Origin of the sequence: Hydrogenovibrio sp., from assembly GCF_965140365.1 — a bacterium.
GTDB lineage: Bacteria > Pseudomonadota > Gammaproteobacteria > Thiomicrospirales > Thiomicrospiraceae > Hydrogenovibrio.
In genome coordinates this window covers 1,953,213-2,183,898 of sequence record NZ_OZ223196.1, presented here as the reverse complement: position 1 = coordinate 2,183,898, position 230,686 = coordinate 1,953,213, and the positions used below count along the sequence as shown (strand labels likewise).

The following is a 230,686-nucleotide window of genomic DNA, read 5'->3' as shown; positions in this document are numbered from 1 at the left end:
AGGTTATGCCGGATGGACGCAAATAGAAGAGTACGATGAAGAGGTTGAGGTTCTTCAGAATTGGCGTAAAAAACGTTTTGCAGAGCAGGAAGAGCAATTGGCTGCGCTGCCAGTCAGTGAAATTCTGAAAAACGAAGAGTTGAAAACTTATGCCGTCAAAACCTCTAAGGTTCTGTTCGGTGATTACTGTGCCGCTTGTCACGGTGCGGGTGGTCAAGGTAACCCGGATTTCCCTGTGCTGGCCGATGATGATTGGCTATGGGGTGGTAAACCGGCCCAAATCGAAGCGTCCATTACCAATGGCCGTATCGGTAATATGCCGGCTAAAGGAATGATGGGGAACCTGACGGATAAGGAAATCGATCAGGTGGCCGACTATGTCATTGCCTTAAGCGAAGGCAAAGGGAATGAGCCAGCCTATGCGGCCGGTAAAGCGGTTTATGCCAAAGGTATGTGTTTGGCCTGTCACGGTCCGGCCGGTAAGCCTCTGGCACCAACGGGTGCGACAAACTTCACTGATGGTGTATGGCGTTTCGGTGGCGATAAAGCTGACGTTGTCAGAACCATTACATACGGTGTGAACGTTAAGAAAAACGGTGAGCCGATTAAAGGCACGCGTTTGGCCGTTATGCCAGCGTTTAAAAATCGTTTGCCTGACCCAGAAGTTAATATTAAACGTTTAACTGTCTATGTCTATTCACTGGGCGGTGGTCAATAATTGATCGTCCCTTTTTATTCATTGAATGAATTGATTCTGTATCAATTAAGGAGCAGAAAATGAATGAGTTAAATAATGACTGGGTTTTGTGGGGCTCCATTGCAGCGGTGGTTTTAACTGTTGTTGCCTTGGTTGGTTTCGCTTGGAAAGCCACACGTGGTATTGAAGGTCTGGAGAAAGATGAAGAGGATTCCTAAAGAATTCGTTCACTTTACACTGGACACCTAATGAGAAAAGGCCTAATTTTATATTAGGCCTTTTTCATTTATGCGGTTGTATAAAAAAGATTACTCATTTGCAGGGTGGTTTTTTTATACAATCGTCGCGTTAAATTCAGAAGGAATTGATTATGTCCGAAGAACGCAAAGTCTCTTACGATAGCAACAACCAAGCTAAATCACTGTTGGATGATATGGATACATCCAATAAAAATCTCCAGAACATCGGTGTTGAATTGCTCACCGTTCACACAGAAGGAACGGTGCACGCCAAGCGAATGCCTGGTAAGTTTCGTACGATCAAATGGCTCGTAGCGGCGATGTGGATGTCGTTCTTTATCGGGCCTTACCTGCAATGGGACGGCCGCCAAGCCATTCTTTTTAATCTGGCCGATCGTCAATTCCACTTCTTTGGTATCACCGTACTGCCTCAGGATATCTGGGTGCTGGCGATGATTTTGCTGTTTTTTGCGCTATTGCTGGCCGCAACAACCGCAGTGGCAGGGCGTTTATGGTGTGGTTACGCCTGTTTTCATACAGTATGGACGGATATTTTTACTTGGGTAGAAGAGAAGTTCGAAGGCTTGCCTAACAAGCGCATGAAGCTGGATCAAGAGCCGGTTAGTTTTTCAAAATTAAGAAAAAAAGTGCCTAAATGGATTATTTGGGCCTTTATCGGGTTTATGACGGGCTTCAGTTTTGTGGCGTATTTTGACCCGGCACTGAATTTATGGGCGCGCCTGTTCACGCTTGAATGGACAGGCACCGAAGCCACTATTATCTTGGCATTGGGCGCGGCAACGGTGTTTTTCGCAGGCTTTCTGAGAGAGCAGGTTTGTATTGGTTTTTGCCCTTACGCTCGTATCCAAGGTGCGATGATTGATACCGAAACCGTGGTGCCTACGTATGACGTGGATCGCGGCGAACCACGCGGGCGCATGAAACGCGCCAAGCCGGGCGAAGAACAGCCAGACCTGGGGGATTGTATTGATTGCAACCTGTGTGTGGCCGTTTGTCCAACTGGCGTCGATATTCGTAAGGGCCAACAGTTTGGTTGCATTACTTGTGGGCTGTGTATCGATGCTTGTGACTCTGTAATGGAAAAAATTAAAAAGCCGAAGGGGTTGATTCGCTATGCTTCCCTAGCCGAGTTTGCTGGTAAGCCCTTTGTGCCGCTATATAAGCGTCCGCGCGTGATTGTTTACTCCAGCATTATGGTCTTTGCGGCGGCGGCGATGATTTGGGGCTTAGCAACGATGTCACCGCTGGATGTAAAAGTCTTGCATGAAAGAGCGCCGCTGTTTGTCCAAATGAGTGACCGCTCCATTCAGAACAAGTATTACGTTAAAGTGGTGAATAAAGGCAATGCCCGCCTGGATGCCAGTATTGATGTGACGGGGCCGGAAAGTTTGTTCTATATTGGTCCAAAGAGCATTCAGGTGGAACCTGGGAATGTCGGCACGGCAACGCTATTGGTCCGGGTGCCGAAAAAGGATTTGAAGGAAGCGAATACGCCAATTGAAATTCATGTGGCGGATCAGAACAATCCAGACATTAAAGCCATCTACGACAGTATGTTTATTGGACCGAAAATCCGTTAAGGATGTCTTCATAAACACGCATACTGCGTTGAGTGAAATTTAGGTATAATGAAGGCCCTTGTTTTAAGGGCCTTTTTTTATGGAGGGAAAAAGCCTTGACGGATGCCAAAGACAACAAAGATGTTAAAAAAGATACTCGGGACTGGAGTGTCGCCTGGAAAAATCCATTCGTAATCGGTTGGTTTGCGATTTTGATAATTGTGCTGTCCGTGAATTTCTTTATGGTCAGTATGGCGATTGTCACGGCTCCCGGTTTAACGGTGCCCGATTTTTACGAGAAAGGTAAAAACATGGCACAAATCATTGCCCGCCGCAAGCACATGGAAGAGCTTGGCTGGCAATTTGATATTGATTTACCGATCCTGAAAGAAGGGAAAGATCAAGAAGTGACGGTGACGGTGCTGGATAAAGATAATAATGCATTTGATGTGGACACAGCGGTGCTTTATTACTATCGCCCATCCAATAAAAAATACGATGGTGAATTGGCATTGCAGTCATCCGGTCAAACGGGTGAGTATAAAGGTGTGATTAACCTGCCTTTAAAAGGTAAATACGACTTGGTGATGGAGATTACCAAAGGGAACGAAGTCTTTAATCTTGGCCGTTCCATTATGGTTCAGGACGCGCCCTAAAGAGGTATTTTCATGTCACAAGTGTGCTATCACTGCGGTCAAGGGATTGAACGGGGTGCCTTAGTGCTCAAGCCCATTAAAGGGGTTGAGCGCGAATTTTGTTGCCATGGCTGTGCCGGCGTCTGTGATGCCATTTATGAAGCCGGCTTGGATAGTTTCTATCGACGTACCCCGGAAGGGGAGTTACTCTCGCCACCCCCACCTCCGAATAAAGACGCTGAATTTTTCGATTACGACGAAGTTCAGTCTCAATTTGTTTCCGATCTGACACAACAGCGTGAAATCACTCTGATTTCTGAAGCGATTCATTGTGCGGCTTGTATTTGGCTGATTGAACATACCTTAGCGAAGCTTGACGGCGTACAGATGGCGAAGGTGAATTTCACCAATAAGCAGATTAAACTGCGTTGGGACAACGATGTTATTAAGTTGTCCGAAATCATTCAGGAATTAAATCGCGTCGGTTACGATGCATCGCCTTACGATGCTTCCAACAGTGAAGAAGCTTTCCGAAAAGCCAATCGGGATTTGCTTTATCGTCTCGGTTTTGCCGGTTTTGCGATGATGAATGTGATGTGGTTCTCGGTCGCCTTGTACGCCGGGGCGGACCAGGATTCCGAGTTTCGTCATTATTTCCACTGGGTTGAGTTTGTCATTGCCACGATCACCCTGGCTTATTCCGGTAAACCTTTTTTATCTGGGGCCTGGACGTCCTTAAAGTCACGAAGTGTGGGAATGGATGTCTCGATCTCGTTGGGCATTCTAACGACCTATCTGTATTCGTTCTGGGTCACCATCGACCCACAGCACTCCGGAAATGTGTACTACGACACCATGATTGATTTCATGTTCTTATTGTTGATTGGGCGTTACTTGGAAGCGATATCCAAAAATAAAGCCATTGATTCCACACGGCGCCTGATGGATTTGCAACCCAAAGTGGCGCGTATGAAAACCGACTCGGGTGTGGATGTCGTACCGGTTCGAAAACTGAAGGCCGGGGATGTGGTCTTGGTGAGGCCCGGTGATCAAGTTCCAGTTGACGGCACGGTGGTGGAAGGTGTCGGTCACATTAATGAATCGATGTTGAGTGGTGAGTCTCGAGAAGTTTTGAAACAAGAGGGCGCATCGGTCTCGGCCGGCACTTTAAATCTGGACGGTGCCTTGTCGATTCGGGTGGAGTCGATTCTGCAAAATACCATGTTGGGTAAAATCGTGCATATGGTCGAAGATGCACAAGGTTCGAAAGCGCCCATTCAATGTACGGCCGAACGGATTATGCCGTGGTTTGTATCCGTAGTCATTGCGTTGGCGACGCTGAGTTTTGTGTATTGGATTGTGAATGCCGACTTTGAAACGGCGATGATCGCGGCCACTTCCGTATTAATCATTACCTGTCCATGCGCCTTTGGCTTGGCGACGCCGATGGCCACAGCCGTCGCTTCCGGGGTGTCTGCGCAAAACGGGATTCTTATTAAGAATGGCGCGGTCTTGGAAATATTGAACGATATCCAACATTTCGTTTTCGATAAAACCGGCACTTTGACTAAAGGTCAGATGCGTTTAGTGGATTCGACGTTACAAGCGTCTGTGGACGGTGAAAGTCTTTGGCGCGATGTGGTGCGCATCGAGTTCCATTCGGAACACTCTCTTGGACGGGCCATCGTTGAAACGCTACAGGAGTCGCATCCGGAATTTAAGAATATGGATATGACCGTCGACTTTTTCCAAGCGCATCCGGGGAAAGGGGTGGAATCATCGGTTCAAGGACGTCATTATCTCATTGGGACGGGGCCTTGGTTGGAAGCGATGGGGGCCCGTTTGCCGGAAAATTTAATGGCTTTGGAAGCGCAAAGAGCGCAGCAGGGGCAGACCAGCGTATGGGTGGCGCAGAACGGTCAAGTTGTGGCAATTTTGTTCCTGGATGACGAACTGAGAGACGATGCCATTGAGATGATTGCTCGCTTGAAAGCACGTGGTAAGCGCGTGACCTTGTTGAGCGGGGACCGACAAGCCGTGGCGGAAACGGTGGCGGAAAAACTGGGCGGCATGGCTGTGCAGGCCGAGGTTTTGCCGGAGCAAAAGCATGAAATGATTCGAGCCTATCAACAAGAGGGTGAGTTGGTGGCGATGGTAGGTGACGGCATTAATGACGCACCGGCGATGGCGCGAGCCAATGTCAGTATCGCCTTGGGCTCTGGAACCGATGTGTCGATGGATTGCGCGGATATTGTATTGTTGAATAATGAATTGCTTTCGGTGGATACAGCGGTGGATTTATCGCAACGTACCTTGAAAACCATTAAGCAAAATATCGCCAGTTCGATTCTCTATAATGTGACGTTGGTGCCGCTGGCGATGGCGGCGTTGTTAACGCCATTGATCGCCGCGATTACCATGCCGTTGAGCAGCTTGGTTGTGATTGGTAATGCGGCACGTATTCGCAGTTTTTACAGCCGGAAAGCCATCGCTAGGCGCAAGCGGCTAACCGCGACCGGAAAAGTGTGAGAGGAAAGGTAAAATGGACGTTGTATTTGGCTTAATTCCAATGATGTTGTTGTTCGGCTTTCTGGTCGTGGTGGTGTTTATCTGGATGGCAAAATCGGGGCAGTTTGATGATTTGGATGGCGCGGCCAACAGTATCTTTATGGATGACGAATTCGATGAAGAGTTGAAAAAAAAGGAAGCCGACGACGAATCTGAGCCTGTTGAGGGCCGGCAAGAATCCGCCTCAGGTGGTGGAGAGGTGTCATCGCCGTCTGAAATCAAGCCGTCTAGACATGATGCCATGACAGAGGCTGCAATCTCCGACAATCCCACAAATACACCAAAATGACCAGGCCTGGTCATTTTGGCGCTATTCAAAAAATTCTATTCAATGCGAACTGACGCCTAAAGGTCAATGCCGTGCTGACTGAAAATCTGGTCGATGGCTGAGGATGATCTTCCGGCATGGAAGAGATAGCTTCGGAAGTTGTCCAGTGCTTCATCAGCGGTTTGCACACTATCATAAAAATTATCGCCCGGCTTGAGCATGATATAGCTTTGGGTGTTCGGATCATGGGCCAGCTTAATGTCCGAACCGTATTCCTGCTGAAGTTGCTTAGTGGTTTGTATTAAACTGGCAAATTCTTCCGATTTCTCAGCGAGTTGCTGTTCAATACTGCGCCCCGACACGAAAAGCGAATTCCAACTCATGGATTGCGGGGCTTCCCATCGATCGGCTTTGGTAATTGGGGTCGCGTCCAGTTCCTGCAGACCTGTCTTACTGATTTTATCCGGATTGTTGGCTAACCAGTCATTGAAATCGCGAGTGCTGAGTTGTGATGAATGGTTCGAAAAGCGACCAGGCAGGCTCATATCGTAATCGTGGCCGGAAACGGCGATTTTCAAGCCGCCGATATTCCGATACTGAATGGTTTGGTCGGCCGTTTCAGCAGGCAGAATTTGCCGGTTTGCCGGATGGCTTTCCGAAGCTGCTGCCAATTTTTGCCCCATCGCGGAAAGCGTTACCGTATCTTGTTTTGGCGCAGAGGCCGTTATGGGCGCGGCGGAGTGTGAGTTTCTTTGCGCGGACGGGTGTTGTTGCGGCAGCAACAAAGCATAATCGGTATTTGTAATCGATGTCATAACATTCTCCAGAGAACAGTCTCCCGCCTCCTGACAAGCATGTTTTATGCCGAGCATTCAGAAAAGGGGATAGGGCAGTGTGTGCTGCTGGAGTGAAAATTGAGCGGTTTGCATGAGGCATAAAAAAGGCCGTTTCAAACGGCCTTTTTATTAGAGTGGTTGGTTTGGCCGAATTTACACGTCCAAGTAATCCAGAATGCCTTCGGCCGCTTTTCGGCCTTCGGCAATGGCATGCACCACCAGACTGGAGCCGCGAACCATATCCCCACCGGCAAACACTTTTTCGTTTGACGTTTGGAAAGGGTACTCGGCTTCTTCTTGAGCTGAAACGGTTTGCCAATCCGTTAGTCCGATGTTGTGGTCTTTGAACCATTCCGGCGGGTTGGGTTGGAAGCCAAAGGCGACAATGACCGCATCACAGTCGATAACGTATTCGGAACCTTCCACCATCTCGGCACGGCGACGACCGTTTTCATCCGGTTCTCCCATGCGGGTTTCGATCACTTTCAGTCCTGAAACGTTGCCGTTGTCGGCGATGACTTCGACCGGTGCCAGGTTGAACTTGAACTGAACGCCTTCTTCTTTCGCGTTTTTCACTTCGGCACGGGAGCCAGGCATATTGGCTTCGTCGCGACGATAGACACAGAAGACTTCGTCCGCGCCTTGACGAATTGAGGTGCGGGTACAGTCCATGGTTGTATCGCCACCACCGAGTACGACAACGCGCTTGCCTTGCATGGAGACAAATGGCTCCGGTGACTGCTTCAGCCCCAGCTCGTGTTTGACGTTGCCGATCAGGAAGTCCAGTGCTTTATAAACCTGTGGCAGGTCTTCACCCGGGAAGCGCCCGGCCATTGGTTTGTAAGTTCCCATGCCTAGGAAAACCGCATCGTAGTCGTTCAGAAGCTGCTCAAAGGCGATGTCTTTTCCAATCTCGGTATTACAATGGAACTCTGCCCCCATACCTTCCAAGATCTTGCGACGTTTGAGAACAATGTCTTTATCGAGTTTGAATTGAGGAATACCGAAGGTCAATAAACCACCGATTTCTTGTTCTTTTTCGAACACCACAGGCTTGACGCCGTTACGAATTAAAATGTCGGCACACCCTAGGCCTGCTGGACCGGAGCCCACAATGGCAACCTTTTTATCCGTCATGGTGATGTTATCCAGGCTGGGTGTCCAACCCATGCTGGTGGCCGTGTCGGTAATGTATTTTTCCACCGCGCCAATGGTGACGGCACCGAAGTTGGTGTCTTCCAAAGTACAGGCTTCTTCACACAAACGGTCTTGCGGACAGATACGACCGCACATCTCCGGTAAGGAGTTGGTTTGGTGTGATAATTCAGCCGCTTCGATGATATTGCCTTCTGAAACCAGCTTTAACCAGTTTGGAATGTAGTTATGCACAGGGCAGGCCCATTCGCAATAAGGGTTACCACAATGCAAACAGCGGTCGGCTTGAGCTTGGGCGTGGGCCGGTGTGAACTCCGTATAGATTTCCTCGAAGTTTTGTTTACGCTCCATCGCCTCTTTTTTGGACGGAAGCTGTCGATCAAGTTCTAAAAATTGTCTTACATTTCCCATGATTCGCTCCCTTACTCTCCATCACCACAGTTAGCAAATAGATCCAATAGTTTGTCGACACCAATGGCTCTGGATTTTACTAGCCAGAAGTTATGCAGATAGCGACTGAAGTCGTTCAATACTTCACGGCCAAAGTCGCTGCCAGTTTTTTTGACGTATTCCGTTAAGAGATCGCGCAAGTAAATACGGTAAGCTTCGGTCGACTCTGTATCGATACGAATCGCTTCAACCATCTCAGTGTTTAAGCGGTCCGGTAACGTTCGATCCAAGTCGAGGATGAACGCCATGCCTCCCGACATGCCTGCACCGAAGTTCACCCCGACAGAGCCAAGGCTGACCACGGTCCCGCCGGTCATGTATTCGCAGCCGTGGTCTCCCAAGCCTTCTACAACGGCGACGGCACCGGAGTTACGGACAGCGAAACGTTCGCCGCCGGTTCCGTTTGCCAACAGTTTCCCGCCGGTGGCGCCGTATAGACAAGTATTGCCGACAATCGGCGTTGTATGAGGGTCGAATGCGCGTTTTTCCGATGGACGAATGACGATTTCCCCACCGGCCATGCCTTTACCGACATAATCGTTGGCATCGCCTTCCAAATGCAGATTTAGACCATCCACATTGAATACCCCGAAAGACTGTCCGGCAATGCCGGACAGTTTCAAGGTGATCGGCTGAGCTTTCATGCCGTGGTTGCCGTAGCGTTGAGCAATTTCACCTGAAACGCGTGCACCGATGGAACGGGCCGTGTTCACCAATTGGAAAGAGAACTCGCCGCCGGATTTGTTTTCAATCGCCGGTAACACTTCTTTGACGATTTCTTCAGCAATATGCCCATCGTCCCAAGGGTTGTTACGGTCGACTTGAACGGTCTGTGGCTTGCTCGCGTCGACACCGCCGTCGGAAATGATCGCGCTTAAATCAATGTTGCGCTGCTTATCAGTCAGCGGCTGCTCGATTTTTTTCAACAAATCGACACGTCCCACGAGATCTTCCAAGCGGGCCACGCCCAGTTTGGCGAGCCATTCACGTGTTTCTTCAGCGACAAAGCGGAAATAATTGACGACCATCTCCGGCAAACCGATGAAGTGTTCTTTACGTAAACGCTCGTCCTGAGTTGCAACGCCTACCGCACAGGTATTTAAGTGACAGATGCGCAGGTATTTACACCCGAGTGCAATCATCGGTGCCGTACCGAAGCCAAAGGATTCGGCTCCTAGAATAGCGGCTTTGACAACGTCGAGACCGGTTTTCAAACCGCCGTCGGCTTGCAAAATGACTTGGCCACGCAAATCGTTGGCTCTCAGCACCTGGTGCGCTTCGACCAAGCCCATTTCAAATGGGTTACCGGCATATTTCACCGAGGTAATCGGGCTGGCCCCGGTTCCTCCATCGTAGCCGGAAATGGTAATCAGGTCGGCATAAGCTTTTGCGACACCGGCCGCGATGGTGCCGACACCCGGTTCTGCAACCAGTTTGACCGATACCAGTGCGTTTGGATTAACTTGCTTCAAGTCGAAAATCAACTGCGCCAAGTCTTCAATCGAGTAGATGTCGTGATGTGGCGGTGGCGAAATCAAGGTGACGCCTTCCACGGAATGACGTAGCCGCGCGATGGTAGCATCGACTTTATGTCCCGGTAATTGTCCACCTTCACCTGGTTTCGCGCCTTGTGCGACCTTGATTTGCAGAACTTCGGCATTACGCAGGTAATGCGCGGTAACACCAAAGCGCCCGGAGGCAATCTGCTTGATTTTGGACATCTTTTCAGTGCCGTAACGTGATGGATCTTCTGCGCCTTCGCCCGAGTTAGAGCGTGCGCCGATGCGGTTCATGGCAATGGCCAAGGCTTCGTGAGCCTCCGGCGATAGGGCGCCTAGAGAAATCCCGGCCGAGTCGAAACGTTTGAAGATGGATTCGATCGGTTCCACTTCGTTGATGTCGATGGATGGCAGATTGTCTTTAAAAGTGATCAGGTCGCGGACAGTCATGGCCGGGCGCTCGTTCACCAATTTTGCAAATTTATCGTAAGCCACCTGGTCGCCTTTTTGCACGGCATCACGCAAATAGTTGACCACATCCGGGTTGTAGGCGTGGTATTCGCCGCCGTGTACGTACTTCAACAAGCCGCCCGGCTGCAAAAATTTACGAGGGTTGAAGGCGTTTTTCGCCGTTTTAATCAGGTCGGTTTCCAGGTTGTCGAAACGGGTCCCTTCAATACGGGTTGGTGTGCCTTTGAAGCACAAATCGACGATTTCCTTGCTTAAACCAACGGCTTCAAACAATTGGGAGCCACGGTAGGAGGTGATGGTGGAAATCCCCATTTTCGACAGAATTTTGTACAGACCTTTGTTCAAGCCTTTACGGTAGTTTTTGATGTAGGCATCGATGCCGACTTTTTCATCCAGTTCTTTACTGCGGATCATGTCTTGAATGGTTTCATAAGCCAAGTAAGGATAGACGGCGGTGGCACCATAGCCGAACAAGACCGCAAAGTGATGCGGGTCGCGAGCGGCACCGGTTTCAACGATGATATTGGCTTCAGGACGCAATCCTTCAGCGATTAAACGGTGGTGGACGGCACCGGTCGCCATGGCCGATGGAATGGTGATCAATCCTTTTTCGATGTTCAGGTCGCTTAGGATCAATAAAGAAATCCCGTTTTTAACGGCTGCAACCGTTTCGTCGCACATATCAATAATGGCTTGCTTGAGCGCTTTTTCTTCCGGGTTGTAATGGAGTGAAATACGCTGGTTTTGATAGTTTTCATCGACCAGTCCGGTGAGTTGTCTCATCATGGACGGCGACAGAATCGGAGATTGTGATTCCAAGCGACGCGCATGCGCTTCGCCTTCGTCGAACATGTTCAACTCGCGACCGAAACAGGTGTTCAATGACATAACGATGTTTTCACGCAAAGGGTCAATCGGCGGATTGGTGACCTGCGCGAACATTTGACGGAAGTAGTCGAACACGGAACGTTCTTTACGTGAGAAAACCGGTAATGGCGCATCATCCCCCATGGAACCAGTGGCTTCTTGGCTGGATTCGGCCAAGACACGAATGACCTGATCGCGTTCTTCAAACGACACTTGGTAGTATTTTTGGTAAACGTCAGCCGTGTCGTTATCCCAGTCAGAGATGTGGGCTTCGGCGTCCAAGCGTTCTTCCAAACGCATGTAGCCTTTATCCATCCATTCGCGATAGGGTTTGGCATTTTTCAAGCCGTTGTCGATGTCTTCCGGTTTCAGAAGGCGACCGGCTTCCATGTCCACGGCAATCACTTGGCCTGGCTTCAGGCGGCCTTTTTCAACCACATCTTCGGCTGGGTAGTTGTATACCCCGATTTCCGATGCAAAGGTGATGTGACGATCCTTGGTGACGACATAACGTGTCGGGCGCAGGCCGTTACGGTCGACACCACAAATAGCGTATTTACCGGTGTTGATAACCATGCCGGCCGGCCCGTCCCACGGTTCCATGTGCATGGAATTGTATTCTAGGAAGGCTTTCAGGTCCGGGTCCATGTGTGGCATGTTCTGCCAAGCCGGCGGAATCAACAAACGCAGGGCTTGGAAAACCGGCATGTCGCCCATCATCAGGACTTCCAGCATGTTATCCAATGAGTTGGAGTCGGAACCTTCTTGTGCAACCAGCGGCTTCAAGCTGGCCAGATCCGGAATCAACGGCGTTTCAAATTTACTTTGGCGTGCCAGTGCCCAGTTACGATTCCCTTTAATAGTGTTCAATTCACCATTGTGGGCCAGGAAGCGGAAAGGTTGCGCCAAACGCCATTGCGGCAAGGTGTTGGTTGAGAAGCGTTGGTGGTAAGAAATCAATGAAGATTCAAAACGGTCTTGTTTTAAATCCAGATAAAATTCCGGCAGTTCTCTCGGCATCACCAGGCCTTTGTACGAAACTAACTGGCTGTGTAAGGAAGCGATGTAGAAAGTCGGGTCATTTGGTTCGATGACCATTTCGGTTTTACGGCGGGCAACGAACAGTAAGCGGTTAAAATCGGCATCGCTCATGTCGGTCGGCGCGTTGATGAAGATTTGTTCGATTAACGGCTCCATACCCGTGGCCTGTTCACCCAAAACATGTGAGGCGACCGGCACTTTACGCCAGCCGCAAACTTCCAAGCCTTTATTGGTCAACAGCTCTTCCAGCGTCTTTTTCGCCAAGGCGGCTTTGTCGGCTTCTTGGTTTAAGAAGATCATCCCGCAGGCGTAGTTATCAGACAGGGTCATACCCAATGATTTGGCTTCTTCGCGCAAGAAGGAATCGGGCTTTTTAATCAATAGACCACAGCCGTCTCCCGTACAGCAGTCCGCCGCGACGCCACCACGGTGTGTCATATTGGCTAAGGACTCGATGGCTGTTTGAAGCGCCCAGTGGCTGGGCTTGTCGTCCATTTGGGCGATCATGCCAAACCCGCAGTTCTCTCTTTCAAATTCGGGTGAATAGAGTCCTTGTAAGCTGTTGAGTGAATTCATAATTCAGTTTTCCTGTCTGTAAACATTTATAACGTCTTGTTATAAAAGCACTTTTTGGGGGTACTTTTGGGTGTCTGAGTGCGAAAAATTTAAAATGGTGCGAAATTATACTTTTTTAGCGGCTTGAACGCAATGTTTCGGGCTCGCTTTCCTGGCGGAAGTGTTAGTGACCGATAAACGGGTAAGACGGGCAGGTTGAAGGGTTTTGTGATGATTGAAAACGACCAGGCCTGGTCGTTTTCATGGTTTTATTACCCTTTGTCGATTAAAGAGGAACCTGTCATCTCTTCGGGTTTTGCCACGCCCATCATGTCCAGCAAGGTTGGCATGACGTCGCATAAGGCTCCGCCGGTTTTCAGTGGGTAGTCTCTGTCTCCGACATAGACTAACGGAACCGGGAACGTTGTATGCGATGTGACCGGCTTGCCGGTTTCTTCGTTGAATAACATTTCCATATTACCATGGTCGGCGGTGACAATGGCTTCACCACCGGCGGCTTTGAGGGTGGCGAGGATTTCTCCAAGAGCTTCGTCGACGGCTTCTGCCGCTTTGATGCAGGCGTCGAAGTTACCAGTATGCCCGACCATGTCTGGATTCGCAATGTTACAGATAAAGGTATCGTACTTCCCGCTATTGATGGCTTCGATGAGTTTGGCTTTGACTTCCGGTAAGCTCATTTCCGGTTGCAAGTCGTAGGTCGCGACTTTTGGCGAGTTGACGAGGATTCGGTCTTCACCATCGTTGGGCTCTTCCACGCCACCGTTGAAGAAGAAAGTGACGTGAGCGTATTTTTCGGTTTCGGCAATGCGCAGTTGCTTTAAGCCTTGCTTGGCAACGTATTCACCGAAAGTGTTGCGTAGCTTGGTTGGGCGATAGGCAATTAAGGCGCCGAATTTTTCGAAATTCTTTTTGTATTCCGTTAAGGTGACGAAAGCCGATAGAACCGGGGTGTTGCAGCGATGGAAATCTTCGAAGTCGTCGAAGATGAACGCTTTGGTCAGCTGACGCGCACGGTCGGAGCGGAAATTCATGAAAATGATTGAGTCGCCGTCTTTAACGCGAACACGTTTACCGTCTTCTTTGCGTGGAATGGCGGTTGCCTTAATGAATTCGTCAGTTTCGCCGCGTTCATACGCCATTTCGACGGCTTCTTTGGCGGTTTTGGCTTCGTTCTCGCTGATGCCGCAGGCCACAACGTCGTAAGTTTGTTTGACGCGGTCCCAGCGATTGTCGCGGTCCAGTGCGAAATAACGCCCGGTCACGGAGGCGATTTGTCCTCCGCCCAATTCCTGCATGAAGTCTTCCAGTTCTTCAATATATTGGATGGCGCTCTTCGGAGCGGTGTCGCGGCCGTCGGTGAAAACGTGTACATAAATGTCCGCGCCACGTTCGTGCGCCATTTTGATGCTGGCTTTGATGTGGTTGATGTGCGAGTGGACGCCGCCGTCGGACAGTAAGCCCAAAATGTGTACTTTGCGGTTACGGTCAATGGCGGAATCAATGGCCTTTAAAAGAGCGTTGTTCTGGAAGAAGCGACCATCGTCGATGTCTTTTTGGATGCGTGTCAGCTCTTGATACACGACACGACCGGCGCCTAAGTTCATGTGGCCGACTTCCGAGTTCCCCATTTGGCCTTCCGGTAGCCCGACGGCCAGGCCGGAGGTGTTGATTAAGGTGTTGTGGTATTGCTTTAATAAGTTGTCCCAGTTTGGGGTGTGTGCTTGTGCAATGGCATTGTGCTGTGTTGCTTCACGATGACCCCAGCCATCCAAGATGATCAATCCCGTTGGTCGGTGTTTAATTTGCACTTTGTCTGTCATGTTTTTTCCTTTTGATAAGCGTTTCTGCTGCCAGGGTGGGTTGGCGGCAAAACCAAATAAAATTTGAAAATGTCATTTATTGTAACCAGTTTCACTGTTAAAATCATTAGCTTTGAATTTTGGCTGATGTTATTTAAGGGAATATGAATGTTTATTGAATTTGTGCAAGAGCAAATTTTTCTGTTCATCGCATTGGGCGTGATTGTCGCCATGTTGTTCTACAGTTATTTTGGTGACAAAGTGTCCGGTTATCAATCTGTCAATGCCGATCAAGCGGTTCGGTTGTATAATTCCGGCGCTTGGGTTTTGGATGTCCGTAGCGACGCCGAATTTAAAACTGGCTACATTGGAGAGGCGGAAAATATTCCTTCGACGGAAGTGGCGAAAAGAATGGATGCGGTTTTGTCGCATAAAGATGAGCCGGTGTTGGTGTATTGCCAGTCCGGGATGCGTTCGGCTTCCGTCGCCAAACAGTTGGTGAAACAAGGTTTTAAAGAGGTGAATAACTTGAGCGGTGGGATTCTGTCCTGGAAGAATGCCGGGTTGCCTGTGAATAAGCCGGTTTCTAAAAAAAAACTAAAAAGAGAAAAAAAGTGAGTTCGAAAATGCCGGAAGTAGTCGTTTACGCAACCCAGACCTGCCCTTTTTGTACGATGGCCAGAAACCTTCTGGAAGGTAAAGGGGTGGAGTATCAATTGATCGATGTCGGTAACGACCGTGCCATGTGGGCCGAGTTACAGGCTAAGAGCGGGCGCAATACGGTGCCTCAGGTGTTTGTTGGCGAACATCACGTCGGTGGTTTCGACGATTTGTCGGCGGCAGACCGTTCCGGAGAGCTGGATACGCTTTTAGCCGGATAAAAATAAGCATTCAAATTTAACGTTGTTAAGGAAAAAACATGGCAGAAGAACAGGAAAAACAGTTTTCCATCCAAAAAATTTACACACGCAATATTTCATTTGAGTCTCCGAATGCACCGGAAATTTTTACCCAAGAGTTCCAGCCGCAATTGGATGTGGATATGAATGTTGAAACCTCGGCGCTGGAAGAGGGTATCTATCATGCTGTGGTGCGAGTCACGGCCACGACTAAAGTGGATGATAAAACCGCTTTTTTGTGTGAAGTTGAACAGGCGGGGATTTTTGGTATTTCAGGGTTCGACGATAACGAATTGAGCTACTTGCTGGGGACGCAATGCCCGAATACGCTCTTTCCGTATGCGCGTGAAGCGATTTCCGAAATGGTCACTCGTGGCGGTTTCCCGCAATTGTTGTTGGAACCGGTGAATTTTGATGCCATGTACGCCAGCCACTTGCAGCAGCAAGAGACGCAGCAATAATATTTGCCACCAAGGTTTGACGGTCGTATGACATCAAGTGTCTCTCAGCAGCGCATTGCCGTACTCGGGGCGGGGGCCTGGGGGACGGCTTTAGCCATTCATTTAGCTAAGAACGGCCATGCTGTGCAGCTTTGGGAACACGATCCGAAGCGGGCTGGGTGGCTGCAAAAACACCGCGAAAATGAGCGTTACTTAAAGGGCGTTGCCTTTCCGAAAAGCCTAACGGTTACCAGTGATTTGGCTGACGCTGTGGCGGTGGCTGACGCGCTGCTGCTGGTGGTGCCGAGTCATGTGTTTCGTGAGGTGTTGCATCACGTCGCCGAGGTGCGTGATTTAAATCGCGCGTCGGCACACTTTGCTTGGGCCACCAAAGGATTTGAACCGGGCAGTAGTTTGATGCTGCATCAAATTATTGAACAAGAGTTGCATAATCGTTTTCCTGTGGCGGTGCTGTCCGGCCCAACCTTCGCAGATGAAGTGGCTCGCGGTTTGCCGACGGCGATGGTCAGTGCGTCTTCTGACTCCGAAGAAGCCCAGTTTTGGGCGGATGCCTTCCATTGTGATACGTTCCGTATGTATACTCAATCTGACATTGTTGGAGTGGAAGTGGGTGGTGCCTATAAAAACATTATGGCGATTGCGACGGGCTTGTCCGACGGGTTGCATTTGGGGGCAAATGCCCGTGCGGCGCTGATTGGACGCGGTATGAAAGAAATGATGCGTTTCGGCGCGGCGCTGGGCGCGGAGCCGGAAACCTTAATGGGCTTGTCAGGCCTGGGCGATTTGGTGTTGACCTGTACGGATAATCTGTCGCGAAACCGGCGTTTCGGTTTGCGTATGGCGCAGTCGGGATTGACCTCGGACGAAGTGATTGATGAAATCGGTCAGGTCGTGGAAGGCGTTAAAGCGGCCAAAGCCGTGAAGCGCATTGCGGAACAACATGATTTGGATTTGCCGATTATGGAGCAGGTCTATCGTATTATTTCCGGTGAAAAAACCGCGCAAGAAGCGGTAACGGCGTTGATGCACCGAGATGGCCGTTCGGAAACCGAACGTTTTTAAATCGCATCATCGTATGGGGTTCGCATGAAAACCACCAGGCCTGGTGGTTTTTTCGGTTCAGTGGGGCGGTAAGTTCATGTCGAAGCTGAGCTGTCGCCAGGCTTCATACGCCATCACGGAAACCGCATTGGCCAGGTTTAAGCTGCGACCGCCCGGTATCATCGGGATCGTCAGGCGTTGCTCCGGGGGCAGACTTGCTAAAACGTCAGCGGGTAAGCCGCGGCTTTCGGGACCAAATAAAAAGGCATCACCGTTTTCAAAACTTGGTTCGGTATAATAACGGTCGGTTTTAGTGGTCAGTGCGAAGACGCGGTTGGGTTGCAGGTCTTTTAAGCAGGCTTCCAGTGAGGCGTGCTCATGAAGGTTGGCGAGTTCGGCGTAATCCAAGCCGGCTCGGCGGACTTTCTTTTCGCTGAGGTCGAACGCATAAGGTTGAATTAAATGCAGGTGCGCACCCATGTTGGCGCTGAGCCGGATCAGAGCGCCTGTGTTTTGTGGAATTTCCGGTTCATATAAAATAATGTGAATCATAATTATTAATGTAATGGTGAAGAGCTTGGTTGATTTGTCGGTTGATTTAAAAGGTATTCGTTTTGCCAATCCGGTCGCGATGGCTTCCGGTAATGCCGGTTACGGTTTCGAGTACCAGGCGGTGTCCGGTTTTTCCAATCGGGATGTCGGCGCCGTCTTTTTAAAGGGCACCACCCTGGAGCCGAAGCTCGGCAACAAGCCGGAGCGCGTGATGGAATCGCCTTGCGGGTTGTTGAATTCCATCGGTTTGCAAAACCCGGGGGCGCACGCCGTGATTGCAGATTATCTACCAAAGCTCGACTTAAGCCAAACACAATTTATCATTAATGTTTCCGGTTCGTCGGTAGAAGAGTATGCGGAAGTGGTGCGTTTGTTCGACCAAACCGACTTACCGGCGATTGAGGTGAATATTTCCTGTCCGAATGTCAAAAAAGGTGGTGCCGCTTTTGGTAATGATCCGGATATGGCGGCGCGGGTGGTCGAGGCCTGTCGAGCCAGCACGTCCAAACCGTTGATTGTGAAGTTGTCGCCGAATCAAACCGATATTGCCGAAGGGGCGCGTCGTGTTATTGATGCCGGTGCGGATATCCTGTCGGCCATTAATACCCTGATGGGGATGCAAATCGACATTGATTCCGCCAAGCCGACACTGGGCAATAATCAAGGCGGGCTTTCTGGTCCGGCGATTAAGCCGATTGCCTTGTTGAAAGTGCACCAGGTATATCAGGTGGCCAAACAATATGATGTGCCAATTATCGGTCTGGGAGGGATTGCCTCGGCGGAAGATGCCATTGAATTCATTCTGGCCGGAGCCTCAATGGTGGCGATTGGAACCGCCATCGCCAAAGACCCCTTGTTGGTCAAGAAGGTGGCCAAAGGCGTGGAGCGATATATGAAGCGTCACGGCTATCGCTCGGTCAACGAGATGACTGGCCGCTTGACGCTGAATACCGATACGGTCTTGTGCGGTTGATGGGCCGCCGGAGATAAAAAGAATAAATCTATAAAAAATAGGTCAATACCGAATATAAACACATTGAATAGAAAGAATGAAATGAAAACAGTAGAAGAGCAATTAGCGATTATTAAACGCGGCGCGGAAGAAATTCTGGTCGAGAAAGAATTGGTGGAAAAACTGGAATCGGGTAAGCCGCTTAAAGTCAAAGCCGGCTTTGACCCGACAGCGCCTGATTTGCACCTGGGGCATACGGTATTAATTAACAAGCTGAAACAATTTCAGGATTTAGGGCATGAAATTTTATTTCTGATCGGTGACTTTACCGCCATGATCGGTGACCCGACCGGCAAAAGTGCGACGCGCCCACCTCTGTCGGAAGACGATGTGTTACGTAATGCCGAAACCTATAAAGAGCAAGTTTTTAAAATTTTGGACCCGGCCAAAACCAAAGTCGTATTCAATTCCGAATGGATGTCGAAGTTGACGGCGGCGGACATGATTAAGTTAGCGGGGACCACGACGGTCGCGCGTATGTTGGAGCGCAATGATTTTGGTGATCGTTATGAATCCAATACGCCAATTGCGATTCACGAATTTTTGTATCCGCTGGTTCAGGGGTATGACTCCGTGGCGATGGAAGCCGATATCGAGTTGGGTGGGACCGATCAGAAGTTCAACTTGTTGATGGGACGGACTCTGCAGCAGCATTACGGTAAAAGTGCACAGTGCACTTTGACGATGCCGATTTTGGAAGGGCTGGATGGTGTGCAGAAAATGTCCAAGTCCCTGGGGAACTATATCGGTATCAAAGATGCTCCGAATGATATGTTCGGCAAAGTGATGTCGATTTCCGATGACTTGATGTGGCGCTACTATGAGTTATTGTCATTCGAAACGTTGGAAACCATTGCCGGTTATCAACAAGCCGTGAAAGACGGTGAGAACCCGCGTAATATTAAAATCAAACTGGCGCTGGAGCTGATTGAGCGTTTTCACGATAAAGACAGTGCCGAAGCAGCCTTGAAAGACTTTGAAACCCGGTTCTCCAAAAACGCCATTCCCGACGATATGCCGGAATTTACCTTTAATGAGGTCATGCCTCTGGCAAATGTGTTGAAAGAAGCCGGTTTGGTAGCTTCAACCTCCGACGGGCATCGTATGGTCAAACAAGGCGCGGTGAAGCTGAATGGCGAAAAAGTGTCCGATAGCCGGGCACCGGTTGAAAATTGTGAAGCGCAGGTTTACCAAGTGGGTAAACGTAAATTTGCTCGAATCACCGTTCAAGCCTAAGTCAAAACGGCCATAGAGAAAAACCGCCAGGCCTGGCGGTTTTTTGTTTTTAAGTGTCGAATCGGCCAAAAAGATTGATATTAAAAGAGAAATGGATGTTAACCCTGAAACGCGGTGAAATTTTTTTCAAAAAAGATGCAAAAAGCTATTGCAAAAAATTGGAGAGGCTATAGAATACGCATCTCTTTCACGGAGACGCCAAAAACGACAACGGAAACGAAGTTGATAAAGGCCGAAGCGGGAAAGAAAAAAAGCGTAAAAAAAGCTTGACGGAAACAAAATCAAGCGCCTATAATACGCGGCTTACCGAGACAGGGTGCAGCGCACTGAGTTAAGGAAAAGCAAGACCAAGAGTTCTTTAAAAATCAGGTAATTCAGAGATAATTTATGTGGAAGTTACTTAGGTAAGTAGCTGTCCAAAAATAAATATCTCGACAACTATGTATATGGTTAATCACATTTATGTGAAACATGTACCTGTTAATTTCGAGTGTTTAATACGTGCAGACAAGCACACAAAAAAATCGAGTAAAAAGATTAAACTGAAGAGTTTGATCCTGGCTCAGAATGAACGCTGGCGGCAGGCCTAACACATGCAAGTCGAACGGAAACGATGAAGAGCTTGCTCTTCAGGCGTCGAGTGGCGGACGGGTGAGTAACGCGTGGGAATCTACCCTTTAGTTGGGGACAACATATGGAAACGTATGCTAATACCGAATATGCTCTACGGAGTAAAGGTGGCCTCTACTTGTAAGCTATCGCTAAAGGATGAGCCCGCGTTAGATTAGCTAGTTGGTGGGGTAAAGGCCTACCAAGGCAACGATCTATAGCTGGTTTGAGAGGATGATCAGCCACACTGGGACTGAGACACGGCCCAGACTCCTACGGGAGGCAGCAGTGGGGAATATTGCACAATGAGGGAAACCTTGATGCAGCCATGCCGCGTGTGTGAAGAAGGCCCGAGGGTTGTAAAGCACTTTCAATTGTGAGGAAAGGTTAGTTGCTAATAACAGCTAACTGTGACGTTAACTTTAGAAGAAGCACCGGCTAACTCTGTGCCAGCAGCCGCGGTAATACAGAGGGTGCAAGCGTTATTCGGAATTACTGGGCGTAAAGCGCGCGTAGGCGGACTGTTAAGTCGGTTGTGAAAGCCCTGGGCTCAACCTAGGAATTGCATCCGATACTGGCAATCTAGAGTTTAGGAGAGGGAAGTGGAATTCCTGGTGTAGCAGTGAAATGCGTAGATATCAGGAGGAACATCAGTGGCGAAGGCGACTTCCTGGCCTAAAACTGACGCTGAGGTGCGAAAGCTTGGGTAGCGAACGGGATTAGATACCCCGGTAGTCCAAGCCGTAAACGATGTCAACTAGCTGTTGGCCTTATTAAAAAGGTTAGTAGCGTAGCTAACGCACTAAGTTGACCGCCTGGGGAGTACGGTCGCAAGATTAAAACTCAAAGGAATTGACGGGGGCCCGCACAAGCGGTGGAGCATGTGGTTTAATTCGATGCAACGCGAAGAACCTTACCATCCCTTGACATCCTGCGAACTTTCTAGAGATAGATTGGTGCCTTCGGGAACGCAGTGACAGGTGCTGCATGGCTGTCGTCAGCTCGTGTCGTGAGATGTTGGGTTAAGTCCCGCAACGAGCGCAACCCTTATCTTTAGTTGCTACCATTTAGTTGAGAACTCTAAAGAGACTGCCGGTGATAAACCGGAGGAAGGCGGGGACGACGTCAAGTCATCATGGCCCTTATGGGATGGGCTACACACGTGCTACAATGGAGGGTACAAAGAGCAGCCAACTGGCGACAGTGCGCGAATCTCATAAAACCCTTCGTAGTCCGGATCGGAGTCTGCAACTCGACTCCGTGAAGTCGGAATCGCTAGTAATCGTGAATCAGAATGTCACGGTGAATACGTTCCCGGGCCTTGTACACACCGCCCGTCACACCATGGGAGTGGGTTGCAAAAGAAGTGGGTAGTCTAACCTTCGGGAGGGCGCTCACCACTTTGTGATTCATGACTGGGGTGAAGTCGTAACAAGGTAGCCCTAGCGGAAGCTGGGGCTGGATCACCTCCTTTAAGACAAAGACGGCCACGAGCCTAAGCTAGCTTTCACATAAATTGTCTCTGAATTACTGAGAAAAACGAGAACGACCTGGGTCTGTAGCTCAGTTGGTTAGAGCGCACCCCTGATAAGGGTGAGGTCGGTGGTTCAAATCCACCCAGACCCACCAATTTTGTCCTACTCTGCGTTAAATGTTTACTCGCTTATTGTTAATAAGCTTCGCAAATATTTGCCTTGATTAGAACAAAATTAAAAACTTATTAGGGAAGGCAATCCTAATTAACACAAGCTTAGAGCAAGAGATTTTAGGCTTAGACGAGGCACTTGAGCAAAGAGCGCCGGGAGCTTACAGTAGTAAGTGACCAAGCGATGCGCGAAAGTAACGAAGTATAAGGCAAAATATCGACGCTATAAGGGGCTATAGCTCAGCTGGGAGAGCGCCTGCCTTGCACGCAGGAGGTCTGCGGTTCGATCCCGCATAGCTCCACCACTACACCTGTGAATAGGTTTTGCTTTAAAAGACAAAGCAGAGGTTATTCACAGTCGTATTGGTGACAATAGACTGAAAAGCAAACGCCGAAAGGCCAAGCGAAAAAGATCTTTAACAATTAGGAAAAATCTCTAAGTAATTGTTGAGTGTTATTTTTAAATAACGCCCGACAAGTAGTTAGAACATACAGAATACCGACATATTCTGTATGATTGACATTCAAACCACTCCAACGGTTTGAATGCCAAGGTAACAATGTATCTTAAAGAGTTCAAACACACGCAAGTGTGATGATACAAACTCAAGCGAGAACATGTCAGCGTAAAACTTTTAGTCATGGCAACGAAATAGGCTTTGATTGAGACATGGTTTTTTATGAATTTAAAAAACGATGAATCAACACAAAAGGTCAAGGTTATTTTTGAGTTGTATAGTTAAGTGACTAAGCGTACACGGTGGATGCCTAGGCGGTAGAAGGCGACGAAGGACGTAGTAACTTGCGATAAGCCTCGGGGAGCTAGTAAACAAGCTTTGATCCGAGGATTTCCGAATGGGAAAACCCATCCTTTATGGATATCCCCTTGTGGGAGGCTAACCCGGAGAACTGAAACATCTAAGTACCCGGAGGAAAAGAAATCAATCGAGATTCCCCAAGTAGCGGCGAGCGAACGGGGACCAGCCCTAAAGCATTTATTAAGATAGCAGAACACTCTGGAAAGTGTGACGATACAAGGTGATAGTCCTGTATGCGAAATCTTATTAAGTGTTATTCGAGTAGGACGGAACACGTGAAATTCTGTCTGAACATGGGGGGACCACCCTCCAAGGCTAAATACTCTCTACCGACCGATAGTGAACCAGTACCGTGAGGGAAAGGCGAAAAGAACCCCTGAAGGGGAGTGAAATAGAACCTGAAACCGTGTACGTACAAGCAGTAGGAGCCCTTCGGGGTGACTGCGTACCTTTTGTATAATGGGTCAGCGACTTACGTTATGTTGCAAGGTTAACTGAATAAGGGAGCCGTAGGGAAACCGAGTCTTAAATGGGCGATTAGTAGCATGGCGTAGACCCGAAACCGGGCGATCTATCCATGGCCAGGTTGAAGGTGCCGTAACAGGTACTGGAGGACCGAACCCACGTATGTTGAAAAATGCGGGGATGAGCTGTGGATCGGAGTGAAAGGCTAATCAAGCCCGGAGATAGCTGGTTCTCCTCGAAATCTATTTAGGTAGAGCCTCATGTCTCACTGCTGGGGGTAGAGCACTGTTATGGTCTAGCGGGCCGTCAAGGCTTAGCAGCCCATTGCAAACTCCGAATACCAGCAAGTGCAATCATGGGAGACAGACTGCGGGTGCTAACGTCCGTAGTCAAGAGGGAAACAACCCAGACCACCAGCTAAGGTCCCTAAACACTACTCAGTGGGAAAGGATGTGGGAAGGCTCAGACAGTCAGGAGGTTGGCTTAGAAGCAGCCATCCTTTAAAGAAAGCGTAATAGCTCACTGATCGAGTCGGCCTGCGCCGAAGATTTAACGGGGCTAAGTAGTGTACCGAAGCTGTGGATGCCGTAAGGCATGGTAGAGGAGCGTCGTGTAAGCCTGCGAAGGGGTATTGTAAAGTATCCTGGAGGTATCACGAGTGCGAATGCTGACATGAGTAGCGATAAAGGGAGTGAAAAGCTCCCTCGCCGAAAGACCAAGGTTTCCTACGCAACGTTAATCGACGTAGGGTTAGTCGACCCCTAAGACGAGGCCGAGAGGCGTAGTCGATGGGAAGCAGGTTAATATTCCTGCACTTTTTATGACTGCGATGGAGGGACGGAGAAGGCTAGGCCAGCTTACTGATGGTTGTAAGTTTAAGGTAGTAGGCAGAGATCTTAGGTAAATCCGGGATCTTAATGCTGAGAACTGATGACGAGTCCTCTTTTGGACGAAGTGGTTAATGCCATGCTTCCAAGAAAAGCTTCTAAGCTTCAGGTCATAAAGAATCGTACCCCAAACCAACACAGGTGGTCAGGATGAGAATTCCAAGGCGCTTGAGAGAACTCGGGTGAAGGAACTAGGCAAAATGACACCGTAACTTCGGGAGAAGGTGTGCCCCTGATGGTGAAGCATTTACTGCGTAAGCTATTGGGGGTTGCAGAGACCAGGTGGCTGCAACTGTTTACTAAAAACATAGCACTGTGCAAAATCGAAAGATGACGTATACGGTGTGACGCCTGCCCGGTGCCGGAAGGTTAATTGATGGGGTTAGCTTAGGCGAAGCTCTTGATCGAAGCCCCGGTAAACGGCGGCCGTAACTATAACGGTCCTAAGGTAGCGAAATTCCTTGTCGGGTAAGTTCCGACCTGCACGAATGGCGTAATGATGGCCACACTGTCTCCACCCGAGACTCAGCGAAATTGAACTCGCAGTTAAGATGCTGCGTACCCGCGGCTAGACGGAAAGACCCCGTGAACCTTTACTACAGCTTTGCACTGGACTTTGATACTATCTGTGTAGGATAGGTGGGAGGCTTTGAAGCAGTGACGCCAGTCATTGTGGAGCCATCCTTGAAATACCACCCTGATATTATTGAGGTTCTAACCTAGGGCAGTGAATCCTGCTCAGGGACAGTGTATGGTGGGTAGTTTGACTGGGGCGGTCTCCTCCTAAAGTGTAACGGAGGAGCGCGAAGTTACCCTCAGCACGGTCGGACATCGTGCAATGAGCGCAAGAGTAAAAGGGTGATTGACTGCGAGACAGACACGTCGAGCAGGTGCGAAAGCAGGTTCTAGTGATCCGGTGGTTCTGTGTGGAAGGGCCATCGCTCAACGGATAAAAGGTACTCCGGGGATAACAGGCTGATACCGCCCAAGAGTTCATATCGACGGCGGTGTTTGGCACCTCGATGTCGGCTCATCACATCCTGGGGCTGAAGTCGGTCCCAAGGGTATGGCTGTTCGCCATTTAAAGTGGTACGCGAGCTGGGTTTAGAACGTCGTGAGACAGTTCGGTCCCTATCTGCCGTGGGCGTTGGAGAATTGAGAGGGGCTGCTCCTAGTACGAGAGGACCGGAGTGGACGAACCTCTGGTGTTCCGGTTGTCACGCCAGTGGCATTGCCGGGTAGCTATGTTCGGAAAGGATAACCGCTGAAAGCATCTAAGTGGGAAACCTGCCTCGAGATAAGTTCTCCCTAGACTTTAAGTCTTCTGAAGGGCCGTTAAAGACTATGACGTTGATAGGCTGGGTGTGGAAGTTCAGTAATGGATGAAGCTAACCAGTACTAATTACCCGTGAGGCTTAACTATACAACTCAAAAGTAACTTTGAAGTCATGACTGAAAGTGACGCAAAGGCATGTTTGAGCTTGAGTAGATAAAGAACGCTTTAAGAACATTGTGACGGCGCTTACTAAAGTGCTAAGCAACTAAACAACTGCAAGCTTAAGAGATTTTTCCGAATTCAGTGAGTTGTCTGTTCAACAGACAACTGACATAACCCAATTGCTTGGGGACCATAGCGAGATGGAACCACCTGATCCCTTTCCGAACTCAGAAGTGAAACGTCTTAGCGCCGATGGTAGTGTGGGAGGTCCCATGTGAGAGTAGGTCATCCCCAAGCTTATATTCCTGAAAACCCATCTTTATGATGGGTTTTTTTTTGCCTGGAATTTGTTTGTAAAATGACGTTGTAGGTATTAAAGAGGTGAGTATGCCGTTTACGTCCGAATTGTATAAAATAATTGAACTTCCCGAAGTGGATTCGACTAATCGGTATCTAAAGACCGAGTTGTCTGATGGAAATCTAGATGGAGCGGTATTTTGCTGGGCACACCGACAAACAGCCGGTTACGGTCAAAGAGGTCGTGTCTGGGCACAGTCACCCAATTCGTTAACCTTTTCGATAGGCATCCCCTTTGAAGGCCAAATTATCGAAATGCCATTTATTTCGGCGCAAATCGCACTGTTGTTGCGTCAATCCATTGCAGAGGCTTCTAAGGACACTAAATTAACGGTGAAATGGCCAAATGATGTCTTCTTGTCAGGCAAAAAAGTTGCCGGGTGTTTGATTGAATTGCTTGGCTCTACTCCTTCTCGAAATAGTGGTTATTTGATTGTTGGCGTTGGTGTGAATTGCTCTCCGGTTTCGAGTGAATCTTTTGATGCTGATTATGTCAGTGGTCTGGATATTGAAAACTTTTTTAAAACTTTTTCAACGGCGTTGTATGAGTTACTGATGGGAGACGATTGTCCGGTTTTCAAGCTGGCAGAATGGCAAAATCATGATTTTTTTATGCCCGGCCAGGAAGTGATTGTGTATCATAACGAATCTTCTGAAAAAGGCCGCTATGTAGGCCTTGACGAAATGGCTCGCGCCAAAGTCGATATCAAAGGTCGAATGATGCACTATCAATCCGGTACTGTCTCTATTCGACCGTTATGAGTGAGAGAAAGAATGTTGATTTTTTTTGAACTGGGAAATACACGGCTGAAAGCAGCCACCCTGAAACAGGGCCGCTATGATTACCTTGGAACGGTCACGCATGCCGAGATGACTTCGGACGGCTTGTTAGAGGATCTGGGCTTACAAGGAATGGCCGTAGACGCTGTGTATGTATGTTCTGTCGTTGATTCCGAGTTCAATGCCAAGTTCAACGAGTGGATACAGCAAGCCTTTAAGCTTTATCCAACGTACCTTTCCACTCAGCCGAGTTGTTGCGGTATTCAGTGTGGTTACGATGCCTTCGAAACCTTTGGCGTGGATCGCTGGATGGCGATTATTGGTGCTTGTTCCGGACAGAATAAGCCAACGTTTATCGTCGATACTGGAACGGCGATTACGGTAGATGTGGTGATTGAAAAAGAGCATATTGGCGGTTTTATTGTGCCAGGCCTGGCGGTTATGAAGCAAGGTTTGCTTGACCAAACAGCTTTGAAACCGGAATCAATTAAGTTGAAAGATGAGGCGTTTACGGCAGGGTTGTTAGCGACGAATACCGCTGAAGCCGTGGCTGGTGGAACGCTTTATATGGTGGCCGCTTACCTGAATGCGCTTCTGACGGATTTGGAAAAGGAAACCGGTAGGCGGTTTGATTGCCTTGGGACGGGTGGCGATTTTCCTGTGATTGAGCCCCTGTTGGATAAGTCGTTTGATTATGTCGAAGATCTGACATTACAAGGCATGGTTGAGGTCATCGAAAGTTTATAAAAAACAGTTGACATAAATTGGTAAGAATTTATAATACGCCGCATTCAGCCGACATAGCACAATTGGTAGTGCAACTGATTTGTAATCAGTAGGTTGGGGGTTCAAGTCCCTCTGTCGGCACCATCTTCCAAGCCCGCATTCCAAAAGGGAATCGCGGGCTTTTTTGTATGTGGGAATTGCGTTGTAATGGAATTCTCACTGCTGTTATAATAGCTTTTATAACTTGTCAATTTGGAAAATACATGGAAAAGCAGTCTAGCTATAATAAAGAAGAAATTTTATCTTGCGGGCGTGGCGAATTATTCGGCCCAGGCAATGCCCAACTTCCATTACCACCGATGTTAATGTTTGATCGTATCAGTCATATTTCCGAAGAAGGTGGTGCGTTTGGAAAAGGGGAAATTCGAGCTGAGCTAGATGTAATGGAAGACCTATGGTTTTTTGAATGCCATTTTAATAACGATCCTGTCATGCCGGGGTGTCTAGGGCTGGATGCGATGTGGCAGCTAATCGGCTTTTACCTGGGGTGGACCGGTGGTCCTGGGCGCGGCCGAGCACTGGGTGCGGGGGAAGTTAAATTCTATGGACAAGTGTTGCCGAAAGCCAAGAAAGTTGAATATGTAATTGATATCAAGCGTGTTATCAAGCGTAAGCTGTATATGGGGATTGCCAATGCGCACCTTTATGTTGATGGCCGTGAAATTTACTCAGCGGAAGACTTGAAAGTCGGATTGTTTACAAATACGGATAGTTTTTAACATGAAAAGAGTTGTTATTACCGGTATCGGGATTGTTTCCAGTTTGGGAAATAATAAAGATGAAGTCACGGACTCTTTGAAAAACGGGCGTTCCGGAATTGTGTTCGCGCCGGAATACGAAGAGAACGGTATGCGTTCGCAGGTTCATGGTGCGGTTAAAGACCTGGACTTCAAAGAGCACATCGAACGTAAACAATTACGTTTCATGGGCGATGCGGCGGCTTATTCCTACATTGCAATGAAGCAAGCGGTGGAAGATTCCGGGTTAACCGAAGAACAGGTATCGAACCCTAGAACCGGCCTAGTGGCCGGCTCCGGCGGCGGGTCTAATTCAAATGCAACGGAAGCCGTTAGCATTGCCAAAGAGCGCGGTGTTAAGCGTATTGGGCCTTACATGGTCACGCGTACTATGGGTAGCACAGTTTCCGCTTGCTTGGCCACACCGTTCAAAATTCAAGGGATTAATTATTCCATCAGTTCGGCCTGTTCCACTTCAGCGCATTGTATTGGTACCGCCGTAGAACAAATTCAGCTTGGAAAACAGGATGTCGTGTTTGCTGGTGGCGGTGAAGAACTGCACTGGACCATGTCGGTTTTATTCGACGCCATGGGTGCGCTGTCGACTAAGTATAACGACACACCTGAAAAAGCTTCCCGTGCTTATGATGCCGACCGTGATGGATTCGTAATCGCCGGTGGTGGCGGAATGGTCGTGGTGGAAGAATTAGAGCATGCTTTGGCGCGTGGTGCCAAAATTTATGCGGAAATCACCGGTTACGGCGCTAACTCTGACGGGTACGACATGGTCGCGCCATCAGGTGAAGGCGCGGTACGCTGTATGGAATTGGCATTGTCAACGGTGAAAGGCGATGTGGATTATATTAACCCACATGGTACTTCTACTCCTGTTGGTGATACCAAAGAAGCGGCAGCGATTCGTGACGTATTTGGTGCCAAAGTGCCGAAAATCAGTTCAACCAAATCATTGTCCGGCCATTCTTTAGGGGCGGCGGGTGTACACGAATTCATTTACAGCCTAATGATGTTGGAAAACGATTTCATTGCACCATCGGTTAACATTGAAACCATGGATCCGGAATGTGAAGGCATGCCTATCGTAACCAAGCTTGAAGAAAACGCGGGACTGTTCCGTATGATGAGTAACAGCTTCGGTTTCGGTGGCACCAATGCTTCTTTGGTGTTTGAGAAATACCAAGGTTGATTGAAAGATCGCGTTCAAATCATAAAAAAGCCGCTTTTCAGCGGCTTTTTTGTTTCTATAAGCGTGTGCGCGTTAGCAATAAGGCCAAGGTGCGTTGCACTGGCCTTTGCTTTTGGCTTGTTGCGTGCGGTTTCGAATCACCGGTTTAGGCTTCTTGGGCTCCGGTGCGGTGACGGCGAGCTTATCGCAGACTTGTAATTGTTTTTTGTACAGCATGGAACGCTTGGTAACTTTATAGGCGACTTTCTTCAGCCAGGTTTTGTTCTGATAGGTTTTTCGGGAATAGCCGCCTTGTCCTTCATGGTAGGCCAGATAGAGGTTGTAGGGGTCATGTCGCGAAATGCCGTTGCGTTTGTATGACTGGTAGTTGTACCAGCCGATAAAGTCGAGCGAATCTTCAATGTCGGTACGACGTGCCGACCAATTGCCCGTGGCTTTTTGATAATCGTACCAGGCCGGGTCTTGTGCCTGACAGTAGCCGTAAGCGGATGAGCTTCTCGGCAGTGGAATCAGCCCCAGAGCGTACTCACGAGGTGGTTGCGCATTATGCGTAAAGCGAGATTCCTGGTGGACGAAAGCCATTAAAATGTATTCGGGTGTTCCCCATTTTTTAGCGGCGTCGTGAGCCGCTTCTTCCCAGTCGGAGTCGTGATCGTAAATAGAGCAGATGTTGTTGTGGGTTTCCTTTGGCGGGTTGCTGGAGCAGCCCACCAGAGAGGCGAGTACAAAGAAGATAAAGAGGGGCTTGGTCTGACGAATCATGTGCTTACTTACTCTTGCATTATTTTATGTAGTTAAACGAATATCGATAAATCACGTGGCCTTGGTCGTCCAGTACTTCGATATGCCATTGTCCTGGCCAGGCACTGCTTAGTCGCTTGCTGGACCAGGTCCTAAAGCGCGGACTGGTGATTTTTAATGGCACTGTGGCTAAAATCCGATCCTGATAAATCCATCGATGGTATATCGTTTTGCCGGCCGCGTCATCAATTCGGGTAAAGAAAAATACTTTCCGTACATATTTGGGAACCAACTCTTTCAGCGGGTTTTCTGGTGTCAGGTTCAAGACGTTTTCAGCCAAAACCGCTTGTTCGACTTGAATGTCACTGGTCTGTACAGGTGCCAGGGTCACGTGTTTTTCTGATTGATTATAAAGGACTTCTTGGCGGGTTTGGGCTAAATCTTGGCGAGCTTGTGGTGATAAAAGCGATAAACCATCTGTTGTGGATGGCGTTTCGACTGATGGGCTTTCGGGGGCTTTGGGTGGTGAAGAAGGCGACTCTTTTACGTTGGAAGCCGTTTGCTTGTCGCCATCGATAAGGCTTAAGTCCGGCGAGACGCGAGGGGGTTCTTGAGGTTGAGGGCTCGCCGGTATTTCAGAGGGTTTTTTTAGATTATCACCAGGCCTGGCGATTTTGGGGATAGACGCTGGTGCGTCGATTCTCGCTTGTTGCTCGTCCTTTTTTTCATTGATTTGAGTCACCATTAACGACGCTGTGCCGATGCCGGCCAGTAGCATCATCATGAACCAGGCAAAGCGGCTACGCCATGGTGTCCTGGCGTCATCCTGCTCGCCGTTGGCCAGCTCTTCCTGCAGCTGGTTCCACCCCATTTGAAAATATTCTCTCAGGGCCGGGTCTCGGCGAATGCGGCTGGGCATGTGTGACATGGGTTTGCCATCCATCGCCATGCGATAACCTTTTTTAAAGGCATAGTGATAATGAGCGTTTTCCGTATCCGGCAGATTCATCAATCTCAGCCATCGGTTTGGTCGAAGAGGGCCTGGGCAAACTCATTGGCCTGGAAAGGGCGCAAGTCGTCAATCGCTTCGCCGACGCCGATAAAGCGCACCGGTAGGCCAAGTTGCTCGGCCAGTGCAAAGACGATGCCGCCTTTGGCCGTGCCGTCAAGCTTGGTAAGCGTTAAGCCGGTTAAATCAACCGCTTCATGGAACTGTTGTGCCTGGCTTAGGGCATTTTGCCCGGTTCCGGCATCCAGCACCAGCATGACTTCATGTGGAGCATTTGGATTGACCTTTTGAATCACGCGTTTGACCTTTTTCAACTCTTCCATCAGGTTGGACTGTGTATGCAAGCGCCCAGCCGTATCGGCAATCAGTACATCCACCTTCTTCGCTGTTGCGGATTGGATGGCATCGAAAATAACGGCAGCGGAATCCGCCCCGGTTTTTTGGGCAATGACGGGTACCTGATTACGTTCACCCCAGGTTTCCAGTTGTTCCACCGCCGCGGCTCGGAAAGTGTCCCCGGCGGCCAGCATGACGGACTTGCCTTCATTTTGAAATTTTTTCGCTAATTTCCCTATGGTGGTGGTTTTGCCGACGCCATTGACGCCGACCATTAAAATGACAAAAGGTCCCTCGTTGAGGGTGATGTCCAGTGGCTGCTCAACCGGTGTTAATAGGCTTTCCAATTGGGTTTTTAACGCTTCAATTAATGCTTCGGGTTCTTTAAGCTCCTTCCGAGATACTTGATCGGTCAGGTTTTGGATGATTTTATCGGTGGCTTCCACGCCGACATCGGCGGTGAGTAAAATCATTTCCAGCTCATCCAATAGCTCCGCATCGATTTCTTTGCGGCCTATGACCAATGAGGTTAAGCTGTCGGTGAAATTACGGCGCGTTTTGGTCAGGCTGTTTTTCAGCCGCGTGAATAGCCCCGGCTTATCGACCGATTCGGTTGGTTCCGGGGTGGTTTCCGTCGGCGCGGTCGCTAGGGGCTCAGAAGGTGCTTCAGAGTCGTTTTCCGGGGTTTCTGGAAGGTCTTGTGTGGAGTCGTTTGGTTGTGTTTCGTCGGATGACGCTTTGTCTTTACGTTTTAAAAAACTGAACATGTCGCTTCCTGTTTTAAAGCTTCGTCAATACTTGCGGCCATTAATTACGTTATTATAAATGAAATTCGTTTGATTTTAGGAGATTCCCCCATGGTGCGAATTGGGTTATTCGGTCTGGTGATGGCGCTGGCATGGCCGGCTCACGCCAGTATATCGAAATTCAAACTCGACAACGGTATGCAGATACTGGTCAAAGAAGATCACCGGGCGCCGGTGGTTGTGCAACAGGTTTGGTATCGGGTCGGTTCCAACTATGAATACGGTGGCATTACTGGCATTTCCCATATGCTGGAACACATGATGTTCAAAGGCACCAAATCTTTGCAACCGGGCGAGTTCTCAAAAACCGTGTCAAGGTTGGGGGGGCAGGACAATGCTTTTACGTCCAGTGATTACACGGCTTACTATCAGGTGGTCGGTACTCAAAATCTGGAAAAAGTCATGGAGCTGGAGTCCGATCGCATGCGTAATCTCGTTATCAAAGACGAAGAGTTTCAAAAAGAGCGGGACGTCGTAACGGAGGAACGTCGCTGGCGTGTTGAGGACCGTCCGGGCTCCAAACTGTATGAACTCTTTAAGGCCTCGGCCTATGTCAACAGCCCACAACATCATCCGGTTATCGGCTGGATGTCGGATATTCGGGCTTATACGGTGAACGATTTACGGAATTGGTATCGTCAATGGTATGCCCCGAATAACGCCACTTTAGTCGTGGTGGGGGATGTCGACCCGCAACAGGTTTATCAATGGGCGAAGCAATATTATGGCGTCCACAAGCCGGAAACCATTACGCCGCCGAAGCCGCGTGTGGAAATCGAACAGGAAGGTGAACGCCGTATTAAAATGAAAGGTGCCACCAAATCACCGAGTTTGGTGATGGGGTTTCATGCCCCATCGCTGGTGACGGCCAAAGACAGTCAAGAAGTGTATGCGCTTTCGGTGTTGAGCAGTGTATTGGATGGCGGGGACAGCGCTCGTTTGCCGCGTAATCTGGTGCGCGGCTCGAAAGTCGCGGTGTCCGCCGGGGCCAGTTATGATGAAACCAGCCGTTTGGAAAGCCTGTTTACGTTGAATATCTCGCCCTCCGAAGGGAAATCTCTGAAAGAGGCCGAAGCGGCGCTTTGGGAGCAGATTGAACAGTTGCAGCAACAGCCGATTTCTGAGCAAGAACTGAAACGGGTGTTGGCGCAAAGCGAAGCGCAATATGTGTTTCATCAAGACTCCATTCAATCTCAAGCGATGATTTTGGGCTCGTTGGTGAGCATTGGGCTGCCGACCGAAACCTACGACAACTGGGTCGAAAATTTGCGTCAGGTGACGCCGGAAGCGGTACAAGCCGTGGCCAAAAAATATCTGACACGCGATAAAGTGACGGTAGCGAGTTTGTTACCGAATGGCGAAGGTGCGAAATCACCCGCCGTACCGGTTATGGAAGGAGGGGTTCGATAGTGGCGAAAATAAAACAACTGACGGTTTGGGCCTTTACGTTTGCCTGTTTGCTGAGTACCCAGGCCTGGGCAAAAGTCGATATTCAAACCTGGCAGACCGCCAAAGGCACGAAAGTGATGTATGTGCACGCGCCGCAACTACCGATGGTCGATGTGGAGCTTTTATTCGATGCCGGTTCGGCGCGGGACGGTGAAAAATGGGGGGTAGCATCCTTTACGGCTAATTTACTGGGCACGGCCACGCCGAAACATGATGAAAACCAGATTTCCGAAGCCTTCAATGACTTGGGAGTACAAATTGGTTCCAATGCCGGGCGCGATTCGGCCAGTATTCATATGCGCAGTCTGACCCGGGACGAAGTGTTGACGCCAGCCATGGCGCTCTTTGCTGAAATTTCAAGTCAACCGGTTTTTCGAAACAAAATTATGGCGCGGGAAAAAGCGCGTTTGATGACGGGGCTGAAGCAAAAAACCGTTAAACCGCAAGCCATGCTTTCCGATGAACTTTGGTCGAAACTGTATGGCGACCACCCTTATGCACACCCGGTTCCGGGGACTTTGAAAACCGTTCAAACCTTGACGGTGGACGATGTGAAGGCCTTTTATAAACGTTATTATGTGGCCGCGAATGCACAGGTGACGATCGTTGGCGCGGTAGACCGTAAGAAAGCCGAACAGATGGCGGAAGCACTCACGCGCGCACTGCCAACCGGTGAAAAAGCATCGGCTCTGCCGCAACCTAAGCCATTGAAAAAAGCACAAGCCAAAATCATCCGGTTTGGGTCAACCCAAACTTACTACACGCTGGCGCAGTTGGGGGTAAAACGAGGTGATCCGGATTATTATGCCTTATTCCTCGGCAACCACCTGTTAGGCGGGAATGGGTTCGGTTCTTTGTTGATGGAAGAAGTACGCGAAAAACGCGGACTGGTTTACGGCGTATCAAGTGGTTTCTATCCCATGAAAGTGCCGGGGCCATTCCAGATTAGTTTGTCCACAAAAAACGCTTCTGCCAAAGAAGCGGATGAGGTGGTTAAGCAAACTCTGGCGCAGTTTATGAAGGATTTCCCGGATGAAAAGCTTGAAGCCATTAAGAGTAATCTGATTGGTGGCTTCCCGCTTCGGATTGACAGCAATTCAAAAATTGCCGGATACATTTCGATGATCGGCTTTTACGACATGCCGCTGGATTACCTGGAGCGATTCCCGAAAAAAATGGCCGAGTTATCTAAGGAAGACGTCCTAAAAGCTTGGCGAAAACACATTCACCCGGACAAAATGTTGACCCTCATGGTTGGGGAGCCGGACGTGAAGCCGGTGACGAAATGATACGCTTATAAAGTTTCCGTTGTTTAAACCGCCAGGCCTGGCGGTTTTTTTTATTCCAAAACTGTGTCAATCCGGCTTGAAGGCTATAATGGGAGCTTTACACAAGAGGGTTACACGGATAAAAATGGCTAAAACCGCCTGATGGCCGTTGTAAAATTAGCCGATAGTTCACTATTCGCTGCGTTTTACGCCTAACTCAGTCAATTTTTCGCTCTTTTTTCTGTCGCGCCCTACTCATGCAAGGCGCTCATAATGTTAAGTCTCTGACATATGAGGGTGGCGCATGAATGAAAACGTTTGGAAACCGAAAATGAAGTTTTTACACGGTATCACTTGGCTACTGCTGTTTCAGCTGGCCGGTGAGGTGTTGGCCATTTTATTTAATTGGCCGGTGCCCGGTCCGGTGATCGGGATGATGTTGTTGTTTGTTGCACTGCTATGGCGAGGGCAAAGCTCCGACGCCTTGGATGAAGTCTCCGACGGGTTGTTGAGCCATTTGTCGTTGCTGTTTGTACCGGCCGGCGTTGGAATCATGGTGTATTTTCACCGCATCGCCAGTGAGTGGCTGCCCATTGGGTTGACGCTGTTGTTCAGCACGGTGATTACGATGGTGACAACCGCCTGGGTGATGCAGTGGATGCAGCGTCGATGGACGAATAAAGGAGGCGCAGATGGCAGAAAATGATTTGACCTACCTTTGGGTGTATCTGTCGGCCTCTCCGTTAACCGGCCTTACAATGACGCTGGTCGCGTACAGCTTGGCTTTGATGTTGTACCAACGCATGAACCGAAATGTACTGTTGCACCCGGTTATTACCGCCATCGCATTGTTGATTGCGTTTTTAACCCTGTCTGATATGGATTACCAAGCCTATTTCGAAGGCGGGCAGTTTATACACTTCCTCTTGGGGCCGGCTACGGTCGCATTGGCGGTTCCGCTTTATAAACAGTTTCCCAAGCTTAAAAAACTCTGGTTGCCAGTGTCGTTTGGCTTGTTGGCCGGTGTGTTAATGGGGGCGTTCAGTTCCATTGCGATCGCACATGTTTCCGGAGCAAGCTTGGAAACCCTGTTGTCGTTGGCACCGAAGTCGGTCACGGTACCGATTGCGATGGGGATTTCCGAAAAAATCGGCGGCCTACCCTCTTTAACGGCGGTGCTGGTGGTGGTCACCGGTATTTTGGGTGCGGTGATCGGGGTCAAAGTTTTTCAATGGTTGGGCATTCATGACGACAGCATCAAGGGGGTGGCGATGGGTGTGACGGCACATGGTATCGGTACCGCGCGTAGCTTTCAGATCAGTTCAGAAATGGGTGCTTTTTCCGGCTTGGCCATGGCGCTTTCGGCGGTGCTGACGGCGATTATCCTACCGACACTGGTGCCTTTACTTCACTGGACGGGGGTGTTTTGACATCGTTTTTCATTCCAAAACACCGATTACCGAGTTGGCTCAAATAATCGGGTTATGGCTGGCTTTTCTGGTGTGTTAAGCCGGTTCGGGGTATCATACGGAGTTATTAGATAATAAAAAAATGGATATTCCCCGTGGTAGAAATGACAAGTCGTAAAGGTGTCCGACAGTCGCTTGGACCAGTGAGCCTTGTGGCTCAAACGATGTGGCTTCTTGTCATCTCATTGATGTTCGTTTCATCGACGGCTTTTGCAGAAAATGAAGGGGCGAAAGCGGCGAAACTTGAAAAAGTGGTCGTCAAACTCAAATGGCGGCACCAATTTCAGTTTGCCGGTTATTACGCCGCACAAAAACAAGGTTACTACCGTGACGAAGGGTTGAGCGTTGAGTTACAACCTCGTGACCCGTTGGAAAATAACATTGAGCAGGTGCTGAACGGCAAAGGGCAATACGGTGTTTCCGACAGTATTCTGTTGTTGTATCAAGCCCGTCAAAAACCTATTGTTATCGTCGCGCCGATTTTTCAGCATTCCCCGCAAGTTTTGTTTACGCTTAAATCGTCCGGGTTGGATAGCCCATATAAACTGAAAGACAAAATCGTGGCTTTTTACAAAAAAGACACCGATGGTTTGCCAATTTTGGCCATGTTGGAAGAGCTCGGTGTCCAACCGGTGATGGATCGAGCGATTCTCGATAAGTCACCGGCTATGCTGGTACGAAAAGAAGTGGATGCTTATTCCGGTTACTTGGCGAATGAAGCTTATTTTTTCAAGAAAAACAACGTTCCCTATAATGTCATCAACCCGATGAACTTTGGTATTGACCTGTATGGCGATATGCTCTTCACCACTCAGAAAGAAGTACAAAACCATCCTGGCCGTGTGGCCAAAATGCGACGTGCCACGATTAAAGGCTGGCGTTATGCGATGGCGCATAAGGAGGAAATGGCACGCTATATACAGAAACAGTACGGAGTGAAGAAATCTTTCCAGCACTTGATGTTTGAGGCGAATGTCATCCAGGAAATGATGGATTTGAACAATGTGCCGATTGGTACCTTGAATAAGGGACGATTGCGTTTTATCGCCGATTTGTTTCGAAAGCAAGGGCTGTTGAAGGGGCATGTCGATTTGCAGAAGGGCATTTATCATCCTGAAGCTCAAGCGTTGCAGCTGACGCAACGGGAAAAAGATTGGATCAAGCAGCATCCTGTCATTCGCTTGGGGATTGACCGTTCTTACGGCCCGATTGAGTTTGTGAACGAACAAGGGGTGTATGCCGGTATTACCCCAGAATTTTTAGCGTTTGTTTCTCAGCGCACCGGTCTGGAATTCAAGCCATCTTTACATTTAAGTTGGCCGGAAACGATTGCAGCGTTTAAAGCGCATAAATTGGATGTGTTGCCAGCGGTGATTGAAACCGAAGACCGTAAAACGTACATGGACTTCACTCAAGCGTACCTGAAATTTCCGATGGTGGTGGCGACACGGGATGGAGTGCCTTACATTGCCAATTTCAAGCAACTTCAAGGTAAAAAAATTGCCGTGGTCAAAAACTATGCGGCCCATGAAACCGTGCACAGTGTTTTTCCAGAGATGACGTTAAAGTTGGTTAACAACGCCAAGCAAGGGCTGGAGGCCGTGGCCAATGGAGAGGCTTTTGGCTATGTGGATAATGTGGCGGTCATTGGTTATCACATCAAAAAATACGGTTTGACCAATTTGCAGATTTCCGGTGAAATGCCGTTCCACGCCAATATCGCGATGGGCGTTCGTCAGGACTGGCCAGAGTTGTTAAGCATTTTCCATAAGGTCTTACAGCAAATACCAAAGCAACGTTACCTTGAAATGACCAATAGCTGGTTACAAGTGAACTATAAAAAAGAGTATAGCTGGTCGCAGTTAATACTGATTTTAACGCCGGTTTTGCTGTTGTTGGCCGTGTTTATCTTTTTTAATCGAAAGTTGCGCCTGACCCAGGAAAAGCTTCGCGCTTCCAATGAAAAACTGTCGGTTTTGTCGGTGACGGATCATTTAACCGGTATTTATAACCGTCAATATCTGGACCAGGTTCTGGATGCCGAAGTGGAACGTGTTGAGCGTTATCACTCGAAACTGAGCCTAGTGATGATGGACCTGGATGATTTCAAGCGGGTCAATGATACGTTTGGTCATTTAGTGGGCGATGAAGTGCTGATTAAAAGTGTGGAAACCATTCATCATCTGGTACGAAAAACCGATACATTCGGGCGCTGGGGCGGCGAAGAATTCATTTTAATTTGTCCGGAAACGGATTTGCATCAAGCTTCGCAACTGGCTGAAAAAGTGCGTGCCGCCATTGAAGCCACTGAATTTTCTCATGACATCCATTTGACCTTCAGCCTCGGCGTGGCGCAATATCAAGTCGGGGAGTCGGTCAATGAATGCATTGACCGGGCGGACCGTAATCTTTACCACGCCAAGCGCAATGGCAAAAATCAAGTCTCGGCATCGGACACCTGATTCGATTTGAATTAGGTTTTCTTTTCCACCGTCGCGCTTAATTTTTGATACACCCCGAGTCCGACAATCAACACCACCGCTGCAATAATGAGGCTTGTCGGATACACCAGTAGCGTGATGTCTTGAATGCCGGCTTTGAAAATGAACACCAAGCCTTCGATGCCCACGGCAATGGACAGAATGACAATCACTTTTGTGATGGTTTGACGCGCTTCCACCGGCGAACGCAATTCTTTATTACGGAAGACTTCTTCCTCAATCATGTATTTGGCGACGTCGATAATCGCGACTGAAATCACCGTGGCGCCGACCGCCTGTAACATCATCGACACAAATTCACCGTCCAGCAGGTTGTCGTTGCCCAGCTCGGACAACACTTCGTAAACCGACCATCCGATGGTGGTAAATGCCATGCCAAACAACACTAATGCCGCAGCGGAATAGCTGACAATAATGACCCCTTCAAAAAACTTTCTCCTTGGCCGCGTTTGATCATCCTTAACTTGAATATTGAGTCAGAAATAGCCTAGAACTCGTTTGAACGATCAGTTTTTGGGACGTGAAAAGATGTGCGTGGAACCGTCGCAAACCGTTTCAGGCTTTTACGCGCATGGGCGTGGTTCAGTGCGTGTGACAAGGTTTGTGTAATGTGACGAATTTTTCTAGTTGTCATTGTCGCCTCCTTTGCGTGGTGGCTTGGATAAAAGATTCTACGCCTTGTAGAGAGGGTTAAGATTATTTTTATTTTGAATCAACACCTTAACGTTTGCCATCAGGTTATGTCAAATCGCATGTCTGAGTTGGAAACGGTCGGTTTTGATGACAGCCTTAGCAGACTTCGCTATCATGCACGTTTTGAAACCTGAACCATGAAAGCGTCAATGAGCGTATGAAAAAACGAATACATAAACGTGCCCGTCATGCAGGGCCGCCTACTCAAAAGCCACCCGCTCAACCGGGTGTTGTCCGTATTATTGGTGGAGATTGGCGGGGGCGAAAATTACCGGTTTTGAATGCACAGGGTCTGCGCCCGACATCCGACCGAGTTCGAGAAACCCTGTTTAATTGGTTGCAGTTTGAAATGGCCGGTGCGCGATGCTTGGATGTGTTTGCCGGCTCCGGTGGACTTGGGTTTGAAGCCCTGTCTCGTGGGGCGGGGGCGGTGACGTTTTTGGAGTTGTCTGAACCCAATGCACATCAGCTCAAACAAAATGTGGCCACCTTGAAAGCCGATAACGCCGAGGTGATTCAAACGGACAGCCTGGTTTGGCTGGCGCAGCCTGCCGCACAACCGTTTGATGTGGTGTTTTTGGATCCTCCGTTTCATCAAGGTTTGATGCAAGCCGCTGTGGACCGTTTGTTTACGGGGCATTATCTGAAAAATCACCAGGCCTGGTTGTATTTGGAGCAGGAGAAAACCTTGGACTGGCCGAACCTGCCGGAAGGGTGGGAGTGTTATCGCGAGAAGACCACTTCTGAAGTCCGGTACGGTTTATTTTGTGTATCCGCATATTAAAGAAATGTTTAGATAAGCTTTGGGGCCTGGGTTAGAATGAAACCATAAGGGGTTACCACCCTAGTCTGTAACTCGCTATGGACGGTGATTCAACCCATAGGCATGGATTCAAGAGGGCTCAATTGAATGCAGGTGTCGTTCAAACGTTATGCTTTGTCATTGTTCGCGATAGGGATGACCTTGCTTTCGCTGACGGTGAGTGCCCACCCTACATTCCAACAGTTTTTTAATGCCAGCAGTTCTGTCATGATGTTGATAGAGCCTGGTAGCGGGAAAATTGTGGAAGCCAATACCGCCGCGGCCAAGTTTTATGGCTATTCCATTCCGCAACTTCAGCGGATGACCATTCAACAAATCAATCAATTGACCCCGGAACAGGTAGCGGAAGAACGCCGCTTGGCCAAATCGGAAGGTCGTAATTCTTTTATTTTCCGACACAAACTCGCGAATGGCAAGATTCGTACGGTTGAAGTACATTCCGAATCCTATGAGTTCAAAGGGCGAATGTTACTGTTGTCCACCATTCATGATATGACCCCTTTGCGCGAAAAGAACGAAGATTTTTGGCATTACCAGACTCAGCTTGAAAAAATGGTCGATGAGCAACGACGGGAACTGGAAGCCGCTTATGAGCGTCAGACCTGGATTCTGGTGGCGGGCATTTTGATTCAATCGGTGTTGATTCTGTTATTGCTAGGGTTAATGCACCGTCGTCAAAAATTGCAAAAATCCTTGAACAATGTGGCCAGCATGTTAACCAATATCATGAATTCCGCCACAGGGGTGGGCATTATTGCTACCGATACCCGGGGGGTGATTACCGCCTTTAACCATGGCGCCGAACAATTGTTGGGATACCGAGCCGATGAGGTTGTCGGAAAAACCACCCCCGTCAAGTTTCATGACAAAGCAGAAATTAAAGCACAACAAGCCTATCTGTCCAAGCAGTATGGGCATTCAATGGACGGCTTTTCGGTATTTGTCGAGCAGCTGGAGGGGAGTCGTCACCGTCAAAGTGAGTGGACTTATATTCGCAAGGATGGTTCCCGTCTGACGGTTAGTTTGTATGCGTCGAATATTTTGAACAAAGCCGGTGAGGTCGTGGGGTATCTGGGGTTGGCGCAGGATGTCTCCGAGCTGAAACGTTCGCAAGCGGCGCTGGAAAATGCTCGAAATGAGTTGAAGGCGACACTGGATGCCTTACCGGATTTATTATTCGAAGTCGATTTGAATGGCATTATTTACAGTTACCATTCAGCGGAGTCTGATCATTTATATATGTCGCCGGAGGCTTTTTTAAATAAGAAAATCAATGATGTGCTGCCTGAAAAGCCGGCGATTGTGATTATGACCGCCTTGCATAATGCGAATAAGTCAGGCAATTCGTTTGGGTTGCAGTATGCGTTGGATTTTGAAGACGGGCGTCGTTATTACGAATTATCCGTCTCTCGAAAAAACTCACAGGATGCGGTTGAGGTTCCTGAGTTTGTGGTTTTAATCCGTGATATTTCCCAGCGCAAACGTCAAGAGTATCAACTGAGGGAAAAAGATCAACGTCTTAATTTGATTTTAGAAGCCAGTCACATCGGTCAATGGGATTGGGACATCGTCAATGACGTCATGATTTGGGATGCACGTGCTTATGCAATGCTTGGTTTCAAAAAGGATGCTTTTCAACTCAGTTTTGAAACGTGGCGGCAGATGTTGCATCCGGATGACTGTCATGCCGTTGAGCGCTTACAAGCGCACTTGAAAGACAAAGATTTTTACAGTGTGGAATACCGCCTGAGTACCCACGACGGCGGCTGGGCTTGGATAGAATCGCGCGGGCAAGTGGTGGCTCGTGACGACAACGGATCCCCGACTCGAATGGTCGGTATGCATATGGATATCTCCGATCGTAAAGTCGCAGAAGATTTGATTGCGCAGAATGAAGAACGTCTGAGAACCATTTTTGAAATTCTGCCAATTGGCATTACGTTGACGGATCGGACAGGGCGAATTTTAGAGTGTAATTCGGCTTCTGAAAAGTTACTGGGACTGACGTATGAGGAGCATACGGAACGACATTACGACGATGAACGTTGGCAAATTTACCGGGACGATGGTACGCTTATGCCGCCGGAAGAGTATGCCAGTGTCCGTGCTTTACGGGATCACACAGCCATCAAGAACCAGGTGATGGAAGTACGGCATCCGAAAGGCAGTACTTGGCTGAATGTGAATGCCACACCACTGGATCACCCTCAATATGGTTTGGTGGTCAGTTATGTGGATATTTCCGATATGCGCGCTGCCGAAGCGCGTCTGAACTTAGCGGCCAGTGTGTTCACTCATGCCAGGGAAGGGATTACCATCACCGATAAAAACGGCCGTATTATTGATGTCAACCGAGGTTTTACCTTGATTACTGGCTATGAGCGCGATGAGGTCATCGGCCAAAACCCGAACATTCTCAGTTCCGGTCGTCAGCCGCCAGAGTTTTACAATACCATGTGGAAAACCCTGTTTGAGAAGGGGCATTGGACCGGTGAAATGTGGAACCGTCACAAAGACGGTTCCATTTATGCTCAAATCATTACCATTAGTGCCATTCAGGATGCGAAAGGCGCTATCCAAAATTATGTGGGCCTCTTTACCGACATCACGTCATTGAAAGAACAGCAGCAACAGTTGGAGCACATCGCTCACTATGACGTCTTAACGCAACTGCCAAATCGAACCTTATTAGCCGATCGTTTGAATCAGGCCATGTTTATCATTAAACGGCGCGGTGGATATTTGGCCGTGTTGTTTATCGATTTGGATCAATTCAAAGCCATTAACGATTCTTTTGGACACGATGCCGGGGATGATTTGCTGGTGGAAGTCTCCAAACGGATGCGAGCGGCTCTGAGAGAAGAAGATACGTTATCGCGCATCGGGGGGGATGAATTTGTCGCGGTACTGACCAATCTGGAATCGCTCAACGATTGTGAAGATGTTTTGCAACGTCTCTTGAAAGCCGCTTCCGACCCGGTGCATGTTCAGGGGCATACTTTAACGGTGTCCGCCAGTATTGGCGTGACCTTTTATCCAGAAGACCAGGGTGATCCGGATCAGTTGATGCGGCACGCCGACCAGGCCATGTATCAAGCCAAGCAGGAAGGTAAAAATCGTTATCATTATTTTGATGTCAGCCATGACTCCATGGTCAAATCGCAAAGCCGTATTCAGCAGGAAATCGCTAAAGCCATTACCGAAAACCAGCTGGTGCTGGATTACCAGCCAAAAGTGAATATCAAGAAAGGCCATGTTATTGGTGCCGAGGCTTTAGTTCGCTGGCAACACCCGGATCACGGGCTTTTAATGCCGGAGGATTTTTTACCGAATATTGAGGGGTTGCCTTTGAGCATCGAACTGGATAAATGGGTGTTAAAAAAGGCCTTGAAGCAACTGAATGACTGGCATGAGCAGGGGCTCAGCTTTAATGTGAGCGTTAATATCGGCGCTTACTTCATTCAGCACCGCGACTTTATGGAAACCTTGCGCGACTATGTTTCGCAATACCCCGCATTACCGGCCTTTTCGCTGGAAATTGAAATTCTGGAAACCAGTGCTTTGGAAGACGTCGTGAATGTCAGTTTGTTGATTCGCGAGTGCCGCGAGTTGGGTGTGAACTTTGCATTGGATGATTTCGGAACCGGGTATTCCTCCCTGACCTATCTGCGTCATTTACCGGCGCAAATGATTAAAATTGATCAAACCTTTATTCGTGATATGTTGGAAGACCCGGATGACCGCGCCATCGTGGACGGAATCCTTAAGTTAGCGCAGGCCTTTGGGAGAGAGGTGATTGCCGAGGGCGTGGAAACCGAAGCGCATTTCGAGGCGTTATTGGAAATGGGGTGTGAATTGGTCCAAGGTTTTGCCATTGCCAAACCGATGTCTGCGGAAGCCTTGCCGGAATGGGCATCGGAATGGGAGGCGTCTCCGGAATGCCAACAGCCATAATTGGCGGATTGGGCATGGAACCCAAAACGCATCTCAAGTAGAATAGGCGTCATTCATTATTCCCAAAAGAGTGAAACTATGTCGATCACAGCGGTTTACCCTGGTACTTTCGATCCGATTACCTGCGGACATTTCGATTTGATTGAGCGGGCCGCGCGATTTTACGACCGCCTGGTCATTGCTGTGGCCGACAATCGCAATAAAACGTCACTGTTTTCGCTGGAACAGCGTGTGGCTTTGGCCAAAGAAGTGACCTCCGGCATGGATAATGTCGAGATCATCGGTTTCAGCGGCCTATTGGTGGACTTTGTGCGTGAAATTGACGGCAATGTCTTGTTGCGTGGTTTGCGCGCTGTGTCCGATTTTGAGTATGAGTTCCAGCTGGCCTCGATGAATCGTAAACTGGCACCGGAAGTGGAAACCATGTTTATGACGCCGGCGGAGCAGTATGCGTTTATTTCGTCCAGCTTAGTCCGTGAGATTTCCGCCCTGGGTGGGGATGTGTCGGAGTTCGTGCATCCGGTCGTTGCGCAGGCGCTTGACGAAGCCGGGCAATGATGTTTTGAATACCGCCAGGCCTGGCGGTATTCAATAAATGCAATAGATGACTTTCTTTCCGGCCTGAGTGTTGGGTTAGTCGTGCCGTTTGTCGGGTTCGGTTTTTCGGTGCCAAAGACCGTTTTCCTTCACCATTTCGTATTTGGCCCAGCGTGCAAATTCCTGGCGCGTGACGCAATCACTGGTTTTTCGTTCCTGCCCGGCAATTTGTTTGAAAATGACAAAGTCTTTGTCAGGGTCATCGCTTTCGGATTCATCCACCACTTGACGCATTGACCAATCCCGTCCAATTAATCCGTTACTGTAAACGCCGCCCAGTCGAATTTCCGATGGCGTCAGGTGTGTGTTCGGTGTGCCGACCAGCTCCAAAATACGGTGTAAGTCGTATTCATTGATATCCACAAATGAATCGATTTCTTTCAGGGCATTTAAAAAATCTGCATGCGAAAAGCTCTCTTCTTTTGAAGGAGAGGGAACGTTTTGCTGTTGGTGCAGGTAAGCCGGATAACGGCGCCAATAAAAGAAAGCGTTAAAGAGGAGGGCAATGGTCAGAATGGAAAGCACATTAGCCAATACCGGCGTCCATAAAAAATCATACCCCAATGCCTGAATACTTTCGCCACCGACAACAGCGGTCAAGGCCGTGGCGCCGCCCGGTGGGTGGATGCATTTTAGATAATACATGGCGGTGATGGCTCCTCCAACGGCAAGGCTGGCGGCGAGTATGGGGGGCTCGATCAGCAGGGCGCAACTGACGCCGATAAACGCCGAAATCAGGTTGCCGCCAATGACGGGCCAGGGCTGAGATAGCGGCCCATGGGGGACCGCGAACAGCAAGACAGCGGAAGCCCCCATGGAGGCAACAACGGCATAAGAGTCGTGTAACGTCAGGAAATGGTGGCTGATAAAGAGAATCGCGAGAATGGCGAGAAACCCGCCAAGCCCTGAGATGAGTTTTTCGGAATGGCTGCTGGAGACGTCACGTATGCCGAGATACTGTCGAAGCGTCGACGTCATTTTCGTCCATTTTAAGTTGGCTTGTGAATGTTTCGGGGAAAGGCTATCCATCATCTTCCTTGAGTAAGATAGAGCTATGTTGTGTGGGTTCTGGGGCTATCTTAACACGATGACAGGAGACGGTTGTACCCTTGAAATGCCGAACGGTTATTGTTTGATTCGATAATTTAAGGCTTTGAGCGTTGCGGTTGGTGAAGGGCTGGATTATAATGCCTCGTTATGTACTTAAAGTTATAAAGAAGGGCACGATATTTTGAACACATCCAATCTTCCCGAACAGCTTGTGCAATCTTTTTTGATGGGCAGTAAGCAGTCCCGATCCGGGCAGCGCCGTTTGGAGTTGTTGAACAAAATTGAGTCGCTGGGTTCTTTGTCGGCGGCGGCAAAAGCCTGTGGGATGAGTTACAAAGGTGCCTGGCAGGCCATCGAAGCCATGAATCAGTTGGCCGAAGAGCCGTTGGTGCACACTCAAAAAGGCGGTGCCGGGGGCGGCGGAATGGTGTTGACCCAAGCCGGCGAAGCGTTACTGGCGGCCTATCGATTATTCAATGAGCAGATGCAACATTGGATGCGGGAGCTGGAGGCGATGTCGCCGACCATGCTCAGTCAACTAGAACTAATGAGGAAGATTTCCATGAAGACCAGTGCACGAAATTTATTCCACGGAACCGTGACCGAAATTGAAAAAGGGGCGGTGAATTGTGAGGTGACTCTGTCGGTGGGGCAAGGTAACGAAGTGATTGCGCAGATTACGTTGGACAGTCTGGAACGGTTGGGGCTGGAGGTCGGTTCGGATGCCTATGCCTTAATTAAAGCCAGTTGGGTGATTTTGACCGAAGACCTGAATGGCGCGGTAAAAACCAGCGCGCGGAATCAGTTTTGCGGTGTGGTCACCAAACTGGATGAAGGCGCCGTGAACAGTGACGTTTCCATTCAACTGGAAGGGGAGCAAATGATTTCGGCCATCGTGACAAACCAGAGTGTCGAAAATTTGGGGCTGGCCGTGGGAGCAAGATGTTGCGCCTTGGTCAAAGCCAGCCATGTCTTATTGGCGGTTTCCGACTGAGGTCGGTTTTTTTTGATTTATCGGTATGTATAAAACGTAATATGTACTAACTGTAATATTGATTAACGATCATAACGGAGTGACTGTATGAAAAATGTGATTCGTACCCTGGCCTTGGCTGTGGGTGTTTTGAGTGCCTCTATGGCGTATGCGGAAACGGCTAAGATTGCGGTGGCGGCCAATTTCACCAAAACCATCGAAGAGATCGGCAAGGTGTTTGAAAAGGAAACCGGTCATCAGGTGAAATTCTCTTTCGGCCCGACCGGTAAACTCTATGCCCAAATTAAAAACGGCGCGCCTTTCGATGCCTTCTTCGGTGCGGATGAACGTCGCCCGAAAAAAACCATTGACGACGGGATTGGCATCGCCAACAGTTATTTTGTTTATGCACAAGGTCAAATCGTACTGTACAGTGCGAAACTGCCGGTGAAAAATAGCCCGATTGAGGTATTGAAAGCCAAAAAATACAATCACTTGGCGGTGGCGAACCCGAAAACCGCTCCTTATGGCGAACGTGCGGTCGCTTTCTTGAAAAAAGAAGGGTTGTATCAGGACGTGAAGTCGAAGATTGTGAACGGTGAAAGCATCGCGCATGCATTCCAGTATGTCGTCACCGGCAATGCTGAAATCGGTTTCATTGCCATGTCGCAAGTGGTGGACCCGCAAAGTCCAGTGTACAAAAAGGGTCAATATTGGGTGGTGCCACAATCCGATTATAAGCCAATTAACCAAGGCGCTTTATTGACGAAGCGAGGTGAGAAGAATGCGGCCGCCAAAGCGTTTATGGAATTTATCAAAACGCCAAAAGCCATCGAGATCATCAAACGGTATGGCTATAACGTGAGCTAAGTTACAATAGCCTAATAGCCTTTATCTGAAAAAAACGACCAGGCCTGGTCGTTTTTTTATGGGAATGGAAAAGAGATATCATGTTGGAAATTTTCGGTACGGAAATCAATTTACAACCCATTTGGTTGACGCTGGAAGTGGCTAGCCTGACGACCATTGTGTTGTTGGTCTTGGGCACCCCTTTGGCTTGGTGGATGGCGCAAATGCGTTCGTCCAATAAAGTCTTTCTGGAAGCTCTGGTGGCTTTGCCTTTGGTGTTGCCGCCAACGGTGCTGGGGTTTTATCTTCTGATTCTGTTCAATCCAAATGGAACTGTGACCGAAGTGTTGCGTTGGTTCGGTTTTGAAGGGCAGTTGACCTTCAGCAAAACCGGCTTGGTCATCGGGTCGGTGTTGTATTCATTACCGTTTGCGATTCAGCCGTTAATGCACGCTTTTGAAAACATTCCACATCGTTTGCTGGATGCGGCGGCGACGTTACGTGCTTCATTTCTGGACCGTTTCTGGACCATCGTATTGCCGCTGTCGCGCCGGGGGATTCTGGTGGCTGCCACTTTGTCGTTTGCGCATACGGTGGGCGAGTTTGGTGTGGTGCTGATGGTGGGTGGCAATATCCCAGGCGAAACCCGCATGGTGTCGATTGATATTTTCGATCACGTGGAAAGTCTGGAATATGATCAGGCGCACATTTTGTCGGCGATGATGTTGATTTTCGCGTTGAGTGTGCTGATGCTGGTGTACGGTTTAAATCGTCGTTTCGGTGTGAAGGTAGGATAAGATGAGTGATATAGAAGCGCTGATGAAAGGCGATTTGACGCTGGATCTGGGCAGTTTTCGTCTGGACTCCGGCCCGTTTGAAATTCCGCTGCAGGGCGTGACGGTATTGTTCGGTCGTTCCGGCAGCGGCAAAAGCACCTTGTTACGCGCCATCAGCGGGCTGGATAAACGCACCGAAGGGCGCCTCACCGTGAATGGCGAAGTCTGGCAGGATGAAACGAACGTTTTGCCGACGCAAAAGCGTCATATCGGGTTCGTATTTCAAGATGCCGCCTTATTTCCGCACATGACCGTACGACAAAATCTAATGTACGGTGTCAAACGTTTGCCGAAAGACATCACGCCGGAAGATTTTGACGACATTGTTCAGCGCGTTGGTATTGCCGACAAGCTGGATCGAGCCGTGACGTTTTTGTCTGGTGGCGAACGTCAACGAGTGGCGATTGCCCGTGCGTTGTTGATGCGCCCGAAGCTGTTATGTATGGATGAACCGTTATCGGCACTGGACTGGCGTGCCAAAGCGGAGATGCTGACGCTGATTGAAGAATTGGTGGCGGCTTACCGTCTGCCGGTGCTTTATATCACCCATGCGCCGGCCGAAGTGGAACGCTTGGCGGACCGAGTATTGTTTATGCAGGCCGGACAAGTGGAAACCATTGAGACTTTGCAGCAAGCGCTGTCGCGCCCGGATTCTCCACTGTTTGACGAGCAGGGAGCCGTTTCGGTATTGCAGGCCAGCCCGTTGCCATTGCAGGACGGTCTGCAACCCGCCCGCTTGGGAGAGCAGGAAACCATTTGGTTGTCGGGTCCCATACCGGCGAGCAAAAAAACGATTCGGGTACGGGTGCTGGCGCGGGATGTCAGTTTGGCACTGTCCGACCCGAAAGACCTGAGCATCATTAACCATTTCTCGGCGGAAGTGACGGAGTTGATTCCCCAGGGCCAGCATCGCTTATTGGTGCGGTTGCGCTTATCGGACGGGCAAAATCTGTTTTCGGAAGTAACGCAGCACTCGGCGCAACGGCTGGAGATTCGGCCAGGCCTGGCGGTTTTTGCCTTAATCAAATCTGTGGCCGTGACGGAGTAATGCAGATGACACTGGGCAAAAAAGTCTGGCTGGCGACCTTTTTCGGAGCGCTCATTGGCCTGCTGGGCGGCCTGATCGGCTTGGGCGGAGCTGAGTTCCGTCTGCCGGTGCTGGTGGCAGTGTTCAGCTTGCCGACGCTGGAAGCCATCATTCTTAACAAAGCCATGAGTTTGATTGTCGTGGTGACCTCCATTTTTTCACGCGGGTTCAGTGTTCCGTTTGACAGTTTGTTACCCCATTGGTCGGTCGTGATGAACCTCTTGGCTGGGAGTCTTGTGGGGGCTTGGTATGCTGCGGGGTATGTGATACGCCTGGCACCGAAAATGCTGAACCGAGTGGTCTTTATGCTGTTGATTACGTTGGCGGTGGTCATGCTCTGGGAACATTGGGCACCGCTCGGTGACGCTGGGCAACCGATGTTTCACCAGGCCTGGTTACAAACGCTAGTCGGCATTTTTGCGGGGCTGCTAGTTGGCATTGTCGCCGCTGTGCTGGGAGTTGCCGGTGGCGAACTGCTGATTCCGATTATTGTAATATTATGGGGCCTTGACATTAAAACAGCTGGTAGTCTATCACTGTTGGTGAGCCTGCCAACCATGCTGGTGGGGTTTTATCGTTATAGTCGGGCCGAAGCCTTCCTCGCACTGCGGCGCGAGCGCGATCTGCTGATATGGATGACCATCGGTTCCATCGCCGGAGCCATTGCTGGAGGGGCCATGCTCGGCTGGGTACCCGCGCAAAGTTTAGGATTATTATTAGCCGTATTGCTTTTCTTGTCTGCTTGGAAGGTATTCAAGCATTAGCACTCCTTTTCCTTTATAAGCTGCGAAGTTATAACCATTTCATGTGAAATATTTCCTTCAGCCCGGACAGGATGAATGTCGGTAGCGCGGCGATAAACAGCGCCATTAGCAGGTGCTGAGGGTCCAGCGGCGTGGTGCCAAGCGCTAAGTTGCCGAACGGTGTGTACACCATTAATAATGACAGACCGGCCGAACCGCCTACCGCCCACAGCAGCAGATGATTGCTAAAGGGATTGCGGTGATAAAGCGTGGTGAAGGTTCGTGCGTCGAATACATGCACCAGCTGACCGAAAATCAACGTCATGAAGGCCAGTGTCTGTGCGTATTCCAGCGTTAGGTTCAGATTGAGGGCATACATAAACATTGCGAAGGCCAGGCCGCCCATCATTAAGCCGCGAGTAATGATGCGCGCGCCCAGATTGTCGGCGAAGAAACTTTCGTTCCCGGCCCGCGGTTTACGCTTCATGACGTCGCCTTCCGCTTCGTCAATCCCCAGAGCTAAAGAGGGTATTCCATCGCTGATGAGGTTGATCCACAAGATCATTAGGGGGGCTAACGTTAACAGCGGCTCGCCGGTGAGGATTAGAAACGCGAATAGAATAGCGGAAGTTTCCCCGACGTTGGTCGTGAGGTCCTGACGGATGAATTTTAAAATGTTGTCGTAAATGCGGCGGCCTTCTTGCACGGCATGGACGATGGTGGCGAAGTTGTCGTCCAGCAAAATCAGGTCGGCGGATTCTTTCGCGACGCCGGTGCCGGTGATGCCCATGGCGATACCGATGTCGGCCTTGCGCAACGCCGGAGAATCGTTCACGCCGTCACCGGTCATGGCGACGACTTCGCCGTTGGCTTGCAAGGCCTTGACGATGCGCAGCTTGTGTTCCGGCGTCACCCGGGCGAAGACCGATGTTTTCGGTGCGAGTTGTTGTAGTTCTTCATCACTGATTTGGTTCAATTCGGCACCGGTCATCACCAGTTCGTCGTCCGAATCGATGATGTCCATTTGACGGGCGATGGCTTGAGCGGTGATGGCGTGGTCACCGGTGATCATCGCCACGCGGATGCCTGCGGAATGACATTCTTTGACTGCTTGGGTGGCTTCGGGGCGGGGCGGGTCGATAATGCCGTGAATGCCGGTAATGATGAGGCGGTTTTCCAGCGCTTCCGGTGGTTGTTCGACTTCTTCCGGGCTGAGAGGGCGATAAGCCACCGCCAGAGTGCGCAACGCTTGGGAACCGAACTCGTGGATGACATCGTCGATCAGGTTGGGGTTACTGACGATGTCGCGATGTTGGTCGTCGTATTCAATGACTTTGGCGTGTTTGAGAATGACGTCCGGCGCGCCTTTGACGATGAGGGTATGGTTGCCGTCCGCATCACGAACGATGACGCTCATCATCTTGCGTTTGGGGTCGAACGGGTGGGCCGAGACACGTTGATGGGTTTGCATCAAGGTGTCTTTGTCGATGCCGGCCTTGGCGGCGGCCACTAAAATGGCCCCTTCGGTGGGGACCCCTTGAATTCGATATTTTCCGTTTTCTTCCAGTAAGGTGGTGTCGTTGCAGAGCGCGGACATTTCCAGCATGCGATTGAGATGAAAATGGTGTTTCGGCGTTCGAACATGTCCGTTGAGGTCTGTGTAGTCGCCGGTCGGGTCGTAGCCTTGCCCGCTGATTCGGTAATACTCGCCCGCCGCCCAGACACTGACGGTTTGCATTTTATTTTGCGTTAAGGTGCCGGTTTTGTCGGAGCAAATGACCGAGGTGGACCCCAATGTTTCCACTGAGGCCAGTTGTTTGGTCAGGGCCTTATTGTGCATCATTTGTTTGGCGCCCAATGTCAGAACAATGGTCACGACGGTGACCAGTCCTTCCGGGATGGCGGCCACAGCCAGTGAGATACTGGTATTGACCATGCCGCCAGGGTCGAGTCCTTTCAGCAGGCCGATGCCGACGATGACGGCGACGATGAACAGGGCGGCCCATATCAAAGTGTGCGACAGCTTGGTGATGCGGTTCTGGAGCGGTGTCAGTCGATTGTCGGTGCTTTGCATCAAGCGGGCAATTTTGCCGACCTCGGTGTTCATGCCGGTGGCGGTGACCACGGCCAAGCCATGACCGTGATTGATTGAGGTGCTCATAAACACCATATTGACTTGGTCGCCCAGTGTTGGGTTGGTCTCGGTAAGGGCTTCAGTCTTTTTATGAATCAAATCCGATTCGCCGGTCAGCGGTGCTTCGTCGACTTCCAAACGGGTGATGTCGATTAGGCGACCGTCGGCGGGAACGATATCGCCGGTTTGTAGTTTAATGAGGTCACCGGGCACCAGCTCGGCGGCGGAGGCTTCTTGCCATTTCCGCTCCCGGCGAACCATGCATTGAGGAGCGGACATGTCTTTGAGAGCGTCAATGGATTTTTGTGCCTTAAGCTCTTGAAAAAACGTAATCAGGGCATTGATGAGGATGATGATGGTGATGGCGATGGCATCGACCGTATGTCCGGTGTAGAAGGACAAGAGCGCGCCGAATGCTAGGATCACCAATAACGGGTTTTTCAGCTGTTTCAAGAATAAATGAAACGGTGAAATGTTTTTGGTCTGAGTGAGGCTGTTCGGGCCGAAGGTGTGTTGGCGTTCGGCAATATGTTTGTCGGAAAGGCCGTCTTCGGGGTGTGTGTCCAGTTGTTTAAGAACGTCGTCGGGCGTTTTTTGAAACCAGTTCATCTTAAACCTCTTGAAAGGAGCGCTAGCGGGCAGAATGTTTTTAACTGTCTTTTATTCTGACACAAACGCTCGAGGCTTTTAAGGGATTATTCAGCGATTATGCGTAACCAATAGAAATGGCGCTTGGATGACTTCGCCATTTTCTTGTGTGGCGATGACCGTCAGTTGCCAGTCCATGCGGTCATTCGTGCAGAAAGCCAGCATGGATTTGCCTTCATAAAACCCCGGTTGGCCGGGTAGCGGGAAGAGGGTGACGCGGTTATAACCCATGTACATGTTCAAACCGGAAATATCGAGCTCGACTTTACTGGCGAAGATATTGTCCAGTTTGACGCGAACGGTCAGTGTTCGTGCCACTCGAATCGGTTTTGGGCGAATGTCGATGGTGATGTTTTGCTTTTCATGACGGGTTTGACAAGCGGATTGATGCAGTTCGCACGCCTCGTTTAAGGGCCATTGTTCGATGTTGGAGGGCGAAGACGAGTCGCAACTGGAGAGCCATAGCACCAGCGAAACGGCTCCGACGGTCAGCCAGGTCGAAAACATGCGGGTTGTTGAGGAAAAGGTGTTCATAATGTCCGAGTCGGAATCGAATGCGCCTACAGTTAATGAAGATATGGAGCTATATTAGAGGCTTTTTTTTATACGCTCAAGTCGCTTTTGAACGGTTAAAGATCACGCTCATGTTATCTTCAGGGTTGTGCATTACTTTTGACAGTGTTCGCAGAAGTAAGCGGCACGTTGATTCAGAACCGTTTTTTGCACTGGGTAACCACAACTTGGGCAAGGTTGCTTGTCGCGGCCGTATACATGTAATTTTTGTTCGAAGTACCCAGGTTGGCCGCTTGGGCTCAGAAAGTCTTTCAAGGTCGTACCGCCTTGTTCAATGGCGGCGGCAAGCACCTGCTTAATGTTTTTAACCAATTGTTCCGCTTCCTCTCGGGTCACGCCGTGCGCAGGTCGTGTTGGGTGAAGGCGGCTTAAAAACAGGGCTTCGTTGGCGTAGATGTTACCGACACCGACCACCACGGCATTGGTCATAATGAAGGTTTTGATGGCCACTTTTCGATTCTTGGCTTTTTGCAGCAGCCATTCGGCGTTGAACTCGTCCGTTAAAGGTTCCGGTCCCAGCGTTTTAAACAAGTTGTGTTCTTCGGGCGGGGCTTCTGTCCAAAGCCAACAGCCAAACCGGCGTGGATCGTGATAACGCAGCAGATAACCGTTATCCAGAATCAGGTCGATGTGATCGTGTTTAACCGGAGGGTGGTCGTGCGGTAAAACCCGTAAGTTGCCGGACATGCCGAGGTGAATGATCAGGTGGCCGCGTTCGGTTTCTAATAACAGGTATTTGGCGCGGCGTTGAATGGCCGTAATCACCAGGCCTGGTAATTTTTCGGGCAACGTCGTATCCACCGGCCAGCGCAGGCGTGCATCGCGAATGATTATCTCACGGATGGTTTGCTGTTCGACATTTGGCTGAATGCCGCGTTTAGTGGTTTCGACTTCCGGTAATTCTGGCATGTTTCTTTCTTGGGGGTTGATGTGCGTTTGAGGGTGTCAATATTCTAATGCAGTGAATGTAAAAAGCCAGCTTTTGACTCCTCATAACTTAAATTTTCCTGACAATGGCCGATAATATTATTAGCACAAGGGAAAAAACAAAAAACCTTCTCTAGGAGGTGAATAAAATGAACACACAAGATTACTACATGGATTGCGACGAACTCGGGTATTGTGTCTCCAATACCGAGGGCGTCGTCGCAAGTTTCAGCTTGATTGAAGACGCCTATAATGCCTTGCGTGAATTTCAGTCCAAGGATTTTCCGGAAAACTGGGCCAAAGTGCCGCCGGCTATACGGGAAGCCAAACGTCGTTTGTATGGCACCGTTTCCTGACTGGCATTCGATGCAGACGCGATTGCGCGCGCTGGGTGAATTTATTCTAAATTAATCTCTTTTAAAATAGGGTAAATTTTTTATAATGATGGCAAACACTATAATAATGGTTTGCACTCGCTATGCCCCTTCGTTCCCTTTGGATGTTCGCTCTCTTCGTGTGCCTGGCTTTTTCTGCCAAGGCCTTCTCTCAAACATTGGCGCCAATTACCGTTCAGATTAACTGGAATCATCAGTTTCAATTTGCCGGGTTCTATGCGGCGGTCAAGCAGGGCTACTACCGTGACGCCGGCCTGGACGTGACGATTAAAAGTTGGCGTCCTGGCATGAATATGGCCAGCGAAGTCGTTAGTGGGCGAGCCGATTTTGCGACGGCTTACAGTTCGGTAATTGTCGATTACGCGAAAGGGGATCCGATCAAGTTGGTGATGAGCTCTTTCCAGTTTTCACCCATGGTGCTGTTGGCCCATCGTCCGATTGAAGAGCTCAAAGACATGAGCGGCATGAACGTCATGCATTTCACTAACCTGCAAATTCAAAGCCTCATTAATAAAGCCAATACGGTGACCGAAAAACCGTTGAAATCGATTCCGCCGTCCGGCGATTTAAATGATTTTATCGATCATCGGGTCGACTTGTATGGCGCTTACATGACCAATGAACCCTTTCGTCTTCAACAGAAAGGCATCCCTTATTATGCGGTGGATCCGAAAACCTTTGGGGTGCAAAGTTATGGCGACTTGCTTATCACCTCGGAGCGGTTTGCTCACCGTCATCCGAAATTGGTGCAGCGCTTTAAGGAGACCACCATTCGAGGGTGGCGTTATGCGCTGCAACACCAAGCCGAGGTGGTGGATGATATTTTGGCGCACTATCCGGTGGTGAAGTCGCGGGAAGCGTTGCTCAATGAAGCCAAGGTGACGGTGCATTATGTGAAATCCGGTTTGACGCCGATTGGGACGATTGAACCGGCCAAACTGCTGGCAACGGCGGCCGAGGCCAAAGAAGTTGGGTTGATTTCACCGTCTGTTTTCAACCGCTTGGATATGAACGATTTTATTTTCAATGCGTCCAATTATGTGTTCACACCGGAAGAATTGGCGTATATCGAAGCGCATCCTGTGGTGTATTTAGCCAATGATATTGATTGGGGACCGTTTGAATTTATTGACTCGAAAGGGCGTTATCAAGGCATTGCGGCCGACTATTTTCGACTGTTATCGCAAAAAACCGGGTTGCGTTTTCGGGTGGATCAAACGCGGCCCTGGGCAGAGGTTTTAAAACTGGCGCAGGAGGGCGAATACGATGCGTTTTCCTGTGCGGTGGCGACACCGGAACGTTCGCAGTATATGACATTTACAAAGCCGTATTTGTCGTTCCCTATGGTGTTGGTGGGGCAAAAAGAGTTGTCGGTGATTCCGGACTACGAGCAGTTGAATGGTCACACAGTGGCGGTGGTGAAGGGCTATTGGTCGCATGAAACGCTGGCCAAAAATTATCCGAAGATTAAATTGTTGCTGGTGAACTCGGTGAAAGAAGGTTTGGAAGCCGTGATTGATGGACGCGCCATGGTGTACTCCGGAAACCTAGGGGCCATCAATTACGCCATTAACCAGTATGGTTTGACCGGGATTCATGTGATCGGGCAATCCGAGCACCGCTTTGAACTCGCCGTTGGGGTGCGTAAAGACAAACCGGTTTTGTTCAGTATTCTGCAAAAAGGCCTGGCTTCAATTACGGAGGAGGAGCGCCGGAAAGTATTCAACCATTGGATTCAGTTGGAAATGGTGAATCGCATGGATACGCGTCAGCTACTTGAAGTGGCTTTGGTTATCACGGCAGTGGTATTGATCATGTTGTTTTTGGTGATGTTTTACCGTTATCAAAAAAACAAACAACAGGTCTACATCAATCAGATTCATGAACTGACGTATGCGACTTTAATTGACTTGGAAACCTTAACCTTTAATTGGGTGAGCGACTCTTTCTGTCGTTTGACCGAGTATACCAAGCTGGAGCTTTTGGGGCGTTCTTATTTAACGCTTGTAGCACATGACCTACCAAAAAGCCGACAGGAGTATATTCAGAGATGGGTGTTGGATGGCCGAACCTGGCAAGGCGAAATGGAAGGGAAAACCGCCAGTGGAAACCCTTATTGGGTGGAGCTGACCTTGACGCCGGTGCGTAATATTTGGGGGCGGGTGTATCAAGTTTGGGCTACGCGGGTCAATATTTCCGACCGCAAACGTATTGAACAGATTTCCATTACCGATGATTTGACGGAATTGTATAATCGACGTTATTTTAACCAAATATTTGAGCGAGAGCTGAAGCAATCTCAGCGCGGTGAAGAGCCCTTATCGGTGGCCATGATCGACATCGACTTTTTCAAAAAAATCAATGACCGTTACGGTCATCAGAAAGGCGATGAAGTGCTGAAACAAGTTGCCGGTTTGTTGAAGCAACATTTTGCGCGTGAGACCGATTTTATTTTCCGGATGGGGGGCGAGGAATTCTTCGTCCTGGCCAGTTTTGATTCACGGGAAACATTCCAGAAGCACCTTGAAGACCTTTGTCACCATGTCGAAGGGTTGGGTATTCTGAATGAAAGCTCGAAGCATGGCTTGTTGACGATTTCGGTGGGAGCGGCATTTTTACCGCCGGATGAGATGGTTGGCTCCGATGGCGTTTACCATTTGGTGGACGAAGCTTTGTATGAGGCAAAGCAACAAGGGCGTAATCAAGTGGTGATGGTCAAAGCCCGTTCGACTTCCGGAATCGTTTAAGACGCCGTTTTACAGGCATAAAAAAACCCAGCCTTTTGAGCTGGGTCATCATCTAAGTCGGATAGAACTTATTTGATTTTGGCTTCTTTGAAGAGAACATGCTTGCGCAGAATCGGATCGTATTTCTTGATCTCGAATTTGCCGGCCATGTTACGCTTGTTTTTATCGGTTGTATAAAAATAAGCGCTTTCTGTCGATTGAAGTTTAATTTTATCGCGCATGTCGGGCTCCCTTAAACTTTCTCACCACGTGCACGCATTTCTGCAAGCACTGACTCAATACCGTTTTTATCAATAACACGCATTCCAGAAGTGGAAACACGTAGTTTTACAAAACGGCTTTCGTTCTCAACCCAAAAACGGTGAGTTTGTAGGTTAGGTAAAAAACGACGACGAGTTTTACGATGAGAGTGGGAAACATTGTTACCGACTACAGGCTTCTTTCCTGTTACTTGGCAGACTTTGGACATTTCTCAATTCCTCTCAAAAAAGGTTAGCGAACTCGCTACCCCTGACATTAAAAATATTCGAATATTTCTATGTTAAAACAGCCTGGGTAAGACTGTGAAAAACAAGAAGCGGAATTATCCATAAAATCGAATCAAAAAGCAAGCGTCTCACTGGGAAATGTTGTTTTGGAGGTTAAAAAAATCTTTTTTCTGTAAATTCAACGGGTTTTCCGAGGTCGGAAAGGTCTTTCCAGTTGTTGGATGCCGTAAAGCAGCAAGGTGAAAATCAGCCCGGCGGTGGTCACCAGACTCAACGCGATGTAGGCAAATAAATCCGGTGCTTTCATTAAGGTGCTCATCAGGGAGTCTTCGTAGTAGAAAAACCACGGATGTGTCGGCGGAAAAATCCAGACGTGCAGTTGGTAGAATGTTTTTTCCGGCCCAACCAACGCTAGCAGGAGTGCAATGAGGCATAAACCGATTCCCAAAATCCACCAGGCCTGGCGAAAAGTCATGTATTGGCGTTGTTTGAAACGCCATAAACCGATGACAAGCCAAATACCGAAAATGACCAGGCCTGCTCGATTCAGCCAAGAGATCAGGTGGGCGACGTCCTGCAAATGGCCGATTTCCGGTGGGCGTAGCAATAAAACGTTTTGTCCGTTGTGACGATAGGCCAAGGTGTCCAATCCGTTTCCTTGGTGTTGAATCGCCTCGACAATGCCGTGGAACAGTGCCAAACGTTCGCTGCGTGACGTATTCTCAAAGCCATCTCGGTAGCGATTGTCGGGCGCATAGCGCTCGATATTTTCGTGAATGCCGGCCTGGTCGTACCAAAATGGATAGAAGAAATCCGCTTTCGCCAAAAGATGCCAGCTGATCCAAAGCGATAGCAGAAAACCGGCCCAAATCCAAATAACACTTAATCCAAAAGAGGCGCTTGTGTCGCGTCGGGTTTGGCGCATGGTTACAGCATTCCTTGTTGTGCCATGGAAGTCCAACGGCCGTGGTCGCCCAAGATAATGTGATCCAGGCAGCGCACCTCAATCAATTCCAGTGCCTGTTTTAAGCGTTGAGTCAGGGCGAGATCGGCCTGGCTGGGCGTCGGGTCGCCGGATGGATGGTTGTGCGCCAGTATCACTGCGGCAGCCTGATGATCCAGCACGGTTTGAATGACTTCGCGGGCGTGCACCGAGGCTTGGTTGAGCGTGCCGGTAAAAAGGGGCGCAAAGGCGATCAAATGATGTTGTTGATCCAATAACACCAAACCGAAGGTTTCCCGTGCCTGCTGGCCGATGTGGTGTTGCAATAAACGGGCGACGTTTTCCGGGTCAGTCAAGGCATCGCCTTTGGTCAAACCGGATTCAAAGTGGCGGCGAGAGATTTCCAAAACCGCCTGGAGTTGCACGAATTTGGCTTGCCCCAGTCCTTTGGCTTCGCAAAACTCTGTTTCATCGGCATTGAGCAGTTGGTGCAGGCTGCCGAAGTGGTCGAGTAAATCCTGTGCCAGTTCGACCGCGCTTTTGCCTTGCACACCGACACGTAGGAAAATCGCGAGCAGCTCAGCGTCGCTGAGGTGTTCAGCGCCGAACTTGAGCAGTTTTTCACGCGGACGGTCGTTTTCGTGCCAATCGGTAATTGCCATGTTTTTACGGAATTTTTGGTAAGATAAACGCCATCTTAATGAAAAGGGTTTTTACTGGCAATGTTTAAGTTTGAAATGGCCGTCCGCGATTATGAATGCGATCTGCAGGGCGTGGTGAATAACGCCGTTTACCAAAATTATCTGGAGCATGCGCGTCACGAATTTTTATTGGCCAACCAAGTGGATTTTGCGGCTTTAGCGGCGCAAGGGATCGATTTGATGGTGATTCGTGCCGAAGTGGATTATAAAGCGTCATTGCGCCCGCATGACCGTTTTTATGTGACGGTGGAAGTTGTGCCGCAGGGACGTGTTAAAGTGGTGTTCGCCCAGAACATTTATAAAGAAGACGGCACCTTGGTGGTGGCGGCGAAAACCTATGGTGCCACCGTGCAAAACGGTCGGCCGGTGCGAATGACTCCGGAATTGCTGGCATTGGCCTCCCAGGCATCGGAAGCCGGGTAGCTGTCATGAAGGTTTTATTGGGCGTCACCGGCGGCATCGCTGCCTATAAAGCGCTGGAATTGGTGCGACTGTTTGTCAAAGCCGGGCATGAAGTGCAGGTGGTGATGACCGAGGGTGCCAAGGCGTTTATTCAGCCGTTGTCTTTTCAAGCTTTGTCGGGCCACCCGGTGCGTGACCAATTGTTTGATGAAACTCAGGAAGCGGGGATGGGCCATATTGAATTGGCACGTTGGCCGGATGTGATTTTGGTGGCACCTTGTTCGGCGGAAACCCTTGCCAAATTCCGAATGGGGCGCGCCGATGATTTGTTGACGACGCTTTGTTTGGCGTCGGATAAACCGAAAATACTGGCGCCGGCCATGAACCGTTTGATGTGGCAGAATGAGGCCACTCAAGAAAACCTAGCGGTGCTTGAGCAGCGTGGTTGGCGGGTAATCCCGCCGGGAGAGGGCGAGCAGGCTTGCGGCGAAATCGGCGCCGGGCGCTTGCCAGACCCGCAAGTGATTTATGCCACGGTGGAACAGCAAGTGGCGGAAAACATGCAAAATGCCCAGGCCTGGGCGGAATTGGCAAAACGTTGGCAGGGCAAGCGCCTATTGGTTTCGGCTGGGCCGACGCAGGAAGCGATTGATCCGGTGCGTTTTTTGGGTAACCGCAGTTCCGGCAAAATGGGGTTTGCCATTGCCGAAACGGCACGTCAGTTAGGTGCGGAAGTGACGTTGGTGGCTGGGCCGGTGGCGCTGTCTGCCCATCCCGAGATTCGACGGGTGGATGTGGTGTCCGCTCAGGAGATGCTTGAAGCGGTGACTGAACAAGTTGCACATCAGGCTGTGTTTATCAGTGCGGCGGCGGTGGCTGATTTTCGGCCGGAAGCCGCGCAGGACCGTAAATTGAAAAAACAAGCCGGTCAGGAAGACATGACGTTGCGCTTGGTAAAGAACCCCGATATCGTCGCGACGGTGGCGCAAAAGTCTCCGAATGTTTTCGTTGTGGGCTTTGCCGCCGAAACAAACGATGTGTTGAAGCATGCGCGTGAAAAACTCGCCCGAAAAGGGCTGGATATGATTTGCGCTAATCAGGTCGGCGGCGGTCGTGGTTTTGAAAGCGACGAAAATCAGCTGACATTGATGACCGACGCGCGAGAACAGGCTTTGATGCCGTCGTCCAAGGCGCAACAAGCCTTGGAGCTTTTGGCGTTCATCGCGGAAGAGGCCTTTTAAAACGTCCAGGCCTGGGCGTTTTTCGATTTATGTATTTATATTCATTTACATGAGAGAGGAAGGGATCGTATTTAACGTCCGCCGTTTCTCGCGTACAATTTGATACGAACTCCCTGTTTCAAAGTAATCCTAAATTAAGTGAGGCATTATGAAAGTATCCGCGTTGAAGCAACGTTTCACCCTTCTATTCGCGAGCGCAATGATCGCATCCCTGTTGGCCGTGAGCGGCTGCACCTTTAATAAACCGACTGAGGCCTCGAAAAGCGTCTCTGTGGTGAAAGCGTTTAATGTCACCGGTTGTGAAAAACTGGGCACCACCACGGCACAGGTTCAAAGTTCTTTGGGTGGTGTGGATTTTTCGGAAGAAAAAGTGCAGGAAGAGTTGATTAATATCGCCAAAAACGATGCCGGCACTATGGGCGGCGATTCGGTGGTAGCGGTGTCTCCGGTCATCGGCGGCATGCAAAAATTCGATATTTATAAATGCGCGAAATAGCTTCGTGGCCCTCTAACCTTGTCGGGCCGGGATTTTGACCTTATGGCCAGAATCTCGGCCCATTCATTGAAGTTTTTTATTTCCTTTCTAAAATTACGTGTATGTGTATAATCAGATAAAAGCAAGTGAGTAGGGGGCATCCAATCGTTACCCTTCCCGGCTGAAATAATAGATTAAATACTATGCACTCTTATCAACCGCAACAAGCCGAGTTCCGGACGTCGATTCTTCAGCGGCTGGATGAGGTCATCGAGCCATTTTCAAGTTTTGATTCCATGTCGTTCGAGGTGGAACTGGACGCGCTTTTCTGTGTGCTGGACTCCCTGTCTTACACTTTGAAGTCCTATGGCATGAACGGTTTTTCCGACGGGTTCGCCAGCTTGAAGCGGCGGATGATGCGTGATATTCATCCGGCGTTTGAAGGCTTCGACGACTTTTTGGCGGAGCTGAAGGCGCTCCGAAACCGATTGGCGGACAGTGCCGAGACGGAATCCCTGCGGAAAGAGGACGCGCCACGGCTGTGTTTTTACGGTGTGTCGGACTCGCAAATCAATGACCTTTCGCGTCGAACCAGTGGCCTGAGTTTGCCGGAAGTGGTTTTCCATTCTCCGACGGCGTTATCCGAGTTGCGGCGTCGGGACATCCTCGTATTTTCGTTGCCTGAAAGCGAACAACACAATCTATCGTTTCTGGCCAATGTCATGGAACAGCATTTTCCGTTAGAGCAGGCCATTTACCTTGCGTCCAGCGAAGACATGGCTTTGCGGCTGGATTTATCCCGACATGGATTTCAATTCTTTTTTGTTTGGCCGGAAGACAGCTTTTATTTTCGACGCCACTTTTATCAGCTTTATCATAATATTGCCGCGCAGTATCAACCTTATCGTGTTTGTTTGATCGGCCAGGACGATGAATGCCGGAATCTGGAAGCGCACTTGCGCGGGCTGGGAGTGCAGACGGCGCATTACCCCGAAGCGGAGCAGGCTTTGGCGGCGGTGCGTAAGGGGCTGCCGGACGCCATTGTGCTGAATCAGGATGCGACGGATGAGGTGGCTTCCACGCATACGGCATTACGTCAGTTCCCGAATATGAAAATGGTGCCGGTGTTTCATTTTCAGACGGTACCGGAACATTTGGCGAAATTGGACGCCTTCAATCATTACCAGGAAGATGTGGTGTTGCCGAAAGGTGTGCCGGTCTACCGCTTGGGCACGCAAATTCTGGCGCGATTGGATCATGAACGGGACTTGCGTTATTTGACCGAGGCGGCCGATAACGCTTTGCAAAAAGCCATCGATTATAAAACCGGACTTGATTTTCATAACATTATTTCCGTGGCGGATCGAAAAGGGCGGATTATCGAGGTCAACGATACTTTTTGTCGTGTCAGTGGGTATTCGCGGGGTGAGTTGCTGGGGCAAGATCACCGTATCGTTAATTCGGGTCAACATCCGGCCAGTTTTTTTGCCGAGATGTGGCGCACCATCGCTTCCGGACAACCTTGGCGGGGCGAGGTGTGTAATCGAGCTAAGTCGGGGCAGTTGTATTGGGTGGAGTCCAGTATCATTCCCATTTTGGATACCAAAGGTCGGCCGGAAAAATACATTTCCATTCGAACCGATGTCACTCACATCAAACAGACCGAGCAACGGTTGATGGATGCACAGTCCATGGCCAAGATCAGTTATTGGCAGCTGGACCTGCAAAATCAGACCTTGGAGTGGTCGGATACCATTTACGATATTTTTGGCTATGATCGCGAGCGTTTTCCGCCGGATGTTGAAGGCTTTGAATCAATTGTGCATCCGGAGGATTATGACGATGTGGTGGCGGCCAAAGCCAAATTCGTTCAGCCGGGCGGTTATGCTTTTGTACATCGCATTATTCGGGCAGACGGCGCCATTCGTTTTATTCAACAGCAAGGTCATCCGGTACTTGATGAGGACGGTAATGTAATTTTTATTTCCGGCTTTGCGCAGGATGTGACGGAGGTTAAAGCCGCCGAAAGCGCTTTGAAAATCAGTGAAGATCGTTTGAATCGCAGCCAGAGTTTTGCCAATATCGGCACTTGGGACTGGAATATTCAAACGGGCGAGCTCTTCTGGTCTGACCAGATAGCCCCTTTGTTTGGCGGCGAGCGCGTGGAAATGGAATCCAGTTTTGACAATTTTGTTGAGGCCTTGCACCCCGATGATCGGCAGGTGGTGTTGGACGCGATTACCGCCTGTGTTGAAGAAGGTGAGGACTATAATGTCGAGCATCGGGTGGTCTGGGACGATGGCACGGTGCGTTGGTTGCAGGAGCGCGGCGATGTAGTACGCTCTCAAAATGGTGATGCCTTGCGGATGCTCGGGATCGTGCAGGATATAACACATCGTAAACAGGCCGAGCAGGATTTGATCGATGCCGTTAAGCGAGCTGAGAAAGCCGATCAAGCCAAGAGTAATTTCTTGTCCAGCATGAGTCATGAGTTGCGAACGCCTTTAAATGCAATTATCGGTTTTGCGGAACTGTTGAAAGATGACGGCTTGTCTGAGCGTCAGTTGCGGCAGGTACATAATATCGCCGACAGCGGTGAACATTTGCTGGCACTGATTAATCAGTTATTGGAACTGTCTCAAATCGAAGAAGGCGAGGTGCCTATCAATGTCGAACCCATTTGTCTGGAAAACCTGATTAAAAGCAGTCTGTCGACAATTGAACCCTTAGCGAATAAGCATCGCATTTCGGTTTTGCCGATTCAGTGGCATGAGTTTGATCATCAGATCAAAGTGGATGGGTTGCGCTTCAAGCAGGTGCTGTTGAATCTTTTGTCGAATGCGGTTAAATACAACCGTCCGAACGGGACCATTCAGTTGAAAGCGCAAACTATTGTGTTGCCAGGAGGGAGTCAGCGTGTTCGAATCGTCGTCACGGATACCGGTTATGGCATTCCATTGGAAAAGCAATCTCAGGTGTTTGCCGCTTATAAGCGATTGGGTCAGGAAACTTCCGAGATTGAAGGTACCGGCATTGGTTTGAGTATTACTCGGAAGTTGGTGGAATTAATGGACGGTGAAATCGGTTTTAGCAGCGAAGAAGGTAAGGGATCGTCTTTTTGGGTGACGTTTCCTTTGGTGGGAGCCGATGCCCCTGAGGCGGAGCCGATTGAGTTATCAACGGACTTTGAGTGTACCGATTGCTTGGTGAAAGTGCTGTTGGTCGATGACAATCCGAACAATATGCGTTTGCTCGCTGAAGCGAGTCATGAATTGAATGGCGTTGAATTAAATATTGCGCCGAACCTTGAACTTGGCGAGGAGATGCTCAGTTCTTATGGGCCGAATCTGGTTTTGATCGGTCGGCGATTGGCACCGAACGAAGCATTGGAAACGCTTCAGAGATATCAGCGCGTCAGTGTCGCTTCCGGCGATATCCTTTATTGCCTATTAGCGGATTTTGTTTTGGATGAAATCGATTGCACCTTGCCGATGGAATTGTCGGACGAGGATGTGGCGGTTATCATCGCCAAAGCGAGGGGAATGTCGAATGGTTAAGGGCCGGTTACACGATACGAATATTCTGGTGGTGGATGATCAGCAGATGAATCTCGATCTGGTACAAGACTTACTGCAGGCCGAGGGGTTTCGACACATTCACACCATTAAAGACCCGTTACAGTTAAATTTACTGTTAAATCAGTTGGAGATTGATTTGGTGCTGTTGGACATCAATATGCCGATTTTGGACGGGTTTGCCTCCCTAGCGCTGATTCGCCAGTATTTCACGGCGGATGAGAGGCCGCCGGTGATTATGTTGACCGCTCAAAATGATCAGGATAACCGAGTCAAAGCTTTAAAAAGCGGTGCCAGTGATTATGTGATGAAGCCGTTCAATCGTTATGAGTTGCTTAAACGCATTGAAATTCAGTTGGAAAACTGGCTGATGAAAAAAATGCTTCGTCAGCAGAACAAACGATTGGAACAAAAAGTTTGGGAAAGAACGAAAGCGCTCGAAGATGCGCATCATGAAATCATTTATCGCCTTGGGCGGGCAGCGGAATATCGCGATAACGAAACGGGGAACCACGTGAAACGGGTCAGTTATTACTCCGAAAAAATTGCGTTAAAGGCTGGCCTGGGTAAAAGTAAGGCGCATATGATACGAATTGCTTCGCCGATGCATGATGTGGGTAAGATCGGTATTTCCGATGAAATCATGTTGAAACCCGGTAAGTTATCCGACGAAGAATATTTTGAAATGCAGCGTCATGTTGAAATCGGGGCAGAAATTCTGGAGGGTCATGATTCTGAGGTTCTGCGAATCGCTTACGAAATTGCGTTGACCCATCATGAAAAATATAACGGTAAAGGCTATCCCAAGGGGCTGGTGGGGGATGAAATTCCCGTTTCCGGGCGTATTGTGGCGATTGCCGATGTGTTTGATGCCTTAACGTCCGAACGGCCCTATAAAAAAGCCTGGAGCGTGGAAAAAGCCATTCACTTAATTGAGTCGGAAAAAGGCGCGCACTTCGACCCTTACTTGGTGGAATGTTTTATGTCTATTTTGCCTGAAATTCTTGAAATTAAGGAAGCCTATTCCGATAGCGGAGGGGCGTGAAATACCGATAAACAGGGGGTGACGGCAGGGTCTTTTTTTGACGGGCGAGGCTCGGCACAGTAGAATGCCCAGAATAACTGCAAGCTTTTCGTATGGCTGGCGGTGTCTTTTCACTTTATAAGAGAGCTTTGCACGAGATGGATTCACGGCTAAAAATGGCTAAAATCTTCCTGAATGTCGTTGAAAAACTCGTTAATAGCCAGCTATTAGCGTCGTTTTCCGCCTAATTCAGAAAAATTTTATCTCATTTCTTCCTCGCGTCCCACTCGTGCAAAGCTCTCTATAAAAAAGTGGTTTTCGAGTCTTAAGGCTCGGTCAAACTTGCGTTCGGTGACCTGAGCGCGTTTCCAATCCATCAAGTGCCTTGAGGCGTTTTGGTGCACGTTATAACAATTATAAAATAAGGGTGATTTATGTCATCGCTTCGTTATTTACAACTCTGTCTGTTCAGCTTTTTGACGTTGTTTGGTTCGGTCGTTCAAGCGGAATATAATTTTGCTGGCGGAGTTTGGTTCAATTACAACTATTCGTTCGATGACGGTTCCGACGAACCGAATAACGGCAATTTCGGCGACGAAGCCTTTGTGATTTATGCGGATGGCGCGGCCGACCCGGGAGACGGAATCTGGTCTTATGCCGCCGAGTGGCGAATGGGGCCGGGAAGTTTTACCGATCCGAAACATAATTCCACCGGCAATCAAATGTCGATGAAGCGCGCTTGGGTGGGGTTTGATTTAGTCCAAAACAATACGCTCAAGATTGGTAAGAGCCAGGTGCCGTTTGGTTGGAAAACTTACAACTTTTGGCCAGGGGATATGTTGATTGGGGCCTACGGCGATGAAATGGATGTGGGCTTGAAGTGGCACGGCGAAACGGAAAAACTGCTATACGATCTGGCCTATTATCACCAAGATGACTTTGGCGACACCAGTAGTGATACCATGGATGATAACAACCATTGGGGGTCGCATGCCGGTGGCAAAACCCGTTATCGAAAAGTCCAGACCTGGGTGGGCAATTTTGCGGTCAATGTGAATGAAAACCATCAGGTGGGGGTGTCGTTGCAAGCCGGTCAACTGCAAAACATTTACGATGCCAGTGGCAACGATGTTGATAACCACCCGGTGGACGGTAGTCATGCTGCGGGGGTGGTTTATTATAAGGGGCATTTTGGTGCTACCTTTGTGAATGCACAGGTGATTCAGACTCAACGGCGCCTGCCGACGATTTATGCCGAGAGTGATGGCTTGGAAAAGACCATTGAAAACACCCGTTATGCGTTTGAAGTTGGCCGCTCAAGCGGCAATTGGACGTATTACCTCGATGCCACTTGGGCCGATTCTCAGACCAAAGGGAACCATGCCGGGCTGGTGTCAGCTTACGCACCGGGCATTAAATATGATTACGGTCCCGGTTGGTTATATGCCGAGTATCTGACCCAGGACGGCTACATCGGCATGGATGGTAACGTTGGTGAGGGGGATTTCTCGGCCTTGTATCTGACGGTGGATTTTTATTTTTAACACGGGGAGCCTTGGCGTTTTAATACATCCGAAACCGAAAAAGACAACCGATAAGGAAGCCTTATGAGTCAAACAACACAGACTGAAACCAATCCAGAAACAAAGCCAGAAGCGGCGAAGCTCAATCCGCCCGTTTTTTATACCGCATCAGGTCTGGTCATTTTAATCCTTCTTTACGCGGCGCTTTTGCCGAACCATGCGGACAGCTTTTTTGGGAATATGCAAGATGCCATTGTGGATAACGGTAGCTGGTTTTATGTCCTAACGGTGGCGATTCTATTGATTACGGTGGTCTTTTTGGGGTTGTCGCGTTACGGCGATATCAAGCTCGGGCCCGATCACGCCACGCCGGATTATTCCAATCTGACTTGGTTTTCGATGTTATTTTCCGCCGGGATGGGGATTGGCTTAATGTTTTTTGGCGTGGCCGAGCCAGTGATGCATTTTCTCTCCCCACCGGTGGGCGCGCCAGAGACGGTTGAAGCCGCGCGCAGTGCCATGAAAATTACGTTCTTCCATTGGGGGATGCACGCCTGGGCAATTTACGCCATTGTTGCGTTGATATTGGCTTTTTTCAGCTACCGGCACGGCCTGCCGCTGACGTTGCGTTCGGCGTTGTATCCGATTATCGGAGAGCGTATTTACGGGCCGATAGGGCATGCGGTGGATGTCTTTGCTGTCATCGGTACGATTTTTGGGATCGCCACCTCACTTGGTTACGGCGTGCTGCAAATGAACAGCGGTTTGAATTACTTGTTTGACGTGCCGGTGGATGTCATTACTCAGGTGGTGTTGATCGTGGTGGTGACGGGCTTGGCCGGTGTGTCGGTTGCGACCGGCTTGGATAAAGGAATCCGCCGGTTGTCGGAATTGAATATGGGCTTGGCCATCACCTTAATGCTGCTGGTTTTATTTTTAGGGTCCACCGTATTTTTGTTGCAGGCGTTGATTCAAAATGCCGGGAACTATTTGTCCAGCATCGTCAAAGAGACGTTTTTCCTGTTTGCTTATGAAAAAACCGATTGGATCGGTGGTTGGACCATCTTGTATTGGGCTTGGTGGTTGGCCTGGGCGCCATTTGTCGGGTTGTTTATCGCTCGGGTATCACGTGGACGTACCATTCGTGAGTTTGCGACCGGTGTGCTGTTTGTGCCGGTGGGTTTCAGTATGATGTGGTTTACCTTTTTCGGGAACTCGGCCATCGACATGATTATGAACCAGGGCATGGCGAGTTTAGGGGAAGTGGTTTCTGAAGACGTGGCCATTGCCTTGTTTGCCTTTTTAGGGCATTTTCCGTTTGGCGATGTTTTGTCCTTTATCGCCATTTTGATGGTGGTGATCTTTTTTGTGACCTCGGCGGATTCCGGGGCCTTAGTCGTGAATATGCTGTGTTCTAATGGGCGAGACGATACGCCGCTTTGGCAGCGTTTGTATTGGGTTGTCGGTGTGGGGCTAATCGCGGCAATTTTGCTGTTGGTCGGTGGTTTAGGTGCTTTGCAAACCATGACGATTGCCAGTGCCCTGCCGTTTTCACTGGTATTGCTGGTGGCTACTTACGGCCTGATTATGGCGTTGCGCGTGGATCTGGCCAAGCGCGAAAGCTTGCAAATGAATGTATCACCGGCACCGTCGGCTCTGGACGACAATTGGAAGCAACGATTGCACAATATCGTGGATTATCCGAGTAAAACTGTGGTCAGCCGCTACGTTCGTACCGTGGCGAAACAGGCCTGTGAAGAGGTCAGTCAGGAGCTGCAGCTTCAAGGGTTGAATGCGGTGGTCGAGTTAGATTCCGAACGTGATCGCGTCACTCTCAAAGTTCAGCACGGCGATGAAACCGATTTTGTCTATGAAGTTCGAAGCCGGTCGCATCTTAAACCGGAGTTCACGCAAGTGGAATTACCGGAAGACGAAATGGACGAAACCGCGCATTATTACCGGGCGGAGATTCATTTGCAGGAAGGCGGGCAGGATTACGATGTCATGGGCTGGTCGAAACAAGCGATCATCCAGGACATTATTGATCATTACCATAAGCATATGCACTTCCTGCATGTTTTGCGTTAATGCTTAACCGGTGACCAAACTTTGCCCCAGCAGTCCTAGGCAGAAGCCGAGTACCGCGCCTAATGGCGGTGCCCAGTGGTGTTGCATGCGTGATTGGGGGGCGATGTCCTGAAAAATCAAATACAGGATGCCGCCGGATGCAAACAACATCACGGCACCGAGCAGGCCTTCGCTTTCGGCAAAATAGGTGTAACCCAATAAGCCGATGATCGGCCCGAGCATGGCTAATAACAACATAAAACCGAGAATTTTGTGTTTGTTGCTGCCGGGTTGGGCCACCAGTTCGCGGTAGGCGTTGAAGCCTTCCGGTAAGTTTTGCAGGCCGATGAAGAGCGCCAGTAACGGGGCCGTGGGGGAGCCCAGCGCGAAAGCCCCGCCTAAGGCTAACGACTCCGGAAGATAGTCGAGCAACATGGCGGTGAACTGCGGTTTTTCACGGCGCTTTAATCCTAAAAAACGTTCCATCATAAAGAAGGTGACTCCGCCAGCCAGGAAAATCAAAACACTCCATAAATCGTGTCGGACGTATTCCTTCCCTTCCGGCACCAACACCAGGGCAACGGCCGCCACCAATATGCCGCCGCCAAAGGCGATGACGCCATGGCGTAACTCGTTTTCCAGCCATCTCGGACGAATGCTTTCAAAATACCCCAAGAGTCCGCCCAACGGAATGCAGGCGCCGGCAAACAAGGTCAATAACAGAATCAGGGTGAGTTCGTTCACAAGGGGGCTCTCAGAAGTGTGGTGGAAACGTCATCCTACTGGATGTTTTGAAAGGAGTCAAAGCATCCTGAAGCAACTCGCGCCCGACGATTTGAAGCCACCGATGATGGTGACTGGTGTAGAATAAATCGGTTTTTAAATTCGAATACAGGAGCCTGTTTATGACGATGCAAGTGCAATACAAAATTCTTGATCCCCGTCTCGGAAATGAAATTGAACGGCCGACTTATGGAACCCGCGGTTCGGCCGGGTTGGATTTACGTGCTTGCATAGACGACGCCATGACCATTGAACCGGGTCAAACGGTGTTGATTCCGACTGGGATAGCGATTCACTTGGATGACCCCGGGTTGGCCGCCATGTTGTTGCCGCGTTCTGGGTTGGGGCATAAACACGGCATCGTACTGGGTAATTTAGTGGGGCTAATCGACTCCGATTATCAGGGGCCTTTGATGGTGTCTTGTTGGAACCGGAGCGACCAAGCTTATACCGTTGAAGTAGGGGAGCGTATCGCTCAGATGGTCATCGTGCCGGTTTTGCAACCTGTCTTTACCCAAGTCGAAGAATTTGGCGATGCCACCGAGCGCGGCGAAGGTGGTTTTGGCCATACCGGCACACATTAACCGGAACGCTCGGAAAAAGCTTGTCATATCGCTGTTATGTTCAGACGGTATGATGGCGCGATAATTTTGATTCAAAATAGGAAACGGCATGGCTCAAGTGGACCCACGTATTTTTCGAACCTACGATATTCGCGGCATTGTCGATCAGGCCATGACCGATGAAACGGTCTATTATGTCGGGCAGGCGCTGGGCTCGGAAATGTTGGCCGTCGGCGAGACGCAAATCGTGCTGGGTCGCGATGGACGTTTATCCGGTGAACGCTTTGCGCACTTGATGTCGGAAGGGCTGCGTTCGACGGGGGTCAAGGTCATTGATCTCGGTGCGGTCATGACGCCGATGGTTTATTTTGCCGCTGAAATTTTACCGGGCGGACATTCCTGTGTCGTCATTACCGGCTCCCATAATCCGCCGGATTATAATGGCATTAAAATGGTCATTGATGGCGTCACGCTTTATGGCGAACACATCCAAAAACTCCTGCAACGTATCCAAAACGACGATTTTGTCAAATCCGCCAGGCCTGGTGATTATCAGACCTATGACATCTTTCCGTCCTACCGGGAACGTATCGTTTCCGGTATTGCGTTAAAACGTCCTTTAAAGGTGGTAGTGGATGCCGGTAACGGCATTGCCGGTGCGTTTGCCCCAGAGATTATCAAAGCCTTGGGCTGTGAGGTCACCGCGATCTTCTGTGATGTGGATGGCACCTTTCCGAACCATCACCCCGACCCGGCTAAGTTGAAGAATTTGCAAGACCTTGCAGAAAAGGTGGTCGAGTTGGGCGCCGATGTGGGGTTGGCATTCGATGGGGATGGTGACCGCTGTGGCGTGGTGGATAACGCTGGCGAACCTTTATATCCAGATCGTCAGATGATGCTGTACGCTCGCGATGTCTTGACGCGTCAACCCGGCGCCGAGGTGATTTACGATATTAAATGTACCGCTTTGCTGCCGAAAGTGGTGGAAGCCGCCGGCGGTCACGCTACCATGTGGAAAACAGGTCATTCCTATATGAAAGCGAAAATGCGCGAGTCCGGCGCGGCCCTTGGTGGGGAAGTGTCCGGCCATATGTTTTTTAAAGAACGTTGGTATGGGTTCGATGACGGTGTTTACACCGCCGCACGTATGTTGGAGATTTTATCGACCCAGTCGCAGACAGCGGCGGCGTTATTCGCGGCTTTGCCGAATGCCTACAACACCCCGGAAATTGATATTCCCTTTGAAGAAGGGCTGCATTATGCTTTTATGGAAAAAATTAAAGCGGTGGCGGATTTCAGTGATGCCAAAGTGTTTGATTTGGACGGTTTGCGGGTCGATTTCGAAGATGGTTGGGGGTTGATTCGGCCTTCTAATACGTCGCCGGTCATCGTATTGCGCTTTGAGGGCGAAACGCCGGAAGCGCTGGCCCGGATTCAGCAGCGTTTTAAAACCTTGATGTTGTCGGTTGACCCGAGTTTGACGCTACCATTTTAAGTCTATGAAAATATCCTGATTTTGTGCGTTGTTTTATATTGTGTAATGTGGCTGTCATGATTAAAATAGGATTCACGACTATATAACGATAAAACAGTGGACGTTCATGGAGCAACGACTCAGAGGGGCGATTAAAGCCATTCAGGGAGTGAAAATTCCCGATTTACCGAAAGAAATCATGGAGCTGGACTCTGCACTCTCCAGCAAGTTTCCAAACAACCAACAAATCACCGAGATTATTGAAAGTAATACCAAGCTTTCCGGCGAAGTCATTCGCATCGTTAATTCGCCGATTATGAAATTGAAAACACCGGTTAAATCGATTCGGGAAGCGGTGGATGTGCTGGGTTACAACAACTTGAAAAATCTGGTGGTGTCGGCGGCGATTCAAAATTTATTTAACACTCGCGAAGTTCAAGAAATCATCGAACACTCTAAAGACACGGCGTTTTGTTGTGCCGAACTGTCGGAATATGTACACGATGTGTCACGAGATGAAGCCTATCTGCTCGGATTATTCCATAACGGCGGGTGTTTGTTATTAGCGACCAAAGACCCGGAAAATTACCAAAAAGTGTTTTCGTTGATTAACACCAACCCGGTCAGTGGTGTGAAAAAAGAAATCGAACGTTATGGTTCAGCACATACCGACATCGGTATTTTGATTGGTCAAAAATGGAAATTGCCGGTCGAGATGCTCAATGTCATTATGTTGCACCATATGTCGCACTCTAATATCGGGAAGGATAAAGTGCGCGGCATGATCGCGATGGTTAAAATCGCTAATGTGATTGTTAATGAAGTCTCGTTTGGTGCTTACATGACCGATGAAGCACGACAATATCTGGCCGAAGCGCAAGAAGAGTTAATGTTGTCGAATGAAACCGTTAATGGGTTGAGACGTGTATTGATTAGCTCGACCTGAAATGGTTAGGCCGGACTGTTGTTCCGGCGAAATATTAAGAGAGCTTTGCACGAGTGGGGTGCGATAGAAAAATGAGATAAAATTTTTCTGAATTAGGCGGAAAACGCAGTGAATAGCTGGCTATTTGCCAGTTTTTCAACGACATTCAGGGAAATTTTAGCCATTTTTATCCGTGCATCCATCTCGTGCAAAGCTCTCATTAAGTGTTTGAAAGGGGCGCCCGCTTGCGGAGCGCCCTTTTTAGTTTTTCGACCGCGCGCCGCAATGTTTCTTCGTCCGTTGTGTAGGCTAAGCGCACATGCTGCTGGGCGCGGTAATGACCGAAATCTGTGCCGGGAGTTAACGCCACGCCGGTTTCGTGCAACAGTTCCAGGCAAAAGGCTTCGGCATTATCGCTGAAAGCTGAAATGTCCCAATAAAGGTAAAAAGCGCCATCCGGGCAAAGGCGGGGTGCAAATCCGGCTTCTTGCATGGCTTGCATTAAGGTATCACGGCGTTTTTGGAAGGTTTGGCGACGTTGCTCCAGTTCGGCCAGTGCGTCGGGTTTCAAAACCGCCAAAGCACCGTATTGCGATAAGGTCGGTGCGGAGAGAAACAGGTTTTGGCCCAGACGTTCTAGCGTGGGAACTAAGAAAGCCGGCGCGACGATCCAGCCGAGGCGCCAGCCGGTCATGCAGAAAAATTTTGAAAAAGAGTTGATGACCAATACATTGTCCAAGTGGGCGCAGCGGCTGAGAATGGATTCGGCCGGGCGGTCATACACCAAGCCCTGATAGATTTCATCCACCAACAAATAGGCACCTTTTCGCGCCGCAAACTTGGCCATGGCGACCAACTCATCGGCTTCAATAATCGTGCCGGTGGGGTTGGAGGGGCTGGCGACCATCACCACTTTGATGCCGTCTTGCCAATGAGATTTCAGTGACGATAACGTCAGCTGGTAACGCGTACTTTCGGTGACGGGCACGCTGATGAGCTGGCCTTGCAGCTGGCGCACGAATTCGCGATTGCAGGGATAGGTCGGGTCGGTCATCAATACCTTGTCTTTGGGGTTCAACAAGGCGGTCAGCAACAGTTGTAATCCGCTGGAAGAACCGGGTGTCAACATAATGCGTTCTGCCGGCACTTCAGCACCGTAGAAGCCTCGGTAGAAATTGGAGAGTGCCGTGTGCAGTTCCGGTAAGCCAAGTGTGGGGGTGTAATGCGTTTGTCCGGCATTCATCGCCTGTTGAGCGGCATCATGTACTTGCGGTAGAGAGCTGAAATCCGGTTCGCCGATTTCCATGTGAATAATGTCATGCCCTTGCGCTTCAAGGGTTTTGGCTTCGCCGAGAATTTTCATGACATGAAAGGGTTGGATCTGGCGGGCGATGTCTGCGATAGGGTAAGGTTCTGGTGAGAAGGGGTTCATTGCGGAGCGGTTCTAATTTCTGATATTGGATTGCTGAAAAAGAATATCCTATCATGTTCCGCTAATCTTGCGGAGCCGTTGTTTGTAAAGTACTCCTGGCGAGTTTAGATGTTGAAGCACGTTTTTTGTAATGGGTTGGGAGGCTAAAAGTAGCTAAAAGTATCTGGAATTTTGGTTGAACGAAAACGTCCAGGCCTGGTCAATTTACCAAAACCATTCAAAAGTAATTGAAGTCGACATTGCTTGATGAGAAAGCAGGTGTTACATTGGCGTTTTATAAAACTGGGCCGAGCATTGCAATCGCGTTATTTAATAATTTCTGGCGTCTTGTCCAGCCTTGTACCATTTCGGCGTTAACCTGTTTAGAGTTGGCAAGGTAACTGCATTGTCGTTCATATATTTTTGCGGTTAAGGAAGCGTCGTAAAACAAAATATTGTTCTCGTAATTGAGTTCAAAACTTCGACGGTCCATATTGGCTGATCCAATTAAGGTTACCTCTCTATCTATGGTTAACGATTTGGTATGCAATAATCCGCCTTGATACTCAAAAATACGCACGCCGGCGGCCAGTAACTCAGCATAATAACTGTGGCTAGCTGCTGCAACAATCCAAGAGTCATTACGCGCTGGAAAAATAACGGTGGTTTTAACACCACGACGCGCACTGGCGCACAAGGCGGCTTGCATGGGTTCATCGGGCACATAATATGGCGTTGTAATAACCAGTTGATGACGAGCTGCATACATAAGTGTTTCAAATATTTCGGGCATGGCTGAATAGCGAACTGTTGGGCCAGTTCCAATCACTTGAGCGATAAAGCCCGATTGCTTTTTGGTGTTTATTGAGCTTTCGGTCTTGTTTAAATTAGCTTGATTGACGGAACTTAGGGTTAAAGGTTGCTTAAGAAGATAACCAATATCTTCGCCCGTTTCAGATTCCCAGTCGCAGGCAAATAAATATTGATTTTGACGGGTAATTGCACCTTCGAATCGCATCATTATATCCACCCAAGGTGCGTATTTTGCCTTTATTTTAAACTCAGGGTCGGCACAGTTTTGGCTCCCGCTATAGGTAATGATATTGTCAATAACAACAATTTTACGGTGGTTACGTAAATCAACACGCCCTTTTAACGAACCTAATAAGAAGCGGCCAATAGGCAGGGCCTCGGCTAAGTGTACGCCCGCTTGTCGCATGGCTTTCCAATGGGATGATGTGATTATAGAGCGCGAACCGAGACCATCTGCCATGACTCTACAGGTTACACCACGTTTGGCCGCCCTTTTGAGTGCATTAACAAGATGACAGCCATTATTGTCGGCCAACCAAATATAAAATATTACATGAACATGATTTTGCGCGGCATCAATATCGGCTACAATCGATGCAATGGCGCTGTTTGAATCTTGCATGAGTTGCGCATGGTTGCCGCCCACAGGCGCAAAACCATTGACGGTTTTTCCCACCTCAAACAAATGCGCATAGTGCTTTGGAATGTGAATTTCAGAAGTCGTAAACTCTTTTTCTAACACATCCGAAACATTGGGCAATTTAGAAATGACTTGACGCATTCGGGCGACACGGCGTCGACCAATATTGGTTTCGCCTAATAACAAATAAGCCACAATCCCTAATATAGGTAAGGCAATAATCAGAACAATCCAAGCGATGCGTGAAGTCGGCTCGCGATGGGGACGTAACAGCACCCGCACAATCAGCGCGATTATAATGGCGATATGCAAGATTAAAAATCCTGTGCCAATTAACGCATTTTGACTCATGTACTCATCTCGTTTATCGGCCTATACAAATTCAATTCATATTCCAATTCATTACCGCTCAAATCCTAGCACTTCATCAGCAAAAGCGCTCAGAGTAAATATCAACTCAAAATTTACCTCTCTTGAGGGCGGCTCTTTTGACAGAAGGACGGCTTCATTTCGGCCTTCGATATGGTTCAAATATGGCGTGGTTAAAATGCTATATCCTATCATGTTCCGTTAAGCATGCGAAATGGTTGACAGTGTGTAAACAGCCTCGTAAGAAGATGTTAAGTGCTAAAATAGTTCTTTTGAAGTGGCCCCTAAAAAGGCGCCCTGTTTTTTGACTTGAATTCAAACGGCCAGGCCTGGCCGTTTGAGAGATGAGTATTTTTAGGAGAAATTATGCCTTCATTCGACATTGTTTCCGAGTTGGATCAGCATGAACTGACCAATGCCGTGGATCAAGCCAATAAAGAAGTGACGACACGTTATGACTTTAAGGGAACCGGCTCGAGTTTTGAACTGAATGATTCGATGGTGACCATGAAAACCGAGTCCGACTTTCAGTTGCAGCAGATGCTGGATATTCTGATTCAAAAAGCCAATCGTCGAGGAATCGACGTGAAGTGTATGGATGTCAAGGACCCGGATATTCAGTTAAAAGCCGCTAAACAAGTGATTGAAATGAAAGAAGGGCTGGACGCGCCTTTAGCGAAAAAAATCATCAAAGCCATTAAGGATTCCAAGCTGAAAGTGCAGGCGGCTAAGCAAGAAGATACCATTCGAGTAACCGGCAAAAAACGGGATGATTTGCAAGCCGTGATGCAGCTTTTGAAGGGCATGGAAGATCTGGAAATGCCGCTGCAGTTCAATAATTTTCGAGATTAAAGCTCAACAAAATCGTTACATGGTCGATACAGTGTTCAGGCTTGGTTATTTATAAAATACAGAGAGGTTAACCTCCAACGCCAAGCTGTCACAGTTCATCGACCAGAAATGAAAATGTGATTCTACGACTCACGGTATGTGGTGCCGTGATTAAACAAGGGAAAGTTGTTTAATATCGTGGAGTACGCACTTATGATTATCCAGTCTTCTGCTGTTCAGCTCGAACAGTATCATCGCTATGATGCTCAGCGCACGGAAAAAACCGTGGCGGCATTGGGTGAAAACATTAATGCCGCCTTCGGCCGGCAAGGCGCTATAAGCGTCAATTTCCAGCAATCCGAACAATTCCATTATCGTAATGACTCGTGGCAACGTTTTGAATCCGCTTCTGAAGTGACGGATGGTGACAGCCAAACGGTTCACCAACGAGAGCAGTTGACTCAGGAACTGATTCAGGTCAGCTTGGCGGGAGAGGCGGCCAGTATTGCAAACCAACGGGTATTCCCGGCCGGTGACGGACCAGGTGTCAGTGTAACGGGGGAAGTCGCTTTTGAGTTTGCCCATCAGCTCAGGATTCAAACACGGAGCTATTCGGCTATGGCGGCAGACGGTCAGGTCACTTTGGCCGATGGGCGTAGCATTAATTTCAATTTGTTTACGTCGCATTCCTCGATGACGAAGATTGCCTCAGAAACCAAGGTGTCGATGAGCGTTCAGGCCATGACCGACCCGTTAGTGATTAATTTTGGCACCGATTCGGTGGCTTTAAGTGACCAGTACTTTGAATTCGATTTGAATGGGGATGGTCAGGAGCAATCATTGGCGCAATTGGGGCAGGGCAGTGGTTATCTGGTGCTGGACTTGAATGGCGATGGTCGAGTGAACGACGGTTCCGAATTGTTCGGTACTGAAAGCGGCAATGGATTCGTCGATTTGGCGAAATATGATGTCGATGGTAACGGTTGGATTGATGAAGCCGATCCGATTTTCCAAAAATTGCAGCTCTGGACGGATCAGTCAAATGACGCGCAGATGGTCAGCCTTGCATCAAAAGGAGTGGGAGCCATATACCTTGGAAATGTTGAACAGAGTGAAGATTTGCGTAGCTCGCAAGGAGAAATGCTGGGTCAGGTAAAGGCCGCCGGAGTCGTATTGATGGAAGACGGTAATGTGCGTACAGCGCAATCAATTGATCTGGCCGACCGTGTTGCCGAGGAAGACCTGGATCCGGACGCTACCTCGATGTTATCAGAGCATCAGGCGTCCCAGTTTCAGGCCTTTACCGAAGCGATGAATCAGGTACAACAAGCGCAAAGAAGTTGGCAGGATCGAATGAGTCAAGCATCGGTATTTAAAAGTCACGAACCGGAAGAGACGAAAGATGCAAAAACGTTTTTTGAACAGTTGCTTGAGTACATTCGTCAGGCCATGGCTGAGCGTAAAGCGCTACTGGATAAAATCGAAAGCCGTTATTCCGATTGATACGGTTGTCAGCCCCGCTTATTGCTTGGCGGGGTGTTTGACCATATCCAATGCTTCGGCCGGTACCATCTGTTTCACTTCCGCCAAGCTATCGTCAAACCAAGCGATGAATTGTTTAATTTCATCCAGAGAGACGGTTTCATTGATGAAGGTGATGGCCGTTTGAACATGACCGGCACGATTTTCCGGCAAGATCGAGAATTTTGCGAAATTCAGGTTGCGATTCAGAGACGTGACCAGCACGAAAATTTTCGGTGAATGTTGATATTTTTCTTTGATTTCGTATAAACGGCTGACCACAATGCGACTTAAGCCATTTTGAATGAGTTTGGGTTCCAGAATGTAGTTATGCTGATTATACACCACCACAAACTGATCTTGAGAAACCTTATGAACGGTGTAGCCCCGGTCTTGCAAGGCGTTGGAAAGCGTTTTCGTTGCCTCGGCATTATTTTGACCCTTGAGGTTAATCAAAACATCACTTTGTGAAGCCGACGGTTGGGTGGACAGGCTTTCGCAACCGGCCAAAAGCAAGAGTGATGTCAGAAGCAGAGCTGTGAATCGCATGAAAGGTTTCCTAGATTATTTGGGATGCTTGCATTGTAGCGGTGCGCAAGCCGCGACTCAAGCAAAAGGCGATATGTTACGGCGTTAATCCGTGATTAAAATGGTAGAATAGGCGCTTTAATCCCTTTTGTTAAGAGTCCGTCATGAGAGTTCAGAACACCATGAATTTAAATAAAGCTCAAGCCCAGAACATCGCGTCCGTTCTCGCGGAAGCCTTACCTTATATTCAACGATTCGCCGGTAAAACCATTGTGGTGAAATACGGCGGTAATGCGATGATTGAGGAATCCTTGAAAAACGGTTTTGCGCGTGACATCGTGTTGATGAAGTTGGTGGGGATGAACCCGGTGGTGGTGCATGGCGGTGGCCCGCAAATCGGTAACCTGTTGGAAAGGGTTGGCAAGGAATCGGAATTCATTCAGGGCATGCGGGTGACGGACTCCGAAACCATGGACATTGTGGAAATGGTCTTGGGTGGTATGGTCAACAAAGAAATCGTTAACCTTATTCACCAGCATAAAGGCAACGCCGTCGGCTTGACCGGTAAAGACGGCAATTTGATTCAGGCACGTAAGTTGGAAATGACCACCTTTAACGAGTCGATGAATGCGCCGGAATTGATTGACCTCGGGCACGTCGGAGAAGTGGTGCGCATTAATACCAAGGTTTTGGATATGTTGATTCAGGACGATTTCATCCCGGTGATTGCCCCGGTGGGCGTCGATTATGATGGCCACTCTTATAATATCAATGCCGATTTGGTGGCCGGCAAGGTCGCCGAGGCGCTCCAGGCCGAAAAATTGATGCTCTTGACCAATACGCCGGGATTGCTCGATAAACAGGGAGAGTTGTTGACTGGCTTGAATGCCAGCACCGTGGATGCGTTGATTCAAGATGGCACCATTTATGGCGGCATGCTTCCGAAAATTCAGTGTGCGGTGGATGCGGTGCAGAGTGGCGTCAAATCCGCTCACATCATTGACGGACGTGTCGAACATGCCGTCATGTTGGAAGTCTTCACCGATGAAGGTGTCGGCACCCTGATCACATCTCGATAATGATTCGGTTGAACAGCGGGAACGGATAGCGACGCATGCAGGATCAATTGTTGCTGTTCGCCATTTCGTTTGTGGCCAACCTCTTATCGGCTCTGGCGGGCGGAGGTGCCGGTCTATTGCAGTTACCGGCGTTATTGTTTTTGGGTTTGCCGTTCAGTGTGGCGCTTGCTACACATAAGCTCGCCAGTGTCTTTCTCGGGCTGGGCGCCACAGCCCGGCATTTGCAATCCTCTCAATTTGATATTCGTTTTGTCGGTTTGATTCTCCTGTCGGGCTTGCCGGGTGTTCTGCTTGGTGCGAACCTTATTCTGCAAATTGACGATCACTGGGCGCAGTTGGCACTCGGTATCTTAACCTTGAGCTTGGGCGTCTATTCGTATGTTAGACCTGACTTGGGGCATGCTTTTGATCCGAAACACCGAAATCTTCCAGGCCTGCTGTTGGGTGGTTTGGTGTTGTTTGCCATTGGTACGGTGAATGGCTCTCTGACCTCCGGTTCCGGGCTGTTTGTCACCCTTTGGTTGATTGTCTGGTTCGGTTTGGATTATAAGGCTGCGGTGGCTTATACGTTGGTATTGGTCGGCATTTTTTGGAATGGATTTGGGGCCGCCACCTTAGGATGGCTCGGCCATATTCAGTGGGATTGGCTGCCGGCGCTGATACTGGGCTCTTTAATCGGTGGCTACCTTGGCGCGCACTTTTCGATTATCAAAGGCAACCAATTAGTGAAACGCAGTTTTGAAATAGTCACTGTGTGCGTCGGTGTGGCCTTAATTGTTCGAGCGCTTTGATTTAGGACGCTCCACGCCATAAAAAAGCCCCCTCTGGGTTTCCAAAGGGGGCTTTTTTTGTTTGCAGGTTAGAATGGCTAAGACTTCTAAGACCTGGGGGCTTAGAATTCGCCCCAATCATCGCCATCATCCTGTTTCGGCTGGGCAGGAGCCGGTTTTTGTAGTCCGGATTCCGGTGCCGGACGAGTTGGTTTGTCGTTGGAGGTTGCGGGTTTGTCACCCGGTTTTCCGGTTGGCTTTTCCGGTTTGGCTTCCGGTTTTTGGGAAGGCAGCTTGGGCGTAGGGCGCCCGCTAACCGCTGATGCGTGTGTAGCCGCATCATGCTGTTTAGACTCACGCACCACCGCTTTTTCCGCCAAGGACAAGTATTTGATGACCTCTTCACTGGCCGTGTCAAGGTTGTGGAACTCTCGTTTTACGGTTTCCACGTCGTCGACTTTGTTGGCTTCCAGGATACGTTTGATAACGGCGTGCAACTCCGCGTGCCATTTCTCAACATCTTTCATTTCCTGGAGGTGCATGTATTTTTGACCTTCCGGACCGTAATACCATTGACCGAGCGCACATTTATGATGGTCGGTGGCGGCCGCGTGGTCAAATTCGATGTCGATGCCTTCTACATAAGCGGTGATGATGCCTTTCCATTGACGGTGGGCCCGGCGAGCATGGGCAAAAGTAAAGATACCGCTTTCCATCGCCGTTTGGAACGCAATTTGATCCAAGTCGATTTTAAAGGTTCCGATCAGTTCATCAACATTTTCGGCTAGCTGGCTCATTTCAGCCGTCCGTTCTGCCGTTTCATCCACCAGCGTGGAGTTTTGTTGCGTCACTTGGTCAATGCTGCTGATGGCGATATTGACTTGCTCAACCCCTTTGGCTTGTTCGGCGGTTGTTTGCGAAATTTCACTGACGTAACTGCCGATGCGGGCGATGGAGTCGTTGATTAGCTCCAATGCCTTACCGGATTCATCGGCCAGCTTCGCACCTTCGTGTACTTTTTCAACCGTGTTGTCGATCAATTGACGAATGTCTTTGGCGGCATCGGCCGATTTTCCGGCCAGCGTTCGTACCTCACCCGCCACGACGGCAAAACCGCGACCGTGGTCGCCGGCACGAGCCGCTTCAACCGCGGCGTTCAATGCCAGCAGGTTGGTTTGGAAAGCGATGCTGTCAATCAATGAGGTAATCTCGGAAATCTTGGCACTGGCTTCGTTGATTTCATTAATGGATTCAATGGTTTTATGCACCACCTGATTGGCTTCGCGGGCTTCAGTCAGAGACGTTGTGGCGGCCTCATTGGCTTCTTTCGCGTTATTGGCGGTCTGCTGGATGGTGGAGGTAATTTGTTCCATACTCGCGGCGGTTTCTTCCAATGAAGCGGCTTGTTGTTGCGTTCGAGCCGACAAGTCGGAAATGTCGTTGGAAATTTTAATGGTGCCATCCGACAGTTTTTTGATGGAATAAGTCGATTGCGACAGCAAACTGCCGATATTGGTAACGGAACTGTTGATGCCGGCTTTCAAAACCGCCAGCGTCCCATCGGTTTCCATATCGATTCGGGCGCGCAGATCGCCGGTGCCTTGAGCAATCATGACCTGAGTGGTCTGTTGGATGATACTTTCCAGTTTATCCAATGATGCGTTGATGTTGTCTTTCAGGTCTTGGATTTCACCTTCGGCTTTGGACGTGATACGGCGACCGAAAAAGCCTTCCGCGACTTGCCCCATCAGTTCGTTTACTTCGTAGAACACGCCCTTCAGAATGGTCATGGCGGCTTGGGCGTCTTTCATCGCCTCACGGAAATCGCCACGGGTTTGATGGTGTGTTTCGTAGTTGAAGTTACCGGCACGAATTTCCTTGAGGATGCCGCGTACTTCACCAAAGGTTTCCTGCAAGGCTTTGGAGGCATTGTTCAGGTTAGTTTTCATCACCTGGTAATCACCCGTCATCGGAATGATGGTTTCGGTTTTCAGGCGGCCTTCGGAAATGTCTTTCATCATGCGTCCGGCCTCACCCAGTGAGACTTGCGCGGATTGCATTTGATTATTGTAGGCTTCGGCCAATTGCCCCATTTCATCTTTATGCGAGGCATCGACGCGAGTACTCAAGTCACCGGACTCGGTGGCGTGCGTCATGACATCGACAATGCGTTTCAAAGGGCGGATAACGGCGGTTTTGATCAGCAGGATAAACACAATGATCAGTACCAGCATGGAGACGCCGACATTCACAACCGAGTCGATAGCCGCGTCGGCGGCCGCTTTGTTCAAGGCATTGAGCTTGGTCATGTCCTCGATAAAAATGTGATAGCCAATCATATCGCCATTAGTATCGGTAATCGGTGACAAAGCATAGAAAGTGTCGTTGGCAATTAACTGGCCCTTTTCAATCAAGCGGTTGAGGTCGATGGCTCTCAGTTTATCGACGGTTTCCGGTGCGAAATCTTTGGTGCTGGCCAGTGTCAGCTTGCCGAATTTCGGGTTGTCTTTGGCTTTGATTGCGATGTCCAGGGCATTCGGCGTGAACAAGGAAACATAGTTGACGGATTCACTTTGTAAAAATTTTACCAGTGACTTGATGCTGGAAACGATTTCGACGGAGCCGAGGAAAGTCGAACCGTCTTCGCTAAAGATGGGAGACAGACTGCGGATGGCCGCACCGGCGCGGCCCAGCTCGATACCGGCCACCGCCTTTTGTCGTTCACGAACCTGGTTGACGGTGTAACGGAAAGACTTCAAGTCATCGCCCGACTTATCCCGCCAGGAACGGAGAAACGAGTGGCCGCTGGCATCATGGATATGGGCGCGGACCGTTTGTCCGGACACTTTTTTAATCAAGTTGAACTCTTCGTTCAGGGCTTTTTTGGCAAGACGATTATCGCCACTTTCCAATGAACGAATCACATCCGGGTTGGCGGCTAAACCGATGGCGGTATTCAGGCTGACGAGTTCATATTTGGAGACGTAGTTGTTGAGGTCTCGGACAATCTGCTCTTTGCGGATTTGTGCGTTTTCATTTTCGGATTTTAAATAGCCGATTTCGGCCAAAATAGAGCTGATGACGAAGCCCAGTACAACCAAAATTGTGCCAGTGGCCGCCAGTTTGCTCATGATGTTCATGCGGTTGAGCGGGTTGAGTCGGTCAAAGCGATAACTGGAGGGTTTTTGGATTTTGCCTCGGTGAATCACCAGGTGTTCCGCGTTAATGCCTTTATAGGCCTTGGAGGCGGCAGCGATTTCCGATTGGGTGGCGGGGGTGCAAACAGAGATGTAACCGACGGATTGGCCGTTTTCAATAATCGGTGCCGCATTGGCCTTCACCCAGTAATGGCGGCCGTCTTTGGTGCGGTTTTTGATGATTTGTGTCCAGGAAGCACCGGCTTTCAGTGTGTCCCAGAAATCCTTGAACACGGCTTTTGGAACATCCGGATGGCGTAGGATGTTATGAGGCTGTCCAATGACTTCATCGGTTTGGTAACCGCTGACTTCGATGAATTCCGAGTTAGCTTCAAGAATGGTACCTTGAAGGTCGGTACGGGAAATAATTCGGTAATGACTCGGAATGTCGACTTGTTCATCAATAAGGGGTCTATTTGTTTGTGCCATGCGGGTGCCTCTGACAGTATTGATTGAGAGTGTAATTTATTATTGAGAGCTTTGCACGAGGTGGATGCACGGATAAAAATGGCTAAAATTTCCCTGAATATCGTTGAAAAACTGGCAAATAGCTCGCTATTCGCTGCGTTTTCCGCCTCATTCAGAAAAATTTTATCTCATTTTTCTATCGCGCCCCACTCATGCAAAGCTCTTATTGTAATCGTGGAATCTAAAAAGCATTATTCATGCCTAGTGAAACGTCTTTAACTTGCTGGTGCATCCTTTTCTTTGCAGGGACGGGCGATGTCTTTAGGCCGAATGATGCGGGATAAGCGTCCATCGCCTGCTGAAAGTTGTTGCCAATTATCCCCTAATACCAGTTGAGCCAAGGCCGCTGTCGGCAAAAGTTTGGCGTCGTCCTCTTTCGGATCGCCGATGAGGAAATGAATCAAGTCCTCAAAACCGGGGTTGTGTCCAATCAGTAAAACTCGTTCGAAACGTTCCGGAATGGTCGACAATAAAGCTATCAACTGGTCGTTATTGGCCAGATACAATGCTTCTTGTGTTTCGACCGGAATCTCTTTGGGCAAATTCAAACGTTTGAGCGTCTGTTGCGCGCGTTTGGCCGGCGAGATCCACACCAGGTCTGGCCAAATGTTTTGTTCTCCGAACCAGTGCGCGATTTTGCACGCCGCTTTTTTCCCTTTGTCGGAAATGGGGCGGTCGATATCGGCGGTGTCCGGCTTTTTCCAGTCGGATTTTGCATGCCGCAATAACAACAGCTCTCGGAGTTTATTTGCCACGTCGTTGCTTACTCTTGGTTGTTCAAGTTCTGTCAGGCTTCGATGCCGTAATTGGCTCGGTAATCCTTCATGGATTGTAAAGCGGTATCGTCACTTTGGTCGGTCAGAAAATCGATAATATCATTCAGGTTGATGACACTGAAAACCGGAATGCCGTATTCCGCTTCCACTTCCTGAATCGCCGATTGGGTGCCTTGTCCGCGTTCCATACGATCCAGTGCCACCACCACACCGGCCGGACGGGCACCGTGCGACTGAATGATGTCCATTGATTCGCGAATCGCTGTACCGGCGGTGATGACATCGTCGATAATTAAAACATCCCCTTCCAGTGGATGACCGACAATGGTGCCGCCTTCGCCATGGTCTTTCGCTTCCTTGCGATTAAACGCATAGGGTTTGTCCAAAGCAAAATCGCTGGCCAGCGCGACACTGGTGGTGGCCGCCAGTGGAATCCCTTTGTACGCCGGGCCGAAGAGTACGTCAAACCCGACACCGCTGTCGGCAATGGTGGCCGCGTAAGCTTCCGCCAGTTGGGCAAGTTGCCCGCCGGTGTTGAATAGGCCGGCATTAAAAAAATAAGGGCTTTTACGGCCTGATTTCAATGTGAAGTCGCCCAGCTTCAATACCCCGGCTTCCATGATAAATTCGATAAATTTTGCTTTGTTCATTCGTGTTTATTCATTCCTTTTTGTCAGGTTATCTTAACTAGGCTGGTTTCTTTTCTCAAGCGCTTTGATAATAAAGTTTTTTGTCTTTTAAATCATCGGTTTTTTTATGGCTGTTACCACTCTAAAAGGACGATTAGACGGTGTTCGTTCAATGACGTAGTTGTAAAACGATGAAATTGGCACGCATTCTGCGAGGGGTATGCAAAGACCGTTCGAGTGACGAAAAATTGACAGTTTTCGTGGCTTTGACCCAATATCATAAAGGACGAAAAAATGGCGATTGATCTTAGCAAAGTGGAACCCCTTGGCTCAAAAAGCGTATTGTTGGAACAGGCGTTAAGACGCCATCGTTCGCAAAATCAAGCGGAAGAGTTTAATTCAGCGGATATGGAAGACATGGTTTCACCGGACTTTGAATGGTTAAAGGACGATAAAACGGCGATTCAAGGTCTGGTCAAACAAATGGATGCCTCGATCGGGCAGTTGGCGAAACAGATGCGTGATTTGGAAACGGTTTCCGATAAATCGCGTGAAAAAGTCGAAAAAGAGCAGCAGCTTTTGTTCAAACAGATCCGCACCTTAAACAGCTTATTGAAAAAGCAGGTGGATATTTTTTCGGCGGTTGAGCGTCAAATGTCTGACATTGAAATCAAAAATAATAACTTGATTCCGCAGGTTGGTATCGGGTTGATTTCCGGTTTGATGTCGGCGGTGACCATTTTGGCCACCGCCCCTTGGTTGAGTGTTTTAATTGAAAATCTACGCGGCTGATTAACGCTGTTTTTGTCACCTTTTTCCCGAGCAACGGTTTTGTAAAAAAGCCGTTGCACTCTATAATGAATGGTCAACACGAACCGTGAGGACATTCCATGCAAGCCCAAGTGCTATTCAATGAGCTCCTAACCCCTGAACATCCGGAAAAAGATGTGTTCCATATCGGGCTGGAAACTGAGGAATCGCTGGATTATTTGCCGGGCGATTGGTTGATGGTCTCGGCTGAAAACTCACCCGAATTGGTTGAGCTGGTGTTGAGTAAGCTGGCATTATCCGGAGACGAAGTCATTGAATTACGTCGATTGGGGGAAATGCCGGTCCGTGAGGCGTTGCATTATCACCTTGAATTGACGCAATTAAGCCCGGCGATTTTGAATAAACTTAAGCGTCAGGAAGGCTTGGACGAGTGGGCGGATCGTGCGGAAATGATGGCGTACGCCGAGGGGCGCGACATTGTGGATTTGCTGGAAGCTTATCCGCAATTCAAAGGCTTGGCCTTTTGTCAATTTCTCGCGCCTTTGGCGCCGCGTTATTATTCCATCGCGTCGGCACCGAAGGCGGTGGGGGATAAACGGGTGGACTTGGTGTATCGCAAGGTGGCGTTCGAGCGAGCCGAGCGGGAACGTAAAGGCTTGGTGACCACGGCCTTGAGTGCTTTGCAGCCAGGCGATGTCATTGATGTGGCCTTGAGTAAGAATCGCAATTTTAAATTGCCGCATGCGCTGGAAGATGCCTTGTGCGAACCGGCGCCGATTATTATGGTTGGCGCGGGGACGGGCATTGCGCCGTTTATCGGATTTTTACAAGAATGGTTTTTGGAAGAACGGTGTGTGCAAAACCACCAGGCCTGGTTGTTTTTTGGGGAAACCCATCGTGATAAAAGCCATCTGTTTGAAGCGACTCTAGCGGAATGGGAAGCCAAAGGGTTGCATCTGCGTACGGCTTTTTCGCGTGATCAGGCGCATAAAGTGTATGTGCAAGATCGCCTTTGGGACGAGCGTAAAGCGGTTTGGAAACTGCTGTCGGAGGGCGCGTTTTTCTATCTTTGCGGCGATAAAAACCAGCTTAAAGTCGGCGTGGAAAGCGTGTTGCTGAAGATTCTACAAACCGAAGGCGGTTTGGATGAAACCGCTGCGGAAGACATGTGGCACGACTGGAAAAAAAGCCGACGAGTACAGTTCGACGTTTACTGATTCCGGCGCTACTGATATGTCAGTTCGAAACCGGCGGAAGCCAGTCGCCCGGCTTCGACATCCAAATCCAGTTGCGTGAGCGGGTGTTCCGGCAGCCAGTCGTTTTCGAATTGTAAGTGGATGCTGCAGTCGTCCTTGATATAGAGCAAAATATTTGGAATATCGGTTTCGCGTCCACGGTGGATGCGCACCGATAAGCGCAGTAAGACGGTTAAGTATTTCAGTTTGGTGTTGTGCGGTGCGTCAAATTTTTCATAAACATCCGGCACAAACTTGCCGCGATGATTCAGCAACATGGCCGCCAGCATTTGTTTTTCTTCTTGGGTGAACCCCGCCAACTCGGAATTTTCAATCAAATAAGCACTGTGGTGGCGGTAACGCTTGTAGCTGAGCGCCATGCCGGCTTCATGCAAACGGGCGGCCCAATTTAAAAGCTTATCGTAACTGTAATCGTGGTCGTGTAGTTGCCAGCTGTTGTGCGCCTGCTTGTATAAGATTTCACAGGTGCGTGCAATGGCATTGGCCTGTTGTTGGTCGATTTTCAACCAGGCCTGGGCCGCCGCGACGCTGGTTTCACGCACATCTTCCGCGAACAGACGGCCAAGGGTATCGAAAATCAGCCCTTCACGCAAAGCGTTGGAAGACACCTGCATTTGGTCGATGTTCAATTCTTCGAAAGTGGCGATGAGAATCGCTAGGCCGCCTGGCAGCACCGGTACCCGTTCTTCTTTAAGCCCTTGAATGCCGGAGCTTGCAAGCGATTCAGACGCAATCAAAGCATCTCGTAATTGGTACATGCCATCGAGGGTGATGCCGGAGGTGCTCCAGTCATTGTCTTTTAGAATGGTGCCGATGGCTTTGATGGTGCCGGAAGCGCCGAGCGCACAATCCCAGCCCAGGCGTGTCAGCTTCACCAAGTGCGGTCGAATGATCTGACGGCAGGCCGAGATGGCTTTGTTCATGCGCTTTTCGGTAATATCTTCTTTTGTGAAAAACTTTTGGGTAATGCTGACGCAGCCCATTTCGGTGCTGGTTAAGTGATTGTAGGAAAAATTCTGGCCGATGATGTATTCGGTGCTGCCGCCGCCGATGTCCATCACTAGGCGTTGTTCATCGTTTTGCGGTAACCCGTGCGCGACGCCGAGATAAATCAAACGCGCTTCTTCCTGCCCGGCAATGATTTGGATGCTGTGGCCGAGCGCTTGACGTGCCTGGCTGAGGAACTCGTGGCTGTTTTTGGCATTGCGCAGCGTATTGGTGCCCACCGCGCGGATTTGATGCGAAGGAATGTTTTTAATCAGCTGACCGAAACGTTCCAGGCATTCGATACCGTTTTGAAAGGCTTGCGGCGTCAGATACCCTTTTTTGTCCAGGCCTGACCGGAGCCGGATCATTTCCTTGTGTTTATCAATGATCTGCAATTGCCCGTGCACTTCCCGGGCGATGACCATATGAAAACTGTTGGAGCCGAGGTCGATGGCGGCATAGATGTTTGGGGTCGGTTCGGCAGTCGTTTCTGTCATTTTAAGCTACTGAGTTGGCGAAAAAAAGGGGCATAGTGTACTCGCTTTTGGCGAAAATGAAAATCGGTCACCCTTGACCCTGATGACAGCTTACTGCGAAAAGGGGTACGACGCAAACGATTGAGGCCGTTCTGTGGCCGACGCGGCGGTCGGCCTACCGAGAGCAAAGTCGGATAGCAAAGCCGTTTAACTGGAATACTTTTCAATCAACCAACGTTGGGCGTTGAACGTTTCTTCGCCTTCGGCCGGTGTTTTTTGAATATAGGTGCCGTCGGCTTGTAGTTGCCAGGCCCCGGTGTTGTCGTTCAGGTAGATGGCCAACCCTTCGGTATAGACTTGTTGGAAGTGCTTTTTATCTAAAATCGGGAAGCAGGTTTCCACGCGTGAGAAGAGGTTGCGGCGCATCCAGTCCGCGCTGGAGCAAAAGAGCTCCGGCTCGCCTTCGGTGTTTTCAAAATAGTAGACCCGGTGGTGTTCTAGGAAACGCCCGATGATGCTGGTGACGGTGATGTTCTCCGATAACCCGGGCACACCGGGACGCAAGCTGCAGATGCCTCGTACAATCAGATCAATTTGTACACCCGCTTGAGACGCTTCGTACAGCGCGTCAATCATGCTTTTTTCCTGCAAGCCGTTCATCTTGGCGATGATGCGGGATGATTTGCCTTGGCGGGCGTTTTCCGCTTCACGTTGAATGCGCTCGATCATGCCGCTTTGTAAGGTGAATGGTGATTGCAACAGCACTTGCAAGTTTTTGGTGTCGCCAAGACTGGTCAGTTGCTGGAAAATTTTCGAGACGTCCCGTCCCATGTCCGGGTTGGCGGAAAATAATCCGAAGTCGGTGTAGAAGCGGGTGGTGATGTGGTGGTAGTTACCGGTGCCGAGGTGTACGTAATGGCGCAACTGCTCACCTTCGCGGCGCACCACCAAAATCATTTTGGCGTGGGTTTTGTAACCGACCACCCCGTAGACCACATTGACCCCGGCATCTTGCAGACGGTTGGCTTGGATAATGTTGTTGTCCTCGTCGAAGCGGGCACGCAGTTCCACGACGGCGGTGACTTCCTTACCGTTTTTGGCGGCTTTTTCCAAGGCGTCGATAATGGCGGATTTTTCACCGGTACGATAGAGCGTCATGCGAATGGCCAGTACATTCGGGTCTTTGGCCGCCTGTTGCAGGAATTCGATGACCGGTGTGAAAGAGTCATAGGGGTGGTGCAATAAAATGTCGCGCTGTTGAATTTGATCGAACAGGGTTTGCGGTGCCTTGTTGCGTGTAAAAAGCTTAAAGGCGCCTTGTTTGGCTTCTTTGACGGTCAACTGGCGTGGTGAATAAGGTTCGAACAGCAGGTCTGGTCGTTTTGCTAAATCCGGCACGGCGTTTAAACGGTGTAAGTTGACCGGACCGTTGACCTGATAGAGTTGTTCTTCGTTCAGGTTGAAACGGTCCATTAAATATTCATACATGTTTTTCGGACATTTGTCGGAGACTTCCAGGCGAATCGCCCCGCCGTATTGTCGGCTGCTCAGTTCGCCTTCCAGCGCGCTCATAATGTCGTCCACTTCTTCTTCGTCGATGAACAGGTTGGTGTTGCGGGTGATGCGGAACTGGTGGCAGCCGGTGACGGTCATGCCCGGGAAAAGGTTGGACACATTGGAGTGCAGGATGGAGGACAGGAACACAAAGTCGTTCGGCCCGTCAGTGGCTTCCGGCGGCAGTTTGATAATGCGCGGCAAGGAGCGGGGTACCTGGACGATGGCCAGCCCGTTGGAACGGCCAAAAGCGTCTTTGCCTTCCAGTGAAACAATGAAGTTCAAACTCTTGTTCAGCAGTCTCGGGAAAGGGTGCGACGGATCTAACCCCATCGGACTCATCACCGGCTGTAAGGATTTGATGAAATAATTACGGATCCATTCTTTTTGTTGGTCGGTCCAGTGGTTGCGGCGCAGAAAACGAACCCCTTCTTTTTCCAGTTCGGGAATCAGGATGTTGTTGAGGGTATGGTACTGGTCGTCCACCAATTCGTGGGCCACGTCCGATAGGGTTTCAATCGCATCCTGTGGCGCCAGGTTGTCCGGTTGCGTGCGTGCTGACGGGTCGTTACGCAGTTCGTAAAGGCTGGCCAGGCGGACTTCGAAGAACTCGTCCATGTTGCTGCTGGAGATGCATAGAAATTTCAAGCGTTCCAGTAATGGAATGTCGGGGTTTTTCGCCTGGGCCAGAACACGACGGTTGAATTCAAGTAAGCTTTTTTCTTGGTTAATGTAAGGGGTGTCAATCGTCGTTTCGGTTTTCATGGCGTCCTCTGTATTGTTGTTATGGTCGACTGTGCCGTTGGCCAGATGCCAACCTTAATGAGAGCTTTGCACCCAAAGGGCATAAACACGAGATAGTTACACGAGTAAAAATGGCTAAAATCCGTCTGATTTTTGTTGAAAAACTGGCTAATAGCTCGCTATTAGCTGCGTTTTCCGCCTCAATCAGCCAAATTTTCTCTCATTTTTTCTTCGCGTCCTACTCGTGCAAAACTCTCAATATTTTCCTCTTTCTACCCGGATTTACAAGTGGTATTCAATGAAGAACTACTCGGGCGACCGTCCGTGCTAAGCAGTATAGAATGGTTAGATGACGATAAAATGAAATTTTCGTCAGTCTTTCGGTCTGTCTTTCTCGGGTGTGATAGGGGGTTCTTGGTCGGGTTCGTCATTTGAGGGTGGGGTGTCATGATGGGAGCAACCACATTCCGGAACCGGGTCGACGCCGCCGGGATTGCCGGGGTGGCATTTAGAGACCCGTTTGATGCCGAGCCATAGGCCGCATAAAGCGCCGTGTTTTTGCACCGCTTCAATGGTGTAGTGGGAACAGCTCGGATAAAACCGACAGCGCGGCCCCAGTAATGGACTGATGAATAGCTGGTAAAAGCGAATCGGCAGAATGACAAGCCATTTGAACGGGTTCATGACGGAAGCGGTTTTCTCGGTTGAAAATAGAAAGTGTTACTTTATCACATTCACGGTTGCGCGAAGATGATTTTGTCAGGATACGAAAATTTCATGGGTTTTCGCTGTGCAAATCGGTTCAAGGGTTTAAAATGATGTTATTCGCATTGCAATACAAGAGTCCGTTTTATGAAAAGTTTATTGATTACCCAAGCTAAAGTCGTTAACGAAGGCCGAATTTTCGAAGCCGATGTGTTCATTCAAGATGGCGTGATTGCGCAAATCGCACCGCAGTTATCGGTGGCGGCGGACGTGACCATCGACGCGGCCGGACAACACCTTTTGCCTGGGTTTATCGATGACCAGGTGCATTTCCGTGACCCCGGTTTTCCGGCCAAAGGCAGTATCGCGACTGAATCGAAAGCGGCCATTGCAGGCGGCACGACGACCTTTATGGACATGCCGAACGTGAAACCGACCACCACCACACTGGAAAACCTTGAAGCGAAATATGAATTGGCGTCGAAAACCGCCTGGGCTAACCACTCCTTTTATCTCGGTGCCACCAACGACAATATTGAAGAAGTCAAAGCGTTGGACCCGAACGCAACCTGCGGTGTGAAGATTTTTATGGGGGCATCCACCGGAAATATGCTGGTGGATCGCGAGCAGGCGTTGACCGATATTTTTACCCACAGCCCAACTTTGATTACCACTCACTGTGAAGACACACCGATGATTAAAGAACAGGAAGCGCTGTATCGTGAAAAATACGGCGACGCGATTCCAATGCAATACCATCCGGACATTCGTTGCCGGGAAGCCTGTTATAAGTCGTCGTCTTTTGCGGTGGATTTGGCGAAGAAAACCGGGGCCGATTTGCACATTCTGCATTTGACCACCGCCGAGGAAATGGCGTTGTTTGCCCCCGGGCCAGTGGAAGGCAAAAAAATCACCGCCGAAGCTTGTGTGCATCATTTATGGTTTACTGCCGACGATTATGCGGAAAAGGGCAGCTTGATAAAGTGCAACCCGGCCATTAAGCAACAGTCCGACCGCGATGCCATTCGTCAAGCGGTGAAAGAGGGGCGGATTGACATCATCGCCACCGACCATGCGCCGCACACCTGGGAAGAAAAGCAAAGCGATTCCTATTTCAGCGCGCCGGCCGGTTTGCCGCAGGTGCAACAATCGTTGACCGCGTTGCTGGATATGGTGCATGACAGTGTGTTCGACCTGGAAACCGTGGTGCAGAAAACGTCGCACAATGTCGCCATCCGTTATCAGATTGAAAAACGCGGTTTTATCCGTGAAGGGTATGCGGCCGATCTGGTGTTGGTGGACATGAACCGTCCGCATACCGACACCCGAAAAAACAACCTGTATCAGTGCGGTTGGTCGCCTTGGGAAGGCCACACCTTCAAGTCATCGGTCATGAGTACCATCGTCAATGGCGAATTGAAATATCATCAGGGCCAATTCGCTGAGTTTACACCGGGACAGCGCCTGACATTTACCCGATAAGCGAAATCCGCATTTTCACCAGGCCTGGCGGGAATGCGGTGGGTTGAGTCGAACTTTATGCTTTGCTCAACCTTTTTTGCTTGCGTTCGTTCTGGCTCGGCGTTAAAGTTTGGAGTACGCGTGAAAACGTATCGAATATAACCATATCGTCGTTGACGAAAGCGTCACTCTGAGTGCAATAGGAATGAAACATGTCAGAAGTTTTTATTGGCCGCCAACCGATTCTTGATCGTAATATGAAAGTCTTTGCGTATGAACTGGAATTTCACCAAGGACTGAACCCCAATCAAACCACTATTGAAGCCACTGAGCACTTGCTGGAGAAGACCGAATCCGAAATCGGCTTTCAGTCGATTGTCGGCTCACATGCCGCCGTGATGCAGTTACCGCGCGAGTTGATCGCAAAAGCGAAATGGCCGAGTTTCGATCAAAACCATAACATCGTGTTGGAAATTCCCAACGATGTGAATAAGGACGTCGAGATTCTTAAAAGTTTGAAGGCGCTGAAACTGGAAGGCTCGGCCATAGCGCTGGATAACTTTATCGATGACGAGTCCAGCGTCAAACTCGCGTCCATCAGTGATTTTGTTAAAATCGACAACGAAGCCCATTCCGAAGTCAAAATCAAATCCATGCTGCAAGACCTGCATGAAAAAGGCATCAAGGTGATTGCGGAACGGGTGGAAACCGAAGAGATGTTCAATTATCTCAAGCGCATCGGGTTCGATTATTTTCAAGGCTATTTTTTCACCAACCCAGTGGTGATGAACGGCCAGAAACTGACCGGCAACAAACTGACGCTGTTGCAGTTGATGTCCAAAATTAACGACCCCAAAACCAAATTCGAAGAACTGTCCGGCATTTTGAGTCAGGACGTCGCCTTGACGCACAAGCTGCTGGTGGCGGTGAACAACCCGGCGACCATGATTCCCATTAAGGTTGAATCTGTGTCCGATGCCTTGAAGTATATGGGGCTGAAACGCTTGAAGTTCTGGGTCAATATGATGATGTTGGGTGACTTGGAAGATGCGCCGAAAGAACTGTTGACCACCTCGCTGATGCGAGCCAATTTCTGTGAAAAGCTGGCTGAAAAAACCGGTCACGCCCGCGAACGTGACACCTTCTTTTTGGTCGGTTTGTTCTCAAATCTGGGTGCGTTTTTCCGAGCGCCAATTTCCGAAATTCTTGAAGAAATGCCCTTGTCCGATGATGTGAAAGAAGCCTTGATTCATTATCGTGGCCCGATGGGCGAGGCATTGTCATGCCTGAAGCAATTGGAAAGTGCCGGTGAAACCGTGGCGAATCTTCGCTATGGGGAAGTCGGTATTTCCGATTTGGCCAATTTGCTGCTGTCGGCTTCAGCCTGGGCGCAGCAGGCGATGGATAATTCTTAACCCGTCGGCGGCTGTGGCCGCCACTCCCGAATGGACCGCGTTTACGTTCGGCCGTAACCAAAGAAGGAACGACTATGATGCAATCAATCAACCCCGCAACCAATGAACTTTTAGCCGAATTCGATACCTGGGATCAGGACACGCTTGATGAAGTAGTGACGCAGGCCGGTTACGGTTTTGCCGACTGGTCGAAGCTGACGCCGTTGTCGGACCGTATTGCGCTGTTGAATCGCCTGGGCGATGTGTTGCTGGACGACAAGGAAGCTTTGGCGGAATTGATTACGTTGGAAATGGGCAAACGTTACGCCGAAGCGGTGGCGGAAATCGAAAAATGTGCTTGGCTGTGTGATTATTATGCCGAAAACGCCGAGCGTTTCCTGGCGGATGAAATGATTGAAACCGATGCCAGCAAAAGCTATGTGGCCTATTTGCCGCTGGGCGTGGTGCTGGGCGTGATGCCGTGGAACTTCCCGTTCTGGCAGGCGTTGCGGTTTGCGGTGCCGACGGTCACCGCGGGCAATATCGGTTTGTTGAAACATGCTTCAAACGTGCCACAGTGCGCGTTGGCGATTGAAGAAGTGTTCCGCAAAGCCGGGTATCCCGACGGGGTATTCAGCACCTTGATGATCGGTTCCGATAAGGTGGAATCGGTGATTCGTCATCCGGCGGTCAAAGCGGTGTCTTTGACCGGGAGTGAACCGGCTGGGCGCAAAGTGGCCAGTGTCGCCGGTGAGGAATTGAAAAAATCCGTATTGGAGCTGGGTGGCTCCGATGCCTTTATCGTTTTGGATAACGCCGATATTCAAACCGCTGTGGACAATGCGGTGAAAGGCCGCTTTCAGAACATGGGGCAAAGCTGTATTGCCTCCAAGCGGTTTATTGTGGACGCGGGCATTATCGACGACTTTATTGACCGCTTTAAAACGGCGGTGGAATCGCAGTTCGAAGCGGGCGACCCAATGGATGCTGACGCCACCTTAGCGCCGATGGCGCGCCAGGATTTATTGGATGAATTGCATCAGCAGGTCACGAAGTCGGTTGAGATGGGGGCGAAAATCGTCACTGGCGGTTATCAATTGGACCGTCCGGGGTGTTATTACGCGCCCACCATTCTGACGGATGTGACCAGTGATATGCCGGCATTCAGCGAAGAGTTTTTCGGACCGGTCGCCATCGTGTTGAAAGCCACCGAACCGGCACATGCGCTCGGGTTGGCGAACGCCACCGATTTCGGTTTAGGCGGTTCCATCTGGTCCAATGATTCCGCTACGGCAGAAACCATGGCACGCGGCATGGAGTCGGGTGCGACCTTTGTTAACAGCATTACCTTTTCCGATCCTCGCATGCCGTTCGGGGGCGTGAAGCACTCCGGTTACGGGCGTGAGTTGTCGGGACAAGGCATTCGTGAATTCACTAATATTAAAAGCATCTGGATTAAATAATGACATTGCTCTGGAAAACGCTGGTCGATTTGAAAGAACCGGCCATTTTGATTCGACTATTCATTCCGTTCGCGGTGGGCTTGGTTCTGGTTTCTTTGATGGGGTACGGGGTATTCGGCCTGCTGTTGACGAGTGACTTCATTACCCAGAGTGCCTTTGTACAGGATTTTGAAAGCTGGAAACTTCAGGCCGAAAACACCATTGGCGCCATTCCATTGGTCGGCGGGTTGGTGCTTTGGTTTTTGGGCTTTACCGTCGCGGTGATTGCCGGGCTGCTGGGCATTGTACTCGGCAGTTATCTGGTGCTGCTGTTTGCGATGATTGTGACCGGTTTTATGACCGACTCGCTGGTGAAAGCGGTGCATGACAAACATTATCCACACACCGAATATCACGGGCACGGTTCCATGCTGGGCATGATTTGGAAGCTGGTGAAATTCGGGTTATTGATTTTGCTGTTGTTGATCGTGACCTTTCCGCTGTTGTTCGTGCCACTTATCAATGTGGTGTGGTTCTGGTTGATCGGCTTCTTGTTTTTCCGTTATGCCGTGGTGCTGGATGTGGGGCAGGTGATTCTACCGGAAGCCTTGTTCCGTCGCTTGAAACCACTGACCAATTGGCCACCGACGTTTGCCGTTGGGGTTCTTTTTGCATTGAGTGTGTTTCCAATCATCAGCTTCTTCGCGCCGGTATTGGCCGTTATCGCTTTGTCGCATTATTATTTCGACCAGCTTTCATTGGAACCCGGCTCGAAAAGCGACGCGGATACCATTATCGATTAACGACACATCGTTTTTCAGGGTTCTTTTCTTGAACCGATTCACCCTTTCGGCGTTCGATAAGGTTGGGCGTCGAAAGGGTAATTCTGACCAGGCCTGGTCACTTTTCAGTTAAGGTCGTGGCGACTTTTACACGATAAGCCGCATGGCAGGCGATACAGTTTTTTTGCAATTGCGCAAGCCGTTCCAATATCACCGTTGAATCGCCAAGCGTTTCTTCGAGAATCAATAATATTTAACTATTTAGTTAAACTTTTCCAGTCAAACAGTGTGAAAGAAATGAGCAGGGAGAAGCGGAGGGAGAGTTTTAGCGTTTTTTCTTCGCTTTGGCGTCTTTTTTCTTTTTATTCTTGGGTTTTTTTAAGGCGTCTTTAAGCTTGAAGTTGGGTTCCAGACCCGGAATTTTAGCCAGTGGAATGCTTTGTTTGAGGTGGTATTCAATGCGTTGCAGGTGCGATAAATCATGGCGTTCCACCAGGTTGATGGCGATGCCGACTTGCTGTGCGCGGCCGGTGCGGCCTATGCGGTGGATGTAGGTGTCACCGCGGAAGGGAATGTCGTAATTAATGACATGGGTCACATTGAGAATGTCTAAGCCGCGAGCGGCGACGTCGGTGGCGACCAGCACCTTGATTTTGCCTTGTTTGAATTTATTGGTCTTTTCCAGTCGTTTGGCCTGGATAAAGTCGCCGTGCAGAACGGTGCTGGACACGCCTTCGGCCTGTAACCAATCCGCCAGTTCGATAGCGCGGTCTTTTTTGTTGCAGAAGACAATCGCGCTCTGGCAGGTGTCGTCGTTTAGAATCGCTTTCAGTAAGGCTTGCTTATGTGCCTTATCATTCGCGAGATAGGCGAATTGCTGAATTTGCTCGGATTGCTGATTGGGCGCATCGACTTGGATGATGCTTGGGTCGTCCAGGATGTCTTCGGCGAATTTCGCCAGGCCTGTCCCACCGAGAGTGGCGGAAAAACAGGCGGCTTGAAAATCGCCGGGAATGGCTTCAATCAAGGCCAGCACATCCGGCCCTTGTCCCATATCGAGCATGCGATCGGCTTCATCGATGATGAGCAGTTCCACATCGGACAAATCGATGAATTCCTTGGTCATGATGTTGAGCAGACGGCCCGGCGTGGCGACCAGTATGTCCATGTTGGACTGTAAAACGTTCAATTGTTTGTCGGAAGCAAACCCACCGGTAATGATGTTGGATTCGAATGGGCAATGCGTACCGAGTTGTTTAACCACTTTGTGAATTTGGAAGGCCAATTCACGTGTTGGAGCCAGAATCAACACTCGAGGGTGGCGGCTGGGTTTGGGGGTGTCCAGCAGAAATTGTAGGGCCGGTAAGACAAAAGCGGCGGTTTTCCCCGTACCCGTCGCGGCTCCGGCCAGGACATCTTTACATAGCAGCATTTCGGGGATGGCTTGCGCCTGAATCGGCGTGGGTTTGTGGAAATGCTGTTCTTCGATGGCGCTGAGCAACGCCGGGTCAAGGTCTAATTCTTCAAATGTCATGCTGGACTCACGTGATGGCTTGAGCACGGTTGATCGGTCGGGCTTGTAAAATAAACGCGTTTCGCTTGCTTATTGACCCGTGACGATATTATAGCAGGGCTCGTAATGTTCCGTGCCTAATTTCATGCGGCGCTGGGCCACGAATGATTTGAGCAGTTTGTCCATGCGTTCCATGATTTCCGGATCACCATTGATTTCAAAAGGACCTCGTTCATTGATTTGTGCGATGCCTTCGCTTTTGACGTTGCCGGCCACAATGGCCGAGAACACATTGCGTAACTGCCCCGCCAGATGGTAAGTTGGTTGGTCTTTGTGCAGTTCCAGCGCGGCCACGCTGTCATGCGTCGGCACGAAGGGTTGTTGCAGTTCGTAAGGAATGTGCAGGTTCCAGTTGTAATAGTAAGCGTCACTGGTGGCTTTGCGAAAGGCTTTGACGTCTTGGATGCCTTCTTCGATGAAGTCGGCGACCTCCTCCGGGCGATCGATGAGAACGGTCAGTTTACGCACCGCTTCTTTTCCGAGGGCGTGTTCGATGAACTCCAGTACCGCATCGAAGTAGGCCCGACCGGACTCGGGTGCGGTCAGAGCCACCGGGAAAGGAATATTGTTGTTTTGCGGGTGTAATAATACGCTCAGTAAGTAAAGGATTTCTTCCATGGTGCCGGCACCGCCCGGGAAAATAATGATGCCATGTCCCAGCCGCATAAAGGCCTCCAGACGCTTTTCGATGTCTGGGAAGATCGCCAGTTCGGTGACAATGGCATTCGGCGCTTCGGCGGCAATGATGCCCGGCTCGGTCAGGCCGATGAAACGGGCGTGTTTGTAACGTTGTTTACCGTGGCCGAGTACCGCGCCTTTCATCGGCCCTTTCATGGCACCCGGCCCGCAGCCGGTACAGATGTCCAAACGACGCAAGCCGAGGTGGTAGCCGATTTGCTTAGTGTATTTGTACTCTTCCAACGGAATGGAGTGGCCGCCCCAGCAGGTGACGATGTTCGGATCGACATCAGGTTTCATCAAACAGGCGTTGCGGGCAATGTGGAAAATGGCATTGGTCAGACCAAATGGCGTTTCCAAATCGAATTCCTGGCTATCGATGATTTCGTTTTGGGCGTAAATCAAATCACGAATGACGGCCGTCAGGTGTTCTTGCAGACCTTCAATCATCTCGCCGTTTACAAAGGCGTTTTCCGGCGCATTATCGATTTCAATTTGTAAGCCGCGGCCTTTGATATGGACTTGAATTTGAAAATCCGGATGGGCTTCCAATAAGGCCAGGCCGTTATCGTCTTTGGTGCCGGTGTTGAGAACCGCCAAGCTACAACGTCGAAAGACCTCGTTCAAACCGGTTTCGGTTTGGTCGCAAAGTTGTTGGGCTTCTTTGTAGGAAAGGATTTGCAGGGCGCCGGCCGGGCGAATTAAAACTTTTTTGATAATGCTGTTCATGATAGATTAGTGCTTGTTTTCTCTGACAGGTTGATATTATTATGCGCTCAAACGCACCCTACGAAGAAGGTTTTTTGATCCTTTTGTTGCTGACGGCCATCATTGGATTGCTATGGCTTTTCTCGCCGTTTCTGGAAGCGCTGTTGTTCGCGATGATTTTGGCGACCGCAACCTACACAATGTATTTGAAAATCCTACCCAAAGTCAACCGTTCGGAAACCTATGCGTCGGCGATCATGAGTACGGTGGTGTTTTTGACGGTGATTGTACCGGTCACCTATTTGCTACTGGAAGTGGGCTTGCAGGTAGGGCATATCTTCGGCCAGGCGCAGCAATGGTTATCCCAGCAAACGCCGGACAGTTTTGCTCGGTTGAACCAAAATCTGGTTAATATCATTCCGATTCCGGCGGATACTCAGGCCCAGTTGATTGAACAGTTGCGTGAGAATTCCGGCAAGATCATTAAGTTCGCACAGGACACCATCGTGTTTTTGGTCAGTGGGGTTTTTGGCAGTACCACGTCGTTTCTGACCTTTGTTTTGCTGGCGGTGTTCGCTTTGTTCTTTTTCTATCGTGACGGGCACCGTATCGCCCACCATCTGAAAGTCTTGTCGCCGTTGGAAAACTACTACGATACCATGATCATGAACCGCTTTGCCAATCTGTCGAGTATCTTGCTGTTGTCGGTGTTGGGCATTGCGTTGCTGCAAGGACTGGTGTTCGCGTTTGTTTCCTGGGGGCTTGGTTTGCCCGGCTTGTTTATCGGGATGGCGATTGCCATCACGTCTTTCATTCCGATTGTCGGTGCCGCACTGGTTTGGATTCCGTTGACGTTGGTATTGCTTGCGCAAGGGAATTATGTCGGTGCCGGAGTGGTGGTGTTTTTCGGGGCCTTGGTGAACGGGTTTGTCATTGATAACATTGTGCGCCCCATGCTGATTCAGAAAATTGCCCGCTCCATCGGCAGCGGAACGGATGATTTGGCGGTCGCCAACCATACTCTGATTACGGTGTTGTCCACCTTTGCCGGGTTGATTCATTTCGGCATGATCGGTTTATTCTTCGGGCCGGTGATTGCGGCCATGGCGATTACCATCTTTGATGTTTACGCCCATAAAAACTCCGATTTGCTCGACCGGACCTGATGGAATCATTTTCTTTAGGACTTTTACCCATCGAAAACTTTTGTTAGCGATTAAAAACATCAATGGGGATAAGGCGTTACGGATGGTATCATGCCTGTAACTGAACCTGTTTCAGCCCCTAGGTTATTCAATATAAAGATGTGATTCACACACAAAAGACAATAGATGGAGGAAAGATGAAAGTCATTTCCAAGTTAGGTACGATCATTCTGATCAGCAGTGCTCTGGTCAGTCCGCAGACGTTTTCGGCCGATACGGAAGACCCTTATACCGCCGGGTTTGAAGCCTGGGCTAAAGAGATGGGGAATGGTAACGTAGCCGCCAGCGCGGCCAATACCTATGTGAATGAAGTCAAATCGACCATGAAGAAAGCCGGTTACATTGGCGACGAACTGCCGCTGCCGAAAGCGGTGAAGGTGACCGATGGTGTGTACACCATTGTCGGCAGTCAAATCTGGCATAATCCGTCCAACTTTGGACTAAACAATAATATTTCCTTTGTCCTTTTCAAGGATGGCGTGTTTGTCTTTAACGCTGGGGCCAATCCGGCGATTGCCTACAGCGTGCATCAGCAAATCAAGCGTTTGACCAGCAAACCGGTGAAATGGGTGGCGGTTGAAAACAACCAGGGCCACGCTTATCTGGGGGCCAGTTATTGGTGGGATGTGGGCGTGAAACACCTGTATTCCAGCGATTTGGCCAATATGCAGTTCGATCAGTCGTTCGACGCCATCAAGTCGGAGTGGGCTTTGCGGGTCGGGAACTCCATCACCAATATGGCGCGCAACGTGTCCGACAAATTCACCACCTTCAATAATAAATTGAGCGTTGATGTCGGCGGTGGTGAAAAGTTCATTTTGATGGATTTCGGGCCAGGGCATACGCCGGCATCTACCAGCGTGTACATCCCGACCCGTAAGGTGTTGATGACCGGCGATTTGGGCTTCAATGAGCGGATGCCGGTGATGTTTGCTTATACCAACAGTATGCAGTGGGTGGCGTCTTTCGAAAACATGATGTCGCAGATTCCGTCCGACGTGCATGTGATTCCGGGGCACGGAACGCCGACCGATATGGCCACGGTGAAGAAGCAAACCTATGACTACTTCAAGTATGTGCAGAAAGAAGTGCAGAAAGTCGTGGATAACGGTGGTAACCAGGAAGATGCTGAAAACATCGACCAATCGATGTATAAAGATCGTCCGGTCTTTGACCAAGCGGCGAAAAACAACGCCCGACGCATTTACAATGAAATCACCGGCGGCGATTTTTAAGTCAATGCTTTGAACTAGAGAGTAAAAAAGGGCCGAAAGGCCCTTTTTTACTGCCTGACGGATTTATAAGGTTTGAATCAAAAGGCAAATTCAAAACTCACCAGGCCTGGTGAGTTTTGATTAAAGGTTATTATTGTTTCTGAATGAAGTTGCATACTGCGTTTAATGGCATGGGTTTCGCATAATAAAAACCTTGAATGATGTCGCAGTTGAGTTCCTTTAACACCTTTAGTTGTTCTTTGGTTTCTACACCTTCTGCAATGACGCGCTTTCCAAGGTTATGTGCCATGGAAATTGTCGCAGATACGATAGCGTAGTCGTCGTTGTTATTGTGAACTTCGTCGATAAAAGCTTTGTCGATTTTAAGGTGGCTGGAATGAAATTGTCGTAGCGATACGAGTGAGGAATACCCGGTGCCGAAATCGTCGATTCCTAAATCCAGCCCTTGTTTTCGAACCTCGTCTAAAACTGAAATTTCGGCCGAGGTCAATTTAGCATAGGCGGTTTCGGTAATTTCGAATTCAAGTTCATGAAAGGCAATATCACTGTGTTCAATAGCCTCCAGTAACTCGACCAAGTTTTCAATATGACTGAGTAATTCGCCGGAAATATTGATTGAAACACGCCCGTTGAAACCTGTTGCACGAAACGCTTGTATGTCTTTTTCTAACTGGATAATTTGCCATAGAGTGATGTCGTGAATCAGTCCTCTGGTTTCAGCAATGGGAATGAAACGGGCCGGGGAACTCATATCTTGGATACGCTCGTTCTCAGGAAACCAGCGAATCAAGGCTTCTACTCCAACTACCTTTTCGGTGATGGTGTCGATTTGAGGTTGATAGTAAAGCTCAAATGACTCCTCATGAGTGGCTTGTTGCAATGCGTTAAGTACTTCGACGTCTTCATGAATCTTGTGAGACATTTCTGGTTCATAAAATACAAAATTATTGCGTCCGGCGTATTTGGCTTGATATAAGGCAATATCGGCTTGGGATATAATGTCATCAACAGAATATTCCGGTTCGCAAAAGGCAATACCAATGCTGGTACTGATTGGAATCAGTAATTCATGTATTTGAAAAGGTGTTTTGAACAGGCTTAATATGCGCTCGGCCATTTGTGTTGCATCGATTCCATTGCCTTCTTCCAATGTTAGAATGGCAAATTCATCACCGCCCATTCGGGCAAGGCTATCGGTTCCAGATAACGTTTTAGTGATGCGTTCCGTAATCGCTTTGAGCAGTTCGTCACCGACTGGGTGCCCGAGTGTGTCGTTAATGTCTTTAAAATGATCGATATCTAATATCATTAAGGACGAACGATTTGTGTCGTGTTTTTCACGTTCCAACTCCTTTTGAAGATGTTCACTGAAAAGTCGACGGTTAGGTAAGCCCGTGAGCTCGTCGTGAAAAGCGAGATATTTGATTCGTTGCTCTTGAGCGCGGCGACGTGAAATGTTGTGAAAGCTGATGACGGCACCGACGATTTCGTTTTCACGGTAAACGGCAGTACTATGATATTCCACTGGGAAGCTCGAACCATCTTTGCGCCAAAGAACTTCATGTGTCGAGTGTTGATCTTCGCCAGTTTTAATCGGTCGCATTATTTGGCAATCTTTATGAGGAATCGAGTGGCCAAGCTCATCGGAATAATGAAAAAGGTTATGAGCATTGGTACCAATCATTTCTTTTTCAGTATAGCCGAGAATTTTGGTTGTGGCCGGATTAACGAATGAAATGGTGCCACTTTTGTCGATACCGAAAATGCCTTCATTTGTGCTGTTTAATAAGAGTGACGATAGCTCTTGTGCTTTGAGATAATCCGTCATGTCAATCAGGTAACCGTAAAAAGACTCAACATTTCCTTGACTGTCATAATTTACCAATGTGTAGTCATAGAATTTCCGATAATCTCCCGATTTGATTTTGAGAGGGTAAATTTGTTGAAATTGCACGGCTCTATTTTGGCAATGCGTCTCGAATTCAGCGAGAACCCTTTCTATCTCGTCAGGGTGGATTAAGTCAGAAAATAGCAGGTTCTTTTTTAGAAAGTCGTTTGGCTCATAGCCGAGAACTTTTTGAGCGTTAGGGGATACATATTTAACCGGCCAGCCAGGAGATGGATCTCTTTGAAAGATGACAGTTGGTCCACTTCTAAAGAGGTTTCGTTCTACCGTAAGAGCGGCTTCGGCCGCTTTGATGTCGGAAATATCGTCGACAACCCAAATAACACCCTTGGATAAATTCGCCGGGATGTTTTTATCCAAAGCAACGCCGCTGAGTCGACACCAGATAGGATCACCATTTTTTTTGCGTAATTGATAATCAATGTGTAGGTTTTTGTGATAATTAAGGGTGTCGTAATTTGCTTTTCCATATGCCTCGAAACGCTCTTTTGACAAATGTAACGATTCCATTGATAAACCGTTCAATTCTTCGGGGGAACTATAACCTAGGATTTCGGCCATGTGTTGATTCGCTTTATCAAGTACACGATTGCCTTTTAAGAGCATGATACCCACTTGAGAGTTTTCAAAAAGCGCTTCGAATTCGTCGGTTTTTTTCTGAAGGGCTAATTTGGCTTCATACCGCTGGTCAATTACGTGAAATATGCCGATAAGCAAACGATCATGTTCCAGTTTGGCCAGGTTTGCGATGATTTCGACATGATGCCGTTGTCCACTTTTGTGAACGGCAATACCTTCATACGTTTCATAAATTTCATGCTCTAAAAGAAGTGTTCTCTGCGTTTCAAAAGGGTTTTCTGTTTGAGATGCGTCGTGAGGGTGCAATATACTTTGGTGCTGTCCTTTTAATTCGTCGAGAGGTCGTCCAAACAGTTTCACTGCACATGGATTAGCGTAAATAATGATGCCCGTATCAAAGTCGACAACGACAGCAGGCGTTGGGATGACTGATAGGGCGGTGAAATAATGTTCCGGGCTCGACAATTTTGGCAGCATAAGGGTGTCCATGATTGTGACCTTAAGTACGTTATGGATATTGTACTGAATTTTTGGGCAAGGACTATGGAGTCTAAAGATGGAAGGGGGAAAAAGAACAACCCCTGCCTGTTTCAAGCAGGGGTAAGAGTTGAGATTTATGGGTGGTCCTTGAGTGGATATATAACCACTTCGTCTTTCAGGAACAACGGAATCAGCAAGCGATTGCGTTTGCTGTCGTAGCCCAAGTCCGCCGGAGATTCCAATTCACCGACAATCAATTTCAGATGGTCGTCCGGGGTGATTTCGTAAACCCCTTTGGCTTTCCAGCTGGAGGTGATGAGGCGGTTGTCATTGGTCACAATCAAGCCGTCCAGACGGTTGAACGGCAAGGTCATGCGCGAGGTTTCCGTGCCGTCCAGTGTCATGGTGCTTAGTTGGCCGGAACCGAGGGTGACCATCCATAGCGTATTGCCTTTGGCGTAAACACCGTTCGGGTGGCCGGGTTTTCCGCTTTTCAGTTGGGTGACCTTGCCATTGGCGTCGACTTTGTAAAGAGCTTCGGTGCCGGACGGCTTGAAGCCGGGCGCCATACCGCTGTCGGTGACGTACAGACCGCCGTCCGGTGCCGGGCTGACACCGTTAATGAAGCGGCTGCCGGGAAAGGCAATGTCGTCTAATTGTTTTTTGCTACTTAAGTCGAATACACGCAAACGGTCGATATCGGCCACATAGAGTTTACCGTTCTGCGTCACCATGCCTTTCGGCGCGTTGAGGGCGATGTTGTCGCTGGCGCCATCCAGCCATTTCAGTTCAATCACTTTGCCGTCCGGTGACAGCTTGGAAATAAAGCCGTTGTCGTCTTTTTCAAACGGACTGCCGTTGATGTTGGCGACCAGATAGGTGTCGCTGTCGGCTTCGTATTCCATCGCTTCCGGTGTGGCGAATCCGACGCCTTTCAGGTGGGTGGTGTCGGCCAAAGCGGTTGTCAGCGGTAAGGCTGGCAACAAGGCGGCCAAGGTCCAGGCGAGAGCGTGTTTTTTCAATAACATGATGATTTCCTCTTGATGAAAAAACGAAAAAATTAAGCAGTTGAAGGCTCATCTTAGCAAAAATGGCGGGGCATTTATGAAAGGAATGTGAAAGCCCGGAAACCGCCAGGCCTGGCGGTTTTATCGGGAATAAATGGTGGAGGCGTTACGGCTTGATGGTGGATAACAAAGCCTGAATCATGGCCGAAACGGTGTCGTCCGCCGTGGCGATGCCGATGGTGTTCTGCGATTTCTGTTTCACATACACATAGGCGATGCTTTCGCTTCTTTGCCTGGTTTGCCTTCTTGGCTTTGATGCATGGCGTGTTCGCTGTAATCCAATACGTCCACTTGTTGGCCGGTGCGTCTTTGCCAGGCATCACACAATGCGCTCAAGGTGCCGTTGCCCTGTCCTTGCCAGGTGTCGCCGTTGACCTCCACGCTCAAGTGTTCTTTGCCGTCTTTTCTGGACAGTTGGTAATTGTTCAATGTGGCTTGCGGTTGGTTCACGCCGTAATGGCGGTTGAAAGCCTTGAACAAATCTTGGTGGCTGACGATACCGCCGGCGTCTTCCGCCACCGCTTGTGCGACAGGAGCAAAATCCTGCTGAACCCATTTCGGCAGATTCAAACCGTATTCCTGCGCCAGAATGAAGGCGGCACCGGCTTTACCGGATTGGCTGTTGACGCGAATAATGGCTTCGTAACTGCGGTGGATGTCCATCGGGTCAATCGGCAGATAAGCCACGTTCCAAGGTTGGTCGTCCTGTTGGCGCATCAGGCATTTTCGGATGGCGTCCTGGTGACTGCCGGAATAGGCGGTGTAAACCGCTTCGCCGACCCATGGATGACGGATATGGGTGTCGATGCGGGTGACTTCCTCCAATACCGGAATCCAATCGTCGGGGCGCGACAAATCCAATTGCGGGTCGATGCCTTCGCTGTAGAGGTTCATCGCCAGTGTGACGATGTCCATATTACCGGTGCGTTCACCATTGCCCAGCAAGGTGCCTTCCACGCGTTCGGCCCCGGCCAATATCGCCAGTTCCGCGGCGGCCACAGCGCAACCACGGTCATTGTGAGTGTGGACCGAAATAATCGCCGCGTCGCGGTTTTTCAGGTGGGTTACAAAATATTCAATTTGATCGGCATAACGGTTGGGCGAGGTGCTTTCCACGGTGGACGGTAGGTTTAAAATGCAACGGTTATGCACCGTCGGTTGCCAAACGTCCATGACCGCCTGGCAGACCTCCACGGCGTAGTCGGTTTCGGTTTGGGAAAAGCTTTCCGGGGAGTATTCAAACGTCCATTGGGTTTCCGGGTATTGCTCGGCATAGGTTTTGACCCATTGCGCGCCCTGAGTCGCCATGGTTTTGATATCCGCTTTCGATTTGCAGAAAACGTTTTCGCGTTGTACGGTAGAAGTGGTGTTGTAAACATGCACCACCGCTTGTTTCACGCCTTTCAGCGCTTCATAGGTGCGTTTGATCAAATGCTCCCTGGCCTGAACCAGAACCTGAACGGTCACGTTCTCGGGGATGCGGTTTTCCTCAATCAAACGTCGGGTAAAGTCGAACTCCAATTGGCTGGCCGACGGAAAGCCGATTTCAATGGTTTTAAAGCCAATCGCAATCAATTGATCCCATAGCTTTAGCTTTTGCTCGACAGTCATCGGGTTGGCTAAGGCTTGGTTGCCGTCTCGTAAGTCGACACTCACCCAAATCGGCGCCTGGGTAAGGCGACGGTCCGGCCACTGACGATTGGGTAAATCGGGTGTCTCGGTTGGGCGATATTTTTCAGGTTTCATGCTGTTCATCGGTTTTCCTGTCGGTTTAAAAATTGGAGTTCTGTTAAAGGGAGCCGTTATTGATTCATGAACAGGCATCTTGAGTCCAAAATTCGTTCTATCTGCGTTGGAAATCTTCGCAATAGCTGGCTATTACGTGCGATTCCCGCCCTTGAGAGCACAAATTTTGACTCTCAATCTGCTCCGTCCAGAATCAATAGCGGTTCCCTAATAGAGTTCGCAAGTTCTTTGCTCTCTGGAAAAAATTGTAACAACTTCTTGAAGCGATTAAATTGTGAAAACGTGATTAAAAAACACTTTTTTAGCAATTTAATTTCAATTTTATCTATTTGTTTGATATTTTATTTCTATGATAAAAATAAACGTTAAATAAATGGTTAAGACTATGCTCAATAAGCTGGATAAATACGACAAAGCCATCCTTAATGCGTTGCAAAATAATGGCCGTTTGAGCAATCAGGAATTGGCCGATCAAATCGGTTTGTCGCCGTCGGCGTGTCTGCGACGTTTTAAGGCCTTGGAAACCGCCGGAGTCATTATCGGCTATCGTGCGCTGTTGGACGCGCGTTCATTGGGGTTGGATTTAATGGCGCTGGTGCACATTTCCATGGACAAACACACGCATGAACGGTTTGAAGCCTTTGACGATGCGATACAGGCGTTGCCGAATGTGGTGGAATGTCTGCTGCTCACCGGACAAACCGCCGATTACCAGTTGAAGGTGGTGGTGAAGGATTTGGAGGCCTATCAGGATTTGCTGCTGAATCATATTACCCAAATTGAGGGCGTCAGCGGGGTGCACACCAGTTTTGTTTTGCGTAAGGTGGTGGATAAAACGGCGTTGCCGATTGCCTAAGCGTTATTTTGAAGTGAATCTGAAAAATACCCAGGCCTGGGCGTTTTTGAATCCGTTTACCGATCATAAAAAAGCCGCTGAAAAGCGGCTTTTTTGATGGAAGGCACAAGATTTCGTGCGTTTAGTGCTCGAAACGATCCATAAAGTTGGGTTCGTCGCTGTAACCGCCCGGCACGTTTTTGGTGACAATCGCCACCGCATCGTGCGGGTGCAGGCTTTCCAAGTGGTTGACGCGCACCCAGTAGTCTTGATATTCGGTGCAGCTTTCCAGTTTGGCTTGCATGCGACGCGCGGCGTCTTCACAGAACATCAGGTTGGTGGCGTTCAAACGGGCAAATTCCTGTTCGTCTTCACGTTTGACGGTGGATTGCACCGGCGTTTTCACCGCGTCTTCAATCTGGTTGATGACGGTAGAGAGGTTCAGGTCGTGCGACGCATCCACTTTCAGTTTGATCTGCGCATAAGAGCGCTGGCTGTGGGGCGTGGCGCAGATGCCTTCCGGCGTGCCGAGCCATTCCAGCACTTGATTGTAGTCCAGTGCCTGACCGTTGAATTGCTGTTCGAATGCTTCCTGAATCAATTGACGAGACAAGGCCGCAGAACACGGGCAGGTGGAGGAATAGGGCACACTGATGCTGACTTCGCATTCGTATTGCCCGTCGCGCATTTCACCGCGCAGCGTGCAAGGATAGTGCTTCCAGCCGGAATTGTCGGACTTCAGGGAGCGACGTCTTTCATAGTAATCGAAACGGAATTCAACAAATGCGTTTTGGCTGAGCCCCTGATGCGATTCGATAAAGGCTTGTAGCATGCTTTGGATGCTGGCCGGTGTTAACGGCGCTTTCGAGCCGGTTTCATCCAGAATCAGATACAGGCGCGACATGTGAATACCTTTGCTTAAAGGATCGTCCAAACTGACGTAGGCTTGTACCTGCGAGGATAGGGTTAGGGTGTTTTGCGAATCTTGTTGTAGCTGGATTGGCAGTTCAATGCCACTCATTCCGACCCAGTTGAGTTTTCCCTGTGGGTCTTGGTGGGGTTGGCAAGCGATATCGGGCATGTGCTTCGTCATGCAATTTCCTTCGGCTTTGGTTGAGGTCTTTGTTCGGTCCGCCCGGATAAAACAAAGTTGAGCTCATATTTTAAAAAAGAGGAGAAGTATACCATATCTTGTGGGAATGGGTATCATTTACTGTGAAAATAATTCATTATAATAAATAAATTTTCCCATAAGTAATTTTAAGAACGGTCGATCAGGCAGGTATTGAGAGCCGTTTCCAGTTGGTCGATAAGGGTATTCGAGTCGTTTTCTGAGACGGTGTCCGAATCGGTTTCGAGCAATAATTCCAGCCGGCTGTCCTGCCGCCAGGCGATATCTTGCCATTGGATTTGGTTATCAACCACATTCAGCAATTGCCATTCGTTGCCGGTGCGCAGGATGCCTTTGGCGCGAATCAGGTGAGTGTGCTGTTCGATAAACGTTTTGAGCGCCACACGGTTGAATTGGATGTGGGCGTCGAACTGCCAACCAACGCTGGTGGTGTCGCCGATTTGTACTTGGCGTTGCAGGCAATGCGGCAGTTTCGATTCGCCGGGGAGAGGGCAGGTTTCCGTTTGTTGTTGGTGCTCGCGCAGACCACTGAGTAAGGTAAAAGCCGGTCGGGTTTGTTTAAAATCCACCAGGCCTGGCGGAAAGTCGCATTCGGTATTCAGGTGGGTGTGCAAAATCGATTCTTTGAGCGGGTAGGTTTGTTGCAACAGTTGTTCGGCCTGGCGGATGTCGTCGTCGCTGGCGAGGTCGGTTTTATTGAGCAGAATCGTATCGGCCAGATTGACCAGGTCGCGCATCACGGCGGATTTGGCCCAGCGTTCCGGTGTGAGTTGTTGTGGGGTGATGACCAGCAACACACCGGCAATTCGGATATTAGGTTGGAATTGTTTTAAGGTATCGATAACCTGCGCCGGATGACCGAGCCCGGTGGGTTCGACCAAAATGCGGTCCAGTGGATGCTGTAACAGCTTTTGCAAAGCTTGGCGATAGCCGAACTGAGCGCTGCAGCAGATGCAGCCGCCGGAAACGTCTTCAATCCATTGGCTGTCGGCATCGAGCGTGGCGGCGTCAATGCCGATCTCGCCGAATTCGTTGATGAGCAGGCCCCAGTTTTCGCCGGCGGGGCGTTGCTGTAACAGTCGGTGAATGGCGGTGGTTTTGCCGCTGCCGAGCAGTCCCGTTACCAGGGTAACGGGAGTTGGGGTGTCAGAGATCTTTGCCATCCAGCAAGTCGTTGACGAGTTCGTCGTGCTTCAGGTTGACGCCGAGACGCTCGCAGATGATTTTCGCATCGCGATAGGCGTTGCCCAGACACGTCGTGGCACCCGGCGACGGTGTCATATTGAAGATGATGTTGTCGTGCTCGGGCACGATGCTGGCTTCGCCCAATTTGAGTTCTTTGGTGGTCTTGTCGATGACCTGCGGGCGCACGCCGCCGTAACCTTCCGCGTAGGTGAGGTCTTTGGTGGTTAAATCCGGTAGGATTTTGCGGGCGTCTTTGACGAACAGCTTTTTGTTCAACCACGGCACTTCAAACAGGAAGTTGCGGAAAATGTAATTACGGATGGTGCTGTCTTTCATTAAATCCCAGAACACGCGCAGGACTTTTGTGTCCAGCTTCAGCGAGCGCCAGAAGTCCATATAGGTGCCGCCGGTGTAGCGTTCCAGCTTCGGCAGAACCAGGGCGGTGGGCCCTAGGCGGGTTTTGTCCGGCTCGGTTAAGTCGGGGTCGCCATGCAGTGCGGCGAACGGCAGTTTGTCATTCTGCATGGTGTAGACTTTGCCGTTCAGCACTTTCGGCGCGAAATAGAAGCTGCCGGCCATCGGCAGGGTGGACAGGTTCATGCCGTGGCCGAGTTGGTTGGCCAGTAACAAACTGTGCGCCCCGGCGGACACCACGGCAAAACGGCCGACATAAGTGCCGTGCGCGGTTTGCAGTTCGTAGTGGTCTTCCAGCTCGATGATGCGGTCCACTTTGGAGCTGAGGGAAACCCGGATGTCTTTGCCGGTTTTACGGGCACTGTCGATAAACGATTTCGACAGGTTGCCGTAGTTGACGGCGGAATATTCGTCGGTACAGCCACTGGCCAGAATGCGTTCCGGGCGTGGTTTGCCGTCTTTCAGCGCAACCTTGGGTTCGACTTCGGCAATTTTTTCGGCGTCCCACAGTTCCATGTAAGGGAAGCCTTCCTTGAATTCTTCATGGCGTTTTTCCAGACGCTCGCATTCGTCGTCGCCAACGGCCAGAATCATTTTCGGGAATTTATACAAAAAATCGTTTTTATCGACCTGTTCGGCGTATTTCACCAGCATATTGGCGGTACGCTTGACGGAAATGGCTTTTTCCAAAGTGTAGTTGGTTTCGATGTCGCCGCAGTGCAACGTTTGGCTGTTGCTGCGCGCATTGGAGTTCAATGGGGATAAAGAGCCGTATTTTTCCAGGATGGCGATGGACTTGATGTCGGTGTATTTAGCCAGTGTATAGGCGAGCGCGGTTCCGGTGATACCACCGCCGACGATCACGACATCAAATGTACGATTTTGCATAGGAGTTTCAATCCATTCGAATTCAGGGAGCCAAGTATTATATAAAATTCTTTAGGGTTTGACTAATTGCAATTAATTCCAGTTTTGTGAAGTTGTTGAATTGAATGTGGTGATGGCCTTCAGCCGATTTGGCAACTACGGGGTTGAATTTTCTCATATTCTTGCAAGGCGGCGAAGTCGGTTTCGGATTCCGGCAACTGGGTCAGGTGGTTTTTCAGGGTTTCGAAGGACAGCGGAGCCGGGGTGTTATTGACCAGTTCGTAATGCATCCAGGTGCCTTCTCGCCAGGATTTCACCAGGCCTGCGTTTTTCAGATACGTGAGGTGGCGGGAAATGGTGCTTTGCCCTTGTTCTAAAACGGTAACCAAGTCACAAACGCACAGAGAATCCCGGAGCAACAGCAAATGCAGAATACGCAAACGCAGCGGTTCGGAGAGAGCTTTAAAAATCTGTGCAGTGCGGTCTAAGGTCACGGGTGGAATTCCTATGTTGTGCTAGCGTTTATCATAGCGCCGGATAGTCATTTGAGCAAATATACCCACAGGTCTGGCTCGGCAAAACAGTATTAATTGTTACGTTATTGTATCAATTTTGTGATTGATTTGATTGTATTTTCCGTCAAGAGGTTTTAATATATCTGTTTATGCAGATTTAGTGTTGTTTAAAAGCGCTTTCTGATTTGTGCGGCGTGCTTATGGAGAAATGGAATGTTTGACATGATCGGAAACCAGGTTGCGTTCGAATGGCTGGGGCTTGGGAAAGAATCCGCTCTGGGCAGTGCCGTTCAGTTTTTTGTGATGGATACCCTGAAAATTTTTGTCATGCTGGTGGTGATTATTTATTTGATGGGATTGTTGCGGGCCTTTGTGTCGACTGAAAAGGTGCGCGACGTGGTGGCCGGTAAGCCGAAGTGGCTGGGCCGTTCGTTGGCGATTGGTTTGGGCGGCGTGACACCGTTTTGTTCCTGTTCGTCTGTGCCGTTGTTCATCGGTTTTGTGGAAGCGCGTATTCCGCTGGGCATCACCTTCGCGTTTTTGATTGCCAGCCCGATGATTAACGAAGTGGCGGTGGTGCTGCTGATCGGCATTCTCGGCTGGGAAGTGGCCTTGCTGTATGTTGCTGCGGGCGTGGTGGTGGCTTATATCGGTTCGATGGTGATGGAATGGTTTAAACCGGAACGCTGGGTGGAAGCTTATGTGTGGGACATCAAAATGCGTCAGGTGCAAGAGCAGCAGGCACAAAGCGGTGGTTTGGTCAGTCGTCATGCCTTTGCCTGGAATGAGGTGAAAATTATTGTTAAACGCATTTGGGTTTGGGTACTGGCGGGCGTCGGTGTTGGAGCGGCTTTCCATGGTTATGTGCCGCAGGCCTGGATCGAATCCACTTTGGCCGATGCGGGCAACTGGTGGAGTGTGCCCGCCGCCGTCTTGGTGGGCGTGCCGCTGTATTCCAATGTCACCGGAGTGATTCCGATTATTGAGGTCATGTTGAATAAAGGGGTGCCCATTGGCACCAGTCTGGCACTGATGATGAGTATTGCGGCTCTGTCGCTGCCGGAATTGCTGATTTTACGAAAAGTGATTCGTTGGCCGGCCTTGGCGGTGTTTGTTGGGGGTTTGTGCGTGGCATTTGTGTTGGTGGGTTATGGTTTTAATGCCGCTTTTGCGGTGTGACCGAAGTTTGGTTGATTTTAGCCAGGCCTGGGCGATTTAGAGAGTGTTGAATGATTAGGAGAGTGAAACAATGAAAGGGAACTTAATGGTGCGGATGATGACGCTGATGGTGTTGTTGGCGATTGCGTTGGCGCACGCTACCGGGCAAACCGATTTGACGCGCTGGAATTGGCTGTGGTTAGCGGTGTTTGCCGCCGGCATGGGCTTGCAGGCGACTTTCACAGGTTGGTGTCCGTCTAACCTGATTGGCAAGCTGTCGAAAACCGGCGAGTGTTGCCTGGACGGAAGTTGCGGTACGTCGAGCTCGAATACACCCTCCAAAACGAGCGTTGAGTCCGATGAATCGCCGTGTTGCGGTGGTGACGGAGCGGGTGCGGATGAATCATCGGTGCAAACCACCGCCTGTGGTACGACCTATGATGACAATGCCAAGGTGGTGAAAGTGTTGGGCAGTGGTTGTGCCAATTGCGAAACCACCGCGAGATTGATTCAGGCGGTGGCCGAAGAGAAAGGCGTGGCGATTGAATTGGAAAAGGTTGAGGATTTTGCGGAAATCGCGGCTTATGGGGTCATGAGTACACCCGGTGTGGTGATCGATGAAGCCGTGGTGCATACCGGCAGTGTGCCGGATCGGCAACGTATCGCCAGCTGGTTTTAATCAAACGGTCATCTAAGGATGATGGCAAGGCCGTAAACTCCAATCGAGTTTAAATTGAGGAGACAAAGATGATCAAGGTGGCAATCAACGGATTTGGTCGCATGGGGCGTTTGGCTTTGCGAGAAGCTTTCGACTGGCCGGATGTGGCATTTGTACACATCAATGAGACGGCGACTGATGCTGAAGGCTCGGCGCATTTGCTGCATTTTGACTCGGCGCACGGACGCTGGTGGCATGAAGCCGAGGCGGAAGACGGCGGCATTCGGGTCGAAGATTGTCTGATCGGTTATTCCTCGAATGAAGCGATTGCCGACACGCCTTGGGGCGACTTGGACGTGGATGTGGTGATTGAAGCCACCGGTGAATTTCGTACTCGTGCCGCTTTGCAGCCGTATCTAGATCAGGGCGTCAAGCAAGTGATTGTGGCGGCACCGATGAAGGAAGAGATTAAGAACATTGTGATGGGCATTAACGATGCGGTGTTTTCGCCAGGCCTGGACCCGATTATTACGGCGGCGTCCTGCACCACCAATTGCATTGCGCCGGTGATAAAAGTGATGCACGAAAAAATCGGCATCCAGCATGGCAGTATCACCACCATGCACGACCGCACCAACACTCAGAAAGTGGTGGATCACGGTCATAAAGACTTACGCCGTGCGCGGGCTTCATTTGAATCGCTGATTCCCACCACCACCGGTTCGGCTAAGGCCATTGGTACCATTTTCCCGGAGCTTAACGGTAAGCTGAATGGCCTGGCGGTGCGGGTGCCGTTTATGAATGCGTCTCTGACGGACTTGGTGTTGGAAATGCAACGTGAAACATCGGTGGACGAACTGAATCGTCTACTGAAAGAAGCCTCGGAAACCTATCTGGACGGCATTCTTGGCTATGAAGAGCGTCCGTTGGTGTCGGTGGATTATGAGGGCGAAACCTGTTCCTCGGTGATTGATGCACCTTCGACGATGGTGGTGAATGGCACGCAAGTGAAATTGCTGGCCTGGTACGACAATGAAATCGGCTATGTCACCCGCATGATGGAGCTGGCGGTGAAGGTCGGGGAATTGAATCAGCGGGCGGCAGAGCAGGAGTAACAGCGATGGCGATGTCCTTGAAACAGCAATACGGTTTGATTACCGCCAATTATTGGGCCTTTACCATTACCGACGGCGCTTTGCGAATGCTGGTGCTGTTGCATTTCTACCAGTTAGGCTACAGTCCGCTGGAAATTGCCATGCTGTTCCTGTTCTACGAGTTTTTTGGCATCGTCACGAATTTGTTCGGTGGCTGGTTGGGCGCCCGTTTGGGGTTGAATGTGACCATGAACATCGGCCTTGGCTTGCAGATTATCGCTTTGATGATGTTAGCGGTGTCGCCGGAGTGGCTCACCGTGGCGTATGTGATGGCGGCGCAAGCCCTGTCCGGCATTGCCAAAGACCTGAATAAAATGTCGGCGAAAAGTGCGATTAAAAGCCTGGCATCGGATACGGACGGGCAATTGTATCGCTGGGTGTCGGTGCTGACCGGTTCAAAAAACGCCTTGAAGGGGTTCGGCTTCTTTGTCGGCGCGGTGCTGTTGGGCACGTTGGGCTTTCAGTATGCGCTGTTCGTGTTGGTGGTGTTGATTCTGGTACCACTGTTTTTCTCGATTATTTATCTGGACGGTCGGCTGGGCAAGGCGAAAAATAAGCCGAAATTTCAGGAAATGTTTTCCAAGTCGCCGGCCATTAACTGGTTGTCCGGCGCGCGCTTCTTTTTATTCGGTGCGCGGGACGTGTGGTTTGTGGTGGCCTTGCCGGTTTATTTGCAAGGCGTATTGCAATGGTCGCACACTGAAGTGGGCACTTTTATGGCGTTGTGGGTGATTGGTTATGGCGTGGTGCAAGCGACCACGCCGAAATGGACCGGACTGAAAAAAGCGCGAGGCAACGCGGCTCAAGAACACAACCCGACCCGCGCCACCGCGATGAAACTGGCTTTGGCGTTGGCCGTTGTGCCCGCGATGATGGCGGCAACCTTGCCCTATTCGCCGCAAGTGATTTTGGTGGGCGGTTTGTTGGTGTTTGGTGTAGTCTTTGCCTTAAATTCAGCCGTGCACTCCTATTTGATTGTGTCCTATGCCGATGCGGACGGCACCTCCAAAGACGTTGGTTTCTACTATATGGCCAATGCCGCCGGACGTTTGGTTGGCACAATTTTGTCCGGTTGGGTGTTTCAGGCCTATGGCATGGAAGCCACCTTGTGGGGTTCGACCTTGTTTGTATTGGCTGCGGCTTTATTGGTGATGAAGGCTTAAATGATTACTCCGGGCAGGTAAGGGGACTAAGATAGTTGTTTAGATTCAAGGGTGCATGATTCACGTGATCTTGCAAAACGATGGCACCATTTTTAATAAAGTAGCTTATTTTCATAAGTGGCGGATCGGAATCAAGCAGATTGATTAGAGGGTCTTGAGCTGACCCGTAAATAAGGTTGGGGTCAACCTGATATTTTTTTAAAACCTTCATCATATTCCTAAATTTGTGCTTTGCTTTTTTACTTTTGCCTAGGTAACTTTTCGTTAGATGCTGGTAAAGGTTTTTGCCTAAAAATGAGCGGTTTAAGTTAATCCCCGATTCGCCAACAGCTTCAAAAAATGGATAGTAATGTCTTTTCAATGCGGCGATATAATCTTCAATTTCTGGTTGTTCGCCTTCTGATATTAACGTTTTGATTTCGTCCTTTGATTTTCTATCGACAATGGATTGCAAAATATTGGGCAGTTTATAGTTTTCGGTATTTCTTAAACGCCATACGTGGTAAGTAAATTTTAGATCATAGCAACGTTTCATCGTGTCTTCGAGTTGTTCAACATCAGAAAGCAATAGCCCAGAGTAGCTTGCTTGTTGCGTCAGTTCATTATCGGTTTTATTCATCCATTCATCGCAGGTTGAAATCCAAGGTTCCATTTTTCCTAGGTTGGCTTTAAGAAATTCAACCCCTCTTTCATGAATTTTTGGAATTTCCGGCAAATTGTCAGAGGTGTAGTGGCGAACATTAAAACGTTCATTTTGAATTCCCAGATGACAAACGGCTCTAACTTTGTGGGTTTGATTTTTGTGTTTTTGATTGGTTTCCTCTTTAGCAGATAAAGGTGCAGAATTCGTAGACTCTTTTTTTAAGAGGTTATGTGTTAATGCTGCGGATGCTATTTGAGCATTGGTTAATTGAGGAGGTGTTGTAATCGGTTCAAATTCAGTACGGTTGTTGTTCCGTGCGTCATTGAAAAAAAATAACCGATTAATACAGCCATTAAAACAGCGGCTAAAAACCGAAGGAAGTAATTTTTTTTCATATTCAGTTGAGATAAGTGTAATAAATCCAATTAAGCACTAATAACACGACTATGAAACCCACCGTATATTCGTGTTTACTTGGATTGCTTCTGATAATAGAAACAAGCGCACGCGATATAATCATTGAAATAATCAGGGTGAGACTGCCAATCAGGATTAGGTAAGATTTTGGCGGGACATAATTTGGAAAAAGATAAATAAAAATGGCCGATACGAGTGTGAAAATAATAGCACTGGTGAGGAGAAAATAATGGTTACTCATCCTGTTTTTATCAATGAAAGACACGACCGAAAAGGCTAAGGTCGCAATCATAATAAAAGGCAGGGCGGCAGGAAAAAAGTTATCCATAAAATAAAACTCTTTTAGTTGTTGGTGTTAACACCAGTAAAATGAATCGGTAGGGTCTATATCGATAATCTCATCCCCAACACCGGGTGTTAACTGGTCTTGGTCGATGTGAATCTCATGCCCCTGAACTTCAATGACTGGAATTTCAATCATGCTATTGATTTCTTCTGCGATTTCGGGCAAAAGTGTATCTGCATCGTAGCAAAGTTGATCTTTACGGTTTAGCGGGTGGTCGGAATCAGAAGTATCTCCTCCGCCCCCGTTTTCGGGAGGAGGGGACGGTTCATCCAATTGGCTGGCTAAAAAATCACAACCTTCGCGACAAGAGTAAGTCTCCACAAGGATTATTCCGGCAACGCAATTAGTGCCTAAAATGACGTTATATACCATAGCCGTACCGCACATTCTAAAGGCTCCATACTGTGCTGAGAGGTAAGCGGCTGTACCGGTACAAGTTGCCATGCAAACTTCATAGGTATCCGATGAATTAGCATAAGACTTTTGGGGTGCCAGTAACAAGATCATAATTAAAAACAAATTAATAAACAAAGCGGATTTTTTATACATTTGCATTCCCTAATGTATACGTTAAATTACTTGTTAATTGTAATTTATAACAAATGATAATTGTTATTAATTTTATTTTTAATAATTGTGGTCGTGAATAGCTTTGGAGTTAGGAGATAGCCTAATGGAATCTTTGTTCAGCAATGTAAAAGAAATTGTAAAATGGGTAAAATAGAAGCGATACGAAATATGCCCAGGCCTGGCGAAAATGCTGACAACGGCCTTGGCTGGAAAATGGCCTGGAAATAAGGAGTTGTCACATTGACTGCCATGCTAAAAGACGCCGTTTTGATTACCGGAGCCGGACAACGCATCGGCTTGTATCTGGCGAAACAATTTTTGGCGCAAGGCCAAGTGGTGGTCTTTACATATCGCACCGAACGTCCGGCGGTGGATGAGCTGAAAGCGCAAGGCGCTTTAGGGTTTCAAGTCGATTTCACCGATTCCGCTTCTTTGAATACCTTCTTACAGCGTTTGCCGCAACTGGTAGTGAGCTTGCGTGCGGTTGTTCACAACGCCTCGCTTTGGGCGACCGATGCGCAAGTGGATGCTCAACCGGGTTTGCTGGCCGACCTGTTGGCGGTGCATGTGGACGCGCCTTATCGAATTAACCAGGCCTGCCGTCCGTTACTGGAAAAGACGTCGGCCACCACCGCGGATATTGTGGCGCTGACGGATGTAAAAGTGGCGAACGGCCATGCCGATTATGCGGCTTATCTGGCATCGAAAGCGGGCTTGGCCTCTTTGACCCAGTCGTTTGCACAAGCATTTGCGCCGCGCATTAAAGTCAATAACATTGCACCAGGCCTGGTGATTTTTCATCCTGAGGATTCGGAGGCGTATCGCCAAAAGCGGTTGGCGGAAAGTGCCATTCCGGTGGAACCGGGGGAGGTGTCGATTTGGCAAGCGGTGCGCTTCTTAATGGGTAGCCCGAATGCCACGGGGTCAACCGTGTCTCTCGGGCAGAAAAAAGCGTTCGTTTAAATCCTTTTAATCCTGTTTGTAATGCAGTAAGGGGTTTAAATTTTTTCTGGTGAGCTTGTCATGCGCCTGCCATCCGTTTGTCATTGTTTTTGACGTATTCAATCTGGGCGTTTGTTGGGCTGATTGTAATGGTTTAAAACGGTTTGATATTGTTCCGGTGTTAAAGTGCTACGGATTGTATTTAATGCCCCAATCATCGTTTCCGTGGTCTGACGTTTTATGCTGGTTAATTCATCTAATTTTTGCGTGAGTTTTTGTGGGGTCGCTCCGTCAATTAATACGTCTTTGGCGATGGCTTTTTCCAATGTCTGCGCTTGGTGTAAACCTTGGTGCATTTTCGGCGGAATCGTTTGTTTTAGCTTTTTGAAGGTTTGTTGTTGTTCTTGAGTCAGTTTGAGTTCAGATTTGTGTTTCATAATGGTTTTCATTAAGTGGGGCAGGTTGTCTTTTAGAATGAGCGCATAATTTTGCAGCTCATCCTGTGCATTAACGGATGTGCCAAAGCATAAAAGAGTGATTCCGAACCATTTTTTTAAGGAATGTAACATATAAATCTCCTAGTGATTGAAGGTTAATGAGAATAATAAAAATCGTTATCAGGCAAACGATTTCCGACTAACGCTGGGTTGCTGTTCATTAGCGTGTGATAGAAATATTCCAGCTCTGGTTTTGATTCAGCGGCCGACTTGACATCTATTACCGTCCATTTAAGAGACTCGGCAACCGTTTCAGGTGTTAAACGTTTATGATACTTGGTTACCATTTTTCCGGTTTCTTCTGGATGGTCCAAACACCATTTGGACGATTTTCGATATTCTTGTTGAAAACGTTGCAATAGTTTTGGTTTGTCGAGCACGTTTTGCATTGCGGTGATGCTCAGTTGTGGGATTTTGGCTGGGCGTTGAAATACTCGCCCCCATTCTTGTTGAAGGTCGACGCTGCGGTACAAGAGTGCGACGCTTTCTTGATCCGCCAATTGTCGGTTCTTGTGCAGTACCATTGAGGTGGCTGGCTCTGTCAGCAAGGCATGTTTGACCTGGCCTGATATCAGTAATTGCATCGCATCCAAAGGGTGGGCAGTATAGTGCAGCTTAAAATCACTTTTCGGGTTGAGTCCTTCTGCTTTGGCGATTTGCTGGAATAATATGTCTGGCATGTCGGCACGGTAAGGAATGGCGATTTTTTCTCCTTTTAAGTCACTGAGGTGTTGCCGTGTTTTATCTTGCGAGACAATCCATAAAAGATCCCAGATAGGAACATTGATTAATTTCAGCCTTATACCTTTGTTATATAACATGGCGGCAACATTCGATGGCATGGCCATAAAGTCTGTTTGGTGTGCGCCTTTTCCCAGAGCTAATAAACGAGCTTGGTCCGGGTTGTTGACCGGAATGAATTGAATGTCCTGAACCATGTCGCTTAACGCCCGGGTTTCTACCATGTGTATTAGTGGATAAGAGATGGCGGAAAAAGGCCCGGAAAATACCAGACTTTCAAGTTTGTCATCGGCTGGTTTACCCGCCGAAAAGGCGGGTGTTGTCATGGATAGCAACGCCTGAAACAGCCAGAGAAAAAGGGTGTTTCGGAGTGCTGTTCCGAGCTTAAAGGTAAACACGTACGCCGCCGTAGAAATAGGTTCCGACATCCGACCCGAGGGCTTTATCGACTTTGGTGTCTAACATGTTGTCGATGCCGCCGAAAAAGTCGATGTTTTTCAAGGATTCGGGTGAGTAGCTGAGTTTCAAGTTGACCGGTGTATAAGCGTCTGCCGTTTTGCGTTGATTTTTCTCCGTGTAGTCTTGATCGCCCACATATTGCGCAATTAGCATGGTGCTGAATGAAGGGGTTACTTTATAGTCTACGGTTACGCTGTAAAGTTGCTCGGGTGTATATTCTAAACGCTTGTCGGTATCTTGGTTTTTGGTGTTCATGACATTGGCGTACAACTCTAGGCGAACTGGATCTATCAGTTGTTTACTTCCAGAAAACTCCAATCCTGTAATATCCACTTTGCTGGCATTGTTGAAGGTTCGGTAGTTTCCATTAGAATCGTCCGGTTGAATGCTGTCGGTAATTTGGTTTTGATAAATCGCCACATCATAAGACCAGTCTTTTCCGCTTCCCAGTAAACCGATTTCGTAGTTGTCGCTGTGTTCCGACTTCAGATCAAATGCAGTATTTTTACCATAAGCTGTGTCGATGACTTCCGCCCCCAGCAAGCGTTTAGAGTTCGGCATGAACCGGTTCATATACAGCTCTTGGCTGTCTGGCGCACGAAAACCTTGTGCATAACGCAGACGCAAATTGGCGGCGTTATTAAACTGATAGACACCGCCGGCATTGAAGGTTATGGCATCATCACTGCTTTTCCGATCGTCAAAGCGGACGCCGTATACAAATGATAAAGGATCCGTGGCTTGCCATTCGTGTTGCGCAAAGAGGGATGAGGTTTGGATGGTTTTGGTTTCGGTTGAACCGTCCGAGCTGAAGAAATCGGCTTTACGCTTGTCTTCCACATATTCGGCACCGACTAACACTCGGTTTTGTTCATTGGGGGTCCAGGTGGAAGACAATTGATGGTCTATTGCAATAGAACGGCCGGTTCCAGCCGTTGCGCCATCACTGGATTGTGATTCGGATGTGTATCCGAGTTGCTCCCACATCGGCGTGGTGATGGTGTCGTCTTTTTTGTAGTTAGACTGGCTGCTTTGCCAATTAATGGTGACGGTGTCAGAGGCTTTATAATCTGCGCCAATGCTAATGTCTGTACGTTCATTTTCCAGTTTTTGATGCGTTTCGACATTTAAAAAAGGAATTTTGAATCCGGGTTTTTTGGGGTTATTGATATTACTGCGATATGCATTGGCAATGGCCACTGCGTCACGTGATTCTTTCATATAAGATGCACTGAGTTTTAACATCAAATCCTGGGTAAAATCATAAGTCAGTTCACCGCCCACATTGAAAATTTGCGACGGCGCTTGATAAGTGACGTTTACATCGGTCGGGTGGCCGACATTACTCGGTGGCTGGCCGCCTTTTTGTAGCTGAGCTGTTTCTGTTTCAGTATAGGATTCGATATTTTGTGCGCTGAACCAAGCGCTGAATCCGGTCTTGCCACTGCGCCCTCGGAGGTCTCCTCCGATTTCGGTGATCGCTCCTTGTCCTTCTGAGTTCACTCCGCTTTGGCCGCTGATTGAGGCTTCAAATCCATCTTCTGGCTTTTTTGTGATGATATTGATCACGCCGCCAAGGGCGTCTGAACCATATAAAGCCCCGGCAGGCCCTTTGATGACTTCAATCCGTTCAATGCGGCTGGCAGGGATGCGGGTTGAATCGTAAAAATTACTGTATTCAGAGCCAATACGATGTCCATCAATCAACAATAAGGTGCCTTTGCCTCCCACGCCACGAATGGACATGCTACCGCCATTCGGCTGGACATAAACACCGGGGATATTATGAAATATATCCTTTAAGTTTTTGGCGTCAATGGCTTCAATTTGTGCCTGGGTAAAGACTTCGGTGGAAACTGGTGTTTTTGAAACTTCGCGTTCTGTTTTCGTGGCCGTAACCACAACTTCATTTAAGACTACATTTTGCGTTTCATTGGCAAACGCAGGCATTGCTGAGGCCATACATAACAATAGACTGCTTGTTTTTTTCATTTAAATTCCCTTAAGATCAATAGCATGGTTAACCCGTTGATGAAAGTGGTTGATGGCATTCGTTATAAAAAAACTTGATACGTTATAACGTAACAAGATAAGTGTTTTATTATATGCTAATGTAATTGATAATTGTTATTGTTATTTTTTATAAGGGTGTATTAAGCAATGTTGATAAGCTGCCCTAAAGGTGTAAGCCTTTGGATAAAACGACAGTTGTTGATAGAAGGGTGGTCGTCTAAACGAGGTGTTTGGGGGACGATAGATCCGTAAAAAAGAGGCCAGGCCTGGTGATTTTTCAGTGTGTTTGAAAAAGCGGTTTTCAGGCCTGGAGGTTTTACTGTATGGAATGTTTAAACTTAATGCTTTGCGCCTTGCGCGTGAGCCAATTTGGCTTGCAATTCACGTTCGGCTTGCGCGGCCGCTTCGTCAAAACCGTCTCTTTCCGGCCAGCCTTGGGTCTGTTGCAAGATGACTTCCGTCAAAGCACTGGTGTGGTCGTCACGGAAGTTGAGGGCGGGGATGTAGCTGAAGGTTTCGCCTCCGGCTTCTTCGAAATACTCTCGGTTTTCCTGGTCGATTTCTTCGATGGTTTCCAAGCAATCGGCGGAGAAGCCCGGGCAGATGACTTGCAGGTGTTTGACGCCTTTGGCCGGTAAGCCTTTCAAGGTGGCGTCGGTGTATGGTTTGACCCATTCTTCTTTACCGAACAGCGACTGGAAGGTCACCATGTAGTCGTCCGGGCCAATGCCGAGTTCTTCGGCGAGCAGTCGAGAGGTGGCGCGGCATTCGCATGGGTAAGGATCGCCGTTATCGAAATAACGTTTCGGGATACCGTGGTAGGACATCACCAGTAAATCCGGTTTTCCGTATTTTTCTTGGTGTTCGCGGATGCTGTTGGCCAGTGCTTTGATGTAGCCAGGGTGTTTGTGGTAATTGCGCACAAAACGCATTTCCGGAATCCAGCGCCAGGTTTGCAGTTCGGCGGTGACGGCATCGAAGGTGGAGGCCGTGGTGGCGCCGGCGTATTGCGGGTACAGTGGCAACACAATCAGACGCTGTACATTGCGTTCCTGCAAGGATTTCAGTGCATCGGCAATCGACGGATTGCCGTAACGCATGCCCAGTGCGAATTCAACGCGACCACTGAAATGGCCGCGCACCTTTTCTTCGATGTCGGCCAGCTGGCGATTGCTGATGTCCAGCAACGGCGAGCCTTCGCCGTAATGTCCCCAGACTTCTTCGTAGGCTTCGGCTGATTTCGCCGGGCGGGTGTTGAGAATAATAAGGTTCAGAATCAGTTTCCATAACCAGCGCGCCGGTGGCGGTTCCACGACGCGAGGATCCATCAGGAATTCTTTCAGGTAGGGTTTTAACGCTTCTTTGGTCGGGGCGTCGGGCGTGCCCAAGTTGGTAATCAGAACGCCGACGGCAGGCTCAGAGCCATGTTGATAAGCGGTGTAGTTTTTGTATTCCATAAAGGTTCCTGTACTGGTTCCGGATAAGCGTTTGCGCCATTTTAGACGTATTTCCGTCAGACGTAAACGGCTAGGCCGCTCCCTTTAAGTGGGAAGGGTGTTACTCTGTCAGAAAAGAGTATAATGGAATTGTATTAGTTGTACAATGTTGTATATGTTTTGTATAAATAATAAATTGTTGAAAATGCCATTTCCTAGGAAGCAAGGAGCTGATGATGCCGTTATCCACTGCTGAAGAAAAATTTCCGAGATTGAAAATTGCCGTTTCAGATTGTTTGCGTGGAACGGAGTGTCGTTATAACGGGGGTCATGCCCAAGATGATTTTATTAATCATCATTTGGCGAAGTACGCCGATTTTTTGCCTTTTTGTCCGGAGGCACCGGTTTTGGGCACGCCGCGTGAAACCATTCGTTTGGTGAATGTGGATGGCGATATTCGGGTTCGTGGCACGCGAACCGAGCAGGATGTGACCGACGGGATTCAGCACTATAACGAAAAAATGGTGCCGAAATTGTTGCAACAGGGAATTGACGGCGCCGTGGTGAAATCGCGGTCGCCGACGTGTGGTTTGGAACGCATTAAAATTTATCGTCCGAGCGGTGAATGGTTCGGATCACAAGATAAAATGGGGCAGGGAATGTTTACGGCCACTTTGCAACGTCAGGCACCGGGTTTGGCGGTGGAAGAGGAAGGCCGCTTGCAGGATGCCTGGTTGCGAGAGAATTTTATGATGCGGGTGTTTACCACCGCGCGTTGGCGAGTGTTTTTGGCAGACGAGCTGACCGTGGCGGATTTTCAAGCGTTTCATCGAGACCATAAATATCTGTTGTTGTCGAAATCGGAGGCCGTTTACCGGGAGATGGGGCCGATTGTCGCCGAGACCACTCAGGACAACCTGGCGGCGCAGCTGGAAGCCTACGAAGCCAAGTTACAGATTTTATTGGCGAACCGCTCGAAACGCGGTAGCGTGATTAATGTATTGGATCACCTTTACGGTTACTTTAAAAAGCAATTAACCGAGGAGGAAAAAACACATTATCGCGAAACGGTTGAGGAATTTCGCAGTGGCATTGTACCGTTGATTGCCGTGATTAAAGTGTTGCAACAGTTTTTGAGTCACTATGGCTCGGAATATTTGGAGACACAGGTGTTTTTTCATCCGTATCCGGCCGAGCTGGCCTTGCGTTCCCAAATTACCGCTTATCGATAGGAATGAAAACCGAATCCGTGGCTTTTTTACGACACTTTCGACTTTTTTTAAAAATACGAAAAATTAACAAGAATTTCGGTGGATTTTCCTTATAATGAAATTTCCTAAGTTTTTGACAAGTTTCATTTTTTTAAATGTTGGTCAGGGATTTGGGAGTTGTTTTATTTGTTAGAAAGGAAAAAGCATGTCAGATTTAGTTACAGGCACGGTTAAGTGGTTCAACGATGAGAAGGGCTTCGGCTTCATCGAGCAAGAGGGTGGAAAGGATGTGTTTGTACACTTCTCGGCCATTAACGGAACCGGTCGTAAAACATTGGCCGAAGGCCAAGCGGTTACAATGGAAGTGACACAAGGTCAAAAAGGACCACAAGCAGAGAACGTTACCCCGGTATAAGCTCTGTTTTAAACCATTCTTAAGCCCTTTTATTGGTTTTCAATCGAAGGGTTTTTTTGTTTCTGGGCATTCGCCTTTTGCGTTTTATTTCTTGGAAGCCGGCACCGGCTTTTTACATTTTCTTTTCTCTCTTTATATCGAATTGCTATAAATCTCTATTCATCCTTCACGTTTTCTACTTTGTGATGCACTGTCTTAAGTTGTGTGCCATTCGTGTTTTTGTTTTTTCATCTCCTTAAAAAGCCCGTTTAAAAGCGTTTCGTCGCTTTGTCTGTTTTTCCCGTCTGTTTTGATTTTAATTTAGTGAAAAATATTTTCATAAAATGAACAAAAAGTTCTTGAAATGAAAATGTCATTGTCTTAATATATGAATCAAAGTTTCTCAAGGGGAAAATAATGCAGCAAAATTCATATGTTTTAACCATTTCATGCCCTGACCGCGTGGGGATTGTCGCCAAGGTGTCGAGTTTTTTGGCAGAAAACAATTGCATGATCGCCGAGGCGAATCATCATGCGGATAGATATACCGGCCAGTTTTTTATGCGCAACGAAATCACCGATATTCAAATGGATGAGGCGGCATTTCGTGAGGCTTTCGCCAAAATCGCCGACGAGTTCGATATGAAGTGGCAGCTCAGCGCTTCAGAACGCAAAAAGCGTGTATTGATTATGGTGAGTAAGCAGGATCATTGTTTAGCGGATTTGTTATACCGCTGGAGCAGTGGCGAAATCGATTGCGAGATTCCATGCGTGATTTCCAACCATTTGGACATGAAGGGGTTGGTCGAATGGTACGGCATTCCCTATTTGCACATTCCGGTAACGCCTGAGAACAAACCACAGGTGTTTGACGAGGTCGTTAATTGGGTGGATCACTATCAAGCGGACACGATTGTGTTGGCGCGCTATATGCAAATCATCCCGCCGGCGTTATGCCAAAAATACCCAGGTCAGATTATCAATATCCACCACAGTTTCTTGCCGTCGTTTATTGGCGCCAAACCTTATCATCAGGCGTATGAACGTGGGGTGAAGCTGATTGGAGCGACTTGCCATTATGTCACTGAAGACCTCGATGCCGGGCCGATTATCGAGCAGGATGTCGCGCGGGTGTCGCACAGTGAGTCCGCCGAAGAAATGGTTGTGATGGGGAAAGACGTCGAGAAAAACGTATTGGCGCGTGGTTTGAAGTATCACTTGCAAGACCGTGTGTTGATTTACGGCAATAAAACCGTTGTGTTCGCTTAGGAGACTGGAATGCCACTTAGATTAATGAAATATGCCTGGAAGAAATCGGAAGACGAACCGCGTTTTTTCCCGGAAGAAAAGCCTTTGAAAAAGGCCTATGACGTCGTCATTATCGGCGGCGGAGGTCATGGAATGGCCTGTGCTTATTACCTGGCTAAAGAACACGGCATCACCAATGTGGCGGTTTTGGAACAAGGGTATATCGGTGGTGGAAATACCGGTCGTAATACCACCATTGTTCGCTCGAATTACCTGACCTCTGAAGGGGTTAAGTTCTACGACGAGAGTTTGAAATTGTTCGAAGACTTAAGCGACGACTTTGATTTGAACATCTTCTATTCGACACGCGGCCATTTTACGCTGGCGCACACAGATAGTGCGATGCGCACCATGAGATGGCGTGCTGAAGTGAACAAGCATCACGGTATCGACAGCGAAGTGGTGGATGTGGACACCATCAAAAAAGAAGTGCCTTACATGGACATGTCCTGTAACGGTCAGCACCCGGTGATGGGAGCCTTGTACCACGCGCCGGGCTCGGTGGCGCGTCATGATGCGGTGGCTTGGGGGTATGCTCGCGGCGCGCAAATGCGTGGGGTGGAAATTCACCAGAAAACGCAGGTGACGGACATTAAAACCCAAGGTGGAAAAGTCGTCGGCGTGGAAACAGACAAAGGGTTTGTCGAAGCCAAGAAAGTGATTTCGATGGTGGCCGGTTCCACACCGCGTATTACCGAAATGCTGGACATTAAAACCCCGATTGAAATTTTCCCGTTGCAGGCGTGTGTGACTGAACCGGTGAAGCCGTTTATGGACACGATTGTGGTCTCCGGTAGCTTGCACGTTTACGTCAGCCAATCGTCACGGGGTGAATTGGTCATGGGGGCGTCGGTGGATCCGGCGGAATTGCATTCGACTCGTTCGACCCTGGATTTTGTGGAAGGGTTGACTGACCAGATGATGGATTTTTTCCCCTTCACCAGCCGCTTGAAAATCATGCGTCAGTGGGCCGGGATGAGTGATATCACACCGGACTTCGCGCCGATTATGGGTAAAACCGATGTAGAAGGGTTTTATCTGGATGCCGGTTGGGGAACTTGGGGCTTTAAAGCGACGCCGGTCAGCGGCAAGACCATGGCGCATACCGTGGCCACGGATTCGACACATGAATTGATTAAACCGTTCAGTCTGGATCGCTACGCCAAGTTCGAATTGGTGGGTGAGAAAGGCGCGGCTTCAGTCGGTCATTAAGGAGACAGTATGAAATTTGTTACGTGTCCAAGTTTGGGAAGAAGAGCCTTGAGTGAGTTCACTTACGGTGGGCGACTCGAACGTGAGCCGGATCAGGAAACGGTGTCGGAAGCGGATTGGGCAGATTATGTTTTTTACCATAACGGAGCGCCGAAAACGCAATCCGAATGGTGGTATCACCGTCCGACGGGCATCTGGTTTTTATTTGAACGAAATACGTTGACCGATCAAATCACACAGGTCGATTTTGCGAATAAAGGAATTGCACATGAAGCTTAGACTCGCGCCACAGCCATTGGAATGGATTGATCGCAAAGCGTCGGTGACCTTCGAATTTGAAGGGCAGCCGGTCAAAGGTTTCAAAGGCGATGTCATCAGCAGCGCTTTATGGGCCGAGGGCACGAAAGTGTTGGGTCGCAGTTTTAAATACCACCGTCGTCGCGGTGTGATGAGCTTGGCCAACCACGATGTGAATGCCTTGTTTCAGGCCGAGGACAGACCGAATGTCCGCGGCGATGTCGTCACACCGGAAAACGGTATGGCGTTGACCGCCGTCAATACCTTCGGATCCTTGGCGAATGATAAAGGCGCGATGGTGGAGTGGATCGGTAAATTTCTGCCGGTCGGTTTCTACTATAAAGCCTTCTATTCGCCGAAGTTTCTGTTCCCGAAATGGGAGCGTTTGATTCGCGAAATGGCAGGCCTGGGCAAAGTGGATACAAGTTGGACCGAAGAGCGTAAGCCAAAACGCTATCGTCACTATGACGTCGCCGTCATCGGCGCCGGGCCTTCCGGTATGGCCGCCGCCATTCAGGCCGCCAAGCAAGGCGTGGATGTTTGTTTGATCGATGAGAATCCGCACATCGGCGGTTCGTTGGATTATCAGTTTGTAAACGAAAGCGCACAAACGCTGAATCGTCATTATTTAAAAGAAACGGTTGAAAAGACACCCAATATTGATGTGATTACATCGGCTTATGTGGCGGGCTATTACGGCGACCATTGGTTGTCGATCAATACCGATGACGGTTTGATTAAGTTGGCGGCTCAGTCGGTGGTGGTGGCCACAGGCGTGTTCGAGCAGCCGGCGGTGTTCCGTAATAACGATTTACCGGGCGTGATGAATGCCTCAGCCGCGCAACGCATGATGGCACGCTATGCCGTGGCACCTTGCGCCGAATCGGTGGTGCTGACCGCCAATGCTGAAGGCTATCGTGCCGCACTGGATCTGCATCAGAACGGTTTGGTGGTGAAGGCGATTATCGATACCGGGCGCACCGAGGGTGAGTGGGTCGAACAAGCCAAGCAAGCCGGCATGGTGGTGTACGAAAACGCGGAGATGGTGGAAGCGCTTGGGCGCAAACAACTGGAAGGTGTGATTTTCAAAACCAACGGCACCGAAAAGCGGTTGTTGTGTGACGGCTTATTGATGAGTGTGGGCTGGGCACCGGCTGGCGCACCTTTGTATCAAGCAGGTGCCAAATTCGGTTACAACGCTACCCTGGAGCAGTTGCTGCCGGTGACGTTACCGGAAGGCGTGTTCGCCTGTGGCCGCATCAACGGTGTTTTCGATATTGAAAACCGTATCAAGGACGGCGAACAAGCCGGTCTGGCCGCGGCGCTATCTATGAAAGGTCAGGCATTACCGGAAGCTGAAGATTTCCGTGCCGCAGAAGCACATTCGCATCCGTACCCGATTTGGGCGCACCCAAAGGGAAAGAATTCGTCGACTTCGATGAAGACATTCAGATCAAGGACTTGAAAGGCGCGATCGCGCAAGGGTTCGACAATATCGAGTTGATGAAGCGGTTTTCCACCATCGGTATGGGGCCGAGCCAAGGCAAGCACAGCAATATGAACGGCATTCGCATGTTGGCGAAACTGACGGGGAAAACCATCGATCAAACCGGTTCGACCACCGCAAGACCGATGTTCCACCCAACGCCGGTCTCGCACTTGGGCGGGATGCGTTTCCGTCCGGAACGTTTGACGCCGATCCATGCGTTTCACGAAGAAGAAAACGCCTGTTTTATGGAAGCCGGTAACTGGTTGAGACCGGAATATTATCCAACCGAAATGACCCGTGAAGCCTCGATTCAGGCTGAAGTGCAAGCGGTACGGAATTCCATCGGTTTGATTGACGTTTCGACGCTGGGCAAGCTGGATGTTTTCGGACGGGATGCCGGGGAGTTGATGGACCGACTGTACACCATGCGCATGTCGAATATGGCGATTGGCGCCAGTCGTTATGCCTTGATGGTGGACGATTCCGGTGTGGTCATCGACGACGGTGTCGCGATTCGCTATTCCGACGAACATTTTTATGTGACCACCACGACATCGACTTCGGATTCGGCCTACCGCTTGATTCAGAAAAAAGTCATCGAGTGGGGCTTGAAGGTCACGGTATTGAACCGCACCGGGCAGATTGGTGCCATGAACCTGGCCGGTCCGAACAGCCGCAAGATTCTGGAACAGCTTTGTGATATTGATTTATCGACGGAAGCCTTCCCGTATCTGGCGATGCGCCAAGGCAAAATGCTGGGGTTGGATGTCACCTTGATTCGGGTCGGTTTCGTGGGCGAATTGGGGTATGAAATCCATACCGATTCGCAATCGGCACTGACCATTTGGAAGGCGCTGATGAGTGCCGGTCAAACCTATGGCATCAAACCGTTCGGTGTGGAAGCGCAACGGCAGTTGCGTTTGGAGAAAGGCCACATCATTGTCGGCCAGGATACCGATGGCTTGACCAATCCGTTCGAGGCCAATATGCCATGGGCGGTGCATTTCAAAAAACCGTATTTCCTCGGCAAACCGAGTTTGGTGAGATTGAAAGAAACCAAGATGCGTACCTTGGTTGGGTTCGAATTGTTGTCTGACAACCCGAACGACCAGCCGCTGGAGTCGAATCTTGTGATTGAAGCCGACGAGATGATTGGGCGTGTGACCAGTATCGGTCGCAGTGCCACACTGAAAAAGGTCATCGGTTTGGCGATGATTTCAACCGATTATTCAATGGCGAATAATGTGCTGAGCATCAAATTGACCGACGGTCGATTTGTGAAGGCAAAAGTGGTTAAAACCCCTTTCTATGATCCGGAAGGGTTAATGCAAAAACCGGACGAAACGGCAGAAGGAGACGCGGCATGAGTTTACAGATTACACCGAAGACAATGCCGACTCTAATGCATTTTCGCGGGGAAGGCCTTAATGATGTTTTGGCTTCCTTCGGGGCGTCAGGCCTGGACGTTTTTCAATATCAATCGGTGGCGAAAGACCAATTCGTCGCCAAATTGGGTGAAGAAGAACTCTATGTCTGCGTTGAACAACCGTTGGAAGCTGTATCCGAAAATAACCAATATGCATTCCAAAGAGGGGATGCGATTTTTGAACTGTCGGGTAACTGGAAAGCTTTGATGTCGGAAGTGTGTATTTACGACTTCCGTCAAAGTCAGCCGGGTGATTTCCTGATGGTCTCGATTGCGGGTGTCTCGGCCTGGCTGTTGGTTCCAGAAGCCGATGCACCGCTCATTCTGGGGTGTGATCCGACTTTCGGGCACTACTTCCAGGAAACCTTGAGCCAGCAAATACAAAAATCCCCTTTTTTAAAAATGGAGTGCCAAGATGACGATTGAAGAAGCCAAAAAATTCCTTGAAGACAACCAGATTAAATACATTCTGGCCCAGTTTGTCGATATTCACGGTGTCGCCAAAACCAAGTCGGTTCCGGCCAGTTGCCTGGAGTCGATTGTGGAAGACGGTGCCGGGTTTGCCGGGTTCGCCGTCTGGGGCTTGGGCATGGAACCGCATGATGGCGATTATATGGCCAAAGCGGATTTAAGCACTTTGAGTATCGTCCCTTGGCAACCGGGGTATGCGCGTGTGGCCTGTACCGGTCACGTCCATGACAAGCCTTACGAATACGATACGCGCCACATCATGTTGAAACAAATCGAGCGTTTGAGCGAAAAAGGCTGGACCTTGAACACCGGGATCGAACCGGAATTCAGTTTGCTGAAACGCAATGAAGACGGGCATTTGATGCCGTATGACGAAAGCGATACCTTGGACAAGCCGTGTTACGACTATAAAGGCCTATCGCGTTCCCGTGCGTTTTTGGAAAAATTCGTCGATTCCCTGCAGCAGGTCGGATTCGATGTTTATCAGATTGACCACGAAGACGCCAACGGTCAGTTCGAAATCAACTACACCTATTCCGACGCGAAAACTTCGGCGGACCGCATCACCTTTGTGCGCATGGCCGGCAGCGAAATCGCCAATGAAATGGGCATGATTTGCTCCTTTATGCCGAAGCCGAACGCCAACCGCACCGGGAACGGGTTCCATTTCCACTTGTCGATTACCGATGACCAGGGAAATAACCTGTTCAAAGACGATTCCGACAAAAACAACATGGGATTGTCGGAACTGGCCTATGACTTCCTGGGTGGCCTGATGCACCACGCGAAAGCTTTGTGTGCGTTTGCCGCGCCGACCGTCAATTCTTACAAGCGTTTGGTCGTCGGGCGTTCGCTGTCCGGCGCGACCTGGGCACCGGCGTTTATCAGCTACGGGGATAACAACCGTTCGGCGATGGTGCGTGTGCCTTATGGACGTTTGGAGTTCCGTTTGCCTGATACCGGGTGTAACCCGTATCTGGTGACCGCAGCCATTATCGCCGCCGGTTTGGACGGTGTGGCGAAAAAATTGAACCCGGGCGAGCCGCAAAACATCAACCACTACGGCTTGTCGTTGGATGAAATCAAGGCGAGAGGGATTGATACCCTGCCGCAATCCTTGTCGGAAGCCTTGGACGAGTTGGAAGAAGATTCATTATTCGTTGAGCAGTTCGGCGAAAACTTCATGAAAGAATTTATTGATATCAAACGCATGGAATGGGTTGAGTACCAGCGCCATGTGTCCGATTGGGAATTAAACCGTTATGCAGAGTATTTTTAAAGGAGAAGGCTCATGTGTGGAATTGTAGGGTTATATTTAAAAAACAGCGCACTTGAGAGTCAACTCGGCAAGCTGTTCGAGCCGATGCTGATTGCCATGACTGGTCGTGGACCGGACAGTGCCGGGTTTGCGATTTACGGGGACGAAGTGTCCGACGATATGATCAAGTTAACGCTTCAGCATGAAGACGAGCATTATCCTTGGCATATGTTGGCCGAAAAGCTTGAAGAAACCTATAGCACGCCGGTTTCGGTGATGCACAACGCCAATGCAGCGGTGCTGAAAATGAAAGCCGAAGAAGCATCGGTACGTGAAACCATTGCTGAATTCGATCCGACGGTTCGCATTATGAGCGTGGGGCGTTCCATTGAAATTTTGAAAGAAGTCGGCTTGCCGGAAAATATCGCCGAGCGTTTCAATTTGGCGGGCATGAAAGGGTCGCATATTGTGGGCCACACCCGTATGGCCACCGAAAGTGGCGTGACGATGGAAGGGTCGCATCCGTTTTCGACCGGGATGGATTTGTGTCTGGTGCACAACGGTTCCTTGTCGAACCATAACCGTTTGCGAGAAGAGCTGGAACACAAAGGTATCCAATTCGAAACCGAAAACGATTCCGAAGTGGCGGCCGGTTACCTGACCTGGCGTTTGCGTGAAGGCGCCAGCGTAAAAGAAGCGTTGGAAGGTGCCATCGAAGATTTGGACGGCTTTTTCACCTTCACGGTCGGAACCAAAGACGGCTTTGCGGTGGTACGTGATCCAATCGCGTGTAAGCCAGCGGTCATGGCGGAAACGGATGATTACGTGGCCATGGCGTCTGAATATCATGCGCTGTCCTCTTTGCCGGGCATCGAGAACGCCAAATTGTGGGAACCGGATCCAGGAAAAGTGTATTTCTGGGGTAAAGGCTGAGTTGAGAAACAAACGAGAGCTTTGCAGGAGGTGGATGCACGGATAAAAATGGCTAAAATTTCCCTGAATGTCGTTGAAAAACTGGCGAATAGCTCGCTATTCGCTGCGTTTTCCGCCTAATTCAGAAAAATTTTATCTCATTTTTCTATCGCGCCCCACTCATGCAAAGCTCTCAAAACGAATAAGAAAAAGGAATTGCCATGGAATTTGATTTGAAAACACAAACGGTCCGAGAGGTGAATCAAGCCTTGCACGATTTGCCAAAAGACAAACCCAGTGAGGTGGTGGTAAACGGTATCAGCGGTGACCATAACTTGGCGGTTGGTATGGACCAGCCTGCGAAAATTACCTTGAATGGTAATGCCGGTTACTACTGCGCCGGTATGAATAAAGAAGCGGAAATCATTGTTAACGGTAACGCCGGTCAAGGCGTGGCGGAAAACATGATGTCCGGTAAGGTTCACGTGAAAGGCAATGCCAGCCAATCGGCCGCCGCCACGGCGCATGGTGGCCTGTTGGTGGTGGACGGTGATGCGGCGGCCCGTTGCGGTATTTCCATGAAAGGCGTCAATATTGTTGTAAAAGGCTCGGTCGGTCACATGAGTGCCTTTATGGGGCAATCAGGGTGTTTGGTCGTATGTGGCGATGCCGGTGAAGCCTTGGGGGATTCCTTGTATGAAGCCCATTTGTATGTCAAAGGCACCGTTGAGTCTTTGGGAGCGGATTGTATTCAAAAAGAGATGCGTCCAGAGCATATCGAAGAACTTTCCGCATTGTTGAAAGAAGCCGGTTGCGATGAAGATCCGCACAGCTTTACCCGTTACGGTTCGGCTCGCCAGCTTTACACCTTTAAAGTCGATAACGCCTCGGCGTATTAAGGCATTAACCTAATTGCAAGGAGTCAGATATGACGATGAAACAACCTGGATTAATCGAATCCGCAACTTTTAGCCGTGACGTAATTCATGAAATTCAACGTGCCGCGGAAACGGGTATTTATGACATTCGCGGGTTTGGTGCGAAGCGTAAGGTGCCGCATTTCGATGATTTATTGTTCCTAGGGGCCAGTATGTCGCGTTACCCATTGGAAGGTTACCGTGAGAAGTGCGGTACCGATGTCACTTTGGGGACACGTTTTGCCAAAAAACCGATTAAGTTGGATATTCCTGTGACCATCGCCGGGATGAGCTTTGGGGCTTTGTCCGCCAACGCGAAGGAGTCGCTTGGGCGTGGTGCGAACATGGTTGGCACCAGTACCACCACCGGTGACGGCGGGATGACGCCGGAAGAGCGACAAACCTCCAAAACGTTGGTCTATCAGTATTTGCCGTCTCGTTATGGGATGAACCCGGATGATTTGCGTAAAGCCGATGCCATTGAGGTGGTCTTGGGGCAGGGCGCTAAGCCGGGCGGTGGCGGGATGTTGCTGGGGCAGAAAATTACCGACCGTGTTGCACAGATGCGTAACCTGCCGAAAGGCATTGACCAACGCAGTGCCTGTCGTCACCCGGATTGGACTGGCCCGGACGATTTGGCGATTAAGATTCAAGAACTGCGTGAAATCACCGATTGGCAAGTACCGATTTACATTAAAGTGGGGGCGACCCGCACTTACTACGACGTGAAGCTGGCGGTGAAAGCCGGTGCCGATGTGATTGTCTTGGACGGCATGCAAGGTGGGACGGCGGCGACGCAGGATGTCTTCATCGAACACGTCGGGATTCCGACTATGGCGGCGATTCCACAAGCGGTGCGCGCTTTGCAGGAAATGGACATGCACCGTAAGGTTCAATTGATTGTTTCCGGCGGGATTCGCAGTGGTGCCGATGTGGCCAAAGCCATGGCATTGGGTGCCGATGCGGTTGCGATTGGGACGGCGGCACTGGTCGCGTTGGGCTGTAACCATCCGAAATGGGACGCCGAGTATCAAAAAATCGGTTCGGCGGCCGGTTTCTACGACGATTATCATGAAGGTAAATGCCCGGCGGGTATTTCCACGCAAGACACGGAATTGGCGGCGCGTTTGAACCCGGAAGAAGCCGGTAAACGTTTGGCTAACTATTTGAATGTGTTGACCATGGAAGCGCAAACACTGGCACGTGCCTGTGGTAAGTCTCACTTGCATAATCTGGAACCGGAAGATCTGGTGGCCTTGAATGTGGAAGCGGCCGCGATGGCAGGTGTGCCTTTAGCGGGTACGGACTGGGTTCCGGGTAAATCAAACTATTAAAAGGTTGAGCCATGAGCGCACAGATTATTGACGGTAAGGTCGTCTCAAAAGCGGTTCGCGACAAAATCAAAGATCAGGTCGATATGCGTTTATCGCAGGGCCTGAGAGCGCCAGGCCTGGCCGTTATTCTGATTGGTGACGATCCGGCCTCATCGGTTTATGTGAACAATAAGAAACGGGCGTGTGAGGAAGTGGGCTTTGTGTCCAAATCCTGGCATTTGTCCTCTTCGACCACGCAAGCCGAGCTGTTGGAGTTGATTCGTCAATTGAACGATGACTGTTCGATTGACGGGATTTTGGTTCAATTGCCCTTGCCGAATCACATTGAAGCTGAAACCGTGATTGAAGCCATTCATCCCGACAAAGATGTCGATGGGTTTCATCCGTATAACATCGGTCGTTTGACGGTGCGAATGCCCACCTTGCGTCCCTGCACACCGTACGGTTGTATGACGTTGTTAAATCATTATGGTTTATCCGCCAAAGGCAAGCATGCGGTGATTGTGGGCGCCTCCAATATTGTCGGGCGTCCGATGTCGCTGGAATTATTGTTGGCGGGTGCGACAACGACGGTATGCCATCGGTTTACCGACGATTTGAAAGGGCACGTTGCCATGGCCGATATTTTGGTGGTGGCGGTCGGGAAACCGGGCTTTATTCCGGCGGATTGGTTGAAACCGGGCTGCATTGTCATTGATGTGGGCATTAATCGTTTGGAAGACGGTTCTTTGACCGGGGATGTTGAAAAAACCGCGTTAGACGTGGCCGGGTATGTGACACCTGTGCCGGGTGGTGTGGGGCCGATGACCATTGCAACTCTGCTGGAAAATACTTTGATTGCCTGCGAGCGACATCAACTGTCTTAAAAATGATGGTTTCTTCATAAGTTTGTATTTTTCGTTTCGTTTGCCGTGTTAGCCATTTCATGAGTGTGGCGCACGGCTTTTTTTGTTTTAGGCGGTTAGGCTTTTTTGATTAAATGTGTCTGATAAACAGGCAATGACTTGATAGGAGATGGGGCATGAATGTGGTGGTGTTAAAGCACGCGCCGTTTGAACGGCTCGGGCAAATCGAGGTATGGTTGCAGGCGAAATCGGCCTCGGTCGAAACCGTGGTTTTGTATGAACCCAACGTGCGTTATCCTGATTTGGCATCCACGGACTTGGTGATTGCGCTCGGTGGGCCAATGAGTGTGAATGACGAAGTCAATTACCCTTGGTTGGTGGCGGAAAAACAATATATTCGTGATGTGGTGAAGGCCGACATTCCGTTATTGGGCATTTGCCTGGGCGGGCAGTTGATTGCCGCAGCGCTGGGCGCGAAAGTCACGGATAACCCGGAAGTGGAAATCGGTTGGCACAAAGTCTCGAATGTGAGCGACGACGCAGCGGTTTTTCGCTTTCCGGACGAAATTGAGATTTTCAACTGGCACAGTGAAACCTTTGCGTTACCGAAGGGCGCCAAGCGTTTGCTTCAAAGTCAGGCCTGTTCAAATCAAGGGTTTCAACTTGGTGAGCGCATCATTGGTTTGCAATGCCACCCGGAAGTGACGCCCTCCATTATTCAGGAATGGATTGATGAGATCGGCGATCAGATGACGGAAGGGGACTATGTTCAGCCACCAGGCCTCATGTTGGCCAAGCCGGAGGCGAAAATTCTGACGGTGCGGCCGGTATTGTTCGATTTGCTCGACTATCTGGTTCGGAACGCTTGAGGCGTTCTGTCGGAACTTCTTTAAATTTGTGATACATGGCGCTCGAGATTCCTCGGGCGTTTCTTGTTACTCGGCTGGGTGAATCTTTAAAACCCCGAGATTTGTCATCTGCCAGCCGGCTTTCTCATAAAACGCGATGGCATTGGTATTGTCTTTGTCATACACCAGTTGCGCTCTCGTGCAACCTTGCTGTTCGCACCAATCCAGTATCGCGTTCAATAACTGTTTACCAATGCCTGTACCTTGATGGGTCGGGTGGACAATCAGGTCTTCAATCCAGGCGGATTTGGCTCCTTCCGAGGTGGAATAAACCCATTGCGCGCTACAGATGCCGATGACGTGATTGTTTGATTCGGCTACCAGATAGCAGCAATCTTTATTCTCGATGATAAAGCCAATGCCTTTGACCTGTTTGTCGATATCGAAATCGAAATCGGCTTCCAGCGCGAATAAGGATTTAAGTAGGACGACCATTTCGGGAATGTCCTGGAAAGTGGCTTGTCTGATCTGCGTTGACATCTATTATTTTTACCTTTTAAAAACACTTAATAAAAAATCCCGTTTTTATTAAGGGCTTTCAAGAATAAAAAAACCGCCGTATGAGAGCGGCGGTTTTTCGTTTCTTTACATCTAAGTATGACTTAGTTTTTTTGGTTGAATTCTGGGTAGGCTTCCATACCACATTCTTCAACGTCCAAGCCTTCTTGTTCTTGTTCTTCAGTTGGGCGTAGGCCAACCGCTTTCTTGATGATGTAAAGCACAATGAACGAAGCGATGAACATCCAAGCGAATGTTGCAACCGTACCGATCAACTGACCCATGAAAGTCGCGTCGGAGTTGCTGAACAATACCGCGAAGATACCCCAGATACCGGCGGTACCGTGAACGGAGATCGCACCGACTGGATCGTCAAGCTTCATTTTGTCCATACCGATGATGGAAAGTACCACGATGATACCACCGACCATACCGATGATCAGAGCTAGACCAGGTGTTGGTGCCAGCGGTTCAGCCGTGATGGATACCAGACCGGCCAAGGCACCGTTGATCGCCATGGTCAAGTCGGTCTTACCGAACATGAAACGTCCCAACAATGCAGCGGCAATCATACCACCGGCAGCGGCCGCATTCGTGTTTACGAAGATAGCCGCAACCGCGTTCGCTTCGTCAACATTGGAGATCATCAGCTCAGAACCACCGTTGAACCCGAACCAGCCCATCCAAAGAATGAACATACCCAGGGTGGCCATTGGAAGGTTCGCACCTGGAATCGCACGTACTTCACCGTTAGGACCGTATTTACCAAGACGTGGTCCGACCAGGATGACAGCAGCCAAAGCGGCAGCGGCACCAGCCATGTGAACAACAACGGAACCAGCGAAGTCTTGGAAGCCTAGCTGATCCAACCAGCCACCGCCCCATTTCCAGTAACCTTCCATAGGGTAAATGAACGCCGTCATGACAACTGCGAACACCAAGAAAGGCCAAAGCTTCATACGCTCAGCAATCGCACCGGAAACAATCGACATCGTCGCAGCCGCGAAAACCGCCTGGAAGATGAAGTCAGACATGCCTGAGTAGTAAGGGGCACCGTCTCCGCCAGCGACGACGGCATCAACCGCATTGTCCGCGCCTAACAGGAACGAGATGTTCGGTAGGTAAGCGCTGATTGGGTCGCCAGGATACATGAAGTTATACCCGACAATCAGGTACATCGTACAGGCAACACTGTAAAGCAGTGCGTTTTTGGTTAAGATTTCAACCGTGTTCTTGCTGCGAACCAGACCGGCTTCCAGCATGGCAAACCCGGCGGCCATCCACATGACGAGCACGGCGCTCATCAAAAAGTAAAACGTATCCAGTGCATAGGATAGTTGTAAAAAATTTCCTTCCATAAAATTACTCCATGTTCACTTCTTTTATAAAGCGTCATCTCCCGTTTCAGCGGTACGAACTCTGATGACTTCTTCGATTGGCATGACAAAAATTTTGCCATCTCCCACTTTTCCGGTTCTGGCTGTTTCGGATATGCATGTCACGACACTGTCGAGCGCATCGTCCGAAATCGCCAATTCAATCATAATCTTGGGTACATAAGAGATTTCGTATTCTGCACCGCGATAGATTTCCTTTTGTCCTTTTTGACGACCATAACCCTTTACTTCTGTTGTCGTCAGTCCGTAGCTTCCTAAATCGGAAAGCGCATCACGGACGTCATTCAACTTGTAAGGATTAATGATCGCTTTCACTAACTTCATATGCGACCTCCCCTGAACGAGAAACTAAAAAGAACCAAATTACCTTTGGCGTCAAAGGTAATTTGGTTAAGTTTTTAGGTATGGAACAAATACCTGCGAGGAAGAAAGGAAGTTTAATACCAATAATTAAATTGTATTTAATTTCAAGGTATTAGTTTTAATATGGGGCGGAATTGATCGTAAAGCAATGCTGTGTTGCACTGAAATTGATTGGAGGGAAATTATTCTGGTGCAGTGTGGTTGTAATGAATGACATTGAGAAATTTGATTGGAACTTGTAACAACTCTTCCGGCCCATGAGAGACTTGAGCGTTGTATGTTAAAGAGTCACCGGGTTTCATGTGATAGGTTTGTTTTCCGTGTCGGTAAATCATTTCACCTTCCAGCAAATACATGAAAACTGTACCTTCGTGGGCGAAGGTCGGGAAGATTTCACTTTTGTTGTCCAGCGAGATCAAGAAGGGCTCGAAGGTTTTGTGTGGGCCGGAGTCATAAGCCAGAAGATGATAGGTGTGCCCGACTTTGGTGCCGCGACGAACCACTTCAAGGGCTTCCTCGGCTTTGACCAGCTGAGCGCCGCCTTCTTCGGCATCAAACTCTTTAAAGAACGCTGAGATCGGCACGCCGAGCGCGCGCGCAATTTTCAATAAAGAATCCAGGCTGGGCGACACTTGACCGTTTTCAATTTTGCTCAACATCCCTCGGCTGACACCGGACTGCTCGGAAATTTCCGCGATGGTCAGGCCTTGTTTCTTCCGAACATTATTGATGATTTTTCCGATGTAGAGGTCGAGGGATTGGTTGTCTTTTGCGCTCATTGAATCAGTCTTTTTCTTAGAGATAATGACAATATTATACCCAATCCAATCCACTAAAAAACTAAGTAATTTTTTATAGCCCAGTTAGGCGAGAGTATGGCCGAATGCGTTATTGATGGATAAGAAAGGCTGTGTAATGGCGCGCCCGAAGGGATTCGAACCCCAGACCTTTGCCTCCGGAGGGCAACGCTCTATCCAGCTGAGCTACGGGCGCGTTTTGAATGTGTTTTGAAAACGGGCACATTATAAGGGTTTCGCATGCATATGAACAGCTTAATCCATCGAAAAGCGCAGAACCGCTGTTAAGTGCGTTGCCGTGAAGTCTGGAGAAACCCCAATAGGTTTCATTTGGTTGTCAATTTCGGTGGCTATTCTGAAACCATCTTGGGTTGAGTGCGAGGCGGCTATGACGCATTTTGAAATGAAATCTGGAGAAGACGTTTCTCTGGAAAGATTATTCGTTCGGTTGAAAGCTTTGAGGGCGCGTATCCTAGGCGAGACGCAAACCGAGCTACAATCAATCGATGTGCAAACAAACGACGGCGGGCGGCTGTTCAGCTTGCATAATCTGCTCAATTATCAGGTCATGCGCCGGGAAAATCTTCATGCGTTGCAATCGGGGTTGGCGGCGGCCGGGCTGTCGTCCTTGGGACGAGTGGAGCCGCATGTGCTTTCCAATATCGATGCGGTGTTAAATGTCCTGTCACTTGCGGTGGATGGCGCGGCTTATGCCCCCGAAAAAGCCGAATGGTGCCTGGGGTATGAAGCCGGTTATCATGCGTTGCAAAAGCGGGCAGGTCGTCTGTACGGTGCTCGGCCAGAAAACCGGAGTGAATACATTTTGGTGACTCTGCCTTCCGAAGCGGCGGATAACCCGGACTTGGTGGAATCGCTCTTGGCGGCGGGCATGAATTGCGCCCGTATTAATTGTGCACATGATAATGACCAGGCCTGGTTAAAAATGGTTCGTCATATTCGTGGTCAGGCCAAGGCGTTGGGTGTGACCTGTCCGGTTTTGATGGATTTGGCGGGGCACAAAATCCGCACCGGTGACATTCAAATCGGCCAGGCGGCATCACAAAAAACGCGTGATAAATTCGAAAGCGGGCAAAAGTCCCAAAAAGGTGCTTACCCGAAAATTCACCGACATGACAAAGTGTTACTGTGTCGTGATAAAGCGGGTTTTTCCGAAATGGAAGCGGTCTTTGGCCTGTCGGTGCATGCCATGGTGACGGTCACTTGCCAGGATGTGATTGCGATGGTGTCCATCGGTGACAGCGTCTGGTTTGATGACGGCAAAATGGGCGGTGAGGTAATGGATAAACGGGATGAGGCCCTGTTGATCGATATGACTCAGGTTGGGCCGGGCGGCGTCCGCTTGAAACCGGAAAAGGGCCTCAACTTTCCGAATACAGATTTGGCGTTACCGACACTCAGCGACAAAGATGAGCATGATCTCGATTTCGTTTGTCAACATGCGGATATGGTCGGTCTGTCGTTTACCGAATGCGCGGAAGATGTTTTACGGTTACACAACCGGATGCGTGAAAAAGATGTGGAGCCTTTGCCGATTCTGGCGAAAATCGAAACGGCGAAAGCCGTGCGTCAGCTCCCGACGATTTTGGCCGTCAGTTTGTCGCGCAATATCGAACTGGGCGTGATGTTGGCGCGAGGGGATTTGGCGGTGGAGTTAGGCAGTGTTCGCATGGCCGGAGTGCAAGACCAGATTCTAAGGGTGTGTGAGGCGGCCCATATTCCCGTTGTTTGGGCCACGCAAGTGATGGAATCCTTTGTCAAAGACGGGCGTATTTCGCGCCCGGAAATCACCGATGCGGCCATGTCTCAACGTGCTGAATGCGTGATGTTGAATAAAGGTCCGTACATTACCGAGGCGGTACGGTTATTGAGTGACGTATTGCAAAAAATGGAATCTCAGCAGTTCAAAAGTCATACCCACATGGACATCTTGCAGTTATAAACTGCGTTCGGTGATTCGGGTACTTGGCGATAAGGCTTGGCGGCTGACAGGTTCAAGAAGCTGGTTAAGGGAGAAAATTAGTTTAATTTATTCCTATGTGTTAGTCTTTTATTGGACGTGACAGCTGAAAAAAAGGACAATTTCCATTATTTTTTAAAGCCTATTCTATGCCGACTTACCTTCGACTCATCAATAAGCATTTCTGGTGGCTGATTTTACTGACAGCGGTGCTTCTTTCGCCCGTCGTTTATATGCTTTACAGTTGGCAGGTTGACGATGCGCGTAATCAAGAGTTTCAATTCTACCAATCCTCCTTGATTGAAAAAGTGGATGTGCTGATTCAGGAAAAGCAAAACACTACGCAAGCGCTGGCCGTCGCCATGACATCGCCACCGAATTTTAAAAACGCGCTTCTGAACGGAGACCCGGATTTACAAAAAAAGCTGGCGCATTATACCCGTCAATTAAAAACCTTAACTAAATACAAAGGGGTTTGGATTCAGCTGGTAGACAAAACCGGCGTGAGTTTGGCTCGAAGCTGGACGACTAAAAAGGGCGATAATCTGGCCAAGGTGCGCCAGGATATCGCTTCGATGATTAAAAATCCCCGTAGAATCAATAATTTCAGTGTGGGTAAGTTTGCCCTCACGTTTAAGTCCATCGTTCCGATTTTTGACAATCATGACCGTTTTATCGGGATGGTGGACGTGATTTCACAAATTGATTCGATTGATCAGGCGTTGTCGGAAATGAGCCATGTGCATTCGGTGGTGCTGGTGGACAAACGTTACCGAAAACAATTAACCAATGCCTTTACCGGTCGATTCATCGATGATTATTATGTCGCCAATATCGATGCGACGGAGCCGGATGTGTCTTTGATTGAGCGATACGGTGTTGAACGGGCTTTCAAACATTCGGGGTATCAGGTTTTTGACGGGCATCTTATGGTGACTCGTCATATCTCGGATATCAATGGTCACCCCATGGCGACCTGGGTCACCTTGAAGCCGTTGGATAGCTTTGAATTCATGCATGTTTACGATACCCAAAAACAGTTCATTATCATGACATTGTTTATCGTGCTGCTGTTGATTATGTTATTGGCGATGATGTACTTCAAGCATCAAGCGGATTTGGAAAAGCGGTTTTTCTTTGAGGTGTTTGATACATCGACGGAAATTGTTTATGTTTCCAACCATCGGCGCATTTTGTTCGCCAATCGTCGTTTTTTCGAGTTTTTCGATTCCTTTCAGAATATAGAAGAATTCCATCAAGCCTATCACTGTATTTGTGAGCTGTTTGTTCCGGAAGAAGGGTATTTGCGGCGTTATATGGAAGGCGGCACCTATTGGTTTGATTATGTGATTGGAAACAAAGAAAAATCGCATTATGCCAAGATACGTTGGCATGATCAGGATTACATTTTTTTGGTTAAAGCGACCGATATTTCATCGCATTTCGGTACCGATTACGTCAGTGTTTTGATGACCGATATCACAGAAGAAGAACATTATAAAAATCGTTTAGAGTATTTGATTGCGCATGATGAATTGACTGATGTGCATAATCGCCATTACTTCAATCAATATCTTCAAAATGTCATGTCGGAATGGCCGGATCCGTTTTGCATGGTGTTTATTGATGTGGACCATTTCAAACAGGTCAATGACGCGCATGGCCATGATATGGGCGATAAAGTGTTGGTTGAAGTGTCTCAAGTGCTTGATGGGTTGTTACGGGTGCGGGATGTTCTCTGCCGTGTTGGGGGGGAAGAGTTTGCGATTATGTTACCGGATACCAACCTTGAAAATGCACTCATTCTGGCCGAGCGTTATCGAGAGGCGGTGGCCGATATGACCGTTGATAAAGGGCGTTTGTCCGTCACCATCAGTCTTGGGGTGGTGCAGCTTGAGGCGGGGGATTCCTTGCAAAGCTTTTACAAGCGTGCCGACCGAGCCTTGTACCTGGCCAAGCAACAAGGTCGTAACCGGGTGGAAATCGACCGCAGTTTGTAATTATTCTTCCTTCAAAAATGACCAGGCCTGGTCATTTTTTAGAAACGCTTAAGCTGGGCCTTTATCGGTTTTTTATCCCGTTTTTTGGTATGATTTGCGGCAGAGTCAATTTAATGTGTATGGAGTGTCGCCGTGAGCGTTTTACCAAATCATTTAAAATATGCGGAGTCGCATGAGTGGGTGTATATCGACGAGTCTGGAGACGCGGTTGTGGGGATCACCGACTTTGCTCAGGAGTCACTTGGTGACTTAATGGCGGCGCATCTGCCGGAAGTCGGCACCGACATTGCCCAAGGTGAAGAAGTGATGTCGCTGGAGTCGGTGAAAGCCGCGTCCGACATTTTTTCGCCTTTGAGCGGCGAAATCGTGGCGGTGAACACTGAGCTGGAAGACGAACCGGAATTGGTCAATGATGAACCTTATGATGGCGGTTGGCTGTTCAAAATTGCGCCGCACGGCGAGTCTGAGTTGGACAACCTTCTTTCGGATAACGATTATCAAGCGATGATCGATCAATAGCGGAATGCTAAAAAGCCAAATAGCTCGCTGACTTACCCGATTTTCCCAATCATTGAAAAGGGCATACAGCCTACCGGCCATTGCGCCATGGGCTTGATGCCCTTTTTACGTTAACACTTTAAGGAAAGACTATGACCGAAGCGGTTTTAAGACTGAAAAAAAATGAAGAAAAACGCCTGAAACAAGGGCATCTCTGGATTTTCAGTAATGAGGTGGATAACCAGGTATCGCCGCTGAAAAGCTTCGAACCCGGACAGGTGGTGACGGTGGAAGCCGCCAATGGTAAAGCCATCGGCCTGGCTTACGTCAATCCGAATACGTTGATTTGCGGGCGCTTGCTTAGCCGAAACCCGAAAGTCTCGTTCAACCAAGCGTTTTTGAAAAAACGCATTCAAGCAGCGCAGGCGTTGCGTGAACTCAACTACGATGCCCCGTATTATCGTTTGGTCTTCGGTGAATCCGATGGGTTGCCAGGCTTGGTGATTGACCGTTTCGGTGATGTGTTTGTGGCGCAAATCACCACCGCTGGCATGGAAGCGATGAAGGAGGAGGTGGTTCAGACCATTGAAAACTTGTACCACCCGCAGGCGTTGGTATTACGTAACGATACCGGCAGTCGAGAACTGGAAGGCCTGCCGCTTTACACCGAAGTCGCCATCGGCACGCTGCCGGAATCGATTCAAATGGCCGAAAACGGTGCCCGTTTCATGATCCCGGCGGAAGAAGGCCAGAAGACCGGTTGGTTTTATGACCACCGTTCGGCCCGTGCGCGGCTGCAATCGCTGGTGAAAGGCAAGACGGTGTTGGATGTATTCAGTTACTTGGGCGGCTGGGGGATTGAAGCGGCCGTCGCCGGCGCGACGGAAGTTACCTGTGTCGATGCATCGGCCTTCGCGTTGGACGGTTTGGAGCAGAACGCGGTCCTCAACGAAGTCATTGACCGTGTGATTACCATTGAAGGCAATGCGTTTGATGTGTTGAAAGCCTTGTTGACCGACGCGCATAAGTATGATGTGGTTATTGTTGATCCACCGGCGTTCGTCAAACGCAAAAAAGATTTCAAAGCCGGCTCGGAAGGTTATCGCCGCATTAATGAACTGGCGATGCGTTTGCTGAATACCGATGGTGTACTGGTGTCGGCGTCCTGCTCGCACCATATGAGCCGTGATGCTTTGTTAAACCAGATTCAACAAGCCAGCCGTCATGTGGATCGCCAAATCCAGTTATTCGATCAGTGCCATCAGGCCCCCGATCACCCGGTGCATCCGGCGATTTCGGAAACCGAATACCTCAAATCTTTCTTTTTCAGAGTCGGCAAAAGCTGGTAAAGCGTTTAATCGGAGTCGCATGATGAAACCCGCCTTATCCATTCAACAAAAACAGTTGGCCAAGCACTGCTATTGGGATGCGGATGCCCAAGTGCTTTGGGTGGATGGGCGTCAGTGGATGCCGAAAATGGGAGTTCTGGGCGTTCCGGGGTGGGACAATATGATGATCGGGGCCGAACCGATTCCGAATTACCCGGATGACCTCGCCCTTTTGGATTGGCCGGATCATGGTCAGCTCGGAACTTGGCGCAAGCAGATTCCCAACTGGGTTAAAGACAGTTGCGCCTTGTTCCCGACGCACCAGTTGACGCTGCTGCATTATGTGGGGCGTTATCCGCAATTATTGGAGCTGCTGGATCACTCTCCCATGCTGGCTTGGCGTTTGGTGGCCTCGGGGTTTCCGGAAGCCGATATAGTGGCATTGCTGAACGATAAACGCACACAGTTGGTTTCTGAGATCGGTTGGCCGGGCAAACAGGAAGCCGTCCAGTTTTTGCGTAAGTTGCGTTTACGCTATGTGACGGAGGAAATCTCGGATTTTGTAGAGGTCTGTGTGATGGATGAAAACCGGCTGGAAGGCTTGCAAGCTTTGCCGCGTGTAAATTCCATGGCCTTATCGTTGGCGGCGCGTTTTCCGCAACTGATCGGTTCGCGCCTGCATCAATCCTTGGCACGTTTACCGTGCCGACCCATGCAATGTCAAAGCCTGGTGGCGCAGTTGGAAGACGTGTATCGAGCCGCAGAAACCTTGCCGTTACCGGATTCGGAGCTGGAGGCGATCGGGGCTTGCCGCTATCTGGTGGATGTGGAGAAAATCTACCAGGCCTGGTGGTTTTCCGAATCCGCATCCACCACCTTGCCATCGGACGACGTGTGCAGTCATCCAGTGCGTTTGACGCAAAAAACCGAGTGGGAAGCCTTAAGCCATTTGCAGAAACATTATTGGATGACTGACTGGCCGGATTACGAGGCGGGAAACGTTTCGCTATGGGGATGGCAGTTGCACGGTGAGTGGGTGGGGATTCTGCTGCGGTTGTCCGAAACGTCGTCGCAAGGAGAAGCACCAGGAGAAAAGCCCAAACTGGCGCGCGTGCGCCAATCGGAAAATCAATTACCATCTTCAGAGCAGCTTAGTGCGATTCACCTCTGGTTAGCGGGGCGCTATGAAGCACCGCAGACGTGATGATTCACGGGGTGAGGAAAACGTTCAGAACGTTCAGGTCGATTATTTAAGTCGATTAGATTGATAATTAAGTCGTCGGCAATAATTTTTCCGAGCCCATCAAGTCGTCATAGGTTTCGCGAGGACGAATTTCGTAATCTTGATCGCCGTCCACCAATACTTCCGCCGCACGCGGGCGGGTATTGTAGTTCGAACTCATGGTGAAGCCATAGGCACCGGACGACATCACCGCCAGATAATCGCCCGCCTTCAGGCTTAAACGGCGGTCTTTGCCTAAAAAGTCGCCGGTTTCGCATACCGGGCCGACGATGTCCCACTCGGTTGCGTCGCCGTCGGCACGTTGTGAGACCGGCTGAATGGTTTGATAAGACTGGTACAGCGCCGGGCGAATCAAATCGTTCATCGCGGCGTCGATAATGGCAAAATTCTTGTGTTCGGTGGGTTTTAGGTATTCCACTTCGGTGACCAAAACACCGGCGTTACCGGCAATGGCACGTCCCGGTTCGATAATGACTTCAATCGATGGGTCGTCCAGCTTGGTGAGGATGGCCTGAATGTAATCGCGTACTTCCGGTGGTTGTTCATCGGTGTATTGAATGCCCAGACCGCCGCCTAAATCCAGATGGTGTAGATGAATGCCTTGGGCTTCCAAAGAGGCTTTCAGTTTTAACACTCGTTCCAACGCATCGACAAATGGGGTGATTTCGGTCAATTGCGAACCGATGTGACAGTCGATGCCAATGATGTCGATGTGGGACAGCTTTTGCGCATCGGCATACAGTTGCGGCGCGGTATTGATGTCCACTCCGAATTTATTGTCTTTCAAACCGGTGGAAATGTAGGGGTGGGTTTTGGCATCCACATCCGGGTTGACGCGGATGGAGATGGGCGCCTTGATGTCGAGGCGTTTTGCCACGGCCTGAATGCGGTCCAGTTCCGCGTGCGATTCGATATTGAAGCAGCGAATCCCTACCGTCAAGGCGCGTTCGATTTCAACGGATTTTTTCGCTACGCCGGAAAATACCACCTTGGCCGGGTCGCCGCCGGCTTTCAAGACGCGTTCCAATTCCCCTTGAGAGACAATGTCAAAGCCGGAACCCAGCCGAGCCAGAAGGTTCAAAATCGCCAGATTGGAGTTGGTTTTGACCGCGTAACACACCAGGTGCGGCTGATCACCAAATGCGGCATCAAACGCTTGCCAACGGTTTTCAAAGTGGTTTCGAGAGTAAACGTACAACGGGGTGCCGTATTTTTCCGCCAGCTGCGCCACGGAGCAGTCTTCGGCATAAAGGGTGTTGTTTTGATAATGGAAAGCGTGTGGCGTCTGACTCATGGTGTTTCCTGTTGTGGTTGTGTCGATTGGGCCGGTTGTTCGGCGGTGTCGTCCTGGGTGGTGTGGTTGGATGTGTTCTGGGTTTCATCCGTCACTTCTTGCGGTTTTTCCGGCAGGTAGAGCGGCCCTTTTTTACCGCAGGCGGTCAAGCCCGTCAATCCGGTTAACCCAACGGCGAGCAGCAAGGCGCCAAAAAGCATTCTGGCCGGCCTTGTGCGGCGTTGAGACGGTTTTATACCTGAATGTGTGTGTTGGAATTGGAACATTGCCAAACCATCCCCAGTATCATTAAAGGCGCTATTTTAGCCTATCCATACCGGAAATGAAAAACATTGCATTCTCCTGAGGAAAGGTTGGGCTTCAGCGCGAGGGATTGGTTAGAATACGGAGCTGAACAATTTCGCCTCACGCCGTGAACCATTGTGTATTGGCTTTCATATTATTTTAGGAGCGCTCATGCCAGAAGGAAAATCGCCGATTATCATCGAACCGCCGAAAGGGGCGGCCAACGCCAGTGTGATTTGGTTGCACGGTTTGGGGGCCGATGGGCACGATTTTGAAGGACTTTTGCCGCACTTATCGTTGCCGGACAATCACGGTATCCGTTTTGTGTTTCCAAACGCGCCGGTGCAGCCGGTGACGGCGAATTTGGGCGATCCGATGTCGGCCTGGTATGACTTTAAAACCACGCAGGTGATGGAGCAAGTTGATTGGAACGGTATCGATGCCAGTGTGGCGCGGGTGCATGGTTGGGTTGACGATGAACGGAACAAAGGCATTGCGTCCGAACGGATTTTGCTGGCGGGTTTTTCGCAAGGCGGTGTCGTTGTTTTACAGGCCGGGTTGCGCTATGAAGCGCCTTTGGCCGGCATTATGGGATTGTCGACCTATTTTCCCCATCAAGCGGCCCGAGAGGCTTCTTACGTTCAGCCAAGCAGCTGTCCGGTGTTTCTGGCGCACGGCACGGCGGACCCGATTTGCCCATTTACGGTCGCGGAGACATCGCGTGATACGTTGCAAATGCTTGGGCGGGCGGTGGAATGGCATACCTATCCGGGGATGCCGCATCAGGTGTGCGCTGAGGAGATAGGCGATATTGCCCATTTCATTCAGCGGCATTTGTTGATATAACTAAAAAACAACACATAAAAATGACCAGGCCTGGTGGAAAGTGATGCAACAAGAAGGAAAGCCGGAATGGCGAATGTAAGACGTTTTTTTCGATACGACGTGGAAATTCCAATCTACTTTGAAACCGTGGATGTGCAGGGGCGGCATTTGCGCGTTAATCGCGATAAATTGATCAAACGTCAGGAAGCGTTTCACCTTGAAGAATTGGATGCGGAAATCAAAGAACTTCTGAGCGAAGCCTTTTCGCCGGAATCGGATGCCTTGCGTATTTTCTATATGCTCAATCATCGCATTGACTACATGGTCTGGCTCATGGATGACATTATTGAAGGGCATGATCCGAGGTTGCGTCACGACTATAAATTCCGCTTGCGTGAAGATCGCAAAATCACACCGCCGGAAGTCAGTAATGTTTCCAAAGTGGGGCCGTTGATTGAGGGGTTTTTCCTACAGGTCAGCGACCATATTCACGAGTTGATCGAATCGGTTCAAAACAGCATTGACGGTAAAATTTTTCTGTTTCCGCGTAAGATTAAACCGAATTTTGATGAGTGCGACTATGTATCCAATTTGCAGGCCTTAAGTGAACGAAGTATTTTGCCCGCTAAGGTGTTGGAGTTGTTGATTCAAAAACTCAATTTTTATGAAACGGTGTTCGCGCGCTTAAAAGAGGCTTATCATTCGATTTCCGACCCCAGTTCTTGGCCGGTGATGGATGTGAATATCAGCGCCGGTGGTTTCAGTTTTAATACCAATGACACCTTTGAAAAGTTCGCGCATATGAATATTTTCATGCAGTTGGACGATAATATTTTGGTGTGTCGCGGTAAAATTGTACTGAATAAACCACTGAAAAATAGCGAGTTCGCTTATAAAATCGGGGTGGAATTTGAGTTTCTCAGCCGAGAACATGCAGAGATCATTACCCTGTTTGAGCAGCATCGTGAACTGAAAGATGCGATGGCTTTGGTTACAGAACAAAAACTGGCCCTGTTTTAAGGTTCCTTTAAAGCAAGCCTTTCGCTTTGGCGTGTTTGACGAACTCTCGGCGCACTTCCTGTACTTGTTTGAGCCAACCGGCAAAAAACTGGTAATCCTTTTCCACCAATTGATAAAGCTCCGATAAGGTGGCGCCGGGATGGTGCAGCGCAAACGCGGTAATTTCCAGCAATTTATTGATGTGTTTAGGGCTCATCTGAGTGGTGACGTCGAAATAGCTGACTTTGGTTAAAATCACGGCATCCAGAGTTGCTTGCCATTGTATTTTTTTTAGGTCGAAGCGTTCCGCCACTTCCGGGTAAACGCCGTTTTGCCGCATGTCGAGTAATTGACTGAGACGGTAGAAATGTAGGAGGTCGGCGGCGGCGTCTCGATAAGAGGCGGGCAGTGCGTCCATAAATCCGGCTTCGATAGAGTGGTTGCGACCTGGCATAGTGTAATCAAATTCCTCTAAGCGAAATTAAAGTGCATGCATTCTTCGATTTCAAAACGTTGAATTTCATTTTGCAAAAAATCCTGGCTCTTGCCGTCCGGAAATTCAAAGTTGATTGCGACACGTTCTTTATAAGCATCGTCAATGGTACGGATATCGACGATGTTGCCGCTGAACTGCAGCGTTTTGTTATGAGATGGAAAGTAGAAGAAGACATCCACTTTTTCAAATGGCTGAAAACGTTTATTCAGCAAAACCGCCAGGCCTGATGCGCTGACATTGGCTTGTTGCTGTCGCCATTCTTCGGGGTGTTGTCGCATCACATTGTCATCGTTGATTTGTCGGTATGCTTCCAGATAGGTATCCATCATGGAGCAAAGAGCATAAATCGACTGCACTAAGGGGATTTTGGCAAATTTGTCGCTTTTGAACAGTTCAATCGTTTCGTCGATTTTAAATGCGTAGGGGAGTTGAATATTGGCTTCAAACTGACTGGCCGTCGAATGGGTGATGCTGTGGATCATCGACTCCAAGAATGTCATATATTTTTCTTCAATCAGCTTGAAGTAGCGATAGGTTTTCGGGGACGACTCGCGAAGCGCTTCCACTTTTTGAAACCCTTGTTTTTTTTGATTGATTTGAATCCAAAATTGCGGCTCCAGTCGAGGGTTGATCCCTTGTGAAAGGGATTTGGCGCATTCGCCAAAAAATTCGATGAAGTCGATGACTTCGTTGAATAATTCGGTCACCAATGTTTTTTGGTCTTGGATACGGTTTAACCAATAAAGCGTGTCACTTTTTTGTTCGGCAATCAGCTTTTGGACAATCGGCGGAAAATAATCGACGCCGGTGGCATAAATTTCCCGGTCCTTAATGGGAGACGACGGGGTGATGAAAAGCCGAACCGGCATGTCGATTCGGAAAAATCGTCTGGAGTTGCCTTTTTGAAACCATCTGTTCATGGGTGCGGTGCTACTTCGTTTCGTTGTAGGATTAGGGCATCTCGATTAACCCCCAATGAATTCTGGCAACGCCAAGTTTGTCAGATCAAGGCGTGAACGTGAAGGAATGTCCAGACCTTGCAAACGTTGACAACGCAGAACTGGCGAACTTGGCTAAGCCCCGCAGAATTTTATTCGGGGTTAATCGAGGTGCCCATTATAGTTGTCCAACCTACATGCAAAGTCAATGCCAATTGCCGGAAAGGGGTAAAAAAATTTAATGGGCGGCGGGCTGGATTTCTAATGGGATCGTCAGGGATTTGTGGCGTTTGTCGGTCCAGAAGTAGTGTTTATCGGCGTCGTTGTGGCCGCAGCCGGATTGGCATTGCCCACTGGCACAGCTGGCCTGGGCGAAAGATTCTTTGATGTGTCCTTGGTCGATGAGGGGGCGAATCAACCCTTCCAGGGTATCCGGAGAGATGTCAAAATGGTTCAGAATGTTTTCTTCTGTGACATTTTGATGGGTGCGGATGTAACGTTTCAGCTCCAATAGGATCATTGGATCTCGCCTCGACTAAAATTGGGTGTTAATCGAATGATACGACTTTTGGCCGATGCGTTTCAAGAGGGCGTACAACAATAGATAACCTGCGGCGAAAATTCCCAACCAAACGCTGCTGGTCACTGGATGGGCATTGAATGTCATGATTTGATAGAAGCTCACGGCCACACTGTAGCCGAGGAACAAACTCCAAACGCCGCTGTAACTGGCCCAGCGCCAGCCCAGTTCTTTTTTGATGGCAGCAAAAGTGGCTACGCATGGGAAGTACAACAAGACCAACAGCAAATACGCATAGGCGGCGACTTCACCGTTGAAATGCTTGACCATTTTGTCGAGTGTCGTGGCGGCAATGTCCAGCTTTTCGGCGGCTTTTTCCGAATCTGAAGTGCTGGTTAGGGCTTCCAAGCCGAGTGGGTCGGTCAGGTCGGTAATGAATTTTTGTAGGTTTTCCGGAATCGTCCGGAAAGCAGAGGCGATTTCAGCCCAGAAATGGTATTCGTCGGTGGTCTCGGCTTGAGGAACCTCATCCATGGATTGATACAAGGCATCCAGCGCGCCGACCACAACTTCTTTGGCCAGAATGCCTGTCAGCAAGCCAACCGTTGCCGGCCAATTGTCTTCTGAGACGCCAAGGGGTTCAACGATTGGGGAGGCGGTTTTGGCAATGTTACTCAACACGGAATCCGATTGGTTTTCATGGCCGAACGAGCCGTCCGTCCCCAGACTGTTGAAGACATTGATCAACAAAACGATGATGACGATGATTTTTCCGGCCCCGAAAATGAACCCTTTCATTTTGTTATAGGTGTTCAGCCCAATGTTCATCAATGACGGGCGTTGGTAAGTCGGCAGTTCCATCAGCAGCGGAGCCGCCTCGCCTTGTAGTAGGGTATGTTTCAGTAACAGTGCCGTGACCACTGCCGCTAAAATTCCGATGAGATACAGGGAGAACACCAACAGAGTGGCGTTATCGGCAAAGAAGGCGGTGGCAAACAGCACATAGACTGTCAAACGCGCGCTGCAAGACATGAATGGCGTCATCATCACGGTCATGATACGAACCCGTTCATCCGGCAGGGTGCGAGTGGCGAGTACGGCCGGAATGTTACAACCGAACCCCACTACCAGCGGAATGAACGCTTGGCCAGACAAGCCGAGACGGCGCATGAAGCGGTCCATGATAAAGGCGGCGCGCTGCATGTAACCGGTTTCTTCCAATATCGATAAGAGCAGGAACAGGCCGCCGATGACGGGAATGAACGTCGCCACCACTTGCAGACCGCCGCCGACGCCTTGTGTCAGTAACACCGTCAGCCACTCAGGGCTGTGTAAGGCATTCATCAGTTGAGCTGGACCGTCCACGAATAAGGCTTGGGCACCGATGTCGAAAAAGTCGATGAAGACGTTGCCGATGGTAATCGACAAAGCGAAAATCAAATACATGATACCAAGGAAAATCGGCATGCCTAACCAGGGGTGAAGCGCCCAGTGATCGATAATCGAGGTGGTGTCGCGAGTGAATTTGTCCGTATGGGTTTGGGTGGTGTGCGCCGCCTCATGGGCGAATTGGAAGTATAGGTCGGCCGCAATCAGGGCCAGTTCTTCATCGTAATGCGTTTCCAGACGCTGCTTTTCTTCTGCCGCGAAGGTCCGTAACGAAAAGGGGGCTTTGTTCGGGTCGATCAGATATTGCAGCGCCAGCCAGCAGGATTCGGCACTGGGTTCGTTATACAACCGGTCTCGGATGCCGTGAACCGAGTGATGCAGCGCATCCGGCAGGTCGAAATGCAGTGGCGTATGCTTTTCCGCCAGGCCTGGTAGATTTTCTTTTAATTCATCAATGCCCTGATTGTAATAGGCGGAAATCGGCAAAACCGGACAGCCCAGTTTTTCGGACAAGGTGTCGATGTCAATTTCGAGATGGGCTTTTTCCAAACGGTCCATACGGTTGAGTGCGACCACGACCGGCAGCCCCATGTGCAGCAATTGTGCGGTCAGGAAGAGTTGACGTTCCAGACAAGTGGCATCGACGACATTGATGAGTAAATCCAGGTGTTCGTTTTGCAGGAAATCACGGGCGACCTGTTCGTCCAAACCGGAGTGGGAGGAGTTTTCCAGGCTGTAAATCCCCGGTAGGTCGGTCAATTGATAAGCCTCACGGCCAACCTGGAAATGACCGACTTTTTTCTCGACGGTGACGCCCGGCCAGTTGCCGGTGGTTTGGTTGGCCCCGGTCAGGCGGTTGAAAAGGGTGGTTTTCCCGGAATTCGGGCTGCCGATCAACGCGATATGATGCGGCGTTGCATTCGGAAGCGGCCGTTTCATGAAAGCAGTTGAACCTGGATGTTCTTGGCGAGGCTAGCGTCCAATGCAAAGCGACTGCCGTCCACGGAAACAATGTAGCATTGATTACGAATCATGCTCAGTTTCAGGTGGCTGTCGGTATGAAAGCCCAAGTTGACGAGATGGAGTTTGCACGCCAAATCCCCTGTCAACGCAAGGATGCGGCAGGTTTGATCCTGGTGGCAATCCGCCAGGCTGACGGTGTCTTGGTTGGGCTTTGTAATTGGATTCATAAAATAAATGATAATTATTATTGATTTGGAATGTGAAATCTTAACAAAAATTTCATGTTTGTCAAATGACAAAAGTTTATTTACGCTGGATTTGATACAGAGCAATTTCTCCCAGCCAGTTCGGCGCGAACTTCATGGCCAGTGATGGTTGGTGTTTGCTGTTGACCACCGTTCGGGCCACCACTTCAATGTCCTTTTCTTCGCACAGGTCTTCGAAATCGTTGAAGGTGCAGAGGTGGATGTTAGGGGTGTTGTACCAGGGATTGGGCAGGCTGGCATTTTGTGGCATACGCCCGCCGAAGAACAATTGTGCGCGGTTTCGCCAGTGCGCAAAGTTCGGAAAGGTGATGATACTTTGTTTGCCGACGGTCAACATTTCATCCAGCAGTAGGTCGGGGCGGCTGACGACTTGCAGTGCCTGCGTCATAATGACGAAATCGAACGAGTCTTCGTCAAAATAATCGCAAATATCATGGCTGTTCAAGTTGCTTTGAATGACATTGATGCCGTTTTCAATCGCCTTGATGTTATTTTGCGGGTCGATTTCCATGCCGTAGCCGGTAATGTTATGGGTTTGCTTCAGATAGGCCAAAAGTTGGCCTTCACCACAACCCAAATCCAACACTCGGCTGTTGGGTTCAATCCAGTCGGCAATCAGCTTGAACTCGGGAGAGATTTGGTTGAAAGTCATGCGCTCTCCTCCTGAGTTGGCTGAATGTCGGTCAGTATTCGTTTCATATAGCTTCGGAAAACCCCTTCGTAATGCGCATTCGGCAGAAGGAAGGCATCATGGCCGTGTTGGGAGTCCACTTCGGCGTAACAGACATCGGCGTCGTTATCGAGTAGCGCCTTGACGATTTCGTGCGAGCGTTCCGGTGAAAAACGCCAGTCGGTGGTGAACGCCACGACTAGGAATTTTGCCGTGGTGCCAGCCAGCGCCTGGGTGAGATTGTCGTTGTACTCCGAAGCCGGATCAAAATAATCCAAGGCTTTGGTCATCAGCAGATAGGTGTTGGCGTCGAAGTTTTGTTTGGTGGCAAACTTTTCGCCTTGATAGCGTAAGTAGCTTTCTACCTGGAATTCGACGTCGAAATTGTATTTGAGTTTGCCTTCTCGTAATTCGCGCCCAAACTTGGTCCCCATCATGTCATCCGATAAATAAGTGAGGTGCCCGAGCATACGGGCTAACGCCAGGCCTCGTTTTGGCGTGGTGTTCATTTCAATGAAACGACCATTGTGGAAATCCGGGTCGGTCATGATAGCGCGGCGTGCCACTTCGTTAAACGCGATGTTTTGTGCCGACAATTTCGGTGCCGAAGCAATGACGATGGCATGACGGATGTTATCCGGGTAATCCATGGCCCATTGCATGACCTGCATGCCGCCCATTGATCCGCCGATCACCGCCGCCCAACGGTCGATTTTCAAATGTTTGCGTAAGGTGTTTTGGCTGTGTACCCAATCCTTGCAGGTCACAATCGGAAAGTCCGGGCCATACACTTTGCCGGTTTCCGGGTTAATGCTGGCCGGGCCGGTGGAACCGTGGCAGCCGCCCAGGTTGTTGGAACACACCACGAAAAATTGATTGGTATCGATTGGCTTGCCGGGGCCGATATACCCATCCCACCAGCCTCGGGCTTTTTCGCCTTCGTATTGACCGGCGACATGGTGGTTGCCGCTGAGAGCGTGACAGATCAACACCGCATTGGACGCGTCCTCGTTCAAGGTGCCATAGGTTTCGTACACCAGGTCGTATTCCGGCAAAACGGAACCACTGACCATTTCCAGAGGGGTCGAAACATGCATTGTCTGAGGCGCGACGAGGCCAATCGAATCTGTCATTTGGAGCGTTACATTCTTCGTTGAGTTAGGTTTCATTCATGGTGTTGTCCATGAAACAAGGCGAGTCGGTCGAGTGAATCCACCGAAGCGCTATTATAGTAAGCTTTGCCCCAATTGGGCAATGGACCCCACCACAATAATTTGAGTCAGCTTAATGGCGATGATGGCCACAATCGGTGACAAGTCCAATCCGCCGACCGGAGGAATCACTTTCTGGAAAGGGCGCAGAATCGGCTCGGCCAACTGATAGAAAATCGCCGTATTTGGGTTGTAACCTGGTGACACCCAGCTTAACACTACTTGAATGATGATTAACCAGAACATCATGTCGAGCATTTGGTTAAGAATTTCTGTCACCGAAGAAATAGCGATGAGACTGATTGAGAAGCTGCGGTCGGTTAAGAAGCCCAGCAGCACGACGAACAAGGCTTGAACAATCATGGCGGTCAACAGTGCGCTCCAATCCCAACGCCCCGGTTTGGGTAAGACCATGTTTAAGGGCGCGCATAAGGGGTTGGTGACTTTGGCAATAAAGTTTACGATTGGGTGGCGCCAGTCGACGTGTGTGGCACGCATGAAAAAACGCAGAATCAGGACGAAAATCACCAGGCCTGCTAGGAATTGAATCAGAAATAAACCGCCTTCTCCAACTGGGGACATGCTTTGCTCCTGTGTAATTAATTAGGAATTGTTATGGGTCGCGCCCAATTCATCCGCCAGACTGATGGCGCGATTTTTCGCGGCGGTCATGGCTTCGTCAATGATATCACGTAAATGATGCTGTTCGAATGTCTGAATGGCCTTTTCCGTGGTGCCGTTCGGTGAGGTGACTTTCTGACGTAAGGTCGCGCAATTGTCAGGGCTCTCCAATGCCATTTTTGCAGCACCGAAAGCGGTTTGAATGGTCAACAGGCGGGCCGTGGATTCGTCCAGTCCGAGTTTTTGACCGGTCGCTTGCATGGCTTCCATAAACAGAAAATAGTAAGCCGGTCCACTGCCGGAAATCGCGGTGACAATATCCAGGTCGCTTTCCTGTTGCACCCAAACCGTCAGGCCCGCCGCGCGCAGAATGTTTTCGGCCTGGTCTTTCTGGTCGTCGGAAACCGTCGTTGTCGCGAACAGGCCGGTTGCACCGCTGCGAATCAGTGCCGGAGTGTTGGGCATGGTGCGGACAATGGCCGCTTCACCGCCTAGCCAGAAAGCAATGTCATCGGTTCGAACGCCTGCTGCAATGGATATGATCAGCGTCCCATTTGCTTTTACCGTGTCGGCCAGTTCTTTGCAGACCGGTTCCAATTGTTGCGGTTTGACCGCCAGCAAGATGATACTGGCCCGAGCCGCTGCGTCGGTATTGTTTTCCAGGCATTGGATACCGAGTGATTGGGTGACTTCCTGGCGTCGATCGGCGCTGGGGTCGGTCGCCAATATTTTATCTTTCGGGTAGCCGCTGGCCAGCAAGCCGCCCATAAGGCTGAGAGACATGTTGCCTGCGCCGATAAAGCAGATTGTCGAATCCATAGAAATCACCTCGTGTCTGTCATTGGTTGGTTGGGCATTTGATGTCTGTTTTGTTTGCCGAGCCATGCCAAATGGAAATGGGTGTCTATTATAGCGGCAACGGACTGAAAAAACAGTCCGTCGGATGGGAGAATCAGATGGGTTTTTTGAAGAGTTTGTGGTTGCCGCGTTGGCCGATGGCGCCAGCCAGACGGTCGATGCCGTGAATATAGGCTGCGGTTCTCAAACTGGTTTGATAGCGAATCGCTAGATCGTAGATCACATTGGCTTCGCGTCGCATGATTTTATCAAGGCGCTTTTCCACTTCGTCCGCATCCCAATAAAAGCCGGAGCGATTCTGAACCCATTCGAAATAACTGACGGTTACCCCGCCGGAGTTGGCGAGTACGTCGGGAATGACCTGGGTGCCTTTCGCCTGCAGGATTTCATCCGCTTGAGGGGAAATGGGACCGTTGGCGATTTCCAGGAGGGTTTTTGCACGAATCTTATCGGCGTTTTCTTGAGTGATTTGGTTTTCCATGGCCGCCAGCACCAGGACATCGACATCCATTTCCAGCAGTTCTTCATTGGTCAGCGTTTCATGCTCAATCACATTGCAAACCGAACCGTCGCAATAGACGGAATTCAATTCGCTGGTTTCGTCCTTGAATTGTTTGATGTCGTCGATATTTAAACCGCTGGCGGTACACACCGCACCTTTTGAGTCGGACACGGCAATCACACGATAGCCGGCCTGTTGTGCCAGGCGGGCGAAATGGTAACCGGCGTTGCCGAAGCCTTGCACGGCAATGGTGGTGTTTTGAATGTCCCAACCCTGCCGACGGGCGTATTCGTTCAAGCAGAAAAGAGCACCCTGCCCGGTGGCTTGGGTGCGGCCTTCCGAACCATTTAAATGCAGTGGTTTCCCTGTGATGATGCCGGGAATCTGACGGCGGGCGATGACGGAATATTCGTCGGCCATCCAGCCCATGATGGTGGCGTTGGTGTACATGTCCGGTGCGGGGATGTCCCGCGTTTCTCCCAGTACATCGGCAAAGGCACGAATGTAGCCCCGCGACAAACGTTCGATTTCCAATTGCGACAGTTCTTTCGGGTTGACGGTTATGCCGCCTTTAGCGCCGCCGAAAGGTAATCCGGCCACGGCACATTTGACCGTCATCCAGAAGCTCAGGGAGGTGACTTCATCCAAGTTGACTCGAGGGTGGTAACGAATGCCGCCTTTTGTTGGACCGCGTGTATCGTCGTACTGCACTCGATAGCCGGTAAAAATCTGTAAACTCCCGTCGTCCATCCGCACCGGAATACTGGCTTTAATCGAACGTTTCGGAACCGATAATCGGTTGATGACCTCTTCATCCACTTCGATGTGCTTGAAAACTTCCCCTAATCGCTGCTTTGCAATTTCGAACATGTACGCTCTCCGTAATCAGATAAACCACGGTCTAAGCATAAGCGAAAATACGACGTTTGCAAATAAAAACGCCCCTTAACCCATCTTTGAAGGGGCATTTTTCACTTTGAGGAAACAATGTGGTTTTTAGAAGTCATCCCATTCGGTTCCAGGGGCCGAAGGCGGTTGGGGTTTGGTGGCCGCCAAATCCCGATCTGAGTGTTCCGGTTTAATCGGGGCGGACGCCAAATGAATCGGCGTCGGTTGACGGGGTTGTTCGGAGGGCTGCTCAGAGGGTGTGTGGAGCGGTTGGATTTCTCCCAACGATATTTCATCTTCCAAGGCATGAATGTGTTCAATGACTTCGACGCTAAGCCCTTCGAGTTTTTGCATTTCATCATTGGCCAAGTTCATATCTCCAACATCTTTTAAGTCAAAAATACGACCAATAAAAGCATGCAGGTTGGCGTGCGATGTTTCCAGAACTTGGAATGAGGATAAGTGTTGATAAGCCTGACCCTCTTTATACAACCAGGTACCGAGCGGACAAAGAGCTGGATTGTTTGCGGATTCTCGGTCGAAATCAATATCGAAATCGTTCAAATAAGCGCGGACCTTGACTCGCCATTGGCGATGCGCGCGTCGAGCCGCCGCGAAGTCAAAGTTACCGACTTTCAAAGCGTTATGCTCGTGCGTGGGTGGTTTCAGGGTGAATTGGGCGACATTTTGTTCCATGGAGTCGGCCATGCCGCTGAGATCCTCGGCCATCGCGGTGGTTTCTTCAACTAAGGCCGCGTTTTCCTGTACCGCGGAGTCGATTTCGGCAATGGCTTGGTTGGTTTGCTTAACGCCTTCAGATTGCTCCTGGCTGGAAGCGGCAATGTCGTCAATCATTTCATTCACGTTTTCAATTGAGGCAACAATTGCGTGCAGTTTTTCGCCGGAAGCGCGGACCTGATCGGTGCCTTCGGCCACTTTGGCGACGGTGTCCTCAATCAGTTGGCGGATGTCGCGTGCGGCATCGGCACTTTTGCCGGCCAAGCTGCGCACCTCTCCGGCCACAACGGCAAAGCCTTTGCCGTGTTCACCGGCGCGTGCGGCTTCCACGGCCGCATTCAAAGCCAATAGGTTCGTTTGGAATGCGATGCTGTCAATTAAACCAATGATTTCGTTAATTTTCTGACTGGATTCATGGATCTGTTTCATTGAGATTTCGGCTTTATTCATCACCGTTTCGCTTTGCGAGGCTTGGCGAGCGGTGGTTTGGGTGGCCAGACTCGATTTCCCGGCATTAACGGCATTTTGTTGTACGGCCGAGGTCATTTGTTCCATGTTGGCGGCGGTTTCCTGTAACGAAGCCGCCTGTGACTGAGTGCGTTCATTCAGGCTTAAGCTGGATTGACTGATTTCATTGGCACAGGTATTCACATTGTGGACGGCGATTCGTGTTTGATTCATCATGTTGGACAGGTTTTCTACGGCCACGTTCAAGCTGTCTTGCAAGAGTGCGAAACGGCCCTTGAACTCGCCCTGCATATGTTGTGTTAAATTCCCTTCCGAAAGCGCCACCCCAAGATCAACGGCTTGGCTGATGGGGTGCTCGATGGTTTCCATCATTTCATTAATGGCGCCACTTAATTCTCGGGCCAATCCGGAAACACGGCTGAGATCGATGCGTTGATCCAGAAGCCCGTTTTTAGCCGCTTCAACGGTTTTTTGGACTTGGTTGATCAGCTGAATTTCCTGGGTTTTATCGCGCCATTCCGCCAGGGTAGCGGTGCGGCTGCCGGCGCGATTGAAGATGGGAATGGTGTTGACTTCCAATTGAGTGTCACCAATGTTGATCATGGCGACATAAGGTTCTTTCAGTTCGTCGAGCAATTGGCGTTGATGCTTGGGGTTGTGGTGAAAAATATCGATATTCTGACCAATCAGGTTTCGCGCTTCAAATTGGGGCAGGTGCGCTTGCAGTTTGGCTTCCTCTTCTCGCATGAAACGCTGCATTTCATCGTTCATATAGACAATGTTGAGATTGGCATCGGTAATCATTAAGTTGCTGGAAACCTGATTGATGGCGGTTTGTAACATAGCCGCTTCATCGACTTTAGCCTGGTTGTCTTCAATGGCGTATCGAATGGAAATGGCGGCTGAAATTACCGGGTTGATGAGTTGTCCGACGAAATGTTTCGGGCGATGGCAACTCATGTTGATGGGTTCGTTGGCGGAGACGTTTTGCAGAGCTTTTTGAATGCTTTGCTGAAAGCGGGATAAGCGCACGCCATAGAGAAAAGCGGGGATTAGCATCATGGCACTGGCGAAGGCCTGCAAGCCGATGGGCAAGAGTGATTGGGTTAGCCATATAAATGGAATCACCGCAAAGACCGTCATGAGCAAAGTCAGTTGCCATTGAGGGGGCAGTTGGGCGACCCAATTAAGTTGCGGCCAATTGATTCCTTGATAGACTTTACCGTATTGAATGCGGCTTTTCCCGTCTTTAATTTGTCGGTAAGCTTCGGCCGTGGCGGTTTTGTCGGCTTCTGAAACGTGCGTTCGGAATGACAGGTAACCGATGTGTTGATTGTTTTCATAAATCGGCGAGACATTGGCTTTGACCCAATAGTAACCGCCATCTTTTCGGCGGTTTTTCACGATTTGAGACCAAGTGGCGCCCATTTTCAGGGTGTGCCACATATCCTTGAATACCCGCTTAGGAACATCCGGGTGGCGGACGATATTATGAGGCTGACCAATCAATTCTTCACGACTAAAGCCACTGGCAAGCTCAAAGGCGTCATTCACTTCGGTAATGGTGCCATGTAAATCGGTTTTGGAAACCAGGGCGATGTTGGCGGGGACGAGGTATTCGTTTTCAGAAGCGTGTGTTGTGCTCATAAGCCATCCATCCTGTCGCATTCAATTACTATGAAATAAGTTAATAAGTATATTATCGTATATCGATTAAATCATCAAATTCGTTGTGGTTTTTGTTTCTTATTGATAAATAAAGAAAATTAATGTTTTGGTGAGAAAAATAAGGGGGAGGTGTTATTGAAAGCGGGTTGGAATGGCGTTTGAATGGTTTCAATTTCTAATCGGTTGATTTTAATCAAAAATGATTAAAGTCTTTGCCAGTATGGCCGTTAAAATCGATAGACACCAAAAAACAGTAAAAATAAAATAGATGGTGCCCTGAATAATAAAATATAAGCCCAGTGTGGTTTCCAAGCCTTAGTGAATGACGAAGGGGTTTGTGAAACGTTGTCAGAAAAGGAAGATTATCATGTCACTCATTAAGCCGCAAAACGATTACATCAATTCGTTGCTGAATAATGGTACGAATTCGAAATTCTCGAATGGCTTGGAAAGCCTGTTGAAAGCCAGTCAGGAAGCCGATCAGAAAGCTCTGGAAAACCGTCGTGGGGTGCCGAATTCCTCGGACTTTTTCTCACCGTCCTCGCAAGGATTGAAAGCGGTGTCCGGTAGTACCCAGTATCAGCAATCCTATGCCTACAGCCAAACGATGACGATGCAGATTCAGACTCGCGAGGGCGATTCGGTACAAGTTGATTTTCGTCAGCTGTATGCTCAATACCAATCGTATAAAAACGAAGTTCGCCAGGAAGAAGGTCCATCTGGTGCGCGCTATTTTGAAAGCACGGAAGAGATGGAAGCGACCGCTTTTGAAGAGCGTTTTGGTTTTGCGGTGCAGGGTGATTTGAATGAAGATGAGTTGAACGCTATTTTTGATGTGTTCGATAAAGTATCTGATCTGTCGAATGAATTTTTCAATGGCGACATTGAAAAGGCGTTTTCCAAGGCGCAAGAACTTGACATCGATTTTGGCCAGATTCAATCGTTCAACTTGGATATGCAAAAAACCGAGGTGTATACGGCGAATTACCAGCAAACGCAGGCCTATGAAGGTGTTCAAAATACCGACGAAAATACCGGTGAAGAAACGACCGGTCAGGTGTCGCAATTGCCTCCTTATTTACAGAAAATGCAAGATGCGATTGATCGCTTGGATGCGTTCTTTGAAAACGCCCGTGAAAAATTCGACGAGTGGATGGCCGACAGTTTGGCTCAACGCGCCGGTGAAGAAGGCCAAGTGCAAAGTTGGTATGATCGTGTCAAGTCGTTTCACGATCAGCTGGCCGATGCTTCCGGGTTGGATAAGATAACTCTCAAACCCAGTGGCGTAGAGGTCCCGGTTGGGCCTGGTGCCGCAGCGGCTGAAAATCGCGGTAATGAAGGGGCTGAAACCGTTCAAGATATCGAGTAATTGGCCGTAAAACTGTTAGTTGAAATACGCGCCTTGAAGTGAATTAGGTGCGATTTCGATGACCGGCGGGATGATCTCGCGTCGGTATAAAAAGGAGAGCGCCGAACAGAGATGTTCGGCTTTTTCGTTTTGGTAACGACGGTTTTAGGCGTAGTGACGGGCACCGAAAATATCGGTGCCGATGCGCACCAGAGTACTGCCTTCCGTAATCGCCGCTTCCAGGTCGGCGGACATCCCCATCGATAAGGTGTCCAGTTGTGCTTTTGGGAAATGCGTTTGCATTTTCGTAAGCAGGTCATGCAGTTGGCGGAACGGCTGGCGCTGTGCCTCCAGCGATTCAGTACGAGCCGGAATCGCCATTAAACCGCGTAGGTTTAAGTTAGGTAATTCGACAATTTCTTCGGCGACCTCCAGCACATTTTCCAACCGGAATCCCGCTTTGGAAGATTCATCACTGACATTCACTTCTAACAGAATCTGTAAATCGCCCAGGCCTGGTGGTCTTTGAGCGGATAAACGGCGCGCGATTTTTAATCGATCCACACTGTGTACCCACTGAAAATTCTCTGCAATGGACTTGGTTTTATTGGATTGGATCGGGCCGATGAAATGCCATTCCAAATCGGGCCGTTGTGCAATTTTGTCCAAAGCTTCCTGAACATAGTTTTCGCCGAACGCTTTTTGCCCCGCTTCAGCCAAGACTTCGATGTCGGCCAGTGGTTTGGTTTTGCTGACAGCGAGCAAAGAGACCGTATCATCTCGTCCGCATTGTGTTCGGGCCGTCTCAATGCGTTTTAAAACCTGTTGGTATCGGTTAAGCAGTTCCGTGTTCATCATTTGCCTGACGGTTGGATAAGTGTTTTTATTTTAACATCTTCCTCGAAGACTGTTGCGCCCTTGGCGATATAACCGTACTTATTTCAAGGAATCTAATGGTTTTTATGGTACTGAAAGCCCGGTCAGCGTAGAATGAAAAGTACGTATCACAGACAAATCGGTTGCACGTGCTGTCAGTCATATATCCAATTATTTTGAGTCAGAGGATCGCCTATGAAAAAAATCAAATCCAGTGATGTCAATTATCCCTATAAACAGAAATTAAGCCGCTCGGAGTACGAAGAAACGAAAGAACAGTTGCAAATTGAATTATTGAAACTGCAGAAGTGGATCAAGCACAACGGCGAACGTTTGGTGATTCTGTTTGAAGGGCGTGACGCGGCCGGCAAGGGCGGCACCATTAAGCGGATTATGGAACACTTGAACCCGCGTGGTGCGCGGGTTGTGGCGTTGGATAAGCCCAGCGAGACCGAAAAAGGACAGTGGTACTTTCAACGATACACTAAGCATTTGCCAACCGAGGGTGAAATCGTGTTGTTTGACCGTTCTTGGTATAACCGTGCCGGTGTTGAGCGGGTCATGGGGTTTTGTACTCCGCCGCAATACAATCAGTTTATGCATCAAGCACCGGAGTTTGAGCGTATGTTGACGGCCAGTGGCATTCATTTGATGAAGTTCTGGTTTTCGGTGGGGCGTGACGAACAGTTACGCCGCTTTAACTCGCGTAAAAACGATCCGTTAAAGCAATGGAAGCTCAGTCCGATGGACTTGGCCTCGCTGGACCGCTGGGATGAATACACGCGCGCCAAAGAAGATATGTTTTTTTACACCAATACCAATGAAGCCCCTTGGACGGTTATTAAATCCAACGATAAAAAGCGCGCACGCTTGGAAGCCATGCGTTACATTTTGAATTATTTTCCGTATGACGATAAGAACGAAGAGATCATACAACCCGATCCGTTGATTTTGAGTAGCGGTGAGGATGTATTTAAAGAAGATTAAAGCCTGGTGCTTTAATGTGATTAAAAGGAATGACCATTATGACGAAAATGCATTATCACGGACATGCCAAAGACGTCGTGGCACGCTTTCAACGGATGTTGAGTCAAGAGCAAAAAGACGTTATCGGTGAAGAACATTTCGAAGAATTGGAAATGCTGGTGAGCGCGGCGTTAGGCGTTGTGCATTCCGAGCAGTCGCATCGGGCCGCTAAACTGCTGGAAGAGTATGCGCATGAGCTGCGGCGCCAGTCGAGCGAGGTGGAGTAACCTCAATCGTCTGGGCGTAACCGGTCACAATCAATCAACTGCCAATCCATTGGCGGCGTCCATTGTGACCAGAGATCGCCGAGACAGCCATCGTAGCAACCGGGCAGAGCCGCTTTACTGCACAAACGATTGGGAATTTTCCAGTCTTCCAACAGGGTGGCGGCGCCAATCGCCTGTGATGGGAAATCCGGGAACAAAAAACGAGCCGGTTTAATCACAAATGGAAAGTCCGATTCACTGGCCAGCACCGCGCGAACATCAAATTCCGGTTTGAGGGCATTGGCCAAATGAAACACCGTGGCCATCGTTTGATTACTGCCGGTGATTAGAACCGGTTGGGAAGCGGAGAGAGACGCGCTCAATTCGTTTAAAAACACCCAGGCCTGGGTGTTTCTTGGTCGCCATTCGGCGTCGTCGGCAAAAGGCTGGTCCGCCAAAAACCACAGATTGCGGCCTTGTTGTTTGAATAAAAAGGCTTGCCGGTCGCCATCGGTCATGGCGAAGTTGACCGGGCGTTCCGTGTCGTCCGCTTGTTCGAACTGAATTAAGTAGAAACCGTTCGGTTGTTCGCTTTGTCCGACCCAGCGCATCTTAAACCTCAGACTTGGTTGTTCCGGTAAACCGGACGCCCCTGGAAGTAAGTCGCTTCAATTTGACCATCGAATTCCCAACCGCTGAACGGAGAGTTATCGCCTTGGCTGACCATCTCCGAACGATTCAGCGTCCAGATGGTTTCCGGGTTGTATAGGCTGAAATCGGCATAATGACCTTCAATCAAACTGCCGTTCTGAATGCCGAGAATATCCGCCGGGCGTTGCGTTAGAGCGGCCAGCGCGGTGTGAATATCCAGCACGCCTTCCTGTACCAGCTTCATTGTCAAGGGCAGAAGTGTTTCCAGTCCGCTGATACCGGGTTCACTTTCGCCGAATGGCAACAGTTTCACGTCGCGGTCAAGCGGTGTGTGGTCGCTGACAATGGCGTCAATGATGCCGGTTTTGACGCCGAGACGCAGGGCTGCCTTATCTTCATGGGTGCGTAGCGGGGGGGATACATGAAACAGCGAATCGAAATCCATGACATCGTATTCGGTTAAGTGCAGTTGGTGAATCGCCACGTCGCAGGTCACTTGCATGCCGCGTTTTTTGGCATCGGCAATCATTTCCACTGAACGGGCGGTGGAAATTTGCGAAATGTGAATGCGCGCGCCGGTTTCTTCGGCCAAGATCAGGTTGCGGGCTAACGCCGTGGTTTCGGCCGAAGCCGGAATTTCCGGCAAGCCGAGGCGACTGCTGATGACGCCGCTGTGGACGACGCCTTTGTTTTTCAGTTGCGAGTTTTCGCAACGTAACATCAACAACACATCGTTGCTGACCGCATACGCCATAGCATTTTTTAACGTCAGCGCATTTTGGACCGGTTGTGCGGCTTGGCTCAAGGCAATGCAACCGGCGTTTTTAAGCGCAGCCATATTGCTGAGCATTTTGCCTTCCAGTCCTTGGGTGATGGCACCCAGCGGCAGGACAAACGCGGTGGCTGCTTGGCGGGCACGGCGTTGAATCAGCTCGGTGACGGCTTGTGTGTCGTTCACCGGGTTGGTGTCGGGCGGGCAACAGATGGTGGTGATACCGCCGGATACCGCCGCTTTGGTTTCGGAGGCGATACTGCCCTCGTAGCGACTGCCGGGTTCGGCGAGCCGAGCATGCAAATCCACCAGGCCTGGCAGTATCCATTTGCCCGTGCCGTCGATGGTTTGATCCGGTGAAAAGCCATCCGGTGCGGTGTCGCCGATGGCCTGGATTCGGCCGCGCGCAATATACAGATTGGATACCTGGTCAAGTGACTGACTGGGATCGATGATGCGGGCGTTTTCGATTAACAGTCTCAAGCTTCTGTCTCCTCTGTCACTTTCGCTTCGTTCAATTGGGTTTCGTTTAATTGGCGAGCGTTTTCGATGATGATGCTCATCACGGCCATTCGCACGGCAATGCCGTAGGTGACCTGTTCCAGTATGACCGACTGGTGGCCATCGACCACTTCAGAGTCGATTTCCACACCGCGGTTGACAGGCCCCGGATGCATGACGATGGCATCGGGTTTGGCGTAGGCCAAACGTTCTTTGGTCAGCCCGTACAGGTTAAAGAATTCCTTGCCGCTTGGCAGGAGGGCGCTTTGCATGCGTTCATTTTGCAAACGGACATTGATAATCACATCCACGTCGTCCAAGCCTTCTTCGATGTGCTCGTAAACATGTACCCCAAGCGCTTCCGGGTAGGAAGGCATTAAGGTTTTCGGGCCGATGACCCGGATTTCGCGCGCTTCCAAAATGCTGAGTGCCTGGATTTGCGAGCGCACCACGCGGGAATGTTGGACGTCGCCGATAATGGCGACCTTCAGGTCGTAAATGTCGCCTTTGTGTTTACGGATGGTGAACATGTCGAGCATGGCTTGGGTTGGGTGGGCGTGCTGGCCGTCACCGGCGTTGACCACGTGGATGTGGGGCGCGACGTGTTTGGCGATGAAATGGGCTGCGCCGCTTTCACGGTGACGCACCACAAACACATCGGTCAGCATGGCTTCCAGGTTCCAAAGTGTGTCCAGCAGTGTCTCGCCTTTTTTGGTGGACGAGGTTTCGATGTTGAGGTTGACGACGTCGGCGGATAAGCGTTTTTCCGCGATTTCAAACGTGGTTAAAGTCCGCGTGCTCGGTTCAAAAAACAGATTCATAATGGTTTTGCCGTGCAGGTTCGGAACCTTTTTGATCTGGCCAGTGGTTGGGTCGATGAAACTTTCCGCAACATCCAAAATTTCCGTCAAATGGTGTTGTTTGAGGCCTTCCAGTGTGAGGAAGTGGCGTAAATTCCCTTGTTCGTTCAGTTGAAGGTTGGGGGGCGTGAGTCTCATGATGTTTCCTTCTGCGTCGTGAGCGCGTCTAACCAGTTTTCAAGAATAATTTGGGCCGCATGGTCGTCAATCGGTTGGGAGGTTGTTTTTGAGCGGCGTTGCTCGGCTTCGATGGAACTCAGTTGTTCTTCGATGTAAAACACCGGCGTTTGGTAACGGCCGCTCAGGCGCTGGCCAAACTTGCGAGCGGGTTGCGTCAGCGCCTGTTCTTCACCGTTTAATCGCATGGGGAGGCCCACTACGATGGCTTGAGGTTGCCAGGCGTTGAACAGGCGAGTGATGTGTTCCCAATCCGGCTGACCATCACGGCTTTGGACAATGGCTTCCGGCGAGGCGGTGCGGGTAATGGTCTGGCCGACGGCTACGCCAATGCGACGCAGTCCGAAGTCGAACCCCAAAATGACTCCGTCGAGTGTTCGGGGATCAACCGCCTTAGTCATGGCCGGCATCCATGCTGAGCGACTCCGGCGAAATGCCGAGGGTATTCAAGGCGACTTGCCATTTTTTATGGGTGGGGACGTCAAACAGCAGGGCTTCGTTATAGGGAATCGTGAGCCAGTTATTGGCCTGGATTTCCTCGTTGAGTTGCCCTTTTTCCCAGCCGGCAAACCCGAGGCACACCACCAGTTTTTCCGGGGCATCGCCTTGGGCGAGCGATTTGAGGAAGTCCTCCGAAACGGTCATCGCCAGTCGGTCGCGCAATGGCAGGCTTTTTTGCCAGTGGCCTTGCGGTTCATGGAGAATGAATCCATGTTCCATATCGATAGGGCCGCCCATCATGATGTTCTGTTCCAGCCGTGGCGATGGTTGCTCAATGGGTAATTCGAAGTGTTCCAGCAGCTGCTCGACGGTCAGACCGTGTTCGAGGTTGACGACCAAACCCATCGAACCGTGTACGTTGTCTTCGACAACGTACACCAGCGTTTTGTCGAACCAGCTGTCGGCTAGGTTCGGCATGGCGATGAGAAAATGATGTTCGAGTGAGTTCAGCTGTTCCATAGCCATAAATTATATCAGCTTGCTAAATGAGGTTGCTTGTTAGTTGCCGGGTTTTTACGCTTTTTTTACGAGTCTGTCGGCGTCATCAGATGCAACCGCTTTTTTATGGTCGGTGTGGCGTAGGTTTGACGGTTTTTATCCACCATAAACGCTTCGGTGATGCCCATTTGGCGGGCAATTTTTTTCCATCCGGACGGGCCGGCAATCATGAGTGCTGTGGCGGCGGCATCGGCGGTGGTCGCATCCGGATGTATTACCGTCACGGAAATGAAGTGATCGGCCGGGTAGCCGGTGTTCGGGTTGATAATGTGGCTGTAACGTTTGCCTTTCCACTCAAAATAGCGTTGATAGGTGCCTGAGGTGACGATGCTTTCGTCGCCGTTGATTTGCAGGCGCGCCAAGGCGGTGTTCGGATGGTCTGGGTCTTGAATGCCAATGCGCCAGGCCTGGTGACTTTTCGGGTTTTTGGAACCAATGATTCGCATGTCGCCGCCGATATTGACGATGGCGTTTTGAATGCCCGCGGCCAACAAGCTGTTAATCGCCAAGTCGAGCGCGAGCCCTTTGGCATTGCCGCCGAAGTCAAGACGGACGTTCGGATTGCGGCTGTAAAGCGTATTGCCTTTGAAGTAGATGTCGCGAATCGAGGGGCGGGATTTTAACCAGGCCTGGATGGCCGCCTTGCTGGGCGGAGGGCCGTGCCAGTCTTCGGAGTGAAACCCCCAGAGTTCAATCAGTTGGCCGATGCCGGGGTCGAACAGATAATCCGATTCGGCAGCCAATGTTTGGGATTTCAGGATGAAACGTTTGACGCTGTCGGCGATGGTAATGGGTTGCTCGGTTGCGATGGCTTGATTGATGTTACCGAGAATACCGCCTTTTTCCCAGGCATGCCAATCCTGGTTGAATTGTTGGAAGGTGGCCTCGATTCCTTGAATGGCTCTTTCGGCTTTCGTTTGCGGGGCATCAACGATTTCGACTCGGACTTCGGTGCCGAACACGTAAAACACTTCCTGCACGGTTTGCGGGGCGGGTGCACAAGCGGTCAGCCACCCAAGCGTGAGAAAGGCGGTGAGAAGATGTTTGAGTGCGCGGTGGTTGAGTGTCATAGGGAATGTATTTTCAGTGGGCGGAATAAAATAAAATTTGAATATTTACCCACCCAATTTGATCCTTTTTCTCGATGCTTTATCGGAAACGGCCACCTTAATGGCGGCTTAACAATATTTGTGATTGTGAAAATGCCTGTTTTTAAGTCATCGGTTTTAAGCCGGTGGCATTAAGCTTTCGAGGTGGTCGAAAAGTTCACCGGCGATGTTCAGTCCGTATTGTTCGTCCAGTTCCCGAATGCAGGTCGGGCTGGTGACGTTGATTTCGGTGATGTAATCGCCGATGACGTCCAATCCCACAAAGTGCAGACCTTTGCGGCGCAAGGTCGGCGCAATCTGTTCACACAGCCATTCATCCCGTTCCGTTAAGGCTACGCCCAGGCCTTGCCCGCCGGCGGCAATGTTGCCTCGGGTTTCCCCTTCGGCCGGAATGCGTGCCAGTGCATACGGCATGGGTTTGCCATTCACCAATAGAATGCGTTTGTCGCCTTGTTTGATTTCCGGCAGGTAAATTTGCGCCATAATGTGGTGACGCCCATGCTCGGTCATGATTTCGATAATGACGTTGATATTCGGGTCTTGCGCCGTGACACGGAAAATCGACGCGCCACCCATCGCATCCAAGGGTTTTAGGATGACGTCTTGATGATCCTGGATAAACTGTTTTAAACGGTTCGCGTCGGCGGAAACCAAGGTGGGCGGGATGCACTGCGGAAACCAGCTGGCGAACAGTTTTTCGTTGGCATCGCGTAGCGATTGCGGTTTGTTCACCACCAGCACGCCTTGTGCTTCCGCCAGTTCCAACATATGGGTGGCGTAAAGATAGTCGTTATTGAACGGCGGGTCCTGGCGAATTAGAATAATGTCCAGTTCACTCAGTTCGGTTTCATGGCTGGTGCCGAAGCCATAGAATTGCGAGGTGGTGTCGCTTTTGGCTCTGTCCCACACTTTCAGTTCGGTGGTGTCGGCAAACGGTCGACCATTCTTTAAAAACAGATCGGTCGGTTCCATGTAATGCAGTTGGTGACCGCGTCGCTGGGCTTCCAGCAACATGGCGAAGGAACTGTCTTTATAAGGCTTGATGTCCGCAATCGGGTCCATCACAATGCCGACGTTCAATAAACTCATGAGGCCGCCTTGACGTTGTCGGCTTCACGTTTGGCGTCGGCAATTTCACGTGCGGCGGCCAGTAGCGCCAAACGCGCCACTACGCCATAAGCATAGAAACGGTTCGGGCTGGCGTCCGGCTCCTGGGTTTGGTCCGGCATGACGCAAGCGGTTTCGAATGACAAGGATTCGAAGTGCATGCCCGGCGAATTCAGGTTGTCTGTGGCGGTTTTGCCGGTGTGCACTCGGTAAAAGCCGCCGACCACTTGGTTATGAATCATGTACACCACCGGTTCCGCCACGGCGTCACTGATGGTTTCGTGGGTGTAAACGCCTTCCTGAACCAGCATTTGTTTGGCAACCAAGCCTTCTTTGGCGGAAGACATTTTGTTACGTTGCTTGCGGTTCAGGCTCAGAATATCGTCGGGCGTATCCACTGACATAATGGCCATGCCGTAGGTACCGCTGTCGGATTTGACGATGGCAAACGGCTTGCAGGCGATGTCGTGCTGGTCGTAATAGCGTTGGGTTTCCTGCAAAACGGTATTGACCGCACCGGCCAAACACTCCAACCCTTGACGTTCCTTAAAGTCCACCGGGCCACATTGCAGCGACATGGGGTTAATCAGCCAAGGGTCGATGTCGACCATTTTGGAAAACTCGTTGGAGACGTTTTTATAGTGGTCGAAGTGTTCGGTTTTGTAACGATCGGCCCAGCCAAGATCCAGCGGCGGTAGCAGGGTTTGATCAATGTTTTCCAGAATCGCCGGGCGGCCGCTGGACAAGTCGTTGTTTAACAGTACCGCGCATGGGAAGAAGTCGTCGACCCCGACGCGGTCGTCCTGTTTAACCAATGGACGGAGCACCAGGGTTTTGCCGGATGGCAGTTCGATTTCCGTGCGTTCGGTGATTTCCGGGTTCAGGCTGCCGATGTGTACTTCGTAACCGGCCGCAATCAAGATTTCCTGTAAGACCGCGAGGTTCTCAAGATAAAACTGGTTTCGGGTATGGTTTTCCGGAATCAGCAAGACGCCGTCGGCAATCGGGCAGGCCTGGGTGACAGCGCTTTGTGCGGCTTGAATCGCCAAAGGGCGCAAGTCCGGATGCAAGTTATTGAAACCGGCTGGGAAGAGGTTGGTATCAACCGGCGCCAGTTTATAACCGGCGTTGCGCAAATCCACCGATGCATAGAAGGGTGCCGGGGTTTCTTTGAATTGTTTTCGGAACCAGCATTCGATGTCCGCCTGATGATTGAGCAAATGTTCTTCCAGCTCCAGAAGCGGGCCGGTGAGGGCGGTTTGCAGGTGGGGGACTTCATGGGTTGATAATGGCATAGTGTTCTCGAATGTTAGACAGTAAAGGTTATGAGAGCTTTGTACGAGATGATTACACGGATAAAAATGGTTAAAAACCGCCTGATTGTCGTTGTAAAACTTGCCAATAGCGAGCTATTAGCTGCGTTTTACGCCTTGATCAGTCAGTTTTTTCCTCATTTTTCTCTCGCATCTCACTCATGCAAAGCTCTCATTATACAAAATCGTTTCCGGTTTGCAGATGAGCGTTGCGTTATTGGGAGAGGACATGGGATGTAAAGTCACCCCACAGCGTTTGCAAAGCGGCCAGAATCACTGGTGCCGCGGTTTCGGTGCGCAAAATGCGCGGGCCCAGTTGGATCGCGGTCAAACCGGCGGCCGTGGCTTGTTCGACTTCATTGTCGGTCAAGCCGCCTTCCGGCCCGATCAACAAATGAATGGGGGATTCCGCTAAATGGGCATCGAGCGTGGCCAATGAGTGGTGTGCCGTGGGGCTGAGAACCAATCCAACCGGAGACTCCGCTGTTTTTAGCCAGGCCTGGTAGGTTTCAGGTTGGGCAATCTCCGGCACCACATTGCGGTTGGATTGCTCGCAGGCGTTGATGGCGATGTCTTGCCATTGGCGGCGTTTTTTGTCCAGCTTGTCACCACTGAGTTTCACATCACACCGCTCGGTAAACAGCGGTTGAATGCGGGTTGCGCCAAGTTCCACCGCTTTCTGAATGCTGTAATCCATGCGGTCGCCCTTGGAAATTCCCTGCAATAAAATGGTTTCCAGCGGAGACTCGGTCACCGGTGACGCCGTGCTTTCGATCACCACATCGGCGGTGCGGCGGCTGGTGTGCATCAGCGTGGCTTGGGCACAGGTACCACGTCCGTCAAAGACTTCGACCGGACGGTCATGTTTCAAACGCAGCACCGTCATGGCGTAATGCGCTTGATCCTTGTCTAACGATAGGGTTTGCCCGGCGGTCAGGTCGGCGGGCAGATAGAAACGCGGAATTCTCATGATGCGCCCGAAATCAGCGGTCTTTAAACGTTAGTTGGTTAACGATATTCAACACCGGTTTGGATTGGTTCATACTGTAAAAATGCAGACCGGGTGCGCCGGCGTCCAGCAGGCGTTGCGACAGCTCTGTGACCACGTCTTCACCGAATGCCAACAAACTTTCCTGATCGTCTTCAAAGCTTTCCAGACGGCATTTCAGCCAGCGCGGTACTTCGGCCCCGCAGCCTTCGGAAAAGCGCACCAGGTTTTCATAGTTGGTGATCGGCATAATGCCCGGCACAATCGGTAAGTCGATGCCGGCACGCTCGCAGTTGTCGATGAAGTACAAATAGCTGTCGACGTTGTAGAAATATTGAGTGATGGCGGAGTCGGCCCCTTGTTCCACTTTGTGTTTGAACCATTTAATGCCGATATTGCAGTTACGTGCCTGGGGGTGGGTTTCCGGGTAGGCGGCGACTTCCAGCTTGAAGGTGTCGCCGCGCTCGCGTCGGATAAAGGCGATGAGATCACTGGCGTATTTGAACTCGCCCGGATCCATCATGCCGGATGGCAAGTCGCCGCGCAGCGCGACAATGCGCTTGATGCCCATGGCTTCGTAAGTGTCGAGCAGCTCCAGAACGCTTTCTTCGGACGCGCCAACGCAGGTCAGGTGTGGGGCCGCGTCGTTGTCGGTTTCGGTTTGAATGTAACGCACCGTATCGATGGTGCGGCTTTGGGTTGTGCCGCCAGCGCCGTAGGTGACGGACATATATTCCGGTTGAGTCGGCGTGAGTTCCTGAATGACGGTTTTCAGTTTTTCCATGCCTTTTTCGGTGCGTGGCGGGAAAAATTCCAAACTGATTTTTTGGTCGTATTGTTGTTGTGATTGCATGTGTTTTCCTTGCGCTTTTCTGGGCTAACGCCGCTTTAAACGGCGTTAACGGAATGGGACACTTACAGTCCGGCGTCGGCTTTCAAGGCGTCGGCTTTGTCGGTCTTTTCCCAAGTAAAGTCCGGTAGTTCACGGCCGAAATGACCATAAGACGCCGTTTGGCGATAGATAGGACGATACAAGTCAAGCATGGCGATCAGACCTTTCGGACGCAGGTCGAAATGCTCGCGGACCAGCTGTTCAATGCGACTGACCGAAATGCGTTCGGTGCCGAAGGTGTCGATGCTGATGGAGGTCGGTTCCGCGACGCCGATGGCGTAGGAGACTTGAATTTCACATTTATCGGCCAAACCGGCGGCGACGATGTTTTTCGCCACATAGCGTCCGGCATAAGCGGCGGAGCGATCGACCTTGGATGGATCTTTTCCGGAGAAAGCGCCGCCGCCGTGGCGTGCCATGCCGCCGTAGGTGTCGACAATGATTTTACGACCGGTTAAGCCGGCATCGCCGACCGGCCCGCCGATGACGAAACGTCCAGTCGGATTGATATGATATTGCGTGTCGGCATGCAGCCATTCGGCGGGTAAAACCGGTTTGATGATTTCTTCCATCACCGCTTCGTGCAGGTGGTTGTTGTCAATGTCCGGCGAATGCTGTGTGGACAGCACCACCGCATCAATGGCGACCGGCTGGCCGTTTTCATAGCGTAAAGTCACTTGGCTTTTGGCGTCGGGTCTAAGCCAGTCCAATTGACCGGATTTGCGGCAATCGGCTTGCTTTTCCATTAAACGGTGGGCGTAGAAAATGGGGGCCGGCATCAATACATCGGTTTCGTTGGAGGCGTAGCCGAACATTAAGCCTTGGTCGCCCGCGCCTTGTTCGTGGTCGTCGTATTCGTCGACGCCTTGCGCGATTTCCGGTGATTGTTTGCCAATGGAGCTTAAAACAGCACAGGTGCTGCCGTCAAAACCTAAATCACCGTGGTTGTAGCCGATGTCGTTGACGACTTGACGGACCAAGTCTTCCTGGTCGACCCAGGCTTCAGTGGTGATTTCTCCGCCCAGCATGACCATGCCGGTTTTAACAAAGGTTTCGCAGGCGACGCGCGCTTTCGGGTCCTGTTTTAGGATGGCGTCGAGCATGGCGTCTGAAATTTGATCGGCGATTTTGTCTGGGTGGCCTTCGGAAACGGATTCAGACGTAAATACAGTGGTGGTCATGGATAACTGTCCTCAAGTTTAATGTTGCAAAGTTGAGATACGGAATATCAGGCGGGAAGGGATGAAACGTCTCCTCGCTTTAGCCGTACTTATTTAGGCGCCCGCAAGCTGATGAGTCAAATCGGCGCTAGACGCAATTTTCGTTAAATTGCGCGGTAGATGCAAGTTTTTTATCGAATTTTGGAGCATTTAGACTTGGTTTTTTTGGGGAAATATCCGCGATTCCTGAACATTAAAGCCGTAGCGTGTTGGGTTTTCATATCGCGGTAGGCAGCAAACGGTAAAGGGCGGGAATATCATCAAACTGTCATATTGGGGCCGTTGGCATTTTGTTACTATCCGGTGAAAATTGGGTCTTTGGGCACGGTTGCCTGAGACCAGAGATTTAAACGGAGTGAGTCGTGGAAAGAGTGATTTTGCCGGATGAAAAGTGTTCCGGTTTACAACATTCGCCATTGGGACGGGAGTTGAAAGATATTTTCGATCACCAGCGAATTCAGACCCATTTTCAGCCGATTGTGGGTTTGAAGACGCGTTCGGTGCTTGCATTCGAAGCTTTGACGCGTGGCCCGGACAATTCCCCGCTGTATTCCCCGTCGCATTTATTTCAGTTGGCATCGGATCACGGCTGCTTACTGGAGATGGATTTGATGGCGCGTCGGGTGTCGATTAAAAACTTTATGAAATCGGCCGCGCTGCACCAAAATCAAGTGAAGTTGTTTTTGAACGTTTCGGTCAGCTCGTTGATGAATGTCGACCACCGTTCCGGTTTGACGTTGGATTGCTTGAATTATTACGGTTTGAATATTCATCAGGTGGTGATTGAAATCACCGAGTTGCAGCCGGTGGAAGACAGTGGTCTGTTTCTGAACGCGATTCAACATTACCGTAAAATGGGGTTCAAGGTCGCCATTGATGATTTGGGGTCGGGGTACAATGGTTTGAAGCTTTGGTCGGAGGTCAAACCGGATTTTGTCAAAATCGACAAACACTTCATTGCCGACATTGACAAAAAAGCCGATAAATATCGGTTTATGGAAACCATTTTGACGCTGGCGAAAAGCATGGGCACCAAAATCATTGCAGAAGGGGTTGAAACCGAAGCCGAATTGCAGGTTTTGGAAAAACTGGGCGTGGATTTTGTGCAGGGGTATTTGCTGAAACGCCCGTCGCCGTCCACGGCCTTGACCTTGGATTATAAATGGAATGAAGCCGTCAGAGATGTCACTAATCCCAAGGAAACGGTGAAGTTGCTATGTCGTGAGGCCTTTACCATGCCCTTGGGAACGACGATTGAACAAATGACCGATGAGCTGCTACAACGCCCGGGGGTAGATTATGTGCCGATTGTCGAGAAAGGGCAGGTGCATGGCATGGTGTGGCGGCGAGAGTTGACCGAGTTGTTGGCCAGTAAGTTTGGTCGCGATCTGCATGGGCGTAAAAATATCGCTAAGTTGATGGACCGGTCGCCGTTGGTGTTTGATATTAACACGCCCCTGGTGGAGGCGAGCCGGGAAATCACGGAAAACGGCTCTTACGACAAGGGCACTTTCGTATTAACGGAACAAGGGCGTTTTAAAGGGTGCGGCTCTTTTATGGAATTGCTGCGCGTCATCACCGATTTGAAAATCCGCAGTGCGCAATATGCCAATCCGTTGTCCGGTTTGCCGGGCAATGTGCCGATTCAAACCATGATTCAACAGTACCTTGACCGTCAATCACCGTTTGTGGTGATTTATGTCGATGTCGATAATTTTAAACCTTACAACGACTATTACAGTTTCGAAGAAGGGGACCAGGTCATCAGTGCGGTGGCGCGGGTGTTGAAAGAATCCGTTGGCGTTCAGGAGGCGTTTATCGGCCATGTCGGCGGGGACGATTTTGTAGTGGTGATGCCGGAGATGCAGTATGAAATGGTGTGCCAACGCATTTTGAAAGGCTTTCAATCCGCCAGTTTGAATTTTTATACACAGGACGATCGTCTTCGCGGCGGCATTTATGCCGAAAATCGCGCCGGCGAAAAAGTCTTCTTTCCAATGATGTCGTTATCGCTGGGGGTGCTGTTGGTGTATCCCGGGGTCTTCGATCATACTCAAAAATTGTCGTCTTACGCCACGCGCGCCAAAAAAGGCGCCAAGTCCCAAGGGGGCAATACCTATTATGTGGTGGATTCCCGTCAAGTGGGCTTGATGCGCGCCTGAACCGAATAAGATTGACGTCGTGAATGCTGTGATGTTTTCGGGTTTTGGCCAGGCCTGGCGGTTTTATTGATTCTAAAAAGTCAGTCATAACAAAGACTTGGATTTTGTCGCTTGAGTCTTTTTTGCTTGCAAAGTGGTCAGGTTCCTGTAAAATTAGCCGCTTTTTTCAAAACAGGTACGAAATTATGTCGACCGTGAAAACTGAAAATCAAACACCGTTGGTCGGTGTCATTATGGGGTCCAAATCGGACTGGCCCACCATGAAACATGCCGTGGAGATGCTGGAGCAGTTCGGTGTGCCTTACGAAGTGAAGGTGGTGTCCGCCCACCGGACGCCGGATTTGATGTTTGAATACGCCCAAACCGCCGAAGCGCGTGGCTTGCAAGTCATCATTGCCGGCGCAGGTGGTGCGGCGCATCTGCCGGGTATGGTGGCGGCCAAGACCATCGTGCCAGTATTGGGTGTGCCGGTTCAGTCGCGTGCCTTGAGCGGTGAAGATTCGCTGTTGTCCATCGTACAGATGCCGGGCGGCATTCCGGTTGGCACTTTGGCCATCGGAGACGCCGGCGCCAAGAACGCCGGTATTCTGGCGTCGCAAATCGTTGGCACCCATCTGTCAGCTGTGCGAGAAGCGGTGCACGCTTTCCGCGAAGCGCAAACCCAGTTCGTGCTGGATAACCCGGATCCGCGCGACTGAATTTTCCCGGGTAGATTCCCTACCCAGTTCACGGGTTTTCACGTAAAATACCTGTCTTGTCCTTTTCCGGTTGTTCGGCTGGAAAAGGCACTCAATGCATGCATGACCATCGGTCGGATGAACGCAACAACCAATAGCAATAACGGAATTCGAGGAACGATATGACGCCTATCACAAAGAAAATCGGTGTTTTGGGGGCTGGCCAATTGGGCCGTATGCTGGCGATTGCCGGTTATCCACTGGGGCAGAAGTTCGGTTTTCTGGGCACCAGTCATGATGAACCTTCCGCTTTGCTGGGGCAGATGTACACCGATGAAGTTGAGTCCTTGAAAGACCTGGTCAAGTTTTCCGATGTGATGACCTACGAAAGCGAAAATACCTCGGTGGAAATGGTGCGTGAAATCGCTCGTAGCATTCCGGTGTATCCGGGCGAAAAGTCGTTGTATTACTCCCAACATCGTGGTCGTGAAAAAGGCCTGTTCGACGAGTTGGGCATTCCGTGCGCACCTTACCAAGTGGTGGATTCATTGGAAAACCTGACTCAGGCGGTGGAAGAAATCGGGTTGCCGGCCATTCTGAAAACCACCACCGAAGGGTATGATGGCAAAGGGCAGTTCGTCCTCAAGGAAAAGTCGCAAATCGACCAGGCCTGGAAAGCCATCGGCGGGCGGGAATTGATTCTGGAAGGATTCATCGATTTCAGTCGCGAATTGTCGATTGTCGCGGTGCGCAATGCCGATAACGAGCACGTTTACTATCCGTTGGTGCAGAACGTTCATCATGAGGGCATTTTGCGTTACACCATTGCGCCGGCTCGGCAAATTTCCGAGACCGTCCAAACGCAGGCCGAAGCGTATATGAAGGCCTTGCTGGACAAGCTGGATCATGTTGGCGTGCTGACGTTGGAGTTATTCGAAACGGTTGATGGGTTAGTCGCGAATGAAATGGCGCCGCGTGTGCATAATTCCGGCCATTGGACCATTGAAGGTGCTTTGACCAGCCAGTTCGAAAACCATGTGCGGGCCATCACCGGACTGCCGTTGGGCGATACGTCGCCGCGTCAACCGGTGGCGGCGATGATTAACATCATCGGCGAAACCGGCCCGGTGGCGGAGGTTTTGAAAATGCCGAATGCTTTCCTGCATTTATACGATAAAGCCGAAAGAGCGGGGCGCAAGCTGGGGCACATCAATCTAGTCGCCGATTCGGAAGATGCGCTGTACGAACAAATCAAACAGTTGAGCGCATTTCTGCCTGAGGCAGATAAGAGCGAATCTTAAGCAGGGGTGCGATTCGCCTCGGACGATTTTATGGTGACTGGGTATAACTGAGTAGTTGACTCATGGTCAGTGCCAAGTCGGATGGAATTACGCCGGCTTGGCTGGTTTGATTCGCTAGCACGTCTCCGCTGTGGGCGTGCAGTGATACCCCTAAACACGCCGCTTTAAACAAATCCATGCCTTGTGCCAGAAAGCTGGCGATGGCACCGGTCAATACATCGCCCATGCCGCCGACTGCCATACCGGCATTGCCCGCGGTGCACAGCTCCATACGTTTCCCGTCATACACCAAAGTGCCGTTGCCTTTTAACACCACCACGCCGCCGTAACGTTTTTGCAATGCCATCACTGCTTTGAAACGGTCTCGCTGGATGTCTGCAGTATCGGTGCCGAGCAAGCGGGCAGCTTCGCCCGGATGTGGTGTCAGCACCCAGTTAGGTTGTGTTTGCGGCTGCTTGGCCAGTAGGTTCAGTGCATCGGCATCCATGACTTTGGGAATGGATTGGGATGATTCAGCGTCCAGAATACATTGGAATAAGGCCTGCGCCCAGTCGTCCTGACCGAGGCCGGGGCCCAATCCGATGGCGCTGGTTTGCGGCAGAAGATCGGTTAAATCGTTTGGTAAATAGGTCATCAATTCCGGTTGCGCCTGGGTGAGCGCGACCAGATGTTCCGGTTGCGTGACAATTTTCACCAGGCCTGCACCGCTGGTCAAGCTGGCCAAACCGGCCAGTTGGATGGCACCCATCATGTGGTGATTGCCGCCCGCTAATAATACGGTGCCTTGGCGGCCTTTGTGGCTGGAAGCGGTGACCGGCGGCCGTTTCGCCAGCCAGTCTTTCAAAGAGTGGTTGTGCGCGATGGGCGTTTGCTCTTGGTAGCTGTCACGGCTCAGGAACAACGGGCTGAAATGAATCTTGCCGGCGGTTTCTGGGCCCATATGGGTGTATAACCCAGGTTTCTGGGTGATGAAGGTGCAGGTGTGCGACGCGCGGATGGCGGTGCCGAGAATGTGGCCGGTGTCGGCGTGTAGGCCACTGGGAATATCGATGGCCAGCACTGGTTTGTGGGAGTCGTTCACCTGTTGGAATATCTCGGCGAAGTTGCCGGAAACCGGCTGATTCAAGCCGGTACCGAAAACCGCGTCCACGATGATATCGGCATCCTGTAACCGGTTGCTGTCAAAGGGAGTGGGCGACAAGCCGAGCGCTTTGAGTTCCTGTAACGCCGCGAGGGCATTGCCGCGAATCTTCGCTTCATCCCCTAACAGTACCGCTGTGACCTGACGTCCTTCCAGCAGGGCGTATTGCGCCAGCACCCAGCCGTCGCCGCCGTTATTGCCACTGCCGCAAAGCAGGAGAATTTTTTCGGCGTTCGGTTGGGTTTCTTTCAATGTCTGGTAGGCGAAATAGGCGGCACGCTTCATCAGCAGCAGGCCTGGGAGTTTTTGGGTTTCGATGGCGTAGTGGTCGATGGCACGGCTTTGGGCCGCAGTGTAAAAATCAATGGTCGGCATTCGGCACCTGCTGAGTTTGGAAGCGTGGCGGAAAAGACGATCGCGGTTTACGCGTCGTCATTTTGTTCATTATACGCTGGGTACTTTTTAAATAAACAGGGCGATGAGTATTGCGCCGAGAATAAAACGATACCAAGCAAAAGGCGCCATGCCGATGGAATTAATCCATTTCAGAAAGAGTGCAATCACGGCGTAAGCCGTCAGGCCGGACAAAATGACACCGCCGATCATGGCATCCCACTGTACGGGGTGGGTACTGTCAAGAAGGTCTTTTAGTTTCAATAGACCTGCGCCGAGGATAATCGGAATCGATAGCAGAAAGGAGAAACGGGCCGCTGCTTCACGCGTCAACCCGACCATCAGCGCGGCGGTAATGGTGATGCCGGAGCGCGAGGTGCCGGGAATCAGCGCCAAGGCCTGTGCAAACCCGATGATGAGGATGTCTTTGAAACTTAAACTGTGTTCGTCGCGAATGCGTTTACCTTTGACGTCCGACCACCAGAGCAGGGCGCCGAACCCGATGGTGGTTGCGGCGATAATCAGCGGGTCGCGTAGCGCTTCTTCCAAACCGTTGTTGATGATGAATCCGAAAATGACGGCCGGTAAGGTGGCGAAAATCACCCACCAGGCCAGACGACTATTGCTGGTGGGTTGACGGGTGACTAACGAGGCGCTCCAGTCGCGGGTCATGAGCCAGACGTCCTGGCGAAAATACAGCAATACGGCGGACAGGGTGCCGATGTGGACCGCGACGTCGAACGCCAAACCTTGGTCTTGCCAGCCGAACAACTGGGGGATGAGGATCAAATGCCCGGAGCTGGAAATCGGCAGAAACTCGGTCAGGCCCTGAATGATGGCGAGAAAAGTGATTTGAATCCAGTCCAGTGTTTGTTCCATGCCGCGTCCTTGTATGAATGGTTTGTTTGGGGCTTTGTCGGTTAGAGTTGGTGTCTTAAGTCGCGGAGCTTAAAGCCCATCAACGACAGGTCGCACCCTTTGGTGAGGGCGATGACTTTGAAGCTTTCGCCCATTTCATCCGGCAGGGTCAGGGTTTTGATTTGCTGGGCGATTTTCAACGATTCGGTAATGTCCATTTCCGGGTCGCCCGACATTTCCAGTAAGCCGCTGCCCATTAAAAAATGCGCTTGGGTCGTGAAACCGGCCACTTTGAAACCGGCGTCGAAAGCGGATTCCGCCACGGCGGTGAAATCGACGTGGGCGGTGATGTCTTGCAGGCCTGGGTAAAAGAAAGGGTCGCTGTGGGCGCGGTGCTGATAATGGCATCGTAAGGTGCCCATGCGGCGGGCCGGCTGGTAGTACTCACGTCGCGTGTAGCCGTAATCCACCAGCAGTAAAGCGCCGTGGCTCAGAAAGTCAGAAATGGATTGCAGCCAAGGTTGAATGTTGAGGTTGATTTCAGTTTCATAGCCTTGTGACGGTGGGTGGCCGATCTGGTTGAGAATGCCGTTGGCCGCTTTTTGCAAGGTTGAATCAGCCACCGGGTGATATTCCCATTCAAAGCGTTGTTTGCTTTCGTTGTAGGCGACGTAGCCGCGCAGGCTCTGTTCGGCCTCTAAACGTAATTTTTCAACCGGCATGGCATCCAGCACTTCGTTGGCGATGACAACGCCTTCCATGGGCTTGTTGGGTAGCTGATCCAGCCAGACGACTTTTTCGAACAGAGCTTCCGGTAAGGTTTTCAGAGTGGTTTCTTGCCGGGCGCGCAAATCGGCACTGAGTTCGACGATAAAGTAGTGTTCGACCGGTTGTTGCAAAGCGTCTAATTCCAGCAGCATATCTTTGGCCATGGTGCCTTTTCCGGCGCCGAATTCGATGACGTTAGGTTGTTCCAATGATGCCAGAACCTGTGCGGCTTGGCGAGCTAGACAGCGCGAAAAAATCGGTGAAATTTCCGGCGCGGTGATGAAGTCGCCTTGCGCGCCGATTTTAGGTAAGCCGCTGGAATAATAGCCCAGGCCGGGTGTATAGAGCGCCATCTGCATGAAGTGGGCGAACGATAAAGAACCGTGGCGTTTGAGCGTTTGGCGGATTTTCTGGGCCAGGGCGTCGCTGCGTTCTTGGTTTTCGGGGGGCGGGGTTGGAAGCTGGTGATTCGGTTTCATGCGAGGCCATTCGATATTTAAATTTACAGGGCAAGTCAATTAAATTCCGCAGAATCTCACTGGGGATTAATCGAACTGCCCTATTATAGTATAGTATCCGTTGAGATTGGATTGGGATTTGGCCGTCTTTTTGCTTAGTCATTATTCAGTCAGAATTTATAGTGCATGAGGCTTGAGCAGACATGAAGTTAGGGATTAAAAAAGTCCATGAAAACGAGTGGTTGGTGCATATCGGTTATGCGTCGATTCGGCTTGACCGTTTTTCGGTGGAATTGCTGAACATCATCTTGGAGCACTTGGTGGCGTTGGAGCACGGCCAAACCCACTCGACCCTGACAAGTTATATTAAACTGGGGTGCCGTATCCGAGAGTTGGACGATGCCGGTGTACAGCGGCTGGTGCGAGGTGTCGATAACCAGGATTTATTGAAATTGATGGTGGTCGCTCAGGACGAGGAATTGAACGAGGCGGTGCTGCGGAATGTCGGCGGCATTCTTGCCAAACAATTGAAAGCGGATATGGCCAACCCGGTACCGCCCAATAATGACGAGGCCAAAGCCGCCATCAAACGGGTGGTCGAAAAGATGTTTGAATTGGAATGTCAGGGCAAAATTGAGTTTTTTGATAAAAATACGCAGTACATTTAGGAAGACGCATGGATATTACCGCCAAACGAGATCACGACGGTCAATACATACTGGAAATGGGACCGGTGTTTTTTGAATTGCCGTTGGAGTCACTGGAATTGTTGCACAAACTGGTCGATGAACGTCTTGGCGGCCAAGCCTCCGACGACATGGAGGGTTTGAATAAAAAATTGAATGCTTATCGTGCGTTGGCAAGTAAGTTGGTGTCGATGGATGACCGCGTATTACAGAAGTTGGCGACGGAAGTGACGCCTGAACAACTGGTGACCATGGTGCGCCTGGCCGATGGCGAGCGCTTGTTTCATAAAGTGATTCGCAATTTATCGCGCCAGAATGGTCAGCAATTCCAGCAGGATTATCACGACTTAAACAAAATTACCGTGCATCAGGCGTCCTTGTATATGGAGCAGGCGGTGCCGAAAATTCGCCAAGCGGCTCAAGAGCAGAAAGCGCTGATGGGACAAGGTTGATAACCGGTTGGGTGTGATTGTGAAAAACGCCCAGGCCTGGGCGTTTTTGGGTTAGGCTTCAGCGTTGACGTCGGATTTTCAGCCCCACTGAGTCGGCCTCGATAACGGCATTGGGTTTGTGCAATGTCAGTTCGATGGCCGACACGCCAGCATGGTGTTCAAAAATGTGTTGGCAGATGGCTTCTGCCAGAGATTCAATCAATTCAAAACGGCTGGCGGCGACCAGTTCGATGATTTCATCGCTAATGGCTTTGTAATTAACGGTGTCCGCCAGCCGGTCGGAATTCGCCGCCGCACGCAAATCGGTGCTGAGTGCCAAATCGAAAATCAGAGGTTGCCTGAATTGTTTTTCCCAATCGTACACGCCGATGATGGCTTGGGTTTTTAAGCCTTGTACGAAGATAGTGTCCTGTGTCATAAATCCCTTCTTATGCCGTTCTGGTCAATCACTGGTCAATCATTTGGTTCGTCTTGCCGGGGAGAACCATGAATTCTATTCGAAATTATCGCATATTTCGTTAAAATAGCGCTTCCAAATCATGGACGAATGTCTCGATTAACCGAGATCAAGACAAATATTAAAAGGATTCTTTAGAGTGGATTTTACAACAATGCAATGGTTGGCGATTTTGGCGGCTTATGGTCTGGGGTCGATTTCTTCGGCGATAATCGTTTGTCGGCTGATGGGCTTGGGCGACCCCCGTCAGGACGGTTCCGGGAACCCGGGGGCGACCAATGTTAAGCGGTTGTACGGCTCTAAGCCGGCGGCGGTGACCTTGTTGGGGGATATTCTGAAAGGTTTTGTGCCCGTCGCGTTGGCAAATTATGCCGGTTGGTCTCCGCTTTTGGTGATTTTGATCGGTGTCGCGAGTTTTCTCGGGCATTTGTATCCGGTGTTTTTCGGCTTTCGTGGTGGCAAAGGGGTCGCCACCATGTTGGGGGTGATGTTCGGTTTGTCCTTTCCAATCGGCATTGCCGTGGCGGGGACTTGGCTGTTCGTGGCCAAGGTGTTGAAAATTTCCTCCTTGTCGGCGTTGGTCGCCACGGCTTTGGCGCCTTTGTATATTTATTTTCTGTCGGATGGCGAAATGAGTTGGGTCGGGTTGACGACCTTGATGACGTTGATTCTGTTCTGGCGCCACCGCAGTAATATCCAGCGCCTGCTGAAAGGCGAAGAAGATTTGATTAAAAAAACGCCCAAACCGGATTAAGTTTGGGCGTTTGATGGGGGCTTTAAGTTGGTGTTTGGTTCAGTCGGCTACGTTGTCGATGGGCGCGAGGGATTCCAGGTCCCAGCGCGGTTGGCAGGCAAAGTTTAAATCGTCCGCTTGACCGGCCGCCAAACGTTTTGACCCAGCGTAAGCGATCATGGCCCCGTTGTCGGTGCAGAATTCTAAACGCGGGAAAAAGACTTCGCCGTGGCGTTTGTCCATCAGAGCGCTGAGTTGTTCGCGAATTTCACGGTTGGCGCTGACGCCGCCCGACACCACCAAACGGTTCAAGCCTTCCTGTTCCAAAGCGCGTTTGCATTTAATGCGCAAAGTGTCGGCCACCGCCATTTCGAAGGCTCGGCAAATGTCGGCTTGCGTTTGTTCGGTGGCATCGTTTTCGTTTTTTGCTTTTAACCAAGTGTTCAATGTGTAGGTTTTTAAACCACTGAAGCTCATGTCCAGGCCGGGACGGTCCACCATCGGACGTGGGAATTTGTAGCGGTCCGAAACACCCTGCAAGGCGCGTTTCGAGACTTCCGGGCCGCCCGGATAGCCCAGCCCGAGCATTTTGGCGGTTTTGTCGAAGGCTTCACCGGCGGCGTCGTCAAGGGTGTCGCCCAATAGGCGATAGCGTCCGATGCCGTCCACACGGATAATCATGCTGTGGCCGCCGGAGACTAATAAACAAATAAACGGGAATTCGGGCTGGGTGTCTTCCAGCATGGGGGCGAGCAAATGGCCTTCCATATGGTGGACGCCAACGGCGGGAAGCTGCCAGGCAAAGGCCAGACTGCGCGCGACCGCTGCGCCGGAGAGCAGTGCGCCCATTAACCCGGGACCGCGTGTGTAAGCAATGCCGGTGATGTCTGACGGTTGGATCTGGGCTTTGTCCAATGTTTCACGTACCAGCGGAAGGATTTTACGAACATGGTCGCGCGAGGCCAGTTCCGGCACCACACCGCCGTATTCGGCATGCAATTTGACCTGGCTGTACAGGGAATGCGCCAACAAGCCTTTTTCGGAATGGTAGAGGGCAATGCCCGTTTCGTCGCAAGAAGTCTCAATGCCCAGTGTCAAAGACGGCGTGTTGGTGTCGGTTGTTTGCATAATCAATGGTGGTTGTGAATTGGTTTTATTAAGCGGTGGCCGTTGGGGGATATTCCATGAATTCCATTCCGGCAGCGCTTTTGTTGTTTGAAAGACTCGGAATTTTAACAAAAACACCGGAAATGTCCGAAGTTTTGTTTGCAAAATTAGAAGGTTAATTTTATAATTCGCGTTTTCCTGGTTTTCCCTATTGAAAATCGTTAAACGAATTTAAAAGTAAAGAGTAGATTATGCCAAGCGTAAAAGTAAGAGATACCGAACCATTTGACGTAGCCCTACGTCGTTTCAAACGTGCTTGCGAAAAAGCCGGTGTATTGACCGAGTCTCGTAAGCGTGAGTTTTATGAAAAGCCTACTTGGGCTAGAAAGCGCATGAAAGCCGCGGCTGTTAAACGTCTGGCTAAGCGTTTGTCGCGTGAAAACCGTCGTACGACTCGTATGTACTAAGCATCGGTTTCAGGATTGAATTGATGTCAGAATTAAAAGCGACACTGACTTCCTCGATGAAGGAAGCCATGAAGGCGAAGGAAAAAGAGCGCCTGGCGGTAATCCGTTCCATGCTGGCGGCCATCAAACAAGTTGAAGTGGATAAACAAACCACACTTGAAGACGATGCCGAAGTATTGCCGATTTTAGATAAAATGTTGAAGCAAAGACGGGATTCGCACCAACAATATTTGGATGCGGATCGACCGGAGTTGGCTGAACAGGAAGCCTTTGAGATGACGATCATCCAGGACTTCTTGCCACAAGCTTTGACGGAAGCGGAAATCGCTCAAATGATTGATGAAGCGATTGCGGAAGTGTCTGCCAGCTCCATGCAGGACATGGGCAAAGTCATGGGGCTGTTAAAGCCGAAAATGCAAGGCCGCGCCGATATGGCCGAAGTGAGCAAGTTGATTAAGTCGAAACTCGGCTAAGCGCTTTTAGTTCAAAAATTGGTTACAATCGTATAAACCCGCAGGTGTGAGCACTGGCGGGTTTTTTGCGTTTAAGGGGTGTGTATTTTTCTGTGGATAAGCTGTGTTCAGATCAAATGAAGGAGCGACGTTAAGTGGCTGGAAAATCGCCTAAGGGCAGTATCCCGCGTTCTTTTATCGAAGATTTGCTGGCGCGCGCCGATATTGTGCAAGTCATCAATCAGCGCGTGCCATTGAAAAAGGCCGGTAGCACCTATAAAGCCTGTTGTCCGTTCCACGACGAAAAAACGCCGTCTTTTAATGTCAATCCGCAGAAGCAGTTTTATCACTGTTTTGGTTGTGGCGCCAGCGGGGATGCCATCAAGTTCCTGACGGAATATGACGGTTTGACGTTTGTCGAAGCTGTGGAGACTCTGGCGGCCATGAACGGTATGGAAGTGCCGCGTGAAAAGCTTTCACCGAAAGAAGCCAAACAGCAACAGGCCACGCGTGATTTATACGATGTCATGCATTCGGTCACCAAATTCTACCGCCAGCAACTCAAAAACCACCCGGCTTCCGAAGAAGCCAAGCAGTACCTCAAGCAACGTGGCCTGACATCCGATATCGCCAAAACCTTTGTCATTGGGTTTGCGCCGCCGGGATGGGATAGTTTGGTGTCTGGTCTCAAAGCCGACAATGCATTGAAAAAGCAGTTGGTGGAAACCGGCATGTTGGTGCAAAAAGACGATGGTAAGACCTACGATCGTTTTCGCCACCGCATTATGTTCCCGATTCGGGACGGCCGGGGGCGGGTTGTGGCGTTTGGCGGGCGCGTACTCACCCCGGAAGATCAACCCAAGTACTTGAATTCGCCGGAAACGCCCATATTTCATAAGACATACACACTTTATGGTCTGTACGAAATGCGCCAGTCGCGCGAAAATCCCGACCATATTCTCGTTGTGGAAGGCTATATGGATGTGGTGGCGTTGGCGCAGTTTGGCATTCGTAATGCCGTCGCCACCTTGGGCACCGCGATTACGGCGGAGCATTTAGATATTCTGTTCCGTCAAGTGAACGAAGTGGTGTTCTGTTTCGACGGGGATGAGGCTGGCAAAAAAGCCGCCTGGAAAGCCTTGGAACTGGCCTTGCCAAATATGGTCGGCACTCGTTCGGTGCGGTTTTTGTTTTTGGATCAGGGCGAAGACCCGGATTCCACTGTTCGTAAAGAAGGTGTGGATGGCTTCAACGCACGGGTCAAGCAATCCATGACCTTGTCCGACTTTTTGTTTAAGGGGTTAATTGGGCGCCTGGGATTGCCATTGACGAGTGCAGAAGGGCAGCAGCAATTAATTGCCCTGGCCAAACCTTACATAACATCCGCGCCGGATGCGATGCCGGATTTGTTAACCAAGATTCTGTCGGATTACGTGGAAATGCCGGTGTGGCGTCTGGGGCAGGTAATGGGCATTCGGGTCTCGTCGACGGCGAAGACGTCAGCGAAACGATCCGAAAAACCGGTGAGTTTAAAAGCGACCAGCGTGGTGTTGAAATTGATTCGCCTGCTGTTGGCTCGGCCTTCGTGGGGCGGGGTCTTCTCGGAGGCTTTAATTGCCGACTTAAAACGTTCCGATAATGCCGAATACCGCTTTTTGGCACAATTGGTACAGGTATTGCAAGCCAATAATTATGTGCCGGAAGCCGTTACCGCTTGGTTGGGAGAGGCACCAAGAGAGCGTGTGCTGAAACAAGTCAATGGTATAGAGATACAAAACGACGATACATTTATTGAAAATGAATTTAAAGCTATTGTGCTGAGAATCGGAACCGAACTGCAGAAAGAACGCGAAAAAAAGGCCCTGACGGAAAAGTTAATGGGCAAAAACGATTAAGATTCGCGCGATTTAATTCAGTCTGTTTCCAAGTTTGATTTTGATGAAAATTCAAAATCTTATTGAAAATCTAGTATAATATTCTGTTCTATTTTTTGGAGGGTTCGGTTCCTTCCTTAGAATCTAAAATTGAGGCAAAGATGACAAGAGTAGAAAGAAAGCAGCAGTTAATCGACTTGATTGAAAGAGCCAAGGATCTAGGTTACTTGACGTTTTCCGACGTGAACGATGTTCTGCCGGACGATATCGAGGAAGATCAGCTTGGACAAGTTCTGACGATTCTAAGGGATTTTGGGATTCAGTTGTTTGAATCGGCGCCGGACGCCGACGAATTGTTGACCAAAGAGGGTGAAACCTTTGATGATGCCGCGGCCGAAGCGGCGATTTTAGCTTTGGCGGAAGTGGATGCCGAGTTTGGCCGTACCACTGATCCGGTGCGTATGTACATGCGTGAAATGGGCTCGGTTGAACTGTTGACCCGACAAGGCGAAGTGGAAATTGCCAAACGTATTGAGTACGGCATTCGTGATATGTTGCAAGCCATGGCGAAATACCCAATGGTGGCCAGCGATTTGCTGAAATCCTTCGCGCGAATTGAAGAAGGCGAAGGTAAAACCGCCGACTTGATTCAAGGATTTGTGCGTCCGTCAGACCTGGTCGATATTCCGATTGAAGAATTGTCGCCGGACAACGATTCCACAGAACCGAAAGAAGACGGTATCAACCAGGAAGAGCTGGATGAGTTCTTGAAAAACCTGGAGAAATTAAATACGCAAACACTCAAGATTGAAGCCGAAAAAGGTTATTCCGATCCGAAAGCGGTTAAGCAACGTGCTAAGGTTGTGGAGCTGTTGGCTTCGGTGAAACTGTCGCCGGTGTTTGTGAATCGCACCATCAAAACCATCAAAATGAAAATTGCCGGCATTCGTGAGCAAGAACGTAATGTGGTCAATGCCGCAATGCGTCAAGCGGGCGTGCCGCGTAAAAACTTTTTGAAAGAATTTGTCGGTTCCGAAACCGATTACGAATTGGTCGACCGCTTGAAAGAAGTCCATTCGGATAAAGCCGATGCGTTGGAAGCGGTGCGTTCCGAAGTGAAGCGTGCGCAAAAGCGTTTGGCGATGATCGAAAAATCGGAAAAAATGCCCATCAGCGAGTTTAAATCCATTTATAAAGATTTAAGTAAAGCGGAAAGTCAGGCGCGTGTCGCCAAGCGTGAAATGATCGAAGCGAACTTGCGTCTGGTTATTTCCATCGCCAAAAAGTACACCAACCGTGGACTGCAGTTCCTGGACCTGATTCAGGAAGGCAATATCGGTTTGATGAAAGCGGTGGAAAAGTTCGAATACCGTCGTGGTTATAAATTCTCCACTTACGCCACCTGGTGGATTCGTCAGGCGATCACGCGTTCCATTGCCGACCAGGCGCGTACCATCCGTATTCCGGTGCACATGATTGAAACCATCAACAAGCTGAACCGTATTCAGCGTCAGTTGTTGCAAAAAATGGGGCGTGAACCGACGCCGGAAGAACTGGCGGAAGAAATGGAAATGCCGGAAGACAAGGTTCGCAAAGTGATGAAAATCGCCAAAGAACCGATTTCCATGGAAACGCCGGTTGGTGACGATGAAGATTCTTCATTGGGTGACTTTATCGAAGATTCCAATATCCTGTCACCTCAGGATTCCGCCGACTTGGAAGGCATGGGCGAAACCGTGCGCGAAATGCTCAGCACTCTAACGCCGCGCGAAGCCAAAGTGCTGCGCATGCGTTTCGGTTTGGGCATGAATACCGACCACACGTTGGAAGAGGTGGGTAAACAGTTTGACGTAACGCGTGAGCGTATCCGTCAAATCGAAGCCAAAGCCTTGCGCAAGCTGCGTCATCCAAGCCGTGCCGAGCGTTTGAAAAGCTTTTTGGACTGATTTCAAGTCGTCCAAAAATACCGAAAACATTATCGGCTTGCCGGTAATGAGTATCCGAAAAACCACCAGGCCTGGTGGTTTTTTCATTTCTCCCTCAGCGTTATTTCTCCGACCGGTTTTCCTTCACCTTTGACACCGTTCATTATTGTCAATACATAATGCACGTGATTCGGAATAACCCTTATGGAAGTCTTTCGCGGGACACTCTATAATGGAAAAAACCTTACTTTTATATTGGAGTATAACCCATGCGTGCGCAAGCCAAGCAACCCCAACCCTCTCTGAGCTTCGGCTTGATATTGACCTGCTTTATGGCGCTTGTTCCCAGTTATGCTTTTTCTGATACCTTGCGAATCGCCAGCGATGAATGGTGTCCTTACGACTGCATTCCCAGTCAAAACCAAGGTAAGGTCGGTTATTTAGGTGATTTAATGGAGGAAGCGCTGAAAGCAAGAGGGCATGAGGTGGAGTTTGTCGAGGTCTCTTATTACCGAGGTTTGCAATTGATTAGAGAAGGGAAGCTCGATGGCACCATGGCTTGCTTCCGAGAAGAGGCGCCGGATTTCGTGTTTCCCGATTTTCCGTTAGGAAAAAGCAACAGTACCTTTTTCAGTGATAAAGACGCATCCTGGCGCTATACCGGAACCGACTCGCTCAAGCAGGCGAAAATGATCGGCATTATCAAAGGTTATGACTATGTTGACCCGACGGTGATGGACTACATTAATCAAAATCCCGAAAATGTCCTGGCCATTACCGGCGAAAAACCTTTGGAAAGACTGATTGAAATGCTGATCAATGGCCGCTTAACCGCCATCATTGAAGACAAAATCGTCTTGGAATATAAAGCCAAACAAATGGGCAAATCCGACCGGCTGAAAATCTCCGGCACCACCAGTGCGGTGATTGATGTTTACAGCAGTTTCTCGCCTAAAAACCCCAAGTCTGCGGAGTATGCCAAAATTCTCTCGGAAGAAACCCTCAAAATGCGAAAAAGCGGTCGTTTACAGGAATTGCTGGAGCGTTACGGCATTCAAGATTGGCAAGCACAATAAAGTATGATGACTTAAATGCGTGGCTTACTGAACCGTTATCGCCAATCCATTGCGCTTCACTTGTTGACCGTCATCTTCGGGTTTTATTTTTTGGTGGCGGTTGTGGTCACGGTGATTCAGCTTTACAAAGAATACGAAAACACCAAAAAAGAGTTTTATGAAGAAATTCAAACCTTGCCGGCGACCTTTGGTAAGGGGATTTCCGATTCGGTTTGGACGTACAATCAAGAACTGTTGCGCTCGATTTTACAGGGCATGTACAACCTTCCCATCGTGGTTGGGGTTAAAATCGAATCGCTCGATCACAAGATGGATATGCAGATTGGCACCGTGTTCAACGAGCAAAATCAAGTTTCTTATTTTGACTCAATGGGGCATCCCACAGAGCAACAACTTTTCGGCTTGGGCGCCAAGTCGCTTTTTGATTATCAGTTCCCCATTTATTATCAAGGTCCGGCGTTTGAAGAAGATATTCCCTTAGGGAAAGTGACGCTTTATTCCAATGATCATCTGGTGTTTGAACGAGTCAAATATGGCTTCTTTTTGATTCTGATTAACTCCTTAATCAAAACCTTCGCGCTTTGGTTCATTATTTATTTCTTCATCAGAAAATATTTAGGGCGCCCGTTACAGGAATTTACCCTCAAAATTCAGCAGCAAAATACCCAATCCCCGAAACCGATTGACCTGGAAATTCCGTGGACAGATAAAAACGAACTGCTCATTTTAAAAGACAGTTATAACCAAATGATTCAACGATTGGATGGCCACCAAAACGAGTTGTTAAAGCTTAACCAGGAGTTGGATGAAAAGGTCAAAGCCCGTACTCTGGACTTAGAGCAAGCGAAAGAAAGCGCGGAGAAACTGGCTTACAGCGACCCGCTTACACAACTCAGTAACCGCCGTGCTTTTTTTGATGTGGGGCAACAGAAGCTGAACGAGGCTATCCGTCTGCAACGCCCGTTGAGCTTAATTATGCTCGATATTGATAATTTTAAAAAACTCAACGACACCTATGGTCACGCTTTGGGAGACAAGGCACTGCAAAGGTTCGCCGGAACACTGAAAAACCTTCTCCGACCTACAGACCTTGTCGGCCGTTTAGGCGGGGAAGAGTTTGCGGTGCTTTTACCCAATACCGATGAAGGGGAGGCTTTGATCATGGCGCAAACCCTTCGTCAGCGGATCAGTCAGATCGAGTTAAAACACGACCACTTTACCGTTCAGTTTACCGCGAGTTTAGGGGTGGTGGAAAAGCATCGAGAAAATACCCATATTGACTCACTACTGGCTCAAGCGGATAAAGCGCTTTATGTCTCAAAAAACCGTGGACGCAATCAAGTCACTGTTTATTCTGAAATCGATCCTGGTTTGACGTCATAATGTTTGATAAAAAGCGTATTGCCACAACAAGGTGGTTTTATGCCTACTTTTAACCGGTTTTACGGTCGCGATTTGGGTTTCAGCCAAAAAACATGATGAAAACCCTGTCGTTTTCTTTATAATATCGTCCTTCTCAACGTCTATATCCATCATCTTTTTTGATGAGGATTTCAGAATTTGCACGTACCAGTACGTCAATTCGCCTCCTTAGCTCAGTTGGTTAGAGCACCCGACTCATAATCGGTAGGTCCTGTGTTCAAGTCACAGAGGAGGCACCATTTTCTTGATATTTAAATCAACGACTTACACCGTTTTTGAAAGTGTAGCTCATCCTGTCTATATCTAATGTTACTACATATTGTTACTATGAAGTAGGGCGTTTCTATTTAGGAATGGTGTCATAAGATGCAATGGCGCCGTAAGCCTTAAGATATTCTGGCCAAGAGGCTTAAATGTTTAGTCGAAAATTGCATTGTTACAAGCGATTAGTTCTTTAAAGTTTCGTTTAACCTGCTCATCTACTTCATGATGTGGCATTTGCCATACCGAAGCTAATTCACGTATCGTAATTTCATAATTCCAAGGATATAGCGAGGCATTATTGTATTTCGCAAATGGGCCATCAGATTCCGTCAGGACTCTATCTTTAGGCATCATAGACACAAGGTTCTTACCTGATTTACTTTTTAACATAGCTGGCCCTACAGAAAACCAATAATCTCGGCTGATGGCCCTTTTCAATTGTGTTAGTGATCCATTGAACCAATGAAATACTGGAATTCCATCTATACCTGAAAGTTCATCAATTACTGCTGACGCACTAGCAGTACTATGAATTGACATAATTCTGCCCCCGGCATTATTGACGCTATTAAGTATATGGCGAAAAACTTTTAGTTGGATATCCCAAGTTTCTTTGAAATTTTTGCCTGCATCAAGGCCTATTTCCCCAATATATTTTGTTTTTGGAAGAAGTGCATCAAATAGCTCTATTTCATTAGATCTTTGGTGCGCAAGGTGTGGGTGAAGGCCTAAAGCCGTTTTTATTCTCTCATACCCTTGAGCAAGCTTATTTGTGCCTTCCCAGGCTTTGGGTGTAGTTGTTACCGAGAGCACGTATGCTTCATATTCACTGCACTTCTTTATAATGTCAGCAGGATCTGGGTACAAATCCAAATGACAATGCATATCAATTATCACAATAAACCTTTAAGTATCAGGTATTTTTCTATTTCATCTAAACCATCTATAAATATTTTTTTATATTCTGGAAATTGATTAGTATCCAATGGGCCACTGTCTGAAATCCAAGATCCAATATTCCTTGTTCCTTTTTGCCCAACAGATATAGAAAGAGCCATTAAATCATCTCTGCGGTCTTCTTCATTTAAAACACTTGTTATGTCATTAAAGGCGTAATTTACATTATCTGTAATACCACCTTCTAACAATGCAGCCCTACGAATAGAGCAAGGAACACACACACCACATTGTTGCTTCTCTCTTTTCCAGTGACTACATGAAACCGTGTCATCTACTATTGCATTAAGTAATGCTTGATTCTGACACTCTAAAACCATTTGTCCTTTTGTTTTAAATTGATATGGGTTTATTATCTTGCAAGGAATGCCTACAGAATCAAACAGTGTTTGAATCTCTTTAACAAAATGTGGATGTGTCGTTCGTGTACTTAATGATCCTACTCGACGATGAGTTAGTGGTGCATTTAAAGAAATAAACCCATTTTCAGGAATATATAAGTCTATAATTGTCAGTTGTGAAATTTGCTGTAATGCACTGGCTCCTATAACAGCAAATGCAATGAAATTCAGGCTGCGAGTCCTCATTGTTATTTCATTTTTACCAAGTGCAAAGTATGGAGCTGCATTTAGTTGAAGCCTTCCAAAATTTCCTCTTAATTTATTAGCAACAACATCCTGTTTTCCCTTGTCAAAAGTATAGCCGTGGCTAATTAATAAAGGGCATCTAGAGTCTTCAATATGATCAATTGCACCAATTGCTGAATCAAGCCCTCCAGAAAAGAGACTTACACAATCAAGCCCTCTCAGATTTATTTTTTTGTATCTTCTTCCGTATGGGTGAGGAGGTTTATAACCTCCTTGCTTGAAGTCAAATGTCCAAATATCTCCACTAAGAAAATGTAAGGCCTCTTCTAATTTTTTCTTTAGAGGAATCCAACGGTTTGGATCATGAAGTGGCAACTCCAATATAAGATTTCTTGACCATCCATCTGCGGCCTCTTTTTCTCTTTGGACGAACGTATCAGCAGCTGTTACGGCTAATGCTATTGTCAGAAAATCCATTGCTTGGCTTGAGACAGAAACGCCTAATCGTTTAATTTTGTCAATGAGAGGGTTACCAATATGTGAAATGTCATGACGGGAACCATCGCTTCTCCCGTACAACAAGACGGGAATAACATCGTCACTTGCCACTGGGAGCTGTTGCTGTTCGTGATGGAATACTAATTTCATTATTGATAATCCTCCCACTCTTTCCATGATTCAATAATGGATTCTCGCTCGATTTGAACTATCTGCTCTTTAGAAAAAGAACGGATATTTCCTGCCAGTTTCGGTGCCATGTTCTTGTCAACAACCGCTTTTATTAGCGCTTTTAGACTTATTTCAGCTTGCAGGGCTTGAGTTTGGGTGTCTGCTTTATTCCATGCCTTTCCAGCATCATGAACAATTTGCAAAAATATACTTTCCGCTAGATATTCAAGCATGGTAGTTACAAGTACATCATCAGTAATATTATTTGGATCAAAATCAACTACACCATTTAATGCTTCAACAAGAGCATGGTTCATAGCTGCGCGGATTTTTTCCGAATCCCCGTCATCTGTTCCCAATGAATCAACAATAGACGCTATCGCTTGGTCACATGGAAGGCCAGCTAAATTCTGGAGATTAATGGTTTGACCAGTACCTGTAGGTGTTCCGCTTAATAAGTTAAATAAAGCTCCACCGGCCTGAGTTACACTTCCCATTCTCCTTGCCGCTACGGTACTGCCGCCAGTAGCTTTTCGAGCATAATGCCCAAGTGCTTTTTGTAATTGTTGTCTTTGACCCCCACCGCCTTGAACAGACTTCCCTATAGCTTCTCGAAATGGGGCAAACCTTCTATTCTGTGCGGGTGGTACAGGCTGTTGGGGTTGATCATCGGCCCATGGCGGTACAAGAGGTGAATTTCCACCAGGACCATTGCTTGATTGTGACGTTCCCATTTAGTCCTCCTTAAACCAGTCTTCATCTCTTAAAATTAGCTGCATCCATGCAGGGCGTTTTTCAAATGAAAGTCCGCTCAGAAATACTTTTAAAGCATTTGATGCTTCCGGGGAATGGCGCGCTAATAAACATGCACCATGAAATCCTCTAGGAGGGCCACCCCAATCATGGACTTGGCGTAAATGATTAATTACGCCTTCCATAACAGGAACCATTTCTTCTAAATGCAATGAAATCAAGCAACCTTGTGCAGCGGGAGAGCTGAAACTATTTATACCGACAAGTACATTAAGTGCTTCTTGAGCTGTAGGAGATAGGCCCGCTATATATGCACCGATGGGCATGGTTTCACGTGAAAGGTATATTGCTGGTCTTAAGTCCGTTTCGCTTAGTTTAGGTTCAAGTTGAACCCAATCGAGTATAAAAGCTTTTGTCGTTAAATCTTTTGACCAAGATTCAGGTGCACTTTCAGGAATTTCAGATGCATTTTCTTCCATTTCTTTAAGTACCGATGAGGCTTGATCACTATCAATTAAGCGATAGAAATCTCCAATCGCCTCTACCCCTACACAACGCTCAAAAATTACCAGTTTAGTGATAATTGCTTCGTCTAATGGCATAGAACGCCGCTGAGCGATTTGGGAACGCATTTTTACTACGTTTAATAATCTTTTAACAATACGAGGGTTTCCCTGGATGATGGGGGAATTAGCCAGTATTGGAGCTATACGATCAGCTCTAGAAAAAGCTTCTGCAAGATCATCATTATCTTCTTCAATTAACGCCAGTGCATCTTGACGAGAAATTGGTTCATTCATCCAAGATTGTTGTAAGGACTGTTCTAGACCCTTTCTGAGAGCATTAAGTTTAGGCGTAGTTAGATCAGATTCAATGGCATAAAGCATGAATAGGTATGAACGAATTTCGCGAACCCCTGTTTTCGGAACACGGATAGGCATTTGAATTAACTTGTCTAAATAATCAATTTGATGTCGTTCTGATGCCCCTCAAAATAATTAGAGACTGCCGAACGGATCATTTCTTCATCAGCAGCAATAATAAAAGCGGTATTTGTAAGAAACAAAAACAGCCGGATTGCTTCAAGTGTATGGATAGCATTTTGTGGCAAGCAACGATCAAGGTTATCAATAACTACAACTAAAGGTTTGTCTAACTCTTCCAGAATTACACTGTATTCTTCTCTAAAAGCGTCAATTTGCTGAGGCGGACTTTTTACTTCTTTAGACTCTTTAAGTAGACCTTGCGCATGTTCTACAGCATCTTGAGCTGTACCGGTAGCTGAATCAATTTCTGCCTGACCTTGAACCCCATCTGTTAACCCACTCAATGCGTTAGTAGCTCTAGAAATGACCCCTCCTGTTGGGGTTCCTGTAAGTAAGGCTCCACCTTCCATTAACAATCCAAGGGCTCGAATTCCATCTACTCTTGAAAGAAGTTTTTTGGTTTTTTTAAATAAGTTTTCGTTTTCTTTAGTCTCTTCTATAAGCGAAGAAGCAATAACTTCTAGCAATGCTGCTCGAGAATCGTCATACCCTTGATACAACCAAGCGTCAAACTTAATAACGATGAAATCTTCAGAGCTTTCTTCAAGATCATGCTCAATTAATTTCAAAAGAGAAGACTTTCCAGCTCCCCAGTTACCAAATATTCCTATAGAAACTGGCAGCATGTCTTTGGAGTTTAATATGTCGACAGCTAGTTGAGATACTTCTCCAAAATTAAGATAGTCTTTTTCTGATTCCTTATCTGACCACACAGGGTATGTTTCCTTGAGTTGCTTTCAACAGGATTTGAATATTTCTGCGGACAATTTTTTAACCTATATTACTGTATCCTACATTAAAAATCATCCGACTGCTTTTTGGGGGGTTGGTAAAGGATATTTTTATATTGCGAATGTTTAGGATTGTTGCACCAGGGTTCTTGTCAGGAACATCTTTTAAAAAAATCAGATGTCAAAATGTACATAGCGCATAGTCATTTGGATTGTGGCATGGCCAACGGTGCAAATTGTGGTTTAAAATTGTCCTTGCTCGGCATAATTAAGACTCCTTAAATCTAGTGGTTATGCTTGTCATTAACAAAACCGTGGAGAACAAGCTCAAATATCTTCGCGGTTTTTTATGCCTGTTTACAAGGGTGAGTTGCTTATCTACTGCCGCATTTCGTTTGCCGATTCCTCGTTCTTTGTGAATAGCTTTAAGCCTTCGTTTCGCTCAGTTTGAAGCTATTCACAAACGCTCGGAATTACAAAGACCTTAATATGCTTATTTTTATCTAAACGTCCTTAAATGCCTTTAAATAAAATGTACGTATTAAAGTGTATTTAATTAAGTTTTTGAATTTTAATAAAAAAGAAGGGTGTGATTTGATGGTTGGGTCCATAATCGGTAGGTCCTGTGTTCAAGTCACAGAGGAGGCACCATTTTCTTTCGCTGTCGTCTTTTGTTTCATTGGTGTTTTTTCTCGCCAACCGTTTGGCGCGATTTATTAATATCTTGAGCCTGTCTTTTTGCACTGACTCTTTCAAAATATGGGTGAATCGACTCAATAACCACCAGGCCTGGCTGTTTTATTACATTTCATACAACCAATAGAAACTGAAGCCGGGAATGACTAAGGTGTTGTTGAAGATTTCCGGTTTGTGGCGAGTCACCAAATCAATCAATTGGCCCTCTGAATAGGTGCCCCAGCCATCGACTTCTTGCATATTCAGATTTTGCGGTTTGCCGTTGAAATTCGCCACCACCAAGACTCGGTCGGTGTATTTATGCGGGTCGAACCGGCTGATAACGAATAGGTTGGGGTTGTCGACGTCAATCAATTCACGGTTGTTGAAGTCGGCAAAGACGTGGATGTCTTTGCGCACGGCAATTAATTTTTTGATGGCGCTGAAAATTTCGTATTCGACCGCACCCGGTGTATTGCGTCGTTCGGCCTTTTCCCAGTTGATGGAGGGACGGTGTACCCAACGGTTGTCGTCCATTTTATTCGGGTCGGACAAATAGGAGTCGTCGTTGAGAGTGCCGATTTCATCGCCGTAATACAGTAGCGGCATCCCGCCGAACGAGAAAATCATACTGTGCATCAGAATAATCAGTTTGATGGCATTGTCCAGGGCTTCGATATCGCCGGTTTCCAACGCGTATTGCAACCCGACCAAAGAGGCCAGTGACCCGGAAATTCGAGCATCGCCGGTTTTGTCATTGGCCGCAAACGGCAGCCCGCGGGCATGGGAATTGTCGAACTTCCCGATCAGATAATCAATGAGGAAGCGACGATGTGAATGCGGCTCGTAACCGGCGCGGATGATGTCCTTGTCATCAAAACCGAGACCGATGTCGTCATGACAGCGCACGTAATTCAGCCAAGTGGCTCTTTCCAGTTTGACCGGTAGGCTTTTGATGCCCTGATTGAGTAGCTTGGCGTTTTTGGTGGCGACCGCATCCCACATCAATGCCATGAAGGTGGCGTTGTAAGCGATTTCGCATTCTTTGGCGATAACGGCGTCCTCGCCGAAGTATTTGGTGACTTCCACCGGCGCAACGATGGCTTCGGCAATGAACAGCACACCGGGTGCGGTGACCTGGCAACAGTCTTTCAGCAGTTGCAGAATCAAATGGGCTTCGTGCTCGTTCTGGCAGGTGCTGCCGATTTTCTTCCACAGGAAGGCCACCGCATCCAGTCGCAGAATGTCCGCACCTTGATTGGCCCAGAACAGAATGACGTCGAGCATTTCGATGAACACGGCCGGGTTGCTGTAGTTCAAATCCCATTGGTAGTCGTTGAACACCGTCATCACCCAGCGCTGCATTTTCTCATCCCAGGTGAAGTTGCCGGGTGAGGTTTCCGGAAAGACTTCCGGCATACTTTGTTCGAACATATCCGGAATGTTACGGGATTCAAACGTGTAGTAGTAATCCTGGTAAGTCTCATCCCCTTCGCGGGCCTTTTGTGCCCATTCGTGTTCGTCGGAGGTGTGGTTTAAGACCACGTCCAAGGCCAGTAACATATCGCGGTTGCGCATATCGGCTGAAAGGGCGGTGAGGTCGTCCAGTGTGCCCGCTCGGCTGTCGATTTCACGGAAGTCACTGACCGCATAACCGCCGTCACTTTCGCCTTCCGGGCAGCGCATGATCGGCATGACGTGCACCATGTTGACGCCCAGTTCCTGGAAATAGGGCAAATGGGTTTGCATGCCTTTTAGATCACCGGCAAAGCCATGCGCGTACAAGGCCATGCCAACCCATTTTTGGCTCAGGAACCAGTTATAGTCCTTTTCACGCTCGATATCGAGGTCTTTCAGGCAGTCAGGGCGTTTGATGTATTGACGCGCCATGGTTTCCACCAGACGTAACGCCTGGTCGTTGAAATCGGGGCGATGGCCGTAGAGGCGTTCGAACAAAGAATGGATCGCATAAAAGTTCGCGCCCAGGCGGGTGTAGAAATGTCGCAGGTCCTCTTCGTAGATATCCGGTTTGATCTTGTTCAGGATATCGTTCAGCAGAGAATGTGAGATTTGCTCGTACATAAATTCCCCGGTGCGAGTGTTTAGGAGCCGTGTCCTGGGGACTTAGGCGTTTGTTTTGAGTAAGGTGTCGGTGTCGTAAAAGGCCTTGTTATCGGGGGTGGCGCCGCGTAACCCGATGACTTGACTCGCAAACGCCTGTGCTGCGATCAAGGTTTTTTGAATAGGCCATGCTTCTATTAGACCATGAATGTATATGGCCGTAAAGGCATCTCCTGCTCCGACGGTGTCGACAAAATCGGGAATTTCGCCGGGTGTTTGACTGAAGAAGCCTTCGGGAGTGAGGACGGAGGCACCTTCTGCGCCGCGGGTGACAATGACCTGCTCCAGTTCGCAGCGGTTTTGAAAGTTGCGCATCGCCACTTCCAAAACCGGTTCCTGAAAGCCAATCTCACGCAGTTCATCTTCATTGAGTTTGACCCAACGCGCGGTTTGAATCCATTCAAACAGGCTGGTTTTTTCCCACCAGGGCGCCCGAAGGTTGACGTCCAGAAACACGGACCAGTCACCGGATTCGCGCAGGGCTCTAAATTGCTGTTGGGCATAAGGGCTTCTCAGAGCCAGAGAACCGTGATACAGCAAGCCGTGACGTTTCGGCAGTTGAACCGATTGGGCGGAGATGAAATCGTAAGCGCTGCCCGGCGTGATGTCGTAATGGGGTTCGTTGTCGTACACGGTGATGTCGACACGGCCGGTTGGGTGGGCTTGGTCGAGCTGGATATTGTCGGTGCGCAGTCCCCAGGCCTGGGCGCTTTTGATAATGGTTTCGCCCAAAGCGTCATCGCCAATGCGCGAGATAAATGTGGGGTTGTCGCCCAGCGCCTGCAAATGCCAGGCGACATTGAAAGGCGCACCGCCCAATACCTGTTTGCCATTGGGGAAGCAGTCGAATAGGACTTCACCGAAAACGGTGATGGAAGGCTTATGAGTCGTCATAGAGCGAGAACCTGTTCGTGAAGGATGGATTGGAAATGGGGCGCAAAGTGGGCGACACCTTGCAAGACCCCGGCGGCATAGTTGCCGTTGTGGTCTTGGGTGTTTTGGGCTTGAAAAAATGCGACTTCGGTATGGTTTTGCATGCATTCTTGCCAGGCCTGTCGTTTGATCTCTTCCGAGGCGTTGGCCACCAATACAGATTGAATATGGCTGGTCAGGACCGGCAGGTCGTTGCCGCTGTCGCCGGCGAAAACAACGTCCGGCAACGCAACTCCCAGCTGTTGTTGTAGAAATTCAATGGCGTGCAGTTTGGTGGCGTTTTGCGGTAAGACGTCCAATAAACCGACATTGGCGGCTTCGTCAATGCTCCAAATTAGGCTGGTCCGAATGTTTAACGGTGCCAGCGCGGCTTCGGCCTGTGCCAGATAATCGGTTTCACTGGCTGTGGAAAGATCAGCGTAAAAACTCACCTTATGGGTGTTTTGTTTTTCGCGTTCTTGCAGCGTTAAACCTTTCAGTTGCATTAAGGGTTGGGTGAGGTCGCTGTGTTGGCAATTCCCCCAGGCCTGGCCGATTTCGGTTTCCCACTCGGTGACGGTTTCCCAGTGGTTGTTTTTGCGATGATGAATTTGGGTGCCGACATCGGTGATGGCGTAATCCGGTTCGGGTAACTGGTAGGCCTGAATAGCGTCTTCCATCAGTGCGAGATGTCGCCCGGTGACGTACACCAGTGTGACGCTTGGTTGTTGGCAAAAAGCCCTGAAAGCGCTACGGGTTCGCGGGTGCTCCGGTTGCGCACCGTTGGGAATGACGGTGCGGTCCATGTCGGTGCACAGCAATAAGGTCGAAGCATTTTGAGATGAGGTCATGCGTCCTCCGTCGTCTGTTCAGACGAATGTTCTTCCGGCGGACGGCAGCTATCGAAAAAATCATAGTATTCAAGCGCTTCGAGAATGCCTTCTTCGTAAGGCTTTTTGGCGAAATAGATACGGTCGATATCGATGAGCTGTGACAATTCTTCATCGTGACGGTTGGCCACCACGGCGGCGAGCGCATTGCCGCGCATCATATCTTCATCCGCGCCGGAACCGCCGGCCACCAGAATGCGTTCCAGCGGAATTTCCCACCGGTCGGCCACATAGCGTAACGCCATGCCTTTTGACGCTCGAATCGGCAGGATGTCGAGATACTGGCCGAAAGACAGTTGGACAGTGACGGACTGTTCTTCCTGATGCAGATAGCGTTTGATTTCTTCCAGGTCGGCGATTTCCGGGTCGATGTAGTAACTGATTTTAAAGCGGTTCTGTTCCGATTTTGGTTGGCGTTCCAAACCAGGGTAATTATCCAGCAAAGAGCGGACTTTATGCGGCACCCAGTGGTAATCGATGTGTTCTTCCCAAGCGGTGTCGGTGGTCAGCTTCGGGGCGTAGCTGATTTCCGTACCACTACTGGAAATGAGAATGTCCGGTTCGGGAATGTGGTGTTGTTTCATCAAACGTAAGGCCGAATCGAGGCGGCGGCCGGTGGCCACGATGAACAGCGTGGACTTTTTATGCGCTTTCATTTCCGCCAGCAAGACTTTCAAGGCATCCGGATTGCCCATGAGGTTCTGGTCGAGACTACTGACAAAGGCGCGGTCTCGATAAAGTCCGGATCGTCTTGAAATGTGGCGCCGTTCAAGGCGCTCGGATTCTTTGACGATTGGACTGACTAAATCAAGATAGCGGTCGGCGTGGGCCTGCCAGGCATAGTGCTCCAACACTCCAACCAACCCTTTATGGGTGAATTCCTGTTGTTTTTCCGGTGATTTGAGAATGGAGAGTAGCGCGTCGGTAATGGTTTTCGGTTCCAAAGGGTTAATGAGCAGGCCATTGTGGCAGTTGCCGATGATGTCTCGGGGGCCGCCGTCTTCCGTTGCGACGATGGGCAGCCCGGAGGCGGCGGCTTCGATGAGCGTCAGGCCGAAGGGCTCGGTCAGCGCCGGGTTGACAAAGACCCCACCGGAAGCTGCCGCGATGCGATAAATCATTGGCACGTCGTCCCGACTATGGTGTTTGGGCAAAGCAACCTTGCCGTAAAGGTCGTAGCGGTCGATGGCGGCCCAGAGTTCGTAAAACACTTGTTGTGCGCCGGTTTCGAGGTCTTCGACATCGTCTCGGTTCCCTGCGATGATGACGAGGTTGGCGCGGTCTTGCAAGTCTTCCGACTGGCCGTAGGCTTCGATCAGCGAAGCAATGTTTTTACGGTGATCTGGCCGCGAAAGCGCGAGAATAATCGGTTTCGCCGGCTCTTTGAGGTGCTGAACCAGCATTTGGTAGAGGTCGCCTTCCAGCTCGTTGCCCATCGGCGGCATAAAATGTTTGAGGTTGGTGCCGGGGGGCAGTACGCGCATTTGTTCCGGCTGATAAAAATCGTAGAGTTCGTATTGCTCTTCGATTTCCTGGTGGGTGCTGGTAATCACGCGTTCCGCCGAGGCCAGAGTGTGTTCTTCGGCATCAATGCGGCGCGCCATATTGTATCGTTGTTCGATTTCTTCTGCGCTCAGGCCGCCGGCAATCAAGCGGGCGCGTTTAACCCGTCCCAATGAGTGGCCGGTGTGAATCAGTGGAATCGACAGTTGATGCGCCAACTGCGAACCGACGTAACCGGCATCGGCGTAATGGCTGTGGATGATGTCCGGCGAGCGCTCTTGTTGACGGAAGTAATCCGCCATATTGTCGGTGAAGGCGTCGAGATGATCCCAAAGTTGTTCTTTATGGATGTACTCGTCCGGTCCGGCTTCGATGCGGACGATTTGTAAGGTATCGGACAGTGTTTCAAACGGCTCGGCGTATTCGGGAGAAACATGTTCGTCCCGAACCACGCGTGTGAAGAGTTCCACTCGCGCCACACCGGGTTTTTCGGAAAGGGCTTGCGCTAATTCCAGCACATAAAGCGTCTGACCGCCGGTGTCTGCGTCGCGGCCGAGTTCCAGATTGTTGCCACGAATTAAGCCGTGGACGCTGATTAAGGCGATGTAAAGACCACCTGTTGTTGGGTTCATAATGTTTTCAGTACGTTTTTGTTACGTTAAAGAAGCCCGTTAGGGGCGAAGTTTGATGTTATGGCAATTCAATGAAACGGTTAAATGCGTTGCCGATTTCGGCATTTTTTTGCGCAAAAGAAGAGTTGAAAGTATCGGAAAATCAAGTGGTTCCGAAGGCTGTTATGAACGAAACTTTAAAAGAGCTTTAGAATGATTGTACAAAACCCGGCGCAGAAAACAAGCCCAATCCGTTATTTGACCAGGCCTGGCGAATTTTGGGAGATGCTTTTGGGGATGAGGTCTTGCCGGTTAAAGAGTTGCAGTGCATTTTGGTAGGCGATTTTATGGGCCACATCTGGTGGTAATTGGGTCAGCCAGCGGCGCATTTTCGATAAGGTATGGCCGACGGTGAGCCAGCGTAAGGTGCTGAAGGTATCGATGGCGGCCAGTAATCGATCCTGGTGTTGGATGAAGAAATCTTTCCACTCAGGGTTTAGGCGACCTTGATCGTCAAAAAATTCACCGTCTCGTACCGAGGTATCAATGTACAGATTTTTGGGGTGGCGCTTCAGGAGCGAAGCCAAAAAGTCAGGAGTGGGTTGGGTGCCGAGGTGAGCCCAAATGACTTGAACGTTGGGTGAAATTTCGAAAATACGATCGACGATTTCCGCATCGCCGTGGATTTGCAACATTAAATTGCGCTCGTCTGCGATTTTAATGATGCGTTTCAGAACCGGGCTGTAAGTGTCTTGTTTGAAAATGTGAAACTCGCCGATGCCTTGATAAGGAAAGGCATCCAGTTGGGTTTCAATGTCACTTAAGGTATTGAGGTCCAGCATCCAGTTGGGTTTATTGGCTTTGGTTTTGTATAAGCTCAAAAATGGAATAATGCGCTTGGGGGCATGTTGATACAGTAATTCGGCCTTCGATGTCGGGGTGCTGGAAATCACGGCGCCGATGACATTGTATTTGTCATAACGCGAAATGATTTGCGCTGGGCTGAGAACGCGGCTGTCGGCCAATGAATAATGCGAGTGACTGTCGAAAATTGGCAGGGTGTTGGCCTGGCTCGTTGGTATCAATGCAGCCAGGCTGGTTATCAATAAGGTGTGTTGCAAAAAGGCTTTCATCGTCATTCGAACCTTTAGGCTTGGAGGTGGTGTCGGGCCAGCTTTTGAATGGTTTGGCTGTAATCGGCTTCCGGAGTCGGTGACTCACCCAATGGGTTGAGGCGTTTTTCCGGGTTATTCAATAATGTATGGAAGGTGCCGACGGTGCAGTGCGCCAGAGGTTCGAGGTTATAGCCGCCGCCCAGTGAAAAACTGATGCGGCCATTACATAAGGTGTCGGCCGAGTTCAGGCATTTTTCCACCAGTTGGTTGAAACCGACTACCGAGACTTGGTGTTCGGCCAGGGGGTCTTGCCAGTGGGCGTCGTAACCGGCGAATACAATAATATGGTCCGGCTTGAAGGCTTCCAGTTTGGGTTGGATAACTTGGTCGTATACCGATAGATAAGTGGCGTTGCCGGCCTTTTTTTGGAAGGGACAGTTAACCACTGTGCCTTCTGCGCCGTCTTTGCCGGTGAATTTGGCGCCGCCGGTCATCGGCCAGTAAGGGTGTTGATGGATGGAAATGGCCATAATGGACGGGTCGTCAGCGACCAAGTCTTGAGTGCCGTTGCCGTGGTGGACATCGAAGTCGATGATGGCGACCCGTTCAACGTCGCGGTATTTTTGGAGCGCACGGGCCGCGATGATGTCGGAATTGAAAATGCAGAACCCCATCGCTTTATTGGTCAAAGCGTGGTGTCCGGGTGGACGTAACAAAGCGAATCCACGGTCGACCTGGCGGTCGTGGACGGCCAGGTTCAGGTTGATATTGCTGCCCGCGGCCATTTTTGCGGCATCGAAGGTGGCATGGTTTAAATAAGTGTCTTGATTATAAGCATCATAAAAACCGCCACCGCCTTTGCTCAGGATTTCGATTTCGTCGATGTAGTTCTGCTGGTGGGCGAAGCGCAATTCTTCCAATGTTGCCATGCGGGTATCGACCGGCGTGAGCTGTTCCCAGATTTTCTGGCGTTCCATCTCTTCGTTGATGGCAACCAGCCGTTGAGCAGTTTCCGGATGCTTGGGTAAGTCGTGTTTCAGAAACAGCGGGTCAAGCACCACGCCGACCGAATAATCACCAGGCCTGGCCGGTTTGCCATAACTGATGGGGCTAAAGGCCGTTGCACCCAGCGCGCCGAAGGCGGCCAGTTGTTTGATGAATGCGCGTCTTCCTGACATAACCACTCCTTAAAAGCAAAGAGATTCATTCGAGGTAAGTAAATAGTTTAGCCCTTTCAGTGAAAATGTATAGTCGTATTCACCTAAAGAATGGTGTGCGACTTTAATGCGAAGGGTTTGACCGTTTTTAAGTTGATTGAGTAATTGTTGATAACTTTGTTGCAATTGCTGGAAAGTGCCGATTTTCTGGGTTGGAATTTCCAGTCGAATTCGATTCTGTTTTTGATTGTTTTGAGATTGGATTTTTAAAATGCCTTGTAATGGAATTAATGCACGCTTGTCGGATGGTTGAATTTGATATTGGACGGTCATTAATTTGGGCGTTGAGCTGATGATTGCCTTATTTAATAAAATGATTTGCAAAGAAGGTAGCGAGTTGCCTGCACTGCAGGTAAGACCGAAGAAAGCCTGGCTGGAGGCCTGTTTGGTGAATAATTCCACTTGGTCGGGTTCTTGAGTGTAAGGGTTGAGGTAAGTCGTCAGGCTGTAGTCTTCATGCAAGCTTTGTGAGGCTTTGGCGAAAGTGTGCGTGGATAACAATAATGAGAGGCTGAAAAGCAAAAATACTGTGATGCGTGTCATGTGTTGATAACCGTTTTATAGTATGGATTAAATGTCATGTGACAGGATTGTATCGTTTTACACAAAACAATGACATCCTGTGGATAACTTTTTGGATAAAATCCTGAAATTCACTGGATTTGGTGCGAGTTTTAAAAAAGTGATAAAAAAATGTCAAAAAACTGCAAAAAGCTATTGCAAAAAATTGGAGAGGCTATAGAATACGCATCTCTTTCACGGAGACGCCAAAAACGACAACGGAAACGAAGTTGATAAAGGCCGAAGCGGGAAAGAAAAAAAGCGTAAAAAAAGCTTGACGGAAACAAAATCAAGCGCCTATAATACGCGGCTTACCGAGACAGGGTGCAGCGCACTGAGTTAAGGAAAAGCAAGACCAAGAGTTCTTTAAAAATCAGGTAATTCAGAGATAATTTATGTGGAAGTTACTTAGGTAAGTAGCTGTCCAAAAATAAATATCTCGACAACTATGTATATGGTTAATCACATTTATGTGAAACATGTACCTGTTAATTTCGAGTGTTTAATACGTGCAGACAAGCACACAAAAAAATCGAGTAAAAAGATTAAACTGAAGAGTTTGATCCTGGCTCAGAATGAACGCTGGCGGCAGGCCTAACACATGCAAGTCGAACGGAAACGATGAAGAGCTTGCTCTTCAGGCGTCGAGTGGCGGACGGGTGAGTAACGCGTGGGAATCTACCCTTTAGTTGGGGACAACATATGGAAACGTATGCTAATACCGAATATGCTCTACGGAGTAAAGGTGGCCTCTACTTGTAAGCTATCGCTAAAGGATGAGCCCGCGTTAGATTAGCTAGTTGGTGGGGTAAAGGCCTACCAAGGCAACGATCTATAGCTGGTTTGAGAGGATGATCAGCCACACTGGGACTGAGACACGGCCCAGACTCCTACGGGAGGCAGCAGTGGGGAATATTGCACAATGAGGGAAACCTTGATGCAGCCATGCCGCGTGTGTGAAGAAGGCCCGAGGGTTGTAAAGCACTTTCAATTGTGAGGAAAGGTTAGTTGCTAATAACAGCTAACTGTGACGTTAACTTTAGAAGAAGCACCGGCTAACTCTGTGCCAGCAGCCGCGGTAATACAGAGGGTGCAAGCGTTATTCGGAATTACTGGGCGTAAAGCGCGCGTAGGCGGACTGTTAAGTCGGTTGTGAAAGCCCTGGGCTCAACCTAGGAATTGCATCCGATACTGGCAATCTAGAGTTTAGGAGAGGGAAGTGGAATTCCTGGTGTAGCAGTGAAATGCGTAGATATCAGGAGGAACATCAGTGGCGAAGGCGACTTCCTGGCCTAAAACTGACGCTGAGGTGCGAAAGCTTGGGTAGCGAACGGGATTAGATACCCCGGTAGTCCAAGCCGTAAACGATGTCAACTAGCTGTTGGCCTTATTAAAAAGGTTAGTAGCGTAGCTAACGCACTAAGTTGACCGCCTGGGGAGTACGGTCGCAAGATTAAAACTCAAAGGAATTGACGGGGGCCCGCACAAGCGGTGGAGCATGTGGTTTAATTCGATGCAACGCGAAGAACCTTACCATCCCTTGACATCCTGCGAACTTTCTAGAGATAGATTGGTGCCTTCGGGAACGCAGTGACAGGTGCTGCATGGCTGTCGTCAGCTCGTGTCGTGAGATGTTGGGTTAAGTCCCGCAACGAGCGCAACCCTTATCTTTAGTTGCTACCATTTAGTTGAGAACTCTAAAGAGACTGCCGGTGATAAACCGGAGGAAGGCGGGGACGACGTCAAGTCATCATGGCCCTTATGGGATGGGCTACACACGTGCTACAATGGAGGGTACAAAGAGCAGCCAACTGGCGACAGTGCGCGAATCTCATAAAACCCTTCGTAGTCCGGATCGGAGTCTGCAACTCGACTCCGTGAAGTCGGAATCGCTAGTAATCGTGAATCAGAATGTCACGGTGAATACGTTCCCGGGCCTTGTACACACCGCCCGTCACACCATGGGAGTGGGTTGCAAAAGAAGTGGGTAGTCTAACCTTCGGGAGGGCGCTCACCACTTTGTGATTCATGACTGGGGTGAAGTCGTAACAAGGTAGCCCTAGCGGAAGCTGGGGCTGGATCACCTCCTTTAAGACAAAGACGGCCACGAGCCTAAGCTAGCTTTCACATAAATTGTCTCTGAATTACTGAGAAAAACGAGAACGACCTGGGTCTGTAGCTCAGTTGGTTAGAGCGCACCCCTGATAAGGGTGAGGTCGGTGGTTCAAATCCACCCAGACCCACCAATTTTGTCCTACTCTGCGTTAAATGTTTACTCGCTTATTGTTAATAAGCTTCGCAAATATTTGCCTTGATTAGAACAAAATTAAAAACTTATTAGGGAAGGCAATCCTAATTAACACAAGCTTAGAGCAAGAGATTTTAGGCTTAGACGAGGCACTTGAGCAAAGAGCGCCGGGAGCTTACAGTAGTAAGTGACCAAGCGATGCGCGAAAGTAACGAAGTATAAGGCAAAATATCGACGCTATAAGGGGCTATAGCTCAGCTGGGAGAGCGCCTGCCTTGCACGCAGGAGGTCTGCGGTTCGATCCCGCATAGCTCCACCACTACACCTGTGAATAGGTTTTGCTTTAAAAGACAAAGCAGAGGTTATTCACAGTCGTATTGGTGACAATAGACTGAAAAGCAAACGCCGAAAGGCCAAGCGAAAAAGATCTTTAACAATTAGGAAAAATCTCTAAGTAATTGTTGAGTGTTATTTTTAAATAACGCCCGACAAGTAGTTAGAACATACAGAATACCGACATATTCTGTATGATTGACATTCAAACCACTCCAACGGTTTGAATGCCAAGGTAACAATGTATCTTAAAGAGTTCAAACACACGCAAGTGTGATGATACAAACTCAAGCGAGAACATGTCAGCGTAAAACTTTTAGTCATGGCAACGAAATAGGCTTTGATTGAGACATGGTTTTTTATGAATTTAAAAAACGATGAATCAACACAAAAGGTCAAGGTTATTTTTGAGTTGTATAGTTAAGTGACTAAGCGTACACGGTGGATGCCTAGGCGGTAGAAGGCGACGAAGGACGTAGTAACTTGCGATAAGCCTCGGGGAGCTAGTAAACAAGCTTTGATCCGAGGATTTCCGAATGGGAAAACCCATCCTTTATGGATATCCCCTTGTGGGAGGCTAACCCGGAGAACTGAAACATCTAAGTACCCGGAGGAAAAGAAATCAATCGAGATTCCCCAAGTAGCGGCGAGCGAACGGGGACCAGCCCTAAAGCATTTATTAAGATAGCAGAACACTCTGGAAAGTGTGACGATACAAGGTGATAGTCCTGTATGCGAAATCTTATTAAGTGTTATTCGAGTAGGACGGAACACGTGAAATTCTGTCTGAACATGGGGGGACCACCCTCCAAGGCTAAATACTCTCTACCGACCGATAGTGAACCAGTACCGTGAGGGAAAGGCGAAAAGAACCCCTGAAGGGGAGTGAAATAGAACCTGAAACCGTGTACGTACAAGCAGTAGGAGCCCTTCGGGGTGACTGCGTACCTTTTGTATAATGGGTCAGCGACTTACGTTATGTTGCAAGGTTAACTGAATAAGGGAGCCGTAGGGAAACCGAGTCTTAAATGGGCGATTAGTAGCATGGCGTAGACCCGAAACCGGGCGATCTATCCATGGCCAGGTTGAAGGTGCCGTAACAGGTACTGGAGGACCGAACCCACGTATGTTGAAAAATGCGGGGATGAGCTGTGGATCGGAGTGAAAGGCTAATCAAGCCCGGAGATAGCTGGTTCTCCTCGAAATCTATTTAGGTAGAGCCTCATGTCTCACTGCTGGGGGTAGAGCACTGTTATGGTCTAGCGGGCCGTCAAGGCTTAGCAGCCCATTGCAAACTCCGAATACCAGCAAGTGCAATCATGGGAGACAGACTGCGGGTGCTAACGTCCGTAGTCAAGAGGGAAACAACCCAGACCACCAGCTAAGGTCCCTAAACACTACTCAGTGGGAAAGGATGTGGGAAGGCTCAGACAGTCAGGAGGTTGGCTTAGAAGCAGCCATCCTTTAAAGAAAGCGTAATAGCTCACTGATCGAGTCGGCCTGCGCCGAAGATTTAACGGGGCTAAGTAGTGTACCGAAGCTGTGGATGCCGTAAGGCATGGTAGAGGAGCGTCGTGTAAGCCTGCGAAGGGGTATTGTAAAGTATCCTGGAGGTATCACGAGTGCGAATGCTGACATGAGTAGCGATAAAGGGAGTGAAAAGCTCCCTCGCCGAAAGACCAAGGTTTCCTACGCAACGTTAATCGACGTAGGGTTAGTCGACCCCTAAGACGAGGCCGAGAGGCGTAGTCGATGGGAAGCAGGTTAATATTCCTGCACTTTTTATGACTGCGATGGAGGGACGGAGAAGGCTAGGCCAGCTTACTGATGGTTGTAAGTTTAAGGTAGTAGGCAGAGATCTTAGGTAAATCCGGGATCTTAATGCTGAGAACTGATGACGAGTCCTCTTTTGGACGAAGTGGTTAATGCCATGCTTCCAAGAAAAGCTTCTAAGCTTCAGGTCATAAAGAATCGTACCCCAAACCAACACAGGTGGTCAGGATGAGAATTCCAAGGCGCTTGAGAGAACTCGGGTGAAGGAACTAGGCAAAATGACACCGTAACTTCGGGAGAAGGTGTGCCCCTGATGGTGAAGCATTTACTGCGTAAGCTATTGGGGGTTGCAGAGACCAGGTGGCTGCAACTGTTTACTAAAAACATAGCACTGTGCAAAATCGAAAGATGACGTATACGGTGTGACGCCTGCCCGGTGCCGGAAGGTTAATTGATGGGGTTAGCTTAGGCGAAGCTCTTGATCGAAGCCCCGGTAAACGGCGGCCGTAACTATAACGGTCCTAAGGTAGCGAAATTCCTTGTCGGGTAAGTTCCGACCTGCACGAATGGCGTAATGATGGCCACACTGTCTCCACCCGAGACTCAGCGAAATTGAACTCGCAGTTAAGATGCTGCGTACCCGCGGCTAGACGGAAAGACCCCGTGAACCTTTACTACAGCTTTGCACTGGACTTTGATACTATCTGTGTAGGATAGGTGGGAGGCTTTGAAGCAGTGACGCCAGTCATTGTGGAGCCATCCTTGAAATACCACCCTGATATTATTGAGGTTCTAACCTAGGGCAGTGAATCCTGCTCAGGGACAGTGTATGGTGGGTAGTTTGACTGGGGCGGTCTCCTCCTAAAGTGTAACGGAGGAGCGCGAAGTTACCCTCAGCACGGTCGGACATCGTGCAATGAGCGCAAGAGTAAAAGGGTGATTGACTGCGAGACAGACACGTCGAGCAGGTGCGAAAGCAGGTTCTAGTGATCCGGTGGTTCTGTGTGGAAGGGCCATCGCTCAACGGATAAAAGGTACTCCGGGGATAACAGGCTGATACCGCCCAAGAGTTCATATCGACGGCGGTGTTTGGCACCTCGATGTCGGCTCATCACATCCTGGGGCTGAAGTCGGTCCCAAGGGTATGGCTGTTCGCCATTTAAAGTGGTACGCGAGCTGGGTTTAGAACGTCGTGAGACAGTTCGGTCCCTATCTGCCGTGGGCGTTGGAGAATTGAGAGGGGCTGCTCCTAGTACGAGAGGACCGGAGTGGACGAACCTCTGGTGTTCCGGTTGTCACGCCAGTGGCATTGCCGGGTAGCTATGTTCGGAAAGGATAACCGCTGAAAGCATCTAAGTGGGAAACCTGCCTCGAGATAAGTTCTCCCTAGACTTTAAGTCTTCTGAAGGGCCGTTAAAGACTATGACGTTGATAGGCTGGGTGTGGAAGTTCAGTAATGGATGAAGCTAACCAGTACTAATTACCCGTGAGGCTTAACTATACAACTCAAAAGTAACTTTGAAGTCATGACTGAAAGTGACGCAAAGACATGTTTGAGCTTGAGTAGATAAAGAACGCTTTAAGAACATTGTGACGGCGCTTACTAAAGTGCTAAGCAACTAAATAACTGCACGCTTAAGAGATTTTTCCAAATTCAGTGAGTTGTTTGAAAGAACAGCTTACATAACCCGATTGCTTGGGGACCATAGCGAGATGGAACCACCTGATCCCTTTCCGAACTCAGAAGTGAAACGTCTTAGCGCCGATGGTAGTGTGGGAGGTCCCATGTGAGAGTAGGTCATCCCCAAGCTTATATTCCTGAAAACCCATCTTTATGATGGGTTTTTTTTTGCCTGGAATTTTTAACATTTATCTTCTTCATTCCCGCCATCCTTGTTGTTATCTCTGTATCCACTGTTGGTGGTCTGAAGTGGTAAAACGACCAGGCCTGGTAAAAAGCGGCTTTAGGGTCTAGATTGAAACCAGGCTAGTGGCTGGCGGAGACTAGGCCTGAACTGTTACCCCATTTGTTGACCGCGGCCATGGCTGAGTTGTAGGCATTATCTGGTAAGTCCAGTATGGGCTTAGCACTGTCTCGATAATCTTTTAACTCTTGAGTAATGAAATGGTCGTCCTCGCAGACACTGACGATGTAATTGCTGAGTATGGTGAGGGCTGTAAGGTGTTTTATTTGAGAGTTCCTGACGGTTTTAATGCCAAAATCCATGTCGTGATGAAAGAGTAGTGCCTTATAAATTAAAGCGTTTATTTGCCATTTTTTACCTAATAGGCCGCCAATATGGACGTGGCTGGTCTGATAACGTTCTAATTCGTTTTGAAAGCCGGAAACAGGGTTTGCAAGCTGTGCGTCAAATATTTCCGGATAGGAGTCGGGGTGCTGCCGGTAAAGATAAATGGCGCCGATGTTTTGCATGAGACCGGCAATATAGGCTTCTGTTCGGGATACATCGAATACCCAGTAAGACATTTCAGCCGCGGCAAGTCCTGTTTTAGCGCCATGCTGAAGAATGGATCTTTCATAGTTGTCTTCTGCGAGAATATGACTCAATACAGATGACAGGAACAGGTTATAAATTTCGTCTAGCCCCAGTAGATTCACCGCAACTTTGGCATCCATAATGGGACTTTTTTCCTGAGTCAAATTGGTGTTGGCTAGGTTTAAAAAATTGGCCAATAATTCAGGGTTATGGCTGATTAATTGGGCGACCGTAACCGTATTTGGGTATTTTTTATTGAGTTCGGATTTCAGTTCTAATAGTTCTAATGGAATACTTGGGGTGTGCTGTCTGGCCAAAATGTCGGCGGCGACCTTCAGAGCTTGTTGCATAGTGGCTTCGCTTTAAATGGAGTAAATAAATTTTACAACCATTTGCGTTCAGTACCAAGTGTTCATTGCCATTTTGGATATGGGTTTAAGTTTAAGCATTTGTTTTTGCTATTTTTTAATTTAAAAGATGATGCTATACTAAGCCTATATGATTGGTATCGGGTGGATAAATGGATATTGCAGCGACGTCAAACTCTGCTTTATACAGCATGGTATCGGTTGCTTCACAGCCGCCGATGGATGCACTGGCGTCCATTCCATCCAAGTCCATCCAGGTTCCGAAATCAACCTCGACCTCTCAAAATGATCCTTCCGATAGCCAAGACAAAAATTCCCAAAAGGGCGATTCTGAAAATCGCTCCCTCAGTGCGCAGCCGGACAAGCGATCCATGTCCGAACAACAAACTCAGCAGGAAGTTCAGCGTGTTATTACCGAGCTTAAATCCCGTGACAGAGAGGTGAAAGCACACGAACAGGCGCACTTAGCCGCAGGCGGGCGCCATGTGACAGGTGGTGCTTCTTATTCATATCAAACAGGACCGGATGGTCGCCGTTATGCCATTGGCGGGGAAGTGGGAATTGATACCAGCCCGGTTTCAGGTGATCCGGAAGCCACTTTGTCCAAAGCTCAGCAAGTTCGTGCGGCGGCACTGGCGCCGGCTGAACCTTCTTCGCAGGATTTAAAAGTGGCCGCGCAAGCGACTCAGATGGCGGCACAGGCCCGCGCTGAAATTGCACAGCAAAATCAACAAGAGCGCACAGGTGAAAATCGCGAGACGGAGCGGCCGGAAGGCTCTGAAATGACCGATCGCCCAGAAACTAATTCACAAAGTAATCCATTGCTTGTGGCGTCACAAGATGCTGACCGTTTGGAGATGGGCCGCACGCCTGGAAACTCTCTTTTGGCGTCAGCGGCGAGTGAGCGTAATCAATTTGAAATTCGCCTGATGGGGCAGGCGAGCTAAAAGGGTGCTTAAATCAGCGTTCTTAAACCGGGCAGAATGTTTGTTGCATGGCTTCCAGTAGGTTCAAAATTTGTGGGTCTCGAACTTTGCACAGAATCTTGCTGCCATCGCGGCGAGAAGTGATGATTTCTTTTTCTCTTAAAATATCAATGTGTTGAGAGATGTTGCTTTGAGTGGTTCCGACTTTTGATACGATGTCCATGACGGGAAGTTCATTGTCTCCAAGTACACATAAAATCTTGAGTCTTAGAGGATGCCCCATGGCTTTGAGCGCTTTGGAGGCCTTTTCGATATTTTCTTCTTTTATCGCTAACGGGTTAATTTCTTCCATTCCTTTGTCACCGCTTAATTGTTATTTTGTCAGAATATGTTTAAATGTGTAGATGTCTGTAATTCTAATTAAATAGTTCTCTAATGTCACTTAAACTTCACTTATAATGAAGTAAATTAATTTTTTAGCAGCACTTTTGAATACAAAAATGAACATTCTGGAGTAAAGAGTGAAAATAACTTGGGTGAAAAAAAGTTTTTGGATGTTTTATGGCGCCGTCCTGGGGGCCTCTGTCGTTGTTGGTACCAGTGTCTGGGCGGATGGCGAAAATGAAAAGAAAGCCACGCAGGATTCAACGCCCCAAGCGGTTCTACCTCTTGAAGAATTACGTTCGTTTGTTGAAGTATTTGATCGTATCTCGACCGACTATGTGGAGCCGGTAAAAAATCAGAAATTACTGGAAGGGGCCATCAGCGGCATGCTGTCAAGCCTCGACCCGCACTCGGCTTATCTGCCGCCTAAGAATTACAAGAAAATGGAAGAGCACACGACCGGTGAGTTTGGCGGGCTTGGCATGGAAGTCGGTATGGAAGATGGTTTTGTCAAAGTCATTTCCCCGATCGACGATACACCGGCCCAAGAAGCGGGCGTCAAAGCCGGCGACTTGATTATCAAGCTGGACGATCACCCGGTGAAAGGGAAATCCCTGGCGGACGCCGTCAAAATCATGCGTGGGAAGCCAGGGTCGAAAATCACCCTGACGATTGTGCGTAAAGGCGCAGACAAACCGATTGTGAAAGAGTTGACCCGCGCCATCATCAAGGTCAAAAGTGTCAAAGAACAATTGCTGAACGACGGCATGGGCTATGTTCGTATCAGTCAATTTCAATTGCGTACCGGCGAAGACCTGGTGAAAGCCATTGAAAAACTGGAAAAAGAAAATAAAGGGCCATTGAACGGCTTGGTATTGGATTTGCGTAACAATCCGGGTGGCGTCTTACGAGCAGCGGTTGAAGTTTCGGATGCGTTTTTGAATGATGGCTTGATTGTGTATACCAAAGGTCGAGTTAAGAATTCGGAAATGAAATTTGAAGCCGAAGCGGGCGATTTGATGAAAGGCAAGCCGATTGTGGTGTTGATTAACGAAGGGTCGGCTTCTGCCTCAGAAATCGTTTCCGGTGCATTGCAGGATCAAAAACGCGCTCTCATTGCTGGACGGACCAGCTTTGGTAAAGGGTCTGTTCAAACGTTGATTCCTTTGAACAACGGCGGAGCGATTAAAGTCACCACGGCGCGTTACTACACGCCATCCGGCCGCTCGATTCAAGCGGAAGGTATTAAACCGGACATTGAAATCGATCAAGTAAAAGTGGAAAAGTTGCAAGCGCCGGACTTCACCCGCATCAAAGAAAAAGATTTGAGTGGCCACCTGGACGGTGAGCATGAAGGTGAGAAGTCCAACAAAAAACTGACCAAAGAACAAAAAGCTTCTCAGAAAGCCTTGGACGAGTTGCTGTCGAACGACTACGAATTGCATGAAGCCTTGGGCTTGCTGAAAGGGATGTATTTCACACAGCAAATGAAACAGTGAGGGTCTATGACAAAGCGAGTACTGGTTCCGTTGGCACAAGGTTGTGAAGAACTTGAAGCCGTCACCATTATCGATTTGTTAACGCGTGCCGGGGCGGAAGTGGTGACGGTCAGCTTGGACGAGAACCGAACCATTACCGCCAGTCGCGGCGTGCAGTTGGTCGCACAAACCACTTTGGCCGATGTCGAATCGGATAGGTTTGATGTAATTGCTTTGCCTGGCGGTCTGCCGGGTGCGAATCACTTGAATGGGGATGCGCGTTTGCATCACATGTTGCGGAAAACGGTCCTGCAAGGCGGATTGTCCGCGGCCATTTGTGCCGCGCCGAAGGTATTGGTCTCGGCCGGCCTGTTGGATGGTAAAAAAGCCACCAGCTTTCCCGGTGTGATTGAGAACCAACCGGCAAACAACATGACGTTTGTGAATGAGGCGGTGGTTCAGGACGGACAGATTGTCACGTCGAAAGGACCGGGAACGGCCATCCCGTTTGCACTGACGTTGATTGAAAATTTATTTGGCCAAGACAAGCGAACTGAGGTCGAGAAGGGTCTTCAGCTCAGTTGAGGTGTTGGCGTAACAGTTTTTTGATGCGCAAGGCCAATTGCTTGGCCTGTTCGTCCGTCAACTGTGTGGTTTGACCGGCTTTGGGGTCGGAACGAATCTGGTTCAGCAAAGTTTTCAACGCCTGTTCATCCTGTGGCTGTTTGTCGCTTCCCATTTTCTAAACACTCTTCATTGAATTGCTAGTGAATCGACTTTTCACCAGGCCTGGCGGGTTTGGGTTGATCGTCGTTGACAGTTCATCTGAGTCGCTAAAAATCGATTTTACTTATTAAAACACAAAAATATTTATTTGTAATCGCATCGAAGTTTCATTAGACTCGAAATCATGAAACTGTCTTATGTGTTTTTAATCATCGCGTTTTTATTCGGTCAACTGCAAGTGGCCGGCGCGGCTGTGCCTGCGCATACGATGTCGAGCGAAGCTCCCGCACACGCTTGTTGCGATGAAATGACGGGAATGAATCATGCTGTACATTCCACGCATAAGACGGATCATCACATGGCATCCCATTCCACACAAACCACCGGCCACGATTGTTGTGACCACACCATGGCGTCCGCCGGTTGCCCGATGTGTGGCGATCAATGCGATTGTGGTGTGACCTGTCATATTACTGGGCATTCTTTCGGGGTGATTCAAACCATGGCCATTCGAGTGGCCCCAATGGTTGTTAAAACCGTCGAACCTTCCGATTTTTCGTTTATTTCTGCAGAACTGACGCTGGAAAAACGCCCTCCAAAACACGCTTAAACTCCTCTGACGCTTGACCGATATCGTTGTGCTCCGTGCAGACGGTATGGATTCGATTATCAGCTGATCGGCCTGAACCCAGACCAATTAAAGGATTTTAAGATGATGTCTTTTACACGTTTTTTATGGCTAGGCCTGGCGCTTTGGCTTTCTTTGTCCGGTTGTTCGGCTTTCGCCGCCGATTTGCCGGATATGGCTCAGGAAGCCCATCCGCATGAGGCGGGCGCTTCAACTGAACCCCCTTCTATCGAAGCAAATGCTTCGGATACTCAGCACACCGATACAGCGGTGTATAAATACGTCTGTCCTATGCACCCACAAATTGTTCGGGATCATGAGGGGACTTGTCCCATCTGTGGCATGGCACTGGTCAAACAATTGTTTGACGCGTCCGAATCGGCGCCGGAAGTCCATGTACAAGGTGGCGCTTCCGCTGACGGTTCCTTGCGGCAAACGTTTGCGGTCCGAACCGCGGAAGTCCAACGAACCACTCTTTGGAAATACATTGAAACCTTCGGGAAGGTGGTGCCGGATGAAACGCAAGTGGTTCACATCCACCCGCGTGCTTCGGGGTGGATCAGCGACTTGAGCGTTCGCAGTAATGGTGATTTCGTTAAGAAAGGTGCTTTGTTATACCGCCTTTACTCGCCGGAAATCGTGTCGGCGCAACAGGATTTTCTACAAGCTTTGCAAAGCCAGCGCAAACTGGGTAACAGCGCTCAATCGATTGTCGAATCGGCACGGGTCCGGTTATCGCTGCTGGGGGTCGACGATCAGACCGTTCAGGTTTTGCAACGTAAGCGTCAGGTGATGGAGCAAATTCCAGTGTATGCACCGCAAAGCGGTTACGTGAGCGAAATGGCGGTGCAAAATGGCATGTACATCCAGCCGCAGACCGAGTTGATGAGTCTGATTGGTTTGAACAGCGTTTGGGTTGAGGCGGAAGTCCTGCCTTTACAGCAGGCCTGGGTAAAACAAGGACTCACGGTTGAAGTGGCCACCGATGCGTATCCCGGCCAAACCTGGGAAAGCCGGATTGATTATTTGTATCCGACGGCCGACCCGGTTTTGCAAGCCCTGAAAGTGCGTATTCCGTTGCAAAATGCGGACGAACAGCGCTTCAAACCGAATATGCTAGTGGACGTCACCATCTACGGTGGGCCGAAGCATTCGGTGCTGGCCATCCCGATGGAAGCGGTGATTCAGGACGGCACTCAGTCACGCGTGGTGGTGGAACAACCCAACGGCGGTTTCCGGGTGGCGGAAATCGTCACCGGCATGGAAACCCGTAATTGGGTGGAAGTGTTGTCGGGCTTGAAAGCCGGGGAACGTATTGTCACGTCCGGTCAGTTCCTGATCGATTCGGAAAGTCAGATCCAGTCCAACCTCAAACGCATGGCCGGCTCATCGGATTCCGGTGCGGCTAACCACGCGCATGCGCATTAGGAGGTGGTTATGATTCGTTCGATTATTGCCGCCTCCATTGCGAACCGGTTTTTGGTGCTGCTGTTCAGCCTGGTGCTGGCAGTCTGGGGCTGGAAAGCGGTTCAAAATACGCCCTTGGACGCGATTCCCGATTTATCCGATGTGCAGGTCATTGTCAAAACGCCTTTTGCCGGGCAAAGTCCGCAGTTGGTTGAAGATCAGGTGACCTATCCGGTTTCCAGTCTGATGATGTCGGTACCCAAGGCCAAAGCCGTGCGTGGCTATTCTTTTTTCGGGGATTCCTACGTCTATATTTTGTTCGAAGAGGGCACCGACCCTTATTGGGCGCGCTCCCGGGTGCTGGAATATCTCAATCAAGTGAAACCGCAATTGCCCGACGGGGTGCAGCCACGACTGGGGCCGGACGCCTCCGGGGTGGGTTGGGTGTATCAATATGCGTTGGTGGACCGAACCCACTCGACCGATTTGGCCGAACTGCGCAGTTTGCAGGATTGGTTTTTGAAGTACGAACTGCAGTCGGTATCCGGCGTGTCGGAAGTCGCGTCGGTCGGCGGAATGGTCAAGCAATACCAAGTGGTGGTGGACCCGAATAAATTACGGGGCTATAACTTGACCCTGGAACAAGTGCAACAAGCGATTCGTCAAAGCGCGACGGAAATGGGCGCGTCCGTCATCGAGCTGGCGGAAGCCGAATACATGGTCGGGGTGAAAGGCTATGTTACCCGCTTGAAGGACTTGCAACAGGTGCCGGTGGGCAGATTGTCGGCCGACGGTACGCCTTTGCTGTTGAAGGACATCGCTCGGGTTCAGTTGGGCGCGAAGCCGCGCCGCGGCATTGCGGAACTGAATGGTGAAGGCGAGGTGGTCGGCGGCATAGTAGTGATGCGTTCCGGTGAAAATGCCCTGAATGTGATTCAGGCGGTGAAAGCCAAATTAGACGATATTCGCCCAGGCCTGCCGGAAGGCGTGGACTTGGTTGAAGTCTATAATCGCTCCGGGCTGATCGAGCGTTCCGTGGCGACACTTAAAGATAAGCTGCTGGAAGAAATGATTGTGGTGGCCTTGGTCTCGCTGGTGTTCTTGTTCCATTTACGCTCCGCTTTGGTGGCGGTGGTTTCGTTGCCATTGGGGATTTTGGGCGCTTTCATCATTATGGAAGTCATGGGCGTCACCGCCAACATCATGAGTTTGGGGGGCATCGCCATCGCCATTGGCACCATGGTGGATGCGGCGATTGTGATGATTGAGAATGCCCACAAGCATTTGGAGGCGTATCGTCGTGAAACCGGCGAACCCGCCCAAGGCCAAGATCATTGGCGTTTGATCCGGGAATCGGCTCAGGAAGTCGGCTTGCCGTTATTTCTGTCGCTGTTAATCATCGCCTTAAGTTTTGTGCCGATTTTTGCCCTGCAGGAGCAGGCCGGACGCCTTTTCACGCCATTGGCTTTGACCAAAACCCTGGCGATGGCCGTGGCGGCGGGGCTGGCGATTACGCTGGTGCCGGTGTTGATGGGGTGGTTTATTCGCGGACGTCTGCCGAGTGAATCCGCCAATCCCCTGAACCGTTGGCTGGTGGCGTTGTATCGTCCGGTCTTACAGTGGGCGTTACGCTTTCCCAAAAGCGTTTTGGTGGCGGCATTGTTGCTGTTGGTCAGTGCGGCGTATCCCTGGCAACACATCGGCTCCGAATTTATGCCGGAGCTCGAGGAGGGTGATTTGCTTTACATGCCGACCACCTTGCCCGGTTTATCGATCGGCAATGCGCAAAGTTTGCTGCAGCAGACCGACCGCATCATTAAGTCCTTTCCGGAAGTGAAGACGGTGTTCGGCAAAATCGGTCGGGCTGATACCGCGACCGATCCGGCGCCTTTGACGATGATTGAAACCACCATTCAGTTAAAGGATAAGTCGGAATGGCGTGAAGGCATGACCTTACCGAAATTGATTCAAGCCTTAAACGAGGCGGTGGCGATTCCCGGCTTGACCAATGCTTGGGTGCAACCCATCAAAACCCGCATTGACATGTTGTCCACCGGGATCAAAACACCCATCGGCATTAAAATCGCCGGGGACGACTTGGCTGAGATTCAAGCCGTCGGCGAACAGGTCGAATCGGCGGTATCGAAGGTACCGGGCACCTTGTCGGCCTTTTCCGACCGATCCGAAGGCGGGCGCTATATTGATATCCTACCAAAACGTGCCCAAGCGGCCCGTTATGGTTTGAGTGTGGCGCAAATGGCCAATATCGTCGCGTCAGCGGTCGGGGGGCAGGTGTTGCAACAGACCATTGAAGGACGGGAACGTTACAGTTTGAATCTACGTTATCCCCAGGCCTGGCGGAATTCGGTGGAATCCTTAAAGCTGTTGCCGATTGTGACCGCTTCCGGTGCGCAGATTCAACTGGGTATGATTGCCGATATCAAAATCCGCATGGGGCCGCCGATGATCAAGTCGGAAAACGCACGCCTCAACGGTTGGACGTTTGTCGACTTGGATAAAGGCACCGATTTGGTGGATTACATTCAACGTGCCAAACAAGCGGTGGCCGACGCCGTGCCGTTGCCACCGGGTATCAGTGTGCAATGGACCGGGCAGTATGAATACCTGCTCAAAGCACAGCAAACCTTATATAACATCGTGCCGCTGACGCTCATCATTATCTTCGTGCTGCTGTACATCATCTTCAAGCAAGTGGCGGAAGCGGTGATGATTCTGCTGGTGATTCCATTCGCGCTGCTCGGCTCGGTCTGGTTCTTGTGGTGGTTGGGTTACGACTACTCGATTGCCGTGGCCGTGGGAATGATTGCCTTGGCCGGTGTGGCGACCGAATTCGGTGTGGTGATGTTGCTGTATCTGAAACAGGCGATTCACAAAGCCGAATCGGAAGGGCGACTGAACAACCGTAACGATTTGGCCGCCGCCATTATGCAAGGCGCGGTGCAGCGCGTGCGGCCGAAAGCCATGACGGTGAGTGTCATCGTCATCGGGTTGTTGCCGATTTTGTTCGCCAACGGCACCGGCGCGGAAGTGATGAAGCGCATTGCCGCGCCGATGGTCGGCGGCATGATTTCGGCGCCGCTGGTGTCGATGCTGTTGATTCCGTTGCTGACGTATTTACTGTATGCCGCCAAAGGGTTCGGAACCGAGAAGGCCACCGAAGCCAAAGGAGACGCTGTATGAAGGGTTTAAATTATGTTTCAAAAAGCTTAAAGCTTGTTTCGTTACGGCTCAGTGGGTTAGTTTTTGCGGCGGCTATTTGGTCGTCGCCGGCGTCGGCTTCACAGTTGCAACAATTGTTTGAGGTCGCGCTGGCCAACAATCCGCAATTGTCAGCGGCCGAAGCCGACAGTGCGGCGGCCATGAGCGATGTTCGGCAGGCCGAGTCCGAAGAAAACCTGACCGTCAATCTGAAAAGTGAGCTGAGTTACGCTTGGATGAAGGAAAGTTCCTTCTCCCGAACCGCCAACCAGTTGGTGGCGGTTTATCCGTTGTACCAACCGGAACAGAGCGATTTGAACGCCGCGGCCAGTCAGCAGCACAGCAGTCGCCAATATCAACTGGATGCCACGCGTCAGCAGTTGCTGTTACAGGTGGCGCTGACGTATTTTCGTTATTGGTCGCAGCAAGAAGATTTGCACTTTCTGCAAAAAGAGCGCCGTTCCATTGAATCGATTCTACAACAGGTCAAACAACGCTTTCAGGTGGGCTATCAGGATTTGAACGACATCGTCGAGATACAGGCGCGGTTGGACATGAATCATGCCGATGCACTGGAAGCGCGTCAGTCGCTGGAACGCACGCGCCAGAATCTGGCAGCTTTG

Annotated in this window: 192 protein-coding genes, 7 tRNA genes, 6 rRNA genes and 1 pseudogene (2 of these 206 only partly in view); 114 read left to right on the top strand and 92 right to left on the bottom strand. The window is 49.5% G+C overall.

Going from position 1 to position 230,686, the window contains the following annotated elements; genetic code table 11:
• From ccoP to ccoS, 6 genes are all read left to right on the top strand, one after another.
• Positions 1-718: the 3' portion of a cytochrome-c oxidase, cbb3-type subunit III gene (gene ccoP, locus AC0KH7_RS10345; RefSeq protein ID WP_472373139.1), read on the top strand. Its footprint begins 182 nt before the window's first position; 718 of the gene's 900 nt are visible here — the last part of the coding sequence; its start codon lies off the left edge, out of view; it ends in the stop codon at positions 716-718.
• Positions 719-777: 59 nt separating this feature from the next.
• Positions 778-915: a hypothetical protein gene (locus AC0KH7_RS10340; RefSeq protein WP_472373137.1), complete on the top strand. Its 138-nt coding sequence runs from the start codon at positions 778-780 to the stop codon at positions 913-915.
• A 152-nt stretch (positions 916-1,067) separates the two neighbouring features.
• Positions 1,068-2,537 carry a cytochrome c oxidase accessory protein CcoG gene (gene ccoG, locus AC0KH7_RS10335; protein WP_472373135.1) on the top strand — a complete coding sequence of 490 codons (1,470 nt, stop codon included), beginning with the start codon at positions 1,068-1,070 and terminating at the stop codon, positions 2,535-2,537.
• 95 nt (positions 2,538-2,632) lie between these two features.
• Positions 2,633-3,172, top strand: a complete 540-nt coding sequence (locus AC0KH7_RS10330) for a FixH family protein (protein WP_472373133.1) — start codon at positions 2,633-2,635, stop codon at positions 3,170-3,172.
• A 12-nt stretch (positions 3,173-3,184) separates the two neighbouring features.
• On the top strand, positions 3,185-5,680 hold the full coding sequence (locus AC0KH7_RS10325) for a heavy metal translocating P-type ATPase (protein ID WP_472373131.1): 2,496 nt from the start codon (positions 3,185-3,187) through the stop codon (positions 5,678-5,680).
• Positions 5,681-5,693: 13 nt separating this feature from the next.
• The gene (gene ccoS / locus AC0KH7_RS10320) at positions 5,694-6,008 is read left to right on the top strand and encodes a cbb3-type cytochrome oxidase assembly protein CcoS (protein WP_472373129.1); all 315 of its coding nucleotides are present in this window, start codon (positions 5,694-5,696) and stop codon (positions 6,006-6,008) included.
• A gap of 56 nt (positions 6,009-6,064) precedes the next feature.
• Here the strand turns inward: ccoS and AC0KH7_RS10315 are convergent, their stop codons facing one another.
• From AC0KH7_RS10315 to gpmI, 4 genes are all read right to left on the bottom strand, one after another.
• Entirely contained in the window at positions 6,065-6,802 is a 738-nt protein-coding gene (locus AC0KH7_RS10315; protein WP_472373127.1) for a hypothetical protein, read from the bottom strand.
• A gap of 174 nt (positions 6,803-6,976) precedes the next feature.
• Entirely contained in the window at positions 6,977-8,389 is a 1,413-nt protein-coding gene (locus AC0KH7_RS10310; RefSeq protein ID WP_472373125.1) for an FAD-dependent oxidoreductase, read from the bottom strand.
• 11 nt (positions 8,390-8,400) lie between these two features.
• Positions 8,401-12,882: a glutamate synthase large subunit gene (gene gltB / locus AC0KH7_RS10305; protein WP_472373123.1), complete on the bottom strand. Its 4,482-nt coding sequence runs from the start codon at positions 12,880-12,882 to the stop codon at positions 8,401-8,403.
• 251 nt (positions 12,883-13,133) lie between these two features.
• Positions 13,134-14,702 (bottom strand): 2,3-bisphosphoglycerate-independent phosphoglycerate mutase, encoded by a 1,569-nt coding sequence (gene gpmI, locus AC0KH7_RS10300; protein ID WP_472373121.1) that lies wholly within the window; start codon positions 14,700-14,702, stop codon positions 13,134-13,136.
• A 147-nt stretch (positions 14,703-14,849) separates the two neighbouring features.
• Here gpmI and AC0KH7_RS10295 point away from each other — a divergent pair, with 147 nt between their 5' ends.
• Genes AC0KH7_RS10295 through AC0KH7_RS10280 form a run of 4 tightly spaced genes read left to right on the top strand, consistent with a single transcriptional unit; the run spans position 14,850 to position 17,103 of the window.
• On the top strand, positions 14,850-15,299 hold the full coding sequence (locus AC0KH7_RS10295; protein ID WP_472373119.1) for a rhodanese-like domain-containing protein: 450 nt from the start codon (positions 14,850-14,852) through the stop codon (positions 15,297-15,299).
• Entirely contained in the window at positions 15,296-15,562 is a 267-nt protein-coding gene (gene grxC / locus AC0KH7_RS10290; RefSeq protein ID WP_472373117.1) for a glutaredoxin 3, read from the top strand. The genes AC0KH7_RS10295 and grxC overlap by 4 nt, the downstream gene beginning before the upstream one ends.
• A 38-nt stretch (positions 15,563-15,600) precedes the next feature.
• On the top strand, positions 15,601-16,041 hold the full coding sequence (gene secB, locus AC0KH7_RS10285) for a protein-export chaperone SecB (protein ID WP_472373115.1): 441 nt from the start codon (positions 15,601-15,603) through the stop codon (positions 16,039-16,041).
• Positions 16,042-16,068: 27 nt separating this feature from the next.
• Entirely contained in the window at positions 16,069-17,103 is a 1,035-nt protein-coding gene (locus AC0KH7_RS10280) for an NAD(P)H-dependent glycerol-3-phosphate dehydrogenase (protein ID WP_472373113.1), read from the top strand.
• A 57-nt stretch (positions 17,104-17,160) separates the two neighbouring features.
• Here AC0KH7_RS10280 and AC0KH7_RS10275 read toward each other — a convergent pair whose 3' ends face one another.
• Complete coding sequence (locus tag AC0KH7_RS10275; RefSeq protein ID WP_472373111.1) at positions 17,161-17,634, bottom strand: tRNA (cytidine(34)-2'-O)-methyltransferase; 474 nt, start codon at positions 17,632-17,634, stop codon at positions 17,161-17,163.
• A gap of 25 nt (positions 17,635-17,659) precedes the next feature.
• Between AC0KH7_RS10275 and AC0KH7_RS10270 the strand changes: the two genes are divergently transcribed.
• The 12 genes from AC0KH7_RS10270 (at position 17,660) to fabB (ending at position 29,608) form a co-directional block, all read left to right on the top strand.
• Positions 17,660-18,607 carry a dihydroorotate dehydrogenase gene (locus tag AC0KH7_RS10270; protein WP_472373109.1) on the top strand — a complete coding sequence of 316 codons (948 nt, stop codon included), beginning with the start codon at positions 17,660-17,662 and terminating at the stop codon, positions 18,605-18,607.
• 81 nt (positions 18,608-18,688) lie between these two features.
• Positions 18,689-19,882 (top strand): tyrosine--tRNA ligase, encoded by a 1,194-nt coding sequence (tyrS, locus tag AC0KH7_RS10265; RefSeq protein WP_472373107.1) that lies wholly within the window; start codon positions 18,689-18,691, stop codon positions 19,880-19,882.
• 539 nt (positions 19,883-20,421) lie between these two features.
• Positions 20,422-21,965 (top strand): 16S ribosomal RNA (locus tag AC0KH7_RS10260).
• 78 nt (positions 21,966-22,043) lie between these two features.
• Positions 22,044-22,120, top strand: a tRNA-Ile gene (locus tag AC0KH7_RS10255).
• 245 nt (positions 22,121-22,365) lie between these two features.
• Positions 22,366-22,441, top strand: a tRNA-Ala gene (locus AC0KH7_RS10250).
• Between the two features lie 432 nt (positions 22,442-22,873).
• Positions 22,874-25,729: ribosomal RNA gene (locus AC0KH7_RS10245) — 23S ribosomal RNA — on the top strand.
• A gap of 197 nt (positions 25,730-25,926) precedes the next feature.
• Positions 25,927-26,041, top strand: a 5S ribosomal RNA gene (gene rrf / locus AC0KH7_RS10240).
• The 16S, 23S and 5S rRNA genes sit together here with 2 tRNA genes alongside, the layout of an rRNA operon.
• A gap of 90 nt (positions 26,042-26,131) precedes the next feature.
• Positions 26,132-26,863, top strand: a complete 732-nt coding sequence (locus AC0KH7_RS10235; RefSeq protein WP_472373105.1) for a biotin--[acetyl-CoA-carboxylase] ligase — start codon at positions 26,132-26,134, stop codon at positions 26,861-26,863.
• Between the two features lie 12 nt (positions 26,864-26,875).
• Positions 26,876-27,628, top strand: coding sequence for a type III pantothenate kinase (locus AC0KH7_RS10230; protein WP_472373103.1), 753 nt, complete (start codon positions 26,876-26,878; stop codon positions 27,626-27,628).
• A gap of 47 nt (positions 27,629-27,675) precedes the next feature.
• Positions 27,676-27,751, top strand: a tRNA-Thr gene (locus tag AC0KH7_RS10225).
• Between the two features lie 119 nt (positions 27,752-27,870).
• Entirely contained in the window at positions 27,871-28,386 is a 516-nt protein-coding gene (gene fabA, locus AC0KH7_RS10220) for a 3-hydroxyacyl-[acyl-carrier-protein] dehydratase FabA (RefSeq protein WP_472373101.1), read from the top strand.
• Position 28,387: 1 nt separating this feature from the next.
• Positions 28,388-29,608 (top strand): beta-ketoacyl-ACP synthase I, encoded by a 1,221-nt coding sequence (fabB, locus tag AC0KH7_RS10215; protein WP_472373099.1) that lies wholly within the window; start codon positions 28,388-28,390, stop codon positions 29,606-29,608.
• 72 nt (positions 29,609-29,680) lie between these two features.
• On the opposite strand, the gene AC0KH7_RS10210 is transcribed toward fabB, so the two are convergent.
• The 3 genes from AC0KH7_RS10210 to ftsY are packed head-to-tail and all read right to left on the bottom strand — an operon-like array spanning position 29,681 to position 32,461.
• A complete protein-coding gene (locus tag AC0KH7_RS10210) occupies positions 29,681-30,370 on the bottom strand; it encodes a transglycosylase SLT domain-containing protein (RefSeq protein WP_472373097.1) in 690 nt (229 codons plus the stop codon).
• 19 nt (positions 30,371-30,389) lie between these two features.
• Positions 30,390-31,358, bottom strand: a complete 969-nt coding sequence (locus AC0KH7_RS10205; protein WP_472373095.1) for a DUF2914 domain-containing protein — start codon at positions 31,356-31,358, stop codon at positions 30,390-30,392.
• A 5-nt stretch (positions 31,359-31,363) separates the two neighbouring features.
• Positions 31,364-32,461, bottom strand: a complete 1,098-nt coding sequence (gene ftsY / locus AC0KH7_RS10200) for a signal recognition particle-docking protein FtsY (protein ID WP_472373094.1) — start codon at positions 32,459-32,461, stop codon at positions 31,364-31,366.
• Between the two features lie 90 nt (positions 32,462-32,551).
• On the opposite strand from ftsY, the gene AC0KH7_RS10195 reads away from it, so the two are divergent.
• From AC0KH7_RS10195 to AC0KH7_RS10175, 5 genes are all read left to right on the top strand, one after another.
• Positions 32,552-33,910 carry a M16 family metallopeptidase gene (locus tag AC0KH7_RS10195; RefSeq protein WP_472373092.1) on the top strand — a complete coding sequence of 453 codons (1,359 nt, stop codon included), beginning with the start codon at positions 32,552-32,554 and terminating at the stop codon, positions 33,908-33,910.
• The gene (locus AC0KH7_RS10190) at positions 33,910-35,238 is read left to right on the top strand and encodes a M16 family metallopeptidase (RefSeq protein WP_472373090.1); all 1,329 of its coding nucleotides are present in this window, start codon (positions 33,910-33,912) and stop codon (positions 35,236-35,238) included. Before AC0KH7_RS10195 ends, AC0KH7_RS10190 begins: the two co-directional genes overlap by 1 nt.
• A 283-nt stretch (positions 35,239-35,521) precedes the next feature.
• On the top strand, positions 35,522-35,923 hold the full coding sequence (locus AC0KH7_RS10185) for a CidA/LrgA family protein (RefSeq protein ID WP_472373088.1): 402 nt from the start codon (positions 35,522-35,524) through the stop codon (positions 35,921-35,923).
• Positions 35,910-36,647 carry an LrgB family protein gene (locus AC0KH7_RS10180; protein WP_472373086.1) on the top strand — a complete coding sequence of 246 codons (738 nt, stop codon included), beginning with the start codon at positions 35,910-35,912 and terminating at the stop codon, positions 36,645-36,647. The genes AC0KH7_RS10185 and AC0KH7_RS10180 overlap by 14 nt, the downstream gene beginning before the upstream one ends.
• 143 nt (positions 36,648-36,790) lie before the next feature.
• Positions 36,791-39,148, top strand: coding sequence for a transporter substrate-binding domain-containing diguanylate cyclase (locus AC0KH7_RS10175; protein ID WP_472373798.1), 2,358 nt, complete (start codon positions 36,791-36,793; stop codon positions 39,146-39,148).
• 11 nt (positions 39,149-39,159) lie between these two features.
• On the opposite strand, the gene AC0KH7_RS10170 is transcribed toward AC0KH7_RS10175, so the two are convergent.
• Positions 39,160-39,561 (bottom strand): hypothetical protein, encoded by a 402-nt coding sequence (locus AC0KH7_RS10170; protein WP_472373084.1) that lies wholly within the window; start codon positions 39,559-39,561, stop codon positions 39,160-39,162.
• 476 nt (positions 39,562-40,037) lie between these two features.
• Here AC0KH7_RS10170 and rsmD point away from each other — a divergent pair, with 476 nt between their 5' ends.
• The 3 genes from rsmD (at position 40,038) to coaD (ending at position 45,215) form a co-directional block, all read left to right on the top strand.
• Complete coding sequence (gene rsmD / locus AC0KH7_RS10165; RefSeq protein WP_472373082.1) at positions 40,038-40,664, top strand: 16S rRNA (guanine(966)-N(2))-methyltransferase RsmD; 627 nt, start codon at positions 40,038-40,040, stop codon at positions 40,662-40,664.
• Positions 40,665-40,790: 126 nt separating this feature from the next.
• Positions 40,791-44,657 (top strand): PAS domain S-box protein, encoded by a 3,867-nt coding sequence (locus AC0KH7_RS10160; protein WP_472373080.1) that lies wholly within the window; start codon positions 40,791-40,793, stop codon positions 44,655-44,657.
• Positions 44,658-44,735: 78 nt separating this feature from the next.
• Positions 44,736-45,215, top strand: coding sequence for a pantetheine-phosphate adenylyltransferase (coaD, locus tag AC0KH7_RS10155; protein ID WP_472373078.1), 480 nt, complete (start codon positions 44,736-44,738; stop codon positions 45,213-45,215).
• Between the two features lie 75 nt (positions 45,216-45,290).
• Here the strand turns inward: coaD and AC0KH7_RS10150 are convergent, their stop codons facing one another.
• The gene (locus AC0KH7_RS10150) at positions 45,291-46,232 is read right to left on the bottom strand and encodes an HPP family protein (RefSeq protein ID WP_472373076.1); all 942 of its coding nucleotides are present in this window, start codon (positions 46,230-46,232) and stop codon (positions 45,291-45,293) included.
• Between the two features lie 253 nt (positions 46,233-46,485).
• Between AC0KH7_RS10150 and AC0KH7_RS10145 the strand changes: the two genes are divergently transcribed.
• The 5 genes from AC0KH7_RS10145 to AC0KH7_RS10125 all read left to right on the top strand — a co-directional run bounded on the left by AC0KH7_RS10145 (position 46,486) and on the right by AC0KH7_RS10125 (position 50,813).
• Positions 46,486-47,298 (top strand): TOBE domain-containing protein, encoded by an 813-nt coding sequence (locus AC0KH7_RS10145; RefSeq protein WP_472373074.1) that lies wholly within the window; start codon positions 46,486-46,488, stop codon positions 47,296-47,298.
• Positions 47,299-47,385: 87 nt separating this feature from the next.
• The gene (gene modA, locus AC0KH7_RS10140) at positions 47,386-48,147 is read left to right on the top strand and encodes a molybdate ABC transporter substrate-binding protein (RefSeq protein ID WP_472373072.1); all 762 of its coding nucleotides are present in this window, start codon (positions 47,386-47,388) and stop codon (positions 48,145-48,147) included.
• A gap of 80 nt (positions 48,148-48,227) precedes the next feature.
• Positions 48,228-48,923 carry a molybdate ABC transporter permease subunit gene (gene modB / locus AC0KH7_RS10135; protein ID WP_472373070.1) on the top strand — a complete coding sequence of 232 codons (696 nt, stop codon included), beginning with the start codon at positions 48,228-48,230 and terminating at the stop codon, positions 48,921-48,923.
• 1 nt (position 48,924) lies between these two features.
• On the top strand, positions 48,925-50,010 hold the full coding sequence (gene modC / locus AC0KH7_RS10130) for a molybdenum ABC transporter ATP-binding protein (RefSeq protein WP_472373068.1): 1,086 nt from the start codon (positions 48,925-48,927) through the stop codon (positions 50,008-50,010).
• A gap of 5 nt (positions 50,011-50,015) precedes the next feature.
• Positions 50,016-50,813 carry a TSUP family transporter gene (locus AC0KH7_RS10125; protein WP_472373066.1) on the top strand — a complete coding sequence of 266 codons (798 nt, stop codon included), beginning with the start codon at positions 50,016-50,018 and terminating at the stop codon, positions 50,811-50,813.
• Between the two features lie 28 nt (positions 50,814-50,841).
• Here the strand turns inward: AC0KH7_RS10125 and AC0KH7_RS10120 are convergent, their stop codons facing one another.
• From AC0KH7_RS10120 to mutM, 3 genes are all read right to left on the bottom strand, one after another.
• Positions 50,842-53,535: a cation-translocating P-type ATPase gene (locus tag AC0KH7_RS10120; protein ID WP_472373064.1), complete on the bottom strand. Its 2,694-nt coding sequence runs from the start codon at positions 53,533-53,535 to the stop codon at positions 50,842-50,844.
• Positions 53,536-53,625: 90 nt separating this feature from the next.
• A complete protein-coding gene (locus AC0KH7_RS10115; RefSeq protein WP_472373062.1) occupies positions 53,626-54,081 on the bottom strand; it encodes a hypothetical protein in 456 nt (151 codons plus the stop codon).
• A gap of 159 nt (positions 54,082-54,240) precedes the next feature.
• Positions 54,241-55,056, bottom strand: a complete 816-nt coding sequence (gene mutM / locus AC0KH7_RS10110; protein ID WP_472373060.1) for a bifunctional DNA-formamidopyrimidine glycosylase/DNA-(apurinic or apyrimidinic site) lyase — start codon at positions 55,054-55,056, stop codon at positions 54,241-54,243.
• A 167-nt stretch (positions 55,057-55,223) separates the two neighbouring features.
• Here mutM and AC0KH7_RS10105 point away from each other — a divergent pair, with 167 nt between their 5' ends.
• Together AC0KH7_RS10105 and AC0KH7_RS10100 are read left to right on the top strand one after the other, a co-directional pair.
• Positions 55,224-55,430 (top strand): hypothetical protein, encoded by a 207-nt coding sequence (locus tag AC0KH7_RS10105; protein WP_472373058.1) that lies wholly within the window; start codon positions 55,224-55,226, stop codon positions 55,428-55,430.
• Between the two features lie 122 nt (positions 55,431-55,552).
• The gene (locus AC0KH7_RS10100; protein WP_472373056.1) at positions 55,553-58,216 is read left to right on the top strand and encodes a diguanylate cyclase; all 2,664 of its coding nucleotides are present in this window, start codon (positions 55,553-55,555) and stop codon (positions 58,214-58,216) included.
• Positions 58,217-58,284: 68 nt separating this feature from the next.
• Here AC0KH7_RS10100 and rpmG read toward each other — a convergent pair whose 3' ends face one another.
• The 4 genes from rpmG to radC all read right to left on the bottom strand — a co-directional run bounded on the left by rpmG (position 58,285) and on the right by radC (position 60,309).
• Positions 58,285-58,437, bottom strand: a complete 153-nt coding sequence (gene rpmG, locus AC0KH7_RS10095; protein WP_029938870.1) for a 50S ribosomal protein L33 — start codon at positions 58,435-58,437, stop codon at positions 58,285-58,287.
• An 11-nt stretch (positions 58,438-58,448) separates the two neighbouring features.
• Positions 58,449-58,685 carry a 50S ribosomal protein L28 gene (gene rpmB / locus AC0KH7_RS10090; protein WP_081836833.1) on the bottom strand — a complete coding sequence of 79 codons (237 nt, stop codon included), beginning with the start codon at positions 58,683-58,685 and terminating at the stop codon, positions 58,449-58,451.
• A 197-nt stretch (positions 58,686-58,882) separates the two neighbouring features.
• On the bottom strand, positions 58,883-59,629 hold the full coding sequence (locus tag AC0KH7_RS10085) for a lipoprotein intramolecular transacylase Lit (protein WP_472373054.1): 747 nt from the start codon (positions 59,627-59,629) through the stop codon (positions 58,883-58,885).
• 2 nt (positions 59,630-59,631) lie between these two features.
• On the bottom strand, positions 59,632-60,309 hold the full coding sequence (radC, locus tag AC0KH7_RS10080) for a RadC family protein (protein WP_472373052.1): 678 nt from the start codon (positions 60,307-60,309) through the stop codon (positions 59,632-59,634).
• 60 nt (positions 60,310-60,369) lie between these two features.
• On the opposite strand from radC, the gene AC0KH7_RS10075 reads away from it, so the two are divergent.
• The 7 genes from AC0KH7_RS10075 to AC0KH7_RS10045 all read left to right on the top strand — a co-directional run bounded on the left by AC0KH7_RS10075 (position 60,370) and on the right by AC0KH7_RS10045 (position 70,676).
• Positions 60,370-60,771 (top strand): acyl-CoA thioesterase, encoded by a 402-nt coding sequence (locus AC0KH7_RS10075; protein WP_472373050.1) that lies wholly within the window; start codon positions 60,370-60,372, stop codon positions 60,769-60,771.
• Between the two features lie 5 nt (positions 60,772-60,776).
• The gene (coaBC, locus tag AC0KH7_RS10070; protein WP_472373048.1) at positions 60,777-61,991 is read left to right on the top strand and encodes a bifunctional phosphopantothenoylcysteine decarboxylase/phosphopantothenate--cysteine ligase CoaBC; all 1,215 of its coding nucleotides are present in this window, start codon (positions 60,777-60,779) and stop codon (positions 61,989-61,991) included.
• A 148-nt stretch (positions 61,992-62,139) separates the two neighbouring features.
• The gene (locus tag AC0KH7_RS10065; RefSeq protein WP_472373046.1) at positions 62,140-62,487 is read left to right on the top strand and encodes a DUF4156 domain-containing protein; all 348 of its coding nucleotides are present in this window, start codon (positions 62,140-62,142) and stop codon (positions 62,485-62,487) included.
• Positions 62,488-62,669: 182 nt separating this feature from the next.
• Positions 62,670-66,023: a PAS domain-containing protein gene (locus AC0KH7_RS10060; protein WP_472373044.1), complete on the top strand. Its 3,354-nt coding sequence runs from the start codon at positions 62,670-62,672 to the stop codon at positions 66,021-66,023.
• On the top strand, positions 66,016-67,086 hold the full coding sequence (locus AC0KH7_RS10055; protein ID WP_472373042.1) for an HD-GYP domain-containing protein: 1,071 nt from the start codon (positions 66,016-66,018) through the stop codon (positions 67,084-67,086). Before AC0KH7_RS10060 ends, AC0KH7_RS10055 begins: the two co-directional genes overlap by 8 nt.
• Before the next feature lie 413 nt (positions 67,087-67,499).
• Positions 67,500-68,609 (top strand): hypothetical protein, encoded by a 1,110-nt coding sequence (locus AC0KH7_RS10050; protein ID WP_472373040.1) that lies wholly within the window; start codon positions 67,500-67,502, stop codon positions 68,607-68,609.
• A gap of 63 nt (positions 68,610-68,672) precedes the next feature.
• Positions 68,673-70,676: a BCCT family transporter gene (locus AC0KH7_RS10045; protein ID WP_472373038.1), complete on the top strand. Its 2,004-nt coding sequence runs from the start codon at positions 68,673-68,675 to the stop codon at positions 70,674-70,676.
• 3 nt (positions 70,677-70,679) lie between these two features.
• Here the strand turns inward: AC0KH7_RS10045 and AC0KH7_RS10040 are convergent, their stop codons facing one another.
• On the bottom strand, positions 70,680-71,399 hold the full coding sequence (locus AC0KH7_RS10040) for a ZIP family metal transporter (RefSeq protein ID WP_472373036.1): 720 nt from the start codon (positions 71,397-71,399) through the stop codon (positions 70,680-70,682).
• 161 nt (positions 71,400-71,560) lie between these two features.
• Here AC0KH7_RS10040 and dut point away from each other — a divergent pair, with 161 nt between their 5' ends.
• The 3 genes from dut (at position 71,561) to AC0KH7_RS10025 (ending at position 74,421) form a co-directional block, all read left to right on the top strand.
• Entirely contained in the window at positions 71,561-72,022 is a 462-nt protein-coding gene (dut, locus tag AC0KH7_RS10035) for a dUTP diphosphatase (protein ID WP_472373034.1), read from the top strand.
• Positions 72,023-72,110: 88 nt separating this feature from the next.
• On the top strand, positions 72,111-73,496 hold the full coding sequence (locus AC0KH7_RS10030; protein WP_472373032.1) for a phosphomannomutase/phosphoglucomutase: 1,386 nt from the start codon (positions 72,111-72,113) through the stop codon (positions 73,494-73,496).
• Positions 73,497-73,602: 106 nt separating this feature from the next.
• Entirely contained in the window at positions 73,603-74,421 is an 819-nt protein-coding gene (locus AC0KH7_RS10025) for an HDOD domain-containing protein (protein ID WP_472373030.1), read from the top strand.
• A gap of 199 nt (positions 74,422-74,620) precedes the next feature.
• On the opposite strand, the gene AC0KH7_RS10020 is transcribed toward AC0KH7_RS10025, so the two are convergent.
• The gene (locus AC0KH7_RS10020; protein WP_472373028.1) at positions 74,621-75,832 is read right to left on the bottom strand and encodes an aminotransferase class I/II-fold pyridoxal phosphate-dependent enzyme; all 1,212 of its coding nucleotides are present in this window, start codon (positions 75,830-75,832) and stop codon (positions 74,621-74,623) included.
• A 274-nt stretch (positions 75,833-76,106) separates the two neighbouring features.
• The gene (cls, locus tag AC0KH7_RS10015) at positions 76,107-77,615 is read right to left on the bottom strand and encodes a cardiolipin synthase (RefSeq protein ID WP_472373026.1); all 1,509 of its coding nucleotides are present in this window, start codon (positions 77,613-77,615) and stop codon (positions 76,107-76,109) included.
• 384 nt (positions 77,616-77,999) lie between these two features.
• On the opposite strand from cls, the gene AC0KH7_RS10010 reads away from it, so the two are divergent.
• Together AC0KH7_RS10010 and AC0KH7_RS10005 are read left to right on the top strand one after the other, a co-directional pair.
• A complete protein-coding gene (locus AC0KH7_RS10010; RefSeq protein WP_472373024.1) occupies positions 78,000-78,485 on the top strand; it encodes a YajQ family cyclic di-GMP-binding protein in 486 nt (161 codons plus the stop codon).
• A 192-nt stretch (positions 78,486-78,677) separates the two neighbouring features.
• A complete protein-coding gene (locus AC0KH7_RS10005) occupies positions 78,678-79,967 on the top strand; it encodes a hypothetical protein (RefSeq protein ID WP_472373022.1) in 1,290 nt (429 codons plus the stop codon).
• A gap of 18 nt (positions 79,968-79,985) precedes the next feature.
• Here AC0KH7_RS10005 and AC0KH7_RS10000 read toward each other — a convergent pair whose 3' ends face one another.
• A complete protein-coding gene (locus tag AC0KH7_RS10000; protein WP_472373020.1) occupies positions 79,986-80,534 on the bottom strand; it encodes a YbjN domain-containing protein in 549 nt (182 codons plus the stop codon).
• A 143-nt stretch (positions 80,535-80,677) separates the two neighbouring features.
• Here AC0KH7_RS10000 and argB point away from each other — a divergent pair, with 143 nt between their 5' ends.
• Complete coding sequence (gene argB / locus AC0KH7_RS09995) at positions 80,678-81,592, top strand: acetylglutamate kinase (RefSeq protein ID WP_472373019.1); 915 nt, start codon at positions 80,678-80,680, stop codon at positions 81,590-81,592.
• Between the two features lie 35 nt (positions 81,593-81,627).
• Entirely contained in the window at positions 81,628-82,383 is a 756-nt protein-coding gene (locus AC0KH7_RS09990) for a sulfite exporter TauE/SafE family protein (protein WP_472373017.1), read from the top strand.
• A 101-nt stretch (positions 82,384-82,484) separates the two neighbouring features.
• Here AC0KH7_RS09990 and AC0KH7_RS09985 read toward each other — a convergent pair whose 3' ends face one another.
• The 3 genes from AC0KH7_RS09985 to pyrE all read right to left on the bottom strand — a co-directional run bounded on the left by AC0KH7_RS09985 (position 82,485) and on the right by pyrE (position 87,453).
• Positions 82,485-85,988 carry a methyl-accepting chemotaxis protein gene (locus AC0KH7_RS09985; protein WP_472373016.1) on the bottom strand — a complete coding sequence of 1,168 codons (3,504 nt, stop codon included), beginning with the start codon at positions 85,986-85,988 and terminating at the stop codon, positions 82,485-82,487.
• Between the two features lie 254 nt (positions 85,989-86,242).
• Positions 86,243-86,782 carry a SixA phosphatase family protein gene (locus AC0KH7_RS09980; protein WP_472373014.1) on the bottom strand — a complete coding sequence of 180 codons (540 nt, stop codon included), beginning with the start codon at positions 86,780-86,782 and terminating at the stop codon, positions 86,243-86,245.
• Between the two features lie 32 nt (positions 86,783-86,814).
• Positions 86,815-87,453 carry an orotate phosphoribosyltransferase gene (gene pyrE, locus AC0KH7_RS09975; RefSeq protein ID WP_472373012.1) on the bottom strand — a complete coding sequence of 213 codons (639 nt, stop codon included), beginning with the start codon at positions 87,451-87,453 and terminating at the stop codon, positions 86,815-86,817.
• A 273-nt stretch (positions 87,454-87,726) separates the two neighbouring features.
• On the opposite strand from pyrE, the gene AC0KH7_RS09970 reads away from it, so the two are divergent.
• Positions 87,727-88,224: a hypothetical protein gene (locus AC0KH7_RS09970; protein WP_472373010.1), complete on the top strand. Its 498-nt coding sequence runs from the start codon at positions 87,727-87,729 to the stop codon at positions 88,222-88,224.
• A gap of 98 nt (positions 88,225-88,322) precedes the next feature.
• Entirely contained in the window at positions 88,323-89,420 is a 1,098-nt protein-coding gene (locus tag AC0KH7_RS09965; RefSeq protein WP_472373008.1) for a ferredoxin reductase domain-containing protein, read from the top strand.
• A gap of 8 nt (positions 89,421-89,428) precedes the next feature.
• Here the strand turns inward: AC0KH7_RS09965 and ppx are convergent, their stop codons facing one another.
• The 3 genes from ppx to yidD form a co-directional block, all read right to left on the bottom strand.
• On the bottom strand, positions 89,429-90,943 hold the full coding sequence (gene ppx / locus AC0KH7_RS09960) for an exopolyphosphatase (protein ID WP_472373006.1): 1,515 nt from the start codon (positions 90,941-90,943) through the stop codon (positions 89,429-89,431).
• A 186-nt stretch (positions 90,944-91,129) separates the two neighbouring features.
• Positions 91,130-93,241: a polyphosphate kinase 1 gene (gene ppk1 / locus AC0KH7_RS09955; protein ID WP_472373004.1), complete on the bottom strand. Its 2,112-nt coding sequence runs from the start codon at positions 93,239-93,241 to the stop codon at positions 91,130-91,132.
• 351 nt (positions 93,242-93,592) lie between these two features.
• Positions 93,593-93,904 (bottom strand): membrane protein insertion efficiency factor YidD, encoded by a 312-nt coding sequence (yidD, locus tag AC0KH7_RS09950; RefSeq protein WP_472373002.1) that lies wholly within the window; start codon positions 93,902-93,904, stop codon positions 93,593-93,595.
• Positions 93,905-94,072: 168 nt separating this feature from the next.
• Here yidD and AC0KH7_RS09945 point away from each other — a divergent pair, with 168 nt between their 5' ends.
• From AC0KH7_RS09945 to AC0KH7_RS09930, 4 genes are all read left to right on the top strand, one after another.
• On the top strand, positions 94,073-95,407 hold the full coding sequence (locus AC0KH7_RS09945) for a dihydroorotase (protein ID WP_472373000.1): 1,335 nt from the start codon (positions 94,073-94,075) through the stop codon (positions 95,405-95,407).
• 191 nt (positions 95,408-95,598) lie between these two features.
• A complete protein-coding gene (locus AC0KH7_RS09940) occupies positions 95,599-96,801 on the top strand; it encodes an EAL and HDOD domain-containing protein (protein ID WP_472372998.1) in 1,203 nt (400 codons plus the stop codon).
• A 74-nt stretch (positions 96,802-96,875) separates the two neighbouring features.
• Positions 96,876-98,243 carry an NAD-dependent succinate-semialdehyde dehydrogenase gene (locus AC0KH7_RS09935; protein ID WP_472372996.1) on the top strand — a complete coding sequence of 456 codons (1,368 nt, stop codon included), beginning with the start codon at positions 96,876-96,878 and terminating at the stop codon, positions 98,241-98,243.
• Positions 98,243-99,025, top strand: a complete 783-nt coding sequence (locus tag AC0KH7_RS09930; RefSeq protein ID WP_472372995.1) for an EI24 domain-containing protein — start codon at positions 98,243-98,245, stop codon at positions 99,023-99,025. Before AC0KH7_RS09935 ends, AC0KH7_RS09930 begins: the two co-directional genes overlap by 1 nt.
• A gap of 304 nt (positions 99,026-99,329) precedes the next feature.
• Here the strand turns inward: AC0KH7_RS09930 and AC0KH7_RS09925 are convergent, their stop codons facing one another.
• Together AC0KH7_RS09925 and ppnN are read right to left on the bottom strand one after the other, a co-directional pair.
• Positions 99,330-100,538: a DEAD/DEAH box helicase gene (locus AC0KH7_RS09925; RefSeq protein ID WP_472372994.1), complete on the bottom strand. Its 1,209-nt coding sequence runs from the start codon at positions 100,536-100,538 to the stop codon at positions 99,330-99,332.
• A gap of 69 nt (positions 100,539-100,607) precedes the next feature.
• On the bottom strand, positions 100,608-101,984 hold the full coding sequence (gene ppnN / locus AC0KH7_RS09920; protein ID WP_472372992.1) for a nucleotide 5'-monophosphate nucleosidase PpnN: 1,377 nt from the start codon (positions 101,982-101,984) through the stop codon (positions 100,608-100,610).
• A gap of 41 nt (positions 101,985-102,025) precedes the next feature.
• Here ppnN and AC0KH7_RS09915 point away from each other — a divergent pair, with 41 nt between their 5' ends.
• Together AC0KH7_RS09915 and AC0KH7_RS09910 are read left to right on the top strand one after the other, a co-directional pair.
• Complete coding sequence (locus tag AC0KH7_RS09915; RefSeq protein ID WP_127119269.1) at positions 102,026-103,129, top strand: AI-2E family transporter; 1,104 nt, start codon at positions 102,026-102,028, stop codon at positions 103,127-103,129.
• Between the two features lie 176 nt (positions 103,130-103,305).
• Positions 103,306-104,403 carry an MBL fold metallo-hydrolase gene (locus tag AC0KH7_RS09910; protein WP_472372990.1) on the top strand — a complete coding sequence of 366 codons (1,098 nt, stop codon included), beginning with the start codon at positions 103,306-103,308 and terminating at the stop codon, positions 104,401-104,403.
• 130 nt (positions 104,404-104,533) lie between these two features.
• Here AC0KH7_RS09910 and AC0KH7_RS09905 read toward each other — a convergent pair whose 3' ends face one another.
• The 3 genes from AC0KH7_RS09905 to AC0KH7_RS09895 all read right to left on the bottom strand — a co-directional run bounded on the left by AC0KH7_RS09905 (position 104,534) and on the right by AC0KH7_RS09895 (position 110,190).
• A complete protein-coding gene (locus AC0KH7_RS09905; protein ID WP_472372988.1) occupies positions 104,534-107,377 on the bottom strand; it encodes a sensor domain-containing protein in 2,844 nt (947 codons plus the stop codon).
• A 125-nt stretch (positions 107,378-107,502) separates the two neighbouring features.
• The gene (locus tag AC0KH7_RS09900; protein ID WP_472372986.1) at positions 107,503-108,396 is read right to left on the bottom strand and encodes an SMP-30/gluconolactonase/LRE family protein; all 894 of its coding nucleotides are present in this window, start codon (positions 108,394-108,396) and stop codon (positions 107,503-107,505) included.
• Positions 108,397-108,633: 237 nt separating this feature from the next.
• The gene (locus AC0KH7_RS09895) at positions 108,634-110,190 is read right to left on the bottom strand and encodes a 2-isopropylmalate synthase (protein ID WP_472372985.1); all 1,557 of its coding nucleotides are present in this window, start codon (positions 110,188-110,190) and stop codon (positions 108,634-108,636) included.
• A 376-nt stretch (positions 110,191-110,566) separates the two neighbouring features.
• Between AC0KH7_RS09895 and AC0KH7_RS09890 the strand changes: the two genes are divergently transcribed.
• Positions 110,567-111,037, top strand: a complete 471-nt coding sequence (locus AC0KH7_RS09890; protein ID WP_201022638.1) for an Lrp/AsnC family transcriptional regulator — start codon at positions 110,567-110,569, stop codon at positions 111,035-111,037.
• 121 nt (positions 111,038-111,158) lie between these two features.
• Here AC0KH7_RS09890 and folE2 read toward each other — a convergent pair whose 3' ends face one another.
• The 4 genes from folE2 to AC0KH7_RS09870 all read right to left on the bottom strand — a co-directional run bounded on the left by folE2 (position 111,159) and on the right by AC0KH7_RS09870 (position 115,108).
• Positions 111,159-112,109: a GTP cyclohydrolase FolE2 gene (folE2, locus tag AC0KH7_RS09885; RefSeq protein ID WP_472372982.1), complete on the bottom strand. Its 951-nt coding sequence runs from the start codon at positions 112,107-112,109 to the stop codon at positions 111,159-111,161.
• A 167-nt stretch (positions 112,110-112,276) separates the two neighbouring features.
• Positions 112,277-113,311, bottom strand: coding sequence for a CobW family GTP-binding protein (locus tag AC0KH7_RS09880; protein WP_472372980.1), 1,035 nt, complete (start codon positions 113,309-113,311; stop codon positions 112,277-112,279).
• The gene (locus AC0KH7_RS09875) at positions 113,295-114,635 is read right to left on the bottom strand and encodes an FAD-dependent oxidoreductase (protein ID WP_472372978.1); all 1,341 of its coding nucleotides are present in this window, start codon (positions 114,633-114,635) and stop codon (positions 113,295-113,297) included. Before AC0KH7_RS09875 ends, AC0KH7_RS09880 begins: the two co-directional genes overlap by 17 nt.
• Before the next feature lie 119 nt (positions 114,636-114,754).
• Positions 114,755-115,108, bottom strand: coding sequence for an ArsR/SmtB family transcription factor (locus AC0KH7_RS09870; RefSeq protein ID WP_472372976.1), 354 nt, complete (start codon positions 115,106-115,108; stop codon positions 114,755-114,757).
• A 234-nt stretch (positions 115,109-115,342) separates the two neighbouring features.
• On the opposite strand from AC0KH7_RS09870, the gene AC0KH7_RS09865 reads away from it, so the two are divergent.
• The 4 genes from AC0KH7_RS09865 (at position 115,343) to arsJ (ending at position 119,262) form a co-directional block, all read left to right on the top strand.
• Positions 115,343-116,308: a permease gene (locus tag AC0KH7_RS09865; protein ID WP_472372974.1), complete on the top strand. Its 966-nt coding sequence runs from the start codon at positions 115,343-115,345 to the stop codon at positions 116,306-116,308.
• A 70-nt stretch (positions 116,309-116,378) separates the two neighbouring features.
• A complete protein-coding gene (locus AC0KH7_RS09860; RefSeq protein ID WP_472372972.1) occupies positions 116,379-116,966 on the top strand; it encodes an MTH895/ArsE family thioredoxin-like protein in 588 nt (195 codons plus the stop codon).
• 68 nt (positions 116,967-117,034) lie between these two features.
• Positions 117,035-118,060, top strand: coding sequence for an ArsJ-associated glyceraldehyde-3-phosphate dehydrogenase (locus tag AC0KH7_RS09855; RefSeq protein WP_472372970.1), 1,026 nt, complete (start codon positions 117,035-117,037; stop codon positions 118,058-118,060).
• Between the two features lie 11 nt (positions 118,061-118,071).
• Entirely contained in the window at positions 118,072-119,262 is a 1,191-nt protein-coding gene (gene arsJ / locus AC0KH7_RS09850) for an organoarsenical effux MFS transporter ArsJ (RefSeq protein ID WP_472373797.1), read from the top strand.
• 4 nt (positions 119,263-119,266) lie between these two features.
• On the opposite strand, the gene AC0KH7_RS09845 is transcribed toward arsJ, so the two are convergent.
• The 3 genes from AC0KH7_RS09845 to AC0KH7_RS09835 form a co-directional block, all read right to left on the bottom strand.
• Positions 119,267-119,977 carry a hypothetical protein gene (locus AC0KH7_RS09845; protein ID WP_472372968.1) on the bottom strand — a complete coding sequence of 237 codons (711 nt, stop codon included), beginning with the start codon at positions 119,975-119,977 and terminating at the stop codon, positions 119,267-119,269.
• 325 nt (positions 119,978-120,302) lie between these two features.
• Positions 120,303-120,650 (bottom strand): hypothetical protein, encoded by a 348-nt coding sequence (locus AC0KH7_RS09840; RefSeq protein ID WP_472372966.1) that lies wholly within the window; start codon positions 120,648-120,650, stop codon positions 120,303-120,305.
• A 27-nt stretch (positions 120,651-120,677) separates the two neighbouring features.
• Entirely contained in the window at positions 120,678-121,217 is a 540-nt protein-coding gene (locus tag AC0KH7_RS09835) for a hypothetical protein (protein ID WP_472372964.1), read from the bottom strand.
• Between the two features lie 270 nt (positions 121,218-121,487).
• Here AC0KH7_RS09835 and folM point away from each other — a divergent pair, with 270 nt between their 5' ends.
• Complete coding sequence (gene folM / locus AC0KH7_RS09830; protein WP_472373796.1) at positions 121,488-122,201, top strand: dihydromonapterin reductase; 714 nt, start codon at positions 121,488-121,490, stop codon at positions 122,199-122,201.
• A gap of 98 nt (positions 122,202-122,299) precedes the next feature.
• On the opposite strand, the gene AC0KH7_RS09825 is transcribed toward folM, so the two are convergent.
• The 4 genes from AC0KH7_RS09825 to hemH all read right to left on the bottom strand — a co-directional run bounded on the left by AC0KH7_RS09825 (position 122,300) and on the right by hemH (position 127,347).
• Entirely contained in the window at positions 122,300-122,749 is a 450-nt protein-coding gene (locus tag AC0KH7_RS09825) for a Spy/CpxP family protein refolding chaperone (RefSeq protein ID WP_472372962.1), read from the bottom strand.
• Positions 122,750-122,772: 23 nt separating this feature from the next.
• On the bottom strand, positions 122,773-123,744 hold the full coding sequence (locus AC0KH7_RS09820) for an ABC transporter substrate-binding protein (RefSeq protein WP_472372960.1): 972 nt from the start codon (positions 123,742-123,744) through the stop codon (positions 122,773-122,775).
• 58 nt (positions 123,745-123,802) lie between these two features.
• Positions 123,803-125,869, bottom strand: coding sequence for a TonB-dependent receptor plug domain-containing protein (locus tag AC0KH7_RS09815; RefSeq protein WP_472372958.1), 2,067 nt, complete (start codon positions 125,867-125,869; stop codon positions 123,803-123,805).
• Positions 125,870-126,228: 359 nt separating this feature from the next.
• Positions 126,229-127,347 carry a ferrochelatase gene (hemH, locus tag AC0KH7_RS09810; protein WP_472372956.1) on the bottom strand — a complete coding sequence of 373 codons (1,119 nt, stop codon included), beginning with the start codon at positions 127,345-127,347 and terminating at the stop codon, positions 126,229-126,231.
• 212 nt (positions 127,348-127,559) lie between these two features.
• On the opposite strand from hemH, the gene AC0KH7_RS09805 reads away from it, so the two are divergent.
• From AC0KH7_RS09805 to AC0KH7_RS09740, 14 genes are all read left to right on the top strand, one after another.
• Positions 127,560-128,558 (top strand): YbgA family protein, encoded by a 999-nt coding sequence (locus tag AC0KH7_RS09805; RefSeq protein ID WP_472372954.1) that lies wholly within the window; start codon positions 127,560-127,562, stop codon positions 128,556-128,558.
• Positions 128,559-128,742: 184 nt separating this feature from the next.
• Positions 128,743-128,952 carry a cold-shock protein gene (locus tag AC0KH7_RS09800; RefSeq protein ID WP_068649486.1) on the top strand — a complete coding sequence of 70 codons (210 nt, stop codon included), beginning with the start codon at positions 128,743-128,745 and terminating at the stop codon, positions 128,950-128,952.
• 396 nt (positions 128,953-129,348) lie between these two features.
• Positions 129,349-130,200, top strand: a complete 852-nt coding sequence (gene purU, locus AC0KH7_RS09795; RefSeq protein WP_472372952.1) for a formyltetrahydrofolate deformylase — start codon at positions 129,349-129,351, stop codon at positions 130,198-130,200.
• A gap of 9 nt (positions 130,201-130,209) precedes the next feature.
• Positions 130,210-131,451, top strand: coding sequence for an FAD-dependent oxidoreductase (locus AC0KH7_RS09790; protein ID WP_472372950.1), 1,242 nt, complete (start codon positions 130,210-130,212; stop codon positions 131,449-131,451).
• Between the two features lie 9 nt (positions 131,452-131,460).
• Positions 131,461-131,730: a sarcosine oxidase subunit delta gene (locus AC0KH7_RS09785; RefSeq protein WP_068649480.1), complete on the top strand. Its 270-nt coding sequence runs from the start codon at positions 131,461-131,463 to the stop codon at positions 131,728-131,730.
• A complete protein-coding gene (locus tag AC0KH7_RS09780; protein ID WP_472372948.1) occupies positions 131,720-133,213 on the top strand; it encodes a 2Fe-2S iron-sulfur cluster-binding protein in 1,494 nt (497 codons plus the stop codon). The genes AC0KH7_RS09785 and AC0KH7_RS09780 overlap by 11 nt, the downstream gene beginning before the upstream one ends.
• Complete coding sequence (locus AC0KH7_RS09775; RefSeq protein WP_472372946.1) at positions 133,150-134,604, top strand: glycine cleavage T C-terminal barrel domain-containing protein; 1,455 nt, start codon at positions 133,150-133,152, stop codon at positions 134,602-134,604. The genes AC0KH7_RS09780 and AC0KH7_RS09775 overlap by 64 nt, the downstream gene beginning before the upstream one ends.
• On the top strand, positions 134,601-135,089 hold the full coding sequence (locus AC0KH7_RS09770) for a hypothetical protein (protein WP_128385325.1): 489 nt from the start codon (positions 134,601-134,603) through the stop codon (positions 135,087-135,089). Before AC0KH7_RS09775 ends, AC0KH7_RS09770 begins: the two co-directional genes overlap by 4 nt.
• Entirely contained in the window at positions 135,079-136,413 is a 1,335-nt protein-coding gene (glnT, locus tag AC0KH7_RS09765) for a type III glutamate--ammonia ligase (RefSeq protein WP_127119283.1), read from the top strand. The genes AC0KH7_RS09770 and glnT overlap by 11 nt, the downstream gene beginning before the upstream one ends.
• 12 nt (positions 136,414-136,425) lie before the next feature.
• A complete protein-coding gene (locus AC0KH7_RS09760) occupies positions 136,426-137,325 on the top strand; it encodes a class II glutamine amidotransferase (protein ID WP_472372944.1) in 900 nt (299 codons plus the stop codon).
• A gap of 200 nt (positions 137,326-137,525) precedes the next feature.
• Positions 137,526-138,203, top strand: coding sequence for a protein glxC (locus tag AC0KH7_RS09755; protein ID WP_472372942.1), 678 nt, complete (start codon positions 137,526-137,528; stop codon positions 138,201-138,203).
• 29 nt (positions 138,204-138,232) lie between these two features.
• A complete protein-coding gene (locus tag AC0KH7_RS09750; RefSeq protein WP_472372940.1) occupies positions 138,233-139,555 on the top strand; it encodes an FMN-binding glutamate synthase family protein in 1,323 nt (440 codons plus the stop codon).
• Positions 139,556-139,566: 11 nt separating this feature from the next.
• Entirely contained in the window at positions 139,567-140,421 is an 855-nt protein-coding gene (gene folD / locus AC0KH7_RS09745; RefSeq protein ID WP_472372939.1) for a bifunctional methylenetetrahydrofolate dehydrogenase/methenyltetrahydrofolate cyclohydrolase FolD, read from the top strand.
• A gap of 155 nt (positions 140,422-140,576) precedes the next feature.
• Positions 140,577-141,269: a type 1 glutamine amidotransferase gene (locus AC0KH7_RS09740; RefSeq protein ID WP_472372937.1), complete on the top strand. Its 693-nt coding sequence runs from the start codon at positions 140,577-140,579 to the stop codon at positions 141,267-141,269.
• Between the two features lie 66 nt (positions 141,270-141,335).
• On the opposite strand, the gene AC0KH7_RS09735 is transcribed toward AC0KH7_RS09740, so the two are convergent.
• The 5 genes from AC0KH7_RS09735 to AC0KH7_RS09715 all read right to left on the bottom strand — a co-directional run bounded on the left by AC0KH7_RS09735 (position 141,336) and on the right by AC0KH7_RS09715 (position 144,559).
• Positions 141,336-141,788: a GNAT family N-acetyltransferase gene (locus AC0KH7_RS09735; RefSeq protein WP_472372935.1), complete on the bottom strand. Its 453-nt coding sequence runs from the start codon at positions 141,786-141,788 to the stop codon at positions 141,336-141,338.
• Positions 141,789-141,910: 122 nt separating this feature from the next.
• Positions 141,911-143,164 carry an ammonium transporter gene (locus AC0KH7_RS09730; RefSeq protein WP_029938801.1) on the bottom strand — a complete coding sequence of 418 codons (1,254 nt, stop codon included), beginning with the start codon at positions 143,162-143,164 and terminating at the stop codon, positions 141,911-141,913.
• A gap of 24 nt (positions 143,165-143,188) precedes the next feature.
• On the bottom strand, positions 143,189-143,527 hold the full coding sequence (locus AC0KH7_RS09725) for a P-II family nitrogen regulator (protein ID WP_472372933.1): 339 nt from the start codon (positions 143,525-143,527) through the stop codon (positions 143,189-143,191).
• 221 nt (positions 143,528-143,748) lie between these two features.
• Complete coding sequence (locus tag AC0KH7_RS09720; protein WP_472372931.1) at positions 143,749-144,345, bottom strand: helix-turn-helix domain-containing protein; 597 nt, start codon at positions 144,343-144,345, stop codon at positions 143,749-143,751.
• A gap of 137 nt (positions 144,346-144,482) precedes the next feature.
• Positions 144,483-144,559: transfer RNA gene (locus AC0KH7_RS09715), tRNA-Arg, on the bottom strand.
• A gap of 192 nt (positions 144,560-144,751) precedes the next feature.
• On the opposite strand from AC0KH7_RS09715, the gene AC0KH7_RS09710 reads away from it, so the two are divergent.
• The 5 genes from AC0KH7_RS09710 (at position 144,752) to AC0KH7_RS09690 (ending at position 151,371) form a co-directional block, all read left to right on the top strand.
• Complete coding sequence (locus tag AC0KH7_RS09710) at positions 144,752-146,323, top strand: pyruvate kinase (RefSeq protein WP_472372929.1); 1,572 nt, start codon at positions 144,752-144,754, stop codon at positions 146,321-146,323.
• 167 nt (positions 146,324-146,490) lie between these two features.
• Entirely contained in the window at positions 146,491-148,341 is a 1,851-nt protein-coding gene (locus AC0KH7_RS09705) for a GGDEF domain-containing protein (protein WP_472372928.1), read from the top strand.
• Between the two features lie 132 nt (positions 148,342-148,473).
• The gene (gcvH, locus tag AC0KH7_RS09700) at positions 148,474-148,860 is read left to right on the top strand and encodes a glycine cleavage system protein GcvH (protein WP_472372926.1); all 387 of its coding nucleotides are present in this window, start codon (positions 148,474-148,476) and stop codon (positions 148,858-148,860) included.
• Between the two features lie 131 nt (positions 148,861-148,991).
• A complete protein-coding gene (locus AC0KH7_RS09695; protein WP_472372924.1) occupies positions 148,992-150,188 on the top strand; it encodes a class I SAM-dependent rRNA methyltransferase in 1,197 nt (398 codons plus the stop codon).
• 19 nt (positions 150,189-150,207) lie between these two features.
• The gene (locus AC0KH7_RS09690; protein WP_472372922.1) at positions 150,208-151,371 is read left to right on the top strand and encodes a hypothetical protein; all 1,164 of its coding nucleotides are present in this window, start codon (positions 150,208-150,210) and stop codon (positions 151,369-151,371) included.
• A 67-nt stretch (positions 151,372-151,438) separates the two neighbouring features.
• Here the strand turns inward: AC0KH7_RS09690 and lysA are convergent, their stop codons facing one another.
• Entirely contained in the window at positions 151,439-152,704 is a 1,266-nt protein-coding gene (gene lysA, locus AC0KH7_RS09685) for a diaminopimelate decarboxylase (protein ID WP_472372920.1), read from the bottom strand.
• Entirely contained in the window at positions 152,701-152,904 is a 204-nt protein-coding gene (gene lptM / locus AC0KH7_RS09680; protein ID WP_472372919.1) for an LPS translocon maturation chaperone LptM, read from the bottom strand. Before lptM ends, lysA begins: the two co-directional genes overlap by 4 nt.
• 256 nt (positions 152,905-153,160) lie before the next feature.
• Here lptM and AC0KH7_RS09675 point away from each other — a divergent pair, with 256 nt between their 5' ends.
• Positions 153,161-153,835: an alpha/beta hydrolase gene (locus AC0KH7_RS09675; protein ID WP_472372917.1), complete on the top strand. Its 675-nt coding sequence runs from the start codon at positions 153,161-153,163 to the stop codon at positions 153,833-153,835.
• Positions 153,836-153,901: 66 nt separating this feature from the next.
• Entirely contained in the window at positions 153,902-154,834 is a 933-nt protein-coding gene (locus AC0KH7_RS09670; RefSeq protein WP_472372915.1) for a PilZ domain-containing protein, read from the top strand.
• 7 nt (positions 154,835-154,841) lie between these two features.
• On the opposite strand, the gene AC0KH7_RS09665 is transcribed toward AC0KH7_RS09670, so the two are convergent.
• The 11 genes from AC0KH7_RS09665 to AC0KH7_RS09615 form a co-directional block, all read right to left on the bottom strand.
• Complete coding sequence (locus AC0KH7_RS09665) at positions 154,842-155,267, bottom strand: hypothetical protein (RefSeq protein ID WP_472366201.1); 426 nt, start codon at positions 155,265-155,267, stop codon at positions 154,842-154,844.
• 17 nt (positions 155,268-155,284) lie between these two features.
• A complete protein-coding gene (locus AC0KH7_RS09660; RefSeq protein WP_472372913.1) occupies positions 155,285-156,229 on the bottom strand; it encodes a PilZ domain-containing protein in 945 nt (314 codons plus the stop codon).
• Positions 156,230-156,485: 256 nt separating this feature from the next.
• Positions 156,486-156,767 carry a FeoC-like transcriptional regulator gene (locus tag AC0KH7_RS09655; protein ID WP_127119296.1) on the bottom strand — a complete coding sequence of 94 codons (282 nt, stop codon included), beginning with the start codon at positions 156,765-156,767 and terminating at the stop codon, positions 156,486-156,488.
• Positions 156,768-156,782: 15 nt separating this feature from the next.
• Entirely contained in the window at positions 156,783-159,095 is a 2,313-nt protein-coding gene (gene feoB / locus AC0KH7_RS09650) for a Fe(2+) transporter permease subunit FeoB (protein ID WP_472372912.1), read from the bottom strand.
• Complete coding sequence (locus tag AC0KH7_RS09645; protein ID WP_472372910.1) at positions 159,092-159,346, bottom strand: FeoA family protein; 255 nt, start codon at positions 159,344-159,346, stop codon at positions 159,092-159,094. Before AC0KH7_RS09645 ends, feoB begins: the two co-directional genes overlap by 4 nt.
• A gap of 76 nt (positions 159,347-159,422) precedes the next feature.
• Positions 159,423-160,037, bottom strand: a complete 615-nt coding sequence (gene metW, locus AC0KH7_RS09640) for a methionine biosynthesis protein MetW (RefSeq protein ID WP_472372908.1) — start codon at positions 160,035-160,037, stop codon at positions 159,423-159,425.
• A complete protein-coding gene (metX, locus tag AC0KH7_RS09635) occupies positions 160,034-161,188 on the bottom strand; it encodes a homoserine O-succinyltransferase MetX (protein WP_472372906.1) in 1,155 nt (384 codons plus the stop codon). The genes metW and metX overlap by 4 nt, the downstream gene beginning before the upstream one ends.
• Before the next feature lie 93 nt (positions 161,189-161,281).
• Entirely contained in the window at positions 161,282-161,848 is a 567-nt protein-coding gene (locus tag AC0KH7_RS09630; protein ID WP_472372904.1) for a YggT family protein, read from the bottom strand.
• A 21-nt stretch (positions 161,849-161,869) separates the two neighbouring features.
• Positions 161,870-162,706 carry a pyrroline-5-carboxylate reductase gene (proC, locus tag AC0KH7_RS09625; RefSeq protein WP_472372902.1) on the bottom strand — a complete coding sequence of 279 codons (837 nt, stop codon included), beginning with the start codon at positions 162,704-162,706 and terminating at the stop codon, positions 161,870-161,872.
• Positions 162,707-162,839: 133 nt separating this feature from the next.
• Positions 162,840-164,117 carry a Glu/Leu/Phe/Val family dehydrogenase gene (locus tag AC0KH7_RS09620; protein ID WP_472372900.1) on the bottom strand — a complete coding sequence of 426 codons (1,278 nt, stop codon included), beginning with the start codon at positions 164,115-164,117 and terminating at the stop codon, positions 162,840-162,842.
• A gap of 126 nt (positions 164,118-164,243) precedes the next feature.
• Positions 164,244-166,988 carry a methyl-accepting chemotaxis protein gene (locus tag AC0KH7_RS09615; protein ID WP_472372899.1) on the bottom strand — a complete coding sequence of 915 codons (2,745 nt, stop codon included), beginning with the start codon at positions 166,986-166,988 and terminating at the stop codon, positions 164,244-164,246.
• A gap of 388 nt (positions 166,989-167,376) precedes the next feature.
• Here AC0KH7_RS09615 and AC0KH7_RS09610 point away from each other — a divergent pair, with 388 nt between their 5' ends.
• Positions 167,377-168,378 carry a hypothetical protein gene (locus AC0KH7_RS09610; RefSeq protein ID WP_472372897.1) on the top strand — a complete coding sequence of 334 codons (1,002 nt, stop codon included), beginning with the start codon at positions 167,377-167,379 and terminating at the stop codon, positions 168,376-168,378.
• Between the two features lie 144 nt (positions 168,379-168,522).
• Here AC0KH7_RS09610 and AC0KH7_RS09605 read toward each other — a convergent pair whose 3' ends face one another.
• Positions 168,523-169,215: a YggS family pyridoxal phosphate-dependent enzyme gene (locus AC0KH7_RS09605; RefSeq protein ID WP_472372895.1), complete on the bottom strand. Its 693-nt coding sequence runs from the start codon at positions 169,213-169,215 to the stop codon at positions 168,523-168,525.
• A 213-nt stretch (positions 169,216-169,428) separates the two neighbouring features.
• Here AC0KH7_RS09605 and ppk2 point away from each other — a divergent pair, with 213 nt between their 5' ends.
• Together ppk2 and AC0KH7_RS09595 are read left to right on the top strand one after the other, a co-directional pair.
• Positions 169,429-170,220: a polyphosphate kinase 2 gene (ppk2, locus tag AC0KH7_RS09600; protein ID WP_472372893.1), complete on the top strand. Its 792-nt coding sequence runs from the start codon at positions 169,429-169,431 to the stop codon at positions 170,218-170,220.
• Between the two features lie 38 nt (positions 170,221-170,258).
• Positions 170,259-170,486 carry a hypothetical protein gene (locus AC0KH7_RS09595; protein ID WP_472372891.1) on the top strand — a complete coding sequence of 76 codons (228 nt, stop codon included), beginning with the start codon at positions 170,259-170,261 and terminating at the stop codon, positions 170,484-170,486.
• A gap of 2 nt (positions 170,487-170,488) precedes the next feature.
• On the opposite strand, the gene AC0KH7_RS09590 is transcribed toward AC0KH7_RS09595, so the two are convergent.
• The 11 genes from AC0KH7_RS09590 to metK all read right to left on the bottom strand — a co-directional run bounded on the left by AC0KH7_RS09590 (position 170,489) and on the right by metK (position 181,015).
• On the bottom strand, positions 170,489-171,076 hold the full coding sequence (locus AC0KH7_RS09590; protein WP_472372889.1) for a hypothetical protein: 588 nt from the start codon (positions 171,074-171,076) through the stop codon (positions 170,489-170,491).
• A gap of 8 nt (positions 171,077-171,084) precedes the next feature.
• Positions 171,085-172,371: a dihydroorotase gene (locus AC0KH7_RS09585; RefSeq protein WP_472372887.1), complete on the bottom strand. Its 1,287-nt coding sequence runs from the start codon at positions 172,369-172,371 to the stop codon at positions 171,085-171,087.
• Positions 172,368-173,387 (bottom strand): aspartate carbamoyltransferase catalytic subunit, encoded by a 1,020-nt coding sequence (locus AC0KH7_RS09580; protein ID WP_472372885.1) that lies wholly within the window; start codon positions 173,385-173,387, stop codon positions 172,368-172,370. Before AC0KH7_RS09580 ends, AC0KH7_RS09585 begins: the two co-directional genes overlap by 4 nt.
• Positions 173,384-173,827: a Holliday junction resolvase RuvX gene (gene ruvX / locus AC0KH7_RS09575; RefSeq protein ID WP_472372883.1), complete on the bottom strand. Its 444-nt coding sequence runs from the start codon at positions 173,825-173,827 to the stop codon at positions 173,384-173,386. The genes AC0KH7_RS09580 and ruvX overlap by 4 nt, the downstream gene beginning before the upstream one ends.
• Positions 173,820-174,392 carry a YqgE/AlgH family protein gene (locus AC0KH7_RS09570; protein ID WP_472372881.1) on the bottom strand — a complete coding sequence of 191 codons (573 nt, stop codon included), beginning with the start codon at positions 174,390-174,392 and terminating at the stop codon, positions 173,820-173,822. The genes ruvX and AC0KH7_RS09570 overlap by 8 nt, the downstream gene beginning before the upstream one ends.
• Positions 174,393-174,451: 59 nt before the next feature.
• Complete coding sequence (locus AC0KH7_RS09565; protein ID WP_472372879.1) at positions 174,452-175,495, bottom strand: FAD:protein FMN transferase; 1,044 nt, start codon at positions 175,493-175,495, stop codon at positions 174,452-174,454.
• A gap of 156 nt (positions 175,496-175,651) precedes the next feature.
• The gene (gene gshB, locus AC0KH7_RS09560; RefSeq protein ID WP_472372877.1) at positions 175,652-176,623 is read right to left on the bottom strand and encodes a glutathione synthase; all 972 of its coding nucleotides are present in this window, start codon (positions 176,621-176,623) and stop codon (positions 175,652-175,654) included.
• Positions 176,620-177,936 carry a glutamate--cysteine ligase gene (gene gshA, locus AC0KH7_RS09555; protein WP_472372875.1) on the bottom strand — a complete coding sequence of 439 codons (1,317 nt, stop codon included), beginning with the start codon at positions 177,934-177,936 and terminating at the stop codon, positions 176,620-176,622. Before gshA ends, gshB begins: the two co-directional genes overlap by 4 nt.
• A 232-nt stretch (positions 177,937-178,168) precedes the next feature.
• The gene (locus AC0KH7_RS09550) at positions 178,169-178,924 is read right to left on the bottom strand and encodes a 16S rRNA (uracil(1498)-N(3))-methyltransferase (protein WP_472372873.1); all 756 of its coding nucleotides are present in this window, start codon (positions 178,922-178,924) and stop codon (positions 178,169-178,171) included.
• Between the two features lie 13 nt (positions 178,925-178,937).
• A complete protein-coding gene (metF, locus tag AC0KH7_RS09545) occupies positions 178,938-179,795 on the bottom strand; it encodes a methylenetetrahydrofolate reductase [NAD(P)H] (RefSeq protein WP_472372871.1) in 858 nt (285 codons plus the stop codon).
• 62 nt (positions 179,796-179,857) lie between these two features.
• Positions 179,858-181,015 carry a methionine adenosyltransferase gene (metK, locus tag AC0KH7_RS09540; protein WP_472372869.1) on the bottom strand — a complete coding sequence of 386 codons (1,158 nt, stop codon included), beginning with the start codon at positions 181,013-181,015 and terminating at the stop codon, positions 179,858-179,860.
• 401 nt (positions 181,016-181,416) lie between these two features.
• Between metK and AC0KH7_RS09535 the strand changes: the two genes are divergently transcribed.
• The 3 genes from AC0KH7_RS09535 (at position 181,417) to AC0KH7_RS09525 (ending at position 185,194) form a co-directional block, all read left to right on the top strand.
• Positions 181,417-183,216: an EAL domain-containing protein gene (locus tag AC0KH7_RS09535; RefSeq protein WP_472372867.1), complete on the top strand. Its 1,800-nt coding sequence runs from the start codon at positions 181,417-181,419 to the stop codon at positions 183,214-183,216.
• A 185-nt stretch (positions 183,217-183,401) separates the two neighbouring features.
• On the top strand, positions 183,402-183,914 hold the full coding sequence (gene purE / locus AC0KH7_RS09530) for a 5-(carboxyamino)imidazole ribonucleotide mutase (RefSeq protein WP_472372866.1): 513 nt from the start codon (positions 183,402-183,404) through the stop codon (positions 183,912-183,914).
• Positions 183,915-184,075: 161 nt separating this feature from the next.
• Entirely contained in the window at positions 184,076-185,194 is a 1,119-nt protein-coding gene (locus AC0KH7_RS09525; RefSeq protein WP_472372864.1) for a 5-(carboxyamino)imidazole ribonucleotide synthase, read from the top strand.
• 28 nt (positions 185,195-185,222) lie between these two features.
• Here the strand turns inward: AC0KH7_RS09525 and AC0KH7_RS09520 are convergent, their stop codons facing one another.
• The 3 genes from AC0KH7_RS09520 to AC0KH7_RS09510 form a co-directional block, all read right to left on the bottom strand.
• On the bottom strand, positions 185,223-186,710 hold the full coding sequence (locus AC0KH7_RS09520) for an NAD(P)H-hydrate dehydratase (RefSeq protein ID WP_472372862.1): 1,488 nt from the start codon (positions 186,708-186,710) through the stop codon (positions 185,223-185,225).
• Positions 186,711-186,797: 87 nt separating this feature from the next.
• A complete protein-coding gene (locus AC0KH7_RS09515) occupies positions 186,798-187,607 on the bottom strand; it encodes an undecaprenyl-diphosphate phosphatase (protein WP_472372860.1) in 810 nt (269 codons plus the stop codon).
• Between the two features lie 41 nt (positions 187,608-187,648).
• Complete coding sequence (locus tag AC0KH7_RS09510) at positions 187,649-188,833, bottom strand: class I SAM-dependent methyltransferase (protein ID WP_472372858.1); 1,185 nt, start codon at positions 188,831-188,833, stop codon at positions 187,649-187,651.
• A gap of 182 nt (positions 188,834-189,015) precedes the next feature.
• Here AC0KH7_RS09510 and AC0KH7_RS09505 point away from each other — a divergent pair, with 182 nt between their 5' ends.
• A complete protein-coding gene (locus tag AC0KH7_RS09505) occupies positions 189,016-189,480 on the top strand; it encodes a FliG C-terminal domain-containing protein (protein ID WP_472372856.1) in 465 nt (154 codons plus the stop codon).
• Positions 189,481-189,488: 8 nt separating this feature from the next.
• Positions 189,489-189,950, top strand: coding sequence for a FliG C-terminal domain-containing protein (locus tag AC0KH7_RS09500; protein WP_127119314.1), 462 nt, complete (start codon positions 189,489-189,491; stop codon positions 189,948-189,950).
• 58 nt (positions 189,951-190,008) lie between these two features.
• Here AC0KH7_RS09500 and folB read toward each other — a convergent pair whose 3' ends face one another.
• On the bottom strand, positions 190,009-190,368 hold the full coding sequence (gene folB / locus AC0KH7_RS09495) for a dihydroneopterin aldolase (protein ID WP_472372854.1): 360 nt from the start codon (positions 190,366-190,368) through the stop codon (positions 190,009-190,011).
• Positions 190,369-190,561: 193 nt separating this feature from the next.
• Here folB and plsY point away from each other — a divergent pair, with 193 nt between their 5' ends.
• Entirely contained in the window at positions 190,562-191,161 is a 600-nt protein-coding gene (gene plsY, locus AC0KH7_RS09490) for a glycerol-3-phosphate 1-O-acyltransferase PlsY (RefSeq protein ID WP_127120369.1), read from the top strand.
• A 39-nt stretch (positions 191,162-191,200) separates the two neighbouring features.
• On the opposite strand, the gene tsaD is transcribed toward plsY, so the two are convergent.
• The gene (tsaD, locus tag AC0KH7_RS09485) at positions 191,201-192,268 is read right to left on the bottom strand and encodes a tRNA (adenosine(37)-N6)-threonylcarbamoyltransferase complex transferase subunit TsaD (protein ID WP_472372852.1); all 1,068 of its coding nucleotides are present in this window, start codon (positions 192,266-192,268) and stop codon (positions 191,201-191,203) included.
• 230 nt (positions 192,269-192,498) lie between these two features.
• Here tsaD and rpsU point away from each other — a divergent pair, with 230 nt between their 5' ends.
• From rpsU to AC0KH7_RS09450, 7 genes are all read left to right on the top strand, one after another.
• Positions 192,499-192,714 (top strand): 30S ribosomal protein S21, encoded by a 216-nt coding sequence (rpsU, locus tag AC0KH7_RS09480; RefSeq protein ID WP_011371230.1) that lies wholly within the window; start codon positions 192,499-192,501, stop codon positions 192,712-192,714.
• Between the two features lie 23 nt (positions 192,715-192,737).
• Positions 192,738-193,187 (top strand): GatB/YqeY domain-containing protein, encoded by a 450-nt coding sequence (locus AC0KH7_RS09475; protein WP_127119317.1) that lies wholly within the window; start codon positions 192,738-192,740, stop codon positions 193,185-193,187.
• A gap of 134 nt (positions 193,188-193,321) precedes the next feature.
• On the top strand, positions 193,322-195,061 hold the full coding sequence (gene dnaG, locus AC0KH7_RS09470) for a DNA primase (protein WP_472372849.1): 1,740 nt from the start codon (positions 193,322-193,324) through the stop codon (positions 195,059-195,061).
• A gap of 140 nt (positions 195,062-195,201) precedes the next feature.
• Entirely contained in the window at positions 195,202-196,986 is a 1,785-nt protein-coding gene (gene rpoD / locus AC0KH7_RS09465) for an RNA polymerase sigma factor RpoD (RefSeq protein WP_472372847.1), read from the top strand.
• 248 nt (positions 196,987-197,234) lie between these two features.
• Positions 197,235-198,041 carry a substrate-binding periplasmic protein gene (locus AC0KH7_RS09460; RefSeq protein WP_472372846.1) on the top strand — a complete coding sequence of 269 codons (807 nt, stop codon included), beginning with the start codon at positions 197,235-197,237 and terminating at the stop codon, positions 198,039-198,041.
• A 15-nt stretch (positions 198,042-198,056) separates the two neighbouring features.
• The gene (locus tag AC0KH7_RS09455) at positions 198,057-199,424 is read left to right on the top strand and encodes a diguanylate cyclase (RefSeq protein ID WP_472372844.1); all 1,368 of its coding nucleotides are present in this window, start codon (positions 198,057-198,059) and stop codon (positions 199,422-199,424) included.
• A gap of 201 nt (positions 199,425-199,625) precedes the next feature.
• Positions 199,626-199,702: transfer RNA gene (locus AC0KH7_RS09450), tRNA-Ile, on the top strand.
• 178 nt (positions 199,703-199,880) lie between these two features.
• On the opposite strand, the gene qatD is transcribed toward AC0KH7_RS09450, so the two are convergent.
• From qatD to AC0KH7_RS09395, 11 genes and pseudogenes are all read right to left on the bottom strand, one after another.
• Positions 199,881-200,624, bottom strand: a complete 744-nt coding sequence (qatD, locus tag AC0KH7_RS09445) for a Qat anti-phage system TatD family nuclease QatD (protein WP_472372842.1) — start codon at positions 200,622-200,624, stop codon at positions 199,881-199,883.
• Positions 200,621-201,919, bottom strand: a complete 1,299-nt coding sequence (qatC, locus tag AC0KH7_RS09440; RefSeq protein ID WP_472372840.1) for a Qat anti-phage system QueC-like protein QatC — start codon at positions 201,917-201,919, stop codon at positions 200,621-200,623. The genes qatD and qatC overlap by 4 nt, the downstream gene beginning before the upstream one ends.
• Positions 201,919-202,674, bottom strand: a complete 756-nt coding sequence (locus AC0KH7_RS09435; protein WP_472372838.1) for a hypothetical protein — start codon at positions 202,672-202,674, stop codon at positions 201,919-201,921. The genes qatC and AC0KH7_RS09435 overlap by 1 nt, the downstream gene beginning before the upstream one ends.
• Positions 202,675-204,365: pseudogene (locus AC0KH7_RS09430) on the bottom strand (KAP family P-loop NTPase fold protein). It lies immediately after the preceding gene.
• A 906-nt stretch (positions 204,366-205,271) separates the two neighbouring features.
• Positions 205,272-207,227, bottom strand: a complete 1,956-nt coding sequence (locus AC0KH7_RS09425) for an amylosucrase (RefSeq protein WP_472372836.1) — start codon at positions 207,225-207,227, stop codon at positions 205,272-205,274.
• 42 nt (positions 207,228-207,269) lie between these two features.
• Positions 207,270-208,160 (bottom strand): carbohydrate kinase family protein, encoded by an 891-nt coding sequence (locus AC0KH7_RS09420; RefSeq protein WP_472372834.1) that lies wholly within the window; start codon positions 208,158-208,160, stop codon positions 207,270-207,272.
• Entirely contained in the window at positions 208,157-209,029 is an 873-nt protein-coding gene (locus AC0KH7_RS09415; protein ID WP_472372832.1) for an HAD-IIB family hydrolase, read from the bottom strand. The genes AC0KH7_RS09420 and AC0KH7_RS09415 overlap by 4 nt, the downstream gene beginning before the upstream one ends.
• Complete coding sequence (locus AC0KH7_RS09410; protein ID WP_472372830.1) at positions 209,026-211,203, bottom strand: HAD-IIB family hydrolase; 2,178 nt, start codon at positions 211,201-211,203, stop codon at positions 209,026-209,028. The genes AC0KH7_RS09415 and AC0KH7_RS09410 overlap by 4 nt, the downstream gene beginning before the upstream one ends.
• Before the next feature lie 233 nt (positions 211,204-211,436).
• Positions 211,437-212,321 (bottom strand): amidohydrolase family protein, encoded by an 885-nt coding sequence (locus AC0KH7_RS09405; protein WP_472372828.1) that lies wholly within the window; start codon positions 212,319-212,321, stop codon positions 211,437-211,439.
• 8 nt (positions 212,322-212,329) lie between these two features.
• Complete coding sequence (locus AC0KH7_RS09400) at positions 212,330-213,475, bottom strand: histone deacetylase family protein (RefSeq protein ID WP_472372827.1); 1,146 nt, start codon at positions 213,473-213,475, stop codon at positions 212,330-212,332.
• Positions 213,476-213,484: 9 nt separating this feature from the next.
• Positions 213,485-214,057 (bottom strand): hypothetical protein, encoded by a 573-nt coding sequence (locus tag AC0KH7_RS09395; RefSeq protein WP_472372825.1) that lies wholly within the window; start codon positions 214,055-214,057, stop codon positions 213,485-213,487.
• 565 nt (positions 214,058-214,622) lie between these two features.
• Between AC0KH7_RS09395 and AC0KH7_RS09390 the strand changes: the two genes are divergently transcribed.
• The 5 genes from AC0KH7_RS09390 (at position 214,623) to rrf (AC0KH7_RS09370) (ending at position 220,239) form a co-directional block, all read left to right on the top strand.
• Positions 214,623-216,166: ribosomal RNA gene (locus AC0KH7_RS09390) — 16S ribosomal RNA — on the top strand.
• A gap of 78 nt (positions 216,167-216,244) precedes the next feature.
• Positions 216,245-216,321: transfer RNA gene (locus tag AC0KH7_RS09385), tRNA-Ile, on the top strand.
• 245 nt (positions 216,322-216,566) lie between these two features.
• Positions 216,567-216,642: transfer RNA gene (locus AC0KH7_RS09380), tRNA-Ala, on the top strand.
• Positions 216,643-217,074: 432 nt separating this feature from the next.
• Positions 217,075-219,930, top strand: a 23S ribosomal RNA gene (locus AC0KH7_RS09375).
• A gap of 194 nt (positions 219,931-220,124) precedes the next feature.
• Positions 220,125-220,239 (top strand): 5S ribosomal RNA (gene rrf, locus AC0KH7_RS09370).
• 177 nt (positions 220,240-220,416) lie between these two features.
• On the opposite strand, the gene AC0KH7_RS09365 is transcribed toward rrf (AC0KH7_RS09370), so the two are convergent.
• Positions 220,417-221,277 (bottom strand): HDOD domain-containing protein, encoded by an 861-nt coding sequence (locus AC0KH7_RS09365; RefSeq protein ID WP_472372823.1) that lies wholly within the window; start codon positions 221,275-221,277, stop codon positions 220,417-220,419.
• Between the two features lie 170 nt (positions 221,278-221,447).
• Between AC0KH7_RS09365 and AC0KH7_RS09360 the strand changes: the two genes are divergently transcribed.
• Positions 221,448-222,242 carry a putative metalloprotease CJM1_0395 family protein gene (locus AC0KH7_RS09360; RefSeq protein WP_472372821.1) on the top strand — a complete coding sequence of 265 codons (795 nt, stop codon included), beginning with the start codon at positions 221,448-221,450 and terminating at the stop codon, positions 222,240-222,242.
• A 22-nt stretch (positions 222,243-222,264) separates the two neighbouring features.
• Here AC0KH7_RS09360 and AC0KH7_RS09355 read toward each other — a convergent pair whose 3' ends face one another.
• Positions 222,265-222,573 carry an ArsR/SmtB family transcription factor gene (locus AC0KH7_RS09355; protein ID WP_472372819.1) on the bottom strand — a complete coding sequence of 103 codons (309 nt, stop codon included), beginning with the start codon at positions 222,571-222,573 and terminating at the stop codon, positions 222,265-222,267.
• A 202-nt stretch (positions 222,574-222,775) separates the two neighbouring features.
• Here AC0KH7_RS09355 and AC0KH7_RS09350 point away from each other — a divergent pair, with 202 nt between their 5' ends.
• On the top strand, positions 222,776-224,104 hold the full coding sequence (locus AC0KH7_RS09350) for a S41 family peptidase (protein WP_472373795.1): 1,329 nt from the start codon (positions 222,776-222,778) through the stop codon (positions 224,102-224,104).
• Between the two features lie 6 nt (positions 224,105-224,110).
• Complete coding sequence (locus AC0KH7_RS09345) at positions 224,111-224,668, top strand: DJ-1 family glyoxalase III (RefSeq protein ID WP_472372817.1); 558 nt, start codon at positions 224,111-224,113, stop codon at positions 224,666-224,668.
• On the opposite strand, the gene AC0KH7_RS09340 is transcribed toward AC0KH7_RS09345, so the two are convergent.
• Complete coding sequence (locus AC0KH7_RS09340) at positions 224,661-224,822, bottom strand: hypothetical protein (protein WP_472372815.1); 162 nt, start codon at positions 224,820-224,822, stop codon at positions 224,661-224,663. The two genes, AC0KH7_RS09345 and AC0KH7_RS09340, sit on opposite strands and share 8 nt — an antisense overlap.
• Before the next feature lie 171 nt (positions 224,823-224,993).
• On the opposite strand from AC0KH7_RS09340, the gene AC0KH7_RS09335 reads away from it, so the two are divergent.
• The 4 genes from AC0KH7_RS09335 to AC0KH7_RS09320 form a co-directional block, all read left to right on the top strand.
• Positions 224,994-225,419, top strand: a complete 426-nt coding sequence (locus tag AC0KH7_RS09335; RefSeq protein WP_472372813.1) for a hypothetical protein — start codon at positions 224,994-224,996, stop codon at positions 225,417-225,419.
• 102 nt (positions 225,420-225,521) lie between these two features.
• Positions 225,522-226,865: an efflux RND transporter periplasmic adaptor subunit gene (locus tag AC0KH7_RS09330; protein WP_472372811.1), complete on the top strand. Its 1,344-nt coding sequence runs from the start codon at positions 225,522-225,524 to the stop codon at positions 226,863-226,865.
• Positions 226,866-226,874: 9 nt separating this feature from the next.
• Positions 226,875-230,045, top strand: coding sequence for an efflux RND transporter permease subunit (locus AC0KH7_RS09325; RefSeq protein ID WP_472372809.1), 3,171 nt, complete (start codon positions 226,875-226,877; stop codon positions 230,043-230,045).
• Positions 230,042-230,686, top strand: partial view of a TolC family protein gene (locus AC0KH7_RS09320; RefSeq protein WP_472372807.1) — the 5' portion only. Its footprint extends 702 nt past the window's final position; only the first 645 of its 1,347 coding nucleotides appear in the window; it begins with the start codon at positions 230,042-230,044; the stop codon falls past the right edge of the window. Before AC0KH7_RS09325 ends, AC0KH7_RS09320 begins: the two co-directional genes overlap by 4 nt.

What these genes read in the sequence shown, in the direction of transcription:
- AC0KH7_RS10340 (WP_472373137.1), top strand. Translation starts at nt 778, where the DNA reads ATGAATGAGTTAAATAATGACTGGGTTTTGTGGGGCTCCATTGCAGCG.
- ccoG (WP_472373135.1), top strand. Translation starts at nt 1,068, where the DNA reads ATGTCCGAAGAACGCAAAGTCTCTTACGATAGCAACAACCAAGCTAAA.
- AC0KH7_RS10325 (WP_472373131.1), top strand. Translation starts at nt 3,185, where the DNA reads ATGTCACAAGTGTGCTATCACTGCGGTCAAGGGATTGAACGGGGTGCC.
- ccoS (WP_472373129.1), top strand. Translation starts at nt 5,694, where the DNA reads ATGGACGTTGTATTTGGCTTAATTCCAATGATGTTGTTGTTCGGCTTT.
- AC0KH7_RS10315 (WP_472373127.1), bottom strand. Translation starts at nt 6,802, where the DNA reads ATGACATCGATTACAAATACCGATTATGCTTTGTTGCTGCCGCAACAA.
- AC0KH7_RS10310 (WP_472373125.1), bottom strand. Translation starts at nt 8,389, where the DNA reads ATGGGAAATGTAAGACAATTTTTAGAACTTGATCGACAGCTTCCGTCC.
- gltB (WP_472373123.1), bottom strand. Translation starts at nt 12,882, where the DNA reads ATGAATTCACTCAACAGCTTACAAGGACTCTATTCACCCGAATTTGAA.
- gpmI (WP_472373121.1), bottom strand. Translation starts at nt 14,702, where the DNA reads ATGACAGACAAAGTGCAAATTAAACACCGACCAACGGGATTGATCATC.
- AC0KH7_RS10295 (WP_472373119.1), top strand. Translation starts at nt 14,850, where the DNA reads ATGTTTATTGAATTTGTGCAAGAGCAAATTTTTCTGTTCATCGCATTG.
- secB (WP_472373115.1), top strand. Translation starts at nt 15,601, where the DNA reads ATGGCAGAAGAACAGGAAAAACAGTTTTCCATCCAAAAAATTTACACA.
- AC0KH7_RS10280 (WP_472373113.1), top strand. Translation starts at nt 16,069, where the DNA reads ATGACATCAAGTGTCTCTCAGCAGCGCATTGCCGTACTCGGGGCGGGG.
- AC0KH7_RS10275 (WP_472373111.1), bottom strand. Translation starts at nt 17,634, where the DNA reads ATGATTCACATTATTTTATATGAACCGGAAATTCCACAAAACACAGGC.
- tyrS (WP_472373107.1), top strand. Translation starts at nt 18,689, where the DNA reads ATGAAAACAGTAGAAGAGCAATTAGCGATTATTAAACGCGGCGCGGAA.
- AC0KH7_RS10235 (WP_472373105.1), top strand. Translation starts at nt 26,132, where the DNA reads ATGCCGTTTACGTCCGAATTGTATAAAATAATTGAACTTCCCGAAGTG.
- AC0KH7_RS10230 (WP_472373103.1), top strand. Translation starts at nt 26,876, where the DNA reads ATGTTGATTTTTTTTGAACTGGGAAATACACGGCTGAAAGCAGCCACC.
- fabA (WP_472373101.1), top strand. Translation starts at nt 27,871, where the DNA reads ATGGAAAAGCAGTCTAGCTATAATAAAGAAGAAATTTTATCTTGCGGG.
- fabB (WP_472373099.1), top strand. Translation starts at nt 28,388, where the DNA reads ATGAAAAGAGTTGTTATTACCGGTATCGGGATTGTTTCCAGTTTGGGA.
- AC0KH7_RS10210 (WP_472373097.1), bottom strand. Translation starts at nt 30,370, where the DNA reads ATGATTCGTCAGACCAAGCCCCTCTTTATCTTCTTTGTACTCGCCTCT.
- AC0KH7_RS10205 (WP_472373095.1), bottom strand. Translation starts at nt 31,358, where the DNA reads ATGAATCTGCCGGATACGGAAAACGCTCATTATCACTATGCCTTTAAA.
- ftsY (WP_472373094.1), bottom strand. Translation starts at nt 32,461, where the DNA reads ATGTTCAGTTTTTTAAAACGTAAAGACAAAGCGTCATCCGACGAAACA.
- AC0KH7_RS10195 (WP_472373092.1), top strand. Translation starts at nt 32,552, where the DNA reads ATGGTGCGAATTGGGTTATTCGGTCTGGTGATGGCGCTGGCATGGCCG.
- AC0KH7_RS10185 (WP_472373088.1), top strand. Translation starts at nt 35,522, where the DNA reads ATGAATGAAAACGTTTGGAAACCGAAAATGAAGTTTTTACACGGTATC.
- AC0KH7_RS10180 (WP_472373086.1), top strand. Translation starts at nt 35,910, where the DNA reads ATGGCAGAAAATGATTTGACCTACCTTTGGGTGTATCTGTCGGCCTCT.
- AC0KH7_RS10175 (WP_472373798.1), top strand. Translation starts at nt 36,791, where the DNA reads ATGACAAGTCGTAAAGGTGTCCGACAGTCGCTTGGACCAGTGAGCCTT.
- AC0KH7_RS10170 (WP_472373084.1), bottom strand. Translation starts at nt 39,561, where the DNA reads ATGGCATTTACCACCATCGGATGGTCGGTTTACGAAGTGTTGTCCGAG.
- rsmD (WP_472373082.1), top strand. Translation starts at nt 40,038, where the DNA reads ATGAAAAAACGAATACATAAACGTGCCCGTCATGCAGGGCCGCCTACT.
- AC0KH7_RS10160 (WP_472373080.1), top strand. Translation starts at nt 40,791, where the DNA reads ATGCAGGTGTCGTTCAAACGTTATGCTTTGTCATTGTTCGCGATAGGG.
- coaD (WP_472373078.1), top strand. Translation starts at nt 44,736, where the DNA reads ATGTCGATCACAGCGGTTTACCCTGGTACTTTCGATCCGATTACCTGC.
- AC0KH7_RS10150 (WP_472373076.1), bottom strand. Translation starts at nt 46,232, where the DNA reads ATGACGTCGACGCTTCGACAGTATCTCGGCATACGTGACGTCTCCAGC.
- modA (WP_472373072.1), top strand. Translation starts at nt 47,386, where the DNA reads ATGAAAAATGTGATTCGTACCCTGGCCTTGGCTGTGGGTGTTTTGAGT.
- modB (WP_472373070.1), top strand. Translation starts at nt 48,228, where the DNA reads ATGTTGGAAATTTTCGGTACGGAAATCAATTTACAACCCATTTGGTTG.
- modC (WP_472373068.1), top strand. Translation starts at nt 48,925, where the DNA reads ATGAGTGATATAGAAGCGCTGATGAAAGGCGATTTGACGCTGGATCTG.
- AC0KH7_RS10125 (WP_472373066.1), top strand. Translation starts at nt 50,016, where the DNA reads ATGACACTGGGCAAAAAAGTCTGGCTGGCGACCTTTTTCGGAGCGCTC.
- AC0KH7_RS10120 (WP_472373064.1), bottom strand. Translation starts at nt 53,535, where the DNA reads ATGAACTGGTTTCAAAAAACGCCCGACGACGTTCTTAAACAACTGGAC.
- AC0KH7_RS10115 (WP_472373062.1), bottom strand. Translation starts at nt 54,081, where the DNA reads ATGTTTTCGACCTGGCTGACCGTCGGAGCCGTTTCGCTGGTGCTATGG.
- mutM (WP_472373060.1), bottom strand. Translation starts at nt 55,056, where the DNA reads ATGCCAGAATTACCGGAAGTCGAAACCACTAAACGCGGCATTCAGCCA.
- AC0KH7_RS10105 (WP_472373058.1), top strand. Translation starts at nt 55,224, where the DNA reads ATGAACACACAAGATTACTACATGGATTGCGACGAACTCGGGTATTGT.
- AC0KH7_RS10100 (WP_472373056.1), top strand. Translation starts at nt 55,553, where the DNA reads ATGCCCCTTCGTTCCCTTTGGATGTTCGCTCTCTTCGTGTGCCTGGCT.
- rpmG (WP_029938870.1), bottom strand. Translation starts at nt 58,437, where the DNA reads ATGCGCGATAAAATTAAACTTCAATCGACAGAAAGCGCTTATTTTTAT.
- rpmB (WP_081836833.1), bottom strand. Translation starts at nt 58,685, where the DNA reads ATGTCCAAAGTCTGCCAAGTAACAGGAAAGAAGCCTGTAGTCGGTAAC.
- AC0KH7_RS10085 (WP_472373054.1), bottom strand. Translation starts at nt 59,629, where the DNA reads ATGCGCCAAACCCGACGCGACACAAGCGCCTCTTTTGGATTAAGTGTT.
- radC (WP_472373052.1), bottom strand. Translation starts at nt 60,309, where the DNA reads ATGGCAATTACCGATTGGCACGAAAACGACCGTCCGCGTGAAAAACTG.
- AC0KH7_RS10075 (WP_472373050.1), top strand. Translation starts at nt 60,370, where the DNA reads ATGTTTAAGTTTGAAATGGCCGTCCGCGATTATGAATGCGATCTGCAG.
- coaBC (WP_472373048.1), top strand. Translation starts at nt 60,777, where the DNA reads ATGAAGGTTTTATTGGGCGTCACCGGCGGCATCGCTGCCTATAAAGCG.
- AC0KH7_RS10065 (WP_472373046.1), top strand. Translation starts at nt 62,140, where the DNA reads ATGAAAGTATCCGCGTTGAAGCAACGTTTCACCCTTCTATTCGCGAGC.
- AC0KH7_RS10060 (WP_472373044.1), top strand. Translation starts at nt 62,670, where the DNA reads ATGCACTCTTATCAACCGCAACAAGCCGAGTTCCGGACGTCGATTCTT.
- AC0KH7_RS10055 (WP_472373042.1), top strand. Translation starts at nt 66,016, where the DNA reads ATGGTTAAGGGCCGGTTACACGATACGAATATTCTGGTGGTGGATGAT.
- AC0KH7_RS10050 (WP_472373040.1), top strand. Translation starts at nt 67,500, where the DNA reads ATGTCATCGCTTCGTTATTTACAACTCTGTCTGTTCAGCTTTTTGACG.
- AC0KH7_RS10045 (WP_472373038.1), top strand. Translation starts at nt 68,673, where the DNA reads ATGAGTCAAACAACACAGACTGAAACCAATCCAGAAACAAAGCCAGAA.
- dut (WP_472373034.1), top strand. Translation starts at nt 71,561, where the DNA reads ATGACGATGCAAGTGCAATACAAAATTCTTGATCCCCGTCTCGGAAAT.
- AC0KH7_RS10030 (WP_472373032.1), top strand. Translation starts at nt 72,111, where the DNA reads ATGGCTCAAGTGGACCCACGTATTTTTCGAACCTACGATATTCGCGGC.
- AC0KH7_RS10025 (WP_472373030.1), top strand. Translation starts at nt 73,603, where the DNA reads ATGGAGCAACGACTCAGAGGGGCGATTAAAGCCATTCAGGGAGTGAAA.
- AC0KH7_RS10020 (WP_472373028.1), bottom strand. Translation starts at nt 75,832, where the DNA reads ATGAACCCCTTCTCACCAGAACCTTACCCTATCGCAGACATCGCCCGC.
- cls (WP_472373026.1), bottom strand. Translation starts at nt 77,615, where the DNA reads ATGAGTCAAAATGCGTTAATTGGCACAGGATTTTTAATCTTGCATATC.
- AC0KH7_RS10010 (WP_472373024.1), top strand. Translation starts at nt 78,000, where the DNA reads ATGCCTTCATTCGACATTGTTTCCGAGTTGGATCAGCATGAACTGACC.
- AC0KH7_RS10005 (WP_472373022.1), top strand. Translation starts at nt 78,678, where the DNA reads ATGATTATCCAGTCTTCTGCTGTTCAGCTCGAACAGTATCATCGCTAT.
- AC0KH7_RS10000 (WP_472373020.1), bottom strand. Translation starts at nt 80,534, where the DNA reads ATGCGATTCACAGCTCTGCTTCTGACATCACTCTTGCTTTTGGCCGGT.
- argB (WP_472373019.1), top strand. Translation starts at nt 80,678, where the DNA reads ATGAGAGTTCAGAACACCATGAATTTAAATAAAGCTCAAGCCCAGAAC.
- AC0KH7_RS09990 (WP_472373017.1), top strand. Translation starts at nt 81,628, where the DNA reads ATGCAGGATCAATTGTTGCTGTTCGCCATTTCGTTTGTGGCCAACCTC.
- AC0KH7_RS09985 (WP_472373016.1), bottom strand. Translation starts at nt 85,988, where the DNA reads ATGGCACAAACAAATAGACCCCTTATTGATGAACAAGTCGACATTCCG.
- pyrE (WP_472373012.1), bottom strand. Translation starts at nt 87,453, where the DNA reads ATGAACAAAGCAAAATTTATCGAATTTATCATGGAAGCCGGGGTATTG.
- AC0KH7_RS09970 (WP_472373010.1), top strand. Translation starts at nt 87,727, where the DNA reads ATGGCGATTGATCTTAGCAAAGTGGAACCCCTTGGCTCAAAAAGCGTA.
- AC0KH7_RS09965 (WP_472373008.1), top strand. Translation starts at nt 88,323, where the DNA reads ATGCAAGCCCAAGTGCTATTCAATGAGCTCCTAACCCCTGAACATCCG.
- ppx (WP_472373006.1), bottom strand. Translation starts at nt 90,943, where the DNA reads ATGACAGAAACGACTGCCGAACCGACCCCAAACATCTATGCCGCCATC.
- ppk1 (WP_472373004.1), bottom strand. Translation starts at nt 93,241, where the DNA reads ATGAAAACCGAAACGACGATTGACACCCCTTACATTAACCAAGAAAAA.
- yidD (WP_472373002.1), bottom strand. Translation starts at nt 93,904, where the DNA reads ATGAACCCGTTCAAATGGCTTGTCATTCTGCCGATTCGCTTTTACCAG.
- AC0KH7_RS09945 (WP_472373000.1), top strand. Translation starts at nt 94,073, where the DNA reads ATGAAAAGTTTATTGATTACCCAAGCTAAAGTCGTTAACGAAGGCCGA.
- AC0KH7_RS09940 (WP_472372998.1), top strand. Translation starts at nt 95,599, where the DNA reads ATGTCAGAAGTTTTTATTGGCCGCCAACCGATTCTTGATCGTAATATG.
- AC0KH7_RS09935 (WP_472372996.1), top strand. Translation starts at nt 96,876, where the DNA reads ATGATGCAATCAATCAACCCCGCAACCAATGAACTTTTAGCCGAATTC.
- AC0KH7_RS09930 (WP_472372995.1), top strand. Translation starts at nt 98,243, where the DNA reads ATGACATTGCTCTGGAAAACGCTGGTCGATTTGAAAGAACCGGCCATT.
- AC0KH7_RS09925 (WP_472372994.1), bottom strand. Translation starts at nt 100,538, where the DNA reads ATGACATTTGAAGAATTAGACCTTGACCCGGCGTTGCTCAGCGCCATC.
- ppnN (WP_472372992.1), bottom strand. Translation starts at nt 101,984, where the DNA reads ATGAACAGCATTATCAAAAAAGTTTTAATTCGCCCGGCCGGCGCCCTG.
- AC0KH7_RS09915 (WP_127119269.1), top strand. Translation starts at nt 102,026, where the DNA reads ATGCGCTCAAACGCACCCTACGAAGAAGGTTTTTTGATCCTTTTGTTG.
- AC0KH7_RS09910 (WP_472372990.1), top strand. Translation starts at nt 103,306, where the DNA reads ATGAAAGTCATTTCCAAGTTAGGTACGATCATTCTGATCAGCAGTGCT.
- AC0KH7_RS09905 (WP_472372988.1), bottom strand. Translation starts at nt 107,377, where the DNA reads ATGGACACCCTTATGCTGCCAAAATTGTCGAGCCCGGAACATTATTTC.
- AC0KH7_RS09900 (WP_472372986.1), bottom strand. Translation starts at nt 108,396, where the DNA reads ATGTTATTGAAAAAACACGCTCTCGCCTGGACCTTGGCCGCCTTGTTG.
- AC0KH7_RS09895 (WP_472372985.1), bottom strand. Translation starts at nt 110,190, where the DNA reads ATGAACAGCATGAAACCTGAAAAATATCGCCCAACCGAGACACCCGAT.
- AC0KH7_RS09890 (WP_201022638.1), top strand. Translation starts at nt 110,567, where the DNA reads ATGCTCAATAAGCTGGATAAATACGACAAAGCCATCCTTAATGCGTTG.
- folE2 (WP_472372982.1), bottom strand. Translation starts at nt 112,109, where the DNA reads ATGACGAAGCACATGCCCGATATCGCTTGCCAACCCCACCAAGACCCA.
- AC0KH7_RS09880 (WP_472372980.1), bottom strand. Translation starts at nt 113,311, where the DNA reads ATGGCAAAGATCTCTGACACCCCAACTCCCGTTACCCTGGTAACGGGA.
- AC0KH7_RS09875 (WP_472372978.1), bottom strand. Translation starts at nt 114,635, where the DNA reads ATGCAAAATCGTACATTTGATGTCGTGATCGTCGGCGGTGGTATCACC.
- AC0KH7_RS09865 (WP_472372974.1), top strand. Translation starts at nt 115,343, where the DNA reads ATGTTTGACATGATCGGAAACCAGGTTGCGTTCGAATGGCTGGGGCTT.
- AC0KH7_RS09860 (WP_472372972.1), top strand. Translation starts at nt 116,379, where the DNA reads ATGAAAGGGAACTTAATGGTGCGGATGATGACGCTGATGGTGTTGTTG.
- AC0KH7_RS09855 (WP_472372970.1), top strand. Translation starts at nt 117,035, where the DNA reads ATGATCAAGGTGGCAATCAACGGATTTGGTCGCATGGGGCGTTTGGCT.
- arsJ (WP_472373797.1), top strand. Translation starts at nt 118,072, where the DNA reads ATGTCCTTGAAACAGCAATACGGTTTGATTACCGCCAATTATTGGGCC.
- AC0KH7_RS09840 (WP_472372966.1), bottom strand. Translation starts at nt 120,650, where the DNA reads ATGGATAACTTTTTTCCTGCCGCCCTGCCTTTTATTATGATTGCGACC.
- AC0KH7_RS09835 (WP_472372964.1), bottom strand. Translation starts at nt 121,217, where the DNA reads ATGTATAAAAAATCCGCTTTGTTTATTAATTTGTTTTTAATTATGATC.
- folM (WP_472373796.1), top strand. Translation starts at nt 121,488, where the DNA reads ATGCTAAAAGACGCCGTTTTGATTACCGGAGCCGGACAACGCATCGGC.
- AC0KH7_RS09825 (WP_472372962.1), bottom strand. Translation starts at nt 122,749, where the DNA reads ATGTTACATTCCTTAAAAAAATGGTTCGGAATCACTCTTTTATGCTTT.
- AC0KH7_RS09820 (WP_472372960.1), bottom strand. Translation starts at nt 123,744, where the DNA reads ATGACAACACCCGCCTTTTCGGCGGGTAAACCAGCCGATGACAAACTT.
- AC0KH7_RS09815 (WP_472372958.1), bottom strand. Translation starts at nt 125,869, where the DNA reads ATGAAAAAAACAAGCAGTCTATTGTTATGTATGGCCTCAGCAATGCCT.
- hemH (WP_472372956.1), bottom strand. Translation starts at nt 127,347, where the DNA reads ATGGAATACAAAAACTACACCGCTTATCAACATGGCTCTGAGCCTGCC.
- AC0KH7_RS09805 (WP_472372954.1), top strand. Translation starts at nt 127,560, where the DNA reads ATGATGCCGTTATCCACTGCTGAAGAAAAATTTCCGAGATTGAAAATT.
- AC0KH7_RS09800 (WP_068649486.1), top strand. Translation starts at nt 128,743, where the DNA reads ATGTCAGATTTAGTTACAGGCACGGTTAAGTGGTTCAACGATGAGAAG.
- purU (WP_472372952.1), top strand. Translation starts at nt 129,349, where the DNA reads ATGCAGCAAAATTCATATGTTTTAACCATTTCATGCCCTGACCGCGTG.
- AC0KH7_RS09790 (WP_472372950.1), top strand. Translation starts at nt 130,210, where the DNA reads ATGCCACTTAGATTAATGAAATATGCCTGGAAGAAATCGGAAGACGAA.
- AC0KH7_RS09785 (WP_068649480.1), top strand. Translation starts at nt 131,461, where the DNA reads ATGAAATTTGTTACGTGTCCAAGTTTGGGAAGAAGAGCCTTGAGTGAG.
- AC0KH7_RS09780 (WP_472372948.1), top strand. Translation starts at nt 131,720, where the DNA reads ATGAAGCTTAGACTCGCGCCACAGCCATTGGAATGGATTGATCGCAAA.
- AC0KH7_RS09770 (WP_128385325.1), top strand. Translation starts at nt 134,601, where the DNA reads ATGAGTTTACAGATTACACCGAAGACAATGCCGACTCTAATGCATTTT.
- glnT (WP_127119283.1), top strand. Translation starts at nt 135,079, where the DNA reads ATGACGATTGAAGAAGCCAAAAAATTCCTTGAAGACAACCAGATTAAA.
- AC0KH7_RS09760 (WP_472372944.1), top strand. Translation starts at nt 136,426, where the DNA reads ATGTGTGGAATTGTAGGGTTATATTTAAAAAACAGCGCACTTGAGAGT.
- AC0KH7_RS09755 (WP_472372942.1), top strand. Translation starts at nt 137,526, where the DNA reads ATGGAATTTGATTTGAAAACACAAACGGTCCGAGAGGTGAATCAAGCC.
- AC0KH7_RS09750 (WP_472372940.1), top strand. Translation starts at nt 138,233, where the DNA reads ATGACGATGAAACAACCTGGATTAATCGAATCCGCAACTTTTAGCCGT.
- folD (WP_472372939.1), top strand. Translation starts at nt 139,567, where the DNA reads ATGAGCGCACAGATTATTGACGGTAAGGTCGTCTCAAAAGCGGTTCGC.
- AC0KH7_RS09740 (WP_472372937.1), top strand. Translation starts at nt 140,577, where the DNA reads ATGAATGTGGTGGTGTTAAAGCACGCGCCGTTTGAACGGCTCGGGCAA.
- AC0KH7_RS09735 (WP_472372935.1), bottom strand. Translation starts at nt 141,788, where the DNA reads ATGTCAACGCAGATCAGACAAGCCACTTTCCAGGACATTCCCGAAATG.
- AC0KH7_RS09730 (WP_029938801.1), bottom strand. Translation starts at nt 143,164, where the DNA reads ATGGAAGGAAATTTTTTACAACTATCCTATGCACTGGATACGTTTTAC.
- AC0KH7_RS09725 (WP_472372933.1), bottom strand. Translation starts at nt 143,527, where the DNA reads ATGAAGTTAGTGAAAGCGATCATTAATCCTTACAAGTTGAATGACGTC.
- AC0KH7_RS09720 (WP_472372931.1), bottom strand. Translation starts at nt 144,345, where the DNA reads ATGAGCGCAAAAGACAACCAATCCCTCGACCTCTACATCGGAAAAATC.
- AC0KH7_RS09710 (WP_472372929.1), top strand. Translation starts at nt 144,752, where the DNA reads ATGACGCATTTTGAAATGAAATCTGGAGAAGACGTTTCTCTGGAAAGA.
- AC0KH7_RS09705 (WP_472372928.1), top strand. Translation starts at nt 146,491, where the DNA reads ATGCCGACTTACCTTCGACTCATCAATAAGCATTTCTGGTGGCTGATT.
- AC0KH7_RS09695 (WP_472372924.1), top strand. Translation starts at nt 148,992, where the DNA reads ATGACCGAAGCGGTTTTAAGACTGAAAAAAAATGAAGAAAAACGCCTG.
- AC0KH7_RS09690 (WP_472372922.1), top strand. Translation starts at nt 150,208, where the DNA reads ATGATGAAACCCGCCTTATCCATTCAACAAAAACAGTTGGCCAAGCAC.
- lysA (WP_472372920.1), bottom strand. Translation starts at nt 152,704, where the DNA reads ATGAGTCAGACGCCACACGCTTTCCATTATCAAAACAACACCCTTTAT.
- lptM (WP_472372919.1), bottom strand. Translation starts at nt 152,904, where the DNA reads ATGCTTTTTGGCGCCTTGCTGCTCGCCGTTGGGTTAACCGGATTGACG.
- AC0KH7_RS09675 (WP_472372917.1), top strand. Translation starts at nt 153,161, where the DNA reads ATGCCAGAAGGAAAATCGCCGATTATCATCGAACCGCCGAAAGGGGCG.
- AC0KH7_RS09670 (WP_472372915.1), top strand. Translation starts at nt 153,902, where the DNA reads ATGGCGAATGTAAGACGTTTTTTTCGATACGACGTGGAAATTCCAATC.
- AC0KH7_RS09665 (WP_472366201.1), bottom strand. Translation starts at nt 155,267, where the DNA reads ATGCCAGGTCGCAACCACTCTATCGAAGCCGGATTTATGGACGCACTG.
- AC0KH7_RS09660 (WP_472372913.1), bottom strand. Translation starts at nt 156,229, where the DNA reads ATGAACAGATGGTTTCAAAAAGGCAACTCCAGACGATTTTTCCGAATC.
- AC0KH7_RS09655 (WP_127119296.1), bottom strand. Translation starts at nt 156,767, where the DNA reads ATGATCCTATTGGAGCTGAAACGTTACATCCGCACCCATCAAAATGTC.
- feoB (WP_472372912.1), bottom strand. Translation starts at nt 159,095, where the DNA reads ATGAAACGGCCGCTTCCGAATGCAACGCCGCATCATATCGCGTTGATC.
- AC0KH7_RS09645 (WP_472372910.1), bottom strand. Translation starts at nt 159,346, where the DNA reads ATGAATCCAATTACAAAGCCCAACCAAGACACCGTCAGCCTGGCGGAT.
- metW (WP_472372908.1), bottom strand. Translation starts at nt 160,037, where the DNA reads ATGACTTTCAACCAAATCTCTCCCGAGTTCAAGCTGATTGCCGACTGG.
- metX (WP_472372906.1), bottom strand. Translation starts at nt 161,188, where the DNA reads ATGACAGATTCGATTGGCCTCGTCGCGCCTCAGACAATGCATGTTTCG.
- AC0KH7_RS09630 (WP_472372904.1), bottom strand. Translation starts at nt 161,848, where the DNA reads ATGTCCCCAGTTGGAGAAGGCGGTTTATTTCTGATTCAATTCCTAGCA.
- proC (WP_472372902.1), bottom strand. Translation starts at nt 162,706, where the DNA reads ATGGATTCGACAATCTGCTTTATCGGCGCAGGCAACATGTCTCTCAGC.
- AC0KH7_RS09620 (WP_472372900.1), bottom strand. Translation starts at nt 164,117, where the DNA reads ATGTTCGAAATTGCAAAGCAGCGATTAGGGGAAGTTTTCAAGCACATC.
- AC0KH7_RS09615 (WP_472372899.1), bottom strand. Translation starts at nt 166,988, where the DNA reads ATGAGCACAACACACGCTTCTGAAAACGAATACCTCGTCCCCGCCAAC.
- AC0KH7_RS09610 (WP_472372897.1), top strand. Translation starts at nt 167,377, where the DNA reads ATGTCACTCATTAAGCCGCAAAACGATTACATCAATTCGTTGCTGAAT.
- AC0KH7_RS09605 (WP_472372895.1), bottom strand. Translation starts at nt 169,215, where the DNA reads ATGATGAACACGGAACTGCTTAACCGATACCAACAGGTTTTAAAACGC.
- ppk2 (WP_472372893.1), top strand. Translation starts at nt 169,429, where the DNA reads ATGAAAAAAATCAAATCCAGTGATGTCAATTATCCCTATAAACAGAAA.
- AC0KH7_RS09595 (WP_472372891.1), top strand. Translation starts at nt 170,259, where the DNA reads ATGACGAAAATGCATTATCACGGACATGCCAAAGACGTCGTGGCACGC.
- AC0KH7_RS09590 (WP_472372889.1), bottom strand. Translation starts at nt 171,076, where the DNA reads ATGCGCTGGGTCGGACAAAGCGAACAACCGAACGGTTTCTACTTAATT.
- AC0KH7_RS09580 (WP_472372885.1), bottom strand. Translation starts at nt 173,387, where the DNA reads ATGAGACTCACGCCCCCCAACCTTCAACTGAACGAACAAGGGAATTTA.
- ruvX (WP_472372883.1), bottom strand. Translation starts at nt 173,827, where the DNA reads ATGACTAAGGCGGTTGATCCCCGAACACTCGACGGAGTCATTTTGGGG.
- AC0KH7_RS09570 (WP_472372881.1), bottom strand. Translation starts at nt 174,392, where the DNA reads ATGGCTATGGAACAGCTGAACTCACTCGAACATCATTTTCTCATCGCC.
- AC0KH7_RS09565 (WP_472372879.1), bottom strand. Translation starts at nt 175,495, where the DNA reads ATGACACTCAACCACCGCGCACTCAAACATCTTCTCACCGCCTTTCTC.
- gshB (WP_472372877.1), bottom strand. Translation starts at nt 176,623, where the DNA reads ATGAGTTTATTGAACGTCGGCATTGTGATGGACCCGATTGCGGACATC.
- gshA (WP_472372875.1), bottom strand. Translation starts at nt 177,936, where the DNA reads ATGCCATTATCAACCCATGAAGTCCCCCACCTGCAAACCGCCCTCACC.
- AC0KH7_RS09550 (WP_472372873.1), bottom strand. Translation starts at nt 178,924, where the DNA reads ATGAGAATTCCGCGTTTCTATCTGCCCGCCGACCTGACCGCCGGGCAA.
- metF (WP_472372871.1), bottom strand. Translation starts at nt 179,795, where the DNA reads ATGCAATCACAACAACAATACGACCAAAAAATCAGTTTGGAATTTTTC.
- metK (WP_472372869.1), bottom strand. Translation starts at nt 181,015, where the DNA reads ATGACCACCACTGTATTTACGTCTGAATCCGTTTCCGAAGGCCACCCA.
- purE (WP_472372866.1), top strand. Translation starts at nt 183,402, where the DNA reads ATGTCGACCGTGAAAACTGAAAATCAAACACCGTTGGTCGGTGTCATT.
- AC0KH7_RS09525 (WP_472372864.1), top strand. Translation starts at nt 184,076, where the DNA reads ATGACGCCTATCACAAAGAAAATCGGTGTTTTGGGGGCTGGCCAATTG.
- AC0KH7_RS09520 (WP_472372862.1), bottom strand. Translation starts at nt 186,710, where the DNA reads ATGCCGACCATTGATTTTTACACTGCGGCCCAAAGCCGTGCCATCGAC.
- AC0KH7_RS09515 (WP_472372860.1), bottom strand. Translation starts at nt 187,607, where the DNA reads ATGGAACAAACACTGGACTGGATTCAAATCACTTTTCTCGCCATCATT.
- AC0KH7_RS09510 (WP_472372858.1), bottom strand. Translation starts at nt 188,833, where the DNA reads ATGAAACCGAATCACCAGCTTCCAACCCCGCCCCCCGAAAACCAAGAA.
- AC0KH7_RS09505 (WP_472372856.1), top strand. Translation starts at nt 189,016, where the DNA reads ATGAAGTTAGGGATTAAAAAAGTCCATGAAAACGAGTGGTTGGTGCAT.
- AC0KH7_RS09500 (WP_127119314.1), top strand. Translation starts at nt 189,489, where the DNA reads ATGGATATTACCGCCAAACGAGATCACGACGGTCAATACATACTGGAA.
- folB (WP_472372854.1), bottom strand. Translation starts at nt 190,368, where the DNA reads ATGACACAGGACACTATCTTCGTACAAGGCTTAAAAACCCAAGCCATC.
- plsY (WP_127120369.1), top strand. Translation starts at nt 190,562, where the DNA reads ATGCAATGGTTGGCGATTTTGGCGGCTTATGGTCTGGGGTCGATTTCT.
- tsaD (WP_472372852.1), bottom strand. Translation starts at nt 192,268, where the DNA reads ATGCAAACAACCGACACCAACACGCCGTCTTTGACACTGGGCATTGAG.
- rpsU (WP_011371230.1), top strand. Translation starts at nt 192,499, where the DNA reads ATGCCAAGCGTAAAAGTAAGAGATACCGAACCATTTGACGTAGCCCTA.
- AC0KH7_RS09475 (WP_127119317.1), top strand. Translation starts at nt 192,738, where the DNA reads ATGTCAGAATTAAAAGCGACACTGACTTCCTCGATGAAGGAAGCCATG.
- rpoD (WP_472372847.1), top strand. Translation starts at nt 195,202, where the DNA reads ATGACAAGAGTAGAAAGAAAGCAGCAGTTAATCGACTTGATTGAAAGA.
- AC0KH7_RS09460 (WP_472372846.1), top strand. Translation starts at nt 197,235, where the DNA reads ATGCGTGCGCAAGCCAAGCAACCCCAACCCTCTCTGAGCTTCGGCTTG.
- AC0KH7_RS09455 (WP_472372844.1), top strand. Translation starts at nt 198,057, where the DNA reads ATGCGTGGCTTACTGAACCGTTATCGCCAATCCATTGCGCTTCACTTG.
- qatC (WP_472372840.1), bottom strand. Translation starts at nt 201,919, where the DNA reads ATGAAATTAGTATTCCATCACGAACAGCAACAGCTCCCAGTGGCAAGT.
- AC0KH7_RS09435 (WP_472372838.1), bottom strand. Translation starts at nt 202,674, where the DNA reads ATGGGAACGTCACAATCAAGCAATGGTCCTGGTGGAAATTCACCTCTT.
- AC0KH7_RS09425 (WP_472372836.1), bottom strand. Translation starts at nt 207,227, where the DNA reads ATGTACGAGCAAATCTCACATTCTCTGCTGAACGATATCCTGAACAAG.
- AC0KH7_RS09420 (WP_472372834.1), bottom strand. Translation starts at nt 208,160, where the DNA reads ATGACGACTCATAAGCCTTCCATCACCGTTTTCGGTGAAGTCCTATTC.
- AC0KH7_RS09415 (WP_472372832.1), bottom strand. Translation starts at nt 209,029, where the DNA reads ATGACCTCATCTCAAAATGCTTCGACCTTATTGCTGTGCACCGACATG.
- AC0KH7_RS09410 (WP_472372830.1), bottom strand. Translation starts at nt 211,203, where the DNA reads ATGAACCCAACAACAGGTGGTCTTTACATCGCCTTAATCAGCGTCCAC.
- AC0KH7_RS09405 (WP_472372828.1), bottom strand. Translation starts at nt 212,321, where the DNA reads ATGACGATGAAAGCCTTTTTGCAACACACCTTATTGATAACCAGCCTG.
- AC0KH7_RS09400 (WP_472372827.1), bottom strand. Translation starts at nt 213,475, where the DNA reads ATGTCAGGAAGACGCGCATTCATCAAACAACTGGCCGCCTTCGGCGCG.
- AC0KH7_RS09395 (WP_472372825.1), bottom strand. Translation starts at nt 214,057, where the DNA reads ATGACACGCATCACAGTATTTTTGCTTTTCAGCCTCTCATTATTGTTA.
- AC0KH7_RS09365 (WP_472372823.1), bottom strand. Translation starts at nt 221,277, where the DNA reads ATGCAACAAGCTCTGAAGGTCGCCGCCGACATTTTGGCCAGACAGCAC.
- AC0KH7_RS09360 (WP_472372821.1), top strand. Translation starts at nt 221,448, where the DNA reads ATGGATATTGCAGCGACGTCAAACTCTGCTTTATACAGCATGGTATCG.
- AC0KH7_RS09355 (WP_472372819.1), bottom strand. Translation starts at nt 222,573, where the DNA reads ATGGAAGAAATTAACCCGTTAGCGATAAAAGAAGAAAATATCGAAAAG.
- AC0KH7_RS09350 (WP_472373795.1), top strand. Translation starts at nt 222,776, where the DNA reads ATGTTTTATGGCGCCGTCCTGGGGGCCTCTGTCGTTGTTGGTACCAGT.
- AC0KH7_RS09345 (WP_472372817.1), top strand. Translation starts at nt 224,111, where the DNA reads ATGACAAAGCGAGTACTGGTTCCGTTGGCACAAGGTTGTGAAGAACTT.
- AC0KH7_RS09340 (WP_472372815.1), bottom strand. Translation starts at nt 224,822, where the DNA reads ATGGGAAGCGACAAACAGCCACAGGATGAACAGGCGTTGAAAACTTTG.
- AC0KH7_RS09335 (WP_472372813.1), top strand. Translation starts at nt 224,994, where the DNA reads ATGAAACTGTCTTATGTGTTTTTAATCATCGCGTTTTTATTCGGTCAA.
- AC0KH7_RS09330 (WP_472372811.1), top strand. Translation starts at nt 225,522, where the DNA reads ATGATGTCTTTTACACGTTTTTTATGGCTAGGCCTGGCGCTTTGGCTT.
- AC0KH7_RS09325 (WP_472372809.1), top strand. Translation starts at nt 226,875, where the DNA reads ATGATTCGTTCGATTATTGCCGCCTCCATTGCGAACCGGTTTTTGGTG.